A 172,477-nucleotide genomic window follows, 5' to 3' on the forward strand; every position below is an offset into this window, starting at 1 on the left:
TCCCATCCCGAACTCAGCAGTGAAACGATGCATCGCCGATGGTAGTGTGGGGTTTCCCCATGTGAGAGTAGGTCATCGTCAAGATTAAATTCCAAAACCCCTATCTGCTGACGCAGGTAGGGGTTTTGTTTTGCCTGCAGGAAAGTTCTTACGACAGACACGGACAGGTCCTGGCTGTCACAGCCACCCGACAGTGCTAAGGTTCTGCCCTAGCTTTTGCACTTTTCAAGGATGCCCTTATGCCAGACGCGACGTCCCTCACCCCTGCTTTCATGGTGGTCCATGGGAATCGCCTCGATGAGCTGCGCAGCCTGGTAATCAGCCTGATGCGGCGTTATCCGCTGAGGCCTCTTGAGAATGAAATCGCGCTGGTACAAAGCAACGGCATTGCCCAATGGCTGAAGTTGGCACTGGCAGAAGATCCCCAGGACGATGACACGGGCGGTTGCGGTATTGCGGCTGCCATTGATGTGCAGTTGCCCGGCAGCTTTATGTGGCAGCTCTATCGGATGGTACTTGGCCGTGACGAAATTCCGGCCAAGTCGCTGCTGGACAAGGCTCCGCTCACGTGGAGACTGATGCGCCTCCTTCCGCAATTGATCGAACAGCCCCATTTCGAACCCCTGCGACGTTTTCTTACCCATGACACGGATTTGCGCAAGCGATACCAACTGTCTGAGCGCCTGGCCGATCTGTTCGATCAATATCAGGTGTACCGGGCCGACTGGCTTGAAGACTGGGCGCAGGGACGACATCAGACGCGAAGCGTCCGTGGTGAAGCCAAGCCGCTTGCTCCGGCAAATTGTTGGCAAGCGGAGTTGTGGCGGGCCTTGTTGCTGGATGTGGGTGAGAAGGGCATGGCTCAAAGCCGAGCAGGGGTCCATCAACGCTATATCGAGCGAATCAATGGCCTGGATGTCGCTCCCCAAGGTCTGCCTGCGCGGGTAATAGTCTTCGGCATCTCCTCGTTGCCTGCACAAGCTCTCGAGGCTCTCGCCGGTCTGTCACGATTCAGCCAGGTTCTGTTGTGTGTCCACAACCCGTGCCGCCACCATTGGGCTGACATCGTGGCCGACAAGGATTTGCTTCGCCATCAATACAAGCGGCAGGCGCGCAAGACCGGCATGCCAGAAATCCTCGACCCGCAAACTTTGCATCAGCACGCTCATCCGCTTTTGGCGGCCTGGGGGAAGCAAGGGCGTGACTACATCAACCTCCTCGACAGTTATGACGATCCAAACACCTATCGTTCGGTATTTCGCGAGGGACGGATCGATTTGTTCAGCGAGAGTGATCCCACGACCCTTCTCAGCCAGCTGCAGGATGACATCCTCGAATTGCGTCCCTTGGACGAAACCCGGGAGCACTGGCCAGCGGTCGATACTGAGCGAGACGGATCGATCCGTTTTCATATTGCCCACAGCGCCCAGCGCGAAGTTGAAATCCTTCATGATCAGTTGCTCGCCCATTTCAGCAAGGACCCGACCCTGCGCCCACGGGATATCATCGTCATGGTCCCGGACATCGACAGTTATGCGCCGCATATCCGGGCAGTATTCGGTCAGCTCGACAGGACCGACCCTCGTTTCATTCCATTCACGCTGACCGACCAGGGCCAGCGTGGACGCGACCCGCTGTTGATCGCCGTCGAGCATTTGCTCAAGCTGCCTGATAGTCGCTTCCCGGTCAGCGAAATCCTTGATTTGCTGGATGTCCCGGCATTGCGCGAGCGATTCGGCATTGACGAGGTTGACTTGCCGACACTGCACCGCTGGATCGAGGGAGCCGGCATCCGCTGGGGAATGAGCGCCGAGCATCGTGCCGGGTTGGGGTTGCCTGCGGAGCTTGAACAGAACAGCTGGCGTTTTGGCCTGCGTCGCATGTTGCTGGGATACGCGGTCGGCACCTCGCAGGCTTACGAGGGCATTGAGCCCTATGACGAAATCGGCGGCCTTGACGCCGCATTGATCGGTCCGCTGGTTGCTCTGCTGGACGCGCTTGAGGTCGCCCATCAAGAGCTTAGCCAACCGGCGTCACCCCAGGATTGGGGCGCGCGTCTGCATGATTTAATGCAGTTGTTCTTCTTGGCGAGCAACGAACATGACGACTACTTGCTGGCCCAACTGGAGGACCTGCGTGAAACCTGGCTGGAAACCTGCGATTCGGTTGGACTGGATGACGAGCTGCCTTTGACGGTCGTGAGAGAAGCCTGGCTGGCCGGGCTGGATCAGGGGCGATTGTCCCAGCGCTTCCTCGCCGGGGCGGTCAATTTCTGTACCTTGATGCCGATGCGCGCCATCCCCTTCAAGCTGGTCTGCCTGTTGGGAATGAACGACGGTGATTACCCGCGAGCGCAACCGCCGTTGGACTTCGACCTCATGGGTAGCGACTACCGACCTGGCGACCGTTCCCGGCGTGAGGACGACCGCTACCTGTTATTGGAAGCGCTGCTTTCTGCGCGGGAGAAGCTTTATATCAGTTGGGTCGGCCGCAGTATCCGTGACAACAGCGAGCGGCCTGCATCCGTATTGATCGGCCAGTTGCGTGACCATCTCGCCAGCGGCTGGCGATTGCCAGATGGCAATAGCGATGGCGAGCTTCTCGAAGCACTGACCCAAGAACATCCTTTACAACCGTTCAGCGCCCGTTACTTTTATCAGGGCGATGATCTGTTCAGCTATGCCAGCGAATGGCGCGCGCTTCACCATAGCCACGACCAGGTCGCCACGCCTCCAATGTTGGCACCCTACGTCCAGGAAGAACCCTTGGCCCTTGGTCAGTTGCAGGACTTCCTACGCAACCCTGTCCGTCATTTCTTCAGTCAGCGGCTCAAGGTGTTTTTCGAGACCTTTGAAGCTCCGCTGGCCAATGACGAACCCTTCGTCCTCGATGCCCTGCAGCGCTACAGCTTGAGTGACAGCCTGCTCGAGGCTGCTCTCGTTCGCCTCGATCAACCGGATCTGGCCTTGGAGGCTCATGCCCGGAGGTTACAGAACAGCGGCCTGTTACCCATGGCTGGTTTTGGTGAATGCATGCAGCGTGAGTTGGTAGAGCCGCTGCCTGACCTGCTCCAGCGTTACCAGCAGCTCCTGGCGTTATGGCCAACCCCGCTGACAAGCGCGTTGCCTGTCAGCCTGCAACTGAACGATGTCAGCGTAGAAGGTTGGCTCAGCGGCTTGCACCAGCGATCCGATGGTGAAGTCCTGGCCATTACCGCGATCCCGAACAGCATTGGCTCTACCAAGACCCGCAAATGGCATCGCCTGATACGCCCCTGGGTTAACCATCTCGTAGCCTGCGCCAGCGGACTTTCGATGACGACGGCATTGGTCGCCAGCGACGATAGTTTACTACTGGAGCCTTTTGAGGAGCCGGTTGCGCGAAAGCTGCTCGGCGATCTGTTGCAAGCCTGGCAGAGCGGTATGCGCCAGCCTTTACCGATAGCGGTGAAGACGGCTTTCGCCTGGCTCGGCCAGGGCGACCTGGACAAAGCCGAGGCGGCGGCTCGAAAAGCCTATGAAGGCGACGGGTTGACGTTCGAAGGTGAGCGACGCGAAAGCCCGGCGCTAGCTCGACAATATGCCGACTTCGATGCCTTGGTGGCTGACGAAACATTTCCCGATTGGTGCGATGCGCTTTACCGACCGCTAATCGAAGCCCCGTGGCGTTCATTGACCGCCGAGGAAGGACGTCCATGAGCCGGCAAATCCCTTTGGCCCTGGCCTTTCCGCTACGTGGCAGCCAGTTGATCGAAGCCAGTGCCGGGACAGGCAAGACCTTTACCATCTCGGCGCTGTACCTGCGCCTGGTATTGGGGCATGGCGGTCCGGAGAACCGGTTTGGTCGCGAACTCCTGCCTCCGCAAATCCTGGTGGTGACTTTTACCGACGCCGCCACCAAGGAACTGCGTGAGCGTATCCGCACGCGCCTGGCAGAGGCGGCGCGGTTTTTTCGCGAAGAAATTCCTGCCCCGGACTCGTTGATCACGGCGTTGCGCGACGAGTTCGATTCAGAGCAATGGGCAGCCTGTGCGAACCGGCTCGATATTGCCGCGCAGTGGATGGACGAAGCGGCTGTTTCGACTATCCATAGCTGGTGCCAGCGGATGCTGCGCGAGCACGCTTTCGACAGCGGCAGCCTGTTTACCCAGACCTTGGAAACCGATCACAGCGAACTGCTCGGCGAGGTGCTGCGCGACTACTGGCGACTGTTCTGCTACTCGATGCAGGGCGAAGCGTTGAGCTGGGTGCGCACTCATTGGGGCGGGCCCGCCGCGCTGCTGCCGCGCGTCAGAGGGTTGTTTGCCAGCGCGCGCGGCAATGGCGATGGACTTGCCCCTGCAGAACTCATCGCTGCGTCCCTGCAGGAACGCAGCGCCGCCTTGCTCGATCTCAAGGCGCCTTGGCGCCAATGGGCCGTGGAGCTATTGGAGATCTGCCAGCAGGGCGTTGCCAACAAAAGCGTCGACGGGCGCAAGATGCAGGCCCGTTACTTCGAGCCGTGGTTTCAGAAAATTACCGCCTGGGTCGAAGACGAAAGCCTTGAGCTCCTGGATATCGGCACCGGTTTCACGCGATTGACGCCCGAGGGCATGGCAGAGGCCTGGAAAGGCGAGGTGCCCAATCATCCCGGACTGGATGCCATGTCGAGCCTCAAGGCCAGCCTGGATGCGTTGCCCACCCCCGAGGCCGCAGTGTTGCAGCATGCCGCGCAGTGGGTCGGGGCGCGCTTCGAAGCGGAGAAACGTCGCCGGGCGGAGATGGGCTTCGACGACATGCTGTTGCGCCTGGACGCGGCTTTGCAGGCTGAGGGCGGGGAGCGCCTGGCGAGCTTGATTCGCGAGCAGTTTCCAGTCGCTTTGATCGACGAGTTCCAGGACACCGATCCGGTCCAGTACCGCATCTTCGAAAGCATCTACCGCATTGGAGACAATGATCCCGAGACGGGGCTTTTCCTGATCGGTGATCCGAAACAAGCCATCTATGCTTTTCGCGGTGCTGACATCTATACCTACCTGCGCGCCCGGCAAGCCACGGCTGGCCGGTTGCATACGCTGGGAACGAACTTCCGTTCCAGTCATGCCATGGTCAGCGCGGTAAACCATGTTTTCCAGAGCGCCGAGTCGCGTCCGCAGGGGCGGGGGGCTTTCTTGTTCCGTGAGCCATCGGGTAACAATCCAGTGCCGTTCCTGCCTGTCGAGTCCCAAGGACGCAAGGAGTCTTTGCGGGTCGCGGGACAGGCCGTGGCAGCCCTGAATATCTGGCACCTGGCTTCGGACCAGCCCATTTCCGGCGCGGTGTATCGACAGCATATGGCCGCTGCTTGCGCCAGTGAAATCACCGCACTGCTTAACGGTGGCCAGTCGGGGCGTGACGGATTTGTCCAGGAAGAAACAATGCGTCGCGGGATCCTGCCGGCCGATATCGCCATTCTGGTACGCGATGGCAAGGAAGCGCAGGCCGTGCGAGGCGAGTTGTCTGCTCGCGGTGTGCGCAGTGTGTATCTGTCGGACAAGGACTCGGTCTTCGCCTCGCAGGAAGCACGGGACCTGCTGACCTGGCTCAAGGCTTGCGCCGAGCCGGATGTCGAGCGACCGCTGCGGGCAGCGCTGGCCAGTATCACCTTGAATTTGCCACTGACAGAGTTGGAGCGCCTCAACCAGGATGAGCTGGCCTGGGAAAGTCGTGTCATGCAATTTCGTGGCTATCGGATGGTCTGGCGCACACAAGGCGTGCTGCCCATGCTGAGGCGCCTGCTGCACGATTTCAAACTGCCCCAGGCGCTGATGACGCGCGATGACGGTGAGCGCGTGCTAACCAATTTGTTGCACTTGTGCGAGCTGTTGCAGCAGGCTGCGGTCGAGCTGGATGGCGAACAAGCCTTGATTCGATATCTTTGCGAACACCTGGCATTGACCGGGCAAGCGGGAGAAGAACAAATCCTGCGCCTGGAAAGCGACGAGCAGTTGGTCAAAGTGGTTACGATCCATAAATCCAAGGGGCTCGAATATCCGTTGGTCTTCTTGCCGTTCATTTGCTCGACGAAACCGGTCGACGGCAGTCGGTTGCCTTTGCATTACCACGATGAAACCGGCCAGGCGCAGATCAGTCTCTCGCCTACCCCCGAGCTGATTATCAAGTCCGATGACGAGCGTCTGGCCGAGGATCTGCGTCTCCTGTACGTGGCGCTCACGCGCGCGCAACATGCGTGTTGGCTGGGTGTCGCCGATCTCAAGCGCGGCAGCAACAACCGTTCGATCCTGCATCTGTCTGCCCTGGGTTATCTGCTCGGCGCAGGCGCGCCGCTGAGCGAGTCGATGGGACTGAGGCGGTGGCTGGAAGATCTGCAACAAGGCAGCCAGGCGGTGAGCTGCCTGGAGATGCCGCAGCCCAGCGCCGAACACTACCGGCCCGCCCGCAACGACGCGTTACTGCTCGAGCCGTTGTTGCCCGTGCGTAAGGCCAGTGAAAACTGGTGGATCGCGTCCTATAGCGCATTACGCTTCGGCGACAGCCTCAATGCGGGTAGCGACACCGCACCGGAAAATCCGCAGGCGCAGAAGCTGTTCGATGACGAGCGACTCGACCCGGACGCGCCGAGGGAAGCTGTCGCTGCCGGCGGCGATATCCACCGCTTTCCCCGCGGCCCCAACCCCGGCACTTTTCTTCACGGACTTCTGGAGTGGGCCGCCGGCGAAGGCTTTCCAACGACGCCGGCGATCATCGAGGACGCCATTGCCCGGCGCTGCAATCGTCGGGGCTGGAACGGCTGGATCAATACGCTTGGCGATTGGTTGCTGCACCTGATCACAACGCCTTTGCCGAGCGGTGCGGGCCAGGCTCCGGTGGTGTTGGGGCAGCTGGAACGATACCAAGTCGAGATGGAGTTCTGGTTCGCCAGCCATAAGGTCGACGTGCTCAAGCTCGATGACCTGGTCTGCCGATCGACCCATGGTGGCGTGGCTCGCATCGCTGCGGAGCCGGTGTTGCTCAACGGTATGTTCAAGGGCTTCATCGACTTGACCTTCGAGCACGACGGTCGTTATTACGTGGCCGACTACAAATCCAACTGGTTGGGTATCGATGATGCGGCCTACACCGAGCAGGCCATGGAGCAATCGATCCTGGACAATCGTTACGACCTGCAATACGTGTTGTACCTGTTGGCCCTGCATCGCCAGCTCAAGGCGCGCTTGCCCGACTATGACTACGACCGGCACGTGGGTGGCGCGTTGTACATCTTCCTTCGCGGAACGCGCGCAGCCAGCCAGGGCGTGTACTTCACCAAACCTCCACGAACCCTTATCGAGCAACTCGATCGCCTGTTCCAAGGGGCGCCCGAACCCAAGGCCGAGCCGGCGTGGGTGCAGGGAGAATTGTTATGAGTCGTTCTTTTGCCGATCTGCTGCCCAAGGCGTCCGATGACGAGAGCCTGATGAACCTGGCGCCCTTGGGGCACGCCAATGACCTGTTACTGTTGCTCACGCGGTGGGTGGAGCGCGGTTGGCTGCGGGCACTGGACAAGGCTTTTGTCGCGTTTCTCCATGAGTTGGCGCCTGATGACGACCCGCTGGTCTTGCTTGCCGCGGCACTCACCAGCCATCAACTGGGCCACGGGCATGTCTGCCTGGACTTGTTCGAGACACTCAAGGAGCCGGATTTTGCACTGTCATTACCCCCGGAAGGTGACCTGCAAAGCGGGGTATTGCTGCCGTCCCAGGTGTTGCGAACCTTGGAGGGTGCCCATTGGTGCAAGGTCCTGGCATCCAGCCGGCTGGTAGCCCTGGCTGTCGATAAGGGCGAGGAGGCGCAGCAACGCCCGTTGGTACTGTCCGGCAAGCGCCTTTATTTGCGTCGTTACTGGGGATACGAACGACGGATCGATGAAGCGTTGCGCCAGCGACTGGCCGAACATGAAACTGCTCCCGCTGACCTGGGCGAGCGCCTGGCCGGGTTGTTCGGGCCGGCCAGCAAGACAGGACCGATCGACTGGCAGAAACTGGCCTGTGCGTTGGCGACACGGAGCGCCTTCAGCATCGTCACCGGTGGCCCGGGCACCGGCAAGACCACTACGGTCGTGCGCCTGCTCGCCTTGCTGCAGGCACCGGCCGTCGAGGCTGGAAAACCGCTGCGCATTCGCCTGGCCGCACCGACCGGCAAGGCAGCGGCACGCCTGACCGAGTCCATCAGCCAGCAGGTCCGCACGCTGGATGTGACCGATGCCGTGCGCGAACGCATTCCCTGCGAAGTCACTACGGTCCACCGGTTACTGGGCAGCCGTCCCGGTACCCGACATTTTCGTCATCATCGAGGCAATCGATTGCCACTGGATGTATTGGTGGTCGATGAAGCGTCGATGATCGACTTGGAAATGATGGCGAATTTGCTGGATGCGCTGCCGACTCATGCGCGGTTGGTATTGCTGGGGGACAAGGACCAATTGGCTTCGGTAGAGGCCGGTGCGGTACTGGGGGATTTGTGTCGGGATGCCGAGGAAGGCTGGTACAGCCCGCAGACCCTGGCCTGGCTCGAGTCCGTCAGCGGGGAAGACCTGACGGCCAGCGATCTGAAGCAGGACCTCGATGGCGCTCACCCCTTGGCCCAGCAAGTGGTGATGCTCAGGCATTCGCGGCGTTTTGGCGAGGGCAGTGGTATCGGCCAACTGGCTCGCAGGGTCAATGCGCAACAGCCTGAGCAAGCCCGTCAGTTGTTGTCGCAAGGCCAATATGACGACCTGTTTACCCTGGCCTTGAAAAGCGAGCACGACGGGACGCTTGAGCGTTTATTGCTCGACGGCCTGCCAGCCGGGCCACAAGGATATCGGCATTATTTGAGCGTGATGCGGCAACTGCGCCCGGCCATTTCTCGCCCGTTGGAAGATCACTGCTGGGCCGATTGGGCGCGGGATGTCCTGTCGGCGTTCGACGAGTTCCAGCTGCTTTGCGCCGTACGCAAAGGTCCGTGGGGCGTCGAAGGGCTGAATCTGCGAATCACCGCCGCACTGCTCAGGGCTCGCCTGATCGAAAATGATCACCTGTGGTACGAGGGGCGTCCGGTATTGATGACCCGCAACGACTATGGGCTCGGATTGATGAACGGCGATATCGGCATTGCCCTCAAGCTGCCCGAGCGTGACGGGCCTGACGCGGGCAAACAGGTTTTGCGGGTCGCCTTCCCGCGTAACGATGGCCAGGGTGGCGTGCGTTTCGTACTCCCCAGCCGCTTGAATGACGTGGAAACCGTGTACGCCATGACCGTACACAAGTCCCAGGGCTCGGAATTCACCCACACGGCATTGATTCTTCCCGATGCGTTGAATCCGGTATTGACCAAGGAACTGGTGTATACAGCCATTACCCGGGGCAAGCGCTGGTTCAGCCTGATAGAGCCGCGGGCGGGAATATTCGAAGAGGCGGTCCGGCGCAAGGTCAAGCGCTTGAGCGGATTAATGTTGGAATGGGAGCAGGCTGAATGAATGATCAAGCTATAGCGGTGCAAAGTCTCGACCATGAAACGCCTGTTTTTTGTCGGAAGCCCCTATAGGCCATCGTCTCGCTGGCTTTTTGACACTGTGTTATCGTTCCGGCTCGTATCTACAACCAAGAGATTGTCCATGACAACGACGCTATGGGAGACAGTTCGCAGGAAGCGATGCCGGCATTATTTGCCTGCTGCTCTCTTGTGTTTGCTGTCGCCTGTTGCTGTCGCCCAAGATCCACCGTCCACGACCCGAGCCGACCTGCGAGCCGAGGCGGTTGCACAAGTCGTGATGGGCATACTCAGCTATGCTCGCTGGCCTGTGGAGCCAACGCAGCTGCAACTGTGCATCGTCGGGCCGACCCAATATACGGACGATCTTGTCAAAGGCACCATCCAGGCCACCGGTCGGCCGGTGGTCGTGCAGCGAGTGCTGGCGGACCATCCAGGCATTCCCACCGACTGCAACGCCGTCTACATCGGCCAGCTGACCGGCGATGAACGCGCCCGCCTGTTTGCCTCTTTGATCGGTAAACCGGTGTTGAGCATCAGCGAGGGCGGCGATCAATGCACTGTCGGCAGCCTGTTCTGCCTGCGGGTCGGTGATGAACAAGTGTCGTTCGAGGTCAATCTCGATTCGGTGGCCCGCAGTGGCGTGCGTATCCATCCGAGCGTGCTGCAGCTATCACGCCGCAGGCCTGCCGCACCATGAATTCGTCCAAACCACGGATTCGTCCTACGTTGGGCTCGGTCATCGGGCGCGGTCATTTGATCGTCGCGCTGGTGGCGATCACCATGGCCAGCGTTTCCCTGACGTTGCTGGGTGTGCTTGCCTTGCGGGTCTATGCCGATCACAACTTGCACCTCATCGCCCGTTCCATCAACTACACCGTGGAAGCCGCCGTGGTGTTCGATGACGCGGCTGCCGCCACCGAAGCGCTTGCCTTGATTGCCAACACCGAAGAAGTGGCCGATGCCCAGGTGTTCAACGAGCACGGTCGACTATTGGCCCACTGGCAGCGACCGGAAACCGGCCTGTTGTCGGAGCTGGAAATGCACATCGCCAAGGCCTTCCTGGAAAAGCCCATCAGCCTGCCCATCGTCCATCAAGGGCAGAATGTCGGCAGGATCCTGCTGGCAGGACATGGCGGCAGCCTGTTGCGTTTTCTGCTTAGCGGCCTGGCGGGGATCATTTTATGCACGGCGATCAGCGCCTGGGTCGCGCTGTTTCTGGCGCGACGTCAGTTGCGGGCGATCACCGGGCCTCTGCGCAGCCTGGCTGAAGTGGCTCACGCCGCGCGCTGCGAACGCGTCCTGGACCGTCGGGTGCCGCCGGCGGACATCGCCGAGCTGGACAATCTGGGCAATGACTTCAATGCGTTGCTCGCTGAACTTGAGTCCTGGCAGACCCATTTGCAAAGCGAGAACGAAACCCTGGCCCACCAGGCCAGCCACGACAGTCTGACGGGGTTGCCGAACCGAGCGTTTTTCGAGGGCCGGCTGATCCGTGCGTTGCGTAATGCCAACAAGCTCGACGAGCAAGTGGCCGTCCTGTACCTGGACAGTGATCGTTTCAAGGGTATCAATGACAACTTTGGGCACGCCGCCGGTGACGCGGTATTGACTGCCGTCGCGACCCGGGTCCGAGCGCAGCTGCGCGAGGATGACCTGGTGGCGCGCCTGGGCGGTGATGAGTTCGCCGTGCTGTTGTCGCCCTTGCACAAGATCGAAGACGCCGAACGTATCGCGGAAAAAATCATCGCCAGCATGGAGATGCCAATTCAACTGCCCGGCAATGCCTCGGTCCTGACCTCCCTCAGTATCGGCATTGCCGTTTACCCAGAGCATGGCGCCACGCCCGGCGCCCTGCTCAGTGCCGCCGACGCGGCGATGTACCAGGCCAAACGCCTCGCCCGAGGCGGCCAACACACGGCGGGGTCGGAGCACTCGGTCGCGGATCTTCAAACCAGGAGCTGAATGCATGCTTTCAAATTCTCGTTTTCCTCTGCTGCGTTACGCGGCATTTTTATGCATCGCGATTTTTACCCTCACCGCATGCCAGACGGCACCGCAGAAAGGGCTTTCCCCGGCGCAAATAGCGGTCCTCAAGGAGCAGGGGTTCAAGTTGACTGACGAAGGCTGGGCCTTCGGTCTTTCCGGCAAGGTGCTGTTTGGCAGCGACGTCGAAAGCCTCAACCCGGCCAGTACCGAGATCGTCGAACGGATCGGCAAGGCACTGCTGGGTGCAGGTATCGAGCGCGTACGCGTCGATGGCCATACCGACGCATCAGGCTCCCAGGCCTACAATGAACAATTGTCGATACGACGGGCCAACAGTGTCGGCAAAGTCTTGATCGGCGTCGGCATGCGCGAAGAAAACGTTCAGTCGCGCGGCCTCGGCAGCAGCCAGCCAGTCGCCTCCAACGACACCGCCAACGGTCGCACCGAGAATCGTCGCGTCGCCATCGTGGTCATCGCCGACTAGTCGGCGAATACCATCTCTCGGCTGGCGCCCATCAGCAATGGCTGGTTCTGTTCGGTCACCTCGCGGATGTAATCCCACAACAGGGTAATCCGCTTGAGCTTCCTCAAATCCTCCCGGCAGTACATCCAGAACTGCCGGGTCACGGTGATTTCCTCTGGCAGTACCGGCAGCAAACGCGGGTCTTGGGCGGCCAAAAAACACGGCAGGATTGCCAGCGACCGGCCTTGCTGCGCCGCCACGTATTGCGCGATCACGCTGGTGCTGCGCAGATGCGCATGCGCGCCGGGAAGCACGTTGGCCAGGTAGAGCAGCTCGGAACTGAACGCCAAATCGTCCACATAGCTGATGAACGAATGCTTGCCCAAGTCTGCCGGACGGTGAATGGGCGGGTGGTTGTCCAGGTATTGCTGGGTGGCGTAGAGCTGCAGCCGGTAGTCGCACAGTTTGCAGCATACATACGGGCCGTGTTCGGGGCGTTCCAGGGCGATGACGATGTCGGCTTCGCGCTTGGACAGGCTGATGAAGTGTGGCAGCGGCAGGATATCGACGGAAATCGCCGGATAGGCGTCGACGAAGTGGCTCAACTGCGGCGTGACGAAGAAGCTGCCGAAGCCTTCGGTACAGCCCATGCGCACATGACCGGACAGCGCCACTCCTGAACCCGACACCTGCTCGCAAGCCATGTGCAGCGTGCTTTCGATCGACTCCGCGTAACCCAGCAACCGTTGGCCTTCGGCGGTCAGGACAAAACCGTTGGTCCGGGATTTCTCAAACAGCAGCGTGCCCAGTGATGTTTCCAGCGAGCTGATGCGTCGGGACACGGTGGTGTAATCGACAGCCAGCCGTTTCGCCGCCGTGCTGGCCTTGCGGGTGCGTGCCACTTCGAGGAAAAACTTGAGGTCGTCCCAGTTCAGCGAACCCAGGGAGGTGATGTTTTTTTGCATGATGGACCGGTTTTTATGTGCGTTCTTATTAGAAGTTTGCACATCTATACTCCAAAAACCGTCTCGTCACCAAGGTGTCTGTGTACCTTGGTCTTTGCTGAACCAGCGCTCTCTTATAAGAACAATCCCGGAGGCCGGCATGAACGTTTCCCTTACGCCCAGCGATACCACTCTGCAAACCGTCAAGTTGTTGATCAATGGCGAGTGGGTTGAATCCCAATCCAGCGAATGGCATGACATCGTCAACCCGGCCACCCAACAGGTGCTGGCGAGGGTCCCGTTTGCCACTGCGCCGGAAGTCGACGCTGCCATCGCCGCCGCCCAGCGTGCCTTCCAGACCTGGAAACTGACGCCCATCGGTGCGCGGATGCGCATCATGCTCAAGCTCCAGGCGTTGATCCGTGAGCACTCCAAGCGCATCGCCGCGGTGCTCAGCGCCGAGCAGGGCAAGACCATTGCTGACGCCGAGGGCGATATTTTCCGTGGCCTGGAAGTGGTCGAGCACGCCTGTTCCATCGGCACCCTGCAAATGGGCGAGTTTGCCGAGAACGTCGCCGGTGGCGTGGACACCTACACGCTGCGCCAGCCGATCGGTGTGTGCGCGGGCATCACCCCGTTCAACTTCCCGGCAATGATCCCGCTGTGGATGTTCCCGATGGCCATCGCCTGCGGTAATACCTTCGTGCTCAAGCCGTCCGAGCAGGATCCGCTGTCGACCATGTTGCTGGTAGAGCTGGCCATCGAGGCCGGCGTGCCGCCGGGAGTGCTCAACGTGGTGCATGGCGGCAAGGACGTGGTGGATGCGCTCTGCACCCACAAGGACATCAAGGCGGTTTCCTTCGTCGGTTCGACGGCGGTTGGCACCCATGTCTATGACTTGGCGGGCCGTCACGGCAAACGCGTGCAATCGATGATGGGCGCCAAGAACCACGCGGTCGTGCTGCCGGATGCCAATCGCGAGCAAACCCTCAATGCCTTGGTAGGTGCCGGTTTCGGCGCGGCGGGCCAGCGCTGCATGGCGACCTCGGTCGTGGTGATGGTGGGCGCGGCCAAACAATGGTTGCCGGAACTCAAGGCCCTGGCGCAAAAACTCAAGGTCAACGCGGGCAGCGAGCCGGGTACCGACGTCGGCCCGGTGATTTCCAAGCGGGCCAAGGCGCGCATCCTCGAATTGATCGAAAGCGGCGTGCAGCAAGGCGCGAAGCTTGAACTGGACGGTCGCGACATCAGCGTACCGGGCTTCGAGCAGGGCAACTTCGTTGGCCCAACGCTGTTTTCCGGCGTGACCACCGACATGCGCATCTACACCGAAGAAATCTTTGGCCCGGTGCTGGTGGTGCTGGAAGTCGACACCCTGGATCAGGCGATTGCCTTGGTCAATGCCAATCCATTTGGCAACGGCACCGGCTTGTTCACCCAGAGCGGGGCGGCGGCGCGCAAGTTCCAGAGCGAAATCGACGTCGGCCAAGTGGGCATCAATATCCCGATCCCGGTGCCGGTGCCGCTCTTCAGCTTCACCGGTTCTCGCGGTTCGAAACTCGGCGACCTCGGTCCGTACGGCAAACAAGTGGTGCAGTTCTACACTCAGACCAAGACCGTTACCGCGCGCTGGTTCGATGATGACAGCGTCAACGACGGTGTGAACACCACCATCAATTTGCGTTGAGGAGCCGGACATGAATATCGCATTTATCGGCCTGGGCAACATGGGCGCGCCGATGGCGCGCAACCTGCTCAAGGCCGGCCATTCGCTGAATCTGTTCGACCTGAACCAGACCGTGCTGGCCGAGCTCGCGGCATTGGGCGGCACCATCAGCGCCTCGCCTCGTGATGCGGCGCAAGGCGCGGCGCTGGTAATTACCATGCTTCCGGCTGCCGCTCATGTGCGCAGTGTCTGGCTCGGTGAGGACGGCGTGCTCGCTGGCATCGCCGCCGGCACGCCGGCGGTGGATTGCAGCACCATCGATCCGCAAACCGCCCGCGATGTAGCGGCTGCCGCTGCCAGGCAAGGCGTGGCCATGGCCGATGCGCCTGTCTCGGGCGGCACCGGCGGCGCGGCGGCAGGCACCCTGACCTTCATGGTGGGCGCCACGCCTGAATTGTTCGCGACCTTGCAGCCTGTGCTGGGGCAAATGGGCCGCAACATCGTGCATTGTGGCGAAGTCGGCACCGGGCAGATCGCCAAGATCTGCAACAACCTGCTGCTTGGGATTTCCATGGTCGGCGTCAGCGAAGCGATGGCGCTCGGTGATGCCTTGGGGATCGACACGCAAGTGCTGGCCAGCATCATCAACAGTTCGACGGGTCGTTGCTGGAGCTCGGACACCTATAACCCATGGCCCGGCGTGATCGAGACGGCTCCGGCGGCGCGAGGTTACACCGGCGGTTTCGGCGCCGACCTGATGCTCAAGGACCTGGGCCTGGCCACCGAAGCCGCGCGACAGGCCCGTCAGCCGGTGATACTCGGCGCGGTGGCGCAGCAGTTGTATCAGGCAATGAGCCAACGGGGCGAAGGCGGGAAAGATTTTTCGGCGATTGTGAACAGCTATCGCAAGCCGCAACAGGACCTTTGATATCGAGAGGCTTTTGTGGCGAGGGAGATCCCTCCCTCGCCACACAGGGGGCTCTCGGTTTTTTTGTTTCAGGCAAACACGAAATATTTGCGCACGGTCTCGACCACTTCCCAGGTGCCTTTCATGCCTGGCTCAACGACAAAAATGTCACCGGCCCGCAGGTGAATCGGCGCCATCCCGTCCGGGGTAATCACGCAGTAGCCTTCCTGGAAATGGCAGTACTCCCACTTCACATAATCCACACGCCATTTGCCAGGTGTGCAGATCCAGGTGCCCATGATCTTGCTGCCGTCTTCGCTGGTGTAGGCATTGAGGTTGACGGTATGTGGGTCGCCTTCGAGTTTTTCCCATTTGCAGGCATCGAGTACGGGCAGCGGATGGGTGTCGCGCAGGACGGTGAGGGGGGCGGTCATGTGAGCTCCGAAAGGGGCAGGAAAGAACCTGCACCCTAGCGTGGCGCGAGACCTGGCAGATGCCTGTGCTCGACACCGGGCTGTCCAGAAGCGCGCGTCACTCGGCCAAATGCCTGGCCATGGCTTTGGCATACGCGGGCAAACGTTCGAAATTGCGCGCGCATAACAACAATGCCCGGTGTGCCCAGGCTTCCTGCAGCGGGACGCAATGAAACGCAGGCTCGCGCGTGCGGCGCTCAATTGCGGCGTTCGGCACGATGGCAATGCCCGCGCCATGGGCCACCATGCGGATCACCCCGTCGAAACCGTCGGCGCGAATGCGGATCTGCATGCGTGAGCCGAGGTGCAGTGCCTGCTCCTCCAGATGGATTGCCAAGGCGCTTGATGCGTTCAGGCCTACATAGTCGTGGCCGAGGGTTTCGCTGAAACTCGGCGTGCGGCCGTCAGCCAAAGGGTGTCCGGCCGGTAGGATCAAGACCAATGGATCATCGCGAAAAGGCCAGGTTTGAAGGCCGCTGGTATCCACCGCGTCGGAAACGATGCCCAGGTCTGCCGCACCTTGGCGAAGCGCGTGGGTAATCCGGGCGCTGGGCAACTCTTGCTGATCAATGTCGAGGTTCGCATGGGCCTTGAGAAAGCTCGCCAGCAACTCCGGCAGGTATTCGGTCATGGCGCTGGTGTTGCACAACAGCCGCACTCGACCTTTGACGCCTTTGGCGTATTCGCTCAGGTCCTGCTGCAGATGCTCGGCGTGTTGCAGCAGGACCCGGGCATGCTGGGCCAAGGCTTTGCCCGCCGGCGTCGGGGTGACGCCGCGCCGCCCGCGTTCGAGCAAGGCGATGCCCAGGGAGGCTTCCATGGCGCGGACTCGCGCACTCGCCGCCGCCAGGGATAAATGGCTGTTGGCAGCGCCGGCGGTGATATTGCCGGTATCGAGGATGTTCAGGTAGAGCCGCAAGTCAATGAGGTCGAAGTGCATGGAAAACTCCAGCCTCTTGCAGGAAGAGAGGCTGCCTGAGTATATGACAGATTTTCAAGCAAACGCTCGCGGCGCAGGATACGCCCATGAATACACTTATCGCGTTTTATCAGAACCTCGGCCCGACGCTGTCTCTGTTGGTCATTGGCACCTTCCTGCTGGCCGGCACGATCAAGGGCGTGATTGGCCTCGGGCTGCCGACCATCTCCATGGGTTTGCTCGGGCTGGCTATGGCGCCGACGCAGGCTGCGGCGTTGCTGATCATTCCGGCAACGCTGACCAACGTTTGGCAATTGGCGTTCGGCGGGCATTTGCGAGCGCTTATCCGGCGTTTATGGCCGCTGCTGCTGGCGATTTTCATCGGCACCGGTCTCGGCACGCTGTGGATCGGCATGGTGGGCGGCGCTTGGGCGGTGCGGGCACTCGGTGCCGCGCTGGTGTTGTATGCATTGAGTGGGCTGTTGTTGCCAACGCTGCGGGTTAACGCCAGCAGCGAACACTGGCTCGCTCCGCTCTGCGGCCTGCTGACCGGTGTGATCACTTCGGCGACTGGCGTGTTCGTCATCCCGGCGGTGCCGTACCTGCAAGCGTTGGGCTTGAGCAAGGATGAACTGGTGCAAGCCCTCGGCCTGTCATTCACCGTCTCGACACTGGCCTTGGCGACCGGCCTGCTATGGCGTGGCGCCCTGGGCGGCGGCGAGTTGAGCGCTTCGCTGCTGGCGTTGGTGCCGGCGCTGTTGGGGATGTGGCTGGGGCAATGGCTGCGCCAGCGAATCAGCGCCGTGTTGTTCAAACGGGTCTTTTTCGTCGGCCTCGGCGTGCTTGGCGGCCATCTGTTGATCAGCGGCTAGCCGAGGATGGACTGAGCATGTCGACGCGGCGGATATCGAAGTCGCGTTCCAGATAATCCATGCGCTGCTCAAAGAACTGCTTCATATGCGGCAAGTCCGAATGCACGTCCAGGTCGGCCTTGGACGCCCAGATCTCATAGAAGATGAACAGCGTCGGGTCCTGCTGGTCGCGCAGCATGTGGTATTCGATGCAGCCGGGCTCGGCGCGGCTCGGTTCGACGTAGGCGCGAAACAGCGCTTCGAAGGCTTCGGCTTGTTCGGGGCGGGTCTTGGCGTACAGGATAAAACCGTGCTGCTGGCTCATGGGAGAGTCCTGGAATGACCGTTTGAGTGTATTTTACGGCAACAATCAGCGGCTCATTTTTGCGTATTGGTCAAATCAGTTTTGCCATAGCAGTGCTTACTCCGCGCGTAAGTCCCCGATATTCTGCCGCCATCATTTTCAACCGTCCCTTCGCCAACCGCTCAACGGCGCACGCCAGGGGACCTGATGAGGCTCTTCATGAAAAAAGTCCTGCTGCTCAACGGCGGTAAACAATTCGCCCACTCAGACGGTCGCTACAACACCACTCTTCATGACACGGCGGTCAGCGTATTGGACCGCGGCGGTTTCGATGTGAAAACCACCTTCATCGACGGCGGCTACGACATCAAGGAAGAAGTCGCCAAGTTTCTCTGGGCCGACGTAATCATCTACCAGATGCCGGGCTGGTGGATGGGCGCGCCATGGACCGTGAAGAAATACATCGACGAGGTCTTCACCGAAGGCCACGGCAGCCTCTATGCCAGCGACGGTCGCACCCGTTCCGACGCATCGCAAAAATACGGCAGCGGCGGCCTCGTGCAGGGCAAGCAATACATGCTGTCGCTGACCTGGAACGCCCCGCAACAAGCCTTCGACGACCCGACTGACTTCTTCGAAGCCAAGGGCGTGGACGCCGTGTATTTCCCCTTTCACAAAGCCAACCAATTCCTCGGCATGACCGGGCTGCCGACGTTCCTCTGCGTGGACGTGATGAAGCGTCCCAACATCGAAGAGGATGTGGCGCGGTATGAGCGGCATTTGATTGAGGTGTTCGGCCTTTCGCGGTAATCCGGCTAGTATCAGGCTTCACCTGAAGCAGCCTTGGCACATTGGATGTGCACCCATGAGAGGACGCCTGTGAAAGCCAGATCCGACGAGTTGCAGATCTTCGTCTGCGTGATCGAATGCGGATCGATTTCCGCCGCCGCCGAGCAGGTCGGACAGACGCCATCGGCGGTCAGCCGCACGTTGTCGCGCCTGGAAGCCAAGCTCGATACCACGCTGATCAACCGCACCACGCGCCGCATGGACCTGACCGAGGAGGGGAAATATTTCTTCGAGCAGGCCAAGGGTATTCTCGACCAGATGGACGAGCTGGAAGAGCGCCTGTCGTCCCGCCAGAAGAACCCCGCCGGGCGCTTGCGGATCAATGCCGCCTCGCCGTTCATGTTGCACGCCATCGTTCCGCACATCGAAGAGTTCCGCACGCTCTACCCGGACATCCAGCTTGAGCTCAACAGCAACGACCTGATCATCGATTTGCTGGAGCAAAGCACCGACGTTGCCATCCGCATCGGCACCCTCACTGACTCGACGCTGCACGCGCGGTCGCTGGGCTGCAGTCCGTTGCACATCCTGGCCAGCCCGGCGTACCTCAAGCGGCACGGCACACCTACAAGCGTCGCCGAGCTGGCCGAGCATTCGCTGCTGGGTTTCGCTCAGAACGACGGCCTCAACCAGTGGCCGCTGCGCCACGTTCACGGGGACCGCTGGCCGATCCAGCCGGCTATCAGCGCGTCCAGCGGCGAAACGGTGCGTCACCTGGCGCTGCAAGGGCAGGGCATCGCTTGCTTGTCGGACTTCATGACCCGCGACGACATCAGCGCCGGTCGTCTCAAGGTATTGCTGGCCGATGCCAACAGCGGCTACCGCCAGCCGATCAACGCGGTGTACTACCGCAACTCCCAGCTGGCATTGCGGATCCAGTGCTTTTTGGACTTCATCCAAGGCAAACTTGCCGGGTACGCTTCGCGAGAGTTCAAAGGCTGATTCGTGACTTCAAGGCAAGAGTGATTTGGGCAATGTGGGCTGTTTCGGCAAGGACCGGCCCTCGATACTCATTCCATCACTGATCTGGCCAAGGAGTTATCCCATGAACGTATTTGTTACCGGCGCCGCCGGTTTTATCGGCGGTTCCATTGCCACTGGTCTCGTGCGGGCCGGGCATCGCGTCACCGGCCTGGTGCGCACCGCCGAACAGGCCAACGAACTGATCGCCTTGGGCATCGAGCCGGTGATCGGCACCCTAGACGACAGCACGCTACTGGCCGAACAGGCCCTTGCCGCGGATGCGGTGATCAACGCCGCCAGCAGCGACCACCGTGGCGCGGTCGAAGCGTTGGTCGAGGCGCTCAGAGGCTCGAACAAAGCGCTGTTGCACACCAGCGGTTCGAGCATCGTCGGCGATGCATCGGGCGGTCGCGCCAGCAATGACATCTACTACGAAAACAACCTGCCGCAACCCACCGTCGACAAGGCGGCGCGAGTCGCGATCGACAACCTGATCCTCGACGCCGCGAAGGATGGCGTGAATTCGGCGGTCATCTGTAACACGCTGATCTACGGCCACAGCCTGGGTGTCAAGCGTGACAGCGTGCAACTGCCGCGCCTGCTCAAACAGGCACGCAAAAGCGCAGTGGTGCGGCATGTCGGTCCGGGGCAGAACATCTGGTCTAACGTGCACATCGAGGACGTGGTCGAGCTGTACAAGCTGGCGCTGACTCGCAATGTGCCCGGCACGTTCTATTTCGTCGAAAGCGGCGAAGCTTCTTTCATCGAAATGACCACTGCGATGGCCCGGGCGCTGGACCTTGGCGAACCGCAAGACTGGCCGCTGGCCGACGCCGAGGCTGAGTGGGGCTACGAAATGGCCAATTACGGCCTGGGCTCCAACAGCCGCGTGCGCGGCAAGAATGCTCGTGAACTGTTGGGCTGGACGCCGAAGCGGACGTCAGTGGTGGCGTGGATTCTTGATGAGATGGTATGAATCCAGACCCGATCGACAGGGGCGAAGGTGACGTTGTGGCGAGGGAATAAAACCCCTCGCCACAAGTGTGTTCAGCCAAGCTATTCGCCGGTCATCAGTCGTGATGCACACCCGCGCGCTTGAGCATCTGCTTGCAACGCTCCGACAGATGAAATACCCGCAAGTGCTTGCCTGCTTTGCTGTACCGCTCACGCAAGGTCTTCAGCGCGGCGATGGCCGAGTAATCGACGAAGCTCAGATGACGGCAATCCAGGGTCACCAGGTCCGGGTCGTTGGCCGGGTCGAACTGGTTGAGGAACGGTGTCGTCGAGGCGAAGAACAGCGTGCCGTGCAAGCGATAGAGTTTGCTGCCGTCTGCTTCCAGGTGCGCGTCGGCGTAAAGCTCCAGAGCTTGTTGCCAGGCGAAATTGAGCGCCGCGATGACGATCCCGCACAGTACGGCCATCGCCAGGTCGGTGAACACGGTGATGGTCGTGACCGCAACGATCACCAGCACATCATTCTTTGGCACTTTGTTGATCACCCGCAGTGAGGCCCAGGCGAAGGTCTGTTGCGACACCACGAACATCACCCCCACCAGCGCGGCCAACGGAATGCGCTCGATCAATGGCGACAGGAACAGCACGAACAGCAACACCATCACCCCGGCCACGACGCCGGATAACCGGCCGCGACCGCCAGAGCTGAGGTTGATCACGGTCTGGCCGATCATCGCGCAACCGCCCATCCCACCGAACAAACCGGACGCCAGGTTTGCCGCACCCAACGCCACGCACTCACGGTCCGGGTAGCCACGGCTTTGAGTGATTTCGTCGGTCAGGTTCAGGGTCAGCAGCGTTTCCAGCAGGCCGACCATGGCCATCACCACGGCATAGGGCGCGATGATTTGCAGGGTTTCCAGGTTCCAGGGAATGTCCGGCAAGGCGAAGGCCGGCAAGCCGCCGGCGATGTGCGCCATGTCGCCCAACGTGCGGGTCGGCAGGCCGAGCAAGTAGACCGCCAGGCCAACGCCGAGGATCGCCACCAGGGCCGGCGGCACGCTGCGGGTCAGGCGCGGCAGCAGGTAGACAATGGCCATCGTCAGCGCCACAAGACCCGCCATCAGGTACAGCGCAGTACCGCTCAGCCAACTTCCGTCGCTTTTGAAATGCTCCAATTGAGCCAGGGCGATGACGATGGCGAGGCCGTTGACGAACCCGAGCATCACCGGGTGCGGGACCATGCGCACCAGCTTGCCCAATCGCAACAGTCCGAACGCCATCATGATCAGCCCGCCCAACAGGATCGTGGCCAGCAAGTATTGCGCGCCGTGTTGCACCACCAGCGCGACGATCACCACCGCCATCGACCCCGCTGCGCCCGACACCATGCCGGGCCGTCCGCCGAACAGGGCGGTCAGCGTGCAGATGATAAACGCGCCATACAGCCCCATCAGTGGATTGAGGTGGGCCACCAAGGCGAAGGCGATGCATTCGGGCAGCAACGCGAAAGAAGTGGTGAGGCCGGCAAGGGCGTCGGCGCGAAGACGAGCTGGTTTCATGGTTTACCTGACTGGGCGCCGGTTGAGAATCGGCTGCCGGAAGTGGTGCAGAAAAACAGGGGGCGATGGTACGGAGTTGAGGCGCTGGCGGCCAGCCATTGGTCGATTGTGTTGATCTGGGGTGATCGTTCCCACGCTCTGCGCGGGAATGCATCCCGTGACGCTCTGCGTCACCTTGCGAAAGTGGAACGCGGAGCGTCCCTGGTGGCGTTCCCACGCGGGAGCGTGGGAACGATCAAACTCAGCGGGAGCAAGCTCCGTCGCCACAGCGGGGCGATGAAAGTCTTGCGGGGAATTTTCATCCATGCCGCGTCGCGATATCCGTCAGCGACATTTCTTGTCTGCGTACGAAAATTACTTTCAATGGGTTTGAAGAATCGTCGTCGAAATGATTTATGAGTTTCACAACACATCGACGTGACCCCATTCGAGGAGTAACGCATGGCACCTGCTTTCGGTTATTGGCTGTTGGTCTACGCGGCCATCGCGATCATTGCGTTGATCGTCCTGATCGCCCGCTATCGGTTGAATCCCTTCATCGTGATTACCCTGGTTTCCATCGGCCTGGCGTTGCTGGCCGGGATGCCGCCGTCCAGTGTCGTCGGCGCCTACGAGGCGGGTGTCGGCAAGACGTTAGGGCACATCGCCTTGGTGGTCGCATTGGGCACGATGCTCGGCAAGATGATGGCCGAGTCCGGCGGAGCGGAGCGGATGGCGCAGACGCTGATCGAGCGCTTCGGCGAGCGTAACGCTCACTGGGCAATGGTCTGCATCGCGTTCCTGGTGGGCTTGCCATTATTTTTCGAGGTCGGCTTCGTGCTGCTGGTGCCCATCGCCTTTACCATCGCCCGGCGTGTCGGTGTGTCGATTTTGATGGTGGGGCTGCCGATGGTCGCCGGGCTCTCGGTGGTTCATGCGCTGGTGCCGCCGCATCCGGCGGCGATGCTGGCGGTGCAGGCGTTCCAGGCCTCGGTGGGACAGACCTTGCTGTACGCGATCCTGATCGGCATCCCCACCGCGATCATCGCAGGTCCCCTGTACGCCAAATTCATCGTGCCACGTATCCAACTGCCGGCGGATAACCCGCTGGAGCGGCAATTTCTTGAGCGCGAACCTCGAGCCAACCTGCCAGGGTTTGGCCTGACGCTGGGCACGATTTTGCTGCCGGTGGTCCTGATGCTGATCGGCGGCTGGGCCAACCTGATCTCCACGCCGGGCAGCGGTTTCAACCAGTTCCTGCTGTTCATCGGCAACTCGGTGATCGCCTTGCTGCTGGCGACCATCCTCAGCTTCTGGACCCTCGGCCTGGCCCAGGGCTTCAACCGCGAATCGATCCTTAAATTCACCAACGAATGCCTGGCGCCGACGGCCAGTATCACCTTGCTGGTGGGCGCGGGCGGTGGTTTGAACCGGATCCTGGTGGACGCCGGGGTGACCCAGCAAATCGTTGGCCTGGCCCAGGAATTCCAGCTGTCACCGCTGGTCATGGGCTGGTTGTTCGCCGCGTTGATGCGCGTCGCCACGGGCTCGGCCACGGTGGCGATGACCACGGCCTCGGGCATCGTCGCCCCCGTGGCGATCGGCCTGGGTTACCCCCATCCCGAGTTGCTGGTGCTGGCGACCGGGGCCGGGTCGGTTATCTTTTCCCACGTCAACGACGGTGGCTTCTGGCTGATCAAGGAATACTTCAATATGACCGTCACCCAAACCTTCAAGACCTGGACCGTGCTCGAGACGCTGATCTCCCTCGTCGCGTTCGGCCTGACCCTCGGGCTTGCGCGCGTGCTCTGAGCGCGCCCCAACAAAGGTGCCGTCATGGATATTCTTTACCAGATCCGCTCCCGTCAGGATTCCTTCAGCGCCGGGGAAGGACGAATCGCCCGGCTGATGCTCGACGACGTCGGCTTTGCCGCCTCCGCCAGCCTGGATGAACTGGCCCAGCGTGCCGACGTCAGCAGCGCCACGCTGTCGCGTTTTGCCCGGACGGTCGGCTGCCGGGACTTGCGCGATTTGCGCCTGCAACTGGCCCAGGCCAGCGGCGTAGGCAGCCGCTTCCTCGACCCCACCGGCGCCCCCGAACAATCGGCGTTTTATGGACAGATCGTCGGCGATATCGAGTCGACCCTGCGCCAGCACTTGTCCGCGTTCGAGGAGTCACGGTTCGGCGACGCGGCGCGGATGATCGGTAAAGCGCGGATGATTCACGCGTTCGGGCTCGGTGGTTGGTCGGCGTTGTGCAGCGAAGAATTGCAGGTGCGCCTGGTGCGTTTTGGCTATCCGATTGCCGCGTGCCGCGACCCGGTGATGATGCGCATCACCGCCACTTCGTTGAGCGACCAGCATCTGGTCATTGCCTGCTCACTGACCGGTATCACCCCGGAACTGTTGGGTGCGGTCGAGTTGGCCCGCAGCTACGGCGCAGCGATCCTGGCCATCACCCGCACCGACTCGCCCTTGGCGCGCCTGGCCGATGTGTTGTTGCCGCTTCAGGGCGCCGAAACGTCCTTCATCTATAAACCGACGGCGGCGCGCTACGGCATGCTACTGGCCATCGATGTGCTCGCCACTGAACTGGCGCTGGCTCACCCCGAAGACAATCAAGAGCGTCTGCGGCGGGTCAAGCTCGCCTTGGACGACTACCGCGGCGGCGATGACGATTTGCCGCTGGGAGACTGACATGCAATACGACACGCTTATCCGCAACGCCCTGGTGATCGATGGCACTGACAGGCCCGGCTACAACGCCGACGTGGCGATCCATGCCGGTCGCATCGCGCGCATTGGCGATCTGCGCGATGCCCGGGCGACAGAGGAAATCGACGCCGCCTGCCGTGTGCTGGCGCCGGGGTTCATCGACGTGCACACCCACGACGACACGGTGGTGATACGCCAGCCGCAAATGCTGCCCAAACTCAGCCAGGGCGTGACCACGGTGATTGTCGGCAATTGCGGGATCAGCGCCTCGCCGGTCAGCCTGCGCGGCGATCCGCCGGACCCGATGAACCTGCTGGGCACCGCCAGTGCGTTCGCCTACCCGCGCTTCGGTGATTATCGTTCGGCGGTGGAGGCCGCCGCTCCGGCGGTCAACGTGGCAGCGCTGGTCGGGCACACGGCCTTGCGCAGTAATCACCTGGACGATCTGCTGCGCACCGCCAGCGCGGGAGAAATCGCCGCCATGCGTGAGCAGTTGCGCGAAAGCCTGGAGGACGGTGCGCTGGGGCTGTCCACCGGCCTGGCCTACGCCAACGCGTTTTGCGCATCCACCGATGAAGTCATGCAACTGAGCGAAGAATTGGCCGCGTTCGGTGCGGTCTACACCACCCATTTGCGCAGCGAGTTCGAGCCGGTGTTGGAAGCCATGGACGAGGCGTTCCAGATAGGCCGTCACGCACGCAGCCCAGTGATCATTTCCCACCTCAAATGCGCGGGCGCGGGAAATTGGGGTCGTAGTCCACAGGTGCTCGCCGCCCTGGAAAATGCCGCGAAGAACCATCCAGTCGGCTGCGACTGCTATCCCTACGCGGCGAGCTCGTCCACCTTGGACCTCAAGCAAGTGACCGATGCCCATCGCATCACCATCACCTGGTCGACGCCACATCCGCACATGAGCGGTCGGGATCTGACGGACATTGCCGCCGAATGGGACGTGCCGCTGATGGAAGCGGCGCGCCGCCTGCAACCGGCCGGCGCGGTTTACTACGGCATGGACGAAAGCGACGTAAGACGAATCCTTGCACACCCGTTGTCCATGGTCGGCTCCGACGGTCTGCCCGAAGACCCGTTTCCCCATCCGCGCTTGTGGGGAGCTTTCCCACGGGTGCTCGGACATTTCAGTCGAGATATCGGGCTTTTTCCATTGCACACGGCCGTGCACAAAATGACCGGGCTTTCAGCGGCGCGCTTCGGCTTGAAGGGCCGTGGTGAAGTTCGTGAAGGACATTGGGCGGACCTGGTGTTGTTCAATCCCCAGACCATTCGCGACGTTGCCGACTTCAACGAACCGCAAAGGGCCGCCGAAGGCATTGATGGCGTTTGGGTCAACGGCGTCCTGAGTTACCGCGATGGGCAAGCCAATGGACAAAGGGAGGGTCGGTTCCTGGCGCGCGAAGGTGATTTGCGCCAAGGATTTTCAGCCGTTTTATAGCGATTGAAGGCAGTTAAGCGCCTGATTTTGCTTTAATTGACGCCAGGATAATGGCATTGCGACACTAAAGAAGCCGGAATCAAGGCCGAAGCATTGGGGTCAACCCATCTAAACTGGGTCTATTTCAGCCAGGGAGCAACCCATGAGCTTCGGTAAAACCACCCCAATCCTGCGGATTTTCGATGAAGCCAAGGCGTTGGCGTTCTACGTCGACTTCCTGGGCTTTACCGTCGACTGGCAACACCGCTTTGGTGACGACTTTCCGCTGTACTTGCAAGTCTCCCGTGGCGATTGCGTGCTGCACCTGTCCGAGCACCATGGCGACTGCACACCGGGCTCGGCGCTGCGGATCGAGACCGATGAGCTCGAAGCGTTCCAGCAGCAACTGCTGGACAAGCCATACCGCTACGCCCGTCCACACATCCAGGCCATGCCCTGGGGAAGCCAGGACATGACGATCAGCGATCCGTTTGGGAATCGGTTGGTGTTTACTAATGCGATCAGTGTGTAACGGCGACTGTAATCAAACCCTGAAATGGCTGACCATCTGCTGCAACTGACTTCCCAAGCGCGCCAGTTCAACACTGGACGCCGCCGTTTCTTCACTCGCGGCGGCGGTCTGTTCGGAGACGTCGCGCACATTGATGATGCTGCGGCTGATTTCCTCGGCCACGGCACTTTGCTGCTCGGCGGCGGCGGCGATCTGCTGGTTCATCGACTGGATGTTCGACACCGTGCGGGTGATGTTCTCCAGTGACACACCCGCCTTGCGCGTCAGGGCGACGCTGCTGTCGGTGAGGGTGCGGCTGTTGTTCATCACGGCGGCCACTTGCTGGGTGCCGTTCTGCAGGCCGGCTACCAGGCCTTCGATTTCCTCAGTGGATTTCTGAGTACGTTGGGCCAGGCCACGGACCTCGTCGGCAACGACGGCGAAACCACGACCGGCCTCGCCGGCGCGGGCGGCTTCGATGGCGGCGTTGAGCGCCAGCAGGTTGGTCTGTTCGGCCACGGCTTTGATCACGTCCATGACCGCGCCGATCTTGTCGCTTTCCTGTTGCAGCACGCTCATGGCGTCGGTGGAACGTTCCACTTCGCTGGCCAGGCGTTCAATCTGGGCGATGGCTTCGTTGACCACCTGATCGCCGGCACGGGCCTCGCCGTCCGCGGCGGCTGCTGCCTGGGAGGCTTCTTCGGCGTTGCGGGCGACTTCCTGGACCGTGGCGGTCATCTCATGCATGGCGGTCGCCACCTGGTCGGTCTCGACTTTCTGGCTGTTGACCCCGGCGCTGGTCTGCTCGGTGACGGCCGACAACTCTTCGGCGGCGCTGGCGATCTGGGTCACGCCATCGCGGATGCCGCTGATCAGGTCGCGCAGGGTCACGCCCATGCGGGCGATGCCTTGTTGCAGCACACCCAACTCATCGCGACGGGTGACGATGACGTTCTGCGAGAGGTCGCCACTGGCGATGCGTTCGACCACGGCCAGGGTTTCGCGCAGCGGGCGGGTGATCTGGCGGGTGATGATGACGGCGGCGATGATGCCGACCAGCAACGCCAGCAAGGTGCTGACCAGTTGCAACGTGCGGGCCTGGGCGCTTTCAGCGTCGCGACGGTCGAGCTGGATCTGGTACAGCTGTTCACTCAAGGACACGATGGTCGCGCCTTGATCGGTCATTTCCTTGCGCGCCTGCACCACATCGGCCATGGCCGATTTGAACGCCTGCACGGCGCTGCGGTATTGGACCAGGATCGCTTCCAGCTGACGCAACTCATCCTGCCGAGTGCTGGCGAAATGTTCACTGAGCGGCTTGAGCGAAGTGATGGCGGCGTCCAGTTGGGCGAACGCCTTGCGTTCGGTATCGGCCGTGCTGTTGGCGGTGTAGCCGCGCACTTCGTAGCGGGCCAGCATGAAAGCCTGCTTGGCCTGGGTGATGGCCTGGAACGGGGCGAAGCGTTCGTCGCCGACGGCCATTTGCTGCACATCGGCGTCGATCGCTTCGATCAGCTTGTAGGCCGCCTCGGCATTCGCGCCCATGGTGTCGCGGGCGCTATTGCCGGTGCGGTAGGCGCCGCGCATTTTGTTCAGCGACACCTGATAGGCGCTGATGGTCGCGCTCTGCTCTTTGAGCAGCTTGACGTTCTCGGGGCTCTTGAAACTGCTGAGCAGCGAATTCTGTTGCGCCACGAATCCGTCGAGGGCGGTCTGCACAGTCTGCGCAACGGTTTCGTCGCCGTTGGCCAGCATGTATTGCAGGCGGGTGACACGAAGTTTGGTCAGGCCGGCGTTGAGTTGGGTGATGTCGCTCATCCAGTTGCTGCGGTCGATCAGACCGCCCAGGCTGGTCCAACTGGTCAGGGCCAGGAGACAGGTCAGTACCAGCACCAGGCCAAAACCCAGGCCCAGTTTCATGTTGACGCTAATGTTGCCAAACCAGCTATTCATCAAATTCCTCCAGGAACGTTGTGCTGCTTGTCGTCAGTTGGCTGGAAGATTGTTGTTGTTAAGAGCCAGCAAATACGTTTAACGGGGTTGTATCGGCGGCGTGTCCTGAATCTGAAAGTTTTTTTACCCGAGGAGGAAATACAGGCAAAAAAAAGCCCGCGGGAGAGCGGGCTAAAACCTTAGTTTCTTGAATGAGCGAGGGGACTGTAACGGATCGCATGCTGGCCTTGGGTGAAGAAAAGTTTATCCGGCGCAGCTTCACGCGGTTCCGAAAGCTGCTGATAAAAGACGGACTTTGAGACGCATCCTGTGAGATGCGTCTCTTTTTTGCTTGGAAAATGTCCGCTCTCTTGAACCGAAATCGATATGCAGGGTCTGGTATGCGCGAAGCCGGTCTCCGTCGTTGGCCTGCTTGCAAGCTTGCTGTCTTTTTTGGAATCGAGGGATCGAACATGTCTTTGTCTGCCTTAGGGATGAGGTGCGCCGTTGCGTCGCTGTGTTTTCTGGCGACGAACATTGCCGTCGCAGCACCAACCCCCGGCGACACGGACTTGATCCGCGAGCGCCAGAACCGCCTGCTGGAAGAGCAACGCCGGCGTCTCGAAGAACTCAAGGACCTGCCAGGCAAGGAAGCCAAGCCGACCCAGCCGACAAAGCCTGCCGATACCCGTTGTTTTCTTATCAAGACCATCGAACTCAAAGGCGCCGACAGTCTCTCGGCCCGTGAGCGCGAGCGGTTGCTTGAACCCTATCTCGGCCAATGCCTCGGTGTGCCGCAGCTCAACGAACTGCTCAAGGTCATCACCGACCGTTACCTCGAAAAGGGCCTGGTGACCAGTCGCGCTTACTTGCCACAACAGGACCTGTCCAGCGGTCATCTGCAAGTGCTGGTGGTCGAGGGGCGGCTGGAAGGGTTGAAGGGTGACGATGGCAGCGGCCTGTCCGAGCGGGAGCTGGCGATGAGTTTTCCCGGCAAGCCCGGTGAGCTGCTCAATTTGCGGGACATTGAGCAGATGGTCGATCAACTCAACCGTCTGCCGTCCAACAATGCCCAGATGGAGCTGACGCCGGGGCAGAACATCGGCGGCAGCGAAGTGCTGGTCAAGAACACTGCGCAGAAGCCTTGGCGCGCAGGCCTGTCTCGGCACAACGACGGACAGAAAAGCACCGGCGAACAGCAATGGGGAGTCTCCCTGGATTGGGACAGCCCCTTGGGCCTGGCCGATCAACTGGCCTTGCGTGGCGGTCGCGATGCCATCAGCGATCACGACAAGACCTCTCGCAACGGCATGCTCTATTACAACGTGCCGTTTGGCTGGTGGAACCTGACCTACAGCTACAGCCAAAGCGAGTACCGGGCGCTGGCCCAGGCCAACGGTTTCAGCTTACAACAGCGCGGTGACAGCCAGAATCACCAGTTGCTCCTGGAACGCGTGATTCATCGCGACGCCGTGAGCAAGACGTCGCTCAATACGGGCCTGGCGTACCTGCGTACCAATAACTTCGTCGCCGACAGCAAGCTCACGGACAGCAGCAATCGCATCAGTGAGGCGCAGTTCGGCATCAACCATGGCCGGCGGATCGGTAGCGCCTTCGTCAACCTCGACCTGGGCATGCAGAACGGTATCGGCGCCCTCGACGCCCAGGGCGACCACGACCCGGGCCCTGGCCTGCCGGATGCGCGCTATCGCAAATACACCGCCACCCTGAGTTACTTGCAGCCGTTCATGCTGGGCGGCGAGTCCTTCAGTTTCAGCAGTCTGATGACCGGCCAGCGCAGCGAGGACGCGTTATTCAGTCCCCAGCGCATGAGCCTGGGCGGGCTGTCCTCGATTCGCGGTTACAAGGACCAGACGCTTGCCGGTGACAGCGGCGGTTACTGGCGCAACGACCTGCGCTGGAGCCGTCCGGTGACGCTGGAATGGCTGCGCCCGGTGTTCGCCGAATACGGCACCAGCCTCGGCTATGACCAGGGTGTGATTCGCGGCACCCGCTACAACGGTAGCGAGCACGGGCGCATGTCGAGCAACTCCCTAGAGTTGTTCGCCCGTGGTGAGCACCTGAGCGCCAGCGTGACCTTTGCCCATTCCCTGGAACGCCCGGATGCCCTGACCGAGCGCGAAGCGCCGATCTACTTCCGTTTGGACGTATCCATTTAATTTGCTGCAACGAGACCTGATCATCATGGACGAACGCCAATACGCCTTGCTGGCCCACCAGCCTTCTGCCGCCCTGCACACCCGCGACGCCTTCTGGGGCATGCCCAAGCGCAGCCTGGCGTTCCTGTTGATCAACGTCATGTTCTGGCAACCACTATGGGCCCAGGCCGACGGCATCGTGGTCAGTGCTCCCGGCACCAGTCTCGGCAAGGCCGGCAACGGCGTGCCGGTGGTCAACATCGCCAAGCCCAACGGCAGCGGCCTGTCCCATAACCGATTCAAGGATTACAACGTCGGCAGCAACGGCGTGATCCTCAACAACGCCACCAACCCCGCCCAATCCACGCAACTGGGCGGGATCATCCTCGGCAACCCGAACCTCAAGGGCACGGCCGCCAAAATCATCCTCAACGAAGTCAATGGCGGCAACCCGAGCCAGTTGCGCGGCTACACCGAAGTGGCGGGCAAATCGGCCCATGTCATCGTCGCCAACCCGTATGGCATCACCTGCGACGGCTGCGGTTTCATCAACACGCCGAAGGCGACGTTGACCACCGGCAAGCCGATTATCGAAAACGGCCAGTTGAACCGCTATCAAGTGGATCAGGGCAGCGTCTCCATCGAAGGCGCCGGCCTCAATGCCAACAACGTCGACCGCTTCGAAATCATCACCCGCAGCGCCAAGATCAATGCCGAGATCCAGGCCAAGAACCTGACCATCGTTGCCGGTCGCAACGACGTCAATGCCACGACCCTCAACCCCACCGCCCGCGCGGACGACGGCAGCGCCAAACCGGAGCTGGCCATCGACTCCTCGGCCCTGGGCGGCATGTACGCCGGGGCGATCAAGTTAGTGGGCACCGAAGCCGGGGTTGGCGTGAAGCTGGACGGCAAGATGGTTGCCAGTGGCGGGGATATTCAGTTGGATGCCAATGGGCATCTGAGCTTGGCCGAGACGGCGGCTGCCGGTGCTGTCGATATCAAGGCGAAAAGCCTGGAAACCCGTGGCCAGGTGTACGCCGGCAGTCGGCTGGAGGCAAAGACCCAGGGCGACCTGACCAACCAGAAAAACCTGGTGGCCCGCGACAGCATTCGGCTGGACAGCGGCGGCAAGCTCACCAACAACGCAATCATCGAAGCCGGGGTCAATGCCGACAACAGCCGCAACACCTCGGGTGATGTCACCCTCAAGGCAAGACAGCTGAACAACGCCGGCAAAACCGTCATTGCCAGTCGCGACCTGAATGTCACGACCACCGCAGCGCTGAACAACCAGGGCGGTACGCTCAGTGGACAGGGCAAGACCACGGTCACCGCCGATGTGGTGGATAACCGCGACAAAGGCCGGATCCTCGGTAAAACCGAACTGCACCTGACGGCCAACCAAGTGCTGAACGCCCAGGGCGGCCTGATCAACAGTCAAGGCATCCTGACGGCCAACGTGGGTTATCTGGACAACAATGCCGGCGAGTTGTCCAGCCTGAACAGCGCGACCCTGATCCTCGGCAGCCTGGACAACCTGACCGGCCTGGTGATGGCCGGCAAAAGCCTCGATATCACCAACGCAGGCGCGATCAACAACCAGGGCGGCGAGTTGTCCAGCCAAGGCACCGTGACCGTTCACACCGCCAGCCTGGACAACTCCAACAAAGGCACCGTTGCCGCCAATGGCAAGCTGCTGGTCAAGGCCACCGGCGAGGTCAACAACGCCAACGAAGGCCTGGTCGCCAGCCGTGCCGCCGGTGTCGAGCTCCATGCAGGCAGCCTGGATAACGCCAAAGGCACGCTGCAAGGCAAGGGTCAGGTGCTCGTCGATGTAGCGGCGGATATCGACAACCAGGGCGGCAGCATCATCGCCCAGGACGCCAACCTCTCTGTCTTTGCGACCAACCTGGACAACCGGGGCGGTGTGCTGGCCAGCGTCAAGGCCGCGCTCGAGGCGCGTACCGTCGGCGTGCTGAAAAACGGCTACGACGTAAACCGCCGGGGCGGCACGATCCAGGCCCAAGGGCTCAACATCGAAGCCTTGGCGGGGATGTTCAACGACGGTGGGCGCATCGCCGCACAAGCGGGTGACATCGTGATCACCAACGCCGGTGCGGACATCGACAACCGCGGTGGTGGCCTGTACGCCACGGGCAAGGTTCGGGTCATCGGCCAGGCGATGGACAACAGTGATGGCGGGCAGGTCAGCGCCAATCGTATCGAGTTCGATCTCTCGGGCGCGTTGAACAACAACGCGGGCATCATCGAAAGCCAGGACAGCCTGGACATTCTCGCCGCCAGCCTGAGCAACCAAAAAGGCCAGCTGCGTACGCTGGGCAAAAACAGCACGACGGTTTTCCAGATCGGTGGCCTGTTCGACAACCGCGACGGCACCCTCGCCACCGCCAGCCAGAGTGTCGGGCTGGACACCGGCAGCATTCAGAACGTGGGCGGCGAACTGTTGCACACCGGCCTGGGATTGTTTGGCATCAGCCAAGCCAACCTCGGTCAGGCGGGTGGCAGCCTGGTGACCTACGGCAATTTGAACGTGACGGCTGACCAATGGACCAACAGCACCGCGATCCAGGCGGGGCATCTGGTGGTGAATGTCGATCAGTTGACCCAGACGGCCACCGGCCAATTGCTCAGTACCGACGGTATGGTGGGCCGTGGCAGCAACTGGCGCGTTGACGGTCTGATCGGCAGCGATGGAACGGTCGACGTGCAACTGACCGGCGCCTACACAGGCAACGGTCGCTTGAGCAGTCTCGGCACCTTGGGCCTCAAAGCCGCACTGATCAATCTGGAGCAAAACGGCAGTATCGCTGGCGGTGGCAACACAACCGTCGTAGTCGATGGCGTCCTCAACAGCTACGGTCGCCTGACTTCGGCGGCAGGCATGAGCGTCACGGCTGCAACGATCAACAACTACGGCACGCTGGGCAGCGCCGGGGCGCTGGACGTTTCGACAGTCGACCTGCTCAATGAGCGTGGACTGATTTTCAGCGGCGCCGATACCCAACTGCGCGTCGACAGCCTGACCAACCGTTACGCCGACATCTACAGCCTGGGCGACCTGAGCATTGACCGCGACGGCCTCGGCACCCGAGCGCGCAGCATCCTCAACAGTTCCGGCACGCTGCAAAGCGACGGCAGCATGCGCCTGGCGGCCAGCACCATCGACAACGTCCGCCAGATACTGACCACCAACGATGCCGGTATCTACACCGCCTCGATCAGGGAGGTGGCCTGCATCGAAGGGGTCAACGCCGGCGACTGCAGGGGAGGCAAGGAGAACCATGTCTGGCAGATCGTCCAGCGCGACAAGTTCGAAGTCACCGCAGCCAGCGCTGCCTCCAGTATCACCACCGGCGGCAACCTGGATATCCAGGGCGACACCCTGACCAACCGGAGCAGCAGCATCGGCGTCGGCGGCGCACTGACCGCCAACGTCGCCAGCCTGAACAATATCGGCATCGAGACCGGCGAGATCGAAACCTCGCGCACCTTCATGTCCGCGCGCACGCGCAGCCCAGGTGGCTGGCGCGCTGCTGCAAATGACTTCACCAAAAAATACTGGTTGCAGAGCCCGGGTTATAACGCCAACGACCTGGGAGGCCTCGAGGCGGCGATGAGCCGTTTCATCGGCATGACCGAGCGCGAAATTCCCGCGCTGGGCACCCAGACAATCACCACCGACAGCCAAACCTATGCCGCGATTATCCAGGCCGGCGGCGCGGTGGATGTCCGTGTCCAGGGCCAAGCCGACAGCAGTGTCGTGCGTGGCGGCTACAACTACGTCGGCGCCGGCCCGCGCACCGACACCCAGGCCGACAACGCGTTCTCCACCCGCGTCAACGTTAACCGACAGCTGTCCCCGGACCTGACCCAGCAGCCGGTCGATCCACTTGCCTTGCCGGGCTTCGATTTGCCAACCGGGCAAAACGGCCTGTTCCGCATGAGCGGTGACGGCTCGACCACGCCGACCCAGGGCTCCGGCCTGCAACAAGTGCGTGGCCTGCCGGACAGCTCGATCAAGTCCAACCCGCACAAATATCTGATCGAGACCAACCCGGCGCTGACCAACATGCGCCAGTTCATGAGCTCGGACTATCTGCTGAGCAAACTGGGTTACGACCCCGACGTCGCCGCAAAGCGTTTGGGTGACGGTTTCTACGAACAACGGCTGATCCAGCAAGCCGTGATCGCCCGCACCGGCCAACGCTTCCTCGACGGCCAGACCTCCGACGACGGCATGTTCAAGTACCTGATGAACAACGCCGTCGCCAGCAAGGACGCGCTCAACCTGTCCCTGGGCGTCAGCCTGACCGCCGAACAAGTCGCGGCGCTGACCCATGACATCGTCTGGATGGAAAACCGGACGGTGAACAACGAACAGGTCCTGGTGCCGGTGCTGTACCTGGCCCAGGCCAATCATCGTCTGGCGGCCAATGGCGCGCTGATACAAGGCTCGGACGTCAGCCTGATCGCCGGTCAGAACCTGATCAATGCCGGCACCTTGCGAGCGTCGAGCAACCTGAGGGCGACGGCGGGCGATAGCTTGGTCAACAGCGGATTGCTTGAAGCGGGGAATCGCCTTGAGGCGCTGGCGAGTAATGATCTTACTAACCGGGCGGGCGGGGTTATTGCCGGGCGGGATGTCAGTGTTGTTGCCCTCACCGGCGACGTGACTAACGAACGAACCGTTACCCGCCATGCCAGCAGCACCGGCTACAAGACCGAGCAACGTGACTTTGTCGACAGCGCGGCGCGGATCGAGGCCAGTCATGACCTGGCGATGGGCGCCGGACGGGATATCGCTAACGAGGGAGGGGTGGTCAAGAGCGGTAATGACATGAATCTGCAGGCGGTGCGTGACGTGAATATCACCTCCGCCGAGCAGTCGAACAGCAACACAATGGGTAGCAGGCACCGAGACCAGACCATTACCCAGAACGGCTCCAATGTTTCTGCTGGCAGGGAGCTGAAGGCCGCGGCCGGGCAGGATCTGCGGATCGTCGCCAGCAACCTTATCGCCGAGACCACCCTGGCACTGACCGCCGGGCGTGACATCGCTATCGCTTCTGCCGCCAACGAAAGCCATCGCTTTTCCCAGAGCAAAAAAGTCAAAAGCAGCAGCGACCTGGTGCGCCAGCAAGCCTCAGTCATTGAATCGGGTGGAGACCTCAGCGCGAAGGCGGGGCAAGACCTGAGTCTTGTCGCCAGTCGCCTGACAGGGGCCAATAATGTTGCGCTCGACGCCACGCGCGACGTCAGCCTGTTGTCTGCAACGGACGAAACCGCAGAGTTCTATTCGAAGAAAAGCAAAGGCTCCTTTGGCCGCAGTAAAAGCGAACAACGGGAAAGCTATGACAGCACCAACGTCGCGTCGGTGGTGGAGGCGGGGCAAGACCTGACGGTCAATACCAGCCATGCGGCCGGCGGTGGTGTCACGCTGGACGGCGGCCGCAACGTCACGGTGATCGGCAGCCAATTGAACGCCGGCAATGATTTGGTAGTGGGCGCCACCGGCGATGTGGCGGTGCTTTCGGGCATTGAAGAGCACGGTTCCTACAGCAAGAAAACCAAATCGGGTTTCCTCGGCTTGTCCAAAAGCGGCAAAAGCGAGCTGAAAACCACGGCCTCCCAAGTGGCCAGCGAGCTGGAAGCGGGCAACGATGTGGTGCTGGTCGCGGGCAATGACTTGCGTTTGCGCGCCAGCGAAACCACCGCCGGCAATGACGTGGAACTGCGTGCGGGCCTGGTCAAGGACAGCGGCGACATCAACCTCGTCGCGGCCAATGACACCGCTTACAGCCATAGCGAGCAATACAAGAAGAAAACCGGGCTCTCGGTCTCGGGCGGCTTCCTGTCGTTCTCCTCGGCGAAAGAGTCGGGCCGGATCGCGCAAAGCAGTACCAGTGTTGGCAGTCAGGTGACGGCTGATCGTGATGCGACTTTGCAGGCAGAGCGCGATATCAACCTGGTGGGCAGCGGAATCGAGGCTGGGCGTAATGTCAGTCTGAATGCCGGGCGCGATGTGAATGTTCTGGCGGCGCAGAACAGCCGTTCCGAGCGGGATTGGGAAAAGAACAAGCAGGCTGGGATTGGTGTTTCTTCGGATGCTAATGGCATCAATTTCTTTGCAGGTGCCGATAGCCTCAAGAACAAGAATCGTCTGGAACAGCAAACCGCTGCCGCTAGCCAAATCAGTGCAGGGCAAGATGTTGCCATCAACGCTCAGCGCGATATCAACCAGACGGGTTCCGATCTGCGTGCCAGCCGTGACATAGGCCTCACGGCAGGACGCAATATCAACGTGGATGCTGCGCGTGAAACCCAACTGACCGAGCAGGAGCGCGAAGCCAGTCGTAATGGGCTTGGCATTTCGTTCAATCATAACTACGGCAACACCAAGGATGCGGTCAGTGGCGCAGGGAAAGGGGAGGACGGCGTCAGTAAGGCGTCCAGCACCCTAAAAGGCGTCGATGCCGTCGCCCAATTCGTCAACGGACCGACCGTCGACGTCAAGTTTGGCAACAGCACGCAAACCAGTAGCCAGCAGGTCATTGAGCAGACCAATCGCGCGTCGACGTTCGATGCGGGCAACGACCTGAATCTCAATGCCGGTAACGACGTCACGGTCAAAGGTGGTCAGCTAAAGGCCGGGCGGGATATCAACGTCAAAGGTCGCGACGTCACGCTGGATGTAGCGAAGGGAAGTGTCAGCCAGGAAAGCACTGATCGCCAAAGCTGGAGTGGGATTCATGGCGGCACCAGTGGAGGCTTCAAGCTAGGCGTCGGCGGCAGCTACGGTGTTGCCACCGAGGATGGCGTTCACGGCAGTTCGACAGCCACTCAGGTTGCCGCTGGAAGGGATGTCAACGTGGACGCCCGCCACGACATCAACCTGATAGGCACTCAGGTCAAGGCTGGGCGAGATATTGCGCTCGATGCTGGTAATGAGTTGAACATCCGGTCGGCGCAGAACGCCAGCGACAGTGAGAGCAATCGACACAACGGTGGTGGTGAGGCAGGCCTGACGTTCGGCTCTCAAGGCGTAGGCGTCTACGTCAGCGTGAACATCGGCAAGGGCAATCTCGACCGGGAAGGTAACCGACAGCAAGAAGCCTACCTCTACGCGGGCAACCGCCTGGGCTTCACCAGTGGCAAAGACACCAACATCAGTGGTGCCACCCTGCGCGGCGATGAGGTCGTTGGCCGTGTCGGCGGTAATCTGAATATCTCCTCGGCGCCTGACACAGGCGAAGTCAAAGGCAAAGAGTTCGACCTCAGCGTTACCGCGACCGTTGGTCCAGGGGCTGGCATCAGCGGCTCGGTGGGATATGGACAAACGACCGGCGAGACCCATTGGGTCGAACAGCAAACCAGCATCACCGGCAAAAACAAAGTCGACATCCGGACCGAGAATCACACTCAACTGGATGGTGCACTGATCGCCGCCGATAACGGCAACCTCAAACTGGACACCGGAACCCTGGGCTTCAGTGACATCGCCGGTAAGGACAAGGAGCACGGCTATTACCTGAACGTGGGTGGCAGCTACTCCCAAGGTGGCGGCGGCGCTCAAGACAGCAGTCAGGTTGGCAAAGGCGAGAAAGATAAAAACGGCTGGAGCATCAGCGGTTGGGAGTATGAGAAGGATCGTCAGCAGACCGTCCGGGCCACTGTCGGAGCCGGCGAAGTTGTGGTGCGCAATGATGCTAAAACCGGGGCCGATTCGACGGTTGGGCTCAACCGGGATGTAAGCAAGGCCTACGAAATCACCAAGGATGATGAATCTCGGACCGACTTGTACGTCACCAAATCCTCGGTGGACGCGGTGATGGATCCCTCTGGGACGGTGCAGGCTTGGAAGAACAGCATCAAAAGCTACCCCGATAGCAGCCTGAAAGCGTATGAGGACGCACTCAAGCTGGTCAATGGGCCGGTGCAGGCCGCTGGACAGGTCTGGAACAGCATACAGGCACAGCGGGTATCAATAGAGGAGGTTCCTGCTTCCGCGAGGGCTGCGTTGGGGGATGAGGTTGCGCTGAATGTTGCGAAGAACCTGGTTCGCAATGGTAAGGATCCTGATGACATCGCGAAGCTGGAGCCTAAGGATGTAATCGCTATCCAATACTTCGCGGACCTATTCACAACGTTTGCCAAGCAACAAGAAAGCTGTGGCGCTACAGGAGACTGTGCTTCGGGTGACGAGGGCCAGAAGGATCCGGTCCACTATGTTGATGCTGATGGCAACAGCATGATTGTGAATTTTAAGCCGTTGGTACCAAGTACCTCCGGCGGAAATGTGTTGGTTCAAGCTGACGCTTTACAGACCTATCTCGATAAATTGAACCCAGCGCAAGCGCAGCTTGTACGCTTGGGGATACAAGCCGTCATGGGACCAGTCAAAGCCGCGGTGAGTCTGGCCGGTAATGTGGTGGTGGATAAGCTGTTTGGAGACAAAATCGCCGACGCTAAAGATGCTTTGTCAAAATCCCTAGCGAGCGAGCTCAGTGGTAAGAGCAAGGACGATTTGGAGCATAGCGATGATCGTTTCAAGGAGCTTTCCAAGCTTGGGGCAACTACTCAAAAAGGTGATGTATACGTTCGTGGTGCAACGACGCTGCTGGATATTGCCTTGGGGACCGCCACCAACGCTGCCGGGTCTGTAGCGGGCAAGGCCATTGGTATTGTGGGTAAGGGGTCTTCGGATGGTGTAACGAAAGGGCGCGATGAGCTGGGGGGTGGTCCGAAGGATGCTGATTGGGACAAGAAGTTTGCGGAGAGTCCGCCGAAGGGGTGGGTGGAAACGGGTGGTGCAAAAGGGGCTGCAAGCTTCCCGGAAGGCATGAGCTTTAATCCGAGCATCAAAAACCATCTGAGTAGTTTCGATGGATTGACCCAGAAAAGTGGGGTTAGCGGAACCCATAATCTTGATGCATTCTCTCAGGCCGCATCTTTAAATGGCATAAAGATATTGGGTGAGACACCGACTTCTGTTAAGGGGATTACAAATATTGAATATCAGATACCGGCTTATGATCGAGCTGGAAATGTGATCGGCTATAAAGCGAAAGAGTTTACTAAGACTGTTTATGATCCGAAGGTCTTCTCTGATCAAAAGATCCTTGATCTTGGACAGCAGGCTGCGGCCAGTGGATACAGGGGTGCTTTGTCGAAGGGGGTGACTCAATATGATGCTACTGCCGGGGGCGTTAGCTTTAGGGTCTACCTTGACAAGGCTACAGGGGCAGTTACTAACTTTCACCCCCAGTGAGGATTGATATGAAAGAGCTATTTGGACAGCCATATACTGATTCAGACCCTTACTGGATAGTGAAGGGGTATTTTGATCGGATGTATCACGATGGTAATTTTATAAAATCTCTTGAGCTATTGGTGAAAAGGTGGGGCTTCAGTACGGATGGTGCGTACTGCAATTTTCCTGATTTAAATAGTTTTTTTGAGGAGGAACATTTTGAAGGTGTTGAGTTCGCTTATGGTTATCCGCCAAAAAATGAAGATACAGTTGTTGTAAGTGAAGAGATTTGCTCTAAATACATACGGCTAGCATGTGATAAGTATGTAAGTCTTCATCCGGAAGATACTGTAAAAGTGAGAGAGATTTTGGATCAGCTTTCTTTCTGATTTATTCTGAATAAATAGGCCCAGTACTGCCGAGACTATTGTTGATAGGATCATAACCCGTGTCGGGAATTTTTTGCCGACCCAGTCGGTAATCTGATCCTACGGGTGTATAAGCCTCACCACGAGTGACGTTGCGCGTGTAGACAACGAAATTCGCATCGGGTGATACTGTTGGTGCAAAAGGGCCCGACCAAGCTCTGCCCAATAACCAAAGGCTGCTTTCAGGAACTCCTGGTCAAGTAACTGGCGGTAGCTCAACAAAGTTAGGACAGAATCTGAACCAAGCAATGGGGAGAAATCGCACAGACTCGTGGGCTGGTTATCAGGCTCAGCACCTGATTCCTTCGGAGTTAAAAAATCATCCTATTCTGAAGAAGGTAGGCATTGATCTGGATGACTCCTCTAATGGCATATTTTTGCCGGCAAGCAAGGCTAAGCCAGAGGGCGCCATAAGCGGTATGCCGAGACATACAGGTAGCCATCCAAACTATACTGAGGCTGTACGAAAAAGTTTGAATGAGATGGACCGAAATCTACCTGTGGAGCAGTTGCAAAAACAGGTTTTCGACTTGCAGGGTCGGTTGAGGAATGTTACTGGGTCGGGCATGCCTGTCCGCAACGTAGACGGCGCTAAGACAGAGGTGTGGTTGAAATGGTTAGGGAAGTAGAGTTGGGTGAAAATAGCAATCTGGTAAATGAAGTTATTGGCTTTGTAAATAGTGGGATGCTCTTGAGATCTGTCAATCAGGTTGTTTTGGGGGATGCCGAAATTGCTGATCTTGCAACGGCAAAAAAATATGCCTGGGTTCAGGTCTATGGGGAAGAATTTTTCACTTGGGCTGACTTAAGATCTGAGAGAATGAGTGAGGTTTGGGATGTTGTTTACGGTGGGGGCGAAAAATATACTGAGATGGATATTAAGCTATCCGAACTTTTGGATGAGTTGAGTCACTCAGTTCAAAAGCAGCTCTCCCCGAAGCATAGAGAACTATTGGATGATATTGTCTCGGATCTAAAGTGCTGTCTGTATAGTCGAGCTGTTCAAGGTAAGACTAATAATTTTTTTGAGGAAATATTTTCCGCCTATTCAAGCGGTGGGTGGCCATGTGGCTGGGTAGGTGACTGGCCCAAGGGCGGTCTCCTTGTATATCGTGACGATGCAACAGATACGAGGGGGGGCAGGGGCAACGCCTGAGATTCTCCACAGATTTAATGGAGAAAAGGGAGATTTGTTTGTTTTCTAGGTTCTAGATCTCCGTACAGAATCGCGAATTGATTCATCGCACTTTTCCAGTCATGTGCCGCAGAGCCCCAGTTTGCAGTGCGAAAAGGGGACAGAAAAGGGGACTGTTCAGAAAAGGGGACCAGAAAAGGGGACAGATTTATGTGCGCCAGGCAAAGCTTGGTCGCCTGGGACTGACGGCGCAAGCCGTCACGAAATGGCGTAAGAAACCCAGCGGTTTGAACCCCGCCCGGTAAAGGTTAGCCACCGACCGGAAGCGAGTCTTGCGTGGTGACCGGGTAACCGGCGCTGCGAAGCGTAGACAGCGAGCGTATAGGCCGTGTGATTGAGCCTCGAAATGTCCGCAGCGTGGAAGCCGACGCTCTATAAATGGCGGAAGGCCGCATGGAGATGCCGCAATGGCTTGGCATCGAAGTTCCACCGGGGTCAGAGAGCAGGGCATGTGCGCGTGAGGGTTTCCCAGGAACCTGGGGGGCCCGTTGCTTTCCTCCATCCAACTACCGGTCCGGAAAGACCGGACCCGAACTTTCCAGGCCTGCGGTGGCGGTGTCGATCCGCTGCAGGAGCGTCGCTATCGACACGGTGGGGGTGCGGCTGTGCGACGAGAAAGGAGTGCAGTCGAAAGAGGCAACGGGAGTCGGAACGCTGCGTAGTACCGCTGAAACCGGGGAACAGACCCGACTGGACCCGGTGGAGGGAAGGCGGCGTCGGTAACAGGAATCGCAGGGGGGAAACATGACAGGTGCCCAGGAACCTGAGGATCTGTACACGAAACACCTGCGAATAGCACGGCAGGCACGAAATCACCCGGACAGGGCACTCACGTCACTGGCTCAACATATCGACCTTGCATGGTTGCACGAGGCGTATCGACGTACCCGCAAGCAGGGGGCGGCCGGTATCGACGGGCAGAGCGCGAAAGACTATGCCCGTCATCTGGACGCAAATCTGCAAGGGTTACTGGAGCGTGCCAAGAACGGTACGTACCAGGCTCCGGCGGTACGTCGGGTGCATATCCCGAAAGGCGATGGCAAAAGCACGCGGCCCATCGGCATTCCGACGTTCGAGGACAAACTTCTCCAACGGGCGGTGGCCATGGTGCTGGAACCACTCTACGAACAGGATTTCCATCCTGACTCTTATGGGTTTCGGCCAGGCCGCTCGGCTCATCAGGCCTTGGAAGTGCTGTACCAGCGTCTGAGGAACATGGGCGGTGGCTGGGTGCTGGAGTTGGACATACGGTCGTACTTCGACACGATTGACCATGCTCTGTTGCGAGGATTCGTGCAGCAACGGGTAAAGGATGGTGTGCTCAACCGCCTGATCGGCAAATGGCTGAAGGCGGGCGTGATGGAACACGGGCAATGGCAACGCATGGAGGCCGGCTCACCTCAAGGCGGTGTGATCTCGCCATTGTTGGCGAATATCTATCTCCACCATGTATTGGATGTCTGGTTCGAACGCGAAGTAAAGCCGCGATTGGTTGGCAGCAGTTCTATGCTGCGTTATGCCGATGATGCGGTGCTGGTTTTCGCCAACGAGCGGGACGCCAGGCGGGTAATGGAGGTACTGCCCAAGCGCTTCGGCCGGTTTGGTCTGGAGTTGCATCCGGATAAGACGCGGTTGGTGGGTTTCAAGCCCGCAATACCAGGTCGAGGCAGAAGCTTCGATCTGCTGGGATTCACTCACTACTGGGGGCGATCCAAGTCAGGCTGTTGGACGATTTATCGGAAAACTGCCAAGGATCGCTTTCGGCGAACGCTCAGGCAGATCAGCCGATGGTGCCGTGTGAATCGGCATCAATTCGTACGAGACCAGCACGTTCAACTGGTTCGCAAGCTGAGAGGGCACTTCGCCTACTTTGGGATTTGCGGCAACTATCGGTCGATGGGCGCTCTACGTTTTCGCGTCGAGCGCATTTGGATCAAGTGGTTGTCGCGTAGGTCGCAGCGCGGGAGGTTGAATTGGGAGAAAGCAGCGTTGCTACTAAAGTTGCTTCCCTTGCCAGCACCACGGATTAGCAAAGCCTGTTACTGAGGAGCCGGATGCGTGAATTGCGCACGTCCGGATCTGTGGGAGGCCGGCCCAGGTAACTGGCCGGTCGACCCGACTTTGTGGCGTGTAGAGAGGCAAGCCTGTTGCCTTTGCTCAACTGAAAATAAATCTGTCACCTTTTTACACGTCTAAAATTTTACCCGCCAAAAACTTGAATGGGGTTCTTCCATGATTCGTGCACCTTGGGGAGATGAACAATACTGGAGTGGTCGTGAAACAAAAGATCTGCAATGGATTGAGCGCACCAGTAAAATTTTGTCGGAGCCTTCGGCCAACCCCATATACAGAGCGCAGTTTGCATTCGACTTCGCTAAAGATAATTTGCGCGCCGCCATACGGGTCTACTCCAGAGGTGGCGATGTTGCAGAGATGGCAACATATTTCCCCGGCGTTTTGGACGCTTGGGAAATATCCAACCGTACCTCCGATGAAATCTGTGCAGAAAACAATCTCCAGACTTGCCGAGACTGGACCTTTGAGCTTTCAAATTTAAACCACTATATCTGGTGTTTCTGGCTGGTGAGCCTGGCGCTCGTTCTTGAAATCCCCGACGACCAGTGGCTTCGTTTGGTTGCGTTGATAGGCGAGGGCGGGCAGGACGTTCTGCTTGATCGAGTCATGGCGTCTCGTCAACCAGAGCGGACGATTGGGGAAAACCTCCTGCATGCCAAGCCCTACGCAAGGCTGCTCAAGGCCATTGATGCGCCGCAGGCGCAGCAAGCAACGTTGTTGCTTGCTTTCGTAAAACATTGGTATCCGGAGCTGAACCGGCGCGGTAAACAGCAACCGTGGTGGTACATCTATGGTGATCCAGTAAAACATCCGCTTGAGATGGGAAGCTATTTTGGTCGTTGGTGTTTCGAGGCGGTCGCCGCCGTGAAAGTCTTTGGGCTTGATGATAGTGACTGCATCGGACATGAACACTATCCGGGAGATTTACTCCATCCCAGCGAAGAAGCTGTTCCAACACCTGAGCCACTCGCCAAGCCTGGATGGTGGGCAAGGTTGTTAGGACGTTCAGGTTAAGCGATGTCCAAATCAGTCATCGATTACTAGAACGTGGTCATCTCCATTCCGCTTTTGTCGAAAGTACTTCGATGGTCTGTGGTCATTCAAATTTTGCAGGGAAGTAATCATGAAAAAAACCACCTCTTTAGTTCTAGCCATGGCCCTGGCAGGCTGTCACTCAAACGTCAGGGATTCCTCGCCAAGCCTGCTCAAGGATGGCGTGCAGTTGCAACAACCCAAGGTCGTCGCTGACGCAGACCACGCCAAGATCATCATGAAGGCGACAGGGTTCACTCACCCTGTGCAGTTCTCCATACGACGCAGTTCTGATGCGGATCAGCGTGCCGAGGTCTTGGGAACCGTGGTCGATTCCGGTCGTGGCAAGGTATTCGGCTGGATCGCCAAAATGAACGAGGTTGCCAACAGCGCCACCGTAAAACGCTTCCCCCAGCTGGAGGTGCAGGCTGATCCCGGGCAGGCGATTGAAGTGATCGGTGAATCGCGGGTCTACGACTCGAACTACTACCGCTATGCCGAAAAAATTGTTTATGCATGCGGCCCCATGAGTTCCACCTTCAAGCCCGAGAAGCAAAAGGTTTACCTAGTGGAGTTCGTGATCATTGGGGCAGGTTGTGAGCAGCATGTTTACGATGTCACTCAGCCACAGGAGCGTATCCCTGTAGCGAGCGCCCAGGGGCACTAAGTCCGACCTGATAATTTTGCATACGCGGATAGTCACCACGAGCAACCGCGTTTCACGTATGGACACGACACAGCATGCAAAAAAATATCGTATTGATCGGTCTGATGATTGCCCTTGGCGGTTGCCAGAGCATGAAAGACCTTGGGAAGAGCACCGTCGAGTACCTCGAGGAGTCCCGCACCACGCCGATGGAGCGTTACCTCGCAGAGTTGCGCAATCCCTCTGTGCCGCTTGGGACCTTTGACGACGCTTTGGATGGCAACCAGGGCAAGGCATGTCGCCAAACTACCCACTACCGAACTGTTCAACCGTCCGACTTGCAGCTCGTCATATCCGCGAGCGAAGGTGGAATTCCGACTTGCCAGCATGTGCTCGGTACGTTCTATGAGAGCGGCACAGGCGTGGGCCAGAACACTGCCCGGGCCAGGTCACTCTACCTGCAAGCGGCGCCGGCCGATCCATATGCCTATGTGGAGCTCGCGCGCATGGCGCGGGATGGGATTGACGAGCCAGTTGACCCGGTGAAGGCCCGCGATTATTACACCCGTGCAGGTATAGGTGGTGTGGTGGGGTTGGGTGGGTTGATGGAGCAGGGCAAGGGCGGTGCGCAGGATGTGTCGGGTGCTTTGAAGCTGTACGTCGATGCTACCCAAAAATACGGTGACCCCGCCTGGAAGGCAATGCGGCCGCTATTGGCCCTTGGGCTGGAGCTCGATGCTGAGCAGGTGCAGAAATACAATCGAGTGTGGATTGGGGGGCTTCTGCGCCAGATGCGTTTCGAGTTATGGCGTTCGTATGAGCTCGGTGGGCTCAATCACTCTGGTCAAACGCTGACAATTAGAGTGCTTTTCAGGTTCTCGACCGGGAGTCCGAAGCCCAAGGTTTACCTGGCCGAGAGTTCCGGCGATCCAGTGATAGACACTGCTGTGGTGTCTGCGGTGTACCGCCTGACTATGAAAGATCCCTACATGCTTCCAGCGGGTCAGGAAACGTTCGACTTCGTGGCGCCGGTCGTCCTGTCCCCGAGTGCCAAACGGGGCTGACAACTCGGTCAGTCACTTCAAGACGGCTTCGGTGCAATAAGCGCTGGGGCCTAAGGTAAGTCAGTACGCGTGTGCGCTAACTGGAGCATATAAGCGAAACGGGCAACCCCAAAGGTCGCCCGTTTTCATTTATTCAACCGCCTGCGCCCGCAATCGTCTACCAATCACATCCATCACATCACACCCATCGCGCAGCGCTATCGTCAGCATTTTGCAGAAGTCGGAAAGCACCAGCGTGTCGGAGCTGATGTCCGAGCGGAACGCGATGTTTTCCAGCAGCTGGGTCACGGTTCGGATGCGGTAGTCAGCGGTTTCGAAGAGGACATCAAGCGGGGCTTCGGTGTCGATCAGCAGGGTAGCGGGGGTGCAGTCGACGCCGGTGATGGGCATGTATCGGTTCATTGGTAGTACCTCATTCAAATGAAGGGATCTACCTCGTTCAATCAGGTCGCCAAACCCGAGTCGCCATTGGGCGACGCGAAACTATAGGCCGTCCCCCCCAAGCGCCACAAGACACCGCTTTCCGAGTTTCATGTAGGAGCTCTGGCCATTTTACGGCGGTGTTCCCCTACATGTGTCTGCGGTTATAAACGGATCGAGCCTGCCTTCAGTTCCGTGCCGCTTCACGCCCTGAGCTCTTCCGTCAACATGCTTTCATTGCCCCCGGTGTTGTTATCAAAGGCGAGTCGTGGCGGGCCGAGGCTTGTAAATAGACGCTTTCGTCATACCGGGATCCATTCTTCCCAGCTTCCTTTTCGATACGGGGTGCTTTCGGCCAGGGAGGATCAAACGCCAAATACAAATTTGAGTATCAAGGCTCCGACTATCGTCGTGACCAGTGGCGCAAGGTAAAGCTCATGCCACTGCTTCCAGATGCTGCTGCCGGGAATGTCCACGGACTGTTCGATCTGGGCTCGGGTGCGTGATCGGGTGCCGGCGATGGATTCTTTGATGAGCTGGTCTTCGATCTCCCTGTTGATTCTGCGGATCCTGGCTTTTGATGCCGCGCCGGAGGAGAAAAGCGCCGAACCGACGAAGATTCCCAGATAGACAGCGATGAACCAGAAGTTGCTGGGGGATGTAAGCCAGTAGGGGTCGGGAATCGGCGCCAGGTCCCAAAGCCAATGGAGGCCGCCGGTGTGTTCGTAGCAAAAGTAGGCGAACCGTTTGAGCTGATAGGCAATCGCGCTGCCGATGGCACTGCCGTCATCGAGTTTCGATGAAAACATAAGCAGTGTAGAGATGACCGTGCTGATGAGACTGAGGATGGCGATCCCTGCTCCCAGCAACATTTTCAACGAGGCTTTCCTCTGGGCGTCCCTGATATTCATGCAGAATTCTTCCTTGGATGATCCGTGTCACGCTGCGTCGCATCGAGTTTTCTCGACGCCAAAGAAAAACCCCTGAAATTTTTTGGATTTCAGGGGTTTGGTGTTGGTGGGCCGGGGTAATCTGAAATGATCCCATAATCTTATGATTTTAATGTTTTTTTATATTTTAGGTTTGGTCTTGGAATACCTCTAGGAATACTGCTGCTAGCCTAGTATTAAACCACTCAAAATGTATTTTTTCGTGAAGAGATGGTCATTGGTCGAGGATAATTTGAGCATTCCCACCGGCAGCATGACCAGCAGCAGCCATTTCAGGGCACCGAGAATGGGTTTCAAAATGAGTGAAGATCCATTGCAATTTTTGCGAGATAAGGCTTAGAGGTTGGCGTTGCTTTTGATCAGGTTGATCAACCGCATGAAATTAGCGTTATTGCTGTGGCTTTTCCAACGGTTGGCAAAGCGGCAGACGATCAGCAGGTTGCCGGGGGCATAGTGGCCATCGCTGTCGATTCGGTCGAGAGAGCACAGCTGTTCGTCATCGTCCTGCGCCCGATCCAGCTGCATCGGTATGCCGGTAAGCGCGCATAAGCCTTCTTGCATGTGGTACAGCTCTTCAATGTAGAGCTGTAGTTCTTCTTCGTTTGGGAAGCTGAAATCTTTGTTCTTGGACCAGCGGAGTTCTTCTTGGCCGTTTGAATGTTGTGTTGTTCCCCACGCGGTGCGTGCCATCCGATATGCAGCAACTTTTAGGTTACTAAACGAGGTCACAAGGCCCGCTTTACGCACAGCCGTTTTTTCTCGCCACTCTCGGCGTTCATGCCATGGGTTCAGGTCATTCCCGTGGACTAGCGCCAAGGCGTACTCCGCATAATCGGGGGACAGCTGCTGAAAGGTAGCCTCGGTTGAAAGAAAGTCTCATGCCTTCGGATGCAACGCGCTCCATTCCAACCGACTACCGATCAAGTTGACTTTTGCCCAGGGTTTGCAGGGCTTATGGCATACGTAGATAGGCTTGGAAGGCTTGCTGCTAGAGTCTTCGCCAAGTTCAAAGGCTGGTGCATCAGGTAGCGACTCGGTCCACCACAAATCGTTTTTCTCGCGGTGAATCCAGATATCGCCGGATGTTTGCGCGATAATGGACATCAAGTTGAACCAGCGTGATGCCACCCCCGGTGTGGGAACCATGCATCGAGCGGTTTTCTCATATTTCAGTGTGGTCTCGATGAAGCCTTCACGGTCGCCTGCAGCCCAGAAGCGATGGGTTTTTTCGGCGTTCATGGTTGCAACCGTCGAGCGACGAAGGCAGTTGGGCCACTCGTAGTTTTCACGACCGAAATTGGCAATGAACACCCGCTTCATGTGCTCTTTCTTCCTCGCTTGACCTTGGGCGCGGCGGCGCGTTGGGCTTGGATGCGCTCCAGCAGAGCGCTGGCCGGTTCGTCATTCGGGTCTTGGGGCACCAGTTCGCCACGGAAGGCTTTGACCAGGATGCTTTGGGTCAGGTGGTCGATCCGGCTTTTGGCCGAGGTGACTTTGGATTCCAACTGGTCGGCGTAGGTGAAGAGTTGTTCGACGCGGCGGACGATTTCGCTTTGCTCTGCTGAAGGGGGGAGCGGAATTTCAAGCGGGGCAATGTCGGTATTGTTGATTTGAGGGATTGTGGAACCAGTGTTAAGTTTGGCTAGGTCAATCGTTTCGAACCAGCGATAAACATACATGATCTCGACATCGACGGGGGTAATAATTCCCATGATGTTTAGGTCAACAAATGAAGGTTCCTTCAAAATTCTTTTTTTGTTTGTAGCGATTGCCCCGCCTCGCTTTGGGAACAAAATACTTCCACTTGGCATTAAGGACTTTTCCGGGGCATCGCCTTTGGCTAGATATCGATCCGTGTGTTGGAGGTGAAACTCATTGCCCTTAAGATTCATCTCCCCAACTTTAAAGTATTTAAAATCTCCAGTCGTCTTTTCATATTCAGCGGATATAGCTATCCCGCTTTTTAGCTTACAAAGATTGCCTACCGTTGTCTGAGCCCAGCCGTGAGTCGAGTTGTTTTGGGTGTACCCACGCCACTCCTCTGTCAATCGTCCGGAAAAGGCGGCGGCGAGGACGGATTGGCGAAAGCGTTTGAGCAGGGTGGGGATGGCGTCGATGCGGGCTTTAAGGATGTCGACCTGGGCCAGCAGTTCATCGAGCTTGGCGGCGATTCGGATTTGTTCGGCGGCGGGCGGCAGCGGAATAGGCGCTTTAGAAAAAATGCTTTTGTTTACGATGGAGATCGTTGTGGCAGAAGATTGAGCTTCCAGCCACGGCCTTAGCGTCTTGCAGTAATGAAATACGAAGCTCGGGTCTATGCCAGTGTCAGGAATCAGCGCGTTGATTTGTTGATTTGTGGCGGATGTTGTTGTGGTTAGACCGACTTTCCCTAGGTTTCCAATGCAAGTCACTACGATGCTTTGCGGTGGCAGAACGGGAACCTCTGCAGCGCCAGCATTCGTTAGACTTGTTTCTGTCCTGACTATTGGACCTGAATGATCGAGATCGCCCGGCTTGATGAAGGGAATGCTTCCTCCGTAAAAGGCTGGCTCCTTCGTGCTAGGGGTTTTGCCTGTAACGATATGTCCTATATCGGCGAGTCTGCAAGTGGCCCACCCGGCTGGTAACTTACTCATCTTCAGCTCTCACTTCCAACCCCATCACCTCAGCCATCAACTGCTTCTGCGCCATCACTTCATCCCCCGCCCCCAGTGCCTTCATCAGCTCTTCCAGCTCATGCAGCGCCTCGGTCAGTTCAGCCATTGCCTCACCGGCCAGTACTTCTGGAGCGGGCAGATCGGCAGCATCCAGGCTGCTGTCGTCCTTTAGCCAACTGATATCCAGCGATTCACTCCGCTCGTTGCGGATGTAATTGCGGGTAAAGCAGCGGAAGCGGCTGTTTTCACCGATACCTTCGACGTTCTCGGATCGTGGGCTTTCGCCGTCGGGTGTGTCGCCATAGGCATCTTCGAACGGTTTGAGGTGAGTGGCGCCGAAAGGGGTACGCTTGCCAAAGCTAGGCATATTGCTACGCAGGTCATAGATCCAAACACGTTTGGTGCAGCCTTCCTCCTGACGCGGATTTTCCACGGTGCCCTTCTGGAAAAACAGCACGTTGGTCTTCACACCCTGAGCATAGAAAATACCGGTAGGCAGACGCAGGATCGTGTGCAGGTTGCACTTGTCCATCAGGTCGCGACGCACGTCGGTGCCAACGCCGGCTTCGAACAGCACGTTATCCGGCAGCACTACAGCGGCGCGGCCACCGGGCTTGAGGCCGCGGTAGATGTGCTGAAGAAAGGCCAACTGCTTGTTACTGGTGCGGTAGGTGAGGTCATCACGAGTCGGGCCACCGCCACCCTTGGCCGTGCCGAATGGTGGGTTAGAGAGGATGACATCTACTTTGGGTAAGTTGGCCCCGGTCTGACCTAGGGCGTTGCCCAGGTGCACCACACCTTCCTCGTCGCCTTCCATGCCATGCAGCAAGGTGTTCATTAGTGCCAGGCGGCGAGTGCTGGGCACCAGTTCTACGCCAACAAAGGCGCGATTGCGTTGGAATGCCTGGGCTTTGGCGTCTAGGTCGTAGTGATCGTCGGTTTGGCTTTTGATATAGGCGTCAGCAGCGATCAAAAAGCCCGCAGTGCCGGCGGCCGGGTCTTGGATGGTCTCGCCCGGCTGCGGCTTGATGCAGCGGATGATGCTGTCGATCAGCGGTCGCGGGGTGAAGTACTGGCCGGCGCCAGATTTGGTTTCGCTGGCGTTCTTTTCCAGCAGGCCTTCATAAAGATCGCCGAGGCCGTCTTGGCGGGCGCTGAACCAGTCGATGCCGTCGAGGCTCTTGATCAGTTGCTCGAGGTGGCGCGGTTCTTTGAGGCGAGTCTGAGCGTCGGCGTAGATGGCGGCAATCAGCGGGTCCCGGTTTTTGCCAAGGTCCAGCAGCATCTGCCGGTAGTGATCTAGCAGGTTAACGCCGGACTTGCCAGCCAGGTCTGGCCAGCGCGCGCCTTCGGGCAGCTTGTGGCCGAAGCTGTCGTTGTTCTGCACTTGTTCGTATTCCATCTTGATGAACAGCAGAAGCACGAGCTCGGTGACGTAGTCGCTGTAGTTGATGCCATCGTCGCGCAGAACGTCGCAGAGGTTCCAGAGTTTCTGGACGATATCGGAGTTAGTCATGGGCTACCTGTGGCGAAGTGTTTAAAGCGCCAGATCGCGCTAGCGCAAAGAAGTGGTTGTCTGGGCTCAGTCGTCTGAGGAACGTTGTTCGGCCTTTAGCGCTTGGCCGGCTACAGTCAGGCGATAGCGTTGCTTGCTGCTGTTGGGCTTGTCTGGAATGGTCATCTCGACCACGCCAAGCGTCAGTAGTGGGGTCAAAACCTGCTCGCGGAACTTGCTGCGGTTGCTGCGCCCGACGAAGGTCATTAGCTCTGGCGCAGTGTGATCGCCTGTCATCTTGCACAGCAGCGTTATCTGCTCTTGCTGCAAAGACAGGCGAGTTTCGGCTTGTTCTTCTTCGACAGCGGACTCAGTCCCTACTTGGTCCCTACTTGGTCCCGACTTAGTCCCTACTTGGTCCCCACTTGGGCCCGAAAGAGGCCCTTTTTCAACGGCGCGCTGAATCACCACCTTGAACTGATTACTCTGCCGGTCGTCCTCCAGCCGGATCATTGGCCAAGCATCGATAGCGCGCGGGATGCCGGTGCCCAGACCGCGATAGGGCAGAATGTGCACAGCATGGGAGGTGAGCGTCGGGTTACGACGGTTGGACATGCCGAATCGAATTTTCTCGGTGTCGAGCACGTCAGGCAGGTGCCCAGGGCTGATCAGTTCGATGCGATCGGCGAAGATCATGATCCGGATGGAGGCGCTGACAAAGTAGTCGCGGTGGATCAGGGCATTGACCAGAAGTTCTTCAAACACCTCCTCCGGCACTTCCAGCTGGCCGAGGGTATTGAAGCCCTGCTGGCGCTGCACGTGGTGTAGGTTGCGCTTTATGAAGGCAAGGCTGCGTCGGTACTGTTCCTGCAGATTGCCGTCGATGTCTTCGCTGTCTAGATAGTGGCGGTCATGCAGAACCGTGCCCGGAAACGCCACGGCTTTGATATCGAACGCCGGGCACAGGCGTTGTGGCGCTTGGCCGAATAGCAGCAAGCCGGCCAAATTGGGTGTGTCGCCACTGGCGAGGCCAAGATTTTCCAGGATGCGGGTGGTTTCCAAACCTGTCTGTTCGGGGCTCTGCCGAAAGCGTCTTTGGAAGTACTCGCCCAGCGCTTTGGCGTCGATATCCGCCACGCTGCTGCCCGCGACCGGTACCGCATCGGCGCACACCAGCCCGGCCTGCTGGAACAAACGCTGCAGTTCTTCACGGGCCGTGACCCGACGCTTGTCGGCGCAGTTCTTTACCCAGATGCGACCCTGGTTGTCGACATAGGGTTTATTCAGCCCTTGTTCGACTGTCACCACCATGACCAGCCCGTGCTCGGTCTGAAAGTTGCTGGACAATGGATTGATCGCCGGACGGACATTCTGTGAGGCCGCGTTGGAGAGCAGCTGATTGAGTCGCGAAATGTCGGCGCTACTCAACCCGCTCACCGCGCCGGAGTCGTCTACGCCAATTAGCAAGTAGCCACCGGACGTATTGGCGAACGCCACCAACTCGGCTGCCAAGGCATCGATATTACTGAAATCGCGCTTGAACTGATGGCGGCTGTCCTCACCACGGTCAAGGATCTGATGAAGCTCGGCAAGGGTCATTAAGCGTCTCTAGGTGTTGCAGTCGATAGCTCGTGCAATAGGAGGGCATTATCCCTCATGAACGAGTACGGTGGCCAACCCAGCGTTCAGGATCGGCCTCATCCCGTCTGTGCCCACAGGTTGTCATTCAGGGCGTCCAGTACCACGCCCAGGTTGCCGCCGAGCATCTTGTCCAGCCGCGTGCTGCCGCCATCGCTCTTGAACGCCTCACCAATCTGCTTCTTGTCAATAACGACCTCGTGCACCAGTTGCTTGGCCAGGCGGTCAAGCCACTTACGCTGAATTTGAGTCCAAGGCTGCAGTATATAAATCGTCTCCATCGCCTTGGTTACGCGCTGTTCGAATGGTAGCAAAGCCTCTCCGAGGGCGGCGCGGCGGATGAAGCCCACGATACTGGCAGCGATTTCCTGGTTGGTCTGGTTGCGCCAGGCGCTTTGCAGGTTCACCTCACTGTAGCCATGCCCGTCGAGCAGCAGGCGCACTTCGCGCAATTGTTCACGAGTCAGGTCTTGCGGACGGCTGACCACTACGCCGAGGGCCACTGACTGGTTCAACTGATTCTTAATGAAGTCGTTGAAGCTTTCCAGATAGTCTGCGGGCTTTTGGTAATCGCCGTAGTTCTGCTCACGGACCATCAGTTCGTCCGTGTGAGTGGCGATCACCGGGTAGTTCAGCGATCCCAGCAGGGCATTAACCGTGGCGAGCTGATCGAGCAGTTGGGCATGCTGTTGGATGAACTGGGCAGCTTGCTGTGGGCCGAGCTGGTGCAGGTGCTGATGCAGTTTGTCCGGGGCTACGCCCCAGGTGTTCTCCAGTTCTGCGAGCTTGGCCTTTAGGGTTGGCTTTTGCTCGGCCTTATGGCTGGCCTTGCGCAGGATGCGCATGACCCGCTGGCTCAACTGGTCCAGGACGTCGTGGGCATGGCTAGTGTCTGGCTGGTTACCAGGAGCATCGAGGCTGGCTGGGTTGGTTAGCTCGCTGACCAGCTGTTCGAGGCTGATGTTTGGGTCTTTCACTAGCGGTTTCATTGTATCTACTGGCTCGAGGGCAGCGTACAGATCAACCGGATCGTAGATTTTGAATACCGTCTTGCCGATTTCATCGCAGCGGCGAGTCGCCCGGCCCTTCATCTGTTCGTAGAGAATGCGCGAACGCACCCGGCGCATGAACACCAAGTGGCAAATGCGCGGTACGTCGATACCGGTGGTCAACAGGTCGACCGTGATGGCAATGCTCGGGTACCGCTCGTTCTTGTACTGGCGGATCAGTTGTTTGACCTTGTCACTTTGCCCGGTGATGATCTGTACAGCTGCCTGGTTGTAATCCTCGCCGTGAACGTCCTTGAAGGCTTCGTCGAGAAGGTTTTTGACTCGCTCGGCATGGGCTTGGTTAACGCAAAAGATCATCGTTTTTTCATCGCCCGACGGGTCGAGCTCTTGTGCCAGTTGCTCGCAGATGACCTTGTCGAAACCGGGCGTAATCACGCGACGATTGAAGGACTCGATTTCGAAGTCGAGTTCGTCCTCAAGCTCGGCGACATCCACTTCGCCGGTACTCGTATCGATGACGCTGACGCTCTCGCCCTTGGCAAAGTGGATGCCGTTTTGGCTCAGCAGGGTCTGATAGCGGATTGGAGGTTCGTGATCGATCAGCCAGTCGTCAGCCACGGCCTCCCGGTAGCTGTAGGTGTATATCGGAGCCCCGAAGACTTCGCTGGTGTGCTTGGCTGGCGTAGCGGTGAGCCCGACGCGGCAGGCGTCGAAATAGTCGAGCACGCGACGATACTGCGATAGATACTGGTTGAAGTCGCGCACTGCCAGCTCGCCTTCAGTCATTTCCTGATCAAGGGTGTAACCGCGGTGGGCTTCGTCGACGATGATGCAGTCGAAGGCATCGATGGGCGGCGGAGTGTCCGACTGGAAGATGCGCTTGACCATGGCCTGCACAGTGGCGACCTGAACCCGTGTTTCAGCTTCGGCAGCCATGTCACCTAGTTCTTTGACGTCGTAGATCTGCGCCAGCGTGTGGTTCTGTTCCAGCGTCGCCTCATTGAAGGCTTCGATGGCCTGTTCCCCCAAGGCGCTGCGATCGACCAGGAAAAGAATACGGCGAAAGCGCTCGGCCTTCAGCAGGCGGTACATCAAGCCAATGATAGTGCGCGTTTTGCCGGTTCCGGTCGCCATGGCCAGCAGACAGTTGCGGCGATCGGCGGCTAGGGCCTGTTCGACGGCGCGGATGGCGTTTTCCTGATAGTCACGTAGCTTGAGATAGGCGAAGCCTTCCTGCTGTAGTTTCGCCTCGGCGTCCTCACGGCTGCGTTTGAGCAGGTCGAGTAGGCCGTCTGGTGTGTGGAAGTCCTGCAACGGCCGGCGCAGATTGGCCGGGCTGCGCAAGTCGCGAAACCAGATGCCGGACAGCTCGGCGAGTTGCTTAATGAAGGGGCGACCATTGCAGGCAAAGGCGAACGGGACCTTGAAATGGCTGCCCTGGCCGTCGGCCCACCCCACGCTCTTCCCGGCCGGTTGCAGATCGTTAGTAACGATCAACTGGCGTGAATAGCGCTCGGCTTGGGGAATGCGGTCGGCTATGTTGACGCGCTTGCGTTTGGCTTCGACGATGGCGACAGGCATGAGGCCGGCAAACAGCACGTAATCAGCGTTCTCTTTCGCCTTGCTGGTTGGCCATTCGGCGATGGCCTTGTTTTTGCCCTTCTCGGGCCGAGCGCCGTTGCTGTAGGTAAGGTCGAGCGAATCGGCCTCCCAACCCGCATCGTTCAACTGTTGATCGATGAGGATACGGGTGAGGTCTTCGTTAGGATCGAACTGGCTGCTGGCCTGCTGAGTCTTGCGCGTCACCTGCTGGACAGCTTGGGGCTGATCCTCAAGTTGTTGCTGCAGCACTTTGAGCCGCGCTTCAAAATCGGCTCGGGCCTTGGATAGCTCTGCCTCGCGCTCCAGAGCAATCTGCTCGTAGATACGCGCTTCCTCGTTCATCTGTCCGGCGAGACTGGCTTGCTCTTGCTTTTCTTGCGCCAATAGCTCTGCTAACTGGTGGTTGTTCTCCAGTTGCTGACGACTGTCGCCCAGCTCTGCACGAAGTTTTTCGATCTGCCCCTGCAGCTCACGCAGAGGCTCACTCGGATCGACCGGAACCATGAAAGGCCCAGGCTTGAAGGCGCTGCCGCCCTTGCCGAATGACTGGTGGTACCAGATCGCCAAGGCGCGGGCGACCTTCAGCCCATCCAGTGCTTCACGATGCAGGGTGCGGAATTCGTGGGTAGCTTTGTTGCCTTCGACTCGCAGCGTATGGAACAGGTTACGGATGTTACCGTCGAGCTTGATTTCACGACTCAGGCGGTACAGCAGGTCAGCTTGGGACGTGGTGGCATCGAACTCAATGCCTGCTCTTACCGCCAGATCCTGGGCGAGCGCTTCGCCCAATTGACGCAGTTTGATCAGCGTCGTGTTGGGGTCACTGGAGAAAACTCGCTCGGCCGTATTGGCAAGTTGAAAAAAGACCGAATCGTGTTCTTTGAAGAAGGCGAAGTTGCTGCTCTCTGCCATGTTCCATCCTTGAGTGAGTCACCGGTCATCCCGAGAGTGCCGACGCAATGAGGGCATAATGCCATGCGAAGCGTGGCGCGTGAATAACAGTGTGTGCTGTACGAACGCTTACAAAAAACAGCCCCGCGTGGTGGCAGGGCACCTTTACATTTTATGCAGCTACGTCGATAACCGTCACAGAACGTCAATCATTTGGCAGAGCTAATATCCGGCGTACCCTTCATCCTCGCGAGCCTCCCAATAAAACGTAAACAGCACCAACTGCTCCACCGGCTCATAAAACATCATTATCAGATCCGCACCCCAACTCTGATAATGATGGGCGGGCACGCTCGCCACGTGATGAAACAGATGGCCAGCGGGGCTGCGCGGGTATCCTGTTGTTACTCCGTGCTCCTCGTTTTCCACATAACTCAGCGAAAGACCGGAAATCGGAAACTTCAAGTAGTCTGCTACACCGCCGATCTGCTCGACAAACGTCATCCGCTCAACGTCATACAAGGGGATGTTTTCGGCTAACGCTGATGGGGAGAACAGGCGCCCCGAGTTCTGATAAAGCTTCTTGGCCGCTTCATACGCAGCTTTCTGATCCGCGTACATCTCGAGCAGACTCGCGCGCGCCTCCACATAAGGGTCGGCCAAATGTTGGTTATCCGCATGGAGGAAGAAATAGCGCGGGTCGCCCATCAGGCGATACCGCCCTTCCTCGACCTTGAAACCAATCCAATTGGTATGCAAGAGCGGAGAATGCCACGAGGTCTCTTCGGTCGCTTGACCCACAAATTGGTGTTCTGTCGGTTCCATTGGCCCCAGCATGGTCAGATACCCGGACCACTCGGGATTAACCACACTGAGGTCGATGCCGAAAAACGGTTGCAAGTGTTCGATGAGCTCCGCCTGTTCGGGCACGAAAACTGTTTCGGGGTCTGGGAACGGGTAAAGCCCGTAGGGTACTTGCCTGTAATCCGGCCAGCGTTGCTCAACCTCACGAAGCACAGCCCCGGCTTCAGGGTCTTTGTCCAACCCTATCTTGTAAGCGCTCAGAAGGGCTTGTACCGCATCAAAATGCTCTGAACTAAGTTGCCCTAGATCATCAGCAGTCACCACATACCTGTCGCGGTCACGCATCGACAGCACGATCGATCGTAAACATTTCGCGGAGGCACTGTAGTCGTTGACGAGCACGTCCTTGTATCTGAGAAAGGCGGATTCGCTCATGTTTTTTCGTCCTTAGCACAAGTCTGTGAGTGCCCTCCACATTGCCGAGGGAAAGAGGTTGGCGGACTTTACGTCTCATTACGCAAATGCAGCAACCTGCATGCTGACGCGCCTTTCGATTTGGTTAGTAGCGGGTGCGGTAGCGGCTGTCACCACTGATTGGTTCAGAGTGCTGAGTTGGCCCAATCGTGCTGAGCAGGGTGGCAGCATCGACCGGCTCTAAGTGGCTTATGGCCGATGGAGACGAAGTTTATGCGGGGGAGCAGAAAGATGAGAAAACGCCTGAAAACTTTACGCAATTAGCGTTAAACACTGGCCTCGGCAACAAACCCCCTATCCAGAGCCTCATAACCTGCTCCGATTGTTTACCTGTATGAACAGACAACATGGACGGAGCGGCTGCTTTTGCTTAGGGTATGGCCATTCGATATTACCTGCAAGGCAGCCGGCATGAAGCGTGAACAGTTTTTGCTCCAACCTGAAGTCGAGGCTTTTGTTGAATGGCTGGCGACGAATTTGCCAGCCCTGACGTTCAAGCTTCGTTTCAAATCCAGCAAATTTGTACCGGGCGGTTTGCAGGAGGATGTTCGCGGTTTCGAGCAGGTGCTGGCGCACTATCGTTGGAAGGCCAGCTGGCTGGACAGCAATCAGACATCGGTGGGCTCGCAAACCTGGGCGCAAACGCAACGTTCTCTCGGCCAGCTTCGCGAGTGGCTCAAGAGTGCAGTTGAGCGCGGTGATGAGCCGCAAGCGCTGCAGGCGTGTTTGCAGATTCTTCGCTGGGGCGGCGTGCGCGGTGCCATCCCGTTTTTGCATCGTCTGGCCGCCAAGGGTGAGTTGTCAGCTTATCTGCAAAAGATGGTCGGGCTCATGACGCTGGATGGCGACAATGACCTGGATGAGCTTGACGCGAACAGCGTTGAGCGTTTCGATGCGGGCCTGACCAAGATTCACGCACTGCTCGATGTGTCGGGTTCGCCGATTTATGACAGCCGCGTCGGTGCTGCCATGGGCATGTTTTATTCGTTGTTTCGTGAGCAGTGGACGGGTGGGGGAAAACCGCTGTTGTCGTTCCCGTCCGGTGGTGCGCGCGGCAGCCAGATCCGCAATCCCGGAGCGTTCACCAACGGCTTGGCGGCGCCGCAGTTTTCTTCGATTCGCTATGAGGCATGGGCTCGCTGCCAAGTGCGCCTGGGGTGGATCATCCGTGCCCTGCTCGAGCGTACAGACTGGTTCGCTGACCAAGGCACGCTGCCTGCACGGTGCCATGCGTTCGAAGCCAGTCTGTTCATGCTCGGTTATGACCTGCGCTGCTTTGGCGGGGCACTTAAAACTGCCGCGCTCCTGGAGGATGAGGACAAACCCGATCGCGAGAGCACGGGTTGGGTGCCGACGGGGAATACGTTCAATCGGGTGATCGCGGATTATCTGGAATTCCGCCGCGACGGTGGGCAGCCGGATAAGACTTCCTTCGTCGACTGGCAGGTAGCGAACCGTGCTGTTTCCCGCTCGACCGCGCAAGGCAACTGTTTTGCGTTTTCCATGCAGGAGTTCGACTTGTTCAACCGTTCACTTGAAGAGCTCACGCGGATCGTCAACGGGGGGGAAGACGGGTTGCTTGCGGCCTTGTCCAGCGAGGTGCTGGAGCCCTTCACCCTGGGGGACGAGCGGGTCAACGTGTGCCTGGTAGATGTATTGATCACTGGACGGGTGTACCAGCGAGAGACGACGGGCGAGGCGCGTGTCGAATCCATTCTGGCCGCCGGCTACGCAGGTACTCCCAATACCGCCAATACGCTCATGGCTTTGGGTCGCAATGTCGGCAAGCACTTTGGGCTGCTCGATGCCGAGCATTTGCCAACGCCGCTTTTCGAGCTGTTCTTTGGCGAGTGTTCGCTGGAGGCCTGAGCCTCACATTAGCTTCGCTTACCGTGCAGCGGTCCCGGGCACTTCACAGGATCAGTCTCGCCCATGCAAATGCGCAATGGCACACGTCTTTATTCCGCCTCGGACCTCTGCGGTTTTCTTGAGTGTCAGCACCTCACGACGCTGGATCTTGCGCACCTGGTCAAGCCGATGGAAAAAGCGCCATCGAGTGAACAGAACCGCTTGATCCAGGATAAGGGTCTGGCCCACGAGGCGGCTTATTTCGATCGCCTCAAGAGCCAATATGCCAATGTGGTCGACATCGCCGAAGGTGCCCCGAGTTTTGCCCGCCGCGTCGAGCTGACGATTCTGGCCATGCAAGCGGGTGCAGACATCATTTTCCAGGCATCGCTGCAGGACGGCCCCTTGATTGGCCATGCTGACTTTCTGCGTAAAGTGCCGATGCCATCGGCTCTGGGTGAGCACAGCTATGAAGTGATCGACACCAAGCTGGCGAAAACCGCCAAGGCCAAGTTTCTGGTACAGACCGCGCTGTATTCGCGCCTGTTGGTGCCGATCCAAGGCGTGCAGCCGCATTACATGTATGTGGTGCTCGGTGATGCGGCGTGTACGGAGCAGGCCTTTCGCGTGGCGGACTACGCCGACTATCTGGAACATGTGTTGCAGCGCTTCAACGCTTTCACAAGTCTTGCCGAGCCGCCCGCCACTTACCCTGATCCCTGTGGGCATTGCGGGTTTTGTGGTTGGCGCGAGCGCTGTGACGAGCAACGCCAGCAGGACGATCACCTCTCGGCCGTCGCGGGTATCAGCCGCTCGCAGATCAATAAACTGCACAACGCTGGCGTCACGACGCTGCGCCAGTTGGCCCAAAGTCCGGACACTCTGCGTGTCGCCAACCTGCAGGGGGAGTCGTTGAGCAAGTTGCGTCATCAGGCGCGTATGCAGCTGCAGGGGCGCGCCAGTGATCGCCCGTTGTTCGAGCTGCTGCCACCCGCCGGCGCGCACCGTGGTTTCAACCGGATGCCGCCAGCGGTCGAGGGCGATCTGTTCTTTGACATGGAAGGCAATCCGCTCGAAGAGGGCGGCCTTGAGTACTTGTTTGGGCTCTACATCAACGAGGGCGGCAAGCAAACGTTCAAAGCCTTCTGGGCGCATAGCCGTGCTGAGGAACGAATCGCTTTCGAGCAATTCATCGACTGGGTGACCGCCCATCTCAAGCGTTACCCCGACGCGCACATCTACCACTACGCCAGCTATGAAGAGACCGCGATCAAGCGTCTGATGAGCCAGCACGGCACTCGCGAAGCCCAGGTAGACGGGCTGCTGCGCAACGGCAAACTGATCGATCTTTACAAGATGGTGCGTGAAGCGATTCGGGTGTCGGAGCCCAGTTATTCGATCAAGAACATCGAGCACTTTTACATGGCTCAGCGCGAGGGCGATGTGACCAATGCTGGCGCCAGCATTGTGTTTTATGAGCAGTGGAAAGAAACCGGCGACTCGGCATTGCTTGAGCAGATCGAGCGTTACAACGAAGACGACGTGAAATCCACTTTTCTCCTGCGTGACTGGCTGCTGGGCATCAAACCGGCAGGTGCTGGCGGGTTTTGCGTACCTGAGCCCGTCACCGTGACCTCGGGCACCGAACCCACCGACGTGGAGATTCGACTGGAGAGCTATCGCCAGCGTCTGCTCGATGGACCGCACGCCGAAGACCCGGTACGCGTGCTGACCTTCCAACTGCTCGACTTCCATCGTCGTGCCGACAAGCCTATCTGGTGGCAAATGTTCAGTCGCCGGGACATGACCACCGAGGAGCTTTTGGAAGATATCGAAAGCCTCGCGGGGTTGCAGCGCACGTCGACACCGCGTGAACCGATCAAGCGGTCGTTCTTGTACGAATACCGTTTCGAGCCGCAGGAAACCAAGTTGCGGACAGGCTCTAAAGGCCTTGTCGCCGAGACCCAGGCCAGCATCGAATTGCATCACCTGGACTTCGACCTGGGGCTGGCGACCTTCAAGGCGACCGAGGAAAAAGCGCCACCCGAATATTTCGACATGATTCCCGACCGGCCAATCCCGACGGACGCTCTGCGTGACGCGTTGTTGCGTTATGCCAACAGCGTGCTGGCCGGCGGCAAGCGTTTCCAGGCAGTGACCGACTTCCTGCATCGACGTGCTCCACGGGTGAATGGCGTGGAGCCGGGGGCGCCGCTGCTCGACCCAGGCCTGCCACCGTTGGACGCCATCAAGCAAGTGGTGCGCAATCTCGACCAGTGCGTGCTGTTTATTCAGGGCCCGCCGGGCACCGGCAAGACTTACACCGGCTCGCACGTCATTGTCGATTTGCTCAAGGCGGGTAAGCGCATCGGCGTCACGTCCAACTCGCACCACGCCATCAATAACCTGCTGGCAGCGGTGGAAGCGCAAGCGCTGGAAGAGGGCGTCACGTTCAGCGGCTTGAAAAAGTCTGCGGACGGGGAGGGCAATGAGTTCGAAGGCCGCTGCATTCGCTCCATCGAAAACAAGAAGGCATTTCTCGCCGCATGCGTGCCTTCTATTGCCTTGACGGCCGGCACGGTCTGGATACTGGCGAACGATGCGTTTACCGAGCAACTGGACTACCTGTTCATCGACGAAGCCGGGCAGGTGAGTGTGGCCAACCTAGTCGCAATGGGCATGGCGGCACGCAACATCGTACTGATGGGGGATCAGATGCAACTGTCGCAGCCGGTGCAGGGTGTGCACCCGGGGCGCTCCGGGGACTCCATACTCGACTACCTGCTGGACGGCACGCCGACCATTGCGGCGGATCGTGGCGTGTTCCTGGCAACCACCTGGCGAATGCACCCGGACGTATGCTCGTTCATTTCCCAGGCGGTTTACCAAGGGCAGCTCTCTTCGGCGCCCGGCACCGAGCGGCAGGTTTTGCTGCTGGACGGCCAACGTCCGGAGATACCTGCCAGCGGTCTGATGTTCTGCCCTGTTCAGCACGATGGCAACAGCCAGAGTTCGAACGAGGAGGCCGCGCAGGTCAAAGCGCTTTACGCCTACTTTCTAGAGCAACGGTTCATCGACAGCGAAGGTCAGGAGCACGCGATAGGTCTCGAAAACATCCTGGTCGTGGCGCCGTATAACTTGCAGGTTCAAGTACTCAAGCAGGCACTTCCCGCAGGTGCCCGGGTGGGTACCGTGGATAAATTTCAGGGGCAGGAAGCAGAGATTGTCATCGTATCGATGGCGACCTCCAACGAAAACTACTTGCCGCGTGACATCGGTTTTCTGTACTCGAAGAACCGCTTGAACGTGGCGGTCAGTCGCGCCAAATCCCTGGCCTGCATCGTCGCCAGCCCGGACCTCACCGCTGTCCGTTGCGTGACACCCCAAGAGATGAGTCTGGTAAACGGCTTGTGCATGGCCGTCAGACACGGCGCGGTACAAAGCCATGCTTGAGCACATGGAAGACAGAGCCGAGCTTGGCCTTAACGACTGGCACTTTTGTGTATTGCTCGATGTTGGTCCGCCGCTCGATCCAATGGGCATGAATCAACGTGATCTGGCCGGCGATACACCGCTGGACATGGCCTACCGTCTGAGCCGTCGGGAACTGACAGGCACACTTGAGTCACTGGGTGCGCTTGGCGATCTGCAGTTTCGCGATTGGCCCAGTTTGGGCACGTTCATGCCCCACGACAAGTACATTCACCAACCGGCCCGATTCGGCAATGTCAAAATACTGCACGCGCGTCACCAGCTCGGCGGCAGTCTCAACGACCGTGACGTACTGGGTAATACGCCGCTGCATTTGCTGCTGACCCATGGGCACTTGAAGGCCGCCCGGTATTTCATCACCCATTACGCCAAATATGGCCTTGATCTGTACGCGAAGAACAGCGAGGGCAATACCCCACGAAATATTGCCCAGCTCCATGGCGAACAAGCGCTGGCGCAAGCGCTACTCGACGCTGAGATCAACAACAGTGTGCGTGCGCTGCGCCTCTGGCGAGAGATGGGGCTTAATCATGCAAGAGCCACGGACGCAGTTCCTTGATGTTGCTGACCACGATCTGCTGAGCCTCGGGGTTGGTTGCCTGGTTTCTCGGGTCGACCTGATAGCGGCGCAATACGTACTTGACCAATGCCTTGCGACTAGGGACTACCAGTTGGCCATCCGTCATGCCGAAGTCGGTTTCGATGATGGCTTGCTGAGCGGCGTTCAAGCGGCCATCGGGGGTGAAGATGATCGGCACTTCGGTGTTCCACTCCTCATCCAGCTCGCGGGTGTCCTGCGACTCATCGAGCAGATCCGGCTCGCCGCGCAGGCGGCTGAGTACAAAGTCGCGATACTGGCGGTTCTTCTCGCAATACGCGCGCACATGCCAGCGCATGCCGGTGTAGACCAGCGTGTGTGGGGCAATCAGGCGGATTTCCACATTTGGTGTGTTGAGCGAAACGTATTCGGTTTCCAGGCGCAGACCATCGCGGCAAGCCTTGAGTAATGGACGCAGAACCTCCGGCCGAATCGGACGATCCGGGACTTCCAGGACCTTGGTATGGGCGTAGGCCAGGGCGAGCCCATCAATGTGCAGAGCGCGCTCGTTGTTCTGGTAAAGCAGATGCAAATAAGCGCTGGCGCTGTCGTCGATAAACAGCGGCGAGAACGTCTTGCTCGGGACGTAGCCTTTTATTTTTTTGTCATATGTAAGGTTTTTAGGCGCATGTTCCGTGATGTACGTGTTGATGTCCTTGGACGCCTGTTGGCGGCTGATGCCGAAGCTCTGGATCAGGTGTCCCGTGGTCAACCGGCCCTCCCACCAGGCAACGGTCTCGATCAAACGATAGCGAAGTGCCAGGTCCCAGCGAACCTGCTCGACGGATTGCTTGCGTTTCATACCCTCTCCATGTGCGCGAATACTTTACCTGTATAAGTCTACATTCTAGACCTGTCGCGTTTCACTACATATCTTGTGTCTGGCATTCGAGATGAATTGAAGTCACGGAAGGAAGTGGACATGAGTATGTCGGAAATGGTTTCGACAGCGGCGTTGGTGATGATGGTGGCAATCCTGCTGGTGTTACTGCATCAGTGTCTGAGATTGCGTGATCTCTGGCATATGGCGCTGGGCTGCCAAAAAAATGCGCGCTGGGCGCGGATCTCGGAAGTGGAAAACCGCGAACTGCGTTCTGCGTTGCGGGCCGAGAAAGAACACGTTCAGCAGTTGCAAAGAAAGCTGGTGATTTTGCAGGAATTGATCCCGGCAGAGGGATGAGGAAAGGACATGAACAGACTTGAACGGATCAAGGGTTGCCTGCTCGGCGGCGCCGTCGGTGATGCGCTGGGCGCCCCGGTGGAGTTTCTCGAGTGGTCTGCAATTGAAGCCAGGTTCGGTCCACAAGGTATCGTTGATTTTGCGCCTGCTTTTGGTATCACAGGCGCCATCACCGATGATACGCAGATGATGCTTTTCACCGCCGAAGGCTTGCTGCGGGCTTATGTGGGCGGCAGCTCTCGAGGGGCGTGCCACGTCCCGAGCATCATTCATCATGCATTGCTGCGCTGGCTGATGACCCAGGACTACCCTGCGGCAATGCCGATCGATGTGGACGGCTGGTTGATCCAGCAATCGCAGCTCTGGTCTCGGCGCGCCCCTGGCATGACTTGCCTGGGTGCACTCAAGGCCAGTCCACGGCTCGGCGCAGTTGCCGAGAACAACAGCAAAGGCTGTGGCGCCTTGATGCGCGTTGCACCCTGCGCCTTTTTTGCCAACGCCTTTGACTACGCTGCCCAGTCTGGGCGCCTGACTCACGGGCATCCTACGGGTTATCTGGCAGCCGGATTGTTTGCCGATATTCTCCAGCGCATTGTCGATCGGCAAGACAGCCTGGAGCATGCGGTTACTCAGAGCCTGGCCAAATATGGGCAGACGCCGGGTATGGAAGAAACACGCAGTCTCATTGAGCGTGTACTTTTCTTCTTTTACGAGGGCTATCAGCCGACGCCTCAACGGATAGGCGAACTCGGTGGTGGGTGGGTCGCCGAAGAAACGCTGGCTATTGGGTTGTGGTGCGCCCTGGCAGCGCCTTCGTTCGAAGAGGGCGTGATCATGGCGGTAAATCACAGTGGCGATAGCGACAGCACCGGGCTCATCGCCGGGCATTTGTTGGGTGCTCAGTATGGTGCTGCGGCGATTCCTGCTCGGTGGTTGGAGCCATTGGAGTTACGTGAAGTCATCGTGCAAGTTGCCGAGGATATGGAGCGTATTCCGCAGGAATACTGTGGGTATGGCGGAGAGTTTGATCAGCAGATCGAGCAGGCGTATCCCGCTTGCTGAAAGTACTGAAGGAAATGACCATGGATAAATGTTCAGGAGAGCCGCAATGCCAATCAAACCCAGACCTTTCACTTTTGTGTGTGATGAGTGTGGTTGGAAAAAAACTGTAGCACCCCGCAGTGATGCATTGAGGCCCGGTGATTGGTTTGCTCGCTGCCCCAAATGCGGTAGCGAGGCGTTGAGCCATCGGTCAGCGGACGTTTTCGATCGCACAGTGGCTGAATGGCTGGCGCGGCTACGACGCTTTTGATTGCTCGTTATGACGCGTAGTGATGTCATGCGCTGCAGTCGAGTGTGACATCACCTGCAACCTTCTCAGGTCGCTGGCGAAGCGCTCATGTTGCTGCGTGCGGATTGCGGATCGCCAGGGTGACATGCACATCATCCACAAGGCGAACTTCACCGTGCAGTAGACTGCCCTTGATCAGCACCTGCGGGTCGATACGAAGGCCCGCGCGGATCATGCTGAAGCTCAGGCCAGTGGTGGCAATCGCGTTGCCGAACTCCACGATGATTTTTTTCACATCGAGCTTGATCGCCAGCACCCGAATCTCGAACTGCTCGCCAATGACTAGCGGACGATTGAGCCATGAGCGGCGAATTCGGTAGATCAGTTCGTGGCCGCGTTGTACCTCTTCGTCTTCGGCTACACCACCGACGATGCGGGTTATCGTTTCGAGCATTTCCTGCTTGAGTTCACCGAAGGCGCCGACCATTTCGTTGAGTCGGCGCTGGTCATTGCGTAAGCGTTCGATCTGCTGCTTTACAGTTGCACGTCGTTTCTCAGCCAAATTCTCGGCGATGGGCAGGAGCTCGTTCATGGCAGCCAGCAGCTCACGGTTGCTGGCCGCGGCATTACTGTTGTGGGCGATGATAGCGTCCAGCACTCGTGCGCAAGCCAAACGCTTCTGGGTGCGCTTGGGCTGGCTATTGAGCGTATCCAGCCAGGCGCGTGCGTCATCGCCGGCAATGTGCTGACCATTGAGATCACCCAGTGGGGCAGCCCAAGCCATCAATCCGGCCCTTATGATGCCCGCGTCGTCGAGTGCCTGCGCTGTGCTGTTGAGGATCGCCTGGATGCGTGAACGACCAACCAGATCCGCCTGGGTGACGACGAAGAAGATCGGTTTGGGATGGTTGAGGGTACGCAGAAACTCCAGGTCATCGCGGCGGATCGATCCGTTCTTGGCGCTGAGCAGCCAGATTACATGGTCGGCGTCGGCGAGCTGGCGCTGGGCGATCCGTGCATCGCTGTGCTCCGCGTCGTTGCGGTCGGCCTTGCTGTAGCCGGGCGTGTCGAGGAATGCGAGGCGCTGCCACAGGCCGGGCAAATGGATCATCAGCAGGCGCAGGACATGAGCGAAACCAACCTCCACGCCGAGCGTTTCCTGGTAATGCTTCTGGAAGGCATGGGTGATTGCCTGCAGAGCGCTGCGATCCAGCGCGACCTCCTGGGTGAAGCTGTTCAGCGCAATGATTTCCTCACGCTCACCCTGCACGATGTAACTGGGAATCGCGGTGGTGGGCTCAAGCGATTCAGGTAGCACATCGACACAGAGCAGGCTGTTGAGAAAGCGTGACTTGCCCGCACTGAAGCCGCCGCCGACACCAATTACTGTCTTGTTGGCCAGGTCGGGGAAAGCAACCAGGTCCTCCAGCGACTGCTCAAGCGCCACCAACTCGCGATAGGCTTGTGCCTCGGCCGGATAGTCGTCGCGTGCCGCGAGATTGACGAAGCTCTGGTGGATTAGCTGGTGCAAACGGTGTAACTGCCGACGATGTTCGCTGTGGATCACGCCCTGAGGCTGGGCGATCAGTCGGGTGATAAGTTGGAGGCCCAGTGCCGAATCTGCCAGATAAGGGTTGGCAGTTTCGGCTTCGGCGGCCTCCAGTTCTTCGAGGGAGAAGCTGAAATCAAGGGACATTTAGAATTCTTCTGTTTGCAGGCCACTGTCTCGTGTTGGCTGATATTTCATCGCGGTATCAGGCGCTCGGCACTTCACCATCACAGCGCCGCCAGTGCTTTTGCTACCGCCTGGCGGGCTGCAGTGATCTGCTGGATGCTCTGCTCCTTGTTGGCGATGTCTTCTCGCAAGTGGGTCAGGCTCTGCTGGATGTCGCGGCTCATGTTTTCGACAAAGGTCTGGCCGGTGCTGCCCAGGCTGTTTTCGATAGCCTCCACCTTGCTCTTCACTTCGCCTTCCAGGTCGCGAATGATCGCGGCCACAGCTTCGCGTTGGGCCTCCTTGAGGCCGTTGATCTGGCTCTCTGAAACCCGTTCGCTGCCAAACGATTTAATGATGCTGATGCTGTAGTCCTTGTCGCCGAAGCTAACATTCGGAATGGTGATGCGGCGCAGGCTCTTGTTGACCTCTGCCAGCATCAGTTCTGCATCGAAGTCGGCGCTGCCGGTGTCGAACAGTGACATCGCCGCGACACCCACTTTTCGGCGCAGCTCATCGAGATCGACGCAGCCGATGATTGCCTTCTGCAGAGCCTTGGTGGTCTGCAAGGCGAAAACCTGGACCTGTTCGATGGCATCCTGGGCGCTGGCGTAGGTGGTGACCACGTCGCGGCAGCGCGTTTCCCAGTCATGGCCGAAAAAACCGCCGAACCACGAAGTGTCGACCTGATAACTCTCTGTGGTTGTCTCTCGAACAACCTGTATTCGTGAATATTTCTGTGCCTGCTCGCGAATGTCTGTCTTCAACAGCGCGAACTGCTGGCTGGCTTTGACCAACTGCTCGTCAAACACGCCTTCCAGGCGCGCCTTGCCGCCTTTCATACGCCTGAGCATGTCCTGCTCGATTCTCTCCAACTCCCCGATGTCGCCGTTGCGAACCTGTTCGCTACGCGCCTGCAGGCTGAGCGCAATCTGTTGCAGGCGTTCACGTGTTCCGTTGTGCACGCCTTCGATCAGCTGCTGTTCCTTGCTGGCGATCAGGTGCTGCTTGTGTTCGCGCTGGGCGAGGATCTCGTCGCGTAGCGCCGTAATGTTGGAGAGTTGCCGCAGGCTGTTCGGTTCAAAGGCAAAACCGGTGGCGGTGCATAGCTGATCGAGTTGTTCCCGGTCTTCTTCGGACAGGGAGTTGAAGTGCTCGGCGACCAGCCATGCCCAGCTGGAAATGAATCGTGGCGCGGATTTTTTGACAGCGCTGAGGATGCGCCGGGTCTTGTTGTCCTGGCCGGGCTGGTTGATCTGCGCCTCCAGCGTCAGGCTGGCCTGATCCGTCATTTTCTTGTCCAGCAGCTGCAGCATCGCACCGGTTCGTACAGCAGAACGTTTCTCGGCGGGTGCCCGTTCGGCGAGCTTGCTAGCTGTGATGGCTATGCCACGATCCTGGCGCAGGGCGAGATCGCGCTGCGAACCGACCAGGAACACCGCCTTTTCGTCGATACCAGCTTCGGGTAGTTGCTCGCGCAGCACCGCCATGTCGGAGGAGGTGAGGAACTGGCTGACTGCCGAGAGCAGAAAGATCACGTCGCACTGGCCAAGGAAGCTACGGGTGATTTGGCCACGGGAAACCACCGGGTCGTTGAAACCGGGGGTATCGATTATTTCTAGGCCCTGCAGGCGCTTGTCGTCGACATGCAGCACGGACATCTTGGTGATGGCGGTGAAGCGTCCGCCGCTGCCAACATATTCCTGCAGTGCATAGGCCAGGTTTTCTGCGCCACCAGCGACGTCCAGTACCTCGGTTTTACCCAGGTAGTCGTGTACGTCGAGGCCCTTCCTGCGTGTCATTTCCACCAGCTCTCGCGAGGAGCGGATGGCTTCGGGAACGTGGCGATCGATCTCCTCCGCTGTGCGCGCGCGAGGTGACGCGAGAACTTTGGCGAAAGGGCTGTCGCTCTTCGGCGGCTCCCTCAGCTTGCGCTCTGCTTCGGCATAGGCCCTGGGGTACTCGTTGGCGCGTTGTTCGATGTCGGCCCAGTCGTCGGCGCTGTAGAACACCACTTCAGCCTTGGCCTTGGGGGCGTAGACAATCTTGGTCAACGCAGCGGTCATCGGCGTGTCAGCCTTGGGCAGCAGGTCGCGGCCGAAAAAGGCAGCATTGAGGAACGAAGACTTACCGGCCTTCATCTGGCCAACGACAGCGATGCGCAGGTCGCGACCGCTCTCGCGCGCAGCGTGGAGATTGACTTCAAGCCCGTCGAGCAAGGTTTTCAGACTACTGAGTTGTTCGGCGTCAATAACAGTGGCATGCGAGGTTAGCGAAGCCAGGGTGAAAGTTTTGGCGGTCATAGCGAATTTTTCCCGAGAATTTTTTGCCAAGTCGCAAATGTGCCAGGCGACCAAAAGGGGCCAATTGCTTGTTGTTTCTTGAGCAGTGAAGATGCTTTGGCATGATCTTGTGCAGCAGCCTTCTCCAGCCAGCTGATAGCGTGAGCGGAGTTTTTTCTCAGGCCTTCGCCATTTAAGTAGCGGCGGCCAAGTTCAAATTGGGCATCGGCATGCCCTGCCTCGGCCGCTGCGCGATAAGCCACAATGGCTTTTTCCAGGTCCTGGGAAACACCCTGGCCTTTTTCGTAAAGTACCCCTAAAGCGTATTGCCCGGCGGGGCTGCCATTTTTCGCTGATCGTGTGATCACGTAGAAGCGGGCTTCCTCGTGACCTTGCCTGGCTGCTTTTTCAAACCAATACAGTGCCTGCTCGTCGTCTTTGGCAATCCCTTCTCCCCTGGTCAGGCAAATGCCCAGGTTGTATTGAGCCTCGGCGTGTCCTTGCTCCGCGGCCTGGAGGTAACAGGCGACGGCGCTTTGCAGATTTTCTGGAACGCCTACACCGTTCTCGTAGCAGACGCCTAGGTAGAACTGGGCCTGCACATGACCCTGGTGTTTGGCCTTGCGGTACCACTGCGCCGCAAGGCGTTCGTTTACGCACACGCCTTGCCCAAGCTCGTGATAGATGCCGAGTTGAAACTGGGCAGCGGCGTTCCCCTGTTCTGCGGCGTGCTGGAAGAAGACAGCCGCTGAGTCGAAATCGCCTTCCTCATGAAGTGCCAGGCCCTTGCCGTAGAGCTCTTCGATGGAAAGCGCATCAATGGCCAGGTCACCGATGATCTGCGCGATGATTTCCTGCATTTCGTTCTTTAAAACGGTGAAGGCGTCGACAAGTTCGGCAAAGACTTTCTGCCGGGTACGTTGCTCCTGGAGCAGTTCCTGTAGCGTTGCCTGTTCACTTTGAGGCAGTTTTTCCTGCAGTGGCAGAAGGGTATTGAACAGCGATAATTTTCGGCGGCTGTTGGACAGGTTTTCCCGATTGTGCTGGATATAACCGTCTAGCACACGTTCGCAAGTGCGCCTGTGGTGGGTGTACTTGGGAGCCTCGTCCAGCGTTTGGAGCCACACGCGAATATCGTCACCAGCCATCAACGCTCCCTGTTCGGCTCCCAGCGGTGCTGCCCAGGCCATCAGTCCGGCGCTAGGAATGCCCGAAGCCTCGATCGCCTCTGCGGTGCTGTGCAGGATGGCGTCGATAGAGGAGTGGCCCACCAGATCGGCCTGAGTGACGACGAAGAAGATCGGTCCGGGATGATCGAGACTGCGCAAAAATGCCAGATCGTCCTGGCGAATCGAACCGTTCCTGGCGCTGAGCAGCCACATCACATGATCGGCTTCGGTCAGTTGCTTGAGGGCAATGGTTTCATCGCTGTCAGTGCTACCAAGGGCGTCTACCTTGCTGTAACCAGGCGTATCAAGGAAGGCCAGGTTGCTCCAGGCGAAGCTTGCGCAGTGGAGCATCAACAGCTTGAGCACGTGGGCAAAACCGAACGCCTCGTCGAGACTGTCGCGGTAGTGGCTGGTGAAGGCGTGGGTGATGGCCTGCAGGCCGTCGCGGTCCAGTCGAATCTGCTGGTTGAAGGTGTTCAGCGCAACGATACCGTCTTCGCCACGGGTGATGAAACTGGGAATCGCCGTGGTTGGCTCCAGCGACTCCGGTAGCAGATCGACGCCGAGCAGGGTGTTGAGCAGGCGCGACTTGCCGGCGCTGAAACCACCCCCGACGCCGACCACGGTCTTGTTGGCCAGGTCGGGAAACAGAGCAAGGTTTTCCAGTGACGCTTCCAGCGCCTGCAGCTCGCGCAACGCCTGGGCTTCACCGGGAAAGCTGCCTTTGGACGTAAGCTCGATGAAGCGCTCATTGATCAGTCGGTGCAGCGCGGCGGGCAGTTGCTGCCGTTGCGCCTTGCCCACGTTCGGACGTGGCTGTCCGACCAGGCTGGCAATCAGTTGCAAGCCTTTACCGGGATCTCTCAGGTAAGGGTTGGTGGTGGCCGATTGCGCGGCCTCCAGCTCTTCGAAGGATAAGCTGAAATCAAGCGACATTGGCGCAGGCCTCCGCAGGTCGGGATTGTTGCTGGCGGCTGTGGTCGAGCAGTCGAGCGACGCTGTTCAGCGCCTGTTCGGCCTTGTCCTGGATATGTTGCTTGCGGTCACGGTCTGCTACCAGTTGCTGTTCGATGCGATCGAGGTTCTCCCGTTGCGTCGTCAACTGCGCGGCTAATCTGTCGCACATATCGCCGATGAACTGACGGGCATGCTTGTCGAGTGCATCGGGAATCAAGCCTTGCAACTGGCTGATGACCGTTTCAATCGCCTCATTGGCTTTGCCTTCGGCTTCGCTCTCCTTGTTGCTGCGCGAAGCGAACAGGCCGATCGCACCGCCAACTAGGCCGCCGATCAGGGTGCCAACCACCGGCACTATGGTGCCGATAGCCGCCCCAGCTGCTGCGCCGGCCGCTGAGGCACCCAAACCATAGTCGGCCTCTATTCCCGCCGGGCCGTCGCCGGAGAGTTGCGGCCCCTCAAAGGCGCTGAACTCGATATGACTGCCCAGGCGTTGGCAGGCGTCCATGAGACGCGGGGTCAGGTTCTGCTCAATGGCCAACTGGCAAGCGTTACGTGCATCGGCGGTGAGCAGCGGACCAATGCCTTGGCCAGCCAGCAGCATCTGTTTGTAGGCCTGGCGACGACTGCGCAGGTAACTGTTGACGGTGGCCAGCACCTGATGGCTGATCGCTGCGCGGCAGTCGCGTAGCAGGCTGTCCTGTTCGTTGGCATGGTTTTCTTCGAGTCGGGCCATGCCCTTGTCGAGGATCTTCTGCTGTTCGAGCAGTTGCTCTGCGCTGGTGTCCATCGCCAGTTGCTGGCGAATCAGGCGTTCGGCCTGAACCAACAACGCCTTGATCTGCGCAGCGAAGCGTTCTTGGAACAGGATTGCCTTCTGGGTTTCGAGGCCGGCGAGCAAGTCTTCGAAGCCACTCAGATCGCCCTCACGCGCAGAGCAGCCACGGGTCGGTTGGCTTGAGTCTAGGCCGGCCTGTTCGGCGAGGGAGCGGCGCAGGGGTTCGCGCTGCTGACGGCTGTTCAGTGCCTCCTGGCAGACCAGTAGGGAAAACGTCTGACCCAAGGAGCGCTGGCGATCAATGAAGGCCAGCTCGTCGATACCGACCTGACTGATACGGGTGACGCAGAGGATGCACGACACAGCTTCTCCGATGTATTGCTCTAGCGCACGTTCATGTTGGCCGTTGCTGGAGCCCAGGCCCGGCGTGTCGACCAGCACCAGATCAGGGTGACGGGCGAGGGCAGTGCGGCACAGGTGCAGTTCTACGAACAGGGGTGGCCGGGCGGTAGTGCGCGGATCGTCGAGTAGCGCGGCGTAGGCTGTGAGCGGTTTTTCCTCGCGCCGTACCTGGCCAGTCCCGGCGTCCTCCAGCCAGTGGATCACCAGCTTTTCCGCGCCCGGTTCGGCGTAGTGGAATTCAGTGGCCAGACTGGTGCAGGCGCCGAGGTCGTCCTTCTGAATATCCTCGCCCAGCCAGCAGTTGAGCAGGGTCGACTTACCAGCACTGAACTTGCCGATCAGCGGTACCTTGAGGTGGAAACCGGTGATCTGCTGGCGTAGGGCGTTGATCTCCCCGGCGAAGCTCTTGGGCAGGATGTTTTCCCCCAGCAGGTCGTCAAGCACTTGCAGTTGCCCCAGCCAGTGCTCCTTGTACTGACTCAGGTCGCTGCTGCGTACCACCGAAAATCCGGCGCACTGGAGGTGGTAGAGCAGTTCGGCGAGAAAGTCCCAGGCGGGTAGCGCCGTTGCCGCGCCATACCCCCAGCGTGCCGTTACGCTGTCGGTGTCCGTCGGCGCAGTACCGCCGCGTAAATCAAGCAACCAAAGGGCGGTCGGGTTGAACAGGTTAGCCTGGGGCAGCGCGGCCAGTTGCAGGGTAAGTGCCTGCAGACAGGCCGGTTGCTCGCTCAACTGGGTGCAGAACTCGCCGATCTGCACGGGGTGAGCATGATCCAGCCCGACGAGCAGGCACATTTCTTTGAGGCTGTTCAGCTCGTGGACTGTCCACTGGCCGTTGGTGAGGCGAAAGAAGTCGTTGGCCAGACAGCTGAGACGCAAGGCCGCAGGCAGTTCGCTGAGCGCCTTGCCGTCAAGATGACGCCTATTGGGATGTAGTAGCCAGTCGTGCAAGCGGCTGGTGCGTTCCAGGGCGTCGAGGCGGTTCTCATGTGTACTCAGGCGGTCGCGTAGCTTGCAGTAGACTCCGGCCAGCGAGCGGTAGACGCGCCGCAGATCCTGATTATGACGATCTCCCAGTCGCTGGATTTCGGCGAGTGCGCCGTTCAGGCGGTTTTGCAAGGTGCAGGCGAACTCGAGGGTGATTGCACCTTTTTCCTGAACTGCAGCAATCAGGCGCAGGGCGGCGAATTGCGCCTGGGCCACGTCGCGGACATTCTCGGCGGCAATCTGCTGGTTTTTGCCGGTGATAGCGCCCATGAAGCGCGACAGTAATCCCTGCTCACGCAGGAAGGTGGCGCGTCCGCTGACTGGAGAAAGGGTGGCGAGGGCGTCCAGCACCGAGATTTCGACCGCCCGGCGGTTGTTGCTGTTCTGGGCCAGGAAACTGTCGACGGCAGTTTCGAGTTGCTGACGCTCGATGTCAGCCAGCAGCGCAGTGTTGTCCAGAGCCAGGTGCTCGAGTGCGAGAGGCATATCGTCGTCGGCCAGGTCGAGCTTCTGGCTGAAATCGTCGTTGCGAACTTGCCGGTCGAAGTCATGGATATCGTCGACAGCCTTGCTGTGTTTACGGTCCACGTCGTACAGGTTGTCGCTGAGCTTGCGCTCCTGTTCGGCGGCCAGGCGGGCGCGCTCCCACAGGGCTTCGTACTGAGCTTCGTTGTCGAGGAACAACTGCAGGTGGCGGAAGATCTGCAGGCCGTCGGCATAGCCCTGTTCCATGCGCCTTGCGGCTCCTTCGTTGGAAAAGTCGAGGGTGGCGGTGACGCCGCCCAGACTGTTGGCAGGAACGATCGGCAAAATGCGCACCCCGGGATAGTGGCGCGGGTCGATGCTCAGGTCGTCGGGCGACAGATACACCACCACGATGGTGTCGCAGCCGGCCTCGATCAGTGGCCGGATCGGGGTGTTATCAATCTGTTTATGCGGCAAGCCCCAGTAAAAGCCGCCATCGGTATAAATGCCGTCGTCAATGGCGACCTCATCGAAGATCAGGGGCAGGGCCGCCGTACCGAGCAGCATGTCCGCTGCAGTGTGGGTGTCGCGTACCGAGAGGTAATCGACCCGGTTGGCGGCAGTGTTGTGCAGCGCCACGCTCAGCGGCAGCGCCGAAGAAGCCAACCTGCCTGCGTCCAGGCCTTCGGCGATCATGCTCTTGAGGCCATCTTGCTTGAAAAAGCCTTTGGTACTGATCAAGTGGCTGAGCATCGGCGAGATCACGCCGCTTGTTGTCAGCAGCGCCAGTCGTGACGCCAGCCCTGGCACGTCCTGTACGGAAAGCATGTTGCGGCTTTCGATGTTCAGCCACATGGATTTGGCCTGATCGAGTTTGTCTTGAGCGAACATCGCGCCGTTGAGACCACCTACCGAGGTGCCAGAGATGGCGCTCAGTTGGCTGTCCAAGCCCAGGTCGCGCATAGCCTGCCAGACGCCGATCTGATAGGCCCCCTTGCCGCCGCCGCCAGATAGGGTAAGACCGAGTTTCCTGAATTTCATGCTCTGCTCCATGAGGGGGGCGGCGTCTCTAAGAGGGCTCGTCCGAGTCTTCCAAATGAGGGATAGCGAGGGAGGGGCGGTACGATTTTTCGGAAGGTCAGGGAATCGTCGCTGCCCGATAACTCACTGCAGACGGCCTCTTTTGTCGGGCGCGGGGGGAGGGGCATTCCAAGTTCCTTTTGACTGAAGCAATTTCCATGGTGGCGTTCTGCCCTTGAAGGCCGGTATGCTGACTTTGTGTGAAAGATTTTGCAATTGGTCAGACGCGCCGTCTGACTTCATGGGCTATGCAGTTCAGGTCGACGCATAGTGGCTAGCCGGCTCTCCCACAGAATAAAACCCGCCGCTTACTTAAGTGCGGCACTGGGTAGCCGATAGCCTCTCCATGCTTACGCACGGGTTATAAGCAAATGGGCCACAATGCTGGCCATTCGAGAAACGAAGGACAGGGACTGCTCGTATGGGTTGGGAGAGACTAATCGTTGCCGGAGCCGCAGCTGTGGTCGCGGCTGGCGTCGCTTACTGGAAACGTGAAGAAATCAAAGATGGCTGGGACAGCATGATCATCAGCCTCAAAGGTAAGCGCGTGGCGATATTGGGAGAGCGCAATGTCGGCAAGACAGCTCTATTGAAGTTCCTTGCCAGTGGTGAGGTCTCCGACGAGTACATGCAAACCACGCTGACCGAGAAAGTCCAAGGAACACGGTTTGCAATGAGTGACCTGAAGCTGGACCTCAAGGAAACCCGCGACGTTCCCGGTGCGCCTGATGCAATCGAGGACTGGAAAACACTGCACAATGAAGCGGACATCGTCCTTTATCTGGTCAATGCTCAAGAGGTCAATCAACAACGTATCAAGCGCGATCTCGAAAAGATTGAAAGCTGGAGGAAGGCTCCGGCGCCATCGCCCAAGCTGGTCGTGATCGTCACGCATATGGACCTCGACCCTACGTACGTCGCCACACCCGTGTCCGGTCAGGGGCATTTCCGTGATCGTTTCGTCAAACTCCACCTTGATGCAGGCCTGTCGAAACTAAGTCAACGGCCGCCGATCATTCTCGGCAGTCTGGTGAGTCGAGATCAGGCGGCGAGATTGGTCGCGACGTTGATCAATACGGTAACAGCATGATGCATGCCAAGGTTTTCCAAGCTCAAGCACTGGACAACAGGTCCTCGGACTATTTGCGTCTGGCGGAGTGTGGAGCGGAACTTAGCAGCCCGGTCCGAGAGCAAACGTATTCCGCACTGACCAGCATCAGCGTGCGAGGTACTGTTCTGTTTGCACAAGATGGCGTGAAGCTGTTCGTCAAAGGCAACGCAGCCGTTTTGCAAGTTGTCGCGGAGGAGCGGGACCGCGCGGGCCGGCTGGCGCCAGTGGTTTGCTGGATCGAGCATAATACCGGGCAGGGGCCAGGAGCGACTGGTGTCGATGCGGTGTGGGCGTCGCTCGAGCAATTCGCTACCTCCATCGGGCGCAGCTTTTCAGAGCCTAAACGCTTGGCTGCACGGGAGGCGCTTGAGCAATTCGAAAAAAAGCAGCCGAGCCAGAGCTTCATAGCCCTGGCGATAACACTTTTACAGCGCGAGTGGGCAGCGTGGCTCAGACGCGCACTGGCGGCGCTGAAAACTTTCGGCAAATGAACGAACAGGGTACGCGCATCGCGCGAAAGGGGAGCAATGTGGCAACAGGCAAGATTCCGCTGGACCATGGCGCACGCAGAGTGATGCTCGTGTTGGATGAGAACACGATCAATGAGTGTCTCTATGATCTCGAGCCCGAAGCCAAGGGGTTTCTATTTGATCCCCAGTCCCACATCCTGCAGTACCCGCTTACGGTCGATGAGCCAGATAGCCAGGCGCTGCAGAATATTATCGATGCTGACCTGCTTCGACCGGGCGCGGTGCTCTTACAGAGCCCGTATGACCGTAACGCCTATGTGGACCTGAGCCAGGCCACGGATCAGTTCGCGATTGAGAAGCTTCGGCATTTTTCGCGGCTCTGCCAATACCTGGGAGCTCGGGACGTAACCGTTGAGCAGGTCGAAGTCAGCAAGGACTCCTCGTCCCAAGTGTACGAGTTGCACGGCAAAGCTCCTGTTGCCAAGCTCGATGTCAAAGTCGAAAACAAAGTGGGCAATTCACTGGCCAGAAAGTTTTCCATCAATGCCTCGTTTCGCGGAGGCAAACCCAACACCGAGGCAGCTGAAAAATACCTGCGTGGCAAACAGCTGTGGGGCGATGTGGTAATGCGTAGCCTGGTCGAGCAGTGCGCTGATGAAGACAACCAGATCCTTGAACAGAAGGTGGTGATCAGCCTGTCGAGTGAATCGAAGCGTTCCCTGGGCGTAGTGGCCAAGCTTAACCTGCCAGTCAAGGGGCTAGGGCTAACGGCAAATTACCTGGACAGTGCTCATTCGATCGAAGAGTACCTTCTGACCTTGACGGTAAAATTTGACAGCCCTGAAACCGATAGTTTGTAGCGGTGCGTCGCATGATTACCATCGCCTAGCCTGGACTATCATATTTGATACCGGGTGGGCGGGCTTGGATTCCGCGATGTTTGAATTCTCGCTTCTCATCGGCCTCCCCAAACCCAGCAGCATCGATACTTCATCGCTTACCCCTGAAGATGCAGCGGTTAAATTGCGGCAGGCTGCCACTCTCCGGCTTAACGGAGCCCAGAGTATTCTGCTTCATTTTCCGCAAGACGTTGAGCTGGCAGTAGAGCTGTTGGATGACGCCGCCGTGTTGTACGACAAGGCATTCCGGAATTTAACTGGCATTCCGGCTCAAAGCGTTCATCAGCAGATCCATGAGTATATCTCTGTCCCGTCCGCTGAAGGGGCTCCCGCGATCCAAACACCGTGGGGTAATGAGTTCGCTCCGGTAATAAAGGAGGGTGTTCGTTGCGCAGAGACTTGGCTCGAGGGTTCATCATTACCGTTATGGTGGGCGCTGTCTCAGAACCGAAAGCGTCATCGTCCAGGGGACTATCAGGAAGCATTTGAAGCAGGCTTTCTGCTGCGGTTGCAGCAGACGCTGATCATGCGGCGCGAAGCCCCCACTTCCCAATCAACCCGCTTTGATGCCTGAGTCTTCGATTGAAGTTTGAGACTTTGCTTTTCCCGCCAAACCCTCCGATCAAGCGATCTTTGATCGTGCCGATCGGAGGGTTCATTCGCTTTTTCTCGAAGCCGCCGCGTTCCACCCTCCTATTTTCACATTTAATTAACGCCACGATTATTTTTACCCGTCAGTAACTCCCCCGCGATTTCTATCGAGCGCAGCGCCATTCAGTGTGTGTGCGGATCTTTCGGGGGCATGGATGTAAGTGTGGCGACAGCGGCGACAGCGGCGACAGCCCGCGTAGAACGTGACCTGGAACGTGGCGACAGAAGTGGCGACAGTCGCCACTTTCTGAGCGCTTTGCCCGTGACGCTTGACCGTCTTTTCGAGTGGGTATAAAAATTGGCGCACGGATCGCTGTCGTTGACAGCACCTGCCCAGGTAGCCAGAGCCTTTAAGGCTACGCCACTTGCGTGGTGGTTCTTCCCTAAGTGCGATTAGCGTCCGGCGGCTCGCACGGTCACTCCCCAAGAGTGACGGATGCCTTCTCTACCAATCTGTCCACTGCGGCAGACGATGGACCTATCTAGCTGCACTGCAGCTGCCTCACCCTTCGGCACACATCGCTGCGCCAGACCGCACCCGTCTCTTTCTCCTGGAAAGAGACGGGCGCTCGTAGCACTGCTGCAAGCCACGTCGTACAAGGCATTGCCGCAACTCTCCTCGTGACAATCGGCCTGACAAATCCGATTCGTCGCCATCCACAACGACACAGGCACCGGTGCCGCAGCCTATGGAGAGGCTGCACCTGACTGACAGTCAGGCATGCCCCAGGTGTCGATGTTGTTGCTTTCTCTCACCCAGGATCTCCAGGTGCCGAACTCGTCAGTCGGCACAGCCTCCACCCGCCCGCATCTTTGAATGCGTCTAAGGAGGCAAGATTCATAGGGTTATGCCCTTGCTCCCGGTCGTAAGGAGCCGTTCGTTCCGCGTCAGTGAACACCTCACAGGCCGCAGGGGCCTTTATCCCTGATAACACTCAACAGCCGTGGCGGGACTACGTGAGGACAACCAGCAATGATCGAGGAGAGGGCCCATGCAGCAGTTAGATCCGAAGCTTGAACTACTACGACCACCCCGACCGTTGATTGAGTCGAACCCCGTGCCCCAGTCTTATCCGGTGCAGGCACTGGGTGGGATTCTTGGGCCTGCGGTTGAGCGCATGGCCGAGGTCGTCGGCGTGCCCCAAGCACTGGCCGCGCAATCGGTGTTGGCCGCCTCGGCCCTGGCAACTCAAGGTCATGCGGGCTTACAACTCGACGGGAGACATTATCCCCTGTCGTTGTACTTGATCACGGTGGCTGCGTCCGGTGATCGCAAAACGGCGGCAGATCGATGTGCCTTGCTGCCAGCACGGCAATGGGAGCGTGAGCAGTGGCAGCGCTATCGCGAACAACTTGCCCGCTACCGAGCCGCACAGCGACAAGCGCAGCGTATCAGCACTGCCGATCCCGCCCCCATAGGCAGCGTATCGCTCGAAGCGGAGCCTTCGGCCCCTCGGCTGATCACCACAGACCCGACGATCGAGGCTCTGGTCAAGGGACTCTGCCATGACTTGCCGAGCATGGGCCTGTTCTGTGACGAGGGGGGACAATTCCTCGGTAGCAGCACCATGAGTCGGGATAACCGTTTGAAAGCGGTCACGACCTTGTCGTCACTCTGGGACGGCAGTCCGATAGATCGCGCGCGGTCCATGGTGGGTGAAAGCTTGCGAGCTTACGATCGACGCTTAAGCCTGCACCTGATGCTGCAACCGTATCTAGCCATGCAGTTACTCAGTGACCCGTTGCTGCAGGGGCAAGGCATTCTCGGTCGCTGCCTCATGACCTGGCCCACCAGTCTGGCCGGACAACGTAGCTACCAGGCTGTCGACTTGTCCAAAGACGCCGCCCTCAAGCGCTATCATCACCGCCTTTCGGCTCTGTTTTATCAGCCGTGGTCACTTTCCGCTGACGGAGCCTTGCAGTTGTCAAAGCTGAGCCTCAGTCCGCTGGCGCGTCGTCGCTGGATTGATTTGCATGATGCTATCGAAGCTCAGCTGGGGGAGTTTGGCGAGCTGGCCAGCGTACGGCCCAGCGGATCAAAGGCCGCCGATAACCTGCTGCGCGTCGCCGGTATTCTTGCAGTTGTGGAGGAGAGCAGCGTCGTGGAGGTCGACCATATCCAACGGGCCTCCGCTTTAGTCGGCTACTACCTCAACGAGATCCAGCGCCTGACTGAGCAGGAGCCAGTGTGTCGGGTAAAGGAGGAGGCGGACCGGCTGCTGCGCTGGCTGCAGGTCAAGGATTGGAAGCACTTCAGTATTCGGGACCTGAACCGCAACGGACCCCGCTTTGCCCGTAAGAGCAGTCGCCATGCCGCCAAGCTGCTGGTCGAGTTGATCGATCATCAGTGGCTGATCACCGACGGCCACACTTTCGAGGTGCGCCATGTTCAATCTTGATGAAGCGCTGCGCAACCATCTGGCTCAGCGCCAAAAGGAGCCGAAAGTGCGATTTGTCGCCGCTACTGTCGCCACTTTGTCGCCACGCTCAAAGCCAGACAAGGCAAGGGTTGTCGCCGTTGTCGCCGGTGTCGCCACCATCGGTAAAGCTATCACCTCGACGACAGCCATCATTCAATGGTTGAAAGAGGAAGGTGCGCAGCTCTACGTCGCTAACAATACGCTGTGTTTTCGCCCTACTGATTGGGCTCAACTCGCTATCGTGAGCACGTACTGGCGAGCCCTCTTGCATGAACTCGTGGCAGTCGATCAGGAGCAGAAAAATGGCTCGGGTCGGTAAGCGATCTGGGCGTAATTTCGGCTTTGGGCGCCAGCTCAGCTATGCCGGCCCTCAAGCTCTAAAAGATCTGTTTGGTGACGGCCATTTTGCTACCGTCAAAGCCCATAGCGATCGTTGGCAGGCTTTTGTGCGTTGGTGTCGATCCGATGAAGGGCCGGGGCTCAATGATGCGCGACAGATCGACCGCGAAGTCCTAATGCGGTACGCCGTCCACGTGCGGGAGCAGGTTGATCAGGGCAACGTCGGCATCGCTACCGCGCAGAACCGACTGTCCAGCGTGAACCGAACGATGGCTGCGCTGCGCGGTGATCAATACGTCAAAATCCCGAGTCCAAGTAAGGCGCTTGGCTTGCAGCGCTCAAGCGTGCGTAGTGAGGCGCCACAAGGCCAAGACCGTGTGCAGGTCAGGCTGGTTGCGCAAGCGCTGTCAGAGCGACAGCAACTGAGGGTGAGTGCCATCGTGCTCCTCGCTCGGGAGACCGGCATGCGCCTGCGTGAAGCGATCTTGGCGGACTTGCCCCGGCTGCAACGTGAGGCTCGGCAACTGGGGAAGATTAATATCCAGGACGGCACCAAAGGCGGTCGATCAGGCGCATCGGCACCGCGTTGGATTGCGGTCACGGATCAAGTTCGTGGCGCCCTCGACAGGGCCAGCGAGGCCTCACCCAAGGGCAGTAGGAATCTGTTAACACCTGATGAAAGCTACAAAGATTTCTTACAGGCAATCGTACGACCGGCGCGGGACATCATGCATGAGTATGGATTGAAAGGCTTTCATGAACTGCGGGCGGCTTACGCCTGTGAGCGCTATGAACAACTGACCGGCTTCTCCGCGCCCATCAATGGCGGTCTTGGTCAACGAGAGGATCGAGCACTCGATCAGCGTGCACGTCAGCAGATCAGCCACGAGTTGGGGCATAACCGCATCGACGTGGTGAGTGCCTACATCGGAGGTCGTCGATGAAGTCCGAGTTCGATATGGCGTTGTTTCTGAGCCCCGTGCTCAAAGGTGCGCATGCCACGCGGGAGCGGCATATCAGGCAGGCAGAAAGGATGCACGAGGCGATTCGTGAGCGCTGGAGTTGTGCGACCCCTTGGTCCTGGAAGGAAAAGCACACCAGATGGTTTTTAGAGCACTACCTGCGTTGCTCAGCACCAGCGACCATCTATTACTATGAGTTAACAGCAGGACTGATCCGCCGCAGAAAGGCGCAACTCGTGGTTGTCTGATAGACCTTTAAGCGTGAGCCCCTAAGTACGGGAATGCGGAGCCTTCCCATACTTAGGGGCTTGGCCGAAGAAGCGCAGGCATGCGGCTGATTTAGCGACAGTCGCCACTTCAGTCGCCCTGCTGCACGGCACGAATTGTCGCCTGCTCAGCGTATCGGCACGACGTTACGATCCCTGGTTTGATTGATGGCGGATGCCGACAGGCTGCCGGTGGCTGCCTTCTGGATATGTTCACTCCACCAGGCCATCATCGGACGCCGGCGTTCGATGTAATCCGCCCGGTTGTAGGCGCTTCGAACTTCGTCTTTATCGACATGCGCCAGCGCGACTTCGATTAGCTCCGGATCCCACCCATGCTCATTCAGAATTGTGCTGGCCATGGAGCGCATGCCGTGGCTGACTAAGCGGTCCTGAAAGCCCATTCGTTTCAATGCCATGTTGGCTGTCTGGCTATTCGCGTGGGTGCGCGGATTTCTATCTGATGGGAACACATATTCCCTGTGGCCGCTATGGGGCTTAAGCGTCTCCAATAACGAAAGTGCATGTTCGGTCAGCGGAATTGTGTGCGGACGACGCTTTTTCATTCGCTCCGGAGGGATGGTCCAGATGCGTTTTTCGAAGTCGATGTCTGCCCATCGGGTAGTCGCCGCTTCGGCAGGGCGGGTCATAGTGTGTAGCTGCCATTCGATCAGGCAGCGGGTCGTCCGCTTGATGCTGGCGTTCGCGATTTCCATCATGAGCTCCGGAAGCTCATCTGGTGGTAGCGCTGCCATGTTCTCTTTCTTAGGTTTCTTGAACACCGCTCGAATGCCGCTGAGAGGGTTGGCAAAGATCATTCCGGAATTGACCCCGTAGGTCATGATCTCGTTAAGGCGCTGGCTCACTCGCTTAACTGTCTCGAGGCTGCCTTTGGCCTCAATCGGGCGAAGGAGCTTGATGACCATTGGGGCGCTGACTTCGGAGAGAGGCGTTGATTTCATGCTCGGAAAAACATGCAGTGTTAGGGAGCGCCAAATGTCTTCGGCATACGCCGGCGTGACGGAATCCTTCTTCAGCTCGAACCAGGCGGTGGCCACGTTCTCGAAGGTGTGTTCCGTTTCCGCTCGTTTGGCTTCCTGTAGCTCATTGCGCTGAGCTTTTGGGTCGATGCCCTGTGCAAGCAGCTCTCTGGCCTCAACAGTTTTCTTCCTGGCTTGCGCAAGAGAAACCTCGGGATAAGAGCCGAGTGCCATGTTGATTCGATTCTTGGTGATGGGATGCCGGTAGTTGAAATTCCACTGCATCGAGCGATTGACCCTGACTCGCAGTTGGAGCCCGTCGCCATCCGTGAGGACGTAATCCTTGTCTTTCGGTTTGACCGCCTTGAGCTGGCGGTCGGAGAGGCGGGTGGTTTGAGCGCACATGAGAAGTACTCCATGACACCTTTTGGTATTCCCAAGATTAGCGCCGGGTAGCCGGGAATACCATTGGGAATACCAAACTGCCTGGAACTCAAAAAGCCTGGAAAGCCTCCCGTGGCCCTGAAACCCCCGTATTTACTGGATTTCAGGCACAAAAAAAGACGTCCGTGGACGTCTTTAGATGATGAAGTGGTGGAGCCGGGGGGATTTGAACCCCCGTCCGCCAGTACTCCGCTGTCGGTACTACATGCTTAGCCGTGTCTATTAAGTTAACCCTCAGCGACCCGACTGGCAGGGTGCTTTGGGCGAGTTGTGTAAGTTTTAGCCGCTTCGTCCACAACGTACTGCACGGCGATTCCGTTCTATATGACAATCACTTTGGGTTTACGGACATCCCCTGGTGATTGCTGGACCCGAAGGTACCAGAAGGGAAGGGCTAAGGCTGCTTACGCAGCGAGAGCGTATTCCCCGTAGGTTTCGTCATTGGCAACTATAGGAAGTTGCAACAGTGGATTTACGAGTTCTGTTACCAACTCGGCATGCACCTAAAGTTTCGCAACCGGCGTCGAATCCTAAACGGCCCCGAGCCTGTCGCTCCATGAATCTTGAGGAGCGGCAGGCATGCGCAGTGTACGCTAATCCGTGTCTGAGGCCAACCCGAAGGTTGGCCTCAGGCAATGCTACTGATCACCTTCCGCGTTGTTCTGCAGCTTCTGGATGGCCTGGTTGGTCAGCGAGATGCAATTTTCAGTGCCTTCTTTGGTGCCTTTGGCGTGCTCAGCCTTGGCTTGTCCGACAGTGGCGTCGATGTCGGTCTTCAGACCTTCGCTCATTTGCTCGGTGCTGACTTTGGCGTCGCTGATCTTTTGCAGGTTGATTTTGCAAAGGTCATCTTGGCTTCCTGCAAACACCGGAGAGGCCAACATCGCAGCGGAAATGAACAAGCCAGCAAGTGCGGTGCGCTTCATGTGTATCTCCTTGAACGTAGGGTCTCGGTGCCGCTGGACAGTCGCGGCCGGGCCGAGTCGGTGGTGGCCCAGCGCCGCCGGGCCTATTCAAGTGACTACAGCGAAGCGCAGGAATTCGATTTTTCTTCGAGTCCCGTCGCAAGGCTCTCACCGTCGGTGGTTTTGGCCCGGGTCACCCGGTCGACCAGATACACCAGTCCGTGGTAGTCAATCGCGCCGTGTTGCGTAAGACCTATCTCACAGGTCCGGCTGGTGGAAATCCCTTCGCTGCAATGCTGTACCGCGTCCTTCAGCGTGCGTAACGAATGGGCGTTGAGTTCCGGTGTGGTGAAGCCTTTGCCCCCGGCAAAACCGCAGCAATGGATACCTTCCGGAACGACCACGTTTTTACTGCACTTGCGCGCCAGATCGATCAACGCCTGGCTTTCGCCAAGGTGCTGCGTGCTGCAGGTGACGTGCACCGCGATGGAAGCTTCCTGCGGTGTGAACTCGAGGCGATCCATGAGGTGGGTGCGGATGAAGCGCACCGGGTCGTAAAGGTCCAGGCGTACCTCCGCGAGGTCCTGGACCAGCCGCAGTGTGCAAGGGCTGGTGTCGCAGTAGATCGGGTCGAGCCCGCCGCGACTGGCATGCAACAGCGCGCCGATCAGTTCCTGGCGCTTGTGTTCGGCCTGTTCGGCGTAGCCTTTGGACGCAAAGGGCTGGCCGCAGCAAAGGCTGTCTACGTTGTCCGGGAAAACCACTTGGTAGCCGGCCTTTTCCAGCAGGCCTCGGGTCTTGTCGTGCAGCGACATCTGCTCCTTGTCTGCCGCCGCGGGGCCCATGACCCGTGACACGCAGGCCGCCAGATAAACCACCCTGGGGCGCGCATCCGTCACGGCGGGACTGAACCTTATAGCCTTTTCCGGCTGTGGCATGGCGCTGGTCCACTGCGGCACTTGTCCTTTGGACAGCTGCGTCAGTCCAGCGGACAAACGAGCCAGGCGCGGTGCTCCCAGCATCATTCGCGCACCGTTGGCGACGTGCAGGGTAAAGCGCGCCCCTTGCAATGCCGTGGCGAAATTGCTGGCAAGCCAATCGGCGGTTTTCGTACGCGTCGCAGTACGGCTGCGGAGTTTTTTCACCAGTTCACCGGTGTTGATTCCGACAGGGCAGCGTTGGGCGCAAAGGCCCGTGGCGGCGCAGGTGTCGATGCCCTGGTATTGAAAGGCCGTTTCCAGCTCGGAGGTATCGACGCCTGCGCGCTTTTTCGCCTGGATGTCCCGCCAGATCACGATGCGCTGACGCGGGCTCAAGGTCAGGTCCTTGGAAGGACACACCGGCTCGCAGAAGCCGCACTCGATGCACTTATCCACAATCTCATCGGCGGCCGGCAGCGGTTTGAGATGCTTGAGGTGGATTTGCGGATCCTCGCTGAGCACCACGTCCGGGTTGAGGATGCCGTTGGGGTCGAGCAGGCGCTTGAGTTGCCACATCAACTGGTAGGCATCGCTGCCCCATTCCAGCTCGACGAACGGCGCCATGTTGCGGCCAGTGCCGTGTTCAGCTTTCAGCGAGCCGCCGAATTCCACGGCCACCAGTTGCGCCACGTCGTCCATGAACGCTTGGTAGCGTGCGACTTCTTCGGTGCTGTTGAAACCTTGGGTGAAGACGAAGTGCAAATTGCCTTCCAGTGCGTGTCCGAACAGGATCGCTTCGTCGTAGTGGTGTTTTTCGAACAACGCAATCAGGCGATTCACGCCGACTGCCAGTTGCTCCACAGGGAAGGTGACGTCTTCGATGATCACCGTGGTTCCGGTCTTGCGCACCGCGCCGACGGCGGGAAAGGTGTCTTTGCGAATGGCCCAGAGCCGGGCGTTTTCCCGTGGGTCTTCGGTAAAGTCGACCTGCTTTTCCACCGGGAAGCAGGCCAGGGAGGTCATGATCCGGGTCAGTTGCTCTTGCAGTAACGATGACGAAGCGGCGCGAGATTCAATCAGCAGGGCGCAGGCATTGGTCGACAGGTGCTGTACGAAATCCGGCATGCCCGGTTTGTCCTGCACTGAGCGCAAGCTGCGGCGGTCCAGCAGTTCCACGGCCGAGACAGGCTGGCTTTTCAGCACGGTGACGGCGTTGCAGCAAGTTTCCACATCCGGGAATACGATCAACGCCGAAGCTTTGTTCGGATGGTCTATGACGGTGTTGTAGGTCACGGCGCTGATGAAACCGAGGGTGCCTTCGGACCCCACCAGCAAGTGGGCCAAGATATCCACAGGCTCGTCGAAGTCCACCAGGGCGTTGAGCGACAGGCCGGTGGTATTTTTCAGACGGTATTTGTGGCGGATTCGGGCGGCCAAGTCGGTGTTGGCGCGGGTTTCGCGACCCAGAGTCCCCAGGCGTTCCAATAGTTCGCTATGGCTCGCCCGAAATGCCGCCACGCTGGCAGGGTCTTCGGTGTCCAGGCGCGTGCCATCGGCGAGTACCAGGCGAATGCCGGCCAGGGTGTGATAAGTGTTTTGCGCCGTACCGCAGCACATGCCGCTGGCGTTGTTGGCAACAATGCCGCCGATTTTGCAGGCATTGATCGACGCCGGATCCGGGCCGATCTTGCGCCCGAACGGGGCCAGCCAGGCGTTGGCCTGGGCGCCGATCACGCCGGGCTGCAGGCGGATCTGCATGCCTTGCCCGCGGATCTCGCGTCCGTTCCAGTTATCCCCAAGCACAATCAGCACCGAGTCGCTGATGGCTTGCCCGGACAGGCTGGTACCGGCCGCGCGGAATGTCACCGGAACTCGGTCGCGCTGGGCCAGTTGCAGCAGTGCGACTACTTCATCTTCGGTTTCGACGCGCACCACCAGTTTCGGAATCAGCCGATAGAAACTGGCGTCGGTGCCGAAGGCCAGCGTTGACAGCGGATCGTCAAAGCGTCTGTTTTGCGGGATCAGTTGTTGTACGTCGCGCAGAAAAGGGGCCGGAAGCGTCATTGGTCCTCCAAAATCAACACGACCAGATCCTTCGGTCCGTGGGCGCCGTAGGCCAGGACCTGTTCGATGTCGGCGGTCTTCGATGGACCCGAAACCAGCAGGGCGTTGGTGGGCATGCCTTGGGCCCATTTGAATTCCTGTTGCACTTCATAGAAGTTGTCGCGGATCTCGCTGGCCTTGAGCAGGGCAAAATGTACCGGCGGTACCAGGCTCATCAGGCGTGGCTCTTCCCGCGTCGGCCAAAGAATCAGGCTGCCGGTCGCGGCGATGGCGCCGAGGGTCCCGGTCAGGCTCGCGGGCGTGTCGTTGAACAGCTCGGCTTTCCATTCTTCAACCGGCCGCTCGTAGGCCTTGAGGGTCGGCAAGCCCGGATTGTTCGCCCAGAACTGTACGATCTTTTGCCCGTGAGGCGTTGTCGGGGCGATGAGCAGGCTCGGCAGTTGGCGGTCGCGCAGCAATTGCGCGAGCAACGCGGGCCAGCCTTCGCCGGACGTCAGATGGATTTCGGTGTGGACCGCTTCCATCAGCTTGCGCAGCTGCGGGATGCGTTCTTCGGGCGCGTAGCGGTAGGTCTGCGTCACCAGTTCGACGTCGAAGTTGTCGGCAACGGGCGTGGTGCCAGTCAGGCTTTTACGCAGTTTGGTGAGGATATTTTCCTTGGCGCTCATCAGCGGTCTCCCTGCGAGTTCAGGTGGTCGCGGGCCAGGTCATGCAGCGATCGGGCGGCGGGTTTCGGGGCGCTGTGGTTTTGTGTCCAGGGGCCGACGTTTTGGGGCGTCAGGGCGCGAAGGCGTGTGGCGAAGAAGGCGAATAACCGGTACAGCCGCGGCGAGCTGTTGAGCCGCGCCCAGGCATCCCAGATGAAGCGTTCCTTGGCCGAGTATTTGCTGCCCTGGCCGCGCATCACCGGGTTGGGGCTGTCTGGTGCCTTGACGTTTTCTTCGCGCAGTCGTCGCAGCAGGGCCGGGATCGGGATCTTCACCGGGCACACCTCACCGCAAGCACCGCACAGCGACGACGCACTGGGGTGATCGGGCACCTTGGCCAGGCCGACCATGTGCGGCGTAATGATTTTTCCTATAGGCCCCGGATAAACCTCGCCGTAGGCATGACCGCCGATTCGGGTATAGACCGGGCAATGATTCATGCAGGCGCCGCAGCGGATGCAATTGAGGGTCTGGCGCAGTTCGCTGTCGGCAAACGCCTGACTGCGGCCATTGTCCAGCAGGACCAGATGAACTTCTTGCGGGCCGTCCAGTTCATCGACCTTGCGCGGCCCGGAGATCATGTTGACGTAAGTGGTGATCGGCTGGCCCAGGGCCGAGCGGGTCAGCAGCGACAGCAGCGGCACGACGTCCCGAAGGTTTTCCACGACTTTTTCGATGCCCGTCACGGCAATGTGCACCGGGGGCACGGTGGTGGACATCCGTCCGTTGCCTTCGTTTTCCACCAGCAGCAGCGTGCCGGTTTCGGCAACCGCGAAGTTGACGCCGGAAACGCCAATGTCGGCTTCGAAGAATTTCTGCCGCAAGACTTTGCGACCGATTTGAATGAGTTGGTCAACGTCCTTGGTGTACTCCACGCCAAGTTTGTCATGGAACAAGGACGCGACCTGACCGGCATTCTTATGGATCGCCGGCATAATGATGTGTGAAGGCTTCTCGTGGTCGAGCTGGACGATGTACTCCCCCATGTCGGATTCGAGACATTCAATGTCCCGAGCCTCGAGGAAATGGTTCATCTCCATCTCTTCGCTGACCATCGATTTGCCCTTGATCACTTGCCGCGCCTCGTGAGCGCGGATGATCGAGAGGACGATGCCATTGGCTTCGTCCACCGTCTCCGCCCAGTGCATTGTCACACCGTTGCGGGTCAGGTTGGTTTCAAGTTGCTCGAGCAGGTCGGGCAGCTTGGAAAGCGCGCGGGCGCGGACAGCATTGCCCAGCACCCGCAGATGTTCTCTTTCGTGGGCATCGCTGAAAGACGCTGCCCGCTTGGTCATCAGTGAATCCATCGCAGTGCGAAAGTTGTTTCGCAGTTGCGTGTCGTCCAAAGCCTTGTGGGCTCGGGCGCGAAAATCGTCCTGCACCTCAACGGTCGGAATCAGCGTCGGCGTGCTCATGCGGCACCTCCGGTTCGCTGCCAGAGGAAGCTTGCCAGATGCTGGCCGCGTAACACCTCCTGCTGCTTTTCCAAGGCGCCGTTGATGTTCATCAGGCAACCGCAGTCGGCGCTGACCACCTGATGCGCGCCGGATTCCTTCAACGCCCGAGTCTTGTCGGCCACCATCGCGCCGGAAATATCCGGCATGCGCACGCTGAAGGTCCCACCAAAACCACAGCATTCACTTTCATGGCTGTGATCGACTCGTTCCACATTGCGCAGCTGTGCCAATAACGCACGACCATGCAGGTGGGTGTTCATTTCACGTCGTGCCGAGCAGGACGTATGCAGCGCAACCTTCGTCGGCGTGCCACTGTCGTTCAACTGCACCTTGCAGACGAACAGCAGGAACTCGGCCAGCTCATAGGTCCTGGCCGCCAGGGCCTGGACCTGCTCGAGCGTTTCGGGCTCGTCCTTGAACAGGTCCGCGTAGTGTTCGCGCAGCATGCCGGCGCAGGAGCCAGACGGCACGACCACCGGATAGTCCCCGGCAAACAACGCCAGTTGCGCTCGCGCCACTGCCCGCGCCTGTTCCGTGTAGCCCGACGTATAGGCAGGTTGCCCGCAACAGGTCTGGCCCTGCGGGTATTCAACCTCGATGCCTTCGCGTTCGAGCAGATGAATCGCATCCATCCCGGCTTCGGGATAGAACAGATCCACCACGCAGGTTCCGAACAGATAGACCCGCTGGGGTTTCTCGCTGGGATACTGGCGGGGCTCAGGCAATGGCGGTGCGACACGGGTCGCGTTCGGCACGGCGTTGTAAAAAAGCTCGCTCATCAGGCGTGTCTCCGGGTGGTCCCGGTTATCCGTCCGCTGAGGCTGCTGAATATAGAGAGGAAATCTTTCAGCAGCCTTGCAGACCCGGTTGTGAATAGCGGACGCCGAATCACGGTTCGGCGTCGGTTTTTTCGATGTTGCTTATAGGACTTAGTGAACCAGCATGCCGGTAAACCAGTAGGCCTGGGCCAACGTGATCAAGCCGACGATCGTTGCAAAGAATAGGCTGTGTTTCAGGGTGAAACGGAACAGATCCGACTCCTTGCCCACCAGCCCGGTTGCCGCGCAGGCTACGGCGATCGATTGTGGCGAAATCATCTTGCCGGTCACGCCGCCGCTGGTGTTGGCCGCTACCAGCAAAGTGTCGCTGACACCGATCTGGTGTGCGGTGGTCGCTTGCAGCGAGCCGAACAGCGCGTTGGACGAGGTATCGGAACCGGTGAGGAATACGCCGAGCCAACCGAGGAATGGCGAGAAGAATGGAAACGCCGCGCCAGTCCCGGCCAATACCAAGGCCATGGTCGATGACATGCCCGAGAAGTTGGTGACGAAGGCAAACGCCAACACCATGCCGATGGAAAGGATAGGCCAGCGCAGTTCGTAGAAGGTCTCTTTTAAAGTGGTAAGACCAATTTTTAAGTTGATCCTCAGTACCAGCATCGAGATCAATGCCGAGAAGAAAATTGCCGTGCCGGTGGCCGAAATCGGATCAAGCTTGAACACCGCCGGGATCGCGGTCGGGTTGACGACGATGGGCGCGACTTTGATCACCATCTGGTCCAGGTGTGGAATGGCGAAGTTGAATACCCAGCCGTACATCGAGCCACCCGCGGCGAACATTGCCTTGAACGGCTTCAAGGTCCAGATCGTCACCAGCACGGTGAGGATCAGGAACGGTGACCAGGCCTTGATGATTTCCCCCAGGCTGTAGGGCGAAACCACGGTGCTGCGGGGCTGGCCGAAACCGCCGACGCTGGCGGTGATGGCTGCGCTGGAGGTGGCGCCAGCAATCTGCGCGCCCGCGGTGCGCTTGGGTTGCCAGACTTTCAAGAACAACGTCAGGGAAATCAGGCTGGCCAGGGCCGAGGTGATGTCCGGCAATTCCGGGCCGATGAAATTCGACGTGAAGTACTGGGTGATGGCGAAACTCAGGCCCGCCACCAAAGCGGCCGGCCAGGTTTCCCGCACGCCGCGCAGGCCATCCATCATGAACACCAGCCAGAACGGTACAAACAACGACAGCAAGGGCAATTGGCGCCCGGTCATGGCGCCGATCTTGAACGCGTCGATCCCGGTTACCTGGCCCGCCACGATAATCGGGATGCCCAGCGCGCCGAAGGCCACCGGAGCGGTGTTGGCGATCAGGCACAGGCCGGCGGCGTAGAGAGGGTTGAAACCCAGGCCCACTAGCAGCGCGGCGGTAATCGCGACCGGGGCACCAAAACCGGCGGCTCCTTCCAGGAATGCGCCGAAGCAGAAGCCGATCAGCAGCACTTGCAGGCGCTGGTCGTCGGTAATCGACAGCACCGAGCTGCGGATGATTTCGAACTGGCCGCTCTTGACCGTCAGTTTGTAGAGAAACACCGCGGCGACGATGATCCAGGCGATAGGCCAGAGACCGTAGGCAAAGCCATAGCCGGCGGCGGCGAACGCCATGTCGGCTGGCATTTGGAAGGCGAAAATGGCGACGACAATCGCCAGCGCCAGGGTGATGCTGCCGGCCACATGCCCCTTGAGGCGAAACACCGCCAGGGCGAGGAAGAAAAACACGATGGGAATGACGGCCGCGAGTGCGGACAAGCCTAGGCTGCCGAGCGGGCTGTAAAGCTGTTGCCAGGTTTGCATGTTGGGTGAGCCCCTAATTGTTGTTGGTCAGGCACTGGTAAGCGTTCTGGATAATTGGTAATACCAATTTACAAGCGCTGTCGGCTAGGGTAAAAGCCTTGGTTGTCGTGTGTCAATTTGCCGCCCTGAAACTTTCGTCGAATAAGCGGTACAGACGGCATCTGATCTGCTGGCGTTAATGGTTATTGGTGGGTGTGGACGGAGCCCGGATGGGCCAGAATAGAGGGCCCGGCGAGCCGTCGGGTTCGTGGAGAGTCGAGTTATGGGGTTTGATCAAATTCGTCAGCGCCGTTTGTCTGACGATATTGTCGAGCGGCTTGAAGGCATGATCCTGGAGGGCACGTTGAAGTCCGGCGAGCGGCTGCCGGCCGAGCGGACCTTGGCCGAACAGTTCGGTGTATCACGCCCTTCTTTGCGCGAGGCGATCCAGAAACTGGCGGCGAAAGGGCTGCTGGTCAGTCGTCAGGGCGGGGGAAACTATGTCGTGGATTCCCTGGGCTCGACATTCAGCGATCCGTTGCTGCAATTGCTGGAGAGCAACCCCGAAGCACAACGTGACTTGTTGGAGTTCCGCCACACGCTGGAAGCGTCCTGTGCCTATTACGCGGCGCTGCGGGCCACGGATGTCGATCGCGAGCGGCTGACGGCGGCATTCGACGAGTTGCAGGATTGTTATTCCCGCCACGACGAAGTGAGTCGGGCGGAAGAGGGGGCGGCGGATGCCCGGTTCCATCTGGCAATCGCCGAGGCCAGTCATAACGCGGTCTTGCTGCACACCATTCGCGGCCTGTTCGACCTGCTCAAGCGCAACGTCGTCACCAACATCGGCGGCATGTACAAGCAGCGCAGCGAGACCCGCGACATGCTGATCAGTCAGCATCGGGAGCTGTATCAAGCAATCATGGGTGGGCAAGCCGAGCTGGCGCGAGAGGTGTCCAGTCGACATATCCTGTATGTGCAGGAAGTGCTGGAAGAGGTTCGTCAGGAAGTACAGCGCGTGGCGCGAGCAGAACGACGTAAAGGAATGTAGACGTGCAGCGGATCCCGTGGGAGCGAGCCTGCTCCCACAGATAATCCCAGGCTAATCTTCCTTGCCCTTGTTGCGCACCGCGCGCTGCAGTTCGCGACCGGCATCGCGTTCGCGTTCGGTATCGCGTTTGTCGTATTCCTTCTTGCCCTTGCCCAGCGCAATCTCGCACTTGATCAGGTGCTTGCTCCAGTACAGCGACGTGCAGACGCAGGCGTAGCCTTTCTGCTGCACGGACGAGAAGAGCTTCTCCAGCTCCCGCTTGTTGAGCAGCAGCTTTCGCGAGCGCGTCGGGTCGGCGATGACGTGGGTGCTGGCGGTGGTCAGCGGCGTTATATGACTGCCGAGCAGCCAGGCTTCGCCGTCCTTGAGCAGGACATAACTGTCGACCAGTTGCGCCTTGCCGGCACGCAAGCTCTTTACTTCCCAGCCGGCCAGGACCATGCCAGCCTCGAAACGTTGTTCGATGAAGTAATCGTGTCGCGCCTTTTTGTTTTGCGCGATGGTCCCTGTGGGGTGTTTCTTCTGTTTAGCCATAGGGGCGGCATTATAGGCAGTTGCGTGCGTGTCGGCTACGGTGAAGCTGTGTGCTTGAGCAGGTTGAATGAATCCCGGACAATGCGGCCTCTTTTTTGAACGCTTGGGCGTGATCACGATGTCGACAGACAAGGTTTCTGTCCACGGCAGTTGGGCTAGCCGCTGGGTCTTCATATTCGCCGCGACCGGTTCGGCCGTGGGCCTGGGTAGTATCTGGAAGTTTCCGTACATGGTCGGCGTCTATGGGGGCGGCGCCTTTGTATTGATGTTCCTGGCCTGCATTGCGCTCATTGGCGCGCCGGTCATGCTGGCGGAAACGCTGATCGGTCGTCGCGCCCGGCAAAGCCCGGCCAACGCCTTGAAGGTGCTCGCGCTGGAGGCGGGGCACTCGCCGAAGTGGTCCTGGGGCGCGTTCGCCGGAATGGTCACGGCGTTGTTGATCCTGTCTTTTTATAGCGTGGTCGGTGGCTGGTCTCTGGACTACATCATCGATATGGGGCGAGGGGATTTCCAAGGCGCGACGCCCGACCAGGTCGGCGCGTACTTCGGCAATGTGATTGCCGATCCTTGGCGGCTGACACTCTGGCACACACTGTTCATGGTGCTCTCCGCCGTGGTGATTGCCCGAGGCGTGGTCGCGGGGCTTGAGCGTAGCCTGCGGATCATGATGCCGCTCCTTTTCGTGATGATCCTGGTGCTGCTGGGCTACAGCATGACCACCGGGCATTTCATGGAGGGCGTGCATTTCATGTTCGATTTCAAACCGGAAAAGGTCATGGAGGGTCTGCTGCCGGCCATGGGCCACGCGTTCTTCTCCCTGAGCGTGGGGGTTGGCTCGATCATGATCTACGGTGCCTACATGCCCAAGAGCGCGTCGCTGACCAAGACGGTTGTCGGCGTTGCGTTGCTGGACACCTTTGTGTCGCTGCTGGCTGGGGTGGCATTGTTTCCGATTGTGTTCGCCGCTGGCCTGAACCCCAGCGAGGGGCCCGGGCTGATGTTCGTCAGCTTGCCGTTTGCCTTTGGCAGCATGGCGTTCGGTCAAGTAATGGGCGTGGTGTTTTTTGTCCTGGTGGCGATTGCCGCCTGGAGTTCGGCCATTTCCCTGCTGGAGCCGATGGTGGCCTATCTGGTTGAACGAACCCGTCTTAGTCGCGCCTGGGTCACGTTCTGGCTGGCTTTCACCTGCTGGTTCGTGGGGTTGGGGACCGTATTTTCCTTCAATATTTGGAAGCAGGCCAAGTTTTTCGTGAACGAAGACGGGCTGTTCCATCTCTATCAGTGGGGAGCAACCGGAGGGCTGGATTTCTTCGGCGTGATCGATTTCTTTACATCACGGATCATGCTGCCATTGGGTGGTTTGTGCTTCGTGGTGTTTGCGGGTTGGATCATGGGTCGTGAAGCCGTGCGTGATGAATTGTCACTGCGCAGTCCTGTATTGTTCGCCTTGAGCCTGTTCTTGATGCGCTATGTGGCGCCCATCGGCATCCTCGTAGTGTTTGCCGCCCAGCTGTGGAAGTGACGCTTACATGACGACACATATTCAACGCTCAGCGTTGCTGCCTTACCCGGCGCAGGCGCTGTACGACTTGGTCAATGACGTGGCGAGTTATCCGGAGTTTCTGCCCTGGTGTTCGTCCGCCGAGGTGCTTGAAAGCTCTGAAACCCATATGCGCGCCAGCCTAAACGTTGCCAAGGGCGGACTGAGCCAGCACTTCGTCACGCGCAACACCTTGGTGCCGGGGCAATCCATCGAGATGAACCTTGAAGAGGGGCCGTTCAATCAGCTCCATGGCGTCTGGGTGTTCAAGTCACTGGGTGAAAAGGCCTGCAAGATCAGCTTGGATCTTTCGTTCGATTACGCCGGGCCGCTGGTGCGCGCGACATTGGGGCCGCTGTTCAACCAGGCGGCCAATACCCTGGTCGATGCGTTTTGCCAGCGTGCCAAGCAAAATGCAGAGCTCAAGCGGTGATCGAGATAGAAGTGGTGTGTGCCAGCGCCGAGCGCCAGATCCTCCGTGCGTTTGCTGTGCAGGAGGGTACGAGTGTTCGCGCCGCGCTGGCGGCATCGGGCATTGCAGAAGCGTTTCCAGAGTTGGACCTGGCCACTGTTCCTGTCGGGATCTTTGGCAAAGTGGTTGCGGATCCGGAGCGGCAGGTAGTGCAATCGGCTGATCGACTCGAAATTTATCGGCCTTTGTTGGCTGATCCGAAAGAAATCCGTCGCCTGCGAGCGGCCAAGGCTGCCCAGGCTCGTCAGGCAGATCAATGACCTGGTCTGGATCGCAGGCAATAAAAAACCCGGCAATGCCGGGTTTTTTATTGCCGCAATTTATTGCGGCGAGGTATCCAGAGGTTCTGGTGTCGGGACAGGTACGGTCTCGACGTTGTCCACGTCCTTCTGGATCTGGTCCAGCAACGAACCTGGCTTGGCCGGCTTTTCCGGTTTCGGCTGATCGACATTCTGGGTCGGATCGGTGACTGTGGTGCCACTGTCCTTGCCCATGATGGCCTCATCCCGGCTCACGCCAGGCATGAAATCGCCCGACAGGCTGACGAGCTGGTCGTCAGGGCTGAAGATAACGCTGATGCGTTCTTGTTGCCGCTCACCGCCACCTGGCTGCAAGCTGTACAGGTAATCCCAGCGATCGGCATGGAACGTGTCGGTCAGCAGGGGATTGCCCATGATAAACCGTACTTGCCGGCGGGTCATTCCCGGGCGTAACTGGTCTATCATGTCCTGCGTGACGACATTGCCCTGCTGGATGTCGATTTTGTAAACCCCGGGGAATGAACAACCGGCGAGTGCGAGCAGTCCCACGAAGGTGAAACTGGTTAGCAAGAGCTTGGTGTTTTGCATCGGTGGGCGACTTCCACTATCTTGGCTGGGACAACGTAAACGCCGATCATACCCGCATTAAGAGAAGCTGCGAAGCAGCATCGCGAGAAAGCTGACCATGGTTGAAAATAGCGAACTACGCAAAGCCGGCCTCAAAGTGACCCTGCCAAGGGTCAAGATTCTGCAAATGCTCGATTCCGCCGAGCAACGCCACATGAGTGCCGAAGACGTCTACAAGGCGCTCATGGAAGCTGGCGAGGACGTCGGTCTGGCCACGGTTTACCGTGTCCTGACTCAATTCGAGGCTGCGGGGTTGGTGGCACGTCATAATTTTGATGGCGGTCATGCTGTCTTTGAATTGGCTGACGGGGAGCACCACGACCACATGGTGGACGTGGAAACCCGGGAAGTTATCGAGTTCATCAGTCCTGAAATCGAAAAACTGCAACAAGCGATTGCTGATGAGTATGGTTTCGAGCTGATCGATCACCATCTCGTCCTGCATGTACGCAAGCGCAAATAAGCTCGTCGCGTGGGCGAAAGCCCCCAAAACGAAAGAAGGCGACCCTCGGGTCGCCTTCTTGCTTTGCGGCGTCTTCTAGATTTTCGCCGCCACCACCATTTTTTTAGCGTGCGCCAAGGACTCTTTGGTCAGGTCGATGCCTCCGAGCATCCGTGCCACTTCTTCCACGCGCTCGTTCTTGTTCAGCTTGGACACGGCGGTACGAGTCGCGTCCTCGCCACGCACCTTATGGACAAACAGATGCTGGTGCCCCTGGGCGGCGACTTGAGGCAAGTGGGTCACTGTCAGAACCTGCCCGCGCTCGCCCAGCCTGCGTAGCAACTGGCCGACGATTTCCGCCGTAGGGCCGCCGATGCCCACGTCCACTTCGTCGAATACCAACGTCGGCACCCGCGAGGTTTGCGCCGTAATGACCTGGATCGCCAGGCTGATGCGCGACAGTTCACCCCCGGACGCTACTTTTGCCAGTGCCTTGAGCGGTTGCCCGGGGTTGGCGCTGACCAGCAGCTCCACCTGCTCCAGTCCGTTGGGTTGAAGTTCATCGCCAGCGTTGGGGCGCAGTTCGATGGTAAATCGGCCGCCGGGCATGCCCAGGCGTTGGATTTCCTGTTCTACGGCGCTGGCCAAGCCGGTTGCAGCTTGTCGGCGCAGTTCGCTGAGTTCGTTGGCCTTTTCCTGGTAATGGCGCGCGTAGGAGGCCAATTCGTCCCCGAGGCGTTCGATGGATTCATCGTTGGCGTTAAGGGTTTCCAATTCTTCCAGCAGGCGTTGCTGCAGTTCGACGACATCGGTTGGCTGGATACGATGCTTGCGCGCCAATGTATAGATAGTGTCCAGGCGTTCTTCCAGATATTGAAGCCGCGCCGGGTCGGCATCGAAATGATCAAGGAACCGGTTCAGCTCCCCGACTGCTTCTTCGACCTGGATCTGCGCGCTGGTCAGCAGGTTGCTTGCCTCGCCCAATGCCCCCACCGAATTGCTGACGCTGGAGAGTCGGTTAAGGCTTGCGGTCAGCGCACTCAGCACATTGCCTGAATCGCTTTCACTGCATTGCTCGACCACTTGCCGGCAAATGCCTAGCAACGCTTCCGCGTTGGTCAGGTTCTTGTGCTCCTGCTCCAGCTCCTCCAGCTCGTTTTCACCCAGGGCCAGGTTTTCCAGCTCTTCGAGTTGATAGCTCAACAACTGGTGACGGGCGCGTTGTTCGTCGCCGGAGTTGGAGAGGCGATCCAGTTCCTGCCGGGTCTGGCGCCAGCGTTGGGCTGCCAGATGAACCTGGCGGGCCAGGTCGGTGGCTCCGGCATACTCGTCGAGCAAGCGCCTGTGCGTGTCGGTCTTGAGCAGGGATTGGTGTTCATGCTGGCTGTGGATGTCGATCAGCAATTCACCGAGGGCCTTGAGATCTCCCAGCGGACAGGGCGTGCCGTTGATATAGCCACGGGAGCGACCCTCTGCAGTGATGACCCGCCGCAGGATGCACAGGCCATCGTTGTCCAGGTCGCGTTCGGTCAACCAGGCGCTGGCTTCGGGAATGTCGACCAGGTCAAACGTTGCCAGGATGTCGGCCTTGTCCGCGCCAGGGCGCACTACGCCGCTGTCGGCGCGATCGCCTAGGGTCAGGCCCAAGGCATCGAGCATGATCGATTTGCCGGCGCCGGTTTCACCGGTTATCACGCTCATGCCCCGGTCGAGTTCGAGGTCGAGGTGTTCGACGATGGCATAGTTGTGTACGGACAGGTGCACCAGCATAAGGCCGCTCCCAGGCATTAGGTCTGGTTATTTATACAGTGTTTTGTTTCTGGCTGACAATGCCCTCGCTTAGCTCGATTTGCTTGGATAATCGAAATTCTTAGCGCTGAAGCGAAGGATATGCAGCCGTTTTTTGTAAGGTTAATTCGTCGCGCGACCCTTGAAGCTGGAAAAGCTGGCCCCATATATCCGGGCAGAAGCGCGAGTCGAGCTCGCGGACGAAGTTGAAAGGAGAAATCTATGGCTGACGAACAGACGCAGGACACGCAAAATCTAGACGCCAATCAGGCTCCCCAGGATTCGGGTGAAGACCTGGCGGCACGTGTACAAGTGCTCGAAGAGCAACTGGCCGGTGCGCAGGACCAGGCGTTGCGTGTAGCAGCCGACCTGCAGAATGTCCGCCGCCGCGCCGAGCAAGACGTGGAAAAAGCCCACAAATTCGCCCTGGAGCGTTTCGCCGGCGACCTGCTGCCGATCATCGACAGCCTGGAGCGCGGCCTGGAGCTGTCCAACCCGGACGACGAGAACATTCGTCCGATGCGCGAAGGCATCGAGCTGACCCTGAAAATGTTCCAGGACACCCTCAAGCGGTATCAGCTTGAGGCGATCGATCCACACGGCGAACCCTTCAATGCCGAGCACCATCAGGCCATGGCGATGCAGGAAAGCGCAGACGTCGAGCCGAACAGTGTGCTGAAAGTATTCCAGAAGGGCTACCTGCTCAACGGTCGCCTGTTGCGCCCGGCCATGGTCGTGGTGAGCAAGGCGCCAGCACCGGTTTCGCCTTCTATTGATGAGCAGGCTTGAAATCGGGCGCAGCGGCCCCATTAAGAAGTCAAGCGTTTAAGTGCTACCGCAGTTAGCCACCACTGCTGCGGCAACAAAATCCAAGTTCCGGGAGAGTTAACATGGGCAAGATTATCGGTATCGACCTGGGGACCACCAACTCGTGCGTCTCCGTGCTGGAAAACGGCAAGGCCAAGGTTATTGAGAACGCTGAGGGCGCGCGCACCACGCCGTCCATCATTGCGTACGCCAACGATGGCGAGATCCTGGTTGGCCAGTCCGCCAAGCGCCAGGCTGTGACCAATCCGCATAACACCCTGTACGCGGTGAAGCGTCTGATCGGTCGCAAGTTCGACGAAGAAGTCGTTCAGAAAGACATCAAGATGGTCCCTTACAAAATCGCCAAGGCTGACAATGGCGACGCCTGGGTTGAAGTGAACGGCCAGAAAATGGCGCCGCCACAGATCTCGGCTGAAATCCTCAAGAAAATGAAGAAAACCGCTGAAGATTATCTCGGCGAGGCAGTGACTGAAGCGGTCATTACCGTTCCTGCCTACTTCAACGACAGCCAGCGCCAGGCAACCAAAGACGCCGGTCGCATCGCGGGCCTGGAAGTAAAACGTATCATCAACGAACCGACCGCGGCCGCGCTGGCCTACGGTATGGACAAGGGCAAGGGCGATCACACCGTGATCGTTTACGACCTGGGTGGCGGTACTTTCGACGTCTCCGTGATCGAGATCGCTGAAGTCGACGGCGAGCATCAGTTCGAAGTGCTGGCTACCAACGGTGACACGTTCCTGGGGGGTGAAGACTTCGACATCCGCCTGATCGACTACCTCGTCGATGAATTCAAGAAAGAAAGCGGCATGAACCTCAAGGGCGACCCGCTGGCCATGCAGCGCCTGAAAGAAGCCGCCGAAAAAGCCAAGATCGAACTGTCCTCGAGCCAGTCGACCGACGTGAACCTGCCGTACATCACCGCAGACGCTACCGGTCCTAAGCACTTGAACGTGAAGATCTCCCGCGCCAAGCTCGAAGCGCTGGTGGAAGATCTGGTTCAGCGCACCATCGAACCTTGCCGCATTGCCATGAAGGATGCCGGTATCGACGTTGGCAAGATCAACGACGTCATCCTGGTCGGCGGCCAGACCCGTATGCCGCTGGTCCAGAAGCTGGTTACCGATTTCTTCGGTAAAGAAGCGCGCAAGGACGTGAACCCGGACGAAGCCGTTGCCATGGGTGCTGCCATCCAAGGCGCCGTTCTGGCCGGTGACGTGAAAGACGTTCTGCTGCTCGATGTCAGCCCGCTGACCCTGGGTATCGAAACCATGGGTGGCGTGATGACCGCGCTGATCGAGAAAAACACCACGATTCCTACCAAGAAATCCCAAGTGTTCTCGACGGCCGATGACAACCAGAACGCCGTGACCATCCACGTGCTGCAGGGTGAGCGCAAGCAGGCTACCCAGAACAAGTCCCTGGGCAAGTTCGACCTGGCTGAGATTCCGCCAGCGCCACGCGGTGTGCCTCAGATCGAAGTGACCTTCGACATCGACGCCAACGGCATCCTGCACGTCGGCGCGAAAGACAAGGCTACTGGCAAGACCCAGTCGATCGTGATCAAGGCCAACTCCGGTCTGTCCGAGGAAGAAATTCAGCAAATGGTTCGCGACGCTGAAGTCAACGCCGAGGAAGACCGCAAGTTTGAAGAGCTGGCCAGCGCTCGTAACCAGGGCGACGCCTTGGTTCACTCGACTCGCAAGATGGTTGCCGATGCCGGTGACAAAGTGACCGCTGAGGAGAAGACCGCGATCGAAGCTGCCGTGGTTGCCCTTGAGGCTGCCGTCAAAGGCGACGACAAGGCCGCCATCGAAGCGAAGATCGAAGAGCTGTCGAAAGTCTCCGCGCCAGTGGCTCAGAAGATGTATGCCGAGCAGGCCCAGCCAGCTGAAGGTGCAGCGCAGCAAGGCGAATCGGCCCAGAAAGCCGATGACGTCGTCGACGCCGAGTTCGAAGAAGTGAAAGACAACAAGTAACTGCTTGTTGGTCGGCCGGTTGACTGCGTTTGTGCGGTGGCTGGTAGGATGTCGCCGCGCGGGAGCTTGCTCCCGCGTTGGCGTGTCTGGAGCCGGTGAATTTTTACAGCATGCGACAAGCTCGGGTGCTGGCGGTGTGTTCGGGGATGCTCCTGCTTCCCGGGCAACGTGCACCGCATTTTGGCCGGGTCCCTGGCTGAAAGATTTATGACCAGGATCGTTGAATCGACGTGAGTTGGGTCCGGGCCTGTATTGGGGCTCAACGAGTTTGGCGAGGCTCAGGAGGGGTTTGCCGAACGTCCTATAAGAGTGCAAAGACTAATGGCAAAGCGTGACTTTTACGAAGTATTGGGTGTTGAGCGGGGGGCCAGCGAGGCAGAGCTGAAGAAGGCCTATCGCCGTCTCGCGATGAAGCATCACCCTGACCGTAATCCCGGCGACAAGGCATCGGAAGAGATGTTCAAGGAGGCCAACGAGGCCTATGAAGTCCTGTCCGACTCCAGCAAGCGCGCGGCTTACGACCAGTACGGTCATGCCGGTGTCGACCCGAGCATGGGCGGTGGCGGTGCCGGTTTTGGCGGCCAGAATTTCTCCGATATTTTCGGCGATGTGTTCAGCGATTTCTTCGGCGGCGGTCGTGGCGGTGCCCGTGGTGGTGCTCAGCGTGGCAGCGATCTGCGCTACACCCTGGAATTGAACCTGGAAGAGGCGGTGCGCGGTACCACGGTCAATATCCGGGTTCCGACGCTGGTCAACTGCAAGCCATGTGACGGTTCGGGTGCCAAGAAGGGCTCTTCGCCCGTTACTTGCCCCACCTGTGGTGGCATTGGCCAGGTCCGCATGCAACAGGGCTTCTTCTCGGTTCAGCAGACCTGCCCACGTTGCCACGGCCAAGGCAAGATCATTTCCGATCCGTGCGACTCCTGCCACGGCGAAGGGCGTGTTGAAGAGTACAAGACGCTGTCGGTGAAAGTGCCGGCCGGTGTCGATACCGGTGATCGCATTCGCCTATCTGGCGAAGGCGAGGCGGGGGCCCAGGGCGGTCCGACTGGCGACTTGTACGTCGTGATCAACGTACGTGAGCACGCGATCTTCCAGCGCGACGGCAAACATCTGTTCTGTGAAGTACCGATCAGTTTCGTCGATGCGGCATTGGGCGGCGAGCTTGAGATTCCGACCCTCGATGGTCGCGTCAAGCTGAAGATTCCCGAGGGGACGCAAACCGGCAAGCAGTTCCGGATCCGCGGCAAAGGCGTAGCGCCAGTGCGGGGCGGTGGTGCGGGCGACCTGATGTGCCGCGTTGCGGTGGAAACGCCGGTGAACCTGAGCCGGCGCCAGCGGGAATTGCTGGAAGAGTTCCGTAGCTCCCTGGCGGATGACAACAGTCACTCGCCGAAAACCACCGGTTGGTTCGAAGGCGTGAAGCGCTTCTTCGGCGACCTGTAAGGAGTGGGCATGCGACGTATAGCTGTGATGGGCGCCGCGGGGCGCATGGGCAAGGCGCTGGTCGAAGCGGTGCAGCAGCGTTCGCCGCTTTCGGGCCTGACGGCTGCCATTGTCCGGCCCGACAGTACGTTGGTGGGGGCTGATGCTGGCGAGTTGGCTTCGATTGGACGTATCGGCGTACCGATGTCCGGTGGGCTGGAAAAGGTGCTCGACGAGTTCGATGTATTGATCGATTTCACCCTGCCTGAAGTCATGCTGAAAAACCTCGCCATCTGCCGCAAGGCCGGCAAGGCCATGGTGATCGGCACGACCGGCCTGGATGCGGCGCAAAAGGAATTGTTGGCTGAGGCCGGCAAAGATATTCCGATCGTGTTCGCGGCGAATTTCAGCGTGGGCGTGAACCTGTCACTGAAGTTGCTGGACCTGACCGCTCGGGTCTTGGGCGATGATGCGGATATCGAAATTATCGAGGCGCATCATCGACACAAGATCGACGCGCCTTCAGGAACCGCGTTGCGCATGGGTGAAGTGATTGCCGATGCGCTGGGTCGTGACCTGCAGGAAGTGGCCGTATACGGGCGCCAGGGGCATACCGGTGCGCGGGAGCGCGACACCATCGGTTTCGCGACCGTGCGTGGCGGTGATGTAGTAGGTGATCACACGGTGCTGTTCGCCACTGAAGGCGAGCGCCTGGAGATCACCCATAAAGCGTCGAGCCGGATGACCTTCGCCAAGGGCGCCGTGCGGGCTGCGCTGTGGCTGGATGGTTGTGAGCCTGGCCTGTACGACATGCAGGACGTTCTCGACCTGCGTTGATGCCATTAATAGCGGGGTTCAGGTTATACTGAGCCCCGTTTTAAACCGCTTCGCGACGACCTGTCGCATTCCCCTGCCTTTAAGGCTCATTAGCGGTGGACCAAAAAAGCCTTTTTCTGTAAGCTACAGCTTTAGTGTGTCCACTAAAAGCGCGCAGAATAATTCAGTGAACAAGCGGGGTGACGTGTCCATACGTCACTCCGCTTTTTTACAACCTGCGATCGCCCTTTCAGGCTTTATTTACGGGAGGTCTTCTTGACTAAGCCAGCCATACTCGCCCTTGCTGATGGCAGCATTTTTCGCGGCGAAGCCATTGGAGCCGACGGTCAGACCGTTGGTGAGGTGGTGTTTAACACCGCAATGACCGGCTATCAGGAAATTCTTACCGATCCTTCCTACGCCCAACAAATCGTTACCCTGACTTACCCGCATATCGGCAATACCGGCACCACGCCGGAAGATGCCGAGTCCGATCGTGTCTGGTCCGCTGGCCTGGTGATTCGCGACCTGCCGCTGGTAGCGAGCAACTGGCGTAACAAGATGTCCCTGTCCGACTACCTGAAAGCCAACAATGTCGTGGCGATCGCCGGTATCGACACCCGTCGCCTGACCCGCATTCTTCGGGAAAAAGGCGCGCAGAACGGCTGCATCATGGCCGGCGACAATATTTCCGACGAGGCCGCCATTGCCGCTGCCCAGGGTTTCCCAGGGCTCAAGGGGATGGACCTGGCGAAAGTCGTCAGCACCAAGAAACAGTACGAGTGGCGCTCCTCGGTCTGGGACCTGAAAACCGATAGCCACGCGACGATCGAGGCTTCCGAGCTGCCGTATCACGTCGTTGCCTACGATTACGGCGTCAAGCTGAACATCCTGCGCATGTTGGTAGCGCGCGGTTGCCGCGTCACCGTGGTGCCGGCCCAAACCCCGGCCGCCGACGTCCTGGCCCTCAAGCCCGACGGTGTGTTCCTGTCCAACGGCCCGGGTGACCCGGAGCCTTGCGACTACGCGATTCAGGCGATCAAGGACGTGCTGGAAACCGAGATTCCGGTATTCGGTATCTGTCTGGGGCACCAGTTGCTGGCCCTGGCTTCGGGTGCCAAGACCCTGAAAATGGGCCACGGCCACCACGGTGCCAACCACCCGGTTCAGGACCTGGACACCGGCGTCGTCATGATCACCAGTCAGAACCACGGTTTTGCGGTTGACGAGGCGACCCTGCCGGCCAACGTACGGGCCATCCACAAATCGCTGTTCGACGGCACGCTGCAAGGCATCGAGCGTACCGACAAGAGCGCGTTCAGCTTCCAGGGTCACCCTGAGGCGAGCCCGGGCCCGAACGATGTGGCGCCGCTGTTCGATCGCTTCATCAATGAGATGGCCAAGCGACGCTGACCGCGTGAAGCCTGAGGGCGGCCCCGAAACCGGCGGCCCCCTCGGGCGCTTCAAAGATTGTTCGACGGCCTAGCCGACTGACCTGCGGATTTGAGTGACAAACCCATGCCAAAACGTACAGACATAAAAAGCATCCTGATTCTCGGCGCTGGCCCGATCGTGATCGGCCAGGCCTGCGAATTCGACTACTCCGGCGCCCAGGCCTGTAAAGCCCTGCGCGAAGAGGGCTACCGCGTCATCCTGGTGAACTCCAACCCGGCCACCATCATGACCGACCCGTCGATGGCCGACGCCACCTACATCGAGCCGATCAAGTGGCAGACTGTTGCCAAGATCATCGAGAAGGAACGTCCGGACGCGCTGCTGCCGACCATGGGTGGCCAGACCGCGCTGAACTGCGCCCTGGACCTGGAGCGCGAAGGCGTCCTGGAGAAGTTTGGTGTGGAAATGATCGGCGCCAATGCCGACACCATCGACAAGGCTGAAGACCGTTCGCGTTTCGACAAGGCGATGAAATCCATCGGCCTGGACTGCCCGCGCTCGGGCATCGCCCACAACATGGACGAGGCCAACGCAGTCCTGGAACGCCTTGGCTTCCCATGCATCATCCGTCCATCCTTCACCATGGGCGGCACCGGTGGTGGCATCGCCTACAACCGTGAAGAGTTCGAAGAAATCTGCGCCCGGGGTCTCGACTTGTCGCCGACCAAGGAACTGCTGATCGACGAATCCCTGATCGGCTGGAAAGAATACGAAATGGAAGTTGTCCGCGACAAAAAGGACAACTGCATCATCGTCTGCTCCATCGAGAACTTCGACCCGATGGGCGTGCACACCGGTGACTCGATCACCGTTGCGCCGGCCCAGACCCTGACCGACAAGGAATACCAGATCCTGCGTAACGCCTCCCTGGCGGTGCTGCGCGAGATCGGCGTGGAAACCGGCGGCTCCAACGTCCAGTTCGGCATCTGCCCGAACACCGGCCGCATGGTGGTCATCGAGATGAACCCGCGCGTATCCCGTTCGTCGGCCCTGGCCTCGAAAGCCACCGGTTTCCCGATCGCCAAGGTCGCCGCCAAGCTGGCAGTCGGCTACACCCTGGACGAACTGTCGAACGACATCACCGGCGGCAAGACCCCGGCGTCCTTCGAGCCGTCCATTGACTACGTAGTGACCAAGCTGCCGCGTTTCGCCTTCGAAAAATTCGCCAAGGCCGATGCCCGCCTGACCACTCAAATGAAGTCGGTCGGTGAAGTCATGGCCATTGGTCGGACCTTCCAGGAATCCCTTCAGAAAGCCCTTCGCGGCCTGGAAGTGGGTGTCTGTGGCCTCGATCCGAAGCTGGACCTGAGCCATCCGGACGCCATGAGCGAGCTCAAGCGCGAGCTGACCGTGCCGGGCGCCGAGCGTATCTGGTATGTGGCGGATGCCTTCCGCGCCGGCATGACTGTCGAGCAAATTTTCGACATGAACATGATCGACCCTTGGTTCCTGGTACAGATCGAAGATCTGATCAAGGAAGAAGAGAAGGTCAAGACCCTGGGTATGTCCAGCATCGACCGCAACACGATGCTGGGCCTCAAGCGCAAGGGCTTCTCCGACATGCGCCTGGCCAAGCTGCTGGGTGTGACCGAGAAGAGCCTGCGCGCTCATCGTCACAAGCTGGACGTGTTCCCGGTCTACAAGCGCGTCGACACCTGCGCGGCCGAGTTCGCCACCGACACCGCCTACCTGTACTCCACGTATGAAGAAGAATGCGAAGCCGCACCTTCGAACCGCGACAAGATCATGATCCTGGGCGGCGGTCCTAACCGGATCGGCCAGGGCATCGAGTTCGACTACTGCTGCGTGCACGCTGCCCTGGCATTGCGTGAGGATGGTTACGAAACCATCATGGTCAACTGCAACCCGGAAACCGTCTCCACCGACTACGACACTTCCGATCGCCTGTACTTCGAGCCGGTCACCTTGGAAGACGTGCTGGAAATCGTCCGTGTCGAGAAGCCAAAAGGCGTGATCGTCCAGTACGGCGGCCAGACGCCGCTGAAACTGGCCCGTGCGCTTGAAGCTGCTGGCGTGCCGATCATCGGCACCAGCCCAGACGCCATCGACCGCGCCGAAGACCGCGAGCGCTTCCAGCAGATGGTCGAGCGTCTGAACCTGCGCCAGCCGCCGAACGCCACCGTGCGCAGCGAAGACGAAGCGATTCGTGCCGCCGGCAAGATCGGTTACCCGCTGGTGGTGCGTCCGTCCTATGTGCTGGGCGGCCGTGCGATGGAAATCGTCTACCAGGAAGACGAGCTCAAGCGCTACCTGCGCGAAGCGGTCCAGGTGTCCAACGACAGCCCGGTTCTGCTTGATCACTTCCTCAACTGCGCCATTGAAATGGACGTGGATGCGGTCAGCGATGGTAAGGATGTGGTGATCGGCGCGATCATGCAGCACATCGAGCAAGCTGGCGTTCACTCTGGTGACTCCGCCTGTTCGCTGCCGCCATACTCGCTGCCAGCCCATATCCAGGACGAAATGCGCGAGCAGGTCAAGAAGATGGCCTTGGAGCTCGGCGTCATCGGTTTGATGAACGTACAGCTGGCGCTTCAAGGCGAAGACATCTACGTCATTGAAGTCAACCCGCGCGCTTCCCGTACCGTGCCGTTTGTCTCCAAGTGCATCGGCGTCTCCCTGGCAATGATCGCTGCGCGGGTCATGGCGGGTAAGACCCTGAAAGAGCTGAATTTCACCAAGGAAATCATTCCGAACTTCTACAGTGTGAAAGAGGCGGTGTTCCCGTTCGCCAAGTTCCCTGGTGTTGACCCGATCCTCGGCCCAGAGATGAAGTCCACCGGTGAAGTGATGGGCGTGGGCGATACCTTCGGAGAAGCCTTTGCCAAGGCGCAAATGGGCGCCAGCGAAGTTCTGCCAACCGGCGGCACGGCTTTTATAAGTGTGCGTGATGACGACAAGCCACTGGTTGCAGGCGTGGCCCGAGATCTGATCAACTTGGGTTTCGAAGTGGTCGCCACTGCCGGTACCGCCAAGCTGATCGAGGCGGCGGGCCTGAAAGTGCGTCGCGTGAACAAGGTGACCGAGGGGCGTCCGCACGTGGTCGACATGATCAAGAATGACGAAGTCACGTTGATCATCAACACCACCGAAGGTCGTCAGTCGATTGCCGATTCCTATTCCATTCGTCGCAATGCGCTGCAGCATAAAATCTACTGCACCACGACCATTGCTGCCGGCGAAGCGATCTGCGAAGCGCTCAAGTTCGGACCTGAGAAGACCGTACGTCGCTTGCAGGATCTACATGCAGGATTGAAGGCATGAGCATAACCAAGTATCCGATGACTGTTCAGGGCGCGAAGGCCCTGGAAGAAGAACACGCTTTCCTGACCAAGGTCGAGCGCCCGCGCTTGAGCCAGGCTATCGGTGAAGCGCGTGAGCTGGGCGATCTCAAGGAAAACGCCGAATACCATGCTGCCCGAGAGGAGCAAGGCATGGTTGAGGCGCGCGTCCGTGACATCGAAGGCCGCATGCAGAATGCGGTGATCATTGACGTCACGTCGATCCCGCACACCGGCAAAGTGATTTTCGGCACCACCGTGGAAATCGCCAACGTCGAGACAGATGAGCGCGTCACCTACCAGATCGTTGGCGAGGATGAGGCCGACTTCAAGCTCGGCAAAATCTCCGTTGGTTCGCCACTTGCCCGCGCCTTGATTGCCAAGGAAGAGGGTGATGTTGTGGCCGTGAAGACGCCGAGCGGTGTCATCGAGTACGAGATTGTCGAAGTCCGTCACATCTGAACGAAGGCGCCCGCTGCGTGCGGGTGCCATGATCTGGCAGCTCACTCAGATGTTATGGGTGGGCGGCGTCTGGTTGTTGCACATCGGTCTGCTACCGGTGCTGGGCCGAATCGGCCTGGCTCCGCTGCTCATCGATGAAATCGGGGGTATGCTGACGGCGCTGCTGGTAGGGTTTTCCGCAGCGTGCATATTGTTTCAGGCTTTGGTGCTGGTTCAGGCCGAGGGCCTTGGCAGTCTTTGGCGCGACATTCGTGGGCAATTGCTGCTCATGTCGTTGTATGGGTGCGGGATGTTCCTGGCGGTACGCCTCGGTTGGCCCGATGCAACGCAATGGCAGGTATTCAGTTATCTGGTATTGGGTTTCTCCGGATTGGTGCTGGTCTTGCAGCCGGCTCCCGGTTGGAGCGGCAGGGTGCGCGAAGCACACCCTTGACCCTTTGCATCACTTGAACCGGTGAACGTTCGACAGTTGCTTGTTGACGCTGAAATTTTTGCGATAAATCAGTGCCATTTTGCCGATGACCTGCACCAGGTCTGCCTTCCCGACTTTGCACAACTCGGCAACGGCAGCCAGGCGGGCTTCGCGATCCAGGATGTTGAGCTTGATCTTGATCAGCTCATGGTCCCCCAGGGCGCGCTCCAGTTCGGCGAGTACACCTTCAGTCAAACCGTTGTCAGCCACAGTCAAAACCGGTTTCAGATGGTGGCCAATGGATTTGTATTGTTTCTTCTGCTCTTGAGTGAGCGGCATAATCTGACCCCTGCGTCTGATCTTGTAAAAAGCGGCGGCCAGTTTACCCGAGCGAGTCCGGGACCGCCCAGTTAATCACGACCCGATTTAATATTTCAGAGGTGGCCCGTGGCCCGTTCCAAGACAAGTCTTAAATGGCTGCAAGAGCATTTCAACGACCCATTCGTGAAAATGGCGCAAAAAGACGGGTATCGCTCCCGTGCCAGCTACAAGCTGTTGGAAATTCAGGAAAGAGACCGTTTGATCCGTCCAGGCATGAGCGTGATCGACTTGGGCGCCGCCCCGGGTGGCTGGTCCCAAGTGACCAGTCGTCTGATTGGTGGGCAAGGCACACTGATCGCTTCCGATATCCTGGAAATGGACAGCATCCCGGATGTGACCTTCATTCAGGGCGACTTTACCGAGGACGCCGTACTGGCGAATATCCTTGAAGCGGTCGGAAAAAACGAGGTGGACCTTGTGATTTCCGATATGGCCCCCAATATGAGTGGACTGGCGTCTGTTGATATGCCGCGATCGATGTTCCTGTGCGAGTTGGCACTGGATCTTGCGACTCGGGTGTTGAAGCCAGGTGGTGATTTTTTGATCAAGGTCTTCCAGGGTGAAGGCTTCGACGAATACCACAAGAGCGTGCGCAAGCAGTTCGAGAAGGTCACGACGCGTAAACCGAAATCATCGCGTGATCGCTCCCGTGAGCAGTACCTGCTGGGCCGTGGTTTCCGCGGGCGCAGTGAGGAATAAGAGGTTTTTCGACCGGGGCGATAGGTTTTTCGTATTTCGTCCCGTCAGCATTAGCGAATATTGTGTAGAAAGTGTTTCACAAAGGGTTACAGACGGCGCCTGCCAAGTCGTAGGTAATGTAGTAAGTTAGGCCGGTGAATATCATGCGAAGCGCGCGCCAGTAGCGGAGCTTGCTTCAGAGGGTAGTTAATTGAACGATATGGCAAAGAATCTGATCCTGTGGTTGATCATCGCTGCAGTCCTCGTGACCGTGATGAACAACTTCTCCAGTCCTAACGAGCCGCAGACCCTCAACTATTCCGACTTCCTCCAGCAGGTCAAGGAAGGCAAGGTCGAGCGCGTAGCCGTTGATGGCTATGTGATTACCGGCAAGCGCACCGATGGTGACAACTTCAAGACCATTCGTCCGGCGATCCAGGACAACGGCCTGATCGGCGACCTGGTGGACAACCATGTCGTTATTGAAGGCAAGCAGCCTGAGCAGCAAAGTATCTGGACCCAGCTTCTGGTTGCGAGCTTCCCTATCCTCGTCATCATTGCGGTCTTCATGTTCTTTATGCGCCAGATGCAGGGCGGAGCCGGAGGCAAGGGCGGGCCGATGAGTTTCGGCAAGAGCAAGGCTCGACTACTGTCCGAGGACCAGGTCAAAACCACATTGGCCGACGTCGCGGGTTGCGACGAAGCCAAGGAAGAAGTGGGTGAGCTGGTTGAGTTCTTGCGCGATCCGGGCAAATTCCAGCGCCTGGGCGGCCGTATTCCACGCGGCGTACTGATGGTCGGGCCACCCGGTACTGGTAAAACCTTGCTGGCCAAGGCGATTGCCGGTGAAGCGAAAGTGCCTTTCTTCACGATCTCCGGCTCCGATTTCGTTGAGATGTTCGTCGGCGTGGGCGCCAGCCGTGTTCGTGACATGTTCGAGCAGGCCAAGAAGCACGCCCCCTGCATTATCTTCATCGACGAAATCGATGCCGTCGGTCGTCATCGTGGCGCGGGCATGGGCGGTGGCCATGACGAACGCGAGCAAACCCTCAACCAGTTGCTGGTAGAGATGGATGGTTTCGAAATGAACGACGGCATCATCGTGATTGCCGCCACCAACCGTCCGGACGTGCTCGACCCTGCGCTGTTGCGTCCGGGCCGTTTTGACCGTCAGGTCGTTGTGGGGCTGCCGGACATCCGCGGTCGCGAGCAGATCCTCAAGGTTCATATGCGCAAGGTTCCGATGGGCGATGATGTCGCTCCAGCGGTCATCGCTCGTGGTACGCCGGGGTTCTCCGGTGCCGATCTGGCGAACCTGGTAAACGAAGCGTCGCTGTTCGCTGCCCGTTCCGGCAAGCGCGTCGTGGAAATGAAGGAATTCGAGTTGGCCAAGGACAAGATCATGATGGGCGCCGAGCGCAAATCGATGGTCATGTCGGAGAAGGAAAAGCAGAACACGGCTTACCACGAGGCGGGTCACGCTATCGTTGGTCGCGTAGTGCCTGAGCATGATCCGGTGTACAAGGTCTCGATCATCCCGCGCGGTCGTGCGCTGGGCGTGACGATGTTCCTTCCGGAAGAAGATCGCTACAGCCTGTCCAAGCGCGCGTTGATCAGCCAGATCTGCTCGCTGTACGGCGGCCGTATCGCTGAAGAAATGACGCTGGGCTTCGATGGCGTGACGACGGGTGCGTCGAACGACATCATGCGGGCTAGCCAGATCGCGCGGAACATGGTCACCAAGTGGGGCTTGTCCGAGAAGCTGGGGCCGTTGATGTATGCCGAAGAAGAGGGCGAAGTGTTCCTCGGTCGCGGTGGTGGCGGCCAACATGCAAGCTTCTCGGGTGAGACAGCCAAGCTGATCGACTCCGAGGTTCGCAGCATCATTGACCAGTGCTACGGGACGGCCAAGCAGATCCTCACGGATAACCGCGACAAGCTGGACGCCATGGCTGATGCCTTGATGAAGTATGAAACCATCGATGCCGAGCAGATCGACGACATCATGGCGGGCCGCACGCCGCGTGAGCCTCGCGATTGGTCTGGTGGCACGGGTACCTCCGGTACGCCGCCGGCGGTGCAGGGCGAGCGTCCGGAAACACCCATCGGTGGTCCGGCTGCCGACGTCTAAGGCTTAAAATGACTTCTGTCCAGTCCTCGACCCGGTTGCCTTGCGGCAACCGGGTTCTTGATTTAGCCCATACGCATGTCATGGGCATTCTTAATGTCACTCCCGATTCCTTTTCCGATGGCGGACGATTCAGCCAGCTCGACGCTGCATTACGGCATGCCGAGGCCATGGTATCGGCCGGGGCAACGCTGATCGATGTAGGCGGTGAGTCGACCCGTCCCGGTGCGCGTGCGGTTTCGCCTACCGAGGAGCTGGAGCGAGTGGCGCCAATTGTCGAGCGCATACATCGCGAGCTGGATGTCATCATCTCAGTCGATACGTCCACGCCTGCGGTCATGCGCGAGGCGGCGCGCTTGGGGGCGGGATTGATCAATGACGTTCGCTCGTTACGGCGTGATGGCGCGTTGGATGCCGCTGCTGCCACGGGGTTGCCGGTGTGCCTGATGCACATGCTTGGCGAGCCCGGAACGATGCAGAATGACCCGCACTACGGCGATGTAACCCGCGAAGTCGGTGAGTTCCTGGCGGATCGCATGAGCCAGTGTGCCGGCGCCGGCATCCCTGCCGAGCGGATCATTCTCGATCCCGGGTTCGGCTTTGCGAAGACATTGGCGCACAATCTGAGCCTGTTCAAGCATATGGAAGCCTTGCATGCCCTGGGGCGGCCGCTGTTGGTCGGTGTCTCGCGAAAGAGCATGATAGGCAATGCGTTGGGTCGTCCGGTGGGAGAGCGCCTGCATGGCGGTCTGGCACTCGCCGCCTTGGCTATTACAAAAGGTGCGCGCATATTGCGGGTGCATGACGTAGTCGAAACAATGGATGTCGTGCGGATGATCGCTGCAGTGGATTCAGCCGAATAAGAATGATGGAGCACTTATGAGCAAAAAATACTTTGGCACCGACGGGATTCGTGGTCGGGTCGGCGAATACCCCATTACCCCTGATTTCATGCTCAAGCTCGGCTGGGCCGCTGGGATGGCGTTCCGAAAAATGGGCGCGTGCAAAGTGCTGGTTGGCAAGGACACGCGAATATCCGGGTATATGTTCGAATCGGCTCTGGAAGCCGGTCTGACCTCGGCGGGTGCCGATGTCATGCTGCTCGGGCCGATGCCTACGCCAGCCATCGCCTACCTGACTCGGACATTCCAGGCGCAGGCAGGCATTGTTATCAGCGCTTCGCATAATCCTCATGACGACAACGGTATCAAGTTTTTCTCTGGCAAGGGCACCAAGCTGCCGGACGAAATCGAGCTGATGATCGAGGAGTTGCTGGACGCGCCAATGACCGTGGTCGAGTCGAGCAAGATCGGCAAGGTGTCTCGGATCAACGATGCATCGGGTCGCTACATTGAATTCTGCAAGGGCAGTGTTCCGACGGGTACCAGTTTTTCCGGTCTGAAGATCGTTGTCGACTGTGCTCATGGCGCAACCTACAAGGTCGCGCCAAGCGTTTTTCGTGAGCTGGGTGCCGAAGTGGTGGTGCTCTCGGCCCAGCCTAATGGGCTGAACATCAACCACAACTGCGGTTCTACTCATACCGAGGCTTTGCAGGCGGCTGTATTGGCCGAGCATGCCGATCTCGGCATTGCCTTCGATGGTGACGGCGACCGCGTGCTGATGGTCGATCACACGGGCACGGTCGTTGATGGTGATGAGCTGCTGTTCATCATCGCGCGCGACCTGCACGGGCGCGGCAAGCTGCAGGGCGGGGTTGTTGGTACATTGATGAGCAGCCTTGGGCTCGAGTTGGCCCTGGCGGACCTGGACATACCCTTTGTGCGCGCCAATGTGGGTGACCGCTATGTCATCTCGGAGCTGCTGGAGCGCAACTGGGTGATTGGTGGCGAGAACTCGGGGCACATTGTCTGCTTCGACCATACCACCACTGGTGATGCGATTATTGCCGCCCTGCAAGTGCTGATGGCCCTCAAGGCGCGCAACGAAGGTCTTGCGCAGTCGCGACAGGCATTGCGCAAGTGTCCGCAAGTACTGATCAACGTACGTTTCGGCGGCGGTGCAAATCCTATCGAGCACCCGACGGTCAAGCAGGCCGGCGAGCGTGTAACCCAGGCAATGGCTGGGCGTGGGCGCGTGTTGTTGCGCAAGTCGGGTACAGAGCCTTTGGTGCGTGTCATGGTCGAAGGCGAGGATGAAGCACAGGTCCGCGGTTATGCTGAAGAGCTGGCAAAACTTGTTACTGAAGTTTCTGCCTGAATTCGGCTTGCCAGTCATGAATCGGTTGGGTAACATCTGCGCCCACTTTGACCGACGAGGTACAGCATGCGTCGCCCTATGGTAGCTGGTAACTGGAAGATGCACGGTACCCGCGCCAGCGTCGCTGAGCTGATCAAAGGCCTTCGCAATCTGGCCTTGCCAAGCGGTGTTGATGTCGCGGTATTCCCGCCTTGCCTGTATATCAATCAAGTGGTTGATGGCTTGAAAGGCAAGTCGATTTCGGTCGGCGCGCAGAATTCTGCGGTGGAATCCATGCAAGGCGCGTTGACCGGCGAGATTGCGCCGAGCCAGCTCGTCGATGCAGGTTGTTCCTTGGTCCTGGTCGGGCACTCCGAGCGCCGCATGATCATGGGCGAGCAGGACAAAGCCTTGATCCGGAAATTTGCGGCAGCACAGGCCTGCGGTCTGATTCCGGTGTTGTGCGTAGGGGAAACCCTCGAGCAGCGTGAGTCCGGAAAGACACTTGAAGTTGTCGGGCGTCAGCTGGGCAGCATCATCGAAGACCTGGGCGTCGGTGCTTTTGCAAAGGCGGTCATCGCTTATGAGCCAGTCTGGGCCATCGGTACCGGACTGACTGCTTCGCCGCAACAGGCGCAGGATGTGCACGCAGCCATCCGCGCGCAGTTAGCGGCAGAAAATTCTGAAGTGGCACGAGGTGTGCGGCTTCTATACGGCGGCAGCGTGAAGGCGGCCAATGCGGTCGAACTGTTCGGCATGCCGGATATCGATGGGGGGCTCATTGGTGGAGCTTCCCTGAATGCAGATGAGTTCGGTGCGATCTGTCGCGCCGCGGGAAACTGAAAAAATGCTGGAAACAGTCGTAGTCGTTTTTCATCTGCTGGGCGCACTGGGTGTAGTCGCTCTCGTATTGCTGCAGCAGGGTAAAGGTGCGGATGCTGGTGCGTCTTTCGGTGCAGGTGCTTCAAATACTGTATTCGGAAGCCAAGGTTCCTCTACCTTTCTTAGTAAGTTTACTGCTATACTTGCCGCCGGTTTCTTCATAACCAGCTTAGGGTTAGGTTACTTTGCTAAAGAGAAAGCTCATGAGCTGACTCAAGTAGGTTTGCCAAACCCGGCGGTGTTGGAAGCGCCAAAGCAACAACCGGCTTCTGATGATGTCCCGGTGCTTCAAGAGCAAAAGTCGGCCAATCCGGCGACTGACGTGCCTCCAGCTCAAGAGCAGAAGTAAGAAGGTTTCAAACGCTGTATTGCCGAGGTGGTGGAATTGGTAGACACGCAACCTTGAGGTGGTTGTGCCCATAGGGTGTAGGGGTTCGAGTCCCCTTCTCGGTACCAATTATCAGGAGAGCCCGCGATTGCGGGCTTTCTTGTAGGTGGAAGGGTTACATTGACCCTGTAAGGGATCAGTCGTATACTTCCGCCCCAGCTTTGTCGCGGGATGGAGCAGCCTGGTAGCTCGTCGGGCTCATAACCCGAAGGTCGTCGGTTCAAATCCGGCTCCCGCAACCAGTTTCAGGGCCCCTTCCAAGGGGCTTTTTGTTAGCTGGACACTTTACAACGCCGCTGTTCGACGGCGTTTCAGGGATGGGCGATTCGCCCATTTTTTTTTATTTGCACAGCATGCACAAACATGCACGAGGGGGTTCAGGTGTCGAGCAAGCTAGAACAGTTGCAGGCCTTGTTGGCCCCGGTGGTCGTGGCCCTTGGCTATGAATGCTGGGGTATTGAGTTTTCGGCTCAAGGTCGCCACTCACTGTTGCGCGTTTATATCGATAAGGAAGGCGGTGTGTTGGTGGATGATTGCGCCATCGTCAGCCGTCAGATCAGCGGTGTACTGGATGTTGAAGATCCAATCACCTCCGAATACACCCTGGAAGTTTCCTCGCCTGGCATGGAGCGCCCCCTGTTCACACTTGAACAGTTCGCTTCGTTTGCCGGTGAACAAGTGAAGATCAAGCTGCGCTCGCCTTTCGAAGGCCGACGCAACTTTCAAGGCCTTCTACGCGGTGTAGAAGAGCAGGACGTCGTGGTGCAAGTAGAAGACCATGAGTTCCTGTTGCCGATCGATATGATCGACAAGGCCAACATCATTCCCAGTTTTGACTGATACGTGCCAGATACTGCGGATCCCGCGGATCCAATGGCTTGCGAAAGGCGAGGCGTACGATGAGCAAAGAAGTACTGCTGGTTGTTGAGTCGGTATCCAATGAAAAGGGCGTACCGGCTAACGTTATTTTTGAAGCGCTTGAGCTGGCTTTGGCCACTGCTACCAAGAAGCGGTTCGAGGACGAAGTTGATTTGCGTGTGGAGATCAATCGCCACACCGGTGCCTATGAGACATTCCGTCGCTGGACGGTAGTCGAAGAAGCCGACCTGGACGATCCGGCCATCGAAACCTGGCCGAGCAAGGTTGCTGAAACGCATCCTGGCGCCAAGGTAGGTGATGTTGTCGAAGAAAAGATCGAATCCATCGAGTTTGGTCGCATCGCTGCGCAGACTGCCAAGCAAGTCATCGTGCAGAAAGTTCGCGAAGCCGAGCGCGCGCAAGTCGTTGATGCCTATCGCGAGCGCCTGGGGGAGATCATCTCCGGCACCGTGAAAAAAGTGACCCGCGACAACGTGATCGTCGATCTGGGCAACAATGCCGAGGCATTGCTGGCTCGTGAAGACATCATCTCTCGCGAAACTTTCCGGGTTGGCGTGCGTTTGCGTGCGCTGCTCAAGGAAATCCGCACCGAGAACCGGGGCCCGCAGTTGATCCTGTCGCGTACCGCGCCGGAAATGCTGATCGAGTTGTTCCGTATCGAAGTGCCGGAAATTGCTGAAGGCCTGATCGAAGTCATGGCCGCCTCCCGTGATCCGGGTTCGCGTGCCAAGATCGCGGTCCGCTCCAAGGACAAGCGCATCGACCCGCAAGGTGCCTGCATCGGCATGCGTGGTTCGCGTGTCCAGGCCGTATCCGGCGAGTTGGGCGGCGAGCGTGTGGACATCGTCCTGTGGGACGATAACCCGGCTCAGTTCGTGATCAATGCCATGTCGCCTGCTGAAGTGGCGGCAATTATCGTCGACGAAGATGCCCACGCCATGGACATCGCCGTTGGCGCAGACAATCTCGCTCAGGCCATCGGTCGCGGTGGTCAGAACGTGCGTCTGGCTAGCCAATTGACTGGCTGGACACTGAACGTGATGACCGAATCGGACATCCAGGCTAAGCAGCAAGCTGAAACCGGCGACATCCTGCGCAACTTTATCGAAGAGCTTGAAGTCGATGAAGAACTGGCGCAGGTGCTGGTGGATGAAGGCTTTACCAGCCTGGAAGAGATTGCCTACGTACCGGTGGAGGAAATGCTCAACATCGACGGCTTTGACGAGGACATCGTCAACGAGCTTCGCGCTCGGGCCAAGGATCGTTTGTTGACCAAAGCCATCGCTACTGAGGAAAAGCTGGCAGACGCCCATCCGGCCGAAGACCTGCTCTCGCTTGAGGGCATGGACAAGGATTTGGCGATGGAACTGGCGGTGCGCGGCGTAATTACCCGCGAAGACCTGGCCGAGCAGTCTATTGACGATCTGCTCGACATCGACGGCATTGACGATGATCGTGCCGGCAAGTTGATCATGGCCGCCCGAGCCCACTGGTTCGAGTAATTAGGCGCGGCCTGAGGAGAGAAGTGCATGACGCAAGTCACGGTGAAACAACTGGCCGATGAGGTCAAAACACCGGTAGAGCGCCTGTTGCAGCAGATGCGTGAGGCAGGTCTGCCGCACACCGCCGCCGAGGAACATGTGACCGACAGTGAGAAGCAGTCCCTGCTGACTCACTTGAAGAGCAGTCACAAGGCGAAAGTGGAAGAACCGCGCAAGATCACTCTGCAGCGTAAAACCACCAGCACCCTGCGTGTTGCCGGTAGCAAAAGCATCAGCGTTGAAGTACGCAAGAAGAAAGTCTTCGTACAGCGCAGCCCGGAAGAAATCGAAGCCGAGCGTAAACGCGAGCTGGAAGAGCGTCGCGCAGTAGAAAACGCTGCACGTCAGAAGGCTGAAGAAGAAGCCAAGCGTCGCGCCGAAGAAGAAGCGCGTCGCCAGCCTGCTGCTGGGCAAACCGTTACTAACGACGCCGTTGCAGCGCCTGCCGTAGTTGCCGAGCCAGTACGCGAAAGCGCACCGGTTGTGGCCGCTGCTCCAGCACCGTCTGCTGACGTTCGCAACAAGCAGAACGAACAACGCCGTCCGGACAAACCACGTGCCGACGATAACAGTCGTCGTGGCAGTGGTGATGGTGAGCGCAAAAACGCTCCGCATCGTGCCTCGGTCAAAGAGAAAGCGCCTGCTCCACGCGTTGCCCCACGTACTACCGACGAAGAAAGCGATGGCTTCCGTCGTGGTGGTCGCGGCAAGGCCAAGCTGAAGAAGCGTAACGCCCACGGTTTCCAGAGCCCTACCGGCCCTGTCGTGCGTGATGTGCAGATCGGCGAGACCATCACTGTTGGCGATCTCGCCAATCAGATGTCGGTCAAGGCTGCTGAAATCATCAAGTTCATGTTCAAACTGGGTACTCCAGCGACCATCAACCAGGTGCTTGATCAGGAAACTGCTCAACTGGTAGCCGAAGAGCTGGGCCACAAAGTGACCCTGGTCAGCGACACCGCCCTGGAAGACTCCCTGGCGGAGTCCCTGAAGTTTGAAGGTGAGACGTTCTCCCGTGCGCCAGTCGTGACCGTAATGGGCCACGTTGACCATGGTAAGACTTCGCTGCTCGACTACATCCGTCGTGCCAAGGTAGCTGCTGGCGAAGCCGGCGGTATCACCCAGCACATCGGTGCGTACCACGTTGAAACTGACCGCGGCATGGTCACTTTCCTCGATACCCCGGGTCACGCCGCGTTTACCGCCATGCGTGCTCGTGGTGCCAAGGCGACTGACATTGTGATTCTGGTCGTTGCAGCGGACGACGGCGTAATGCCACAGACCATTGAAGCGGTCCAGCACGCCAAGGCTGCCGGCGTTCCACTGGTTGTTGCAGTGAACAAAATCGACAAGCCGGGCGCTGATCTCGATCGCATCCGTAGCGAACTGTCGGTTCACGGCGTGACGTCGGAAGAGTGGGGCGGCGACACCCCGTTCGTATCGGTTTCGGCGAAAGTCGGTACTGGTGTGGACGAGTTGCTCGAAGCCGTTCTGCTGCAAGCTGAAGTTCTGGAACTGAAAGCGACTCCTTCGGCTCCTGGCCGAGGCGTCGTGGTTGAATCGCGACTCGACAAAGGTCGTGGTCCGGTTGCTACCGTTCTGGTTCAAGACGGTACCTTGCGCCAAGGCGACATGGTGCTGGTCGGTTCGAACTATGGCCGTGTACGTGCCATGCTCGACGAGAACGGTAAGCCAATCAAGGAAGCCGGTCCTTCCATCCCTGTCGAGATCCTCGGCCTGGACGGTACCCCGGATGCTGGCGACGAGATGAGCGTGGTGGCTGACGAGAAGAAAGCCCGTGAAGTGGCTCTGTTCCGTCAAGGCAAGTTCCGCGAAGTCAAACTGGCTCGCGCTCACGCCGGCAAGCTGGAGAATATTTTCGAGAACATGGGCCAGGCAGAGAAGAAGACGCTTAACATCGTCCTCAAATCCGATGTCCGTGGTTCGCTGGAAGCGTTGAACGGTGCCTTGAACGGCCTGGGTAACGACGAAGTGCAAGTGCGTGTGGTCGGTGGCGGTGTCGGTGGTATCACCGAGTCCGACGCCAACCTGGCACTGGCCTCCAGCGCTGTACTGTTTGGCTTCAACGTGCGTGCCGATGCTGGCGCTCGCAAGATCGTCGAGCAGGAAGGTCTGGATATGCGTTACTACAACGTGATCTACGACATCATCGAAGACGTCAAGAAAGCCCTTACCGGTATGCTGGGCAGCGATGTTCGCGAGAACATCCTGGGTACCGCCGAAGTTCGCGACGTGTTCCGTTCGCCGAAGTTCGGTGCCATCGCCGGTTGCATGGTGATCGAAGGTGTCGTTCACCGTAACCGTCCAATCCGTGTACTGCGTGAAGACATCGTAATCTTCGAAGGCGAGCTGGAATCCCTGCGCCGCTTCAAGGATGACGCTTCCGAAGTACGTGCCGGCATGGAATGCGGTATTGGCGTCAAGAGCTACAACGACGTCAAGGTCGGCGACAAGATCGAAGTCTTCGAGAAGGTCCAGGTTGCTCGCAGCCTCTGACTCGCGCACTTCAAGAGCCGCACCGGGCAGCCGCATGAACATGCGCTGCCTGGCTGGCGGACTCTAAACGCAACGCCCGGTCTGGCTTTTGCCAGGCCGGGCGTTTGCCGCTTTCAGACCTCACGGGTTTGACCGTGGGGCAGTAACAGGTAACAAGACATGGCAAAAGAATACAGCCGTACCCAACGAATCGGCGATCAGATGCAGCGTGAGCTGGCCCAACTGATCCGCCGCGAAGTCAAGGATCCGCGTGTCGGCCTGGTCACCATTACCGCAGTGGAAGTCAGCCGTGACGTTGGTCACGCGAAGATTTTCATCACCGTGATGGGCCAGGACAGTGCGGAAGAAATCGCCCAGAGCATCAAGGTGCTCAACTCGGCCGCTGGTTTCCTGCGCATGCAACTGGCTCGGGAAATGAAACTGCGCAGCGTTCCACAGCTGCACTTCCACTACGACGAGAGCGTCGTGCGGGGTGCGCATCTGTCGGCCCTGATCGAGCGCGCCGTGGCTGAAGACAGCCAGCACCCGGCGGCGTCTGAACCCGAAGACACCAAGGAGTAAACGGTGGCTCAGGTCAAACGTATCCGTCGTAATGTCAGCGGTATCATTTTGCTCGACAAACCGTTGGGGTTTACCTCCAACGCGGCGTTGCAGAAGGTTCGCTGGCTGCTCAATGCCGAGAAGGCCGGGCACACCGGGAGTCTCGATCCACTCGCCACCGGCGTGCTGCCGCTGTGCTTCGGCGAGGCGACCAAGTTTTCCCAATATCTGCTCGATTCCGATAAGGGTTATGAAACCGTCGCCCAGTTAGGCAAGACCACCACCACGGCGGACGCTGAAGGTGAGGTTTTGCTGGAGCGCCCGGTGACCGTTGGTCAGGCTGATGTGGAAGCTGTGTTGCCAGCTTTTCGCGGAAAAATCAGTCAGATACCGCCGATGTACTCTGCTCTCAAGCGTGATGGCCAGCCACTGTACAAGCTAGCTCGCGCAGGCGAAGTAGTGGAGCGTGAACCGCGTTCTGTTACTATTGCGCGCTTGGAATTGCTGGCCTTTGACGGTGATACTGCGCGGCTTGCCGTGGATTGCAGCAAAGGCACCTATATCCGCACCCTGGTGGAGGATATTGGTGAGCAGCTCGGCTGTGGCGCGTACGTGGCAGAATTGCGACGGACCCAGGCCGGGCCTTTCACCCTGGCCCAGACGGTCACGCTGGAAGAGCTGGAAGCGGTGCATGCCGACGGCGGCAACGAAGCGGTTGACCGTTTCCTGATGCCATCGGACAGCGGCTTGCTCGACTGGCCACTGCTGCAGTTTTCCGAACACAGCGCGTTCTACTGGCTCAATGGCCAGCCAGTACGTGCCCCGGATGCGCCGAAGTTCGGTATGGTCCGGGTGCAGGATCACAACGGTCGCTTCATCGGTATCGGTGAAGTGAGCGAAGACGGGCGCATTGCGCCGCGTCGACTGATTCGGTCGGAATGACCGGAACCAGCCTGCGTAACAACAGGTTGGCGAGTGTGGCTGTTAACAGGCACGGTCACTACTCATTTATAGATACAGGGATTTGTCCCTGGCCTGTTGAAGCTGTTTCCTTGGAACAGCTTCCTGACTAAAAAGGATTGCCTCATGGCTCTCGACGTTCAAGAAAAAGCTCAAATCGTAGCTGACTACCAGCAAGCTGTTGGTGACACTGGTTCGCCAGAAGTGCAAGTTGCACTGCTGACCCACAACATCAACAAACTGCAAGGTCACTTCAAGGCCAACGGTAAAGATCACCACTCCCGTCGTGGTCTGATCCGCATGGTAAACCAGCGTCGCAAGCTGCTGGACTACCTGAAAGGCAAGGATCTGGGTCGTTATCAGACTCTGATCGGTCGCCTGGGTCTGCGTCGCTAATCAGCGATTGCGCTAGAGGTTGGTGGTCTGTCGTACGTCAGTGGGTTTCCCGCTGGCGCATGGCAGGCTCCCAGCCTCAAGTTTTATCTGGATACACGTTTTACCCTGGACAGGCGTCGGGCCGACTCCCGCCATTGCCCAAGAATTTCGCAAGAAGACAAGTTCCCCAAGAGCCACAAAGAAGGTAGGACACCGTGAACCCGGTAATCAAAAAATTCCAATTCGGTCAGTCGACCGTTACCCTCGAGACTGGCCGTATCGCCCGTCAGGCCTCCGGCGCAGTGCTGGTCACCGTTGACGACGACGTCAGCGTATTGGTGACCGTTGTCGGTGCCAAGCAAGCCGATCCAGGCAAGGGCTTCTTCCCGCTGTCTGTTCATTACCAGGAAAAGACTTACGCTGCCGGTAAGATCCCTGGTGGTTTCTTCAAGCGCGAAGGCCGTCCTTCCGAGAAAGAAACCCTGACTTCCCGACTGATCGACCGTCCGATCCGTCCGCTTTTCCCTGAAGGCTTCATGAACGAAGTGCAGGTTGTCTGCACCGTCGTTTCCACCAGCAAGAAAACCGATCCGGACATCGCTGCGATGATCGGTACCTCGGCCGCCCTGGCCATCTCCGGCATTCCTTTCGATGGCCCGATCGGCGCTGCCCGCGTCGCGTTCCACGAAAGCACCGGCTACCTGCTGAACCCGACTTACGAACAACAGAAAGCTTCGAGCCTGGACATGGTCGTGGCCGGTACTTCGGAAGCCGTTCTGATGGTTGAATCGGAAGCCAAAGAGCTGACCGAAGACCAGATGTTGGGCGCAGTACTGTTTGCTCACGACGAGTTCCAGGTGGTGATCAACGCCGTTAAAGAACTGGCCGCTGAAGCTGCCAAGCCAACCTGGACCTGGGCTCCACAGCCAGAAGCCACCGCTCTGCTGGGCGCTATCCGTGCCGAGTTCGGCGACGCGATCTCCCAGGCCTACACCATCACCATCAAGGCCGACCGTTATGCGCGCCTGGGTGAGTTGAAAGACCAGGTCGTTGCCAAGTTCTCCGGCGAAGAAGGCCAGCCATCGGCTAGCGACGTCAAAGCTGCATTCGGTGAAATCGAATACCGCACCGTTCGCGAAAACATCGTCAACGGCAAGCCACGTATCGACGGTCGCGACACCAAGACTGTACGTCCGCTGAACATCGAAGTCGGTGTTCTGCCTAAGACCCACGGTTCGGCTCTGTTCACCCGTGGCGAAACCCAGGCGCTGGTTGTTGCAACTCTGGGCACCGCCCGTGACGCGCAACTGCTGGACACTCTGGAAGGCGAGAAAAAAGACCCGTTCATGCTGCACTACAACTTCCCTCCGTTCTCGGTCGGTGAGTGTGGTCGCATGGGTGGCGCTGGTCGTCGCGAAATCGGTCACGGCCGTCTGGCCCGTCGTTCGATTGCCGCAATGCTGCCTGCTGCCGACGTGTTCCCGTACACCATTCGCGTGGTTTCGGAAATCACCGAGTCCAACGGTTCGAGCTCGATGGCTTCGGTCTGCGGCGCTTCCCTGGCCCTGATGGACGCCGGTGTGCCGATGAAGGCGCCGGTTGCCGGTATCGCCATGGGTCTGGTTAAAGAAGGCGAGAAATTCGCTGTCCTGACCGACATCCTGGGTGACGAAGACCACCTGGGCGACATGGACTTCAAAGTGGCCGGTACCGCCAAGGGCGTCACCGCACTGCAGATGGACATCAAGATCAAGGGCATCACCGAAGAGATCATGGAAATCGCCCTGGGCCAAGCCCTGGAAGCGCGCCTGAACATCCTCGGCCAGATGAACCAGATCATCGGTCAGTCCCGTACCGAGCTGTCGGAAAATGCTCCGACCATGATCGCGATGAAAATCGACACCGACAAAATCCGTGATGTCATCGGTAAAGGCGGCGCGACCATCCGTGCGATCTGCGAAGAAACCAAGGCTTCGATCGACATCGAAGACGACGGTTCGATCAAGATCTTTGGCGAAACCAAGGAAGCGGCAGAAGCAGCACGCCAGCGCGTCCTGGGCATTACCGCGGAAGCCGAGATCGGCAAGATCTACATCGGCAAGGTTGAGCGCATCGTCGACTTCGGCGCGTTCGTCAACATCCTGCCGGGCAAGGACGGCCTGGTTCACATCTCCATGCTGAGCGATGCTCGCGTCGAGAAAGTGACCGATATCCTCAAGGAAGGCCAGGAAGTGGAAGTGCTGGTACTGGACGTGGACAACCGCGGCCGTATCAAGCTGTCCATCAAGGACGTCGCAGCAGCCAAGGCATCGGGCGTTTAATCACCCCCTCGCTTAGCCGCTGAAACAAGCAAACGCCCCGACTGGTTCGGGGCGTTTTGCTGTGTGGTGAAAATCCCTGTGTCGCGGGTTGCCTGGCCACGGGGGACGATGCTAGGTTTAGCCACCGCCCGTGTAGCTCAGTCGGTAGAGCAGCGCACTCGTAACGCGAAGGTCGCAGGTTCGATTCCTGTCTCGGGCACCAGATTCTTCCAAGGGACTTCCGACTTCTACCCGAGCTGCGGACAGGTTTGCAGATAGTCATCTACCGCCTCGCGAAAAGCCGCTTCCAATTCGGCCACCGTTTGTCCTTCGTAACTCACCAGCGCCCTGATGAATAAGAGCTTTCCGAACAGGCATTTGTCTTGGGTGCTTGTTTCAATTGAGCCGACATAGCCCTTGTATTGCAATTGGCTGCTCATTGAGTCTCGACCCTCACTGCTGAAGTCGTGGATATTTATACGGGGTGAATCCCTGTGCATGGAACCGAGAAACTGTAACCGCGCACATACCTCGCTCCTCCATTTGATTCCGCTTGTTGCACTGGCTTGCGTCTCTGTTAGGATTCCCTTGTCCCAAAAATGCAAACACCTTTGTTTTCAGATGATCCCCGAATGGTTCTGAAGGCCAGATAAACCGGGCTTCACACGGTTTTTTGCGTCAGAGAGATCCTTGATGATCCAGATCCATCTTCCATTCCCCAGATCAACGAGAACGCCATGACTGTTAAAGAATTGACCCAGGAAGCCAGGCACGAAGCAGCGCTGAAGAAGTACGTGCTGGATGCGCCCCAGTTGCTGGAAGAGATCAAGGACTTGTCCGCCGACGATCAGAAAGATCAGATCCAATGGGCATTCGAAGACGAGGCCGAAGCCCAGGGACTGCAACCCTGGGAGCTGACGCTCAAGTACACCAGCACACCTGAAGAATTCGAGCTGCAGCGCCTTGCATTGCACAAGGAAGCGGCCGAGGTGCTGGGTGTGGAATGGGATGAGTACTGCGAGATGAACAATCTGGTGGTCTGAAAAAAACGCGGCAAGAGTAACACTGTGGCGCGGGAGCTTGCTCCCGCTGGGCTGCGCAGCAGCCCCAAAAGAGGGGGCCGCTTCGCGCTGGAGCGCCAGCCCGGCCCAGCGGGAGCAAGCTCCCTCGCCACGGACCCTCTTCGTTTCTGATTGCCTGGCCTCAGCCTGTCAGAGGCTCAAGCGCATCGACAGATCCACCGCTTTCACGTCCTTGGTCATCGCGCCAATGGAGATGTAGTCCACGCCGGTCTCGGCAATCGGGCGCAACGTGTTTTCGTTGATCCCGCCGCTGGCTTCCAGTTTCGCCTTGCCGCCGTTCAGGCGCACGGCTTCGCGCATATCGTCCAGGCTCAGTTCATCGAGCATGATGATGTCGGCCCCGGCCGCCAGCGCCTCTTTCAGTTCCGCCAGGCTTTCGACTTCGATTTCGACCGGTTTGCCCGGCGCGATCTTGTGGGCGGCGTTGATGGCCTGCGCGATTCCACCGCAGGCGGCGATATGATTTTCCTTGATCAGGAAGGCGTCGTAGAGGCCGATGCGGTGGTTATGGCAACCACCGCAGGTGACCGCATATTTCTGGGCCAGCCGCAGCCCTGGAAGCGTTTTGCGGGTATCGAGCAGCTTGACCTGTGTGTCGGCGACGAAATCCGCCAGGTAACGGGCCCGAGTGGCGACGCCCGATAGCAGCTGCAAAAAATTCAGCGCGCTACGTTCACCGGTCAGCAACGAACGGGCCGGGCCCTCGAGGTGGAACAGTGCCTCGTCAGGGTTCACCCGGTCGCCGTCGCGGACTTGCCAGTGCACCGCGACGCGGGCGTCCAGTTGCCGAAACACCGCATCGACCCAGGCCGTGCCACTGATGATCGCGGCATCTCGAGTGATGATGGTGGCCTTGGCCAGGCGTTCGGTGGGGATCAGTTGCGCGGTGATGTCGCCACTGCCGATGTCTTCGAGCAACGCGCGGCGCACATTGGCTTCGATTTCGGCGGTCAGGTCGGCGAGACGTAGATTCGGCATAGCGGGCTCCACAAACAAAGTGGCCCGATTATATCTACTTGGGACTGATTGGCTTGTATTTGGTCGCGTCCGCGCAACATTTCCCCCTTTTGCCGGTCACTTATTGCGATCTATTTGAGCTTGGTCACAGAGCGCCGCTGGTGTGACTGATGTCTTTTACCCGATAATCCGCCTTTCGATTGACGTCATGACTTTGACGTCGCGAACCGAAGAATGCCGTTTCAGGAGGCCAGGATGCATAACGACGGAAATGTGGTGCCTTTGCACAAGGTGCCTAGCGATCAGGCGACTCGTTCGCCGCTCGCCCGCCTGCCTGTGATTCTGCTTCAGGTTCGCGACAAGGCGGCCCAACAGTTGCGCGTTGGCTTGCAAGGGTTGTTCGATAACGCCGACGACACGTTGTTCGAAATGGCCGATCGGGCGCGCAACGATGTCGAGCAGAATCTCTATTTCGAGGCCATGCGCGACTTGCGGCTCAAACGCAAAAGTATCGAGCGCGAATTCATCGAGCAGTTTTTCGAGGCGTTCGTCAGCCTCGCCCAATACGACCTTACCCAGGCGACACTGGCTCCCGTGCTGGGTGCAATCTCCAGCCAGCCAAACCATGACGAGCTGGAGCGTCGCCTGGCGGTCGAAACCATGGTCGCGCGGGTGCTCAGTCGCGATGGCGTTTCGCTCGATCAACTCACCGCCCGTCTCAGTGCGTTGTTGGCCCGGCCGTTGACCAACCAGCAGAACCCCTTGAGCCCGGCATTGCTGTGCGAGCATTTTCTTCAGGCCGGGCGCAACCTGGGCGTGGGGATCAAGGTCAAGTTGATCCTGCTCAAGCTCTTCGAACGCTATGTGCTTAGCGAATGCGACCAGCTCTACGCCGAAGCCAATCAGTTGCTGGCTGCCACGGGCATCTTGCCGGATCTCAAGGCCTCTCCGTCGCGTCGGGCCTCGGATCGCGTCGAAGAGGTCTCTCGACCCAAGGCCGCTGGCGCGACAAGGCCAAGGATCGACGACGTCGATGACAGCGTGCACGAAGTGTTCGCCGCGTTGCAGAAGCTGCTGGTCCAGGTGCGCGGCAGTGTCGCGCCAACCCTGGAGGCCAGCGCGCCGGCCCAGCCAATCTCGACACGAGACCTGCTGCGACTGTTGTCTCATCTGCAGCAATATGTGCCGTCGCCCACGGTCCAGGATGAATTCGACCTGCGCAGCCAGTTGGAACAGTTGCTGACCCGGGTCAGCGTCAAGAGCGGCAGATCCCGGGTCGTTGACGGCGCCGACGAAGACGTGATCAATCTGATCGCGATGATGTTCGAGTTCATTCTCGAAGACCATAACTTGCCGGATATCCTCAAGGCCTTGATCGGCCGACTGCAGATTCCGATGCTTAAGGTCGCGGTACAGGACAAGAGTTTCTTCAGTCGTGGTAACCATCCGGCCCGCCGGCTGCTCAATGAAATCGCCGCGGCGGCGATGGGCTGGGGCGATTGCGACGATCATCAGCGTGACGCCCTGTATCTGCGCATCGAGCAAGTGGTGCAGCGTTTGTTGAACGATTTTGTCGACGACCCGGCGATTTTTTCCGAGGTGCTGGCCGAGTTCCTGGCGTTCACCAGCGACGAGCGTCGTCGCTGTGAGTTGTTGGAGCAACGCATTCGAGACGCTGAAGAAGGGCGGGCAAAGGCCGAACTGGCGCGCCAGCGAGTCGAAGGCGCGCTGAACCAGGTCATGCTGGGCAAGCTCTTGCCCCAGGCCGTGGTGGACTTTGTGCAGCAAGCCTGGAGCCAGGTGTTGCTGCTGACCGGCTTCAAGCATGGCGAGCATTCAGTTGAATGGAAGGCAGACGTGCTGACGCTCGAACAATTGGTCTGGAGTGTCCAGCACCACGAAGAGTCCGACGCGGGCCTGCGTTTGCTGGCGATGGTGCCGGAATTGCTCAAGGCCTTGCGCGAGGGCTTGAGCCGCTCGGCGTTCGATCCGTTCGCCACCAGCGAATTTTTCAGCGAGCTGGAAGTGCTTCACGTCCAGGCCCTCCAGCGGATGGGTCAGGCATCCGAGCAGGCTGAACCGGCCGATTCGCCGGTCATGGTCGAGGTGGCGGAGCCTATCGTCCTGCGGACTGCGCCGAAAACGCCCATGGAGGAGACGACTGTTCGTCTGCCGGCCGACGATGTAGGCCTGCTCCAGGTCGACCAATTGCGCCTGGGGAGCTGGGTCGAATTCCAAGAGGACGAAGACAACAGCCTTCGTTGCAAGCTTGCGGCGATCATCCAGGCTACCGGCAAGTTTGTCTTCGTCAACCGCACCGGCCTCAAGGTCCTGGAGCACAGCCGCACTAGCCTGGCCTTGGAATTCCGCCGGGGAGCGGCGCGGCTGTTGGACGATACCCTGCTGTTCGACCGGGCGCTGGAATCGGTTCTGGGCAATCTGCGCCAGCTCAATCGCGGCAAGTGATCGCGCAGCCGAGGTCGATCGCGGCATACTGGCGGCATTCACTGTCGTCATCGAAGGAACCTGTATGCAGCTGGACCCCGCAAGCGGTTGGTGCGATGGCGCGCGTCATTGCCCATCGCCTAATTTCAATGCGCGCCCCGAGGGCGAAATCTCCCTGCTGGTGATCCACAACATCAGCTTGCCGCCGGCACAGTTCGCGACGGGCAAGGTGCAGGAATTTTTCCAGAATCGCTTGGATGTCACGGAACATCCCTATTTTGCCGGTATCGCAGAGCTGCGCGTCTCGGCGCACTTCCTGATTGAACGTGACGGCGTCATCAGCCAATTTGTCTCCTGCCTGGATCGTGCCTGGCATGCGGGCGTTTCATGCTTCGAAGGGCGAGAGACGTGTAACGATTTTTCCATTGGCATCGAACTTGAAGGCACCGATGATCTGCCATTTACCGACGCACAGTATGCCGCGCTGGTGGATCTGACCCGGCAGTTGCAGGCGGCGTTCAAGGCGATCACCGTGCCACGAATCTGCGGGCACAGCGACATCGCTCCGGGGCGCAAGACCGATCCGGGACCGGCATTCGACTGGGCGCGCTATCGCGCGGCCCTGATAGAAGGGGAAGGACAATGAGTTTTCTGGTGTTGCTGCTGGCGGTCTGGATCGAGAAGTTCTCGGCCTTGCGCCAGCGGGTCCAGCGTGATGGCGGCTGGCTGGGCGAGCTGAACAAGTTGGAGGTGAGCCCTCGCTGGGTCAACCGGCCCTGGTTGGTGCTGGTGGTCATGGTCCTCCTGCCAGTGGCGCTGCTGGCACTGTTGCTATGGGTGTTGGAGCCGGTGGCCTATGGGTTGCTGGCATTGCCGGTGCATCTGTTGGTGGTGATCTACAGTCTGGGGCGCGGCGACCTGTTGGCTGACCTGGGTCCGTTTCGCGATGCCTGGCGTCGGGAAGACCTGCAAGCGGCCACTCATGTCGCCAAGCGAGACCTGGGCATCGACGCCGACGACGGCGAGCAGTTGCTGGAACGGGTCCAAGGTCATTTGCTGTGGGAGGCTTACCAGAGTTTTTTCGCGGTCATTTTCTGGTACTTCCTGCTCGGCCCCGTGGCTGCGCTGAGCTATCGATTGCTGGCGCTGGCCGCCGACCACAGCCACAACCCCGGGGTGGCCGAGCGGGCGGCGCAACTGCGCCATGCCTTCGACTGGGTGCCGGTCCGGTTGCTGGCGGCGAGTTTCGCCCTGGTGGGCAACTTCGTGGCGGTCAGCCGCGTCATGCTGCACGAATTGCTCAACTGGAACATCAGCGCCGCCGACCTTATCGACAAGGTTGGACTGGTGGCGGGCGAGATTCCGAAACCAGTCGCCGGCCCGGACGGCATCAACAGCCTGGATCGGCTCTGGGAACTGTTGCTGCGCGCTGCGGTGCTCTGGTATGCCGGCTTTGCGTTGTGGACGGTGTTGGCGTAGACGAGCCTGTTTTCCGTGGCGAGGGGATAAATCCCTCGCCACAACAGACCGCTTTCAGCCCTCTCGTTAACCTTAAGTTACAAATCTCCCTGGCGATTTAAGCTATACAGACGCAGCGCCCGCGTAGTGGCTTTCTGCTGCTTCTGCGTGCGTGCCCCATAAAAATAAAAAGCTACCGGGAGACTTCCTTGTGAAGAGTTTGCTCTGGCCCGCCGTTGCCCTGATGAATCGCCTGAGCTTCGGCATGAAGTTCAGCTTGATCAGCGTGCTGTTCCTGCTGCCGATGCTGGTGACCAACTTCTTTCTGGTGCGCGACTCCTATCGGGAGTTTCAGGGCACGCAAGTGGAGCTGCAAAGCCTCGACCTGCTGGGCAGCAGCCTGACCTTGCGTCGAGACCTGGAGACGCTGAACAACCTGGTGCAAATCAACGCCAGCTTGGGCCAGTCGGGCAAGGCCGGCGACGTGGAAGCGAAAATCACCGCCCTTGAGCAACAGGTGCTCTCGCGCCTGCAAAGCATGAACGCCATGGCCGTGGAGCCAGAGCACGTCAGCGCCTTCGATGCCAAGCGCGACGAAATGATCGCTGCCTTCAAGGTCCAGCAGGCCGAAATAAATTGCTCAATAACGCGCAGATGTTTGGCCAGATCATCGCCAGTCAGGCGGGCTTGAGCAGGGACAACCAGGGCGACATTCGCCAGCTCAGCGATCTGATTATCGGCGTAACGCCCAAGGTCACTCAAATTCTGGGTGAAGGTCGCGCGTTGGGTGCTTCGTCCTTGGGGCAGGGTTTTCTCAATTCGGCGTCGAGCACCCGGTTCGACGAGTTGCTGGTGCAGATCGAAAAACTCCAGGGCGAATATGACCTGAAACTGCAGGATGCCCTGGGCTCCAGCCAGGCGGCTCGGCAGACGCTGGTCGATCAGGCCGGCGGCAGCAAAAGCACGCTCAAACAGGCCGCCGAACTGATCGAAGAACAGGTGGTGATGGCGGACACGCTGGATGCGCCTTGGCCGGCTTTTTTTGAGCAGGTCAGCGGCTTGATGGAACAGACCTATCGGTTGAATGAAGCAACGCTGGGCTTTCTCGATGTGCAGTTGCAGCATCGCCTGGAGCAGAACCGCAGCCACATGGTGCTGCAAGCCGCGGCATTGGCGGCCGTCTTCCTATCGATTTTTTATCTGTATGCCGGCTTCTACGCCTCGACGCGCACCACCCTCAAACATCTGGGTGCGATGATGGACAAGGTCGCAGCCGGCGACATGACGGTCAACTTCGTGGCCCGCAGCAAAGACGAACTGGGCGAGCTGGGTGAAGTGTTCAACGGCACGGTGGCGAAGATCCATGACCTGATCGAACAAGTCGGCCGCACCGTTGCCGAGGTTGAACGTCAGGCCGGGCAGGTGGAAGCGGTGTCGGCCCAGAGCAATCAGGCCGTTGCCGGGCAGCGCAGCCAGATCGAGCTGGTCGCCACGGCGATGAACCAGATGTCTGCCACCGCCCAGGAAGTTGCCCGCAGCGCCGCCGCGGCGGTCAGCAGCGCTCACAGCGTCAACGACGAAACCCTCAGCGGGCGCGGCCTGGTGGAGTCCCAGCAAGGCAGCATCGCCCGGTTGGCCAATGAGATCGATCAGTCGGTGCAGGTCATCAATCAGCTGGCGACCGACAGCCAGGCCATCAGCCGTGTGCTGGACGTGATCAAAAGCATTGCCGAGCAGACCAACCTGTTGGCGCTCAACGCCGCTATCGAAGCGGCCCGGGCCGGAGAGCAAGGGCGCGGCTTCGCAGTGGTGGCCGATGAAGTGCGAACCCTGGCCAAGCGGACCCAGCAATCGACCGAAGAAATCGAAGCAATGATCAGCCGTCTTCACGGTGGCGTGGGCGCAGCGGTAAAAGCGATGGGCACCAGTCACGAGATGGCCAGCGGCACCGTCAGTCAGTCGGAAAAGGTCCAGCAGGCGTTGGAAAATATCCTCGGCGCGGTCGGCATGATCGTCGACCAGAACCAGCAGATCGCCGCTGCCGTGGAACAGCAAACAGCCGTGGCCCACGACATCGACCAGAACATCGTCGAAATCAACCGCGCCGGCGAACGCACCGCCGAGGGCGCGCACCAGACTGAAGACGCCAGCCGCGAACTGTCCGCCCAGGTGGTGCAGCTCAAGCAGTTGATCAATGCGTTTCGGGTGTGAAACCTAGGTAGCGCGTCTACCAGTTGAACAGTTGGCAGGCGTTAGCCGTGCTGGCCTCGGCCAGTCGCTCAGGGCTGATATTCATGATCCCCGCCAGCGCCTCGCAAATCGCTGGCAAATGCGCCGGGCTGTTGCGCTGGCCGGGGAACATCGCCGGCGCCATGTCTGGTGAGTCGGTTTCCAGCACCACCGCTTCGAGCGGCAGCCTTGGCAGCACCCGGTGCATGCGCAGGGCCTGGGGCCAGGTGGCGGCGCCGCCGAGACCGAGCTTGAAACCGAGCTTGATGTACTCGCGAGCCTCTTCGAAGCTGCCGGCGAAAGCGTGGATGATGCCGGCCCGCTCGGGACAGATACGTTTAAGCGTGGCGATCACGGCGGCGTGACTGCGGCGCACATGGATCAGCGCCGGCAGTTGAAACTCCACGGCCAGTTCCAGTTGCGCTTCGAACAGTGCTTGCTGGCGATCACGGTCCAGGGTTTGGACGTAATAGTCCAAGCCGATTTCCCCCACCGCACACAACTGCCGATGCCCGACCAGGCGGCTCAGCCACTGGCGTAACAGGGCTAAATCCTCGTGGCGATGCTGGTCAAGGTAAACCGGATGCAGGCCCAGCGCGGCGTACAAGTCCGAGTCGCTTTGCACCAGGTCCCAGACCCGCTGCCAGTTGTCCCGATACACCCCCAGCACCACCATTTGCCGGACACCCGAGGCGCGGCTTTCGGCCAGCAGCGCCGGACGATCCGCATCGAAATCGGGGAAGTCCAGGTGAGTGTGAGTGTCGATCAGTTCCATGCTTCGATCCGCGGGAGCCTTCAGCCTTGGTGGATACGCTGCTTGAATGTACGGGCAATCGCCTGTACACCGGGCTGATAGTCATTGTTTTCGATAGCTGCCAGCGCCAGCGCCAGGGCTTTTTCAGCGATCAGTTGGTGTTGTTGGGACATGGCGTTGACCGGCAGCGGCAGGAAATCCAACAGTTGCGTGTCACCAAACGTGCCCAGGCGCAGCGGCCGCGACTTGAGCGGGAAGTCATGCAGGGCGTCGAACACTCCTTGGAGCAGCACGTAGGAGGTGGTGATCAACGCGTCGGGCAAATGTCCCAGGCGCGCGAGCATTTCGTCCATAAGCTGTCGGCCGCATTCCCGACTGAAGGACTCGCCATGCTCGATCAGCACCTGGCCGTCGAACCCGGCAAGCGCCTCGCGAAAACCGGCGGTCCGCTCCTGGCTGACGCTCAGTTCGGGACGTGCGCTGATCAACGCGATCTGCTGTGGGTGGGTCTCCAGCAGGCTGCGGGTCAGTTGCAGGCTGGCCTGGCGGTCATCGCTGATTACCGAGCAGAAATGCGTGGGTTCCATCACCCGGTCGATGGCGATGATAGGGATGCCCTTGGCCTGCAACTGGCGATAACTGTCGTCTTCGGCGGGCAGGCAACTGGCGACGATCAACGCATCGCAGCGCCGTGCGCGGAACAGCTGCAACAGTTGTCGCTCGCTGTCGGGCGCGTCGTCGGAGCTGGCGATCAAGAGCTGATAGCCTCGGGCGCGGGCGCCTTGTTCCAACAGCTTGGCGATGCGCGCGTAACTGGGGTTTTCCAGGTCCGGCAGGATGAAACCCAAGGTGCGGGTATGCCGGCTGCGCAGCCCGGCGGCCTGGGGGTTGGGCGTGAAGCCGTGTTCCTCGACCACCGCCCGCACCCGTTCGACGGTCGCGTTGCTGATGCGTTGCTGTTCGGCCTTGCCGTTGATGACGTAGCTGGCGGTGGTCACGGACACACCGGCAAGCTGGGCGATATCACTGAGTTTCAACCCGGTTTTTCCTTGTTTTTTCGAGTGTGTCCCGACAATGAAGGCTCATCCTACCCGATTCCCGGCGATGGTCATCCTGCGAGCCGTTTCGACAAGTTGCACTTCAAGGATGAGAGATTATCGAGTAACGTGCCAATCTTTCTAGATTAAACGTTTCAGCAAGCGTATTTTCAAGGCTCTCAGGATTTTTGGCCGCACTGCCGCGATACCGCCAAAAGCTGTCCTGCAACGCTAAGCTGATTCATTCAAAACAATACCTGGCGCCCACCGGACGCCAAAAAGGAGAAAGCATGCTCGAGCTCACTCTAGAGCAGATATCCATGGCCCAGGTGGCTGTGGATAAAGACGCCGCGCTGCAATTGCTCGCTGACAAACTGGTGGCCGATGGCTTGGTAGCCGAGGGCTATCTTGCCGGGTTGCAGGCCCGCGAGGCCCAGGGCTCGACCTTTCTTGGCCAAGGTATTGCAATCCCCCACGGTACCCCGCAAACCCGCGACCTGGTGTATTCGACTGGCGTGCGCTTGCTGCAATTTCCCGAGGGCGTGGATTGGGGTGACGGTCAGATCGTTTACCTGGCCATTGGCATTGCGGCCAAATCCGATGAACACCTGCGCCTGCTGCAACTGTTGACCCGCGCCCTCGGCGAGACCGACCTGGGCCAGGCTTTGCGCCGCGCCGGCTCCGCCGAAGCCTTGTTGAAGCTCTTGCAAGGTGCGCCGCAGGAACTGGCGCTGGACGCGCAAATGATCGGTCTTGGCGTGTCGGCCGACGATTTCGAAGAACTGGTGTGGCGTGGCGCTCGCCTGTTGCGCCAGGCCGATTGCGTGAGCAACGGTTTTGCCGGTGTGTTGCAGCAGGTCGAGGCGCTGCCATTGGGCGACGGCCTGTGGTGGTTGCACAGCGAACAGACCGTCAAGCGTCCGGGCCTGGCCTTCGTCACGCCGGACAAACCGATCCGCTACCTCGGCCAGCCCCTGAGTGGATTGTTCTGCCTGGCCAGCCTCGGCGAGGCCCACCAGGCCTTGCTGGAAAGACTCTGCGCTTTGCTGATCGAAGGTCGTGGCCATGAACTGGGCCGTGCCACCAGCAGCCGCAAGGTCCTGGAAGTGCTCGGCGGCGAGTTGCCCGCCGACTGGCCCAGCGCACGCATCGGCCTGGCCAATGCCCACGGGTTGCACGCGCGTCCGGCGAAAATTCTCGCGCAGTTGGCGAAAAGCTTCGAAGGCGAGATCCGTGTGCGCATCGTCGACGGCCAGGACAGCGCCGTGTCGGCCAAGAGCCTGAGCAAATTGCTGAGTCTGGGCGCCCGTCGCGGCCAGGTCCTGGAATTCATCGCCGAGCCGAGCATTGCCGCCGATGCGTTGCCGGCGCTGCTGGCAGCCATCGAAGAAGGCCTGGGTGAAGAGGTCGAGCCGCTGCCGCCTCCGAGCGCGCCGCGAGAGACGCCCATGGCTGAAATCGCCAGCGTGATGCTCGCGCCGGAACCCGGGAGCTTGATCCAGGCTGTCGCCGCCGCACCGGGTATCGCCATCGGCCCGGCTCATATCCAAGTGTTGCAAGACATCGACTACCCGCTGCGCGGCGAGTCACCGGCCATCGAGCGCGAACGGCTGCAAAAAGCCTTGAGCCAGGTTCGCCGCGACATCGAAGGCTTGATCGAACGCGCGAAGGCCAAGGCCATCCGCGAGATCTTCATCACTCACCAGGAAATGCTCGACGACCCGGAACTGACCGACGAAGTCGACACCCGCTTGAAGCTCGGTGAGAGCGCGCAAGCGGCGTGGATGGGCGTGATCGAAGCCGCGGCGAAAGAGCAGGAAGCCTTGCAGGATGCGTTGCTTGCCGAGCGTGCGGCCGATTTGCGCGACGTTGGCCGTCGTGTTCTGGCGCAACTGTGCGGACTCGAGACGCCGCCGGAACCCGAACAACCCTACATCCTGGTGATGGACGAGGTCGGCCCGTCCGATGTGGCTCGCCTGGACCCGGCCCGCGTGGCGGGGATTCTCACCGCCCGTGGCGGCGCCACTGCCCATAGCGCGATTGTCGCCCGTGCGTTGGGCATCCCGGCGCTGGTGGGCGCTGGGGCCGCGGTGTTGTTGCTGGCGCCGGGCACCTCCTTGCTGCTGGACGGTCAGCGCGGTCGCCTGCACGTCGACCCGAATGCCGCCACGTTGCAGCGGGCCAAGGAAGAACGCGACACCCGCGAGCAGCGCCTCAAGGTCGCCGCCGAGCAGCGGCATCAGCCGGCGGTGACCCGTGACGGTCACGCGGTGGAGGTGTTTGCCAACATCGGCGAAAGCGCCGGCGTCACCAGCGCGGTGGAGCAGGGCGCCGAAGGCATTGGCCTGTTGCGCACCGAACTGATTTTCATGGCCCACAACGAGGCCCCGGACGAAGCGACCCAGGAAGCCGAATACCGCAAGGTGCTCGACGGCCTCGCCGGTCGGCCGCTGGTGGTACGTACCCTCGACGTGGGCGGTGACAAGCCGCTGCCGTACTGGCCCATCGCGAAAGAAGAAAACCCCTTCCTCGGCGTGCGCGGCATTCGCCTGACCTTGCAGCGCCCGCACATCATGGAAGCGCAGTTGCGCGCGTTGCTGCGTTCGGCGGACAACCGTCCGCTGCGGATCATGTTCCCCATGGTCGGCAGCGTCGATGAATGGCGCCAGGCCCGGGACATGACCGAGCGCCTGCGCCTGGAAATTCCCGTGGCGGACTTGCAACTGGGGATCATGATCGAAGTGCCGTCCGCCGCGCTGCTGGCGCCGGTGCTTGCCAAGGAAGTCGATTTCTTCAGTGTCGGCACCAACGACCTGACCCAGTACACGCTGGCGATCGACCGCGGTCACCCGACCTTGTCGGCCCAGGCCGATGGCTTGCATCCGGCGGTGCTGCAATTGATCGACATCACCGTGCGGGCCGCCCATGCCCACGGCAAATGGGTGGGCGTATGCGGCGAGCTGGCCGCGGACCCGCTGGCGGTGCCGGTGCTGGTGGGCCTGGGCGTGGACGAACTGAGCGTTTCGGCCCGCAGCATTGCCGAGGTGAAGGCGCGGGTTCGCGAGCTGAGCCTGGCGCAAGTACAAACCCTGGCCCAAGAGGCATTAGCCGTGGGCAGCGCCGATGACGTGCGCGCATTAGTGGAGGCGCTGTAATGGCGAAGATTCTTACCCTGACCCTCAACCCGGCGCTCGACCTCACGGTGGAGTTGGCGCGCCTGGAACCGGGCCAGGTCAACCGCAGCGACGCCATGCACGCCCACGCCGCCGGCAAGGGTGTGAACGTGGCCCAGGTGTTGGCCGATCTCGGCCACACCCTGACGGTCAGCGGCTTTCTCGGCCAGGACAACGCCCAGGTGTTCGAGACGCTGTTCGCCCAGCGGGGCTTTGTCGATGCCTTTATCCGCGTCCCCGGCGAAACCCGCAGCAACATCAAGCTGGCCGAGCGGGACGGGCGCATCACCGATCTCAACGGCCCGGGGCCGGTGGTCGATGAAGCCGCGCAGCAAGCGTTGTTGACGCGACTGGAGCAAATCGCCCCCGGCCACGATGTGGTGGTCGTGGCGGGCAGCTTGCCCCGTGGCGTCAGCCCGCAATGGTTGCAGGCGCTGATTACGCGCTTGAAACGACTCGGCCTGAATGTGGCCCTCGACACCAGTGGCGAGGCCTTGCGCGTGGCCTTGGCGGCTGGGCCTTGGCTGATCAAGCCGAACACCGAGGAGCTGGCCGATGCGCTGGGCTGCGAGGTGGTCACGGAGTTGGCTCAAGCCCAAGCGGCCGAGCGGCTGCATGCCCAGGGCATCGAGCACGTGGTGATTTCCCACGGCGCTGACGGGGTCAACTGGTTCAGTGTCGGCGCGGCGCTGCACGCCTCGCCGCCCAAGGTCAGCGTCGCCAGCACCGTGGGCGCCGGGGATTCGTTGCTCGCCGGAATGCTGCATGGATTGCTCAGCGCCGACACCCCGGAGCAGACCCTGCGCACTGCCACGGCCATCGCCGCCATGGCGGTCACCCAGATCGGTTTTGGCATCCACGACACCGCGTTGCTGGCGTCGCTTGAACAGGGCGTGCGCGTGCGCCCCCTGACAGAACAATAAGAGGGTTCGCAAGATGAAATTAGCCATTGTGACGGCCTGCCCGAACGGCATGGTTACCAGTGTGTTGTGCGCCCGCCTGCTGGATGCGGCGGCCCAGCGCCACGGCTGGAGCACCAGCGTCGAAGTCCATGACGCCGCCCATCCGGAGCGTCAATTGTCAGCCGCCACGCTTGAAGCGGCCGAGTGGGTGTTGCTGGTCGCCAGCGGCCCGGTGGACTTGTCGCGGTTCGTCGGCAAGCGCGTGTTCCGCAGCACCCCGGCCGTGGCTTTGCAAGACGTTGATGCGGTGCTACGGCGCGGCGCCGAAGAGGCCCGGGTGCTGGCCGAAGCCGACTTGCTCGCCGAGGAACCGCTGGCGTCGACGGAGCGCGCCCCACGCCTGGTGGCGATCACCGCTTGCCCGACCGGCGTTGCTCACACTTTCATGGCCGCCGAAGCCTTGCAGCAGGCCGCCGCCCGATTGGGCTACGACCTGCAAGTGGAAACCCAAGGCTCGGTGGGTGCGCGCAATCCCCTCAGCTCCCAGGCGATTGCCGAGGCTGACGTGGTGCTGCTGGCCACCGATATCGAAGTCGCCACCGAGCGCTTCGCCGGCAAGAGAATCTACCGCTGCGGCACCGGCATCGCCTTGAAACAGGCCGAAGCCACGTTGCAAAAAGCCTTGGCCGAAGCCCAACAGGAAACCGCTGCGAGTGGCGCGTCCGGGGGGCCGGCGAAGGCGGAAAAAAGCGGTGTCTACAAGCATCTGCTAACCGGCGTGTCGTTCATGCTGCCGATGGTGGTGGCCGGTGGCTTGATGATCGCCTTGTCGTTCGTGTTCGGCATCGAGGCCTTCAAGGAACCAGGCACCCTCGCGGCGGCGCTGATGCAGATCGGCGGCGACACCGCGTTCAAACTGATGGTGCCGCTGCTGGCGGGCTACATTGCCTATTCCATTGCCGACCGGCCGGGCCTGGCGCCAGGGATGATCGGCGGGATGCTCGCAAGCACCCTCGGCGCTGGCTTCATTGGCGGGATCATCGCCGGCTTCCTGGCTGGTTATGCGGCCAAGGCGATCAACCGCTACGCGCGCCTGCCCCAGAGCCTGGAAGCGCTCAAGCCGATCCTGATCATTCCGTTGCTGGCGAGCCTGTTCACCGGCCTGGTGATGATTTACATCGTCGGCAAACCGGTGGCGGGCATGCTTGAAGGCCTGACCCACTTCCTCGACAGCATGGGCACCACCAACGCGATCCTCTTGGGCGTGCTGCTGGGGGCGATGATGTGCGTCGACCTTGGCGGGCCGATCAACAAGGCTGCCTATGCGTTTTCGGTGGGGTTGCTGGCGTCGCAAAGTTACGCACCGATGGCCGCGACCATGGCCGCCGGCATGGTGCCGCCAATTGGCCTGGGCATCGCCACGTTCATCGCCCGCCGCAAGTTCGCCAAGACCGAGCGCGAGGCTGGTAAAGCGGCGTTGGTGTTGGGGCTGTGCTTCATTTCCGAAGGGGCGATTCCGTTCGCCGCCAAGGATCCGTTGCGAGTGATCCCGGCCAGCATCGCCGGTGGCGCGTTGACCGGTGCGCTGTCGATGTATTTCGGCTGCAAGCTCATGGCGCCCCACGGCGGGTTGTTCGTGATGCTGATCCCCAACGCCATCAACCATGCGTTGCTGTACTTGCTGGCGATCGTCGCGGGCAGTCTGGTGACGGCGGTGGCGTACGCGCTGCTCAAGCGGCCGGAAATGGTAGAGATGGCGATGGAGCCGGCCAAGGCCTGAACCAACCATCCGCGTGGGGGCGGGCGGGCAAGCCGCTCCCGCCTCTTCTCACCTCTGTCACATCCGATTCACACAGCCATGCTTAAGTTTTTCCATTTGGGAGAAACTTCATGAGCGAATTCGACCTGGGCCGTCGCCGAGTGATGCAAGCCGCGGGCGCGGGGTTGTTGTTGCCCGGATTGGCGCCGGCGGTGATAGCGTCGGTCAAGGATCGACCATTACTCACCGACGGCGTGCAGTCCGGCGACTTGCAGGGCGACCGGGCGATGATCTGGAGTCGCAGTGATCGTCCCTCGCGGATGGTGGTGGAATGGGACACCCGTAGCCAGTTTTCCAATCCTCGACGCTTTGTCTCGCCGTTGGCTGACGGCCGCAGCGATTTCACCGCCCGGGTCGAACTCACCGGCCTGCCGCCCGACCAGGCGATTTTCTATCGGGTACATTTCGAAGACGCCCAAAGCGGCGTGGCCAGCGAGCCCTGGCTCGGTCATCTGCGCAGCGTGCCGCAGCTCAAGCGCAACATCCGTTTTGTCTGGAGCGGCGATACCGTCGGCCAGGGCTTCGGCATCAACCCGGACATTGGCGGCATGCGCATCTACGAAGCCATGCGCCTGCGCCTGCCAGATTTTTTTATCCACAGCGGCGACACCATCTACGCCGACGGCCCGGTGCCTGCGCAGCTTACCGCCGAGGACGGGCGTATCTGGCGCAACCTCACCACCGAGGCCAAGAGCAAGGTGGCCGAGACGCTGGACGAGTATCGCGGCAACTACCGCTACAACCTGATGGACGAAAACGTGCGCCGCTTCAACGCCGAAGTGCCGCAGATCTGGCAGTGGGACGATCACGAGGTGGTCAATAACTGGTCGCCCGGCAAGCAACTGGACGAGCGCTACCAGACAAAGGATATCCACAGCCTGGTAGGTCGTGCGCGGCAAGCGTGGCTGGAATACGCGCCGATGCGCTTGCAAAAAGGCGATGGCGCAGCACGTATCTACCGCAAGCTCGGTTATGGGCCGATGCTGGATGTATTTGTACTGGACATGCGCAGCTACCGTGAAGCCAATGATGCCAATCTCGGCGCGGCCAAACCTTTCCTCGGCCGTGAGCAACTGGATTGGCTCAAGCGTGAACTGAAGCAATCCCGGGCGCAGTGGAAAGTCATCGCCGCCGACATGCCCATCGGCCTCGGCGTGCCGGATGGCGAGGTCAGCCCTGGCGTGCCGCGCTGGGAAGCGGTCGCCAACGGTGACCCGGGCGCTGCCCAGGGGCGCGAGGTGGAAATTGCCGAGTTGCTCGGCTACTTGCGCAAACATCAGCTGCGCAATTACGTCTGGCTCACGGCCGATGTCCATTATTGCGCCGCCCATCACTACCACCCCGAACATGCCGCGTTCCAGGATTTCGAACCGTTCTGGGAGTTTGTCGCGGGGCCGCTGAATGCCGGCAGTTTCGGGCCTAACGCCTTGGACAAGACCTTCGGCCCTGAAGTGGTCTTCCAGAAAGCTCCGCCGGCCCAGAACACTTCGCCGTTTGCGGGGTATCAGTTTTTCGGCGAGGTGAACATCGACGGGCAGAGCGGGGAGATGAGCGTGGTCTTGCGGGATCTGGAAGGGACGGCGGTGTTCGAGAAAAAGTTGCAGCCGGTTTGAGTGCACGGATCGTTCCCACGGGCGCGTGGGAGCGATCAGTAAACCACGTCAGTAGACGTCCCGCCGATACCGACCCTGCTCGATCAGCCGTTCCACTTCCTCGCGCCCCAGCACCAGGTTGAGCACATGATCGACCCCCGAGGCCATTCCTTTCAGGCTGCCGCACACGTAGATCACCGCGCCGTCGGCCAGCCATTGCTTGAGCAGCGCCGCCGATTCCAGCAGGCGGTCCTGGACGTAGATTTTCCGTTCCTGATCCCGTGAGAACGCCAGGTCAAGGCGTTCCAGATCGCCGGAGGTTACCCATTCCTGCAGCTCATCGCGGCAGTGGAAATCGTGCTCGCGGTTGCGCTCGCCAAACAACAGCCAGTTGCGCTGCATGCCTTCGTCGACGCGGGCCTTGAGCAAGCTGCGCAGGCCGGCCAGGCCGGTGCCGTTGCCCAGCAGAATCATCGGCACGCCTTGGGGCGGCAAATGGAAGCTGCTGTTGCGCCGCACCCGCAGACTGATGGCGCTGCCCAACGGTGCATGTTCGGTGAGCCAGCCGGAGCCGACGCCCAGGCTGCCATCGCCATGGCGTTCCTGGCGCACGATCAGCTCCAGTACACCGTCGGCCGGGATCGATGCGATGGAGTATTCGCGCATGCCGAGAGGCGCCAACGCGTCCACCAGGGCTTGGGCGTGCAAGCCCACCAGATGGGTGCGATTTTCCGGCAGTTGGCGCGTCGCGAGGGCTTGTTCGAGCGTCTGCTGCAAACCATCGACCTGCACCCGAGCGAGCCCGGCGATGCCCAGGCCATCGAGGAAATGTTCGATGGCCCACGGCTCGTTGCGTGGCAGGACTTCCACCAAGTCGCCGGCCAGCCAACTGCTCGGGCTGGGGGCGGTGAGGCCCAGCAGGTAGACGCCCGAACCGCTGCTGTCGGGATTGAGCAGGGTGCGTTGGCTCAGCGTCCAGTTCTCGAAGCTCGGTGGCTGCCAGGTATTCGCCGGGGCCTGGCCGGTCAATTCGGCCAGTTGCTGTTGCCAATGACGCAAGGCGTAAGGGTCGCCGCTGTCGACTTCCACCGGCGCGAACAACGTCTTGCCGCCGTGTTCCGCCAGCCAGGCGTGCAGGCGCCGAGCGAAGCCGCAGAAGTTTTCATATTGCCGGTCGCCCAGGCCCAGCACCGAGTACTGCAGGCTTTCCAGGCTCAGGGCGCGGCCCAGCACCTTGCGCTCGAAGCCGCGAGCGCTGTCGGGGCCCTCGCCGTCGCCAAACGTACTGACCACGAACAAGGCACGGGTGGAAGTGCTCAGGTCCTGCTCGCTGACGCCGGCCAGCGGCCGGACCTTTACCGGCAACCCGGCGGCCTGCAGTTGGCCGGCAGTCTGCCAGGCCAGTTGTTCGGCGAAACCGCTCTGGCTGGCGAAGCCGATCAGCCACGCCGGGGCATCGCCGGGAGGGCTGGCGAGCGCTTGGCGAGCCTGCCGGACCTGGCGTTTTTTGCGCCGACGGTCCAGGTACAGCAACCAGCCGGTGATGAAAAACAGCGGCATGGCCAGGGCGGCGACGGTCACCAGAATCCGTCCAACCAGGCCGAAATAGCTGCCGACATGCAGCGCATAGATGCTGGTCAGCAGTTGCGCCTTGAAGCTTTTATCGCTGTAGCGGCTGTGACGGCTGATCACACCGGTGGCCGGGTCGAGCATGATCTGGTTCAGCGCCCGGTCGTGGGGTGAGTTCTTCAGCAGATAGAACACTGTCGCCGGTTCACCCGCCACCGGCGGCATGCGCACGTTATACGCGGACAGGCCGGGACCGGCGGCGCTGTAGATGCTGCTCCACATCGCCCGATAATCGGCGATCGGCGCCGGGCCGCTCGGTGCGGGACCACGGGTGCGCACGCGCTCTTCGTTGGGCGAGTCGGAGAGCAGGCGGGTCACGCCTTTGTTGTACCACTCGTAGGACCAGGTCAGCCCGGTCAGTGCGGCCAATAGATAAAAGACCAAGCACCAGGTGCCCGCAACCGAATGCAGGTCCCAGTTGAAGCTGCGGCCCTTCTTCGCCCAATCGAGGGTCAGCCAGGCGCGCCAGTTTTTCCACTGGCGCGGCCAGCGCAGGTACAGCCCGGACAGGCAGAAGAACACCAGGATCAGGGTACAGGCGCCAGTGATCTGCCGGCCGATGTCGTCCAGAGTCAGGACCCGGTGCAGCCTGAGCATCAGGCCGAAGAAGTCCTGGCCCACCACTTCGCCCATGAACTGCGCGTTGTAGGGATTGAAGTAGCGAATCGGCCCGCGTTTCTCTCCGGGCGGGGCCGTGAAAATCGCCCGCGCGGCGTTGCCGCTGTCGGTCTCGACCCAGAGCATGGCGACGGTCTTGCCGGTCGCGGCTTCAATTTGTTCCACCAGTTCGGCGGGCGGCAGCACGCCAGCCGGTTGCTTCTCAACCGTCAAAACCTGAGGGTTCAGCGCCCGCAGGATCTCGTCCTGGAACGACACCACCGCACCGGTAACGCCCATCAACGCCAGGACCAGCCCGGCACTGATGCCGAAGAACCAGTGCAACTGGAACAGGGATTTCTTCAACATGTCGCCCGCCTTGTTCATTCGTTACATTCATCACGGCGTGCATTATGCCGTGTGTTATCGAGAACCATTCATAAACACACCAAAAAGTCCCGGTACATTTGCGCGAGCGGTTTTTTTGCCTACCGCTTTCCCTGTGGCGAGGGAGCTTGCTCCCGCTCGGCTGCGCAGCAGTCGTCACCCAAGAAGGGGGGCGCTTTGCGGCCCAGCGGGAGCAAGCTCCCTCGCCACAGGAATCGGGGCTGGCTTAGAAGTGAAAGTTGGTGCCCAGCAAAGCGCTGCGCAGTGCGAATCATGCTGAACTACGCACCATGGCCTGTGCCTATCGGCGTTGATCGCTCAGTTGACCGGCGGTCACAATTACCGTAACTCGACCTGCCGTCTGTCTTTTTTCGCTGAGAAATTTTGCGGCGATAAAAGCAGGCGGTTTCCGGTTTTAGAATTTTAATAAGTCGAGTCAGATGATTTGCTCTTTGGCGTGTCTGGGTGTTTTGTTTGTTAATACTTGAGGTGTTGTGAGGTGTCGCAGCAATGCCCTAGAGTCTTCTTGCTCGCTGTGGTAATTGATGTAATAAATAATGATTAACTTAATGACAGGAAGTCTATGATGGGATTCAAATTGGAAGATGAGGTTGTCGAGGCGGCCGTCGACGCGCCAAAAGTGTTTGTTGAAGCGTCTCTGGGTGAGGATGGCCAGTACAACAGGGAACCGGGAATTCAACTGACCAAGGAGCAGATCATCAGCCTGAGGAAGTATGAAGTGCTGGGGTTGTCGCTTCCTTATCGAATAAATGATGTGGTGGCTTACTTGAATTACGGGGCTGGAGATACAGGCGGTCCAGGATTGCGGGCCATGGATTTTTTGGACACGTTCACCGCTACGTATGATCATGCCCGGCGTTGGTCGCCGCTGCGTGAACAAATTCAGCTGACAGGAGCTGAGTTGGAAGGTTTTGCTAATGTCATCATTCAGTACGGTGACTCGCTTGATGAAGTCTATCGCGAACATAAGTCTTCAGGGTACTTGGAAGAGCATGATATCAATACGGTTGAAGATTATCTTAGGCTCCAACTTGACCTTCCCCATCTGCCGCGGGTGGAACTGTCGTCGGGTGATACTCAGGATATAGAGTACTATCTTAACCAGATACTCATTGGGGTTAGATCCCGACAGGCGCGGGCGCAAGCTGTACGGTCGGCGTTGGACAGTTTCGGAACCGACATGCGGGAATTGGTTTTGCCTAAAATAAAAGTGCGCCTGAAAGCAGTCAGTGAGAACACTTATGAGAAGCAGGTCCAAGACATACAAGAAGAAATCGACCAGCGTGCCGATGAGATTGATGAACTCAATAAACAATACGCCGATATGGTTAAGGAGGCTATCGTCGCTGCAGCGACCCTGAATATCGGTGGACTGATCTTAGGTATCTACCAAGGCGTGCAGGCAGAAAAATTACGCAAGCGGCGTAACGAGCTCAAGGATGCTCAAGATGGTGCTATTCAGAAACTTGGCAGTAAAAATCAGACGCTCAGTTCTTTGAATCGAGTACGAGGTGATCTTCAAAATCTAAGCAGTGTCACGATTGAGGCTGAAGCAGCGACGCAGAACCTGATGTTGGTCTGGAGTGCGCTTAGCCAATACATCGAAGATTCTCTTAACCAAGTCGATAAGGTGCGAGATGCGCCGACCCTGAGGTCATTCAACAATACTCTAAAAGCAGTGGTCAGGCCTTGGAGGCAAGATATTAGCCTTGCTTCCAAGGCCCTGAACGCAATTTTTGAAGAGGCTCAACGGGAAATTGATGCCGATAATTTTATCAAAGGAAGGATGACGGAAATGTATTCGATATCGGACGACTTGGACTATCCGAGTGTAAATATTACGGCGATGGTTGGTTATAATTCAGACGTTCAACGCTTCAGGACGCAGACGCAGCACCTTGCTGATCGGCATGATTATTTGCCAGACGTGGTGGATAGGATGATTAAGCTGGCGACCGCTATCAATGGTAAGACGTACGCTCTACGCGTCAGCACACAGACGGCAAAAATTGCCCTGGAAGCTGCAGACGAGGCTCTCAAAGACTATCAAGAGGAGTTTGAAGATGCAGACACGGACGGCCTTAAGCAGGAAATCCGGGCGGACATGGAGAAGAGTCTTCGTGAGGTATTTCGTAAAATAAGCGAGCAAGCCATTGAGCTGAAAGAGATTCAACTTAATCTCAGCGTGCGCTACGACAGGGACGCATCAAAGCAGTGGGTGATTGCGTTGGAGAAGGATCGGGAATTTGCAGAAGAACAAAAAAATCGAGCTGAAGCTAAACGTGCTGAATTAGTCGTACGGATGAAGGAAGTGTCCGATGCGATTGATTTGCTCGGGAGAAGTGGCATCGAGAGAATTGGTCAGGAGGCCCAGTTGACAGCTGAGCGCCTGATGGAGATGGCCTTGACGCCTCCTCAACTGCAAATTGCAGTGGAGGCTATGAAAATTCTGAAAAAAGCGATCGCTGGTTTGGGTGAAACTCTCTCCTATCTCAATATGGTTGCCGGGTACAACACTCTTACCGAGAGGGCGAGTGAGCTGAGGGTGCAAGTAGAAAACAGCAGTCGGGAGATTTCCGCGGCTCAAGGAAAAATAGACTTGGTCGAGAGTATGGATGGCTTGGACGGTGTCCGCTGGGATTACATTAAGGAATTTTCCAATGTAGTTGCTGCCTTCGAAATATTCTCAAGCGTCTTCGAGCGAGAAGAAACGCTGCCTGTCGAGGATCATGTCAGCAATGCGCGCGCCGTTATTCCCGGTATCCTTCGATATCTGCGCCCCCTATATCAGCAATAAGAGTCGACATGGAGCCGGCGTGAGCTGATCGATGTATTCATATTAACGGTGGCGGCCCGAGAGGCCGCCATCATCAAGGCATATCATGAACTCATTAAAAAGTAGTTTTACCGAGACTCAGCGCAGGACTCTAGATCGCCGCATCTATTTTCTCGATACGCTGCGCTCGGTCTTTGACAAGTTTCCGGTCGTCTTGGAGCGACGTCGCATAGCCGGTCATCAGCCTGCTACATTGGCTGCGGATACACGTTTGAACAATGCGTACTTCCATGCGAAGTATCTTTTGGCATTGGAGCAAGACGTTAATGACATTAGGGTGTCCTGCGGCGCCGATACGGAGGAGCTGAGATTGTTCACCCAGGAGGCGCTGGATATCACGGCCCAGACCTCAAGACGGCAGCTCCTCGCCGACCTGGATTTTCGACAGTTCAGTTTTTCCCGTACCGAGCGCTGGACGATAAGGCCACCAAAGAACATCGGGGACTTGGTCCATGAGTTTTACGTTCGCTTCATTACCGCCAGGAGCTCAATCAGACAGCTGGTGTACAAGTTCACCGAGCTGAACGATGAGTCGTTTGGTGTGAACGCGGTGTTTACCAGCGCCATGGATCATCGGTCCTGCCATTGTCATGCTCAACCGACGCTAGCGCAGGCATTGTTCCAAGAGGTCGATACCACACCGCCCTGGGATATTGTTTATTCCTCCCGGGATGCCTCGGTCAGGGCTGCGGAATACAAGGCTGATATCGCATCCTTGTCCAGTGCTTTCGTCAATTTGAATTCACACATGAGCTTGCTGGCCCAAGCGCTGTTCCAGCGGATGCAGAGCGTAGTGGAGGAACTCGACCGAGCGATTCCCTCGCGCACCTTGGGAGAGCTGAATTTGAAATTGGATACGGCGATAACGACGCTCGACCATTGTTTGACTGAGTTAAAGGATTTTGAAACCTGGCTACGAAAATAAAAAAAAGGTCCATGATTGCATGGACCTTCTCTTTGGCTGTCGGGGGTTACACGTAAAACGACTTCAACGGCGGAAACCCATTGAACTCCACCGCGCTGTAGCTGGTGGTATAGGCCCCGGTCGACAACCAATACAGGCGATCACCGATGGCCAGGTTCAACGGCAAACCGTACTTGTAGTTTTCGTACATGATGTCGGCGCTGTCGCAGGTAGGGCCGGCGATGACCACTTCTTCCATCTCGCCTTTCTTCTCGGTCCAGATCGGGAACTTGATGGCTTCGTCCATGGTTTCGATCAGGCCGGAGAACTTGCCCACATCCGTGTACACCCAACGCTCGACGGCGGTACGGGACTTGCGCGCCACCAGCACCACTTCGCTGACCAGGATACCGGCGTTGGCGATCAGCGAACGGCCCGGTTCCAGGATGATTTCCGGCAGGTCATCGCCGAAGTCTTCCTTGAGGAAACGGATTATTTCCTCGGCGTAGGTTTCCAGGCTGTTGGTGCGGGTGATGTAGTTGGCAGGAAAACCGCCACCCATGTTGATCAATTGCAGGACGATGCCGTCTTCTTCCTTCAGGCGCTCGAAGATCACCTTGACCTTGGCGATGGCCGCGTCCCAGACGCTGATGTCGCGCTGTTGCGAGCCGACGTGGAACGAAATGCCGTACGGCACCAGGCCCAGGTCGCGGGCCAGGATCAGCAGGTCCATGGCCATGTCGGTCTGGCAGCCGAACTTGCGCGACAACGGCCAGTCAGCGGTAGTCGAGCCTTCGGTGAGGATCCGTACATAGACTTTCGAGCCCGGCGCGGCCTTGGCGATGTTGCGCAGGTCGGCTTCGGAGTCGGTGGCGTACAGGCGCACGCCCTTCTCGTAGAAGTAGCGGATGTCGCGGGATTTCTTGATGGTGTTGCCGTAGCTGATCTGCTCCGGGCCGACGCCACGGCTCATGACTTTATCCAGCTCATAGATCGAGGCGATGTCGAAGTTCGAGCCCTTTCCCTTGAGCAGGTCGATGATTTCCACCGCCGGGTTGGCCTTGACGGCGTAATAGACCTTGGCGAAGTCGAAACCGGCGCGCAGGTCGTCATAGGCCTTGGAGATCATCGCGGTGTCGATCACCACGAACGGGGTTTCCTGCTTGTCGGCGAACGCTTTCATTTTCTCGAAAGTTTCGCGCGCGAAATAATCTTCGACCTGGATCGACATACTTGGGACTCCTACTGGCAAACATCAGGATCAATGGGTGTGAGGGCAAGCAGCCCTCGTGAACGTCCTCCGTATCCCCACTTTGGTTCGCCTACTTCCCAAGGCATGTCGCCGAAAGCAAAAAAGGCCATGGGATACATGATTCCCTTGGCCTTGCTGTCTCGTCGTCAGTACTTGAGCCGGATGGATCGTTTCCAGCATGGACGTTCGGCGCGAACTTTAGGGCGTGAGGGGCCTGAGATCAACTAAAAATGTCGCGTTTTTGCACACATCCGTCGTGCGGCGCGCGACAGCTCATGATGTAACCGACCGGTGTGACAGGTTGATGTTCCCTTTGATCTGTTTCGCTGCCCTCTGGATGCAGCGCCCGCTCTTGTGGCGAGGGAGCTTGCTCCCGCTTGGGTGCGAAGCGCCCATCGCTTTTTAGGGCCGCTGCGCGACCCAGCGGGAGCAAGCTCCCTCGCCACAAAGAGCAGTCGTGCCTGGTCAGGCGGACGCGGTCTCGGCCGGCGAGACAATACTGGTCTTGCCCCCACGGGACTTGCCGGAGCTCAGGTACTCGGCAATCGATTCCTGAGTCACTTCGCCAAGGAACACCCGCTCGGCATCCATCACCGGCAGCCACGAGCGGTTGAATTCGTACATGCGCGACAACAGGATCCGCAGGTGTTCGTCATAGGCTGCGGTGGCGTTGAATTCCCGCAGGTATTGGCTGCAGGTGCCGGTCTGGCGATGCAGGTCGCGACGGCGGACATAGCCCAGGGCCTTGTTCTCGGCACAGGTGACCACCACGTAGCGACGGTCATGTTCGTCCATCAACTCCAACGCTTCACTTACCGGCGTTTCGGGGCTGACCGACGGGGCGTTGTCGGCGGCGTCTTCGGCCTTGACCAGCAACAGGCGCTTGAGCGTGCTGTCCTGGCCAACGAAGTTGCTGACGAACTCATCGGCCGGGTGCGCCAGCAACGTGTCCGGGTGATCGCACTGGATCAGCTTGCCGGCGCGGAAGATTGCAATCTTGTCCCCCAGCTTGATGGCCTCGTCGATGTCGTGGCTGACCATGATCACGGTCTTGTTCAACGCCCGCTGCATCTCGAAGAACTCGTTCTGGATCATCTCGCGGTTGATCGGGTCGACCGCGCCGAAGGGCTCGTCCATCAGCAGCAACGGCGCATCGGCCGCCAGGGCGCGGATCACGCCGATCCGCTGTTGCTGGCCACCGGACAATTCGCGCGGGTAGCGATGCAGGTACTGCTTGGGTTCGAGCTTGATCATGCTCATCAGTTCGCGGGCGCGGTCGTGGCACTTCTGCTTGTCCCAGCCGAGCAGGCGCGGGACCACGGTGATGTTTTCCTCGATGGTCATGTTCGGGAACAGGCCGATCTGCTGGATCACGTAGCCGATGTTGCGACGCAGGGTCACTTCGTCGAGGCCGGTGGTGTCCTCGCCGTTGATCAATACCTTGCCCGAGGTGGGCGGGATCAAGCGGTTGATCATCTTCAGCGTGGTGCTTTTGCCACAGCCCGACGGCCCGAGGAACACGCAGATCTCGCCTTCGTTGACGATCAGGTTCACCGAGTCCACGGCCTTGACGTCCTTGCCGTTGCTCTTGAAGGTTTTGCTGAGGTTTTGAAGTTCGATCATTTCAGTAATCCTTTGGGGGTCAGCGTACGTTGCAGCCATTGCAGAAGCAGGTCGGCGAAGATGGCCAGGAGACTGACCAGCACGGCGCCGACGATCAGCATCGACATGTCGCTGCGGCTGATGGAAGCGAGGATGAGCACGCCCAGGCCACCGGCACCGATGGTGGCGGCGATGGTCATGACACCGATGTTCATGACCACGGCAGTGCGTACGCCGGCGAGGATCACCGGCACGGCGATGGGCAACTCGACCATGCGCAGGCGCTGGCCGAAGGTCATGCCGATGCCGCGGGCGGCTTCACGGATGCCCGGTTCGACGCCGGTCAGGGCCAGGTAGGTGTTACGCATGATCGGCAGCAGGGAATAGAGGAACACCGCGGTGATTGCCGGCATCGGGCCCAAGCCCTGGCCGAACTTGGAGTAGAACGGCAAGAGTAGGCCGAACAGCGCGATTGACGGGATCGTCAACAGCACCGTGGCGCTGGCTTGCAGAGGGCCGGCAAGCGCCGGGAAGCGGGTCATGAAAATGCCCAGCGGCACGCCGACCACAATCGCCAGGGTCACGGCGATGCCCACCAGGGTGATGTGCTGCCAGGTCAGGTGCAGCACCAGCGGCCAGTCCAGATGGGAAAAGGCGTCAAGAAAATCCATGGCTTTTCCTCCAGGTCATTGGGTTGAGAGCAGCGAATGCTGGCGCAGGAAATCGGCGGCAACGGCGGAAGGACTTTCGTGATCGACGTCCACCCGGGCGTTGAGCTGGCGCATGGTTGCGTCATCAAACAGCTCGGCCAGCGGCTTGAGTTGTGCAGCGAGTTGTGGGTGTGCGTCGAGGAATGCCTGGCGCACCACCGGCGCGGCGGTGTAGTCGGGGAAGTAGTGTTTGTCGTCTTCCAGCAACTTCAGTTTGAACGCGTTCAAGCGCCCGTCGGTGGTGTAGACCAACCCCGCAAACACTTGGCTGTTGCGCAGGGCGGTGTAGACCAGGCCTGCATCCATCTGCCGGATATTCTTGCGGGTCAGGTTCATGCCGTACTGTTCGACCATGCCGGCCAGACCGTCGGAGCGGTTGGCGAACTCGGTGTCCAGCGCCACCAGGTGATTTTCGCCGGCCTCGGCCTGCAACACCGTATTCAATTGGCTGATGGAGTTGATCTGCGGGTACTTCTTCGCGACTTTCTCCGGCAGCGCCAAGGCGTAGGTGTTGCTGAATTTCGACGGCGTCAGCCAGACCAGGCCTTTTTTCCCGTCGAGTTCTTTTACCCGGGCGTAGGACTGGGCGCTGTCGAGTTTCTCGGTGACGTGGTTGTAGGCCACCAGCGACACGCCGGTGTATTCCCACAGCAGGTCCAGCTGCCCGGTTTCATGAGCGCTGCGGGCCAGGTTGCTGCCCAGGCCGCCGGTGATCTGCGCGTCGTAGCCTTTGCTGCGCAGGTATTGGGCGGTGATTTCCGCCAGCAAGGTCTGTTCGGTAAAAACCCGTGCGCCGAGGCGGATCAATGGTTTTTCAGCTGCTTGGACAAACCCTGCCAATAGCAGGACGCAGCCCAGGATCAAGCTCAACTTCTTCATAACGATTCCTTTATCCAGCCAGGCTCAGGACGGGCGCAAGCCACGTTCCAGCCAGAGGCGGCTGGCGAGGGTCACCAGACCGTCGAGCAGCAATGCCAGCAGCGCCGTGCAAGCGGCGCCGAGCAACAATTGCGGCTGGTTGTTCAAGGCAATGCCGGGGAAGATCAGGCTGCCAAGGCTATTGGCACCGATCAGGAAAGCCAGCGGGGCGGTGCCGACGTTGATCGCCAACGCTACGCGCACGCCACCGACGATGATCGGCACGGCGTTGGGCAGTTCGACTTTCCAGAGCACTTGGCGTGGGGTCATGCCGATGCCGACGGCAGCTTCCTTGAGCGAGCCCTGGACATTCTTCAAGCCTTCGTAGGTGTTGCGCACGATGGGCAGCAGCGAGGCGAGGAACAGAGCGAAGACGGCGGGTCCGCTGCCGATACCCAGGATGCCCAGGGCGATGGCCAGCACGGCCAGGGGCGGTACGGTATTGCCGATGTTGAACACCTGCATGAAGCGTTCGGCGCGCCCGACCATGCCGGGGCGGCTGAGGGCGATGCCGGCGGGGATGCCGACGATCAGGGCCGCCAGCATGGAGGCCAATACAAGCATCAGGTGCGCTTGCAAGTAAAACAGCAGGTCGTCGCGGTAACGGTGGATCGTATCGATGCCGATCCAGTGGACCAACAAGGCCAGGAGGGCGACGACGACCGCACCCCCGATAAGCCCTTTGCCATAGCGGATAGCCACAGGCGGACTCCTTTTTTTTCAGTCGGCGCACGCTTACCCGGGCGGCAAACCATCACTGGTTGCCGGGAAAACGTTCGCGAGAAGCAGCTCTTTTCGAGGCCGGTAAAACGACGTCGAAGCGAGCCATGAGCGCAGCCTCGTCAGGCTAACTTGCTGATTTTTCAGACCCTGACGGACGGCCGTAGCAAAGGGAGTGGACGTATGCACCGGTCAAAAGGTTCCCTGGGGCTTGCTCTCGGTGATCACTTCTCTTCCGTTCGGTTGACAAGATCATTCTTTTTTTTATTTCAAATAAGTATTAAGCGCTGTGAAAGTTGACAGGTGTTCGAAGGGGATCGCTTCTGTAGCGTAGATCAAGTTCTTAGCGAGATAAGCGTGAAGAAACACCGCTAATTTAGCGCCTTGTTCGTTCATGTAAGGAAACCTGAAATGAAAAGACAATTTTACATTGCGCTGTTTTTATTATTGACAGCTGGCTGTGCGACACATGAATTGGAAACGAGCACTGTGCATGAGCTGCCAGGGCAGACTGTCGACTCTCATGGCGCTGGGGTCCAAGGCGCAGGTACCGGTCCAGAAATAGCGGCCTATCTCACGGAAGCCTACAACAACGTCTTGCCCATGTGTCGCAACAACCCCTCGGCGCCGTCGTTCTTATGCACAGGGGTGACGCTACGGGCAACCCAACACTCTACGCAGTTTCATTTCTGGAATCCCAACCCGACATCCACGGGCGTTTCTTTCTCTTGGTTGCGTAAAGACGCGAAGTTCGGCAAATTGGTATTTGGCTACAATAATGGTTTTATTCTTTATCCAGAGTTCTTTAAACCGACGGGAAAGATCTCATTGGCGGTGCTGTGTTTCTTTCCAGTCGACGGCGCCACCGACCATCGACCTGACGAAGGTTGTGGCCAATACCCAAATCGCCCCAACAGCCGACCTTGCCAATCCCAAGGTATTACCACAGCCGCGCAATATATTGCCCACTTCAACGCTAACGCGGGTATGTACGGCGCATTGTGTGGCTTCGATGTTCGTGACGAGCTGAATGAACAAGGCGCCCGTGCGTTCACTGAGGGCGTGAAGGCCCTGGGGCAACTTCCAGCCTCCGCCTTTCCTGTGCAGAATGAATTCCGCATAAAAAAATGGGCGCAAAATCTTGGCCAGACCCTTCCGATTGAGGCGGTTTTTTACATCGATAATACGGGTAAGGTTGGCGCTCGATATGATCAACGGGACTTTAAAACGCAGACCGGCATTTGGATTCCCATGATCAAGATTACGCTTCCTCAAACGGCCGCCAATGACGCGAAATTTGAGTTTATTCCCGCTGATCAGGCTATCTCCTCCTGAACCGCTGGGGCTGGGCAGCGGAGAAGAAGATGTCTGATTCGTGCGTTGGGCGTGCGCTGTCAATGGAGGCGGGTCGTTAGGCTGCGCTTGGGCAGGTGGTCCCTAGGAAGGGTTCTGAGCTATAATCGGCGCCCTTTTTTGAATCACCTGCCAGGCGATTTCCCATGACCAAACAGGCCGCCGAAGTCGCGAAACGCCGCACTTTCGCCATTATTTCCCACCCCGATGCCGGTAAAACCACCATCACCGAAAAGCTCTTGCTGATGGGCAAGGCGATTGCGGTCGCCGGCACGGTGAGATCCCGCAAGTCCGACCGCCATGCCACCTCCGACTGGATGGAAATGGAAAAACAACGGGGTATTTCGATTACCACGTCGGTCATGCAGTTCCCGTATCGCGATCACATGATCAACCTGCTCGACACCCCTGGTCACGAAGACTTCTCCGAAGACACCTACCGCACCCTGACCGCGGTGGACTCGGCCTTGATGGTCCTCGACGGCGGTAAGGGCGTCGAGCCACGGACCATCGCGCTGATGGACGTCTGCCGTCTGCGGGACACGCCGATTGTCAGCTTCATCAACAAACTCGACCGCGACATCCGCGACCCGATCGAACTGCTCGACGAAATCGAAGCGGTCCTGAAGATCAAGGCGGCGCCGATCACCTGGCCGATCGGTTGCTACCGCGACTTCAAGGGCGTGTACCACCTGGCCGACGACTACATCATCGTCTACACCGCCGGTCACGGGCACGAGCGCACCGACGTCAAGATCATCGAGAAGCTCGATTCCGACGAGGCTCGTGCGCACCTGGGCGACGAGTACGACCGCTTCGTCGACCAGTTGGAACTGGTGCAGGGCGCCTGCCATGAGTTCAACCAGCAGGAATTCCTCGACGGCCAACTGACCCCGGTGTTCTTCGGCACCGCCCTGGGCAACTTCGGCGTCGACCATGTGCTCGACGCGGTGGTCGACTGGGCCCCCCGCCCGCTGCCCCGCGTCGCCAACGAGCGCACCGTGGAGCCGGTGGAAGAAAAATTCGCCGGCTTCGTGTTCAAGATCCAGGCGAACATGGACCCCAAGCACCGCGACCGCATCGCCTTCATGCGCATCTGCTCCGGCAAATACGAAAAAGGCATGAAGATGCGCCATGTGCGCACCGGCAAGGACGTGCGCATCGGCGACGCCTTGACCTTCTTCTCCTCGGAGCGCGAGCAACTGGAAGAAGCCTTCGCCGGTGACATCATCGGTTTGCACAACCACGGCACTATCCAGATCGGCGACACCTTCACCGAAGGCGAGGCCCTGGGCTTCACCGGCATCCCGCACTTCGCCCCGGAACTGTTCCGCCGCGTGCGCCTGAAGGACCCGCTCAAGTCCAAGCAGCTGCGCCAAGGTTTGCAGCAACTGGCTGAAGAGGGCGCCACCCAGGTGTTCTTCCCGGAGCGCAGCAACGACATCATCCTCGGCGCCGTCGGTGTGCTGCAGTTCGACGTCGTCGCCAGCCGTTTGAAAGAGGAATACAAGGTCGAGTGCTCCTACGAGCCGATCACCGTGTACTCCGCCCGTTGGATCGAATGCGGCGACAAGAAAAAGCTCGAGGAATTCTCCAACAAGGCCGTGGAAAACCTCGCGCTGGATGGCGGTGGTCATTTGACCTACCTGGCGCCTACGCGGGTGAATCTGGCACTGATGGAAGAGCGCTGGCCGGATGTGAAATTCCGCGCGACGCGTGAGCATCACTAAGCATCAAGCGTTGAAACCGAAAACCCCGCTGCGAAAGTTGCGGGGTTTTTTATTGTCTGCACTTGTCTTAACCATGAGTAATTATCTGTGGGAGCGATTGCTCGCGATGGCAGTGGGTCAGCATGCATGGACGGGCTGCCGGCCTTGTAGTCGAGGCACCTACAAATGCCGGCCACCCTTTTGATGTGCGGCGAGTTGCTAGCGTGGATCGGCGATATCCAGCGCCCGATTCGCCAGCAGTTCACTCACCTCAATCACCTGCAGGATCCCCATCGCAACATGTCGGCGAGAACCTTCAAGGTCAAATGCCAGGTCACTGATCATGGCGTTGGCGGAGGCCAGGTTTTCGCTGAGGTTGGCGAGCAGGCTTTCAGTGTCGATGCTCTCGACGACTGTGAAGAGCTGACTTGCTGGTAGATCTTTCTTGGGCTTTGCCTGTTCCGGCTTCAGATAATAATCGAGCGCCCGCTCAGTGGCTTCGTGGAATTTTTCCGGGTCGAGGCTTGAGTAGGCAGAGGTGGGATCTGATTCAGGGGGATTGGGTGTGGCTTTGAACATGATGACGCTCCTATGGGAAATGAGAGCCGCCAAGACCTGTCGCTAAACAGAATGGTGGCGACTGCACGCAGGTTAGCGAACCGGACATAGGCACCCGGTAGACCCGAAGGTCTCCTACATACAGCCGCCATAACGTAGTTGCGGGTTGGACCCTACAACGAAGCATGGTTGCTTATGTGCCTATGGTTCGGGTCGCTAAACCCGACCGCTGATTTTCAGCGACCCGGTAACCATAAAGTCCCGCTCCAAGGCGCACAAGCGGGCGGATTCTGGCTTAGTTGTAGGCAAAGGCGCAAGGCAACGTAGCCTCGGGACTAGCGCATCGTGTTGCTGGGTATTTTTCTGTAAGGCTTTATGAGGACAGGTGTTAGCACCTATATCGTGCGGACCCCACAGAGGGGTGGCGTTAGTTGGATTGGATTTAACGCTTATTCGAAACCATTCTTTCGGGCGAGGGCATTTCTGCTGGTTCGGTGGCGTCTTATCTGGTGAACCGGCCTGTTCAGAACTAGATTTTCCTGAGCGCCGTCGGGCCCCGGCTTTATCCGGAACAGAAGGAATGGGTTATGAATAAGCTGCTACGCATGATGTTTTTGCTAAAGGTATTGGTGATGTTGTCCCTCGGTTCCACCGCTGCGTGGGCCGAATGCGATGAGCATGAGAAGCACGCGTCGAGTGGTTCGGTGGTTCAGGGTGAGTTGATGCTTGCCGCGACCGATGCGGATGCGGGGGATCCGGACGATGGCGAGGATGATGATGGTTCGCCAATCGATACGCCGGATGGCGATGAGGATGCAGAAGGCGATAGCCAGACGTAGATTCCTGACCTGAAGAAAACCCCTCCAGCCCCCACTGAGACTCAGGTGGGGCTGGAGGGGTTTTTCATTCTGGGTGCATGACCCAAGGTGAAGATTTACCTCTGTGGCGAGGGGATTTATCCCCGCTGGGCTGCGCAGCAGCCCTAAACCAGGCAACTCGGTGTGCCGGGAAGATTGCGTTCATTGCTTTAGGGCTGCTGCGCAGCCCAACGGGGATAAATCCCCTCGCCACAAGTGCCCTATCTGCTTTGCCCTACACCTTACGCCGCACCGTCGAGGAACCGCTCGGCGTAGTGACACGCCACCAACCGGTTATCCAACGGGCGCAAGGCCGGTTCTTCAGTTTTGCAACGCTCAGTCGCGTACGGGCAGCGCTTGTGGAAGGCGCAGCCGGACGGTGGGTTGAGCGGGTTGGGCAGTTCGCCGACGATCTTGATCTTCGGCTTGTTCGGGTCCGGGTGGATGGTCGGGGTGGCCGACAGCAGCGCCTGGGTGTACGGGTGCAGCGGGCGGCTGTAGATGGACTCGTTGGGGCCCATTTCCACTGGGCGGCCGAGGTACATCACCATCACGTCATCGGCGACGTGTTGCACCACCGCCAGGTTGTGGGAAATGAACACGTAGGCAGTGTTGAATTCCTGCTGCAGGTCCATGAACAGGTTCAACACTTGGGCCTGGATCGACACGTCCAGGGCCGAGGTCGGTTCGTCCGCCACCAACACCTTGGGTTGCAGCATCATGGCGCGGGCCAGGGCGATGCGCTGGCGCTGGCCGCCGGAGAACATATGCGGGTAGCGCTGGTAATGCTCGGGACGCAAGCCCACCTGCTTCATCATCGCCTGGACTTTGTCGCGCCGTTCGGTGGCCGACAGGTTGGTGTTGATCAGCAATGGCTCAGCCAGTTGATCACCGATCTTCTGCCGTGGGTTGAGGGACGCGTAGGGGCTCTGGAAGACCATCTGCACGTCTTTGCGCAGTTGTTTGCGTTCGGCCTTGTTGGCCCCGGCCACTTCCTGGCCGGCGATTTTCAAGGAGCCGGAGGACGGCTCTTCGATCAGCGTCAGGGCACGGGCGAGGGTGGATTTGCCGCAACCGGATTCGCCCACCACGGCCAGGGTCTTGCCGGCTTCGAGTTCGAACGACACGCCGTTGAGGGCGCGCACGGTCGCATGGCCCTTGAACATGCCACGGGACACTTCGTAATGACGGGTCAGGTCACGGGCGGTAAGTACGACGGCCATCACGCCACCTCCTGGTTCAACGGGTAGAAGCAGCGGGCGAGGCTGTTGGATTTCGGGTCGAGGGCTGGGCGCTCGTGGCGGCAATTATCGCGCACGTACGGGCAGCGCGGCGACAGCAGGCAGCCCTTCGGGCGGTCGTAGCGGCCGGGCACGATGCCGGGCAAGGTCGCCAGGCGCTCGGCGCCCATGCTGTGCTCCGGAATCGCCGCCAGCAGCGCTTCGCTGTAGGGGTGCGCCGGGATGTCGAACAGCTCCGGCACCTGGCCCACTTCCACGGCTTGGCCGGCGTACATCACGCACACGCGCTGGGCGGTTTCGGCCACCACGGCGAGGTCGTGGGTGATCAGCACCAGGCCCATGTCCTGTTCTTTTTGCAGGGCCAGCAGCAGGTCCATGATCTGCGCCTGGATGGTCACGTCGAGGGCGGTGGTCGGTTCGTCGGCGATCAACAGTTTTGGCTCGCCGGCAATCGCCATGGCAATCGCCACGCGCTGGCTCATGCCGCCGGACAGTTGATGCGGGTAGGCGTCCATGCGGCTGGAGGCGCCGGGGATCTCGACTTTTTCCAGCAATTCGATAGCGCGCTTGCGGGCGGCCTTGCCGGACATCTTCAAATGCAGGCGCAGCACTTCTTCGATCTGGAAACCCACGGTGTAGCTGGGGTTGAGCGCGGTCATCGGGTCCTGGAAGACCATCGCCAGGTCCTTGCCGACGATCTGGCGGCGCTGGCGGTTGCTCAGCTTGAGCATGTTCTTGCCGTCGAAGTTCAGCGCATCGGCGGTGACGATGCCGGGGTGCTCGATCAGGCCCATCAGCGCCATCATGGTCACGGATTTACCCGAGCCCGATTCGCCGACGATGGCCAATACTTCGCCTTTATCCACGCTCAGGTCCAGGCCGTCGACCACCGGCACGGCGGTGGCGTCGCCGAAGCGGACGTTGAGATTCTTGATTTCTAGCAGTGACATGGGAATCTCCTCAGGCGGCATTCTTGAGTTTGGGGTCCAGCGCATCGCGCAGCCCGTCGCCCATCAGGTTGATTGCCAGCACGCTGAGCAAAATGGTCAAGCCAGGCAGGCTCACGACCCACCACGCGCGTTCGATGTAGTCGCGGGCCGAAGCCAGCATGGTGCCCCACTCAGGGGTTGGCGGTTGTACGCCGAGGCCGAGGAAACCCAGGGCGGCGGCATCGAGGATCGCCGAGGAAAAGCTCAGCGTCGCCTGGACGATCAGCGGTGCCATGCAGTTGGGCAGCACGGTGATGAACATCAGGCGCGGCAGGCCGGCACCGGCCAGGCGGGCGGCGGTCACGTAGTCGCGGTTCAGTTCGCCCATCACGGCGGCGCGGGTCAGGCGCACGTAGGACGGCAGCGAGACGATGGCGATGGCGATCACGGTGTTGATCAGGCCTGGGCCGAGGATGGCGACGATCGCCACGGCCAGCAGCAGCGATGGCAGGGCGAGCATGATGTCCATCAGGCGCATGATGGTCGGGCCGAGGATGCGCGGGAAGAACCCGGCGAACAGCCCCAGCAGGATGCCCGGGATCAGCGACATCACCACCGACGACAAGCCGATCAGCAGCGACAGGCGCGAACCCTGGATCAGGCGCGACAGCAGGTCGCGGCCCAGCTCGTCGGTGCCCAGCAGGAATTGCATTTGCCCGCCTTCTAGCCACGCCGGCGGCGTCAGCAGGAAGTCACGGTATTGCTCGCTCGGGTCGTGCGGCGCGACCCACGGCGCGAAGAGTGCGCAGAACACGATCAGGATCATGAACATCAGCCCGGCCACGGCGCCCTTGTTGCGGGAAAACGCCTGCCAGAATTCTTTGTAAGGGGACGGATACAGCAGGCTTTGATCGACTGCTACCGCGGTAGTTGGAGTACTCATGGTTTTGATCTCAGCGCTGGTGACGGATGCGTGGGTTGGCAAAGCCGTAGAGGATGTCCACGACGAAGTTGACCAGAATCACCAGGCAGGCGATTAACAGGATGCCGTTCTGCACCACGGGATAGTCCCGGGCGCCGATGGCTTCGATCAGCCACTTGCCGATGCCCGGCCAGGAGAAGATCGTTTCGGTCAGGACCGCACCGGCCAGCAGAGTGCCGACTTGCAGGCCGACCACGGTCAGCACCGGAATCAGTGCGTTGCGCAGGCCATGCACGAACACCACGCGCGACGGCGACAGGCCTTTGGCGCGGGCGGTGCGGATGTAGTCCTCGCGCAGCACTTCGAGCATCGAGGAACGGGTCATGCGGGCGATCACCGCCAGCGGAATGGTGCCCAGCACGATGGCCGGCAGGATCAGGTGGTGCAAGGCATCGAGGAACGCGCCCGGCTCATCGGCCAGCAGTGTGTCGATCAGCATGAAACCGGTTTTCGGCTCGATGTCGTAGAGCAGGTCGATCCGTCCCGACACCGGCGTCCAGCCCAGGGACACCGAGAAGAACATGATCAGGATCAGGCCCCACCAGAAGATCGGCATCGAATACCCCGCCAGGGAGATGCCCATCACCCCATGGTCGAACAGGGATCCTCGTTTGAGTGCCGCAATCACCCCGGCCAGCAGGCCCAGGATGCCGGCGAACAACAGCGCGGCCAGGGACAATTCCAGGGTCGCGGGAAACAGGGAGCTGAACTCGGTCCAGACGCTTTCGCGGGTGCGCAGCGATTCGCCGAGATCGCCCTGGGCCAGTTTGCCGATGTAGTCCAGGTACTGGGCATACAGCGGTTTGTTGAGGCCAAGGCGTTCCATTGCCTGTGCATGCATTTCGGGATCGACCCGACGTTCGCCCATCATCACTTCCACGGGGTCGCCGGGGATCATGCGAATCAACGCGAAAGTCAGCAAGGTGATGCCGAAGAACGTGGGGATCAATAACCCCAGTCGGCGGGCAATAAAACTAAACATCTTCAGGTGTACCTCATCAGCCGGTTAGGCGTGTCCTTGGACGCTTGGGGTCAAGCGTCCAAGGACGTTTTCTTATCTACTTCACCTGGGTGGTGGCGAAGTTATTGGTGGTGAGCGGGCTAATCACGTAGCCCTCTACGTTCTTGCGCATTGCCGTGAACATCCGGGTGTGGGCCATGCTGATCCATGGCTGGTCCTGGTTGAAAATCACCTGGGCCTGTTCATAGAGCTTGGCGCGCTCCTCGGGGTTCACTGTGGCGCGTGCCTGGTCGAGCAGCGCCTGGAATTTCTCATTGCACCAGCGCGCGTAGTTTTCGCCGTTCTTGGCCGCTTCGCAACTGAGCATAGGCGTCAGGAAGTTATCCGGGTCGCCGTTGTCGCCCGCCCATCCGGCGGAGACCATGTCGTGCTCGCCGTTTTTCGCGCGCTTGAGCATTTCGCCCCATTCCATCACGCGGATATCGACCTTGATCCCGACTTTCGCCAGGTCGGCCTGCATCATCTGCGCGCCGAGCATCGGATTGGGGTTGGTCGGGCCACCGCCGTTGCGGGTGAACAGGGTGAACACGGTGCCTTCCGGCACGCCGGCTTCCTTGAGTAACTGGCGAGCCTTGTCCAGGTCGCGGGTCGGGTTCTTCAGGTCGTGGTTGTAGCCCAGCAGCGTTGGCGGGTACGGGTTGACCGCGACGGTGGCGTTGCCCTTGCCAAACAGCGCGTTGACGTAGGCTTCCTTGTCGAAGGCCAGGTCGATGGCTTTGCGCACCCGCACGTCGCTCATGTATTTGTGGCTGGTGTTCAGCGCGGTGTAGGAAACGGTCATCGCGTCCAGCTCGGTGACCTTCAGGTTCGGGTCTTTCTTGATGCTGGGGATGTCATCGGGCTTGGGGTACAGCGCAATCTGGCACTCATTGGTCTTGAGCTTCTGCATGCGCACGTTGTTGTCGGTGGCGATGGCCAAAATCAGTGCATCGGCCGGCGGCTTGCCACGGAAGTAGTCCGGGTTGGCCTTGAAGCGAACCTGGGCGTCCTTGTTGTAGCGCTGGAACACGAAGGGGCCGGTGCCGATCGGCTTGCTGTTCAAGTCGCCGGCCTTATTGGCCTTGAGCAACTGGTCGGCGTATTCGGCCGGGTAGATCGAGGAGAAGGCCATGGCGATGTCGGCCAGGAACGGCGCTTCGCGGCGGGTCAGGGTGAACTTGACCGTGTGCTCATCGACTTTCTCGACGTTTTTCAACAGTTCCTTGAAACCCATGCTTTCAAAGTACGGGAAGCCCACGCTCGACAGTTTGTGCCACGGGTGATTCGGGTCCAGCTGGCGCTGGAAGCTCCAGACCACATCGTCAGCGTTCATGTCGCGGGTCGGCTTGAAGTATTCGGTGGTGTGGAACTTGACGCCTTTGCGCAGGTGAAAGGTGTACGTCAGGCCGTCGTCACTGATGTCCCAGGATTCAGCCAGGGCCGGAATCACATCGGTGGTGCCGGGCTTGAAGTCGGCCAGGCGATTGAAAATGGTTTCTGCCGCGGCGTCGGCGGTGACTGCAGTCGTGTACTGGACAATGTCGAAGCCTTCCGGGCTGGCTTCTGTACAAACCACCAAGGGTTTGGCCGTGGCGCCAACGGCGACACTCAGCAGCGCGGCGGCGATGGCGGCGCGTAGGGGAATCATGTTCATCGTCAATCCTCTGCAATCGGTTGAACGGCAAAAAACCGAGCGGTCGACCTTGTGGGTCGACCGTCGGTGGAAAGGTTAGAGAATGTTGAACGGGATGGTGGTGACCAGGCGGAATTCGTTGAGGTTGCCATCAGCCTGGTTTTCGCTGGCGCGGTGCGTGGTGTAGGTGGCGCGTACAGCGGTGGCTTTCAGCGGGCCGCTTTGTACGGCGTACGACGCACCGATGCCGTATTCGTAGTGATGCTCACCGTCCATGGCTCTCACATCGGAATAGCCGGTGCTGTTGTAATGCGTACCATCGATGCCCCAGCCGCGAGCCTGGTAGATGTTGAACTTCAGGCCAGGCACGCCGTATTCGGCCATGTTCAGGCCGTAGGCGATCTGGAAGGATTTCTCGTTCGGACCGTTGAAGTCCGACAGCAGGGAGTTGGCCAGGTAGATGCCGTTGGTTTCGTGCAGGTAGTCGAAGTACTCGTTACCGTCCACTTCCTGGTACGAGAACGTCAGGCTGTGGGCCTGGTGAGTCAGACCAAACGACAGGGAGTAGGTATTGTTGTCGATATCACCCAGTTCGCTTTTGCCCGAATCCACAGTCCTGTAGTAGTTCAGGCCGGTGGTCAGGCTCAGCACCGAGCTGTCGCCCAATACGTGACTGGCGCCGAAGTAGTATTGGTTCCACAGGTCTTCGGCCTGGGTGCCCCACAGGCTGGTGGTGAGGCTGGCGAATGGCTGGTAAGTGATACCAGCGGTGTTCACGTGATCAGCTTCGGCCGAGGAACTGCCGTATTCGGAGCGGAACTTGGCGAGGCTTTGCTCGGTGCGTGGAGAGTTGCGGTCGAAGGTCGCGACGTCGAATGCCAGGTTCTCGAGTTCTTCGCTGTGCAGGCTCACACCCTGGAAGCTCGAAGGCAGGGCGCGGTTACCGATGACGTCGACCATCGGGCTGCTGAAGTTTTGGCGACCGGCGGTCAGCGTGGTGTTGGAAACGCGTGCCTTGACGTTCGCCAGGCCCAGTTTGCTCCATTGGTCGACGGCGTCGCCGTCGGAGTGCGCCAGGGTACGGTTGGAACCGCCCATGATGTCATCGTGGTCGCCGAGCAACGCGATCGCGTTATAGGCCGCGACTTCGGTGCTGAAGCCAACGGTGCCTTGGGTGAAGCCGGAGGTGTAGTTCAGGATGGTGCCCTGGACCCAGTTGGTACGGCGCGAATCGCGGTGTTCAACACCGTCGCGCGTGTAGCTGAACGCGCTGCCGCGGCGTCTCAGTTCGTTGGAATACCAGTTACGGGTGGTGCCACTGACCGACTGGCCTTCTACGAAACCGGTGGCTTCGGATTGAGCGCTGGTGGTCTTGACGGTCACCGGATTGAACGCCTGGCTCTGCGATTCTGCGTAAGCCGTGGCGGTGATGCTGCTGATGGCCAAGGCCAGTATCGCGGTGCTGCTCAGTTTCATGGGTAACGCTCCTTTTTCTTTCTTTTTCATGCCGTTCTTTTTTGGTGATACGGCTATCGGTTTTACAACTCATTAACAGCTTGCAAACGTTTGCTTGACGCCTGATTGGCGAATTACGGCAAGACGTCGGCGTGGGGCTTCCAAAGGGAAGCCCGCGCTGTGTGGCTAGACGGTTATGGGTTCAGGCTGACGCCCGAGAAGACGTTGCGACCGAAGGGGCTGACTTTGAACCCTTCGACTTTGGTGCTCAGCGGCTGGTTGACCGTCGAGTGTGCAACAGGGGTGATCGGCACTTGCTGCTTGAGCAACTGCTGGGCCTGTTTGTAGAGCACGGTGCGCTGGTCGCGGTCGGTGACGACCTTGGCCTGCTTGATCAGCTTGTCGTAATCCTGGTCACACCACATGGAGTAGTTGTTGCCACCGATGGCGTCGCAGCTGTACAGCGTGCCCAGCCAGTTGTCCGGGTCGCCATTGTCGCCGGTCCAGCCGATCAGACTGATGTCGTGCTCGCCGTTCTTGGTGCGCTTGATGTACTCGCCCCATTCGTAGCTGACGATCTTCACTTTCAAGCCGATCTTCGCCCAGTCGGCCTGGAGCATCTCGGCCATCAGCTTGGCGTTGGGGTTGTACGGGCGTTGCACGGGCATGGCCCAGAGGGTGATCTCGGTGCCTTCCTTGACGCCGGCGGCCTTGAGCAACTCCTTGGCTTTTTCCGGGTTGTAGGGCGTGTCCTTGATGGTCTCATCGTAGGACCATTGGGTCGGTGGCATGGCGTTCTGCGCCAGTTGCCCCGCGCCCTGGTACACGGCGTTGAGAATGCCTTGCTTGTTCACCGCCATGTCCAGCGCCCGGCGCACTTCGACCTGGTCGAACGGCTTGTGGCGGGTGTTGTAGGCGATGTAGCCGAGGTTGAAGCCCGGCTTTTCGATCAGTTGCAGCTTGGGGTCGTTCTTCAAGGCCGGCACGTCGGCGGGACGCGGATGCAGGGTGACCTGGCATTCGTTGGCCTTTAGCTTCTGCACTCGCACCGAGGCGTCGGTGTTGATGGAGAAAATCAGGTTCTTCAGTTTCACCCGTTCCGGTGCCCAGTACTTATCGTTGGCGACGAAGCGGATGTTGGAGTCTTTCTGGTAGCTCTTGAACTCGAACGGCCCGGTGCCGATCGGCTTCTGGTTGATGTCGCTCGGCTTGCCGCCCTTGAGCAACTGATCCGCGTATTCGGCCGAGAGGATCGCGGCGAAACTCATGGCGATGTTCTGGATGAACGCGGCGTCCACGCTGTTGAGGGTCATGACCACGGTCAACGGCCCGGTCGCTTCCACCTTGGCGATGTTCTTGTTCAGGCTCATGCCGTTGAAGTACGGGAACTCGGTGGGGTAGGCCTTGCGGAACGGATGTTGCGGGTCAAGCATGCGGTTGAAGGTGAACAGCACGTCGTCGGCGTTGAAATCCCGGGTCGGCGTGAAGTAGTCGGTGGTGTGGAATTTCACCCCTTCGCGCAGGTGGAAGGTGTACTTCAGGCCGTCTTCGGAAATGTCCCAGCTCGTTGCCAGGCCCGGGACGACGTTGGTCGCGCCTTTTTCAAACTCGGCCAGGCGGTTGTACAGCGGTTCGGCGGCATCGTTGTCGGTGGCCGTGGTGTACTGCGCGGTGTCGAAACCGGCGGGGCTGCCTTCGGAACAGAACACCAGGCTGCCGCCGGCGGCCTGGGCTGCGGATGTGGTGGCCAGCAGGCCGGTGCCCAGCAATGCGGATAAAACCAAGGTATGGCGCATGACGCTCCCTCTCTCGTTCGGGGTGTTTGACAGTGAACCGGCGTCCTTCCGGGGACAGGTCCGGGGCACTGGGCTCATTCCATTGCGTAAACAGCGATGCCGCAGGATTGGCAAACCGTCAGCCCCGACGGTAAGAGTCGTGGACCAGGCGGTATATGCGTAATGCCTGAAAGACTTGTGGGAAAAGGCGACACGTCCTAAACCAACTGCTGTGGTACGCAGTGCTTTTGGATGTAGGCAATTTCCTGGGTCTTGGTCTCGGCAGATAAAGCAACGGCGACGTTGAAAACGTCGCCGTTGCCCATCGTTATTTGCTGACGCTGACGCCGTAGAAGGAGTTCAAGCCAAAGGGGCTGATCTTGAAATCCTGCACGTTGGCGCGCATGGGTTGATACACCGTCGAGTGAGCGATAGGTGTCATTGGCACCGCGTCCTTGAGGACGTGTTGCGCCTGTTTGTAGAGTTCGGTGCGCTTGGCCTGGTCGGTGGTGCGCTTGGCTTCTTTCACGAGGCCGTCGAATTTCTTGTCGCACCATTTGGAGAAGTTGTTGCCCGCCAGCGAGTCGCAGCCGAACAGCACGTTGAGCCAGTTGTCCGGGTCACCGTTGTCACCGCTCCAGCCAATGATCATGGCCTGGTTCTCGCCGCCCTTGGAGCGTTTGATGTACTCGCCCCATTCGTAGCTGGTGATCTTGACCTTCAAGCCGATCTTGGACCAGTCGTTCTGCAGCATTTCTGCCATCAGTTTGGCGTTCGGGTTGTACGGACGCTGAACCGGCATGGCCCACAGAACGATCTCTGTGCCTTCCTTGACGCCGGCTTCCTTGAGCAGCGCCTTGGCTTTTTCAGGGTCGTATTTGGCATCTTTGATGGTGGTGTCGTAGGACCACTGGGTCGGTGGCATGGCGTTGACCGCCAGTTGGCCTGCACCTTGGTACACAGAGTCGATGATCTGTTGCTTGTTCACGGCCATGTCCAAGGCTTGACGAACGCGCAGGTCAGCCAGTGGGTTGGGCTTGTCGTCGCCTTTGACTTTGTCCATCACGTTGTAAGCCACATAACCCAGGTTGAAACCCGCCTGGTCAGGCATCTTCAGCGCTTTGTCGTCCTTGAGGGCCTTGAGGTCGGCAGGGCGTGGGAAGAGGGTGATCTGGCACTCGTTTTTCTTCAGCTTCTGGATACGCACCGACGGGTCGGTGGTGATGGCGAAGATCAGGTTGTCGATCTTCACGTCCTCAGGCTTCCAATAGTCCTTGTTCCCGGTGTAGCGGATGTTGGAGTCTTTCTGGTAGCTCTTGAAGACGAATGGGCCGGTGCCGACGGGCTTCTGGTTGATGTCGGGGGCCTTGCCATCCTTGAGCAACTGGGCGGCGTATTCGGCGGACTGGATCGAGGCGAAGCTCATGGCCAGGTTCTGGATGAACGCGGCGTCTACATCTTTCAGGGTGAACTTGACGGTGTGGTCGTCGACTTTATCGATCTTGGTGATGTTGGTGTCCATCCCCATGTCGGTGAAGTACGGGAATTCGGTCGGATAGGCCTTACGGAACGGGTCATCCTTATTGATCATGCGATTGAAGGTGAACAGCACGTCGTCGGCGTTGAATTCACGGGTCGGCTTGAAATACGGGGTGGTGTGGAACTTGACGCCTTCACGCAGATGGAAGGTATAGGAGAGGCCGTCTTCGGAAATGTCCCACTTGGTGGCCAGGCCAGGAATCACGGCGGTGCCGCCGCGCTCGAACTGGGTCAGGCGGTTGAACATGGTTTCTGCAGAGGCGTCGAAGTCGGTTCCGGTGGTGTACTGACCAGGGTCAAAACCGGCCGGGCTGCCTTCGGAGCAGAACACCAGGTTAGTCGCGGCGGAAGCGAAAGGAGCGCTGGCTAGTAAGCTTGCGCCGACTAAAAACGGAATGACCGCTTGTTTAAGCATGTTGGCCTCATGATTTGTTGTCATTTTTGGATTTGAGGGCGACCTCGTGAGTCGTCCTGCGGATACTTATGCAGGCCCCATACCCAATGCAAGATCCAGAGGGGTTTCAAGCCTGAAACAGTGGCACGAACGTACCTTAATGTCGCATCTTTGTAACTTTTGACGCATTTGATCGTTTGCGCCGGCTTTTTTGGGGCAAACAGCGCTCCGTACCGGTGCGCCGCGAGCGCGCGATGCACCGGCCTGGGGCGGGTTTTACTTGTTCAAACCCACGCCGTAGAAGGCGTAAGGCCGAATGGGCTGAGTTTGAGATCCGGCCCTTTTTGTTTATCGCTGTTGGGGTTGCCGTTATCGTCGGTCCAGGGTTCGATCGATGCACCGGCATTGCCCATGAGTCGAGGGTGGCGCCTGGCGCAACCTTTGGCTTTCGTGAGTGGCGCCTGGGGGGCGTGCTTCGGGGTGAGGCGGCCTTTTAGCTATTGACGGGGTACATATCCGTTGCTGCGGTAACGGCTACTTAGGGTTCCGCCCTGACGGCGACTCACTTTTTTTCAAACGCCAAAAAAAGTAAGCAAAAAAGGCTTGGGTATGACTCACCCACATGGGTTACAAATCAGTTCAAGCACATAGGTAACAGTTATTAACTGGCATGGTCGATTTCGCGAGGATCTGACCATGCCCTGGAAAGAGCTGAA

Annotated in this window: 125 protein-coding genes, 3 tRNA genes, 1 other RNA gene and 2 pseudogenes; 80 read left to right on the forward strand and 51 right to left on the reverse strand. The window is 59.2% G+C overall.

Annotated features, from left to right (window positions below; translation table 11 throughout):
* Positions 1–239: 239 nt before the first annotated feature.
* The 6 genes from recC to HU762_RS18340 all read left to right on the forward strand — a co-directional run bounded on the left by recC (position 240) and on the right by HU762_RS18340 (position 11,961).
* Entirely contained in the window at positions 240–3,698 is a 3,459-nt protein-coding gene (gene recC / locus HU762_RS18315) for an exodeoxyribonuclease V subunit gamma (protein ID WP_186639399.1), read from the forward strand.
* Complete coding sequence (recB, locus tag HU762_RS18320; protein ID WP_186639401.1) at positions 3,695–7,384, forward strand: exodeoxyribonuclease V subunit beta; 3,690 nt, start codon at positions 3,695–3,697, stop codon at positions 7,382–7,384. The genes recC and recB overlap by 4 nt, the downstream gene beginning before the upstream one ends.
* Positions 7,381–9,474: an exodeoxyribonuclease V subunit alpha gene (recD, locus tag HU762_RS18325; protein ID WP_186639403.1), complete on the forward strand. Its 2,094-nt coding sequence runs from the start codon at positions 7,381–7,383 to the stop codon at positions 9,472–9,474. Before recB ends, recD begins: the two co-directional genes overlap by 4 nt.
* A 138-nt stretch (positions 9,475–9,612) precedes the next feature.
* Positions 9,613–10,188 carry a YfiR family protein gene (locus HU762_RS18330; RefSeq protein WP_186639405.1) on the forward strand — a complete coding sequence of 192 codons (576 nt, stop codon included), beginning with the start codon at positions 9,613–9,615 and terminating at the stop codon, positions 10,186–10,188.
* Positions 10,185–11,453, forward strand: a complete 1,269-nt coding sequence (locus HU762_RS18335) for a diguanylate cyclase (protein ID WP_186612217.1) — start codon at positions 10,185–10,187, stop codon at positions 11,451–11,453. Before HU762_RS18330 ends, HU762_RS18335 begins: the two co-directional genes overlap by 4 nt.
* A gap of 4 nt (positions 11,454–11,457) precedes the next feature.
* The gene (locus HU762_RS18340) at positions 11,458–11,961 is read left to right on the forward strand and encodes an OmpA family protein (protein ID WP_186639407.1); all 504 of its coding nucleotides are present in this window, start codon (positions 11,458–11,460) and stop codon (positions 11,959–11,961) included.
* Here HU762_RS18340 and HU762_RS18345 read toward each other — a convergent pair.
* Positions 11,958–12,905, reverse strand: coding sequence for a LysR family transcriptional regulator (locus HU762_RS18345; protein ID WP_186612215.1), 948 nt, complete (start codon positions 12,903–12,905; stop codon positions 11,958–11,960). The two genes, HU762_RS18340 and HU762_RS18345, sit on opposite strands and share 4 nt — an antisense overlap.
* A gap of 139 nt (positions 12,906–13,044) precedes the next feature.
* Between HU762_RS18345 and HU762_RS18350 the strand changes: the two genes are divergently transcribed.
* Together HU762_RS18350 and mmsB are read left to right on the forward strand one after the other, a co-directional pair.
* Positions 13,045–14,571, forward strand: coding sequence for a CoA-acylating methylmalonate-semialdehyde dehydrogenase (locus tag HU762_RS18350; protein WP_186639409.1), 1,527 nt, complete (start codon positions 13,045–13,047; stop codon positions 14,569–14,571).
* 10 nt (positions 14,572–14,581) lie between these two features.
* Positions 14,582–15,478: a 3-hydroxyisobutyrate dehydrogenase gene (gene mmsB, locus HU762_RS18355; RefSeq protein ID WP_186639411.1), complete on the forward strand. Its 897-nt coding sequence runs from the start codon at positions 14,582–14,584 to the stop codon at positions 15,476–15,478.
* A gap of 68 nt (positions 15,479–15,546) precedes the next feature.
* Here the strand turns inward: mmsB and HU762_RS18360 are convergent, their stop codons facing one another.
* Positions 15,547–15,891, reverse strand: a complete 345-nt coding sequence (locus HU762_RS18360; RefSeq protein ID WP_186639413.1) for a cupin domain-containing protein — start codon at positions 15,889–15,891, stop codon at positions 15,547–15,549.
* Positions 15,892–15,988: 97 nt separating this feature from the next.
* Positions 15,989–16,870: a LysR substrate-binding domain-containing protein gene (locus tag HU762_RS18365; protein ID WP_186639415.1), complete on the reverse strand. Its 882-nt coding sequence runs from the start codon at positions 16,868–16,870 to the stop codon at positions 15,989–15,991.
* A gap of 86 nt (positions 16,871–16,956) precedes the next feature.
* Here HU762_RS18365 and HU762_RS18370 point away from each other — a divergent pair, with 86 nt between their 5' ends.
* Positions 16,957–17,721: a sulfite exporter TauE/SafE family protein gene (locus HU762_RS18370; protein ID WP_186639432.1), complete on the forward strand. Its 765-nt coding sequence runs from the start codon at positions 16,957–16,959 to the stop codon at positions 17,719–17,721.
* Here the strand turns inward: HU762_RS18370 and HU762_RS18375 are convergent.
* Positions 17,711–18,025 (reverse strand): putative quinol monooxygenase, encoded by a 315-nt coding sequence (locus HU762_RS18375; RefSeq protein ID WP_186639434.1) that lies wholly within the window; start codon positions 18,023–18,025, stop codon positions 17,711–17,713. The genes HU762_RS18370 and HU762_RS18375 overlap by 11 nt on opposite strands.
* 198 nt (positions 18,026–18,223) lie before the next feature.
* On the opposite strand from HU762_RS18375, the gene HU762_RS18380 reads away from it, so the two are divergent.
* From HU762_RS18380 to HU762_RS18390, 3 genes are all read left to right on the forward strand, one after another.
* A complete protein-coding gene (locus HU762_RS18380; RefSeq protein ID WP_186639436.1) occupies positions 18,224–18,814 on the forward strand; it encodes an NAD(P)H-dependent oxidoreductase in 591 nt (196 codons plus the stop codon).
* Positions 18,815–18,883: 69 nt separating this feature from the next.
* Positions 18,884–19,795: a LysR substrate-binding domain-containing protein gene (locus HU762_RS18385; protein ID WP_186639438.1), complete on the forward strand. Its 912-nt coding sequence runs from the start codon at positions 18,884–18,886 to the stop codon at positions 19,793–19,795.
* Positions 19,796–19,898: 103 nt separating this feature from the next.
* The gene (locus HU762_RS18390; RefSeq protein WP_186639440.1) at positions 19,899–20,792 is read left to right on the forward strand and encodes an NAD-dependent epimerase/dehydratase family protein; all 894 of its coding nucleotides are present in this window, start codon (positions 19,899–19,901) and stop codon (positions 20,790–20,792) included.
* Between the two features lie 94 nt (positions 20,793–20,886).
* Here the strand turns inward: HU762_RS18390 and HU762_RS18395 are convergent, their stop codons facing one another.
* Positions 20,887–22,332, reverse strand: coding sequence for a SulP family inorganic anion transporter (locus HU762_RS18395; RefSeq protein WP_186639442.1), 1,446 nt, complete (start codon positions 22,330–22,332; stop codon positions 20,887–20,889).
* A 441-nt stretch (positions 22,333–22,773) separates the two neighbouring features.
* Here HU762_RS18395 and HU762_RS18400 point away from each other — a divergent pair, with 441 nt between their 5' ends.
* The 4 genes from HU762_RS18400 (at position 22,774) to HU762_RS18415 (ending at position 26,987) form a co-directional block, all read left to right on the forward strand.
* Positions 22,774–24,123, forward strand: a complete 1,350-nt coding sequence (locus HU762_RS18400; RefSeq protein WP_186612206.1) for a gluconate:H+ symporter — start codon at positions 22,774–22,776, stop codon at positions 24,121–24,123.
* 24 nt (positions 24,124–24,147) lie between these two features.
* Positions 24,148–25,008, forward strand: a complete 861-nt coding sequence (locus tag HU762_RS18405) for a MurR/RpiR family transcriptional regulator (RefSeq protein ID WP_186612205.1) — start codon at positions 24,148–24,150, stop codon at positions 25,006–25,008.
* A 1-nt stretch (position 25,009) separates the two neighbouring features.
* Entirely contained in the window at positions 25,010–26,476 is a 1,467-nt protein-coding gene (locus HU762_RS18410; protein ID WP_186639444.1) for a D-aminoacylase, read from the forward strand.
* A gap of 142 nt (positions 26,477–26,618) precedes the next feature.
* A complete protein-coding gene (locus HU762_RS18415) occupies positions 26,619–26,987 on the forward strand; it encodes a glyoxalase superfamily protein (RefSeq protein WP_186639446.1) in 369 nt (122 codons plus the stop codon).
* Positions 26,988–26,999: 12 nt separating this feature from the next.
* On the opposite strand, the gene HU762_RS18420 is transcribed toward HU762_RS18415, so the two are convergent.
* Positions 27,000–28,919 (reverse strand): methyl-accepting chemotaxis protein, encoded by a 1,920-nt coding sequence (locus HU762_RS18420; RefSeq protein ID WP_186639448.1) that lies wholly within the window; start codon positions 28,917–28,919, stop codon positions 27,000–27,002.
* Positions 28,920–29,371: 452 nt separating this feature from the next.
* Here HU762_RS18420 and HU762_RS18425 point away from each other — a divergent pair, with 452 nt between their 5' ends.
* The 8 genes from HU762_RS18425 to HU762_RS18470 all read left to right on the forward strand — a co-directional run bounded on the left by HU762_RS18425 (position 29,372) and on the right by HU762_RS18470 (position 46,772).
* Positions 29,372–31,078 (forward strand): ShlB/FhaC/HecB family hemolysin secretion/activation protein, encoded by a 1,707-nt coding sequence (locus HU762_RS18425; RefSeq protein ID WP_186639450.1) that lies wholly within the window; start codon positions 29,372–29,374, stop codon positions 31,076–31,078.
* Between the two features lie 25 nt (positions 31,079–31,103).
* Positions 31,104–40,349, forward strand: coding sequence for a hemagglutinin repeat-containing protein (locus HU762_RS18430; RefSeq protein WP_238340409.1), 9,246 nt, complete (start codon positions 31,104–31,106; stop codon positions 40,347–40,349).
* An 8-nt stretch (positions 40,350–40,357) separates the two neighbouring features.
* On the forward strand, positions 40,358–40,720 hold the full coding sequence (gene cdiI, locus HU762_RS18440) for a ribonuclease toxin immunity protein CdiI (protein WP_072435133.1): 363 nt from the start codon (positions 40,358–40,360) through the stop codon (positions 40,718–40,720).
* A 652-nt stretch (positions 40,721–41,372) separates the two neighbouring features.
* Positions 41,373–41,915: a hypothetical protein gene (locus tag HU762_RS18450; protein ID WP_186639454.1), complete on the forward strand. Its 543-nt coding sequence runs from the start codon at positions 41,373–41,375 to the stop codon at positions 41,913–41,915.
* A gap of 783 nt (positions 41,916–42,698) precedes the next feature.
* The gene (gene ltrA / locus HU762_RS18455) at positions 42,699–44,000 is read left to right on the forward strand and encodes a group II intron reverse transcriptase/maturase (protein WP_186639455.1); all 1,302 of its coding nucleotides are present in this window, start codon (positions 42,699–42,701) and stop codon (positions 43,998–44,000) included.
* 186 nt (positions 44,001–44,186) lie between these two features.
* Positions 44,187–45,044, forward strand: a complete 858-nt coding sequence (locus HU762_RS18460; RefSeq protein WP_186639457.1) for a PoNe immunity protein domain-containing protein — start codon at positions 44,187–44,189, stop codon at positions 45,042–45,044.
* A gap of 109 nt (positions 45,045–45,153) precedes the next feature.
* Complete coding sequence (locus HU762_RS18465; RefSeq protein ID WP_186639459.1) at positions 45,154–45,729, forward strand: hypothetical protein; 576 nt, start codon at positions 45,154–45,156, stop codon at positions 45,727–45,729.
* A 74-nt stretch (positions 45,730–45,803) separates the two neighbouring features.
* The gene (locus tag HU762_RS18470) at positions 45,804–46,772 is read left to right on the forward strand and encodes an SEL1-like repeat protein (RefSeq protein ID WP_186639461.1); all 969 of its coding nucleotides are present in this window, start codon (positions 45,804–45,806) and stop codon (positions 46,770–46,772) included.
* A gap of 129 nt (positions 46,773–46,901) precedes the next feature.
* Here HU762_RS18470 and HU762_RS18475 read toward each other — a convergent pair whose 3' ends face one another.
* The 9 genes from HU762_RS18475 to HU762_RS18510 all read right to left on the reverse strand — a co-directional run bounded on the left by HU762_RS18475 (position 46,902) and on the right by HU762_RS18510 (position 58,674).
* A complete protein-coding gene (locus tag HU762_RS18475; protein ID WP_186639463.1) occupies positions 46,902–47,174 on the reverse strand; it encodes a hypothetical protein in 273 nt (90 codons plus the stop codon).
* A gap of 383 nt (positions 47,175–47,557) precedes the next feature.
* On the reverse strand, positions 47,558–48,103 hold the full coding sequence (locus HU762_RS18480; protein WP_186639465.1) for a YniB family protein: 546 nt from the start codon (positions 48,101–48,103) through the stop codon (positions 47,558–47,560).
* Between the two features lie 375 nt (positions 48,104–48,478).
* Entirely contained in the window at positions 48,479–48,958 is a 480-nt protein-coding gene (locus tag HU762_RS26615; protein WP_202883645.1) for a hypothetical protein, read from the reverse strand.
* A gap of 60 nt (positions 48,959–49,018) precedes the next feature.
* The gene (locus HU762_RS26620) at positions 49,019–49,462 is read right to left on the reverse strand and encodes a hypothetical protein (RefSeq protein WP_202883646.1); all 444 of its coding nucleotides are present in this window, start codon (positions 49,460–49,462) and stop codon (positions 49,019–49,021) included.
* Positions 49,459–50,778, reverse strand: coding sequence for a restriction endonuclease subunit S (locus tag HU762_RS18490; protein ID WP_186639467.1), 1,320 nt, complete (start codon positions 50,776–50,778; stop codon positions 49,459–49,461). The genes HU762_RS26620 and HU762_RS18490 overlap by 4 nt, the downstream gene beginning before the upstream one ends.
* Positions 50,771–52,315 (reverse strand): class I SAM-dependent DNA methyltransferase, encoded by a 1,545-nt coding sequence (locus tag HU762_RS18495; protein WP_186639469.1) that lies wholly within the window; start codon positions 52,313–52,315, stop codon positions 50,771–50,773. Before HU762_RS18495 ends, HU762_RS18490 begins: the two co-directional genes overlap by 8 nt.
* A gap of 66 nt (positions 52,316–52,381) precedes the next feature.
* Positions 52,382–53,893: an RNA-binding domain-containing protein gene (locus tag HU762_RS18500; RefSeq protein ID WP_186639471.1), complete on the reverse strand. Its 1,512-nt coding sequence runs from the start codon at positions 53,891–53,893 to the stop codon at positions 52,382–52,384.
* Positions 53,894–53,991: 98 nt separating this feature from the next.
* Entirely contained in the window at positions 53,992–57,456 is a 3,465-nt protein-coding gene (hsdR, locus tag HU762_RS18505; RefSeq protein ID WP_186639473.1) for a type I restriction-modification system endonuclease, read from the reverse strand.
* A 201-nt stretch (positions 57,457–57,657) separates the two neighbouring features.
* Positions 57,658–58,674 carry a hypothetical protein gene (locus tag HU762_RS18510; RefSeq protein WP_225923547.1) on the reverse strand — a complete coding sequence of 339 codons (1,017 nt, stop codon included), beginning with the start codon at positions 58,672–58,674 and terminating at the stop codon, positions 57,658–57,660.
* A 450-nt stretch (positions 58,675–59,124) separates the two neighbouring features.
* Here HU762_RS18510 and HU762_RS18515 point away from each other — a divergent pair, with 450 nt between their 5' ends.
* From HU762_RS18515 to HU762_RS18525, 3 genes are all read left to right on the forward strand, one after another.
* The gene (locus HU762_RS18515; protein WP_186639475.1) at positions 59,125–60,582 is read left to right on the forward strand and encodes a hypothetical protein; all 1,458 of its coding nucleotides are present in this window, start codon (positions 59,125–59,127) and stop codon (positions 60,580–60,582) included.
* Positions 60,583–60,645: 63 nt separating this feature from the next.
* Positions 60,646–64,014 (forward strand): TM0106 family RecB-like putative nuclease, encoded by a 3,369-nt coding sequence (locus HU762_RS18520; RefSeq protein ID WP_186639477.1) that lies wholly within the window; start codon positions 60,646–60,648, stop codon positions 64,012–64,014.
* Positions 64,007–64,612, forward strand: coding sequence for an ankyrin repeat domain-containing protein (locus tag HU762_RS18525; RefSeq protein ID WP_186639479.1), 606 nt, complete (start codon positions 64,007–64,009; stop codon positions 64,610–64,612). Before HU762_RS18520 ends, HU762_RS18525 begins: the two co-directional genes overlap by 8 nt.
* On the opposite strand, the gene HU762_RS18530 is transcribed toward HU762_RS18525, so the two are convergent.
* A complete protein-coding gene (locus tag HU762_RS18530) occupies positions 64,578–65,453 on the reverse strand; it encodes a WYL domain-containing protein (protein WP_053181870.1) in 876 nt (291 codons plus the stop codon). The two genes, HU762_RS18525 and HU762_RS18530, sit on opposite strands and share 35 nt — an antisense overlap.
* Before the next feature lie 120 nt (positions 65,454–65,573).
* On the opposite strand from HU762_RS18530, the gene HU762_RS18535 reads away from it, so the two are divergent.
* Positions 65,574–65,831 carry a hypothetical protein gene (locus tag HU762_RS18535; RefSeq protein WP_053181873.1) on the forward strand — a complete coding sequence of 86 codons (258 nt, stop codon included), beginning with the start codon at positions 65,574–65,576 and terminating at the stop codon, positions 65,829–65,831.
* 9 nt (positions 65,832–65,840) lie between these two features.
* Positions 65,841–66,893, forward strand: coding sequence for an ADP-ribosylglycohydrolase family protein (locus HU762_RS18540; RefSeq protein WP_053181877.1), 1,053 nt, complete (start codon positions 65,841–65,843; stop codon positions 66,891–66,893).
* Between the two features lie 335 nt (positions 66,894–67,228).
* Here HU762_RS18540 and HU762_RS18545 read toward each other — a convergent pair whose 3' ends face one another.
* From HU762_RS18545 to HU762_RS18560, 4 genes are all read right to left on the reverse strand, one after another.
* The gene (locus tag HU762_RS18545) at positions 67,229–68,818 is read right to left on the reverse strand and encodes a dynamin family protein (protein ID WP_053181880.1); all 1,590 of its coding nucleotides are present in this window, start codon (positions 68,816–68,818) and stop codon (positions 67,229–67,231) included.
* 80 nt (positions 68,819–68,898) lie between these two features.
* A complete protein-coding gene (locus HU762_RS18550; protein ID WP_186639481.1) occupies positions 68,899–71,139 on the reverse strand; it encodes a dynamin family protein in 2,241 nt (746 codons plus the stop codon).
* Entirely contained in the window at positions 71,136–73,223 is a 2,088-nt protein-coding gene (locus tag HU762_RS18555) for a dynamin family protein (protein ID WP_186639483.1), read from the reverse strand. Before HU762_RS18555 ends, HU762_RS18550 begins: the two co-directional genes overlap by 4 nt.
* Positions 73,213–76,917, reverse strand: a complete 3,705-nt coding sequence (locus tag HU762_RS18560; RefSeq protein ID WP_186639485.1) for a patatin-like phospholipase family protein — start codon at positions 76,915–76,917, stop codon at positions 73,213–73,215. The genes HU762_RS18555 and HU762_RS18560 overlap by 11 nt, the downstream gene beginning before the upstream one ends.
* Positions 76,918–77,377: 460 nt before the next feature.
* Here HU762_RS18560 and HU762_RS18565 point away from each other — a divergent pair, with 460 nt between their 5' ends.
* The 8 genes from HU762_RS18565 to HU762_RS18600 all read left to right on the forward strand — a co-directional run bounded on the left by HU762_RS18565 (position 77,378) and on the right by HU762_RS18600 (position 84,056).
* Positions 77,378–78,046, forward strand: a complete 669-nt coding sequence (locus HU762_RS18565) for a GTPase domain-containing protein (protein WP_186639487.1) — start codon at positions 77,378–77,380, stop codon at positions 78,044–78,046.
* Entirely contained in the window at positions 78,043–78,558 is a 516-nt protein-coding gene (locus HU762_RS18570) for a hypothetical protein (protein ID WP_107321851.1), read from the forward strand. The genes HU762_RS18565 and HU762_RS18570 overlap by 4 nt, the downstream gene beginning before the upstream one ends.
* Positions 78,513–79,397 carry a hypothetical protein gene (locus HU762_RS18575; RefSeq protein WP_186639489.1) on the forward strand — a complete coding sequence of 295 codons (885 nt, stop codon included), beginning with the start codon at positions 78,513–78,515 and terminating at the stop codon, positions 79,395–79,397. The genes HU762_RS18570 and HU762_RS18575 overlap by 46 nt, the downstream gene beginning before the upstream one ends.
* 76 nt (positions 79,398–79,473) lie before the next feature.
* Complete coding sequence (locus tag HU762_RS18580; RefSeq protein WP_186639491.1) at positions 79,474–80,010, forward strand: LasR-specific antiactivator QslA; 537 nt, start codon at positions 79,474–79,476, stop codon at positions 80,008–80,010.
* 1,069 nt (positions 80,011–81,079) lie between these two features.
* A complete protein-coding gene (locus tag HU762_RS18585) occupies positions 81,080–82,486 on the forward strand; it encodes a YfjI family protein (protein ID WP_186639492.1) in 1,407 nt (468 codons plus the stop codon).
* Complete coding sequence (locus HU762_RS18590) at positions 82,473–82,826, forward strand: hypothetical protein (protein ID WP_186639494.1); 354 nt, start codon at positions 82,473–82,475, stop codon at positions 82,824–82,826. Before HU762_RS18585 ends, HU762_RS18590 begins: the two co-directional genes overlap by 14 nt.
* The gene (locus tag HU762_RS18595; RefSeq protein ID WP_186639495.1) at positions 82,810–83,790 is read left to right on the forward strand and encodes an integrase domain-containing protein; all 981 of its coding nucleotides are present in this window, start codon (positions 82,810–82,812) and stop codon (positions 83,788–83,790) included. The genes HU762_RS18590 and HU762_RS18595 overlap by 17 nt, the downstream gene beginning before the upstream one ends.
* Entirely contained in the window at positions 83,787–84,056 is a 270-nt protein-coding gene (locus HU762_RS18600) for a hypothetical protein (protein WP_095667574.1), read from the forward strand. The genes HU762_RS18595 and HU762_RS18600 overlap by 4 nt, the downstream gene beginning before the upstream one ends.
* A gap of 146 nt (positions 84,057–84,202) precedes the next feature.
* On the opposite strand, the gene HU762_RS18605 is transcribed toward HU762_RS18600, so the two are convergent.
* From HU762_RS18605 to HU762_RS18640, 8 genes are all read right to left on the reverse strand, one after another.
* Complete coding sequence (locus HU762_RS18605; protein ID WP_095667573.1) at positions 84,203–85,459, reverse strand: integrase domain-containing protein; 1,257 nt, start codon at positions 85,457–85,459, stop codon at positions 84,203–84,205.
* A gap of 187 nt (positions 85,460–85,646) precedes the next feature.
* Positions 85,647–86,040: a transfer-messenger RNA gene (gene ssrA, locus HU762_RS18610) on the reverse strand.
* Between the two features lie 96 nt (positions 86,041–86,136).
* Positions 86,137–86,424, reverse strand: coding sequence for a hypothetical protein (locus HU762_RS18615; protein ID WP_186639497.1), 288 nt, complete (start codon positions 86,422–86,424; stop codon positions 86,137–86,139).
* A 95-nt stretch (positions 86,425–86,519) separates the two neighbouring features.
* Entirely contained in the window at positions 86,520–89,387 is a 2,868-nt protein-coding gene (locus HU762_RS18620; RefSeq protein WP_186639499.1) for an FAD-binding and (Fe-S)-binding domain-containing protein, read from the reverse strand.
* Complete coding sequence (locus tag HU762_RS18625) at positions 89,384–90,055, reverse strand: lactate utilization protein (RefSeq protein WP_186639501.1); 672 nt, start codon at positions 90,053–90,055, stop codon at positions 89,384–89,386. The genes HU762_RS18620 and HU762_RS18625 overlap by 4 nt, the downstream gene beginning before the upstream one ends.
* Positions 90,055–91,509: a LutB/LldF family L-lactate oxidation iron-sulfur protein gene (locus HU762_RS18630; protein WP_186639503.1), complete on the reverse strand. Its 1,455-nt coding sequence runs from the start codon at positions 91,507–91,509 to the stop codon at positions 90,055–90,057. The genes HU762_RS18625 and HU762_RS18630 overlap by 1 nt, the downstream gene beginning before the upstream one ends.
* Positions 91,506–92,330: a (Fe-S)-binding protein gene (locus HU762_RS18635; RefSeq protein WP_186639505.1), complete on the reverse strand. Its 825-nt coding sequence runs from the start codon at positions 92,328–92,330 to the stop codon at positions 91,506–91,508. Before HU762_RS18635 ends, HU762_RS18630 begins: the two co-directional genes overlap by 4 nt.
* Before the next feature lie 150 nt (positions 92,331–92,480).
* A complete protein-coding gene (locus tag HU762_RS18640) occupies positions 92,481–94,175 on the reverse strand; it encodes a lactate permease LctP family transporter (RefSeq protein WP_186639506.1) in 1,695 nt (564 codons plus the stop codon).
* Between the two features lie 262 nt (positions 94,176–94,437).
* Here HU762_RS18640 and HU762_RS18645 point away from each other — a divergent pair, with 262 nt between their 5' ends.
* Positions 94,438–95,205 carry an FCD domain-containing protein gene (locus HU762_RS18645; RefSeq protein ID WP_186639508.1) on the forward strand — a complete coding sequence of 256 codons (768 nt, stop codon included), beginning with the start codon at positions 94,438–94,440 and terminating at the stop codon, positions 95,203–95,205.
* A gap of 51 nt (positions 95,206–95,256) precedes the next feature.
* On the opposite strand, the gene smpB is transcribed toward HU762_RS18645, so the two are convergent.
* Complete coding sequence (gene smpB / locus HU762_RS18650) at positions 95,257–95,739, reverse strand: SsrA-binding protein SmpB (RefSeq protein WP_186639510.1); 483 nt, start codon at positions 95,737–95,739, stop codon at positions 95,257–95,259.
* A 118-nt stretch (positions 95,740–95,857) separates the two neighbouring features.
* Between smpB and HU762_RS18655 the strand changes: the two genes are divergently transcribed.
* The 3 genes from HU762_RS18655 to HU762_RS18665 are packed head-to-tail and all read left to right on the forward strand — an operon-like array spanning position 95,858 to position 98,011.
* The gene (locus HU762_RS18655; protein ID WP_186639512.1) at positions 95,858–97,261 is read left to right on the forward strand and encodes a sodium-dependent transporter; all 1,404 of its coding nucleotides are present in this window, start codon (positions 95,858–95,860) and stop codon (positions 97,259–97,261) included.
* Positions 97,262–97,268: 7 nt separating this feature from the next.
* Positions 97,269–97,712 carry a type II toxin-antitoxin system RatA family toxin gene (locus HU762_RS18660; protein WP_186612183.1) on the forward strand — a complete coding sequence of 148 codons (444 nt, stop codon included), beginning with the start codon at positions 97,269–97,271 and terminating at the stop codon, positions 97,710–97,712.
* Positions 97,709–98,011, forward strand: a complete 303-nt coding sequence (locus HU762_RS18665) for an RnfH family protein (protein WP_186639514.1) — start codon at positions 97,709–97,711, stop codon at positions 98,009–98,011. The genes HU762_RS18660 and HU762_RS18665 overlap by 4 nt, the downstream gene beginning before the upstream one ends.
* Positions 98,012–98,071: 60 nt before the next feature.
* Here HU762_RS18665 and HU762_RS18670 read toward each other — a convergent pair whose 3' ends face one another.
* The gene (locus HU762_RS18670; RefSeq protein WP_186639516.1) at positions 98,072–98,599 is read right to left on the reverse strand and encodes an outer membrane protein assembly factor BamE; all 528 of its coding nucleotides are present in this window, start codon (positions 98,597–98,599) and stop codon (positions 98,072–98,074) included.
* Between the two features lie 97 nt (positions 98,600–98,696).
* Between HU762_RS18670 and fur the strand changes: the two genes are divergently transcribed.
* A complete protein-coding gene (fur, locus tag HU762_RS18675; protein WP_186612180.1) occupies positions 98,697–99,101 on the forward strand; it encodes a ferric iron uptake transcriptional regulator in 405 nt (134 codons plus the stop codon).
* A gap of 75 nt (positions 99,102–99,176) precedes the next feature.
* On the opposite strand, the gene recN is transcribed toward fur, so the two are convergent.
* Positions 99,177–100,850 carry a DNA repair protein RecN gene (gene recN / locus HU762_RS18680; protein WP_186639518.1) on the reverse strand — a complete coding sequence of 558 codons (1,674 nt, stop codon included), beginning with the start codon at positions 100,848–100,850 and terminating at the stop codon, positions 99,177–99,179.
* A gap of 240 nt (positions 100,851–101,090) precedes the next feature.
* On the opposite strand from recN, the gene grpE reads away from it, so the two are divergent.
* The 8 genes from grpE (at position 101,091) to HU762_RS18720 (ending at position 111,568) form a co-directional block, all read left to right on the forward strand.
* Positions 101,091–101,657 (forward strand): nucleotide exchange factor GrpE, encoded by a 567-nt coding sequence (gene grpE / locus HU762_RS18685; protein ID WP_039592327.1) that lies wholly within the window; start codon positions 101,091–101,093, stop codon positions 101,655–101,657.
* Between the two features lie 101 nt (positions 101,658–101,758).
* Positions 101,759–103,675 carry a molecular chaperone DnaK gene (gene dnaK / locus HU762_RS18690; protein WP_186639520.1) on the forward strand — a complete coding sequence of 639 codons (1,917 nt, stop codon included), beginning with the start codon at positions 101,759–101,761 and terminating at the stop codon, positions 103,673–103,675.
* 321 nt (positions 103,676–103,996) lie between these two features.
* Complete coding sequence (gene dnaJ, locus HU762_RS18695) at positions 103,997–105,121, forward strand: molecular chaperone DnaJ (RefSeq protein WP_030139779.1); 1,125 nt, start codon at positions 103,997–103,999, stop codon at positions 105,119–105,121.
* A gap of 9 nt (positions 105,122–105,130) precedes the next feature.
* Positions 105,131–105,937, forward strand: a complete 807-nt coding sequence (dapB, locus tag HU762_RS18700) for a 4-hydroxy-tetrahydrodipicolinate reductase (RefSeq protein WP_186612176.1) — start codon at positions 105,131–105,133, stop codon at positions 105,935–105,937.
* Positions 105,938–106,192: 255 nt separating this feature from the next.
* Positions 106,193–107,329 carry a glutamine-hydrolyzing carbamoyl-phosphate synthase small subunit gene (gene carA / locus HU762_RS18705; RefSeq protein WP_186639522.1) on the forward strand — a complete coding sequence of 379 codons (1,137 nt, stop codon included), beginning with the start codon at positions 106,193–106,195 and terminating at the stop codon, positions 107,327–107,329.
* A gap of 105 nt (positions 107,330–107,434) precedes the next feature.
* Positions 107,435–110,656, forward strand: coding sequence for a carbamoyl-phosphate synthase large subunit (gene carB / locus HU762_RS18710; RefSeq protein WP_186639524.1), 3,222 nt, complete (start codon positions 107,435–107,437; stop codon positions 110,654–110,656).
* Between the two features lie 2 nt (positions 110,657–110,658).
* Entirely contained in the window at positions 110,659–111,135 is a 477-nt protein-coding gene (gene greA, locus HU762_RS18715; RefSeq protein WP_186639602.1) for a transcription elongation factor GreA, read from the forward strand.
* A 28-nt stretch (positions 111,136–111,163) separates the two neighbouring features.
* Positions 111,164–111,568, forward strand: a complete 405-nt coding sequence (locus HU762_RS18720) for an MFS transporter (protein ID WP_186639526.1) — start codon at positions 111,164–111,166, stop codon at positions 111,566–111,568.
* 9 nt (positions 111,569–111,577) lie between these two features.
* Here HU762_RS18720 and HU762_RS18725 read toward each other — a convergent pair whose 3' ends face one another.
* Complete coding sequence (locus HU762_RS18725; protein WP_181287543.1) at positions 111,578–111,886, reverse strand: YhbY family RNA-binding protein; 309 nt, start codon at positions 111,884–111,886, stop codon at positions 111,578–111,580.
* A gap of 108 nt (positions 111,887–111,994) precedes the next feature.
* Between HU762_RS18725 and rlmE the strand changes: the two genes are divergently transcribed.
* The 16 genes from rlmE (at position 111,995) to HU762_RS18805 (ending at position 127,535) form a co-directional block, all read left to right on the forward strand.
* Positions 111,995–112,627 (forward strand): 23S rRNA (uridine(2552)-2'-O)-methyltransferase RlmE, encoded by a 633-nt coding sequence (gene rlmE, locus HU762_RS18730; protein WP_186612171.1) that lies wholly within the window; start codon positions 111,995–111,997, stop codon positions 112,625–112,627.
* Positions 112,628–112,826: 199 nt separating this feature from the next.
* Positions 112,827–114,737 carry an ATP-dependent zinc metalloprotease FtsH gene (gene ftsH / locus HU762_RS18735; RefSeq protein WP_186612170.1) on the forward strand — a complete coding sequence of 637 codons (1,911 nt, stop codon included), beginning with the start codon at positions 112,827–112,829 and terminating at the stop codon, positions 114,735–114,737.
* Between the two features lie 8 nt (positions 114,738–114,745).
* Complete coding sequence (folP, locus tag HU762_RS18740) at positions 114,746–115,597, forward strand: dihydropteroate synthase (protein ID WP_186639528.1); 852 nt, start codon at positions 114,746–114,748, stop codon at positions 115,595–115,597.
* Between the two features lie 16 nt (positions 115,598–115,613).
* Positions 115,614–116,951 carry a phosphoglucosamine mutase gene (gene glmM / locus HU762_RS18745; RefSeq protein WP_186639530.1) on the forward strand — a complete coding sequence of 446 codons (1,338 nt, stop codon included), beginning with the start codon at positions 115,614–115,616 and terminating at the stop codon, positions 116,949–116,951.
* 66 nt (positions 116,952–117,017) lie between these two features.
* Positions 117,018–117,773 carry a triose-phosphate isomerase gene (tpiA, locus tag HU762_RS18750; protein ID WP_186612167.1) on the forward strand — a complete coding sequence of 252 codons (756 nt, stop codon included), beginning with the start codon at positions 117,018–117,020 and terminating at the stop codon, positions 117,771–117,773.
* A gap of 4 nt (positions 117,774–117,777) precedes the next feature.
* The gene (secG, locus tag HU762_RS18755; protein ID WP_025211789.1) at positions 117,778–118,161 is read left to right on the forward strand and encodes a preprotein translocase subunit SecG; all 384 of its coding nucleotides are present in this window, start codon (positions 117,778–117,780) and stop codon (positions 118,159–118,161) included.
* A 21-nt stretch (positions 118,162–118,182) separates the two neighbouring features.
* Positions 118,183–118,268 (forward strand) — tRNA-Leu (locus HU762_RS18760).
* A gap of 97 nt (positions 118,269–118,365) precedes the next feature.
* Positions 118,366–118,442: transfer RNA gene (locus HU762_RS18765), tRNA-Met, on the forward strand.
* 139 nt (positions 118,443–118,581) lie between these two features.
* Complete coding sequence (gene rimP / locus HU762_RS18770) at positions 118,582–119,040, forward strand: ribosome maturation factor RimP (RefSeq protein WP_025211790.1); 459 nt, start codon at positions 118,582–118,584, stop codon at positions 119,038–119,040.
* 59 nt (positions 119,041–119,099) lie between these two features.
* Complete coding sequence (gene nusA / locus HU762_RS18775) at positions 119,100–120,581, forward strand: transcription termination factor NusA (RefSeq protein ID WP_047229054.1); 1,482 nt, start codon at positions 119,100–119,102, stop codon at positions 120,579–120,581.
* Between the two features lie 27 nt (positions 120,582–120,608).
* Positions 120,609–123,137: a translation initiation factor IF-2 gene (gene infB, locus HU762_RS18780; protein WP_186639532.1), complete on the forward strand. Its 2,529-nt coding sequence runs from the start codon at positions 120,609–120,611 to the stop codon at positions 123,135–123,137.
* 159 nt (positions 123,138–123,296) lie between these two features.
* Positions 123,297–123,698 carry a 30S ribosome-binding factor RbfA gene (gene rbfA / locus HU762_RS18785; protein ID WP_186612165.1) on the forward strand — a complete coding sequence of 134 codons (402 nt, stop codon included), beginning with the start codon at positions 123,297–123,299 and terminating at the stop codon, positions 123,696–123,698.
* Positions 123,699–123,701: 3 nt separating this feature from the next.
* Positions 123,702–124,619, forward strand: coding sequence for a tRNA pseudouridine(55) synthase TruB (gene truB / locus HU762_RS18790; protein WP_186639534.1), 918 nt, complete (start codon positions 123,702–123,704; stop codon positions 124,617–124,619).
* A 144-nt stretch (positions 124,620–124,763) separates the two neighbouring features.
* Positions 124,764–125,033 carry a 30S ribosomal protein S15 gene (gene rpsO / locus HU762_RS18795; protein WP_003177875.1) on the forward strand — a complete coding sequence of 90 codons (270 nt, stop codon included), beginning with the start codon at positions 124,764–124,766 and terminating at the stop codon, positions 125,031–125,033.
* 194 nt (positions 125,034–125,227) lie between these two features.
* Positions 125,228–127,333 (forward strand): polyribonucleotide nucleotidyltransferase, encoded by a 2,106-nt coding sequence (gene pnp, locus HU762_RS18800; protein ID WP_186639536.1) that lies wholly within the window; start codon positions 125,228–125,230, stop codon positions 127,331–127,333.
* Between the two features lie 126 nt (positions 127,334–127,459).
* A tRNA-Thr gene (locus HU762_RS18805) sits at positions 127,460–127,535 on the forward strand.
* A 40-nt stretch (positions 127,536–127,575) separates the two neighbouring features.
* Here the strand turns inward: HU762_RS18805 and HU762_RS18810 are convergent.
* Positions 127,576–127,752 (reverse strand): annotated as a pseudogene (locus HU762_RS18810) (type II toxin-antitoxin system HicB family antitoxin); the annotation flags it as partial.
* Between the two features lie 297 nt (positions 127,753–128,049).
* Here HU762_RS18810 and HU762_RS18815 point away from each other — a divergent pair.
* Complete coding sequence (locus tag HU762_RS18815) at positions 128,050–128,355, forward strand: DUF6388 family protein (RefSeq protein ID WP_186639538.1); 306 nt, start codon at positions 128,050–128,052, stop codon at positions 128,353–128,355.
* 168 nt (positions 128,356–128,523) lie between these two features.
* On the opposite strand, the gene nadC is transcribed toward HU762_RS18815, so the two are convergent.
* The gene (nadC, locus tag HU762_RS18820) at positions 128,524–129,372 is read right to left on the reverse strand and encodes a carboxylating nicotinate-nucleotide diphosphorylase (RefSeq protein WP_186639540.1); all 849 of its coding nucleotides are present in this window, start codon (positions 129,370–129,372) and stop codon (positions 128,524–128,526) included.
* 234 nt (positions 129,373–129,606) lie between these two features.
* Between nadC and HU762_RS18825 the strand changes: the two genes are divergently transcribed.
* The 4 genes and pseudogenes from HU762_RS18825 to HU762_RS18840 all read left to right on the forward strand — a co-directional run bounded on the left by HU762_RS18825 (position 129,607) and on the right by HU762_RS18840 (position 135,465).
* The gene (locus tag HU762_RS18825) at positions 129,607–131,817 is read left to right on the forward strand and encodes a DUF1631 domain-containing protein (protein WP_186639542.1); all 2,211 of its coding nucleotides are present in this window, start codon (positions 129,607–129,609) and stop codon (positions 131,815–131,817) included.
* Positions 131,818–131,881: 64 nt separating this feature from the next.
* Positions 131,882–132,442, forward strand: a complete 561-nt coding sequence (gene ampD, locus HU762_RS18830; protein WP_186639544.1) for a 1,6-anhydro-N-acetylmuramyl-L-alanine amidase AmpD — start codon at positions 131,882–131,884, stop codon at positions 132,440–132,442.
* The gene (ampE, locus tag HU762_RS18835) at positions 132,439–133,275 is read left to right on the forward strand and encodes a regulatory signaling modulator protein AmpE (protein WP_186639546.1); all 837 of its coding nucleotides are present in this window, start codon (positions 132,439–132,441) and stop codon (positions 133,273–133,275) included. The genes ampD and ampE overlap by 4 nt, the downstream gene beginning before the upstream one ends.
* Before the next feature lie 190 nt (positions 133,276–133,465).
* Positions 133,466–135,465: pseudogene (locus HU762_RS18840) on the forward strand (methyl-accepting chemotaxis protein).
* A 16-nt stretch (positions 135,466–135,481) separates the two neighbouring features.
* On the opposite strand, the gene HU762_RS18845 reads toward HU762_RS18840, so the two are convergent.
* Together HU762_RS18845 and cra are read right to left on the reverse strand one after the other, a co-directional pair.
* Positions 135,482–136,258: a TatD family hydrolase gene (locus HU762_RS18845; protein ID WP_186639548.1), complete on the reverse strand. Its 777-nt coding sequence runs from the start codon at positions 136,256–136,258 to the stop codon at positions 135,482–135,484.
* Between the two features lie 20 nt (positions 136,259–136,278).
* Entirely contained in the window at positions 136,279–137,274 is a 996-nt protein-coding gene (cra, locus tag HU762_RS18850; protein ID WP_186639550.1) for a catabolite repressor/activator, read from the reverse strand.
* Positions 137,275–137,564: 290 nt separating this feature from the next.
* Here cra and ptsP point away from each other — a divergent pair, with 290 nt between their 5' ends.
* The 4 genes from ptsP (at position 137,565) to HU762_RS18870 (ending at position 144,781) form a co-directional block, all read left to right on the forward strand.
* The gene (ptsP, locus tag HU762_RS18855) at positions 137,565–140,429 is read left to right on the forward strand and encodes a phosphoenolpyruvate--protein phosphotransferase (RefSeq protein ID WP_186639552.1); all 2,865 of its coding nucleotides are present in this window, start codon (positions 137,565–137,567) and stop codon (positions 140,427–140,429) included.
* Positions 140,429–141,370: a 1-phosphofructokinase gene (gene pfkB / locus HU762_RS18860; RefSeq protein WP_186612154.1), complete on the forward strand. Its 942-nt coding sequence runs from the start codon at positions 140,429–140,431 to the stop codon at positions 141,368–141,370. The genes ptsP and pfkB overlap by 1 nt, the downstream gene beginning before the upstream one ends.
* 13 nt (positions 141,371–141,383) lie before the next feature.
* On the forward strand, positions 141,384–143,129 hold the full coding sequence (locus tag HU762_RS18865; protein WP_186639554.1) for a PTS fructose-like transporter subunit IIB: 1,746 nt from the start codon (positions 141,384–141,386) through the stop codon (positions 143,127–143,129).
* 110 nt (positions 143,130–143,239) lie between these two features.
* Complete coding sequence (locus tag HU762_RS18870; protein ID WP_186639556.1) at positions 143,240–144,781, forward strand: alkaline phosphatase D family protein; 1,542 nt, start codon at positions 143,240–143,242, stop codon at positions 144,779–144,781.
* Positions 144,782–144,829: 48 nt separating this feature from the next.
* Here HU762_RS18870 and HU762_RS18875 read toward each other — a convergent pair whose 3' ends face one another.
* Positions 144,830–147,355 carry a sulfite reductase flavoprotein subunit alpha gene (locus HU762_RS18875; protein ID WP_186639558.1) on the reverse strand — a complete coding sequence of 842 codons (2,526 nt, stop codon included), beginning with the start codon at positions 147,353–147,355 and terminating at the stop codon, positions 144,830–144,832.
* Between the two features lie 601 nt (positions 147,356–147,956).
* Between HU762_RS18875 and HU762_RS18880 the strand changes: the two genes are divergently transcribed.
* Complete coding sequence (locus HU762_RS18880) at positions 147,957–150,191, forward strand: alpha-xenorhabdolysin family binary toxin subunit A (RefSeq protein WP_186639560.1); 2,235 nt, start codon at positions 147,957–147,959, stop codon at positions 150,189–150,191.
* A gap of 85 nt (positions 150,192–150,276) precedes the next feature.
* Positions 150,277–151,155: a hypothetical protein gene (locus HU762_RS18885; RefSeq protein ID WP_186639562.1), complete on the forward strand. Its 879-nt coding sequence runs from the start codon at positions 150,277–150,279 to the stop codon at positions 151,153–151,155.
* 46 nt (positions 151,156–151,201) lie between these two features.
* On the opposite strand, the gene HU762_RS18890 is transcribed toward HU762_RS18885, so the two are convergent.
* From HU762_RS18890 to HU762_RS18910, 5 genes are all read right to left on the reverse strand, one after another.
* Positions 151,202–152,365 (reverse strand): type III PLP-dependent enzyme, encoded by a 1,164-nt coding sequence (locus HU762_RS18890; RefSeq protein ID WP_186639564.1) that lies wholly within the window; start codon positions 152,363–152,365, stop codon positions 151,202–151,204.
* Between the two features lie 486 nt (positions 152,366–152,851).
* Positions 152,852–154,009: an ABC transporter ATP-binding protein gene (locus HU762_RS18895; protein WP_186639566.1), complete on the reverse strand. Its 1,158-nt coding sequence runs from the start codon at positions 154,007–154,009 to the stop codon at positions 152,852–152,854.
* Positions 154,006–154,659, reverse strand: coding sequence for an ABC transporter permease (locus HU762_RS18900; protein ID WP_186639568.1), 654 nt, complete (start codon positions 154,657–154,659; stop codon positions 154,006–154,008). The genes HU762_RS18895 and HU762_RS18900 overlap by 4 nt, the downstream gene beginning before the upstream one ends.
* 15 nt (positions 154,660–154,674) lie before the next feature.
* Positions 154,675–155,577, reverse strand: coding sequence for a glycine betaine ABC transporter substrate-binding protein (locus HU762_RS18905; protein WP_186639570.1), 903 nt, complete (start codon positions 155,575–155,577; stop codon positions 154,675–154,677).
* A 24-nt stretch (positions 155,578–155,601) separates the two neighbouring features.
* Positions 155,602–156,318 carry an ABC transporter permease subunit gene (locus HU762_RS18910; RefSeq protein WP_186639572.1) on the reverse strand — a complete coding sequence of 239 codons (717 nt, stop codon included), beginning with the start codon at positions 156,316–156,318 and terminating at the stop codon, positions 155,602–155,604.
* A 429-nt stretch (positions 156,319–156,747) separates the two neighbouring features.
* Between HU762_RS18910 and HU762_RS18915 the strand changes: the two genes are divergently transcribed.
* Positions 156,748–157,671: a hypothetical protein gene (locus HU762_RS18915; protein WP_186639574.1), complete on the forward strand. Its 924-nt coding sequence runs from the start codon at positions 156,748–156,750 to the stop codon at positions 157,669–157,671.
* 164 nt (positions 157,672–157,835) lie between these two features.
* Complete coding sequence (locus HU762_RS18920) at positions 157,836–159,419, forward strand: peptide chain release factor 3 (RefSeq protein WP_186639576.1); 1,584 nt, start codon at positions 157,836–157,838, stop codon at positions 159,417–159,419.
* A 198-nt stretch (positions 159,420–159,617) separates the two neighbouring features.
* Here the strand turns inward: HU762_RS18920 and HU762_RS18925 are convergent, their stop codons facing one another.
* On the reverse strand, positions 159,618–159,977 hold the full coding sequence (locus HU762_RS18925) for a DUF6124 family protein (protein ID WP_186639578.1): 360 nt from the start codon (positions 159,975–159,977) through the stop codon (positions 159,618–159,620).
* A gap of 566 nt (positions 159,978–160,543) precedes the next feature.
* Between HU762_RS18925 and HU762_RS18930 the strand changes: the two genes are divergently transcribed.
* Positions 160,544–160,795: a hypothetical protein gene (locus tag HU762_RS18930; RefSeq protein WP_186639580.1), complete on the forward strand. Its 252-nt coding sequence runs from the start codon at positions 160,544–160,546 to the stop codon at positions 160,793–160,795.
* 260 nt (positions 160,796–161,055) lie between these two features.
* On the opposite strand, the gene HU762_RS18935 is transcribed toward HU762_RS18930, so the two are convergent.
* From HU762_RS18935 to HU762_RS18970, 8 genes are all read right to left on the reverse strand, one after another.
* Positions 161,056–162,036, reverse strand: coding sequence for a peptide ABC transporter ATP-binding protein (locus tag HU762_RS18935; RefSeq protein WP_186639582.1), 981 nt, complete (start codon positions 162,034–162,036; stop codon positions 161,056–161,058).
* On the reverse strand, positions 162,036–163,004 hold the full coding sequence (locus HU762_RS18940; protein ID WP_186639584.1) for an ABC transporter ATP-binding protein: 969 nt from the start codon (positions 163,002–163,004) through the stop codon (positions 162,036–162,038). Before HU762_RS18940 ends, HU762_RS18935 begins: the two co-directional genes overlap by 1 nt.
* A 10-nt stretch (positions 163,005–163,014) precedes the next feature.
* Positions 163,015–163,926: an ABC transporter permease subunit gene (locus HU762_RS18945; RefSeq protein WP_186639586.1), complete on the reverse strand. Its 912-nt coding sequence runs from the start codon at positions 163,924–163,926 to the stop codon at positions 163,015–163,017.
* Between the two features lie 10 nt (positions 163,927–163,936).
* Positions 163,937–164,947, reverse strand: a complete 1,011-nt coding sequence (locus HU762_RS18950; RefSeq protein ID WP_186639588.1) for an ABC transporter permease subunit — start codon at positions 164,945–164,947, stop codon at positions 163,937–163,939.
* A gap of 76 nt (positions 164,948–165,023) precedes the next feature.
* On the reverse strand, positions 165,024–166,619 hold the full coding sequence (locus tag HU762_RS18955) for an ABC transporter substrate-binding protein (protein ID WP_186639590.1): 1,596 nt from the start codon (positions 166,617–166,619) through the stop codon (positions 165,024–165,026).
* 75 nt (positions 166,620–166,694) lie between these two features.
* Complete coding sequence (locus tag HU762_RS18960; protein ID WP_186639592.1) at positions 166,695–168,074, reverse strand: OprD family porin; 1,380 nt, start codon at positions 168,072–168,074, stop codon at positions 166,695–166,697.
* Positions 168,075–168,247: 173 nt separating this feature from the next.
* Positions 168,248–169,849: an ABC transporter substrate-binding protein gene (locus HU762_RS18965; protein ID WP_186639594.1), complete on the reverse strand. Its 1,602-nt coding sequence runs from the start codon at positions 169,847–169,849 to the stop codon at positions 168,248–168,250.
* A 307-nt stretch (positions 169,850–170,156) separates the two neighbouring features.
* The gene (locus HU762_RS18970) at positions 170,157–171,782 is read right to left on the reverse strand and encodes an ABC transporter substrate-binding protein (RefSeq protein ID WP_186639596.1); all 1,626 of its coding nucleotides are present in this window, start codon (positions 171,780–171,782) and stop codon (positions 170,157–170,159) included.
* Positions 171,783–172,477 lie beyond the last annotated feature (695 nt).

The organism is Pseudomonas sp. SWRI92 (assembly GCF_014268685.1).
Lineage (GTDB): Bacteria > Pseudomonadota > Gammaproteobacteria > Pseudomonadales > Pseudomonadaceae > Aquipseudomonas > Aquipseudomonas marvdashtae.

Coding starts and splice junctions, on each gene's coding strand:
- recC (WP_186639399.1), top strand. CDS start 240: ATGCCAGACGCGACGTCCCTCACCCCTGCTTTCATGGTGGTCCATGGG.
- recB (WP_186639401.1), top strand. CDS start 3,695: ATGAGCCGGCAAATCCCTTTGGCCCTGGCCTTTCCGCTACGTGGCAGC.
- recD (WP_186639403.1), top strand. CDS start 7,381: ATGAGTCGTTCTTTTGCCGATCTGCTGCCCAAGGCGTCCGATGACGAG.
- HU762_RS18330 (WP_186639405.1), top strand. CDS start 9,613: ATGACAACGACGCTATGGGAGACAGTTCGCAGGAAGCGATGCCGGCAT.
- HU762_RS18335 (WP_186612217.1), top strand. CDS start 10,185: ATGAATTCGTCCAAACCACGGATTCGTCCTACGTTGGGCTCGGTCATC.
- HU762_RS18340 (WP_186639407.1), top strand. CDS start 11,458: ATGCTTTCAAATTCTCGTTTTCCTCTGCTGCGTTACGCGGCATTTTTA.
- HU762_RS18345 (WP_186612215.1), bottom strand. CDS start 12,905: ATGCAAAAAAACATCACCTCCCTGGGTTCGCTGAACTGGGACGACCTC.
- HU762_RS18350 (WP_186639409.1), top strand. CDS start 13,045: ATGAACGTTTCCCTTACGCCCAGCGATACCACTCTGCAAACCGTCAAG.
- mmsB (WP_186639411.1), top strand. CDS start 14,582: ATGAATATCGCATTTATCGGCCTGGGCAACATGGGCGCGCCGATGGCG.
- HU762_RS18360 (WP_186639413.1), bottom strand. CDS start 15,891: ATGACCGCCCCCCTCACCGTCCTGCGCGACACCCATCCGCTGCCCGTA.
- HU762_RS18365 (WP_186639415.1), bottom strand. CDS start 16,870: ATGCACTTCGACCTCATTGACTTGCGGCTCTACCTGAACATCCTCGAT.
- HU762_RS18370 (WP_186639432.1), top strand. CDS start 16,957: ATGAATACACTTATCGCGTTTTATCAGAACCTCGGCCCGACGCTGTCT.
- HU762_RS18375 (WP_186639434.1), bottom strand. CDS start 18,025: ATGAGCCAGCAGCACGGTTTTATCCTGTACGCCAAGACCCGCCCCGAA.
- HU762_RS18380 (WP_186639436.1), top strand. CDS start 18,224: ATGAAAAAAGTCCTGCTGCTCAACGGCGGTAAACAATTCGCCCACTCA.
- HU762_RS18390 (WP_186639440.1), top strand. CDS start 19,899: ATGAACGTATTTGTTACCGGCGCCGCCGGTTTTATCGGCGGTTCCATT.
- HU762_RS18395 (WP_186639442.1), bottom strand. CDS start 22,332: ATGAAACCAGCTCGTCTTCGCGCCGACGCCCTTGCCGGCCTCACCACT.
- HU762_RS18400 (WP_186612206.1), top strand. CDS start 22,774: ATGGCACCTGCTTTCGGTTATTGGCTGTTGGTCTACGCGGCCATCGCG.
- HU762_RS18405 (WP_186612205.1), top strand. CDS start 24,148: ATGGATATTCTTTACCAGATCCGCTCCCGTCAGGATTCCTTCAGCGCC.
- HU762_RS18410 (WP_186639444.1), top strand. CDS start 25,010: ATGCAATACGACACGCTTATCCGCAACGCCCTGGTGATCGATGGCACT.
- HU762_RS18415 (WP_186639446.1), top strand. CDS start 26,619: ATGAGCTTCGGTAAAACCACCCCAATCCTGCGGATTTTCGATGAAGCC.
- HU762_RS18420 (WP_186639448.1), bottom strand. CDS start 28,919: ATGAATAGCTGGTTTGGCAACATTAGCGTCAACATGAAACTGGGCCTG.
- HU762_RS18425 (WP_186639450.1), top strand. CDS start 29,372: ATGTCTTTGTCTGCCTTAGGGATGAGGTGCGCCGTTGCGTCGCTGTGT.
- HU762_RS18430 (WP_238340409.1), top strand. CDS start 31,104: ATGGACGAACGCCAATACGCCTTGCTGGCCCACCAGCCTTCTGCCGCC.
- cdiI (WP_072435133.1), top strand. CDS start 40,358: ATGAAAGAGCTATTTGGACAGCCATATACTGATTCAGACCCTTACTGG.
- HU762_RS18450 (WP_186639454.1), top strand. CDS start 41,373: ATGGTTAGGGAAGTAGAGTTGGGTGAAAATAGCAATCTGGTAAATGAA.
- ltrA (WP_186639455.1), top strand. CDS start 42,699: ATGACAGGTGCCCAGGAACCTGAGGATCTGTACACGAAACACCTGCGA.
- HU762_RS18460 (WP_186639457.1), top strand. CDS start 44,187: ATGATTCGTGCACCTTGGGGAGATGAACAATACTGGAGTGGTCGTGAA.
- HU762_RS18465 (WP_186639459.1), top strand. CDS start 45,154: ATGAAAAAAACCACCTCTTTAGTTCTAGCCATGGCCCTGGCAGGCTGT.
- HU762_RS18470 (WP_186639461.1), top strand. CDS start 45,804: ATGCAAAAAAATATCGTATTGATCGGTCTGATGATTGCCCTTGGCGGT.
- HU762_RS18475 (WP_186639463.1), bottom strand. CDS start 47,174: ATGAACCGATACATGCCCATCACCGGCGTCGACTGCACCCCCGCTACC.
- HU762_RS18480 (WP_186639465.1), bottom strand. CDS start 48,103: ATGAATATCAGGGACGCCCAGAGGAAAGCCTCGTTGAAAATGTTGCTG.
- HU762_RS26620 (WP_202883646.1), bottom strand. CDS start 49,462: ATGAAGCGGGTGTTCATTGCCAATTTCGGTCGTGAAAACTACGAGTGG.
- HU762_RS18490 (WP_186639467.1), bottom strand. CDS start 50,778: ATGAGTAAGTTACCAGCCGGGTGGGCCACTTGCAGACTCGCCGATATA.
- HU762_RS18495 (WP_186639469.1), bottom strand. CDS start 52,315: ATGACTAACTCCGATATCGTCCAGAAACTCTGGAACCTCTGCGACGTT.
- HU762_RS18500 (WP_186639471.1), bottom strand. CDS start 53,893: ATGACCCTTGCCGAGCTTCATCAGATCCTTGACCGTGGTGAGGACAGC.
- hsdR (WP_186639473.1), bottom strand. CDS start 57,456: ATGGCAGAGAGCAGCAACTTCGCCTTCTTCAAAGAACACGATTCGGTC.
- HU762_RS18510 (WP_225923547.1), bottom strand. CDS start 58,674: ATGAGCGAATCCGCCTTTCTCAGATACAAGGACGTGCTCGTCAACGAC.
- HU762_RS18515 (WP_186639475.1), top strand. CDS start 59,125: ATGAAGCGTGAACAGTTTTTGCTCCAACCTGAAGTCGAGGCTTTTGTT.
- HU762_RS18520 (WP_186639477.1), top strand. CDS start 60,646: ATGCAAATGCGCAATGGCACACGTCTTTATTCCGCCTCGGACCTCTGC.
- HU762_RS18525 (WP_186639479.1), top strand. CDS start 64,007: ATGCTTGAGCACATGGAAGACAGAGCCGAGCTTGGCCTTAACGACTGG.
- HU762_RS18530 (WP_053181870.1), bottom strand. CDS start 65,453: ATGAAACGCAAGCAATCCGTCGAGCAGGTTCGCTGGGACCTGGCACTT.
- HU762_RS18535 (WP_053181873.1), top strand. CDS start 65,574: ATGAGTATGTCGGAAATGGTTTCGACAGCGGCGTTGGTGATGATGGTG.
- HU762_RS18540 (WP_053181877.1), top strand. CDS start 65,841: ATGAACAGACTTGAACGGATCAAGGGTTGCCTGCTCGGCGGCGCCGTC.
- HU762_RS18545 (WP_053181880.1), bottom strand. CDS start 68,818: ATGTCCCTTGATTTCAGCTTCTCCCTCGAAGAACTGGAGGCCGCCGAA.
- HU762_RS18550 (WP_186639481.1), bottom strand. CDS start 71,139: ATGACCGCCAAAACTTTCACCCTGGCTTCGCTAACCTCGCATGCCACT.
- HU762_RS18555 (WP_186639483.1), bottom strand. CDS start 73,223: ATGTCGCTTGATTTCAGCTTATCCTTCGAAGAGCTGGAGGCCGCGCAA.
- HU762_RS18560 (WP_186639485.1), bottom strand. CDS start 76,917: ATGAAATTCAGGAAACTCGGTCTTACCCTATCTGGCGGCGGCGGCAAG.
- HU762_RS18565 (WP_186639487.1), top strand. CDS start 77,378: ATGGGTTGGGAGAGACTAATCGTTGCCGGAGCCGCAGCTGTGGTCGCG.
- HU762_RS18570 (WP_107321851.1), top strand. CDS start 78,043: ATGATGCATGCCAAGGTTTTCCAAGCTCAAGCACTGGACAACAGGTCC.
- HU762_RS18580 (WP_186639491.1), top strand. CDS start 79,474: ATGTTTGAATTCTCGCTTCTCATCGGCCTCCCCAAACCCAGCAGCATC.
- HU762_RS18585 (WP_186639492.1), top strand. CDS start 81,080: ATGCAGCAGTTAGATCCGAAGCTTGAACTACTACGACCACCCCGACCG.
- HU762_RS18590 (WP_186639494.1), top strand. CDS start 82,473: ATGTTCAATCTTGATGAAGCGCTGCGCAACCATCTGGCTCAGCGCCAA.
- HU762_RS18595 (WP_186639495.1), top strand. CDS start 82,810: ATGGCTCGGGTCGGTAAGCGATCTGGGCGTAATTTCGGCTTTGGGCGC.
- HU762_RS18600 (WP_095667574.1), top strand. CDS start 83,787: ATGAAGTCCGAGTTCGATATGGCGTTGTTTCTGAGCCCCGTGCTCAAA.
- HU762_RS18605 (WP_095667573.1), bottom strand. CDS start 85,459: ATGTGCGCTCAAACCACCCGCCTCTCCGACCGCCAGCTCAAGGCGGTC.
- HU762_RS18615 (WP_186639497.1), bottom strand. CDS start 86,424: ATGAAGCGCACCGCACTTGCTGGCTTGTTCATTTCCGCTGCGATGTTG.
- HU762_RS18620 (WP_186639499.1), bottom strand. CDS start 89,387: ATGACGCTTCCGGCCCCTTTTCTGCGCGACGTACAACAACTGATCCCG.
- HU762_RS18625 (WP_186639501.1), bottom strand. CDS start 90,055: ATGAGCGCCAAGGAAAATATCCTCACCAAACTGCGTAAAAGCCTGACT.
- HU762_RS18630 (WP_186639503.1), bottom strand. CDS start 91,509: ATGAGCACGCCGACGCTGATTCCGACCGTTGAGGTGCAGGACGATTTT.
- HU762_RS18635 (WP_186639505.1), bottom strand. CDS start 92,330: ATGAGCGAGCTTTTTTACAACGCCGTGCCGAACGCGACCCGTGTCGCA.
- HU762_RS18640 (WP_186639506.1), bottom strand. CDS start 94,175: ATGCAAACCTGGCAACAGCTTTACAGCCCGCTCGGCAGCCTAGGCTTG.
- HU762_RS18645 (WP_186639508.1), top strand. CDS start 94,438: ATGGGGTTTGATCAAATTCGTCAGCGCCGTTTGTCTGACGATATTGTC.
- smpB (WP_186639510.1), bottom strand. CDS start 95,739: ATGGCTAAACAGAAGAAACACCCCACAGGGACCATCGCGCAAAACAAA.
- HU762_RS18655 (WP_186639512.1), top strand. CDS start 95,858: ATGTCGACAGACAAGGTTTCTGTCCACGGCAGTTGGGCTAGCCGCTGG.
- HU762_RS18660 (WP_186612183.1), top strand. CDS start 97,269: ATGACGACACATATTCAACGCTCAGCGTTGCTGCCTTACCCGGCGCAG.
- HU762_RS18670 (WP_186639516.1), bottom strand. CDS start 98,599: ATGCAAAACACCAAGCTCTTGCTAACCAGTTTCACCTTCGTGGGACTG.
- fur (WP_186612180.1), top strand. CDS start 98,697: ATGGTTGAAAATAGCGAACTACGCAAAGCCGGCCTCAAAGTGACCCTG.
- recN (WP_186639518.1), bottom strand. CDS start 100,850: ATGCTGGTGCACCTGTCCGTACACAACTATGCCATCGTCGAACACCTC.
- grpE (WP_039592327.1), top strand. CDS start 101,091: ATGGCTGACGAACAGACGCAGGACACGCAAAATCTAGACGCCAATCAG.
- dnaK (WP_186639520.1), top strand. CDS start 101,759: ATGGGCAAGATTATCGGTATCGACCTGGGGACCACCAACTCGTGCGTC.
- dnaJ (WP_030139779.1), top strand. CDS start 103,997: ATGGCAAAGCGTGACTTTTACGAAGTATTGGGTGTTGAGCGGGGGGCC.
- dapB (WP_186612176.1), top strand. CDS start 105,131: ATGCGACGTATAGCTGTGATGGGCGCCGCGGGGCGCATGGGCAAGGCG.
- carB (WP_186639524.1), top strand. CDS start 107,435: ATGCCAAAACGTACAGACATAAAAAGCATCCTGATTCTCGGCGCTGGC.
- HU762_RS18720 (WP_186639526.1), top strand. CDS start 111,164: ATGATCTGGCAGCTCACTCAGATGTTATGGGTGGGCGGCGTCTGGTTG.
- HU762_RS18725 (WP_181287543.1), bottom strand. CDS start 111,886: ATGCCGCTCACTCAAGAGCAGAAGAAACAATACAAATCCATTGGCCAC.
- ftsH (WP_186612170.1), top strand. CDS start 112,827: ATGGCAAAGAATCTGATCCTGTGGTTGATCATCGCTGCAGTCCTCGTG.
- folP (WP_186639528.1), top strand. CDS start 114,746: ATGACTTCTGTCCAGTCCTCGACCCGGTTGCCTTGCGGCAACCGGGTT.
- glmM (WP_186639530.1), top strand. CDS start 115,614: ATGAGCAAAAAATACTTTGGCACCGACGGGATTCGTGGTCGGGTCGGC.
- tpiA (WP_186612167.1), top strand. CDS start 117,018: ATGCGTCGCCCTATGGTAGCTGGTAACTGGAAGATGCACGGTACCCGC.
- secG (WP_025211789.1), top strand. CDS start 117,778: ATGCTGGAAACAGTCGTAGTCGTTTTTCATCTGCTGGGCGCACTGGGT.
- nusA (WP_047229054.1), top strand. CDS start 119,100: ATGAGCAAAGAAGTACTGCTGGTTGTTGAGTCGGTATCCAATGAAAAG.
- infB (WP_186639532.1), top strand. CDS start 120,609: ATGACGCAAGTCACGGTGAAACAACTGGCCGATGAGGTCAAAACACCG.
- rbfA (WP_186612165.1), top strand. CDS start 123,297: ATGGCAAAAGAATACAGCCGTACCCAACGAATCGGCGATCAGATGCAG.
- rpsO (WP_003177875.1), top strand. CDS start 124,764: ATGGCTCTCGACGTTCAAGAAAAAGCTCAAATCGTAGCTGACTACCAG.
- HU762_RS18815 (WP_186639538.1), top strand. CDS start 128,050: ATGACTGTTAAAGAATTGACCCAGGAAGCCAGGCACGAAGCAGCGCTG.
- nadC (WP_186639540.1), bottom strand. CDS start 129,372: ATGCCGAATCTACGTCTCGCCGACCTGACCGCCGAAATCGAAGCCAAT.
- HU762_RS18825 (WP_186639542.1), top strand. CDS start 129,607: ATGCATAACGACGGAAATGTGGTGCCTTTGCACAAGGTGCCTAGCGAT.
- ampD (WP_186639544.1), top strand. CDS start 131,882: ATGCAGCTGGACCCCGCAAGCGGTTGGTGCGATGGCGCGCGTCATTGC.
- ampE (WP_186639546.1), top strand. CDS start 132,439: ATGAGTTTTCTGGTGTTGCTGCTGGCGGTCTGGATCGAGAAGTTCTCG.
- HU762_RS18845 (WP_186639548.1), bottom strand. CDS start 136,258: ATGGAACTGATCGACACTCACACTCACCTGGACTTCCCCGATTTCGAT.
- ptsP (WP_186639552.1), top strand. CDS start 137,565: ATGCTCGAGCTCACTCTAGAGCAGATATCCATGGCCCAGGTGGCTGTG.
- pfkB (WP_186612154.1), top strand. CDS start 140,429: ATGGCGAAGATTCTTACCCTGACCCTCAACCCGGCGCTCGACCTCACG.
- HU762_RS18865 (WP_186639554.1), top strand. CDS start 141,384: ATGAAATTAGCCATTGTGACGGCCTGCCCGAACGGCATGGTTACCAGT.
- HU762_RS18870 (WP_186639556.1), top strand. CDS start 143,240: ATGAGCGAATTCGACCTGGGCCGTCGCCGAGTGATGCAAGCCGCGGGC.
- HU762_RS18875 (WP_186639558.1), bottom strand. CDS start 147,355: ATGTTGAAGAAATCCCTGTTCCAGTTGCACTGGTTCTTCGGCATCAGT.
- HU762_RS18880 (WP_186639560.1), top strand. CDS start 147,957: ATGATGGGATTCAAATTGGAAGATGAGGTTGTCGAGGCGGCCGTCGAC.
- HU762_RS18885 (WP_186639562.1), top strand. CDS start 150,277: ATGAACTCATTAAAAAGTAGTTTTACCGAGACTCAGCGCAGGACTCTA.
- HU762_RS18890 (WP_186639564.1), bottom strand. CDS start 152,365: ATGTCGATCCAGGTCGAAGATTATTTCGCGCGCGAAACTTTCGAGAAA.
- HU762_RS18895 (WP_186639566.1), bottom strand. CDS start 154,009: ATGATCGAACTTCAAAACCTCAGCAAAACCTTCAAGAGCAACGGCAAG.
- HU762_RS18900 (WP_186639568.1), bottom strand. CDS start 154,659: ATGGATTTTCTTGACGCCTTTTCCCATCTGGACTGGCCGCTGGTGCTG.
- HU762_RS18905 (WP_186639570.1), bottom strand. CDS start 155,577: ATGAAGAAGTTGAGCTTGATCCTGGGCTGCGTCCTGCTATTGGCAGGG.
- HU762_RS18915 (WP_186639574.1), top strand. CDS start 156,748: ATGAAAAGACAATTTTACATTGCGCTGTTTTTATTATTGACAGCTGGC.
- HU762_RS18920 (WP_186639576.1), top strand. CDS start 157,836: ATGACCAAACAGGCCGCCGAAGTCGCGAAACGCCGCACTTTCGCCATT.
- HU762_RS18925 (WP_186639578.1), bottom strand. CDS start 159,977: ATGTTCAAAGCCACACCCAATCCCCCTGAATCAGATCCCACCTCTGCC.
- HU762_RS18930 (WP_186639580.1), top strand. CDS start 160,544: ATGAATAAGCTGCTACGCATGATGTTTTTGCTAAAGGTATTGGTGATG.
- HU762_RS18935 (WP_186639582.1), bottom strand. CDS start 162,036: ATGGCCGTCGTACTTACCGCCCGTGACCTGACCCGTCATTACGAAGTG.
- HU762_RS18940 (WP_186639584.1), bottom strand. CDS start 163,004: ATGTCACTGCTAGAAATCAAGAATCTCAACGTCCGCTTCGGCGACGCC.
- HU762_RS18945 (WP_186639586.1), bottom strand. CDS start 163,926: ATGAGTACTCCAACTACCGCGGTAGCAGTCGATCAAAGCCTGCTGTAT.
- HU762_RS18950 (WP_186639588.1), bottom strand. CDS start 164,947: ATGTTTAGTTTTATTGCCCGCCGACTGGGGTTATTGATCCCCACGTTC.
- HU762_RS18955 (WP_186639590.1), bottom strand. CDS start 166,619: ATGAACATGATTCCCCTACGCGCCGCCATCGCCGCCGCGCTGCTGAGT.
- HU762_RS18960 (WP_186639592.1), bottom strand. CDS start 168,074: ATGAAACTGAGCAGCACCGCGATACTGGCCTTGGCCATCAGCAGCATC.
- HU762_RS18965 (WP_186639594.1), bottom strand. CDS start 169,849: ATGCGCCATACCTTGGTTTTATCCGCATTGCTGGGCACCGGCCTGCTG.
- HU762_RS18970 (WP_186639596.1), bottom strand. CDS start 171,782: ATGCTTAAACAAGCGGTCATTCCGTTTTTAGTCGGCGCAAGCTTACTA.